Annotated in this window: 214 protein-coding genes, 1 tRNA gene and 2 pseudogenes (1 of these 217 only partly in view); 101 read left to right on the top strand and 116 right to left on the bottom strand. The window is 70.7% G+C overall.

The window, feature by feature from the left end; translation table 11 throughout:
* Window positions 1-864 precede the first annotated feature (864 nt).
* Complete coding sequence (locus ACGFY5_RS41735; RefSeq protein WP_392730008.1) at window positions 865-3,804, bottom strand: YfhO family protein; 2,940 nt, start codon at window positions 3,802-3,804, stop codon at window positions 865-867.
* A gap of 104 nt (window positions 3,805-3,908) precedes the next feature.
* Between ACGFY5_RS41735 and ACGFY5_RS41730 the strand changes: the two genes are divergently transcribed.
* A complete protein-coding gene (locus ACGFY5_RS41730) occupies window positions 3,909-4,955 on the top strand; it encodes an NAD-dependent epimerase/dehydratase family protein (protein WP_392730007.1) in 1,047 nt (348 codons plus the stop codon).
* On the opposite strand, the gene ACGFY5_RS41725 is transcribed toward ACGFY5_RS41730, so the two are convergent.
* Window positions 4,952-5,179: a DUF6480 family protein gene (locus ACGFY5_RS41725; protein ID WP_084701340.1), complete on the bottom strand. Its 228-nt coding sequence runs from the start codon at window positions 5,177-5,179 to the stop codon at window positions 4,952-4,954. The two genes, ACGFY5_RS41730 and ACGFY5_RS41725, sit on opposite strands and share 4 nt — an antisense overlap.
* Before the next feature lie 151 nt (window positions 5,180-5,330).
* On the opposite strand from ACGFY5_RS41725, the gene ACGFY5_RS41720 reads away from it, so the two are divergent.
* Entirely contained in the window at window positions 5,331-6,179 is an 849-nt protein-coding gene (locus tag ACGFY5_RS41720; RefSeq protein ID WP_392730005.1) for a Rieske 2Fe-2S domain-containing protein, read from the top strand.
* Window positions 6,176-6,364, top strand: a complete 189-nt coding sequence (locus ACGFY5_RS41715; RefSeq protein ID WP_392730003.1) for a CDGSH iron-sulfur domain-containing protein — start codon at window positions 6,176-6,178, stop codon at window positions 6,362-6,364. Before ACGFY5_RS41720 ends, ACGFY5_RS41715 begins: the two co-directional genes overlap by 4 nt.
* A gap of 349 nt (window positions 6,365-6,713) precedes the next feature.
* On the opposite strand, the gene ACGFY5_RS41710 is transcribed toward ACGFY5_RS41715, so the two are convergent.
* Genes ACGFY5_RS41710 through ACGFY5_RS41700 form a run of 3 tightly spaced genes read right to left on the bottom strand, consistent with a single transcriptional unit; the run spans window position 6,714 to window position 9,341 of the window.
* Window positions 6,714-7,715 carry an iron-containing redox enzyme family protein gene (locus ACGFY5_RS41710; protein WP_392730002.1) on the bottom strand — a complete coding sequence of 334 codons (1,002 nt, stop codon included), beginning with the start codon at window positions 7,713-7,715 and terminating at the stop codon, window positions 6,714-6,716.
* 21 nt (window positions 7,716-7,736) lie between these two features.
* Window positions 7,737-8,567 carry an MBL fold metallo-hydrolase gene (locus tag ACGFY5_RS41705; protein ID WP_392730000.1) on the bottom strand — a complete coding sequence of 277 codons (831 nt, stop codon included), beginning with the start codon at window positions 8,565-8,567 and terminating at the stop codon, window positions 7,737-7,739.
* 27 nt (window positions 8,568-8,594) lie between these two features.
* On the bottom strand, window positions 8,595-9,341 hold the full coding sequence (locus ACGFY5_RS41700) for an ATP-binding protein (RefSeq protein ID WP_392729998.1): 747 nt from the start codon (window positions 9,339-9,341) through the stop codon (window positions 8,595-8,597).
* Window positions 9,342-9,501: 160 nt separating this feature from the next.
* Here ACGFY5_RS41700 and ACGFY5_RS41695 point away from each other — a divergent pair, with 160 nt between their 5' ends.
* The 3 genes from ACGFY5_RS41695 to ACGFY5_RS41685 all read left to right on the top strand — a co-directional run bounded on the left by ACGFY5_RS41695 (window position 9,502) and on the right by ACGFY5_RS41685 (window position 14,433).
* Window positions 9,502-10,455 (top strand): chemotaxis protein CheB, encoded by a 954-nt coding sequence (locus ACGFY5_RS41695; RefSeq protein WP_392729996.1) that lies wholly within the window; start codon window positions 9,502-9,504, stop codon window positions 10,453-10,455.
* Window positions 10,456-10,543: 88 nt separating this feature from the next.
* Entirely contained in the window at window positions 10,544-12,412 is a 1,869-nt protein-coding gene (locus ACGFY5_RS41690) for a CheR family methyltransferase (protein ID WP_392730070.1), read from the top strand.
* 53 nt (window positions 12,413-12,465) lie between these two features.
* Window positions 12,466-14,433: an acyltransferase family protein gene (locus tag ACGFY5_RS41685; RefSeq protein ID WP_392729993.1), complete on the top strand. Its 1,968-nt coding sequence runs from the start codon at window positions 12,466-12,468 to the stop codon at window positions 14,431-14,433.
* Window positions 14,434-14,580: 147 nt separating this feature from the next.
* On the opposite strand, the pseudogene ACGFY5_RS41680 reads toward ACGFY5_RS41685, so the two are convergent.
* Window positions 14,581-15,150: pseudogene (locus ACGFY5_RS41680) on the bottom strand (nucleotidyltransferase family protein); the annotation flags it as partial.
* A 182-nt stretch (window positions 15,151-15,332) separates the two neighbouring features.
* Here ACGFY5_RS41680 and ACGFY5_RS41675 point away from each other — a divergent pair.
* From ACGFY5_RS41675 to ACGFY5_RS41655, 5 genes are all read left to right on the top strand, one after another.
* Window positions 15,333-16,067, top strand: a complete 735-nt coding sequence (locus tag ACGFY5_RS41675) for an STAS domain-containing protein (RefSeq protein ID WP_392729990.1) — start codon at window positions 15,333-15,335, stop codon at window positions 16,065-16,067.
* A 104-nt stretch (window positions 16,068-16,171) separates the two neighbouring features.
* The gene (locus ACGFY5_RS41670; protein WP_392729988.1) at window positions 16,172-17,107 is read left to right on the top strand and encodes an acyl-CoA dehydrogenase; all 936 of its coding nucleotides are present in this window, start codon (window positions 16,172-16,174) and stop codon (window positions 17,105-17,107) included.
* Window positions 17,101-17,847: a PIG-L deacetylase family protein gene (locus tag ACGFY5_RS41665; protein WP_392730068.1), complete on the top strand. Its 747-nt coding sequence runs from the start codon at window positions 17,101-17,103 to the stop codon at window positions 17,845-17,847. The genes ACGFY5_RS41670 and ACGFY5_RS41665 overlap by 7 nt, the downstream gene beginning before the upstream one ends.
* On the top strand, window positions 17,844-18,443 hold the full coding sequence (locus ACGFY5_RS41660; protein ID WP_392729985.1) for an SAM-dependent methyltransferase: 600 nt from the start codon (window positions 17,844-17,846) through the stop codon (window positions 18,441-18,443). Before ACGFY5_RS41665 ends, ACGFY5_RS41660 begins: the two co-directional genes overlap by 4 nt.
* The gene (locus ACGFY5_RS41655; RefSeq protein WP_392729983.1) at window positions 18,437-19,147 is read left to right on the top strand and encodes a glycosyltransferase; all 711 of its coding nucleotides are present in this window, start codon (window positions 18,437-18,439) and stop codon (window positions 19,145-19,147) included. The genes ACGFY5_RS41660 and ACGFY5_RS41655 overlap by 7 nt, the downstream gene beginning before the upstream one ends.
* Window positions 19,148-19,240: 93 nt before the next feature.
* Here ACGFY5_RS41655 and ACGFY5_RS41650 read toward each other — a convergent pair whose 3' ends face one another.
* Together ACGFY5_RS41650 and ACGFY5_RS41645 are read right to left on the bottom strand one after the other, a co-directional pair.
* Complete coding sequence (locus ACGFY5_RS41650; protein WP_392729980.1) at window positions 19,241-19,756, bottom strand: DUF1360 domain-containing protein; 516 nt, start codon at window positions 19,754-19,756, stop codon at window positions 19,241-19,243.
* The gene (locus tag ACGFY5_RS41645; RefSeq protein ID WP_392729978.1) at window positions 19,756-19,935 is read right to left on the bottom strand and encodes a hypothetical protein; all 180 of its coding nucleotides are present in this window, start codon (window positions 19,933-19,935) and stop codon (window positions 19,756-19,758) included. The genes ACGFY5_RS41650 and ACGFY5_RS41645 overlap by 1 nt, the downstream gene beginning before the upstream one ends.
* 105 nt (window positions 19,936-20,040) lie before the next feature.
* Here ACGFY5_RS41645 and ACGFY5_RS41640 point away from each other — a divergent pair, with 105 nt between their 5' ends.
* A complete protein-coding gene (locus ACGFY5_RS41640) occupies window positions 20,041-21,042 on the top strand; it encodes a Gfo/Idh/MocA family protein (RefSeq protein WP_392729975.1) in 1,002 nt (333 codons plus the stop codon).
* On the opposite strand, the gene ACGFY5_RS41635 is transcribed toward ACGFY5_RS41640, so the two are convergent.
* From ACGFY5_RS41635 to ACGFY5_RS41615, 5 genes are all read right to left on the bottom strand, one after another.
* Entirely contained in the window at window positions 21,039-21,248 is a 210-nt protein-coding gene (locus ACGFY5_RS41635; protein WP_392729972.1) for a hypothetical protein, read from the bottom strand. The two genes, ACGFY5_RS41640 and ACGFY5_RS41635, sit on opposite strands and share 4 nt — an antisense overlap.
* 159 nt (window positions 21,249-21,407) lie before the next feature.
* Window positions 21,408-21,680: a DUF4235 domain-containing protein gene (locus ACGFY5_RS41630; protein ID WP_392729969.1), complete on the bottom strand. Its 273-nt coding sequence runs from the start codon at window positions 21,678-21,680 to the stop codon at window positions 21,408-21,410.
* Window positions 21,677-22,084 (bottom strand): DUF3618 domain-containing protein, encoded by a 408-nt coding sequence (locus ACGFY5_RS41625; RefSeq protein ID WP_392729967.1) that lies wholly within the window; start codon window positions 22,082-22,084, stop codon window positions 21,677-21,679. The genes ACGFY5_RS41630 and ACGFY5_RS41625 overlap by 4 nt, the downstream gene beginning before the upstream one ends.
* On the bottom strand, window positions 22,081-22,530 hold the full coding sequence (locus ACGFY5_RS41620) for a phage holin family protein (RefSeq protein WP_392729966.1): 450 nt from the start codon (window positions 22,528-22,530) through the stop codon (window positions 22,081-22,083). Before ACGFY5_RS41620 ends, ACGFY5_RS41625 begins: the two co-directional genes overlap by 4 nt.
* A gap of 13 nt (window positions 22,531-22,543) precedes the next feature.
* Window positions 22,544-23,527, bottom strand: a complete 984-nt coding sequence (locus tag ACGFY5_RS41615) for a YihY/virulence factor BrkB family protein (RefSeq protein ID WP_392729964.1) — start codon at window positions 23,525-23,527, stop codon at window positions 22,544-22,546.
* A gap of 218 nt (window positions 23,528-23,745) precedes the next feature.
* Here ACGFY5_RS41615 and ACGFY5_RS41610 point away from each other — a divergent pair, with 218 nt between their 5' ends.
* Window positions 23,746-24,165 (top strand): STAS domain-containing protein, encoded by a 420-nt coding sequence (locus tag ACGFY5_RS41610; protein WP_392729962.1) that lies wholly within the window; start codon window positions 23,746-23,748, stop codon window positions 24,163-24,165.
* Here the strand turns inward: ACGFY5_RS41610 and ACGFY5_RS41605 are convergent.
* Window positions 24,151-25,431: a glycosyltransferase gene (locus tag ACGFY5_RS41605; RefSeq protein ID WP_392729960.1), complete on the bottom strand. Its 1,281-nt coding sequence runs from the start codon at window positions 25,429-25,431 to the stop codon at window positions 24,151-24,153. The two genes, ACGFY5_RS41610 and ACGFY5_RS41605, sit on opposite strands and share 15 nt — an antisense overlap.
* Window positions 25,432-25,902: 471 nt before the next feature.
* Here ACGFY5_RS41605 and ACGFY5_RS41600 point away from each other — a divergent pair.
* From ACGFY5_RS41600 to ACGFY5_RS41585, 4 genes and pseudogenes are all read left to right on the top strand, one after another.
* Window positions 25,903-26,370 (top strand): annotated as a pseudogene (locus ACGFY5_RS41600) (SRPBCC family protein); the annotation flags it as partial.
* Between the two features lie 273 nt (window positions 26,371-26,643).
* Window positions 26,644-27,123: an ATP-binding protein gene (locus tag ACGFY5_RS41595; protein ID WP_392729957.1), complete on the top strand. Its 480-nt coding sequence runs from the start codon at window positions 26,644-26,646 to the stop codon at window positions 27,121-27,123.
* A gap of 230 nt (window positions 27,124-27,353) precedes the next feature.
* Window positions 27,354-28,115, top strand: coding sequence for an RNA polymerase sigma factor SigF (locus ACGFY5_RS41590; RefSeq protein ID WP_392730066.1), 762 nt, complete (start codon window positions 27,354-27,356; stop codon window positions 28,113-28,115).
* Window positions 28,116-28,119: 4 nt separating this feature from the next.
* On the top strand, window positions 28,120-28,584 hold the full coding sequence (locus ACGFY5_RS41585; RefSeq protein ID WP_392729955.1) for an SRPBCC family protein: 465 nt from the start codon (window positions 28,120-28,122) through the stop codon (window positions 28,582-28,584).
* Window positions 28,585-28,619: 35 nt separating this feature from the next.
* Here ACGFY5_RS41585 and ACGFY5_RS41580 read toward each other — a convergent pair whose 3' ends face one another.
* The 4 genes from ACGFY5_RS41580 to ACGFY5_RS41565 all read right to left on the bottom strand — a co-directional run bounded on the left by ACGFY5_RS41580 (window position 28,620) and on the right by ACGFY5_RS41565 (window position 33,451).
* On the bottom strand, window positions 28,620-30,215 hold the full coding sequence (locus ACGFY5_RS41580) for a phytoene desaturase family protein (protein ID WP_392729954.1): 1,596 nt from the start codon (window positions 30,213-30,215) through the stop codon (window positions 28,620-28,622).
* Window positions 30,212-31,225, bottom strand: a complete 1,014-nt coding sequence (locus ACGFY5_RS41575) for an SDR family oxidoreductase (protein WP_392729951.1) — start codon at window positions 31,223-31,225, stop codon at window positions 30,212-30,214. Before ACGFY5_RS41575 ends, ACGFY5_RS41580 begins: the two co-directional genes overlap by 4 nt.
* Before the next feature lie 103 nt (window positions 31,226-31,328).
* Entirely contained in the window at window positions 31,329-31,706 is a 378-nt protein-coding gene (locus ACGFY5_RS41570; protein WP_392729948.1) for a hypothetical protein, read from the bottom strand.
* Window positions 31,707-31,915: 209 nt separating this feature from the next.
* The gene (locus ACGFY5_RS41565) at window positions 31,916-33,451 is read right to left on the bottom strand and encodes a Na+/H+ antiporter (protein ID WP_392729946.1); all 1,536 of its coding nucleotides are present in this window, start codon (window positions 33,449-33,451) and stop codon (window positions 31,916-31,918) included.
* Window positions 33,452-33,575: 124 nt separating this feature from the next.
* On the opposite strand from ACGFY5_RS41565, the gene glgX reads away from it, so the two are divergent.
* The 3 genes from glgX to treZ all read left to right on the top strand — a co-directional run bounded on the left by glgX (window position 33,576) and on the right by treZ (window position 39,834).
* The gene (gene glgX, locus ACGFY5_RS41560; RefSeq protein ID WP_392729944.1) at window positions 33,576-35,684 is read left to right on the top strand and encodes a glycogen debranching protein GlgX; all 2,109 of its coding nucleotides are present in this window, start codon (window positions 33,576-33,578) and stop codon (window positions 35,682-35,684) included.
* A complete protein-coding gene (treY, locus tag ACGFY5_RS41555; RefSeq protein WP_392729942.1) occupies window positions 35,685-37,979 on the top strand; it encodes a malto-oligosyltrehalose synthase in 2,295 nt (764 codons plus the stop codon).
* A 139-nt stretch (window positions 37,980-38,118) separates the two neighbouring features.
* On the top strand, window positions 38,119-39,834 hold the full coding sequence (gene treZ / locus ACGFY5_RS41550) for a malto-oligosyltrehalose trehalohydrolase (protein WP_392729941.1): 1,716 nt from the start codon (window positions 38,119-38,121) through the stop codon (window positions 39,832-39,834).
* Window positions 39,835-39,931: 97 nt separating this feature from the next.
* On the opposite strand, the gene ACGFY5_RS41545 is transcribed toward treZ, so the two are convergent.
* Together ACGFY5_RS41545 and ACGFY5_RS41540 are read right to left on the bottom strand one after the other, a co-directional pair.
* Complete coding sequence (locus tag ACGFY5_RS41545; RefSeq protein WP_392729938.1) at window positions 39,932-40,708, bottom strand: ANTAR domain-containing protein; 777 nt, start codon at window positions 40,706-40,708, stop codon at window positions 39,932-39,934.
* Window positions 40,709-40,736: 28 nt separating this feature from the next.
* Complete coding sequence (locus tag ACGFY5_RS41540) at window positions 40,737-42,242, bottom strand: potassium/proton antiporter (RefSeq protein WP_392729936.1); 1,506 nt, start codon at window positions 42,240-42,242, stop codon at window positions 40,737-40,739.
* 187 nt (window positions 42,243-42,429) lie between these two features.
* Here ACGFY5_RS41540 and ACGFY5_RS41535 point away from each other — a divergent pair, with 187 nt between their 5' ends.
* Window positions 42,430-44,649 (top strand): transglycosylase domain-containing protein, encoded by a 2,220-nt coding sequence (locus tag ACGFY5_RS41535; protein ID WP_392729934.1) that lies wholly within the window; start codon window positions 42,430-42,432, stop codon window positions 44,647-44,649.
* Window positions 44,650-44,676: 27 nt separating this feature from the next.
* On the opposite strand, the gene ACGFY5_RS41530 is transcribed toward ACGFY5_RS41535, so the two are convergent.
* The 4 genes from ACGFY5_RS41530 to ACGFY5_RS41515 all read right to left on the bottom strand — a co-directional run bounded on the left by ACGFY5_RS41530 (window position 44,677) and on the right by ACGFY5_RS41515 (window position 48,350).
* On the bottom strand, window positions 44,677-45,576 hold the full coding sequence (locus tag ACGFY5_RS41530) for a hypothetical protein (protein ID WP_392729932.1): 900 nt from the start codon (window positions 45,574-45,576) through the stop codon (window positions 44,677-44,679).
* Window positions 45,573-46,487, bottom strand: coding sequence for a sulfotransferase family protein (locus tag ACGFY5_RS41525; protein ID WP_392729929.1), 915 nt, complete (start codon window positions 46,485-46,487; stop codon window positions 45,573-45,575). The genes ACGFY5_RS41530 and ACGFY5_RS41525 overlap by 4 nt, the downstream gene beginning before the upstream one ends.
* A gap of 50 nt (window positions 46,488-46,537) precedes the next feature.
* Entirely contained in the window at window positions 46,538-46,870 is a 333-nt protein-coding gene (locus tag ACGFY5_RS41520) for a hypothetical protein (RefSeq protein WP_392729926.1), read from the bottom strand.
* Window positions 46,871-46,982: 112 nt separating this feature from the next.
* Window positions 46,983-48,350 (bottom strand): FAD-binding oxidoreductase, encoded by a 1,368-nt coding sequence (locus tag ACGFY5_RS41515; RefSeq protein ID WP_392729923.1) that lies wholly within the window; start codon window positions 48,348-48,350, stop codon window positions 46,983-46,985.
* Between the two features lie 164 nt (window positions 48,351-48,514).
* Here ACGFY5_RS41515 and ACGFY5_RS41510 point away from each other — a divergent pair, with 164 nt between their 5' ends.
* Together ACGFY5_RS41510 and ACGFY5_RS41505 are read left to right on the top strand one after the other, a co-directional pair.
* Window positions 48,515-48,967, top strand: a complete 453-nt coding sequence (locus ACGFY5_RS41510; protein WP_392729921.1) for a GNAT family N-acetyltransferase — start codon at window positions 48,515-48,517, stop codon at window positions 48,965-48,967.
* A gap of 11 nt (window positions 48,968-48,978) precedes the next feature.
* Window positions 48,979-52,563, top strand: coding sequence for a BTAD domain-containing putative transcriptional regulator (locus tag ACGFY5_RS41505; protein WP_392729919.1), 3,585 nt, complete (start codon window positions 48,979-48,981; stop codon window positions 52,561-52,563).
* Here the strand turns inward: ACGFY5_RS41505 and ACGFY5_RS41500 are convergent.
* Window positions 52,492-53,520, bottom strand: coding sequence for a YihY/virulence factor BrkB family protein (locus ACGFY5_RS41500; RefSeq protein WP_392729916.1), 1,029 nt, complete (start codon window positions 53,518-53,520; stop codon window positions 52,492-52,494). The genes ACGFY5_RS41505 and ACGFY5_RS41500 overlap by 72 nt on opposite strands.
* 195 nt (window positions 53,521-53,715) lie before the next feature.
* On the opposite strand from ACGFY5_RS41500, the gene ACGFY5_RS41495 reads away from it, so the two are divergent.
* Complete coding sequence (locus tag ACGFY5_RS41495) at window positions 53,716-54,633, top strand: ABC transporter ATP-binding protein (RefSeq protein ID WP_392730064.1); 918 nt, start codon at window positions 53,716-53,718, stop codon at window positions 54,631-54,633.
* On the top strand, window positions 54,630-55,412 hold the full coding sequence (locus tag ACGFY5_RS41490) for an ABC transporter permease (RefSeq protein ID WP_392729914.1): 783 nt from the start codon (window positions 54,630-54,632) through the stop codon (window positions 55,410-55,412). The genes ACGFY5_RS41495 and ACGFY5_RS41490 overlap by 4 nt, the downstream gene beginning before the upstream one ends.
* Before the next feature lie 9 nt (window positions 55,413-55,421).
* On the opposite strand, the gene ACGFY5_RS41485 is transcribed toward ACGFY5_RS41490, so the two are convergent.
* Window positions 55,422-56,864, bottom strand: coding sequence for a PLP-dependent aminotransferase family protein (locus ACGFY5_RS41485; RefSeq protein ID WP_392729911.1), 1,443 nt, complete (start codon window positions 56,862-56,864; stop codon window positions 55,422-55,424).
* A 71-nt stretch (window positions 56,865-56,935) separates the two neighbouring features.
* Here ACGFY5_RS41485 and ACGFY5_RS41480 point away from each other — a divergent pair, with 71 nt between their 5' ends.
* The 8 genes from ACGFY5_RS41480 to ACGFY5_RS41445 all read left to right on the top strand — a co-directional run bounded on the left by ACGFY5_RS41480 (window position 56,936) and on the right by ACGFY5_RS41445 (window position 64,116).
* Entirely contained in the window at window positions 56,936-57,961 is a 1,026-nt protein-coding gene (locus tag ACGFY5_RS41480) for an aldo/keto reductase (RefSeq protein WP_392729909.1), read from the top strand.
* Between the two features lie 153 nt (window positions 57,962-58,114).
* Window positions 58,115-58,336 (top strand): dienelactone hydrolase family protein, encoded by a 222-nt coding sequence (locus ACGFY5_RS41475; protein ID WP_392730061.1) that lies wholly within the window; start codon window positions 58,115-58,117, stop codon window positions 58,334-58,336.
* 56 nt (window positions 58,337-58,392) lie between these two features.
* Window positions 58,393-58,599: a DUF3072 domain-containing protein gene (locus tag ACGFY5_RS41470; RefSeq protein ID WP_392729907.1), complete on the top strand. Its 207-nt coding sequence runs from the start codon at window positions 58,393-58,395 to the stop codon at window positions 58,597-58,599.
* Window positions 58,600-58,684: 85 nt separating this feature from the next.
* A complete protein-coding gene (locus tag ACGFY5_RS41465; RefSeq protein ID WP_392729904.1) occupies window positions 58,685-59,491 on the top strand; it encodes an ABC transporter ATP-binding protein in 807 nt (268 codons plus the stop codon).
* A complete protein-coding gene (locus ACGFY5_RS41460; protein ID WP_392729901.1) occupies window positions 59,488-60,777 on the top strand; it encodes an FtsX-like permease family protein in 1,290 nt (429 codons plus the stop codon). Before ACGFY5_RS41465 ends, ACGFY5_RS41460 begins: the two co-directional genes overlap by 4 nt.
* Window positions 60,774-61,979 (top strand): sensor histidine kinase, encoded by a 1,206-nt coding sequence (locus ACGFY5_RS41455; protein WP_392729899.1) that lies wholly within the window; start codon window positions 60,774-60,776, stop codon window positions 61,977-61,979. The genes ACGFY5_RS41460 and ACGFY5_RS41455 overlap by 4 nt, the downstream gene beginning before the upstream one ends.
* A 5-nt stretch (window positions 61,980-61,984) precedes the next feature.
* Complete coding sequence (locus tag ACGFY5_RS41450) at window positions 61,985-62,638, top strand: response regulator transcription factor (RefSeq protein WP_392729897.1); 654 nt, start codon at window positions 61,985-61,987, stop codon at window positions 62,636-62,638.
* A 77-nt stretch (window positions 62,639-62,715) separates the two neighbouring features.
* Window positions 62,716-64,116 carry an FAD-binding oxidoreductase gene (locus ACGFY5_RS41445; RefSeq protein ID WP_392729895.1) on the top strand — a complete coding sequence of 467 codons (1,401 nt, stop codon included), beginning with the start codon at window positions 62,716-62,718 and terminating at the stop codon, window positions 64,114-64,116.
* Here the strand turns inward: ACGFY5_RS41445 and ACGFY5_RS41440 are convergent.
* From ACGFY5_RS41440 to ACGFY5_RS41400, 9 genes are all read right to left on the bottom strand, one after another.
* The gene (locus tag ACGFY5_RS41440; RefSeq protein WP_392729893.1) at window positions 64,085-64,759 is read right to left on the bottom strand and encodes a hypothetical protein; all 675 of its coding nucleotides are present in this window, start codon (window positions 64,757-64,759) and stop codon (window positions 64,085-64,087) included. The two genes, ACGFY5_RS41445 and ACGFY5_RS41440, sit on opposite strands and share 32 nt — an antisense overlap.
* 84 nt (window positions 64,760-64,843) lie before the next feature.
* Window positions 64,844-65,206, bottom strand: a complete 363-nt coding sequence (locus tag ACGFY5_RS41435; RefSeq protein ID WP_392729892.1) for a hypothetical protein — start codon at window positions 65,204-65,206, stop codon at window positions 64,844-64,846.
* Between the two features lie 5 nt (window positions 65,207-65,211).
* On the bottom strand, window positions 65,212-66,942 hold the full coding sequence (cydC, locus tag ACGFY5_RS41430; RefSeq protein WP_392729891.1) for a thiol reductant ABC exporter subunit CydC: 1,731 nt from the start codon (window positions 66,940-66,942) through the stop codon (window positions 65,212-65,214).
* Window positions 66,929-68,554, bottom strand: a complete 1,626-nt coding sequence (gene cydD / locus ACGFY5_RS41425; protein ID WP_392729888.1) for a thiol reductant ABC exporter subunit CydD — start codon at window positions 68,552-68,554, stop codon at window positions 66,929-66,931. The genes cydC and cydD overlap by 14 nt, the downstream gene beginning before the upstream one ends.
* 1 nt (window position 68,555) lies before the next feature.
* Window positions 68,556-69,587: a cytochrome d ubiquinol oxidase subunit II gene (cydB, locus tag ACGFY5_RS41420; protein ID WP_392729886.1), complete on the bottom strand. Its 1,032-nt coding sequence runs from the start codon at window positions 69,585-69,587 to the stop codon at window positions 68,556-68,558.
* A 12-nt stretch (window positions 69,588-69,599) separates the two neighbouring features.
* The gene (locus ACGFY5_RS41415) at window positions 69,600-71,048 is read right to left on the bottom strand and encodes a cytochrome ubiquinol oxidase subunit I (protein ID WP_392729885.1); all 1,449 of its coding nucleotides are present in this window, start codon (window positions 71,046-71,048) and stop codon (window positions 69,600-69,602) included.
* 147 nt (window positions 71,049-71,195) lie between these two features.
* On the bottom strand, window positions 71,196-71,630 hold the full coding sequence (locus ACGFY5_RS41410) for a MarR family winged helix-turn-helix transcriptional regulator (RefSeq protein ID WP_392729883.1): 435 nt from the start codon (window positions 71,628-71,630) through the stop codon (window positions 71,196-71,198).
* Window positions 71,627-73,414, bottom strand: coding sequence for an MFS transporter (locus ACGFY5_RS41405; protein WP_392729881.1), 1,788 nt, complete (start codon window positions 73,412-73,414; stop codon window positions 71,627-71,629). Before ACGFY5_RS41405 ends, ACGFY5_RS41410 begins: the two co-directional genes overlap by 4 nt.
* A 51-nt stretch (window positions 73,415-73,465) precedes the next feature.
* Entirely contained in the window at window positions 73,466-74,170 is a 705-nt protein-coding gene (locus tag ACGFY5_RS41400; RefSeq protein ID WP_392729879.1) for a hypothetical protein, read from the bottom strand.
* A gap of 183 nt (window positions 74,171-74,353) precedes the next feature.
* Here ACGFY5_RS41400 and ACGFY5_RS41395 point away from each other — a divergent pair, with 183 nt between their 5' ends.
* From ACGFY5_RS41395 to ACGFY5_RS41375, 5 genes are all read left to right on the top strand, one after another.
* The gene (locus ACGFY5_RS41395) at window positions 74,354-75,268 is read left to right on the top strand and encodes an ABC transporter ATP-binding protein (protein WP_392729876.1); all 915 of its coding nucleotides are present in this window, start codon (window positions 74,354-74,356) and stop codon (window positions 75,266-75,268) included.
* Window positions 75,265-76,056 carry an ABC transporter permease gene (locus tag ACGFY5_RS41390; RefSeq protein ID WP_392729875.1) on the top strand — a complete coding sequence of 264 codons (792 nt, stop codon included), beginning with the start codon at window positions 75,265-75,267 and terminating at the stop codon, window positions 76,054-76,056. Before ACGFY5_RS41395 ends, ACGFY5_RS41390 begins: the two co-directional genes overlap by 4 nt.
* Before the next feature lie 233 nt (window positions 76,057-76,289).
* Complete coding sequence (locus tag ACGFY5_RS41385; protein ID WP_392729873.1) at window positions 76,290-80,204, top strand: multifunctional oxoglutarate decarboxylase/oxoglutarate dehydrogenase thiamine pyrophosphate-binding subunit/dihydrolipoyllysine-residue succinyltransferase subunit; 3,915 nt, start codon at window positions 76,290-76,292, stop codon at window positions 80,202-80,204.
* On the top strand, window positions 80,204-80,380 hold the full coding sequence (locus ACGFY5_RS41380) for a DUF6104 family protein (protein WP_344654499.1): 177 nt from the start codon (window positions 80,204-80,206) through the stop codon (window positions 80,378-80,380). Before ACGFY5_RS41385 ends, ACGFY5_RS41380 begins: the two co-directional genes overlap by 1 nt.
* Window positions 80,381-80,430: 50 nt before the next feature.
* The gene (locus ACGFY5_RS41375; protein ID WP_392729870.1) at window positions 80,431-81,153 is read left to right on the top strand and encodes a hypothetical protein; all 723 of its coding nucleotides are present in this window, start codon (window positions 80,431-80,433) and stop codon (window positions 81,151-81,153) included.
* A gap of 128 nt (window positions 81,154-81,281) precedes the next feature.
* On the opposite strand, the gene ACGFY5_RS41370 is transcribed toward ACGFY5_RS41375, so the two are convergent.
* From ACGFY5_RS41370 to ACGFY5_RS41360, 3 genes are read right to left on the bottom strand one after another with little or no spacing between them, the layout of a single operon-like run.
* Window positions 81,282-82,229 carry a zinc-binding dehydrogenase gene (locus ACGFY5_RS41370; protein WP_392729868.1) on the bottom strand — a complete coding sequence of 316 codons (948 nt, stop codon included), beginning with the start codon at window positions 82,227-82,229 and terminating at the stop codon, window positions 81,282-81,284.
* Between the two features lie 28 nt (window positions 82,230-82,257).
* Entirely contained in the window at window positions 82,258-82,854 is a 597-nt protein-coding gene (locus ACGFY5_RS41365; RefSeq protein WP_392729865.1) for a TetR family transcriptional regulator, read from the bottom strand.
* On the bottom strand, window positions 82,844-84,007 hold the full coding sequence (locus tag ACGFY5_RS41360) for an alkane 1-monooxygenase (protein WP_392729863.1): 1,164 nt from the start codon (window positions 84,005-84,007) through the stop codon (window positions 82,844-82,846). Before ACGFY5_RS41360 ends, ACGFY5_RS41365 begins: the two co-directional genes overlap by 11 nt.
* Before the next feature lie 107 nt (window positions 84,008-84,114).
* Here ACGFY5_RS41360 and ACGFY5_RS41355 point away from each other — a divergent pair, with 107 nt between their 5' ends.
* Window positions 84,115-84,378, top strand: coding sequence for a cell division protein CrgA (locus ACGFY5_RS41355; protein ID WP_392729861.1), 264 nt, complete (start codon window positions 84,115-84,117; stop codon window positions 84,376-84,378).
* A 398-nt stretch (window positions 84,379-84,776) separates the two neighbouring features.
* Complete coding sequence (locus ACGFY5_RS41350; RefSeq protein ID WP_392729859.1) at window positions 84,777-84,977, top strand: DUF397 domain-containing protein; 201 nt, start codon at window positions 84,777-84,779, stop codon at window positions 84,975-84,977.
* Window positions 84,978-85,027: 50 nt separating this feature from the next.
* Here the strand turns inward: ACGFY5_RS41350 and ACGFY5_RS41345 are convergent, their stop codons facing one another.
* Both ACGFY5_RS41345 and ACGFY5_RS41340 read right to left on the bottom strand, forming a co-directional pair.
* Complete coding sequence (locus ACGFY5_RS41345) at window positions 85,028-86,281, bottom strand: NADP-dependent malic enzyme (RefSeq protein ID WP_392729857.1); 1,254 nt, start codon at window positions 86,279-86,281, stop codon at window positions 85,028-85,030.
* 147 nt (window positions 86,282-86,428) lie between these two features.
* Window positions 86,429-86,794, bottom strand: a complete 366-nt coding sequence (locus ACGFY5_RS41340; RefSeq protein ID WP_392729855.1) for a S24 family peptidase — start codon at window positions 86,792-86,794, stop codon at window positions 86,429-86,431.
* Between the two features lie 114 nt (window positions 86,795-86,908).
* On the opposite strand from ACGFY5_RS41340, the gene sodN reads away from it, so the two are divergent.
* From sodN to ACGFY5_RS41315, 5 genes are all read left to right on the top strand, one after another.
* Window positions 86,909-87,313, top strand: a complete 405-nt coding sequence (gene sodN / locus ACGFY5_RS41335; RefSeq protein ID WP_035857444.1) for a superoxide dismutase, Ni — start codon at window positions 86,909-86,911, stop codon at window positions 87,311-87,313.
* The gene (locus tag ACGFY5_RS41330) at window positions 87,310-87,948 is read left to right on the top strand and encodes a histidine phosphatase family protein (protein WP_392729852.1); all 639 of its coding nucleotides are present in this window, start codon (window positions 87,310-87,312) and stop codon (window positions 87,946-87,948) included. Before sodN ends, ACGFY5_RS41330 begins: the two co-directional genes overlap by 4 nt.
* Window positions 87,945-88,424 carry a GNAT family N-acetyltransferase gene (locus ACGFY5_RS41325; RefSeq protein ID WP_392729850.1) on the top strand — a complete coding sequence of 160 codons (480 nt, stop codon included), beginning with the start codon at window positions 87,945-87,947 and terminating at the stop codon, window positions 88,422-88,424. The genes ACGFY5_RS41330 and ACGFY5_RS41325 overlap by 4 nt, the downstream gene beginning before the upstream one ends.
* A gap of 288 nt (window positions 88,425-88,712) precedes the next feature.
* Entirely contained in the window at window positions 88,713-89,099 is a 387-nt protein-coding gene (locus tag ACGFY5_RS41320) for a hypothetical protein (protein WP_392729847.1), read from the top strand.
* 119 nt (window positions 89,100-89,218) lie between these two features.
* Window positions 89,219-90,142, top strand: a complete 924-nt coding sequence (locus tag ACGFY5_RS41315) for a SigB/SigF/SigG family RNA polymerase sigma factor (RefSeq protein ID WP_392729844.1) — start codon at window positions 89,219-89,221, stop codon at window positions 90,140-90,142.
* A gap of 56 nt (window positions 90,143-90,198) precedes the next feature.
* Here the strand turns inward: ACGFY5_RS41315 and ACGFY5_RS41310 are convergent, their stop codons facing one another.
* Window positions 90,199-90,624, bottom strand: coding sequence for a hypothetical protein (locus tag ACGFY5_RS41310; RefSeq protein WP_392729842.1), 426 nt, complete (start codon window positions 90,622-90,624; stop codon window positions 90,199-90,201).
* Window positions 90,625-90,658: 34 nt separating this feature from the next.
* Between ACGFY5_RS41310 and ACGFY5_RS41305 the strand changes: the two genes are divergently transcribed.
* Window positions 90,659-91,594 carry a diacylglycerol/lipid kinase family protein gene (locus ACGFY5_RS41305; protein ID WP_392729841.1) on the top strand — a complete coding sequence of 312 codons (936 nt, stop codon included), beginning with the start codon at window positions 90,659-90,661 and terminating at the stop codon, window positions 91,592-91,594.
* Window positions 91,595-92,140: 546 nt separating this feature from the next.
* Window positions 92,141-92,389 (top strand): WhiB family transcriptional regulator, encoded by a 249-nt coding sequence (locus tag ACGFY5_RS41300; protein WP_344654509.1) that lies wholly within the window; start codon window positions 92,141-92,143, stop codon window positions 92,387-92,389.
* A gap of 209 nt (window positions 92,390-92,598) precedes the next feature.
* On the opposite strand, the gene ACGFY5_RS41295 is transcribed toward ACGFY5_RS41300, so the two are convergent.
* Window positions 92,599-94,074, bottom strand: a complete 1,476-nt coding sequence (locus tag ACGFY5_RS41295; RefSeq protein WP_392729838.1) for a sensor histidine kinase — start codon at window positions 94,072-94,074, stop codon at window positions 92,599-92,601.
* A 121-nt stretch (window positions 94,075-94,195) separates the two neighbouring features.
* On the opposite strand from ACGFY5_RS41295, the gene ACGFY5_RS41290 reads away from it, so the two are divergent.
* A complete protein-coding gene (locus ACGFY5_RS41290; RefSeq protein ID WP_392729836.1) occupies window positions 94,196-95,377 on the top strand; it encodes an aminotransferase class I/II-fold pyridoxal phosphate-dependent enzyme in 1,182 nt (393 codons plus the stop codon).
* Between the two features lie 43 nt (window positions 95,378-95,420).
* On the opposite strand, the gene ACGFY5_RS41285 is transcribed toward ACGFY5_RS41290, so the two are convergent.
* Window positions 95,421-97,826 (bottom strand): flippase-like domain-containing protein, encoded by a 2,406-nt coding sequence (locus ACGFY5_RS41285; protein ID WP_392729835.1) that lies wholly within the window; start codon window positions 97,824-97,826, stop codon window positions 95,421-95,423.
* A gap of 535 nt (window positions 97,827-98,361) precedes the next feature.
* Between ACGFY5_RS41285 and ACGFY5_RS41280 the strand changes: the two genes are divergently transcribed.
* Window positions 98,362-98,823, top strand: coding sequence for a hypothetical protein (locus ACGFY5_RS41280; protein WP_392729832.1), 462 nt, complete (start codon window positions 98,362-98,364; stop codon window positions 98,821-98,823).
* 131 nt (window positions 98,824-98,954) lie between these two features.
* On the opposite strand, the gene ACGFY5_RS41275 is transcribed toward ACGFY5_RS41280, so the two are convergent.
* The 3 genes from ACGFY5_RS41275 to ACGFY5_RS41265 form a co-directional block, all read right to left on the bottom strand.
* Window positions 98,955-99,125, bottom strand: a complete 171-nt coding sequence (locus ACGFY5_RS41275) for a DUF397 domain-containing protein (protein WP_392730058.1) — start codon at window positions 99,123-99,125, stop codon at window positions 98,955-98,957.
* 188 nt (window positions 99,126-99,313) lie between these two features.
* Window positions 99,314-99,526 (bottom strand): DUF397 domain-containing protein, encoded by a 213-nt coding sequence (locus ACGFY5_RS41270; protein WP_392729829.1) that lies wholly within the window; start codon window positions 99,524-99,526, stop codon window positions 99,314-99,316.
* A gap of 535 nt (window positions 99,527-100,061) precedes the next feature.
* Window positions 100,062-100,925: a helix-turn-helix domain-containing protein gene (locus ACGFY5_RS41265; RefSeq protein ID WP_392729826.1), complete on the bottom strand. Its 864-nt coding sequence runs from the start codon at window positions 100,923-100,925 to the stop codon at window positions 100,062-100,064.
* Between the two features lie 156 nt (window positions 100,926-101,081).
* Between ACGFY5_RS41265 and bioD the strand changes: the two genes are divergently transcribed.
* From bioD to ACGFY5_RS41250, 3 genes are all read left to right on the top strand, one after another.
* On the top strand, window positions 101,082-101,879 hold the full coding sequence (gene bioD, locus ACGFY5_RS41260; RefSeq protein ID WP_392729824.1) for an ATP-dependent dethiobiotin synthetase BioD: 798 nt from the start codon (window positions 101,082-101,084) through the stop codon (window positions 101,877-101,879).
* Window positions 101,880-101,959: 80 nt separating this feature from the next.
* Entirely contained in the window at window positions 101,960-102,481 is a 522-nt protein-coding gene (locus ACGFY5_RS41255) for a GNAT family N-acetyltransferase (RefSeq protein ID WP_392729821.1), read from the top strand.
* Between the two features lie 16 nt (window positions 102,482-102,497).
* On the top strand, window positions 102,498-102,605 hold the full coding sequence (locus ACGFY5_RS41250) for a 50S ribosomal protein bL37 (protein ID WP_392729820.1): 108 nt from the start codon (window positions 102,498-102,500) through the stop codon (window positions 102,603-102,605).
* Window positions 102,606-102,658: 53 nt separating this feature from the next.
* On the opposite strand, the gene rsrA is transcribed toward ACGFY5_RS41250, so the two are convergent.
* The gene (gene rsrA / locus ACGFY5_RS41245; RefSeq protein WP_392729818.1) at window positions 102,659-102,973 is read right to left on the bottom strand and encodes a mycothiol system anti-sigma-R factor; all 315 of its coding nucleotides are present in this window, start codon (window positions 102,971-102,973) and stop codon (window positions 102,659-102,661) included.
* Window positions 102,970-103,716: a sigma-70 family RNA polymerase sigma factor gene (locus tag ACGFY5_RS41240; protein ID WP_392730057.1), complete on the bottom strand. Its 747-nt coding sequence runs from the start codon at window positions 103,714-103,716 to the stop codon at window positions 102,970-102,972. Before ACGFY5_RS41240 ends, rsrA begins: the two co-directional genes overlap by 4 nt.
* Window positions 103,717-103,952: 236 nt before the next feature.
* On the opposite strand from ACGFY5_RS41240, the gene ybaK reads away from it, so the two are divergent.
* Window positions 103,953-104,432 (top strand): Cys-tRNA(Pro) deacylase, encoded by a 480-nt coding sequence (gene ybaK / locus ACGFY5_RS41235; RefSeq protein WP_392729815.1) that lies wholly within the window; start codon window positions 103,953-103,955, stop codon window positions 104,430-104,432.
* A gap of 45 nt (window positions 104,433-104,477) precedes the next feature.
* Here ybaK and ACGFY5_RS41230 read toward each other — a convergent pair whose 3' ends face one another.
* The 3 genes from ACGFY5_RS41230 to ACGFY5_RS41220 form a co-directional block, all read right to left on the bottom strand.
* Entirely contained in the window at window positions 104,478-105,197 is a 720-nt protein-coding gene (locus ACGFY5_RS41230) for an alpha/beta family hydrolase (protein ID WP_392729812.1), read from the bottom strand.
* Window positions 105,101-105,496 carry a WhiB family transcriptional regulator gene (locus tag ACGFY5_RS41225; RefSeq protein ID WP_392729810.1) on the bottom strand — a complete coding sequence of 132 codons (396 nt, stop codon included), beginning with the start codon at window positions 105,494-105,496 and terminating at the stop codon, window positions 105,101-105,103. The genes ACGFY5_RS41230 and ACGFY5_RS41225 overlap by 97 nt, the downstream gene beginning before the upstream one ends.
* Before the next feature lie 171 nt (window positions 105,497-105,667).
* Entirely contained in the window at window positions 105,668-106,384 is a 717-nt protein-coding gene (locus ACGFY5_RS41220; protein ID WP_392729809.1) for an SOS response-associated peptidase, read from the bottom strand.
* Between the two features lie 49 nt (window positions 106,385-106,433).
* On the opposite strand from ACGFY5_RS41220, the gene aroA reads away from it, so the two are divergent.
* The 5 genes from aroA (at window position 106,434) to ACGFY5_RS41195 (ending at window position 111,130) form a co-directional block, all read left to right on the top strand.
* Window positions 106,434-107,711: a 3-phosphoshikimate 1-carboxyvinyltransferase gene (aroA, locus tag ACGFY5_RS41215; RefSeq protein ID WP_392729807.1), complete on the top strand. Its 1,278-nt coding sequence runs from the start codon at window positions 106,434-106,436 to the stop codon at window positions 107,709-107,711.
* Window positions 107,684-108,703 (top strand): ribosome small subunit-dependent GTPase A, encoded by a 1,020-nt coding sequence (rsgA, locus tag ACGFY5_RS41210; RefSeq protein ID WP_392729805.1) that lies wholly within the window; start codon window positions 107,684-107,686, stop codon window positions 108,701-108,703. The genes aroA and rsgA overlap by 28 nt, the downstream gene beginning before the upstream one ends.
* A gap of 250 nt (window positions 108,704-108,953) precedes the next feature.
* Complete coding sequence (locus ACGFY5_RS41205) at window positions 108,954-109,292, top strand: hypothetical protein (protein ID WP_392729803.1); 339 nt, start codon at window positions 108,954-108,956, stop codon at window positions 109,290-109,292.
* 17 nt (window positions 109,293-109,309) lie between these two features.
* Window positions 109,310-110,110, top strand: coding sequence for a histidinol-phosphatase (gene hisN, locus ACGFY5_RS41200; protein ID WP_392729800.1), 801 nt, complete (start codon window positions 109,310-109,312; stop codon window positions 110,108-110,110).
* Between the two features lie 96 nt (window positions 110,111-110,206).
* Window positions 110,207-111,130: a hypothetical protein gene (locus ACGFY5_RS41195; RefSeq protein WP_392729797.1), complete on the top strand. Its 924-nt coding sequence runs from the start codon at window positions 110,207-110,209 to the stop codon at window positions 111,128-111,130.
* Here ACGFY5_RS41195 and ACGFY5_RS41190 read toward each other — a convergent pair.
* Window positions 111,119-111,886 carry a GntR family transcriptional regulator gene (locus ACGFY5_RS41190; protein ID WP_392729795.1) on the bottom strand — a complete coding sequence of 256 codons (768 nt, stop codon included), beginning with the start codon at window positions 111,884-111,886 and terminating at the stop codon, window positions 111,119-111,121. The two genes, ACGFY5_RS41195 and ACGFY5_RS41190, sit on opposite strands and share 12 nt — an antisense overlap.
* A gap of 108 nt (window positions 111,887-111,994) precedes the next feature.
* Between ACGFY5_RS41190 and ACGFY5_RS41185 the strand changes: the two genes are divergently transcribed.
* A complete protein-coding gene (locus ACGFY5_RS41185; protein WP_392729793.1) occupies window positions 111,995-112,309 on the top strand; it encodes a hypothetical protein in 315 nt (104 codons plus the stop codon).
* A gap of 1 nt (window position 112,310) precedes the next feature.
* On the opposite strand, the gene ACGFY5_RS41180 is transcribed toward ACGFY5_RS41185, so the two are convergent.
* Window positions 112,311-112,796: a winged helix-turn-helix transcriptional regulator gene (locus ACGFY5_RS41180; RefSeq protein ID WP_392729791.1), complete on the bottom strand. Its 486-nt coding sequence runs from the start codon at window positions 112,794-112,796 to the stop codon at window positions 112,311-112,313.
* A gap of 140 nt (window positions 112,797-112,936) precedes the next feature.
* Here ACGFY5_RS41180 and ACGFY5_RS41175 point away from each other — a divergent pair, with 140 nt between their 5' ends.
* From ACGFY5_RS41175 to ACGFY5_RS41160, 4 genes are all read left to right on the top strand, one after another.
* Window positions 112,937-113,833, top strand: coding sequence for a hypothetical protein (locus ACGFY5_RS41175; protein WP_392729788.1), 897 nt, complete (start codon window positions 112,937-112,939; stop codon window positions 113,831-113,833).
* Window positions 113,834-113,847: 14 nt separating this feature from the next.
* Window positions 113,848-114,033 carry an antitoxin gene (locus ACGFY5_RS41170; RefSeq protein ID WP_392729785.1) on the top strand — a complete coding sequence of 62 codons (186 nt, stop codon included), beginning with the start codon at window positions 113,848-113,850 and terminating at the stop codon, window positions 114,031-114,033.
* A gap of 79 nt (window positions 114,034-114,112) precedes the next feature.
* Window positions 114,113-114,448 carry a hypothetical protein gene (locus ACGFY5_RS41165; protein ID WP_392729783.1) on the top strand — a complete coding sequence of 112 codons (336 nt, stop codon included), beginning with the start codon at window positions 114,113-114,115 and terminating at the stop codon, window positions 114,446-114,448.
* A gap of 191 nt (window positions 114,449-114,639) precedes the next feature.
* Window positions 114,640-114,843, top strand: a complete 204-nt coding sequence (locus tag ACGFY5_RS41160) for a cold-shock protein (RefSeq protein ID WP_392729780.1) — start codon at window positions 114,640-114,642, stop codon at window positions 114,841-114,843.
* 225 nt (window positions 114,844-115,068) lie between these two features.
* On the opposite strand, the gene ACGFY5_RS41155 is transcribed toward ACGFY5_RS41160, so the two are convergent.
* Window positions 115,069-115,145, bottom strand: a tRNA-Met gene (locus ACGFY5_RS41155).
* Window positions 115,146-115,248: 103 nt separating this feature from the next.
* Here ACGFY5_RS41155 and ACGFY5_RS41150 point away from each other — a divergent pair.
* Both ACGFY5_RS41150 and ACGFY5_RS41145 read left to right on the top strand, forming a co-directional pair.
* The gene (locus ACGFY5_RS41150; protein WP_392729777.1) at window positions 115,249-115,461 is read left to right on the top strand and encodes a DUF2945 domain-containing protein; all 213 of its coding nucleotides are present in this window, start codon (window positions 115,249-115,251) and stop codon (window positions 115,459-115,461) included.
* Entirely contained in the window at window positions 115,458-115,892 is a 435-nt protein-coding gene (locus ACGFY5_RS41145) for a hypothetical protein (RefSeq protein WP_392729775.1), read from the top strand. The genes ACGFY5_RS41150 and ACGFY5_RS41145 overlap by 4 nt, the downstream gene beginning before the upstream one ends.
* A gap of 49 nt (window positions 115,893-115,941) precedes the next feature.
* Here ACGFY5_RS41145 and ACGFY5_RS41140 read toward each other — a convergent pair whose 3' ends face one another.
* Window positions 115,942-118,968 (bottom strand): UPF0182 family protein, encoded by a 3,027-nt coding sequence (locus ACGFY5_RS41140; RefSeq protein WP_392730055.1) that lies wholly within the window; start codon window positions 118,966-118,968, stop codon window positions 115,942-115,944.
* A 118-nt stretch (window positions 118,969-119,086) separates the two neighbouring features.
* Here ACGFY5_RS41140 and ACGFY5_RS41135 point away from each other — a divergent pair, with 118 nt between their 5' ends.
* The gene (locus ACGFY5_RS41135) at window positions 119,087-119,641 is read left to right on the top strand and encodes a PPA1309 family protein (RefSeq protein WP_392729772.1); all 555 of its coding nucleotides are present in this window, start codon (window positions 119,087-119,089) and stop codon (window positions 119,639-119,641) included.
* On the opposite strand, the gene ACGFY5_RS41130 is transcribed toward ACGFY5_RS41135, so the two are convergent.
* Both ACGFY5_RS41130 and ACGFY5_RS41125 read right to left on the bottom strand, forming a co-directional pair.
* Window positions 119,638-120,657 (bottom strand): PDZ domain-containing protein, encoded by a 1,020-nt coding sequence (locus ACGFY5_RS41130; RefSeq protein WP_392730052.1) that lies wholly within the window; start codon window positions 120,655-120,657, stop codon window positions 119,638-119,640. The genes ACGFY5_RS41135 and ACGFY5_RS41130 overlap by 4 nt on opposite strands.
* A gap of 28 nt (window positions 120,658-120,685) precedes the next feature.
* Entirely contained in the window at window positions 120,686-121,783 is a 1,098-nt protein-coding gene (locus ACGFY5_RS41125; RefSeq protein ID WP_392729770.1) for an NAD-dependent epimerase/dehydratase family protein, read from the bottom strand.
* A gap of 44 nt (window positions 121,784-121,827) precedes the next feature.
* Here ACGFY5_RS41125 and ACGFY5_RS41120 point away from each other — a divergent pair, with 44 nt between their 5' ends.
* Window positions 121,828-123,045, top strand: coding sequence for a zinc-dependent metalloprotease (locus ACGFY5_RS41120; RefSeq protein ID WP_392729769.1), 1,218 nt, complete (start codon window positions 121,828-121,830; stop codon window positions 123,043-123,045).
* Window positions 123,046-123,181: 136 nt separating this feature from the next.
* Here the strand turns inward: ACGFY5_RS41120 and ACGFY5_RS41115 are convergent, their stop codons facing one another.
* Complete coding sequence (locus tag ACGFY5_RS41115; protein WP_392729767.1) at window positions 123,182-123,733, bottom strand: M48 family metallopeptidase; 552 nt, start codon at window positions 123,731-123,733, stop codon at window positions 123,182-123,184.
* A 350-nt stretch (window positions 123,734-124,083) separates the two neighbouring features.
* On the opposite strand from ACGFY5_RS41115, the gene ACGFY5_RS41110 reads away from it, so the two are divergent.
* The 3 genes from ACGFY5_RS41110 to ACGFY5_RS41100 all read left to right on the top strand — a co-directional run bounded on the left by ACGFY5_RS41110 (window position 124,084) and on the right by ACGFY5_RS41100 (window position 126,736).
* Window positions 124,084-124,257 (top strand): DUF5679 domain-containing protein, encoded by a 174-nt coding sequence (locus ACGFY5_RS41110; protein ID WP_392729766.1) that lies wholly within the window; start codon window positions 124,084-124,086, stop codon window positions 124,255-124,257.
* Window positions 124,258-124,364: 107 nt separating this feature from the next.
* A complete protein-coding gene (locus ACGFY5_RS41105; protein WP_392729764.1) occupies window positions 124,365-125,414 on the top strand; it encodes a TOMM precursor leader peptide-binding protein in 1,050 nt (349 codons plus the stop codon).
* Window positions 125,411-126,736 carry an ABC1 kinase family protein gene (locus ACGFY5_RS41100; protein WP_392729762.1) on the top strand — a complete coding sequence of 442 codons (1,326 nt, stop codon included), beginning with the start codon at window positions 125,411-125,413 and terminating at the stop codon, window positions 126,734-126,736. Before ACGFY5_RS41105 ends, ACGFY5_RS41100 begins: the two co-directional genes overlap by 4 nt.
* A 368-nt stretch (window positions 126,737-127,104) precedes the next feature.
* On the opposite strand, the gene ACGFY5_RS41095 is transcribed toward ACGFY5_RS41100, so the two are convergent.
* Together ACGFY5_RS41095 and ACGFY5_RS41090 are read right to left on the bottom strand one after the other, a co-directional pair.
* Window positions 127,105-127,389 (bottom strand): WhiB family transcriptional regulator, encoded by a 285-nt coding sequence (locus ACGFY5_RS41095; protein ID WP_392729760.1) that lies wholly within the window; start codon window positions 127,387-127,389, stop codon window positions 127,105-127,107.
* A gap of 671 nt (window positions 127,390-128,060) precedes the next feature.
* Window positions 128,061-130,220 (bottom strand): ATP-dependent DNA helicase UvrD2, encoded by a 2,160-nt coding sequence (locus ACGFY5_RS41090; protein ID WP_392729758.1) that lies wholly within the window; start codon window positions 130,218-130,220, stop codon window positions 128,061-128,063.
* 91 nt (window positions 130,221-130,311) lie between these two features.
* Here ACGFY5_RS41090 and ACGFY5_RS41085 point away from each other — a divergent pair, with 91 nt between their 5' ends.
* Complete coding sequence (locus tag ACGFY5_RS41085) at window positions 130,312-130,551, top strand: mycoredoxin (protein WP_392729755.1); 240 nt, start codon at window positions 130,312-130,314, stop codon at window positions 130,549-130,551.
* Here ACGFY5_RS41085 and ACGFY5_RS41080 read toward each other — a convergent pair.
* The gene (locus ACGFY5_RS41080) at window positions 130,498-131,913 is read right to left on the bottom strand and encodes an MFS transporter (protein WP_392729752.1); all 1,416 of its coding nucleotides are present in this window, start codon (window positions 131,911-131,913) and stop codon (window positions 130,498-130,500) included. The genes ACGFY5_RS41085 and ACGFY5_RS41080 overlap by 54 nt on opposite strands.
* 92 nt (window positions 131,914-132,005) lie before the next feature.
* On the opposite strand from ACGFY5_RS41080, the gene ACGFY5_RS41075 reads away from it, so the two are divergent.
* Window positions 132,006-132,638, top strand: a complete 633-nt coding sequence (locus tag ACGFY5_RS41075; RefSeq protein WP_392729750.1) for a uridine kinase — start codon at window positions 132,006-132,008, stop codon at window positions 132,636-132,638.
* Here the strand turns inward: ACGFY5_RS41075 and ACGFY5_RS41070 are convergent.
* The 4 genes from ACGFY5_RS41070 to ACGFY5_RS41055 form a co-directional block, all read right to left on the bottom strand.
* On the bottom strand, window positions 132,635-133,060 hold the full coding sequence (locus ACGFY5_RS41070) for a hypothetical protein (protein WP_392729748.1): 426 nt from the start codon (window positions 133,058-133,060) through the stop codon (window positions 132,635-132,637). The two genes, ACGFY5_RS41075 and ACGFY5_RS41070, sit on opposite strands and share 4 nt — an antisense overlap.
* A 105-nt stretch (window positions 133,061-133,165) precedes the next feature.
* Window positions 133,166-134,194 carry an NAD(+) diphosphatase gene (gene nudC / locus ACGFY5_RS41065; protein WP_392729746.1) on the bottom strand — a complete coding sequence of 343 codons (1,029 nt, stop codon included), beginning with the start codon at window positions 134,192-134,194 and terminating at the stop codon, window positions 133,166-133,168.
* Window positions 134,191-135,534 carry a M16 family metallopeptidase gene (locus ACGFY5_RS41060; protein ID WP_392729743.1) on the bottom strand — a complete coding sequence of 448 codons (1,344 nt, stop codon included), beginning with the start codon at window positions 135,532-135,534 and terminating at the stop codon, window positions 134,191-134,193. The genes nudC and ACGFY5_RS41060 overlap by 4 nt, the downstream gene beginning before the upstream one ends.
* Window positions 135,531-136,856, bottom strand: a complete 1,326-nt coding sequence (locus ACGFY5_RS41055) for a M16 family metallopeptidase (RefSeq protein WP_392729741.1) — start codon at window positions 136,854-136,856, stop codon at window positions 135,531-135,533. The genes ACGFY5_RS41060 and ACGFY5_RS41055 overlap by 4 nt, the downstream gene beginning before the upstream one ends.
* A gap of 150 nt (window positions 136,857-137,006) precedes the next feature.
* On the opposite strand from ACGFY5_RS41055, the gene ACGFY5_RS41050 reads away from it, so the two are divergent.
* Window positions 137,007-138,842 (top strand): AMP-dependent synthetase/ligase, encoded by a 1,836-nt coding sequence (locus ACGFY5_RS41050; RefSeq protein WP_392729738.1) that lies wholly within the window; start codon window positions 137,007-137,009, stop codon window positions 138,840-138,842.
* 44 nt (window positions 138,843-138,886) lie between these two features.
* On the opposite strand, the gene ACGFY5_RS41045 is transcribed toward ACGFY5_RS41050, so the two are convergent.
* Together ACGFY5_RS41045 and ACGFY5_RS41040 are read right to left on the bottom strand one after the other, a co-directional pair.
* The gene (locus ACGFY5_RS41045) at window positions 138,887-139,816 is read right to left on the bottom strand and encodes a hypothetical protein (RefSeq protein ID WP_392729735.1); all 930 of its coding nucleotides are present in this window, start codon (window positions 139,814-139,816) and stop codon (window positions 138,887-138,889) included.
* 45 nt (window positions 139,817-139,861) lie between these two features.
* Entirely contained in the window at window positions 139,862-140,110 is a 249-nt protein-coding gene (locus ACGFY5_RS41040; RefSeq protein ID WP_392729733.1) for a hypothetical protein, read from the bottom strand.
* Window positions 140,111-140,321: 211 nt separating this feature from the next.
* Between ACGFY5_RS41040 and ACGFY5_RS41035 the strand changes: the two genes are divergently transcribed.
* Together ACGFY5_RS41035 and ACGFY5_RS41030 are read left to right on the top strand one after the other, a co-directional pair.
* Window positions 140,322-141,065, top strand: coding sequence for a VOC family protein (locus ACGFY5_RS41035; protein WP_392729730.1), 744 nt, complete (start codon window positions 140,322-140,324; stop codon window positions 141,063-141,065).
* A complete protein-coding gene (locus ACGFY5_RS41030) occupies window positions 141,062-141,907 on the top strand; it encodes an alpha/beta fold hydrolase (RefSeq protein ID WP_392729727.1) in 846 nt (281 codons plus the stop codon). The genes ACGFY5_RS41035 and ACGFY5_RS41030 overlap by 4 nt, the downstream gene beginning before the upstream one ends.
* Here the strand turns inward: ACGFY5_RS41030 and ACGFY5_RS41025 are convergent.
* Both ACGFY5_RS41025 and ACGFY5_RS41020 read right to left on the bottom strand, forming a co-directional pair.
* Window positions 141,888-145,121, bottom strand: coding sequence for a UvrD-helicase domain-containing protein (locus ACGFY5_RS41025; protein WP_392729725.1), 3,234 nt, complete (start codon window positions 145,119-145,121; stop codon window positions 141,888-141,890). The two genes, ACGFY5_RS41030 and ACGFY5_RS41025, sit on opposite strands and share 20 nt — an antisense overlap.
* On the bottom strand, window positions 145,118-148,213 hold the full coding sequence (locus tag ACGFY5_RS41020) for an ATP-dependent helicase (RefSeq protein WP_392729722.1): 3,096 nt from the start codon (window positions 148,211-148,213) through the stop codon (window positions 145,118-145,120). The genes ACGFY5_RS41025 and ACGFY5_RS41020 overlap by 4 nt, the downstream gene beginning before the upstream one ends.
* A 317-nt stretch (window positions 148,214-148,530) precedes the next feature.
* On the opposite strand from ACGFY5_RS41020, the gene ACGFY5_RS41015 reads away from it, so the two are divergent.
* The 3 genes from ACGFY5_RS41015 to ACGFY5_RS41005 are packed head-to-tail and all read left to right on the top strand — an operon-like array spanning window position 148,531 to window position 151,828.
* Window positions 148,531-149,055: a PadR family transcriptional regulator gene (locus ACGFY5_RS41015; protein ID WP_392729720.1), complete on the top strand. Its 525-nt coding sequence runs from the start codon at window positions 148,531-148,533 to the stop codon at window positions 149,053-149,055.
* On the top strand, window positions 149,052-149,726 hold the full coding sequence (locus tag ACGFY5_RS41010; protein ID WP_392729717.1) for an ABC transporter ATP-binding protein: 675 nt from the start codon (window positions 149,052-149,054) through the stop codon (window positions 149,724-149,726). The genes ACGFY5_RS41015 and ACGFY5_RS41010 overlap by 4 nt, the downstream gene beginning before the upstream one ends.
* On the top strand, window positions 149,723-151,828 hold the full coding sequence (locus ACGFY5_RS41005) for an FtsX-like permease family protein (protein ID WP_392729714.1): 2,106 nt from the start codon (window positions 149,723-149,725) through the stop codon (window positions 151,826-151,828). Before ACGFY5_RS41010 ends, ACGFY5_RS41005 begins: the two co-directional genes overlap by 4 nt.
* On the opposite strand, the gene ACGFY5_RS41000 is transcribed toward ACGFY5_RS41005, so the two are convergent.
* The 5 genes from ACGFY5_RS41000 to ACGFY5_RS40980 form a co-directional block, all read right to left on the bottom strand.
* On the bottom strand, window positions 151,797-152,603 hold the full coding sequence (locus ACGFY5_RS41000) for an alpha/beta fold hydrolase (protein WP_392729712.1): 807 nt from the start codon (window positions 152,601-152,603) through the stop codon (window positions 151,797-151,799). The genes ACGFY5_RS41005 and ACGFY5_RS41000 overlap by 32 nt on opposite strands.
* Window positions 152,600-153,181, bottom strand: a complete 582-nt coding sequence (locus tag ACGFY5_RS40995; protein WP_392729710.1) for a Clp protease N-terminal domain-containing protein — start codon at window positions 153,179-153,181, stop codon at window positions 152,600-152,602. Before ACGFY5_RS40995 ends, ACGFY5_RS41000 begins: the two co-directional genes overlap by 4 nt.
* 10 nt (window positions 153,182-153,191) lie before the next feature.
* On the bottom strand, window positions 153,192-153,419 hold the full coding sequence (locus ACGFY5_RS40990) for a helix-turn-helix domain-containing protein (protein ID WP_392729708.1): 228 nt from the start codon (window positions 153,417-153,419) through the stop codon (window positions 153,192-153,194).
* Between the two features lie 73 nt (window positions 153,420-153,492).
* Window positions 153,493-154,992 carry a pyridoxal phosphate-dependent decarboxylase family protein gene (locus tag ACGFY5_RS40985; RefSeq protein ID WP_392729706.1) on the bottom strand — a complete coding sequence of 500 codons (1,500 nt, stop codon included), beginning with the start codon at window positions 154,990-154,992 and terminating at the stop codon, window positions 153,493-153,495.
* Window positions 154,989-156,350 (bottom strand): MFS transporter, encoded by a 1,362-nt coding sequence (locus ACGFY5_RS40980; RefSeq protein ID WP_392729704.1) that lies wholly within the window; start codon window positions 156,348-156,350, stop codon window positions 154,989-154,991. The genes ACGFY5_RS40985 and ACGFY5_RS40980 overlap by 4 nt, the downstream gene beginning before the upstream one ends.
* A 66-nt stretch (window positions 156,351-156,416) precedes the next feature.
* Between ACGFY5_RS40980 and ACGFY5_RS40975 the strand changes: the two genes are divergently transcribed.
* Both ACGFY5_RS40975 and ACGFY5_RS40970 read left to right on the top strand, forming a co-directional pair.
* Window positions 156,417-156,740, top strand: coding sequence for an MGMT family protein (locus ACGFY5_RS40975; protein WP_392729701.1), 324 nt, complete (start codon window positions 156,417-156,419; stop codon window positions 156,738-156,740).
* 51 nt (window positions 156,741-156,791) lie between these two features.
* Window positions 156,792-158,279, top strand: coding sequence for an amino acid permease (locus tag ACGFY5_RS40970; RefSeq protein WP_392729700.1), 1,488 nt, complete (start codon window positions 156,792-156,794; stop codon window positions 158,277-158,279).
* A gap of 53 nt (window positions 158,280-158,332) precedes the next feature.
* On the opposite strand, the gene moeZ is transcribed toward ACGFY5_RS40970, so the two are convergent.
* The 4 genes from moeZ to ACGFY5_RS40950 all read right to left on the bottom strand — a co-directional run bounded on the left by moeZ (window position 158,333) and on the right by ACGFY5_RS40950 (window position 164,284).
* The gene (gene moeZ, locus ACGFY5_RS40965; protein ID WP_392729697.1) at window positions 158,333-159,493 is read right to left on the bottom strand and encodes an adenylyltransferase/sulfurtransferase MoeZ; all 1,161 of its coding nucleotides are present in this window, start codon (window positions 159,491-159,493) and stop codon (window positions 158,333-158,335) included.
* 71 nt (window positions 159,494-159,564) lie between these two features.
* The gene (locus ACGFY5_RS40960) at window positions 159,565-160,581 is read right to left on the bottom strand and encodes a DUF3152 domain-containing protein (protein WP_392729694.1); all 1,017 of its coding nucleotides are present in this window, start codon (window positions 160,579-160,581) and stop codon (window positions 159,565-159,567) included.
* A gap of 57 nt (window positions 160,582-160,638) precedes the next feature.
* Window positions 160,639-161,610 (bottom strand): alpha/beta fold hydrolase, encoded by a 972-nt coding sequence (locus tag ACGFY5_RS40955; protein WP_392729693.1) that lies wholly within the window; start codon window positions 161,608-161,610, stop codon window positions 160,639-160,641.
* A gap of 34 nt (window positions 161,611-161,644) precedes the next feature.
* On the bottom strand, window positions 161,645-164,284 hold the full coding sequence (locus ACGFY5_RS40950; RefSeq protein ID WP_392729690.1) for a hypothetical protein: 2,640 nt from the start codon (window positions 164,282-164,284) through the stop codon (window positions 161,645-161,647).
* A gap of 211 nt (window positions 164,285-164,495) precedes the next feature.
* On the opposite strand from ACGFY5_RS40950, the gene ACGFY5_RS40945 reads away from it, so the two are divergent.
* Both ACGFY5_RS40945 and ACGFY5_RS40940 read left to right on the top strand, forming a co-directional pair.
* Window positions 164,496-165,158, top strand: coding sequence for a TetR/AcrR family transcriptional regulator (locus tag ACGFY5_RS40945; RefSeq protein WP_392729688.1), 663 nt, complete (start codon window positions 164,496-164,498; stop codon window positions 165,156-165,158).
* Window positions 165,159-165,245: 87 nt separating this feature from the next.
* Window positions 165,246-165,473, top strand: coding sequence for a DUF3107 domain-containing protein (locus ACGFY5_RS40940; protein WP_344654569.1), 228 nt, complete (start codon window positions 165,246-165,248; stop codon window positions 165,471-165,473).
* Between the two features lie 167 nt (window positions 165,474-165,640).
* Here the strand turns inward: ACGFY5_RS40940 and ACGFY5_RS40935 are convergent, their stop codons facing one another.
* Window positions 165,641-166,261 carry a ferritin-like fold-containing protein gene (locus ACGFY5_RS40935; RefSeq protein WP_392729685.1) on the bottom strand — a complete coding sequence of 207 codons (621 nt, stop codon included), beginning with the start codon at window positions 166,259-166,261 and terminating at the stop codon, window positions 165,641-165,643.
* A 321-nt stretch (window positions 166,262-166,582) separates the two neighbouring features.
* Between ACGFY5_RS40935 and ACGFY5_RS40930 the strand changes: the two genes are divergently transcribed.
* Together ACGFY5_RS40930 and ACGFY5_RS40925 are read left to right on the top strand one after the other, a co-directional pair.
* Complete coding sequence (locus ACGFY5_RS40930; protein WP_392729682.1) at window positions 166,583-168,514, top strand: DEAD/DEAH box helicase; 1,932 nt, start codon at window positions 166,583-166,585, stop codon at window positions 168,512-168,514.
* Window positions 168,515-168,516: 2 nt separating this feature from the next.
* Window positions 168,517-168,927: a hypothetical protein gene (locus ACGFY5_RS40925; RefSeq protein ID WP_392729679.1), complete on the top strand. Its 411-nt coding sequence runs from the start codon at window positions 168,517-168,519 to the stop codon at window positions 168,925-168,927.
* Here the strand turns inward: ACGFY5_RS40925 and ACGFY5_RS40920 are convergent.
* The gene (locus tag ACGFY5_RS40920) at window positions 168,924-169,463 is read right to left on the bottom strand and encodes a DUF2231 domain-containing protein (RefSeq protein ID WP_392729676.1); all 540 of its coding nucleotides are present in this window, start codon (window positions 169,461-169,463) and stop codon (window positions 168,924-168,926) included. The two genes, ACGFY5_RS40925 and ACGFY5_RS40920, sit on opposite strands and share 4 nt — an antisense overlap.
* Before the next feature lie 99 nt (window positions 169,464-169,562).
* Between ACGFY5_RS40920 and ACGFY5_RS40915 the strand changes: the two genes are divergently transcribed.
* Both ACGFY5_RS40915 and ACGFY5_RS40910 read left to right on the top strand, forming a co-directional pair.
* On the top strand, window positions 169,563-170,402 hold the full coding sequence (locus ACGFY5_RS40915; protein WP_392729674.1) for an alpha/beta fold hydrolase: 840 nt from the start codon (window positions 169,563-169,565) through the stop codon (window positions 170,400-170,402).
* Complete coding sequence (locus ACGFY5_RS40910; RefSeq protein ID WP_392729672.1) at window positions 170,403-171,254, top strand: oxygenase MpaB family protein; 852 nt, start codon at window positions 170,403-170,405, stop codon at window positions 171,252-171,254.
* Between the two features lie 98 nt (window positions 171,255-171,352).
* On the opposite strand, the gene ACGFY5_RS40905 is transcribed toward ACGFY5_RS40910, so the two are convergent.
* From ACGFY5_RS40905 to ACGFY5_RS40880, 6 genes are all read right to left on the bottom strand, one after another.
* On the bottom strand, window positions 171,353-172,192 hold the full coding sequence (locus tag ACGFY5_RS40905; protein WP_392729671.1) for a RecB family exonuclease: 840 nt from the start codon (window positions 172,190-172,192) through the stop codon (window positions 171,353-171,355).
* Window positions 172,193-172,225: 33 nt separating this feature from the next.
* Window positions 172,226-173,083, bottom strand: a complete 858-nt coding sequence (locus ACGFY5_RS40900; RefSeq protein WP_392729668.1) for a PHP domain-containing protein — start codon at window positions 173,081-173,083, stop codon at window positions 172,226-172,228.
* 32 nt (window positions 173,084-173,115) lie between these two features.
* The gene (locus tag ACGFY5_RS40895; protein WP_392729667.1) at window positions 173,116-173,877 is read right to left on the bottom strand and encodes a PH domain-containing protein; all 762 of its coding nucleotides are present in this window, start codon (window positions 173,875-173,877) and stop codon (window positions 173,116-173,118) included.
* A gap of 38 nt (window positions 173,878-173,915) precedes the next feature.
* Window positions 173,916-174,068 carry a hypothetical protein gene (locus tag ACGFY5_RS40890; protein WP_170323475.1) on the bottom strand — a complete coding sequence of 51 codons (153 nt, stop codon included), beginning with the start codon at window positions 174,066-174,068 and terminating at the stop codon, window positions 173,916-173,918.
* Window positions 174,069-174,154: 86 nt separating this feature from the next.
* Entirely contained in the window at window positions 174,155-174,817 is a 663-nt protein-coding gene (locus tag ACGFY5_RS40885) for a DUF6758 family protein (protein ID WP_392729664.1), read from the bottom strand.
* A 66-nt stretch (window positions 174,818-174,883) separates the two neighbouring features.
* Window positions 174,884-175,540, bottom strand: coding sequence for a TrmH family RNA methyltransferase (locus tag ACGFY5_RS40880; RefSeq protein WP_392729662.1), 657 nt, complete (start codon window positions 175,538-175,540; stop codon window positions 174,884-174,886).
* 60 nt (window positions 175,541-175,600) lie between these two features.
* On the opposite strand from ACGFY5_RS40880, the gene ACGFY5_RS40875 reads away from it, so the two are divergent.
* Complete coding sequence (locus tag ACGFY5_RS40875; RefSeq protein ID WP_392729659.1) at window positions 175,601-177,160, top strand: hypothetical protein; 1,560 nt, start codon at window positions 175,601-175,603, stop codon at window positions 177,158-177,160.
* A gap of 1 nt (window position 177,161) precedes the next feature.
* On the opposite strand, the gene ACGFY5_RS40870 is transcribed toward ACGFY5_RS40875, so the two are convergent.
* Entirely contained in the window at window positions 177,162-177,665 is a 504-nt protein-coding gene (locus ACGFY5_RS40870; RefSeq protein ID WP_392729657.1) for a MaoC family dehydratase, read from the bottom strand.
* Window positions 177,666-177,765: 100 nt separating this feature from the next.
* Here ACGFY5_RS40870 and ACGFY5_RS40865 point away from each other — a divergent pair, with 100 nt between their 5' ends.
* Together ACGFY5_RS40865 and ACGFY5_RS40860 are read left to right on the top strand one after the other, a co-directional pair.
* Window positions 177,766-178,203 carry a hypothetical protein gene (locus tag ACGFY5_RS40865; protein ID WP_392729655.1) on the top strand — a complete coding sequence of 146 codons (438 nt, stop codon included), beginning with the start codon at window positions 177,766-177,768 and terminating at the stop codon, window positions 178,201-178,203.
* Entirely contained in the window at window positions 178,200-179,060 is an 861-nt protein-coding gene (locus tag ACGFY5_RS40860) for an MFS transporter permease (protein ID WP_392729653.1), read from the top strand. Before ACGFY5_RS40865 ends, ACGFY5_RS40860 begins: the two co-directional genes overlap by 4 nt.
* Here the strand turns inward: ACGFY5_RS40860 and ACGFY5_RS40855 are convergent.
* Entirely contained in the window at window positions 179,014-179,397 is a 384-nt protein-coding gene (locus ACGFY5_RS40855) for a thiol-disulfide oxidoreductase DCC family protein (protein ID WP_392729650.1), read from the bottom strand. The genes ACGFY5_RS40860 and ACGFY5_RS40855 overlap by 47 nt on opposite strands.
* 80 nt (window positions 179,398-179,477) lie before the next feature.
* Here ACGFY5_RS40855 and ACGFY5_RS40850 point away from each other — a divergent pair, with 80 nt between their 5' ends.
* The gene (locus ACGFY5_RS40850) at window positions 179,478-180,518 is read left to right on the top strand and encodes an Rv2578c family radical SAM protein (RefSeq protein ID WP_392729647.1); all 1,041 of its coding nucleotides are present in this window, start codon (window positions 179,478-179,480) and stop codon (window positions 180,516-180,518) included.
* 93 nt (window positions 180,519-180,611) lie between these two features.
* Here the strand turns inward: ACGFY5_RS40850 and ACGFY5_RS40845 are convergent, their stop codons facing one another.
* Both ACGFY5_RS40845 and ACGFY5_RS40840 read right to left on the bottom strand, forming a co-directional pair.
* Window positions 180,612-181,814, bottom strand: coding sequence for an acyl-CoA dehydrogenase family protein (locus ACGFY5_RS40845; RefSeq protein WP_392729645.1), 1,203 nt, complete (start codon window positions 181,812-181,814; stop codon window positions 180,612-180,614).
* Window positions 181,815-181,891: 77 nt separating this feature from the next.
* A complete protein-coding gene (locus ACGFY5_RS40840; RefSeq protein WP_392729643.1) occupies window positions 181,892-182,680 on the bottom strand; it encodes an SDR family NAD(P)-dependent oxidoreductase in 789 nt (262 codons plus the stop codon).
* 92 nt (window positions 182,681-182,772) lie between these two features.
* Between ACGFY5_RS40840 and ACGFY5_RS40835 the strand changes: the two genes are divergently transcribed.
* A complete protein-coding gene (locus tag ACGFY5_RS40835; RefSeq protein WP_392729642.1) occupies window positions 182,773-183,297 on the top strand; it encodes a DUF4190 domain-containing protein in 525 nt (174 codons plus the stop codon).
* 31 nt (window positions 183,298-183,328) lie between these two features.
* On the opposite strand, the gene ACGFY5_RS40830 is transcribed toward ACGFY5_RS40835, so the two are convergent.
* Together ACGFY5_RS40830 and ACGFY5_RS40825 are read right to left on the bottom strand one after the other, a co-directional pair.
* Window positions 183,329-184,291, bottom strand: a complete 963-nt coding sequence (locus ACGFY5_RS40830; protein ID WP_392729639.1) for an HpcH/HpaI aldolase/citrate lyase family protein — start codon at window positions 184,289-184,291, stop codon at window positions 183,329-183,331.
* Window positions 184,292-184,344: 53 nt separating this feature from the next.
* On the bottom strand, window positions 184,345-185,256 hold the full coding sequence (locus ACGFY5_RS40825) for a DMT family transporter (protein ID WP_392729638.1): 912 nt from the start codon (window positions 185,254-185,256) through the stop codon (window positions 184,345-184,347).
* Between ACGFY5_RS40825 and ACGFY5_RS40820 the strand changes: the two genes are divergently transcribed.
* The 3 genes from ACGFY5_RS40820 to ACGFY5_RS40810 are packed head-to-tail and all read left to right on the top strand — an operon-like array spanning window position 185,255 to window position 187,636.
* On the top strand, window positions 185,255-185,728 hold the full coding sequence (locus ACGFY5_RS40820; protein ID WP_392729635.1) for a hypothetical protein: 474 nt from the start codon (window positions 185,255-185,257) through the stop codon (window positions 185,726-185,728). The genes ACGFY5_RS40825 and ACGFY5_RS40820 overlap by 2 nt on opposite strands.
* Window positions 185,729-185,786: 58 nt before the next feature.
* Window positions 185,787-187,037, top strand: a complete 1,251-nt coding sequence (locus ACGFY5_RS40815; RefSeq protein ID WP_392729632.1) for a magnesium transporter MgtE N-terminal domain-containing protein — start codon at window positions 185,787-185,789, stop codon at window positions 187,035-187,037.
* 14 nt (window positions 187,038-187,051) lie between these two features.
* Window positions 187,052-187,636, top strand: a complete 585-nt coding sequence (locus ACGFY5_RS40810; protein WP_392729630.1) for a DUF1003 domain-containing protein — start codon at window positions 187,052-187,054, stop codon at window positions 187,634-187,636.
* A 25-nt stretch (window positions 187,637-187,661) separates the two neighbouring features.
* Here the strand turns inward: ACGFY5_RS40810 and ACGFY5_RS40805 are convergent, their stop codons facing one another.
* Window positions 187,662-187,907, bottom strand: a complete 246-nt coding sequence (locus ACGFY5_RS40805; protein WP_392730050.1) for an AzlD domain-containing protein — start codon at window positions 187,905-187,907, stop codon at window positions 187,662-187,664.
* 56 nt (window positions 187,908-187,963) lie between these two features.
* The gene (locus tag ACGFY5_RS40800; RefSeq protein WP_392729627.1) at window positions 187,964-188,683 is read right to left on the bottom strand and encodes an AzlC family ABC transporter permease; all 720 of its coding nucleotides are present in this window, start codon (window positions 188,681-188,683) and stop codon (window positions 187,964-187,966) included.
* Window positions 188,684-188,757: 74 nt separating this feature from the next.
* Here ACGFY5_RS40800 and ACGFY5_RS40795 point away from each other — a divergent pair, with 74 nt between their 5' ends.
* A complete protein-coding gene (locus ACGFY5_RS40795) occupies window positions 188,758-189,906 on the top strand; it encodes an Mrp/NBP35 family ATP-binding protein (RefSeq protein WP_392729625.1) in 1,149 nt (382 codons plus the stop codon).
* Window positions 189,907-189,947: 41 nt separating this feature from the next.
* Here ACGFY5_RS40795 and ACGFY5_RS40790 read toward each other — a convergent pair whose 3' ends face one another.
* The 5 genes from ACGFY5_RS40790 to sigE all read right to left on the bottom strand — a co-directional run bounded on the left by ACGFY5_RS40790 (window position 189,948) and on the right by sigE (window position 194,663).
* Window positions 189,948-190,355 (bottom strand): sec-independent translocase, encoded by a 408-nt coding sequence (locus ACGFY5_RS40790; protein WP_392729622.1) that lies wholly within the window; start codon window positions 190,353-190,355, stop codon window positions 189,948-189,950.
* Window positions 190,356-190,495: 140 nt separating this feature from the next.
* Window positions 190,496-191,755, bottom strand: coding sequence for a S1C family serine protease (locus ACGFY5_RS40785; RefSeq protein WP_392730048.1), 1,260 nt, complete (start codon window positions 191,753-191,755; stop codon window positions 190,496-190,498).
* 465 nt (window positions 191,756-192,220) lie between these two features.
* Window positions 192,221-193,393 (bottom strand): sigma-E factor regulatory protein RseB domain-containing protein, encoded by a 1,173-nt coding sequence (locus ACGFY5_RS40780; RefSeq protein WP_392729620.1) that lies wholly within the window; start codon window positions 193,391-193,393, stop codon window positions 192,221-192,223.
* Window positions 193,390-194,004, bottom strand: coding sequence for an anti-sigma factor family protein (locus ACGFY5_RS40775; protein ID WP_392729617.1), 615 nt, complete (start codon window positions 194,002-194,004; stop codon window positions 193,390-193,392). Before ACGFY5_RS40775 ends, ACGFY5_RS40780 begins: the two co-directional genes overlap by 4 nt.
* On the bottom strand, window positions 194,001-194,663 hold the full coding sequence (sigE, locus tag ACGFY5_RS40770; protein ID WP_392729614.1) for an RNA polymerase sigma factor SigE: 663 nt from the start codon (window positions 194,661-194,663) through the stop codon (window positions 194,001-194,003). Before sigE ends, ACGFY5_RS40775 begins: the two co-directional genes overlap by 4 nt.
* A 175-nt stretch (window positions 194,664-194,838) precedes the next feature.
* Here sigE and ACGFY5_RS40765 point away from each other — a divergent pair, with 175 nt between their 5' ends.
* Window positions 194,839-195,483: an O-methyltransferase gene (locus tag ACGFY5_RS40765; RefSeq protein ID WP_392729611.1), complete on the top strand. Its 645-nt coding sequence runs from the start codon at window positions 194,839-194,841 to the stop codon at window positions 195,481-195,483.
* A gap of 10 nt (window positions 195,484-195,493) precedes the next feature.
* Here the strand turns inward: ACGFY5_RS40765 and glgC are convergent, their stop codons facing one another.
* Entirely contained in the window at window positions 195,494-196,708 is a 1,215-nt protein-coding gene (gene glgC, locus ACGFY5_RS40760; protein ID WP_392729609.1) for a glucose-1-phosphate adenylyltransferase, read from the bottom strand.
* A gap of 126 nt (window positions 196,709-196,834) precedes the next feature.
* Between glgC and glgA the strand changes: the two genes are divergently transcribed.
* Window positions 196,835-197,986: a glycogen synthase gene (glgA, locus tag ACGFY5_RS40755; RefSeq protein WP_392729607.1), complete on the top strand. Its 1,152-nt coding sequence runs from the start codon at window positions 196,835-196,837 to the stop codon at window positions 197,984-197,986.
* Here the strand turns inward: glgA and ACGFY5_RS40750 are convergent.
* From ACGFY5_RS40750 to ACGFY5_RS40730, 5 genes are all read right to left on the bottom strand, one after another.
* A complete protein-coding gene (locus ACGFY5_RS40750) occupies window positions 197,983-199,782 on the bottom strand; it encodes a leucyl aminopeptidase (protein WP_392729604.1) in 1,800 nt (599 codons plus the stop codon). The two genes, glgA and ACGFY5_RS40750, sit on opposite strands and share 4 nt — an antisense overlap.
* A 163-nt stretch (window positions 199,783-199,945) precedes the next feature.
* Window positions 199,946-200,113 (bottom strand): DUF3117 domain-containing protein, encoded by a 168-nt coding sequence (locus tag ACGFY5_RS40745; protein ID WP_344654608.1) that lies wholly within the window; start codon window positions 200,111-200,113, stop codon window positions 199,946-199,948.
* A 255-nt stretch (window positions 200,114-200,368) separates the two neighbouring features.
* Window positions 200,369-200,980, bottom strand: a complete 612-nt coding sequence (locus tag ACGFY5_RS40740; RefSeq protein ID WP_392729602.1) for a DNA-3-methyladenine glycosylase I — start codon at window positions 200,978-200,980, stop codon at window positions 200,369-200,371.
* A complete protein-coding gene (locus ACGFY5_RS40735) occupies window positions 200,977-201,492 on the bottom strand; it encodes an SRPBCC family protein (protein ID WP_392729600.1) in 516 nt (171 codons plus the stop codon). Before ACGFY5_RS40735 ends, ACGFY5_RS40740 begins: the two co-directional genes overlap by 4 nt.
* The gene (locus tag ACGFY5_RS40730) at window positions 201,489-202,199 is read right to left on the bottom strand and encodes a hypothetical protein (protein WP_392729597.1); all 711 of its coding nucleotides are present in this window, start codon (window positions 202,197-202,199) and stop codon (window positions 201,489-201,491) included. The genes ACGFY5_RS40735 and ACGFY5_RS40730 overlap by 4 nt, the downstream gene beginning before the upstream one ends.
* 75 nt (window positions 202,200-202,274) lie before the next feature.
* On the opposite strand from ACGFY5_RS40730, the gene folP reads away from it, so the two are divergent.
* On the top strand, window positions 202,275-203,132 hold the full coding sequence (folP, locus tag ACGFY5_RS40725) for a dihydropteroate synthase (RefSeq protein ID WP_392730046.1): 858 nt from the start codon (window positions 202,275-202,277) through the stop codon (window positions 203,130-203,132).
* On the opposite strand, the gene ACGFY5_RS40720 is transcribed toward folP, so the two are convergent.
* Genes ACGFY5_RS40720 through dapE form a run of 3 tightly spaced genes read right to left on the bottom strand, consistent with a single transcriptional unit; the run spans window position 203,110 to window position 205,587 of the window.
* Window positions 203,110-203,718, bottom strand: a complete 609-nt coding sequence (locus tag ACGFY5_RS40720; RefSeq protein ID WP_392729595.1) for a TIGR00730 family Rossman fold protein — start codon at window positions 203,716-203,718, stop codon at window positions 203,110-203,112. The genes folP and ACGFY5_RS40720 overlap by 23 nt on opposite strands.
* A complete protein-coding gene (locus ACGFY5_RS40715; RefSeq protein ID WP_392729592.1) occupies window positions 203,718-204,494 on the bottom strand; it encodes a TIGR00730 family Rossman fold protein in 777 nt (258 codons plus the stop codon). The genes ACGFY5_RS40720 and ACGFY5_RS40715 overlap by 1 nt, the downstream gene beginning before the upstream one ends.
* Window positions 204,495-204,525: 31 nt before the next feature.
* Entirely contained in the window at window positions 204,526-205,587 is a 1,062-nt protein-coding gene (dapE, locus tag ACGFY5_RS40710) for a succinyl-diaminopimelate desuccinylase (protein ID WP_392729589.1), read from the bottom strand.
* Window positions 205,588-205,620: 33 nt separating this feature from the next.
* Here dapE and dapD point away from each other — a divergent pair, with 33 nt between their 5' ends.
* A complete protein-coding gene (dapD, locus tag ACGFY5_RS40705) occupies window positions 205,621-206,592 on the top strand; it encodes a 2,3,4,5-tetrahydropyridine-2,6-dicarboxylate N-succinyltransferase (protein ID WP_392729586.1) in 972 nt (323 codons plus the stop codon).
* Window positions 206,593-206,664: 72 nt separating this feature from the next.
* Here dapD and dapC read toward each other — a convergent pair whose 3' ends face one another.
* Window positions 206,665-207,747, bottom strand: a complete 1,083-nt coding sequence (dapC, locus tag ACGFY5_RS40700; RefSeq protein ID WP_392730045.1) for a succinyldiaminopimelate transaminase — start codon at window positions 207,745-207,747, stop codon at window positions 206,665-206,667.
* Entirely contained in the window at window positions 207,747-208,073 is a 327-nt protein-coding gene (fdxA, locus tag ACGFY5_RS40695; protein WP_035857536.1) for a ferredoxin, read from the bottom strand. Before fdxA ends, dapC begins: the two co-directional genes overlap by 1 nt.
* A 279-nt stretch (window positions 208,074-208,352) precedes the next feature.
* On the opposite strand from fdxA, the gene ACGFY5_RS40690 reads away from it, so the two are divergent.
* On the top strand, window positions 208,353-209,117 hold the full coding sequence (locus ACGFY5_RS40690) for a GNAT family N-acetyltransferase (protein ID WP_392729583.1): 765 nt from the start codon (window positions 208,353-208,355) through the stop codon (window positions 209,115-209,117).
* On the opposite strand, the gene ACGFY5_RS40685 is transcribed toward ACGFY5_RS40690, so the two are convergent.
* Genes ACGFY5_RS40685 through mshB form a run of 3 tightly spaced genes read right to left on the bottom strand, consistent with a single transcriptional unit; the run spans window position 209,114 to window position 210,800 of the window.
* Complete coding sequence (locus ACGFY5_RS40685; protein WP_392729580.1) at window positions 209,114-209,560, bottom strand: hypothetical protein; 447 nt, start codon at window positions 209,558-209,560, stop codon at window positions 209,114-209,116. The genes ACGFY5_RS40690 and ACGFY5_RS40685 overlap by 4 nt on opposite strands.
* Before the next feature lie 10 nt (window positions 209,561-209,570).
* Window positions 209,571-209,951, bottom strand: coding sequence for a hypothetical protein (locus ACGFY5_RS40680; RefSeq protein WP_392729578.1), 381 nt, complete (start codon window positions 209,949-209,951; stop codon window positions 209,571-209,573).
* Window positions 209,952-210,800, bottom strand: coding sequence for an N-acetyl-1-D-myo-inositol-2-amino-2-deoxy-alpha-D-glucopyranoside deacetylase (gene mshB / locus ACGFY5_RS40675; protein ID WP_392729575.1), 849 nt, complete (start codon window positions 210,798-210,800; stop codon window positions 209,952-209,954).
* A gap of 32 nt (window positions 210,801-210,832) precedes the next feature.
* Here mshB and ACGFY5_RS40670 point away from each other — a divergent pair, with 32 nt between their 5' ends.
* Window positions 210,833-212,914, top strand: coding sequence for a prolyl oligopeptidase family serine peptidase (locus ACGFY5_RS40670; RefSeq protein WP_392729573.1), 2,082 nt, complete (start codon window positions 210,833-210,835; stop codon window positions 212,912-212,914).
* A gap of 148 nt (window positions 212,915-213,062) precedes the next feature.
* On the opposite strand, the gene ACGFY5_RS40665 is transcribed toward ACGFY5_RS40670, so the two are convergent.
* The 3 genes in view from ACGFY5_RS40665 to ACGFY5_RS40655 are tightly spaced (each overlapping or abutting the next) and all read right to left on the bottom strand, a layout consistent with a single transcriptional unit that may run on beyond the window.
* The gene (locus ACGFY5_RS40665; protein ID WP_392729571.1) at window positions 213,063-214,091 is read right to left on the bottom strand and encodes an ABC transporter ATP-binding protein; all 1,029 of its coding nucleotides are present in this window, start codon (window positions 214,089-214,091) and stop codon (window positions 213,063-213,065) included.
* On the bottom strand, window positions 214,088-215,146 hold the full coding sequence (locus ACGFY5_RS40660) for an ABC transporter ATP-binding protein (RefSeq protein WP_392729569.1): 1,059 nt from the start codon (window positions 215,144-215,146) through the stop codon (window positions 214,088-214,090). Before ACGFY5_RS40660 ends, ACGFY5_RS40665 begins: the two co-directional genes overlap by 4 nt.
* Window positions 215,143-215,668: the 3' portion of an ABC transporter permease gene (locus tag ACGFY5_RS40655; protein ID WP_392729566.1), read on the bottom strand. The gene runs 464 nt beyond the window's last position; the window shows 526 of its 990 coding nt (coding positions 465-990); its start codon lies beyond the right edge, outside the window; its stop codon occupies window positions 215,143-215,145. The genes ACGFY5_RS40660 and ACGFY5_RS40655 overlap by 4 nt, the downstream gene beginning before the upstream one ends.

Below are 215,668 nucleotides of genomic sequence, written 5' to 3'. Positions count from 1 at the left end.
CCAGGCCGGCAACCAAGCCCAGGTCAACTGGAGCTAACCCCCACCCGCAACCCCCGATACCCCCACGCCCCAGCGCGGGGGCATCACCCAACCCCGGCCCACCGCGCCCACCGCGCCCACCGCGCCCACCGCCACCGCACGCACGGCGCCGCGGCACGCAGGGGCGGGGCGCGGCGGCGCCGAGCGGACCCGTTCCAGCGCCCTACGGCACGCCTGAACGGGACCGCTTCGCGGAGCGGACGCGCTCGTCCCGCAACCCGGGCGCGAGGCGCTCAGGGACCGGGCGGCGCCGAGCGGATCCGTTCCAGCGCCCTACGGCACGCCCGAACGGGACCGCTTCGCGGAGCGGACGCGCTCGCCCCGCAACCCGGGCGCGAGGCGCTCAGGGACCGAGCGCCGCCGAGCAGGCCCGTCTCGGCGCCCTACGGCACGCCCGAACGGGACCACTTCGCGGCGCGAGCGCCCACGGACCGGGCGCCGCCGAGCAGGCCCGTTCCAGCGCCCTACGGCACGCCCGAACGGGACCACTTCGCGGCGCGAGCGCCCACGGACCGGGCGCCGCCGAGCGGGCCCGTTCCAGCACCCTACGGCACGCCCGAACGGGACCGCTTCGCGGAGCGGACGCGCTCGCCCCGCAACCCGGGCGCGAGGCGCTCAGGGACCGAGCGCCGCCGAGCAGGCCCGTCTCGGCGCGCTATGGCACGCCCGAACGGGACCACTTCGCGGCGCGAGCGCTCGGTGTACGGGCGATGCCGAGTGGGCCCGATCCGGCGCGCTTCGGCACGCCCGAACGGGGCCGCTTCCCGGGGCGGGGCGAGGATGCGGACGGGTAGGCGCACGGGCGCCCCTTCGGGGTGGTGGCGTCTAGGGGGTGGCTTGGTCCTGGGGGCGACGGGAGCGGGCTTGCCACCAGGCTGTGGCGAAGATTGCCACGATCACCAGTAGCGCCGCCGCGGACAAGTAGGTGCCGGCGCCGCTGTACGGCGTGCGGTACGAGAGTTTCACGGTGTGCGCGCCGTCCGGAACAGCGACCGCCACCATGCCGTGGTCCGCCGGCACCAGCGTCGCCGGCTTGTCGTCGACAGTGACCCCCCAGTCGTTCTGCAGGGCGTCGGCCACGACGAGGTAACCGTCGCCGGTGGCGTCCACCCGCGCGGAGATCACGTCCGCGCCGTCCTCGAGCACTGACACCTTCGCGGTGCTGCCCGCCGTGGCCGGAGCGCCGGCGGAATCGAGCACGACCTGGTTCGCGGCGAGCGACCCACTGTTCACCAGCGCGATCCGCTGCGCCGAGGACGGCTCCACCACCGCGGTGTTCGCCCAGCGGATCCGCGGCAGGGCGGTCAGCCGCTGGTACACGACCGCGTCACCGGCCAGCACGAGACGCAGCCCGTCGTCCGCCGGGCGCACCACGCTGACCATGTCGCCGCTGACCGGGCCGAAGACCGTCAGCGCCTCGGGCGCGTCCTGCGTGAAGACCGCGCTGACCTTCGTCCCCGCCGGGATGTCCTCCCCCGCGATCGGGATCGTCATCTCGGTGCCCGCGGCGACACCCTCGCCGCGGTTGTTCACCCCGATGACCACCCGCGACGCCCGCGCGACCTCGATGCCCTTGTCGTTCTGGAGCACGACCGTGATCCGGGCGTCCTTCGCGGGACGGAACGCGGTCAGCAGCTTCACGGTCACCCCACGCAGCGGTCCGGACCCCGGCACCTCGGTACGCACCGAGTGGTCACCGCGGATCGTGGTCTCGCGTCCCCGGTACGAGGACTGGGTCACGGTGCCGAAGACCTCGTCCCACGGCGCGGACACGAAATACTTGACGCCCAGCCGGTCGAAGAGCGGCTGTTGCGCGGTCTGCAGCGTCGACCGGAAGTTGATGTAGGTGGGCGGGTCGCCCAGGCCCCAGCCGGGCATGCCGTCCAGCGCCTCGCCGAGCCGCTTGCCGATGAACAGGTGACCGTTGAGCGCCCGCAGCCGGTACGCGGAGTCGGCGCCGACGAACATCGCACCGCCGGCCGCGTATCGGTCGTCACCTAGATGCGACGAAAGGTATCGGTGGACGTCGGTGACCGGGTAAAACGTGTCCTTGTCGGACTTGGGCCAGTACGCGCCCGCAAACGAGAACGCCTGCACGGCGATGAGCACCGGCACCACCAGCGCCGCGACCCACGCCATCGACGGGCGCCGCCGAGCCGCCCACCACGTCACGACTATCGCGGCCAGGGCCAGTGCGCCGAACAGCGCCGCCCAGAGGATCTGGTCGTCGAACCAGGAGACGCGGATCCCGCCGGTGTCCCCGCCCTTGGCGATCGACGCCGCCCGACGGCCCCGCCACAGCAACCCGGCGAACACCACAGCGGCCCCACCGAACACCGCCGCCGGCCACACCACCCAAACCCACCGCGGCAACCGCCCAAAAACCCCGCCGCCGACAACAACCGCACCGCCCGAGCCGCTGACAGCCGACTCCCCGCCAGCAGTCGCGCCGGCCCGACCAGCGCCAGCCACGACCCGGCGCACCAGCACATCGAACCCGACCGCGGCCAACACCGCGATCAGGAAGCACAACACACTCCGCATGCGCCCGACGAAGTTGTCGGAGAACAGCACCGGAAGCTTCTGCAGCGCGGCCAGCGGCGCCCCACCGCCGTAGATCACCACGAGCCCCAGCCCCGCGGCCACCACGAAGTACGTCCACCCACCGCGCGGCAACCGCCCGGCAGCGACGCGCGGGAACGCGACAGCGATCAGCGCCAGCAGCACCGCCGCCGCACCGACGTACACGCTCGACTCGACCAGGTTCACCGGCAGGTACCAGTACGGCCCGCGGTCGGGGTCGGTGGTGCCGAACGCCCACGGGGCCACCGCGGTCAGCGCGGTCACCGGCAGCAGGTGATCCCCGGGAGTCTGCTCACGCCCGGCGATGTAGACGCCCGACATCGCCGAGACGAACGGCAACAACTGGATCGCCGCGAGCGCCACCGCACCCACCAGCGCCGCCCCGGCACCGCCGACGATCCCGACGATCCGCCGCCACGAGACCCCGTACTCGGCCAGCACGCGGACCACGAGATAGATACCGGCGAAGAGGGTCGTGTACCCGGTCACCGCCGGGAACCCGCCGAGCAGCATCGCGGCCACGGCGAGACAGAGCAGTGCCCCGTCCCGGGCCCGCCGGGAAGCCACCAGCCGCTCGACACACCAGAACACCGCCGGGATGAACGCCGCGACCCGGCTCTGCGGCCAGTTCGTCCAGGCGATCAGGAACCCGCTGCCGACGAAGATCAGCCCACCGAGCCCGGCGGCCGCGCGTCCGAGGGAGAACCGGCGCAGGAACAGGAACGTGGCACCCGCCGCGACCACGATCTCCAGCAGCTTCACGTACCCGGGCGCCAGCCAGCCGGGCAGCAGCAGGTACGGCACCGACAGCGGGTTGTAGAGCGCGTAGTTCGGCGTCGACCCGAAGGCGGAACCCCCGGACTGGTACGGGTTCCACAGCGCGACGTCGCCCTCGCGGAACAGCTCGCCGAACAGCGTCGTATTGGGCACCACCGAGTCGACGGTGTCGTTGAGGAACGTGTTCGTGGGCTGCACGTCCGAGAGCCCCGACGTCGCGTACGGCGCCTTGTTCGCGAGCATGTCGGTGGCCGCGAACACCTTCAGGCCCAGCAGCGGCGCCCCGATGCCCGCCAGCGCGTAGCCGATGATCGCGAGCATCACCACTGCGGTGAGCACTCGGTGCCAGCGCGGCTCGCCCTCCGGGCTGGGTGACTCGGTCGGCTCCGGTGCCGGGGTTGCCACGACGGTGTCGGACCTTTGGCTCACGGGAATCTCGGCTCCGGAACGCGGGGGGTGCAATCGCGCCGAGAGTAACAGCCTCGTGGTAACCCTCCGCCGAACGGCAAATGGCCTGTGGATTGCTCGGCCGCCACTGGGGAATACGGACAGACATGCGCATCGTCGTGACCGGAGCCAGCGGAAATGTCGGAAGCGCCGTAGTTCGTGCGGCAGTGGGATCAGGTGCGGAAGTGATCGGTGTGGTGCGACGCACCCCCACCGAACGGGCCGCACCTGCCGGAACGCAGTGGGTCCGCTGCGACATCGGTTCCCTCCATGCCGACGCCGTGCTGCGCGCCGCGATGGAGGGAGCCGACGCCGTCGTCCACCTGGCCTGGGCGATCCAGCCCAGCCACGATCGCCGTCTGCTGGCGCGTACCAATGTGCTCGGCACAACAGCCGTGATCGAAGCCGCCGAGCGGGCGGGGGTTCCGCACCTCGTGCACGCGTCGAGTGTCGGCGTCTACTCGGCCGGGCCGAAGGACCGGACCGTCCGCGAGGACTGGCCCACCGACGGCATCCCCACGTCGTCCTACAGCCGGGACAAAGTCACCGCCGAGCTCCTGCTCGACGCCGCGAGCATCCCGGTCGTCACCCGGATCCGTCCGGCCCTGGTCGTGCAGCGTCGGGCGGCGAGCGAACTGCTGCGTTACTTCCTGCCCGCGCTCGCCCGTCCGCTGGTGAAAGCGAAACTGCCGATCCTGCCGCTCCCCGACCGGACCGTCACCCAGGTCGTCCACGCGGACGACGTCGCCGACGCAGTGCTGCGCATTCTCGCGACGCGGGCGCCCGGCGCGTTCAACCTGGCGCCGGAGCCGCCGCTGCGCCCCGACGACCTGGCCGCGGCGTTCGGCGGCCGGCGGGTGCCTCTCCCGGCGAAACTGCTCCGCGCCGGAGCGTCCGCCACCTGGAACACCCACCTCCAGCCGGTGGACGTCGGCTGGGTCGACCTGCTGCTCGAGTCGCCGCTGCTCGACAGCTCACGAGCGCGCGACGAACTCGGCTGGGCGCCGCGCTACGACACCCACGAGGCGCTCGCCGATGTCGTCGCCGGCCTCCGCGCCCACGCCGGCGACCGTTCGCCGCTCCTCCGCCCGCTGAGGCTGTTCGCTTAGTCGGCGATGAAGAACACCCGCAAAAGCATAAAAAGCGCTACGGCGACGACCATCAAGCCGATCGCCCCGATGACCACCCACGGAACCCACTTCGGGGCCGGGCCTTTCTCCTGATGGGTGATCGCCGACGTGCCGCCCTCACCCGGGGGCGTCTCGCCGGGGGGCACACCGCCACCCGGCTCCAGGCCAGGGGTACGACTCGGGTCCGGACCTTGCCAGCTCATCCGTCCTCCTGATGTGTATCCGCCACGGGCTACCCAGCGGGGAAGAATCGATGCATGTCGGTGTGACCGGGGAGGCTTCGGGTAATCGAACGGCATGTCGGTGATCCGAGGACTCTTCCATCGCCTTGAAAGCGCGCGACTCCTCGACCCCGTGGCCGAGGCCGTCGCCGGCGCCGTCCAATCGTCTATTCCCAACGCGCGGATCAAGGACCTGCTGCACGGTCGATGGCTCGGCCATCCCGTGCACCCGGTGCTCGTGCAGGTGCCGGTCGGCGCATGGGTGTCGGCCAGCGTTCTGGACTTCGCACCCGGGGGTCGCCGGGCCGCGCAACGCCTGGTCGGGCTCGGTCTGCTGACCGCGCCGGTCGCGGTCGCCGCCGGTCTGGCCGACTGGTCCGAGCTCGAACCCGATCAGCGTCGGGTGGGGCTGGTGCACGCGGCCGCGAACACGGTCGGGATCGCGCTGTACACCGCGTCGTGGACGGCGCGGAAGAACGGCCGCCAGGTCGCGGGAGTGGGGTACGCGCTGCTCGGGCTCTCGGCGGTGGGGCTCGGGGGTGCGCTCGGTGGGCATCTGGCCTACTCGCAGGCCAGCGGGGTGAACCACGCCGAGGGTGCGATGCGTCGGGCGGGTGACGGGTGGCACGACCTCGGCCCGCTGGAGGAGATCCCGGTCGGGGAGCCCGTGCGGCGGAACGTCGGCGACACGACGGTGGTCGTGTACCGGCGCGCGCTGACGAACGGCGGGGGCGTGCACGTGTTGGCGTCCGAGTGCAGCCATGCCGGTGGGCCGCTGCACGAGGGTGAAGTGACGGATGGGCCCGGTGAGCCGCGGATCGCGTGCCCGTGGCACGGGTCGGTGTTCCGACTCGTCGACGGGGAGCCGCTGCGGGGACCTGCGACGGCGTGCCAGCCGGTGTTCCAGACGGAGATCGCGGCCGGTCGGCTGCGTGCTCGTGCGTTCGCGGAAGGAAGCGTGTGGAAGAACGCGGAAGTGTGAGCGTCACCCTGTACGAGGATGGTCCGCTGTTGTTGCGGGGCGACTTCGTGATCCAGGGTCAGGACGGCGAACCGATCGATCCGGGCCGGGCCACGGTGGCGCTCTGCCGCTGCGGCAAGTCCGGCCTCAAACCGTTCTGCGACGGCACCCACAAACTCGTCAACTTCTCCGCGCCGGGCAACTAGTCCCGCCTCTCCGAGCCGCCCGCTGACGCGGGCGGCTCGTTCGAGGCACAACGCGCCCAACACCGCGCCACCTGCGCGACGCGCGCCACCTGCGGCGTGCGCGACCTGCGGCGTGCGCGACCTGCGGCGTGCGCGACCTGCGCGACGCGCGACCTGCGCGACGCGCGACCTGCGCGACGCGCGACCTGCGCGACGCGCGACCTGCGCGACGCGCGATCTGCGCGATCTGCGCGACGTGCGGCACACGCGACTACGCGTGCGCGGCGTGCGCGACTACGCGCGTGGGGCGTGCGCGGCGGGGCCCGAACGGCCCGTTCGCGATCGCGGACGGGCCGATGAGCGTCAGGAGCTAGGCGGAGGCTGCCAAGTCTGCCGGGGCTTCGCGGAGGGCGGAGTTGCCGGCTTCCCAGCGGGTGAGGATCCACTCGGCGGCGACGCCGTCGAGGTAGAGGGCGCACGCGGCGCCGAACAGCAGGTCCCCGACCTGGTCGGGATGCTGGTCCACGTACCCCCCGCACAGATCGTGCGCAGCGATCTGTTCGTGCACGGCGTCCGCCGCGATGTGCTCGTCGTAGAAACGCGTCGCGTCGGCGTCACCGCCCAGACGCCGCAGCCCGTTGCCGTACCGCCGGTTCGGGATCGACGAGGTCATCTCGAACGCCGCGAGGTGGCCCAGCAGAGCCGGGAGCCACCGCCGGTGCAGCCCGAACATCGACATCAGGTTGCTGGTGGCCAGCGTCGGCGCGGAGACCTGCCCCACGTACGCCCCGTACTCCGTGTCGAGGTCCAGCTTGCCCATCGTCGTCCGGAAGAGTTCGGCGTGCATCCGCTCCAGCCGGCCACCGCCGTACTCGTCGGCCTGGATCTCGACGAGAGCGGCTTTCGGCCGCCCACCGAGCCGCGGAATGCCCCAGCTGTGCGGGTCGGCCTCCTTCAGGTGATAGATCGACCGGTGGACGACGAACTCGCGGAACTGCGTGAGCGTCGCCTTGCGCTGCAGGAACCGACTCATCGACGGCCCGGTGTCCGCGTCGACGAGCGTGGTCAGCGCCCGGGCGACGGGCTCGTCCGGAACTGCCGGAACCGCTTTCCGCAGACCCTCGACGAACCCCGCCTCGAGCCGGGCGCGCAGCCCCAGCAACGCCGGGTCCCACTCCCAGTCGGGGTCGACGCCGTCGAAGCCCCGGTAGTGCAGCTCGTAGAGCACCCAGAGCGCCAGCTGCAGATCCTCGTCCAGCCACGGCTCGTACCCCGGCGAACTCACCGGAACCCCGGCAAAAGATCCAGGGGCCCCTGAAAGGGCCCGAACCACCGTCTCACTCACGCCACCCCGTGGCTCCGGCAACCGCATCTAAAGCCTCCTGGATTCACGTCAGCCGCCCGGAGATTCCCGGTGAAACGAATCCGAAACAGCAGGTGAGAGTGACACCTCCCGACCGCGCTCCAACGTCTGCACACCCGCGATGCCACGTCGCGCGGTCTCCTCGACGAATGCCGAGAGCGGCGACTTCATCACCGTGTAATCGTCGAAATGGATCGGATACACCGTCGGGGCACCGATCAACGTCGCCAGGTCGGCGCCCTGCGCCGCGTCCATCGTCACCAGGAAGCCGAGCACGCGGGTGCCACCGAGGTGCACCAGCATCGCGTCGATGTCGGGGTACCGCTCGGTGATCTCGCCCAGCCAGGGACGGCACAGCGTGTCCCCGGTGACGTAGAGCCGGTAGACCCGCTTCCCGCCCCGCTCCAGATCGACGATGCTGCCCATCACCGGCGGCAGGAGCCGGTGGACGAGTGCGGGCCCGTGCTGCCCGGGTACCGACGTCACCCGCAGCACCTCGTCGCCCCGGCGCGACTCCCACGCAGTCCATGGCGAGAGGCCACAAGCGGCCCCGAAGCCTTTCCGATCCAGCCGGCGCGCGGCATGCGCGGTCGTCACGATCGGCACCGAGCGCGACAGCCCCCGCGCCGCTCGCCGGTCGAAGTGGTCCCCGTGCAGATGCGAGAGCACCACCGCGTCCAGCGCAGGCAGATCGGAGATACCCAGCGCCGGCGAGAACCGCCGCCGGGACACCAGACCCTTGCCCAGGTAGGCGTACTCACCTCGGTGCAGGAAGTTCGGGTCGGTGAGAACGGTGAATCCACCGAGCCGCAGCAGCACGGTGGCGTTACCGATGAACAGCAGGCTTCCGGTCGCGGTCATGCCGCACGGGTAACCCGCCAGCGGCGATTAAACAGTCTCCTCCGGCGCGGTCGGCAACGTCGCCCACACGGTCTTGCCGTCGGGGTGGTCGACGATCCCCCAGTGCTGGCTGACGCGGTCGATCAGCGGCAACCCGCGGCCGCGGAAGCTCACCATGTCCAAGGGCCGCGGCACCGGCTGCGTGGTGGAGCCGTCGCGGACGCTGATCCTGAGCGTCTCGTCGGTCAGTTCCAGCGCGACCGTCGACGAGGTTCCGGCGTGCTCGACCGCGTTCGACACCAACTCGCTGACGACCAGCTGGGCGACTTCGGTCAGATCGGGGGAAAGGTCCCAGTCAGCGGCGGCTTCCAGCAGGAATCGCCTGGCCGTAGCCGAGGCCGACGGATCTGCCGGGACCGAGCAGTCACGACGAACCCGCGCCGGCCGGTCATCGACATGGCGCACACCAGCCTCCGTCGCCGGGTAGAAGGGAAGGAGGTCGGAGCAGTGCATTCGTCGCGCAGCGTCCGCGAAGACACCGTCGGCGTCCACCACTACCATCCGCGCGGTGGGCCACCCACCGGCGGCGTCGAGCGCGCCGGGTAGCAGCGCGACGCATTCCGGGTTGGCCAGCTGGAGCTCGGACACGTCCACCACCACCCTTCCCACATCGAACAGCGCTTTCAGCATCGCTCGCCGAGCTTGCGGAGCGGTGCGCATGGAGAGGCGGCCGCTGAAGCTCAGAACCACGTGGTCGCCCCGGTGATCCAGGTTGACGTGCAGGTTCGGAACCATCGCTCTGTCTCTCTGTCTCTCTGTTGCGTCGTGTTACCCACGATCCGTAGTGGGCACACGCGGAATACGCACCGCCGTCGTCTTCCCGGGTAACCTCCGTCACAACCCGCGTTCCAGGGACGACTGCGAGTGCATCTCGCGACGTTCCAGAGGGGAAGCCATGGCAGGTCGATCGCTGGTGGTCGTCGGCGCCTCCGCCGGCGGTGTCGAGAGCCTCCGGGCTGTGGTGCGGGGGTTGCCGCCCGACCTACCCGCGGCCGTGCTCGTCGTGCTCCACACCACCCCGGGCGGAAGCAGCGTACTCGCGTCGATCCTCGACCGGGCAGGACCGCTGCCCGCGACGACGGCCACCGACGGAGCCGAACTGCTTCCCGGGCACATCTACGTGGCTCCGCCCGACCATCACCTCACCGTGCTCCACGACCGCTGCTGCCTCTCCCGCGGGCCGCAGGAGAACGGTCACCGGCCGGCGATCGACCCGCTGTTCCGGTCCGCGGTCCGGTCGGCCGGGTCCGCCGTCGTCGGTGTGGTCCTGTCCGGCATGTTGGACGACGGGGCGGCCGGGCTGGCCGCGATCGCGCGGCACGCGGGAGCAACCGCCGTTCAGTCGCCCGACGACGCGCTCTACCCCAGCATGTGCAAGGCCGCACTCGACGCCGTCCCGGGCGCTGTGACCGCGTCCGCCGACAAACTCGGACCTCTCATCGGGGAATTGGTCGCCCAGGAGCCGGACACCGACCCGGCCCCCGACGACCCGATCCTGACCCAGGAAACCGCTATCGCGGAGTTGGACATGAACGCGCTCAACGATCCCGATCGTCCGGGTGATCCGGCCGGACTGGGATGCCCCGACTGCAGTGGCGCTCTGTTCGCGGTGCAGGAAGGCGACTTCCTCCGGTACCGCTGCCGCGTGGGGCACGCGTGGTCACCGGCGAGCCTCCTGGAGCGGCAGAACGCCGCCGTCGAGGGTGCGCTGTGGATGGCTCTTCGCACGATGGAGGACAAAGCGCGCTGCACCGGCGGCTGGCCGAATCGGCCAGTGACCGCGGCGCGCCGCTCGTCGCGACGCAGAATCTGCGGTCGGCGGAGGACCTGGGCGAGGCCGCCCGATTGATCCGGGATCTGCTGGCCCAGGAGCCGTCCGGCCGGATATGAGGCCGGTAGGGTGCGGGACAGTCACGACGGAGACAAGGACAGCAGTGATCGAGGACGACCCCCCCCAATTCGAGGCGCTGCTCGAGTTCCTCAAGGAAAGCCGCGGGTTCGACTTCACCGGGTACAAACGGTCCAGCCTGATGCGGCGGGTGGCCCGGCGCACCCAGGCGCTCGGCATGGAGGGGTGGAGCGATTACCTCGACTACCTGCAGGTGCACCAGGACGAATACACGATCCTGTTCAACACCGTCCTGATCAACGTCACCGGATTCTTTCGCGACAGCGACTCCTGGCTGCAACTGCGTTCCGAGGTCATTCCGCAGCTGATCTCGTCGAAGAAGCCCTCGGAAGCCATCCGGGTGTGGTGCGCGGGTTGCGCCACGGGTGAAGAGGCCTACAGCATCGCGATGCTGCTGGCCGAGCTGCTCGGCCCGGAGGAGTTCCGCGAGCGGGTCAAGATCTACGCCACCGACGTCGACGACGAAGCGCTCACGGTGGCACGCCAGGCCACCTACGGCGAGAAGGAGGCTCGCGCGGTCCCCGGCGACCTGCTCGATCGTTACTTCGAACGCGCCGGCACCCGGTACGTCTTCGCCAAGGACCTCCGCCGCAGCGTCATCTTCGGACGCAACGACCTCGTGCAGGACGCCCCGATCAGCCGCGTCGACCTGCTCACTTGCCGCAACACGTTGATGTACCTCAACGCGGAGACGCAGTCGCGGGTTCTGGCCCGATTCAACTTCGCGCTGAACGACACCGGCGTGCTGTTCCTCGGTAAGGCCGAAATGCTGCTGAGCCACGGCCAGCTGTTCACCCCGCTCGACCTCAAACGCCGATTCTTCCGTAAGGCTTCCCGCGCGGTACCGGAGCTCGGCGTCATCACGTCGGCCGGCGCCGGGAAGATCGCTCTGCGGGAACTTCTGGGAGCCGACCGGTTGCAGACCGAGGCGTTGCTCACCGCGCCGGTCGCCGCGGTGGTCGTGACGAACGACGGCACGGTGGCCGGTGTCAATCAGCGGGCTGAGGCCCTGTTCGGAGTCTCGCCGCGCGACGTCGGTCGGCCGTTCCTCGACCTCGACGCCTCGTACCGTCCGGTCGAGCTGCGCCCGTACCTCGAGGAGGTGCGGCGCGAACGCCGTCCGGTGTGGATCCGCGACGTCGAATGGACGCGATCCCCCGGGGAAAAGCTCTGCCTCGACTTCCAGGTCGTACCGCTGATCACCGGCGACGGACAGCACTCCGGAGCAGCCGTGTTCGCGTCCGACGTCACGCGCTACCGGAAGCTGCAGGACGAGCTCGAGTTCGCGAACCGGCAGATCGAGACCGCCTACGAGGAACTCCAGTCGACAGTCGAAGAACTCGAGACCACCAACGAGGAACTCCAGTCCACGGTCGAGGAACTCGAGACCACCAACGAGGAGCTCCAGTCCACGAACGAAGAACTGGAGACGATGAACGAGGAGCTCCAGTCGACGAACGACGAACTCCAGTCGATCAACGACGAACTCCGTGAGCGCACCGATCAGCTCAACGACGCGAATGCGTTCCTCGAGTCGATTCTGCGGTCCCTGCGCAGCGCGGTCATCGTGGTCGACACCGATCTGGTGGTCCGCGTCTGGAACCGGCAGTCCGAGGACCTCTGGGGTCTCCGTCCGGAGGAGGCGGTCGGCCAGCACCTGCTCAACCTCGACATCGGCATCTCCACCGACCGGCTGCGGCCCGTGGTGCGGCAGGTGCTCGCCGGCGGTGAGCCCACCGGTTCCACGGAGCTGACGATCGACGCGATCAACCGCCGTGGCCGGCCGGTGGAGGTCCGCGTCGGCGCGAGCCCCCTCGTCTACAGCGCCGGGCAGGTCGCCGGTGCGATCGTCGTCATGGATCAGATGTCCGTGCCGTCTCCTAACGACCCGAGCTAGGGCCAACGCCGGGCGCGGCATTTATCGCCGTTTGTGCACATACCCTGCCACGCATGCCGGACCGCGTGGCCTCCCTCGACGCACCGACCGTCGTCCTCCGACGGAAACAGCGAACCGAACGTCTCACGCTGACCCACCGCCCCGCTCTGGACGGGATCCGCGCGATCGCGGTGCTCGTCGTGCTGTTGTTCCACGGTGGAGTGTCGTGGCTGCCCGGCGGCTGGATCGGCGTCGACGCGTTCTTCGTGCTCTCCGGCTACCTGATCACCACCCTGCTGCTCGCCGAACACGAACGCACCGGCCGGATCCGGCTCGGCGCGTTCTGGGCCCGGCGGGTCCGACGGCTCCTTCCCGCGCTGCTCACGGTCGTGGCCTCGGTGCTGGCCTGCGCCCGCTGGGTGGTACCGCCGGAGGAGCTCGAAGCGCTGGGCACCGACGCACTGGCAGCGCTCGGCTACGTCGCCAACTGGCGCATGCTCGACCGCGGCGACGGCTACGCGGCCCTCACCGCCGCCCCCTCGCTGCTCCAGCACACCTGGTCGCTGGCGCTCGAGGAGCAGTTCTACCTCCTGTGGCCGCTCCTGGTCGTGGCGGCGCTCGCTCGGGGGTCGGCGCGCGGACTGCTGCGGGGCACGCTCGTCGCGGCCGGGGCGTCCGCCGCCACGATGGCGCTGCTCTACGTGCCCGACGCCGAGCCCGCCCGCGCGTACTACGGCAGCGACACCCGCGCGTTCGGCCTTCTGGCGGGTTGCGCCCTCGCGCTCGTGCTCAGCGCGCGCCGCTACCGCCCCACTCACGCCGCTCCCCGCCGTTGGTCCGTTCCCGTCCTTCTTGCTTTCTCGACGCTTTGCGCAGCGTTGTTCGCACTGGACGACACAGGGCCGGCGCTCTATCGCGGCGGCTTGTCGGTCGTCGTCCTTGCCGTGGCAGTAGTGATCAGCCATGCCGAACGCGAGCCGGACGGCCGGACCGCCCGGGCTCTGTCCGCTTCGCCGCTCCCCCGCATCGGGCGGGTCTCGTACGAGCTCTACCTGTGGCACTGGCCCGTGTTCGCCGTGCTGGACGCCGAGCGCACCGGGCTCTCGGGGCTGATGTTGCTGGTGGCGCGGTGCGCGGTGACGCTGGTGCTGGCCGAGCTGACGTACCACCTGATCAGCCGTCCGGTACGCAGTGGGCGGTGGCTCCGGCCCGGACACGTGGTGCCGCCGCTGGCAGCAGTGGCCTCGATCGGCTGCGTCGCAGCCGTGGCGATGATCGTGACCGTGCCACCGGCCCCGCGCGCCGACCTCCCGGAAGCGCGAATCGCGGCCGCGCCGAGCACCCTGCTGAACCGGCCCGGGCGGCCGGCGGGTCCGCTGCGGATCACGGTGTTCGGTGACTCCGTCGCGAACAGCCTCGCCGCCGGGCTACCGACGCTCTCCGGGGCGACGCTGACCAACCGGTCGCTGATCGGCTGCGGCATCGCGCGCTCCGGGCCGGTGCGCAACGCGGCCACGATCCAGGAGCCGTACGAGCGGTGCCCGCGGTGGGACACCTACTGGGCGCAGGGCGTCCGGGCCGATCACCCGGACGTCGCGCTCGTCGTGCTGGCGCGGTGGGAGGTGCTGGACCGCAAGCTCGCCGGAGAGTGGCGCCACATCGGTGAACCCGAGTACGACGCGTACCTCCGCACGGAGCTCACCCGGATGATCCGGGTGCTCACGGCCGACGGGGCACGCGTCGTCCTCGCCACCGCGCCGTACAACCACCGGTACGAGCGGCGCGACGGCAGCGTCTACCCGGAGGACGAACCCGCGCGGATGGACGCGTGGAACCGGATGCTCGTCGACACCGCACGGACCCACGCGGAGCAGGTCCGGGTGGTGGACTTGAACGTGCGCCTCTGCCCCGACGGTCGCTACACGCGCGCCGTCGGTGGCATCGACGTCCGCACCGACGGTCTGCACCTGAGCGAACGTGGGGTCCGCGAGTACGTCGCCCCCTGGCTGCTGCCGCAGCTCTCCGCCGCCGCGGAGAGCTGACCCGGCCGCGGACTGCGTCGTCGACGCTGCGGCTCAGACCGCGGCGGGGGCCGGGTCGGAGCTCAGCTCCGGCTCGTCGACGGTGGCGTCGGCACCGGCTCCCGCCGACGCGGCGCCCGTCGACGCGGGGCCCGCGTCGTGGCCGATGCCCTCCAGGTGCAGGGTGCCGGCCGGCGCGATACCGAGGCGCTCGGCCGCGAGGAGGTACGCCTCCGCGTACGGCGAGTGCGACGTCTGGCGGTGCACGAGCTCCCAGTCGATCTGCTCACGCAGCGCCCGGCCCAGCGGCAGCACCGTCGTGAGGTCGCAGTAGTGCTCAGTGAACGCCAGCAACTTGTTCAACAACAGGTCGGTGGCGGACAGCACCGGCATCCGCACCGCCTCGACCGGCAGCTCCTCGGCACGCTCGAGCATGTCGAGCGTCACCTCGCGCTCCGACGGCCGGAAGATCAGATCGACGAGGCAGTCGCCGTCGTACACCTTGACCAGCCAATCCTCCGGCGGCTGCTCGGACCGCAGCCCGGCCTCGACACATGCCCCCACCGCCGACTGGACGTCGGACGGCCGGATCAGGAAGTCGACGTCGTGCGTGGACGCCGGACCTCCTCTGGCATACACCGCGAAGCCTCCGGCCAGCGCGAACGGAATCTCAGCCGCTTTCAGCGTGCTGGCCACCCGCTTCATCGTGACGATCAGCGCGTCCGGATCTCCACCCATGGTGCTCCCTTACCCCGTTGTCCACCGGAGATACCCGTCTGGTTCTTCCGTGACACGAACGCCCCGTCGATGCGACGCCAGTAGCATGGAAACCGGACGAATTCTTCGAGTCCTTCGGGGTATCTAACGCCTCGTCCGAGAGTGGGTCGCGCATCTGAGCGCGGCAAAATTGCGAGGGCTCGATGCTCACCTGCCAAATCGACAGGACACTGCCTGTCACGGTGCTTCATCTGGCCGGTGAGCTGCGCCTCGGTACCGTTCATCAGATCCGTGCCGCACTGATCAAATGCCTGGTCGAATGCCCGGAAGCGGTCATCGTCGACCTGTCCCACGCAGAAGTTCCCTCCCCCGTCGCGCTGTCGGTCTTCGGGGCGGTCAGCCGTCGCGCCAGTGAATGGCCGGTGGTCCCCCTGGTGCTCACGGCGAGCTCGCCGAACATCCGGGAGCGTTTGGAACCGGTCACCCGGCTCTGGCAGATCCCGGTTCACGCGTCGCTGGAGGATGCGATCGCCCTCGCCGCGCTCCATCCGCCGCCCGTCCGGCGGGCGAAGCTCGCGCTGCGTCCCGGCACCATAGCCATGCCCCGGGCCCGGGCGATGGTGGCCGACTCGTGCCGCGAGTGGGGGCTGAACGACCTGTTGCTGCCTGCCGAACTCATCATGTCGGAGCTGGTCAGCAATGCGGTACAACACGCCGCAACAGATCTGGTCGCGAGCGTGGTGTTCCGCTTCGACCTGGTCCACCTCACCGTCAGTGACGGCGATCCCACTCCGCCGCGGAAAAGCTCCGGCTATCCGCCGATCGGCGCCCTGAGCGGACGCGGTCTGCTCCTCGTCGACGAGTTCGCCACCGCGTGGGGCTGCATGCCCCTCGAGGGCGGCAAGGTCGTCTGGGCCACGCTCCGCCTGCCCGCCTGACCGAAATCACGGTTGGACCTGCTCGGACCGGGGACAACTTTCCCACAGGTACCGACAGAAGCAGGTGGGTTGCCATCCGTCCCCGTATCGACCTGCCCGCCGAATTGACGGGCGAGCCTCCCGCTGACGCGTTGTTCGCCGCACGCAAAGCCGGCGTACTCGATCTTCCGCTGCCGGGTCAGGGCCACACGGCCGCGCGGTTCGCCGCCCTGGCCGGGCTCACGCGGGCCGACACCGTGCTCGGCCGGTTGGCGGAGGGTCACACCGACGCCCTGGCAATCCTCGCGGAGCTCGATGGCCCCGCACCGGACGAGGCGGTCTGGGGCGTGTGGGCCGCGGTGCCGGACTCGGTCGTTGCCGTTCGCGAGGACGGCGACTGGTGGCTGGCCGGTGACCGGCCCTGGTGCTCCGGAGCCGGGGTGTGCACCCGGGCGCTGGTCACGGCCGCCACCGACGAGGGTGTGCGGCTGTTCGCCGTTGACGTCGGCGAACCGGCGGCGACGCCGCTGGACGGTACGTGGCCCGCGGTGGGGATGGCCGGCAGTGACAGCCGGACCGTGCGGTTCACCCGTGCCCGGGGAGTGCCGGTGGGCGGGGTCGGTGAGTACGTGAACCGTCCGGGGTTCTGGGCGGGTGGCGCAGGGGTGGCCGCGTGCTGGTACGGCGCTGCCGTGGGGGTGGCCGATCGGTTGTTCGCGGCGGCGCCGACCGATCCGCACGCGCTGGCGCACCTGGGTGCGGTGGACACCGCACTCGGCAGCGCGTCGGCGCTACTGGACCAGGTCGCGGAGCTGATCGACGCCTCGTTCGACGCCGTCGCGCTGCGCCGGCCGGTGCGGCGGCTTCGTGCCGCTGTCGAAGCCGCGGCGACCGCGACGCTCGACCACGTCGGGCGGGCGCTGGGTGCGCGGCCGCTCTGCCAGGACGCCGAGCACGCGCGCCGCACCGCCGACCTCACCGTCTACCTGCGGCAGAGCCACGCCGAGCGTGACCTCGCCGACCTCGGCGCCGACGTGCTCGCCGTCGGAGCCGACTGGTGACCCCCCTGATCCACGGCGTCGGCACCCCCGAAGAAACCTGGCAATCCTGGCCCACCTCCTGGCCTTTGCTGGACCTGCCCGACACTCCTCCGCTCGTGGTCGCACCACACCCCGACGACGAGATCCTCGGCGCAGGCGGCCTCATCGCCCGCCTCGCGACCGGGCGCCCCACGACCGGGCACGCGGCAGGCGTCGAGGTCGTGGCGGTTACGGATGGGGAGGCTTCGCATCCGGGGAGCACCGTGTACTCGCGGGCGGAGCTCGCGGCGCGGCGGCGGGACGAGACCGACGAGGCGCTCCGGCGGCTGGGCCTGGACGCGCCGACGATCCACCACCTCGGCCACCCCGACGGCCACGTCGACGAGCCAGCCCTGACCGCCGCCCTGACCGAGCTGCTCAACCCCGGCCGCTGGTGCCTCGCCAGCTGGCGAGGCGACGGTCACCCCGACCACGAAGCAGTCGGCCGCGCAGCCGCGAAAGCCTGCGCGGACACGGGTGCCCACCTGGTCGAATACCCGATTTGGACCTGGCACTGGGCCGAACCCGGCGACCCCCGCGTGCCCTGGAACCGCTGCCGCCGACTCCCCCTCGCCGAGGCTGAACGCGCCGCCAAACGCCACGCGCTCACCGCGTTCGTCACCCAGGTACACCCGCTCGGCCCGCGTCCCGAGGACGCGCCGATCCTGCCGCCGCACGTCCTCGCCCGCTTCGACAGACCCACGGAGGTCTTCTTCGTATGAGCCTCCCCACCGAATACTTCGACCGGATGTACGCCGCCGCCGACGACCCCTGGGGATTCCGTTCCCGCTGGTACGAGGAGCGCAAATACGCGCTGACGCTCGCCGCGCTCCCCCGGCGCCGCTACCGCTCGGGGTTCGAGCCCGGCTGCTCGATCGGCGTACTCACCAGGGGGCTCACAGCGCGCTGCGACGCGCTCCTGAGCACTGACGTCGCCGAGGCGGCGGTGACAGCGGCCCGCACCAACGCCCCCGGCGCCCGCGTCGAACTCCGCCGGATCCCCGACGACTGGCCCGACGAACAGTTCGACCTGATCGTGCTGTCCGAGGTGGGCTACTACCTCGAGCGCCCGGCGCTCGAGCGACTGGTCGAGGCGACGATCGCGTCGCTCGAACCCGGCGGTGATCTGGTGCTCGTGCACTGGCGGCACGATGTCGCCGACTACCCGCTCGACGGCGACACGGTCCACGCCGCGTTCACCGGCCGGCCGGAGCTGTCGCGGACCGTCTCCCACGAAGAGGCCGACTTCCGCCTCGACGTCTACGCCCGGGTTCCCCCGGCCGCGCGGTCGGTCGCGGCCCGCGAAGGCTTGTGCTGACGCGGATCGCCGTCGTGGTGCCCGCCCACGACGAAGAACAACTGCTCCCCGCCTGTCTCGACGCTCTACGCGAGGCCGCGCGCCACGCACCGCTCCCCGTCGACGTCCTGGTCGTCCTCGACTCGTGCCGCGACGACACCGCCAAGATAGCCACTGACGCCGGCGTGGACACCCTGGCAGTGACCGCCCGCAACGTCGGCGCCGCCCGCGCCGCGGGTGCGGCAGCGATGCTCACCGGCGCCCGCGGGAGCAGGACGCCGGGCACACGCGCCGACGCCGCGCAGGCCGACGGGGCCTGGCTGGCGTGTACGGATGCGGATACGCGGGTGGGGCCCGACTGGTTCTCGCAGCAGATCCGGCTCGCCGAGGCCGGTGCGGACGTCGTCACCGGAATCGTCGTGGTCGACGACTGGAGCGACTGGCCGGACAACACCGCTTCGGCCTTCCGCGACGCCTACCGCAAGGGCGTCCGCAACGGCCAGCACGGGCACGTGCACGGCGCGAACCTCGGCCTCACCGGCACCGCGTACCACCGGGCCGGCGGGTTCCGGCCAGTGCCGGTGGGCGAGGACCAGGCGCTGGTCCGGGCCGCCACGGACGCCGGGCTGCGGGTGGTCCGCAGCACCGAGGTCCGTGTCGTCACCAGCGCCCGCCCCCGTGCCCGCGCGCCGGAGGGCTTCAGCGCCTACCTCCACGCCCTCTGAGCGGTCCCGTTCGGACGCCCCCGAGCGCGCCGCACCGGGACCGCGTCAGACCGGGACCGCGTCAGTCCGGGACCGCGTCAGTCCGGGACCGCGTCAGACCTTTTCCCGCACCGCCGTGAACGCGAAGTGGAGCATGTCGGAACCGGCCACCGCGGTCAGCGCGGTGGCCGCCAACCGGGTGAACCCAGGCACGAACACCAACCCCGCGGCGAACCCGGTCGCCACCCACATCGAGACGCAGAACGGGCAGTTCACCAGCTCACCGGCCGCGTGCCGGAGCGGATCGTGGTGAGTGGGCTCCTCGTTGACCTCACCCTCCCCCGCAGGTTCCTGGAATTGCGTGAACGGCGCCCGTAACGGGCTGGCGATCGCGTCCTTGGTCAGGATCCGGCTGAGCTTGTAGGTCGCGGCGGTGAGCAGGGCGACGTCACCGGCCGACACCGTGCGCGGTGGCTTGCGCCCGAGCGCCGCAGCCAGGCCAGTGAGCCCTGCCACCGTGCTCCCGTACGCCCCGATCAGCGTCAGGTACCCCCGCAGCGGACGATCGTCGTCCGCCTTCCGCGAGTACCGATCCGCCACCCGCGACGCGGCAGCTAACACGTCCGCCATCAGTCGTCCGCTCCCTCGGTGTCGGTGGTGGTCAGTCCGGTGCCCCCGGGGTTGTCGAGGTCGGCCGGTCCCGGCTGACGCGCGGACACACCGGTGCCGTCAGCGGGCGGTAGGTCGGACGGCGGCGTCTCGGTGGAACCGCTCGGCAGACCCTGGTCCCCGGAGTCGCTACCAGGCACTACCGGTCTCTTCTCGTCTTGAGTGCTCACTTCCGGGGCATGACCGCTACGAGGAGAGGAAAACCTGACCAGGCGCAGGCCCCCAAATAGTGGACAATGAGTCAAGTGGCGAACACGCGATGTCGGATCGGTCTGGTCGGTGCGGGGCGGGCGGCGAATCGGCACGCGTCGGTCCTCTCCCGGTTCCACGACGTGTCGATCGTGGGCGTCACCGACCCCGACGTGACCGCTGCCGCCGCACTGGCCGCGCGCACCGGCAGTACTGTCGCGCCGACGCTGTCCGCACTGGTGGGCCTCCACCCGCACGCGGTGTTCGTCTGCGTCCCACCGCACGCACACGGTCCGATCGAGGACGAGTTGCTCGACGCCGGTGTGCCGATGTTCATCGAAGCGCCGCTCGGCGTCGACCGGGACGGGCCGGACGCGCTGGCACGGCGGGTGGCGTCGGCCGGGGTTCTCACCGCGGTCGGGCACCACTGGCGGTACTCGGCAGCGGTGTCACGCGCACGGTCCGCGCTGACCGGGCGGCCGATCCGGTTGGTCACCGGGTCCTGGTTGGGCACCGCCGACAGCGCGCAGTGGTGGGGACGCCGGGACCAGTCCGGAGGGCCGCTGATCGAACAGGTCGTGCACCTGCTGGACCTGCTGCGGGCACTCGTCGGCGAGGCCGTCGAGGTGTACGCGATGGGCGACGACATGCCCCTGGAGGGCGCGGACTTCGACGGGGTGACCGCGGCGACGTTACGGTTCGCGTCCGGCGCGGTGGGCACACTGGCCACCACGTGCCGCTTCGCGCCCCGCGCGATCGACGGCCACAGCAACGGGCGCCAACTGGCCGAACTCGAGGTCTACGCCGACGGCGCGGGCGTCCGGATCACCGAGGACGGCTGCGAGATCCGGGTCGGCGACCGATCCGAGTGGCACGCGGTCGATGCCGACGCAGCCGTCCACGCACTCGACCGCGCGTTCGTCGACGCGGTCCGTCGCCCGGAGGCACGCAGTGGCGTCCTCGTCGACTACGCCCAGGCAGTGCGCAGCCATCGCCTGGCGCACGCCCTGACGCGCTCGGCATCCGAAGGACGCCCGCTGCGACTCCGAGCGGACTAGGGCCGGCCCCAGGTGGAGCGCATCTGGCCCAGGTAACCGCTGTTCGGCGGCGTTTCGCCGTGGAACGCACCGGCTGTGGAGCCGGCGAAAAAGGCGTGGCGCTCCGCGCGTGCCCACGCGGCGGAGGCGTTCGCGGCCCGGGTGGCCCGGGCCCAAGCCCACGCGATGAACGTTCCTCGTCGAGCGATCGCCGCGGCCTGCGTCATGCTGCACTCTCCTGATCGACACGTCCCCTGCTGGAAGAGGACCGATGACAGCTACCCGGGTCGCGGGAATTCATTCCTCTACCGGGGCTGTACCGATCGAGAGAACACACATGGAGCCGTACGCCCGGTCGGGACGTACGGCTCCATTATGGTCGAACTTCAGTCACCGGGCCATTCGCCGGTCGAGCGTGCCCATGCCTGTGCGCCACCACGGTCGATCGCGGCCTTGACCACGGCGTAGATCGCGCCCTGAATCGCGGCGGCGAGCAACACCTCACCCCAGCCGTACTCACTCTGGGTCGCACCCGGCGCGTCGTCCTCGCCGGACACTCTCTTCCATACCTGCTTGAAGATGACCCCGGCGATAAGACCTCCGGCCATACCGGAGGCCAGACCGATCGGCCGGTAGACGATCTTTGACGCCTTGCTCATCGGCCGAACCTCCGCCGCACCGGCGTCGCCCGCCGGGCCTGCAGCGTGCGACCACCGATCACGAGCGCGACGACGGTCGCGGCCGCACCGGCGGCAACCTGCGGCCACGGCGCGTACCGCGAGAGCGCCTGCTTGCCGCGCTCCGTCGACGCCTGGGCCTTCACGCGGCTCACCTCGGTGCGCTCGGCGGCCTTGGCCTTGAGCGAGTCGAGCTGCACCTTCGTGGTCTCGACCTTGTCACGCACCTGCTGCTTGGTCTGCTCGACCTTGGCCTGCGCCTGGGCCTTCACGTCCGCCTTCGCCGCGAGTGCCTCGACCGTGTCCCCGAGGTCCGCTCTTATCTCGGCGATCTCGGCGCGCAGCTGATCTGGGTCCTTCGCTTCGGTCTTGTCCGAGGTCGTCATCGGTGCGCACGCTCCTTCACGGTGTCGATGTCGCGCTTCACGCCGTCGACCGCCTCGGCCGGGACCGGCGGGGTGGCCTGCTGGAATTCCTTCTTGCCGGTCAGCGCGAGCACACCGGCGACGGCGAACAGCACCACGGCGACGATGAGCGCGGACGCCCACACCGGGAGGACGAGTGCCAGCGCCGCGATCGCCGCGGTCACCAGCGCACCGACGCCGTAGAGCGCCACGACGCCGGCACCGCCGAACATCCCGGCGCCCACCCCCGCCTTCTTGCCCTTCTGGGTGAGCTCCAGCTGCGCCAGCTTCAGTTCGTCCCGCACCAGCGTGGTGACCTGGTCAGCCATGCGGGTGACGAGTTCGGCGGTCGATGCGGAAGCGGCGTCGAACCGGCCCGGCGAGGGCGGGTCGACGGGCTGAACCCGCTGCTCCGTATGGGTGGCCATTGAACTTTCCTTCCTAGGTGAGCGAACCGGAGGTGCTGGGACCCACCTCGTCGGCTTTCTGGGCGCCCCGGTGCCCGAGGGGCTCCGCCGGTCCTGTGGTGCTGTCACGCTCGGTCTGCGCCTCGAGCTCGGCGTTCAGTTCGGCGCCGAACAGAATCGCCATGCACGAGATGTAGAGCCAGAGATTGAGGACGATGACGCCGGCCAGTGCGCCGTACGTCTTGTTGTAGCTACCGAAGTTGTTGACGTAGAACGAGAAGCCCGCCGACGCGATCAGCCAGAGCACGGTGGCGACCACGGCGCCCCAGGAGATCCAGCGGAACCGCGCGTTGCTCCGGTCGGGCGCGAAGCGGTACAGCAGGCTGAGCCCGAACATCATCAGCACCGCGAGGAGTACCCAGCGGCCGACGCTCACGACACCGCTGGCGAACGAGCCGAGGTGGAGTGCGTCGAGCACCGGCGGCACGACCGCCACCAGCAGAATCGCCACCACGAACGCGACGATCGCGCCGAGCGTCATCACGATCGCCAGACCGCGCTTCTTGAGGAAGTTGCGCTCGTCCACCTCGTCGTAGGCGGTGTTGACGGCCTGGATCATGCCGTTCATGCCCCCGGACGCGCTCCACAGCACGGCGGCGAGCGAGATGACCAGGCCGATCGAGAGGCCCTTGCCGCTGGCGTTCGTCGCCGCCGTGATCGGGTCCGTGATCACCTGCTTGACGTCCGCGGAGAGGCTGGCGGTGAGCTCGTCGATCTGGGTGGCGATCTGCTCCGGGCTCGCCACGAGGCCGTAGACGGTGATCGCGCCGATCGCGGCCGGGATCAGCGCCAGCCAGGCGTAGAACGCGGCAGCCGCAGCGGCGTTCGAAATCTGGTCGTCCTTGAACTCGCGCACGGTGCGGACCAGGACGTCTTTCCACCCCCGCAGCGGGATCTGGCTCGGCGAGTCCGCCTGGCGCCCGCGCGCGGCGCTCGAACCGGCCGACACTGCGGTCATGTGATCACCCCCTCGCTTGGTATGCCCTCCCATACCCCGCGTGACGGTTGTCAATACACCGGAAGCCGGGGTGGATCTTCCCGGTTGTCCGGTCCACCCTGTTATCTGGGCCACGTCACACGTAGTCTTGACACGATGGGAGCGGTTGAGCAGCCAGCCACTTCAGGCCGTGCGCCCTGGCGCGCGCCCGCGTGCGGCGTTCAGCGAGGGAGCAGCCCATGGCCACACCGAGAGCCGAGTACAGCACAGCCGAGAGCGGCGTCGAAGTTCGCACCGTAGCCGAAAGCGCCGGTTCACCCGTGCAGGAGACGTTGACGGTCGCCACGCAGCGTGACGCGACCGGACTCACGACCGTCGAAGTCGACGGCGAACTCGACATGCTCACCGCGCCGACGCTGATGTCCGTCGTCGACGAAGCGCTCGACCGTGGCTGCAACAGGCTGCTCGTCGATCTGCGCCCGGTGCGGTTCCTCGGCTCCAGCGGGCTCACCGCGTTGATCGCGGTGGCCCGGCGGTGCGCGAGTGATCAGGTACAACTGCGTCTGGTGGCGGATGGTCCCAGTGTGATGCGGCCGCTGGAGATCACCGGTCTCGCGGCCGCGTTCACGACTGTCACCGACCCGCTAGACGCCTGGTAGGTCGCTGCTTTCCAGCACCTCGACCTCGGGCGCCACCTCGAGCGGCTCCTCGAGCACGGGGATCGGCAGCAGGCGTGCGTAGACGCGCTGCGTGCTGTCGGCAACCCGCGACCACTCGTACCGGGACCGCGCCCGGTCGGCGCCCGCGACACCGAACCCGAGCCGGCGCACCGGGTCACCGAGCAGTGACCGGACCGCCGACGCGAGCTGATCGGGCCGCCGCGGCGCAACCAGCACCCCGGACACACCGTCCACGACCACGTCGGACACCGCGCCGACCGCCGTGACCACGACCGGAATGCCGCAGGCCATCGCCTCGAGCACCGGACCAGCGCTGACCGGCCCGAACCACGGCACGCACACGACCGCGTCCGCCGAGCGCAGCAGCGCCGGTCGGTAGCCGGGATCCGTGCGGTCGGCGTCGGGGTCGGCGAACGTGACCCGCTCGGCTACGCCGAGCTGTGCTGCGCCCTTGCGCAGGCGCGCGATCTCGTTCGCACCCTGGTGATCGTCCGCCGTGGTTCCGCACACCACCAGTTCGACGTCCGGCAAGCCGCGCAGCGCGGCGATCATCGTCTCGAAGCCACTCGCCGGTGTCAGGTCGCCCAGCGCGACCAGGCGCGGCTCCTCGGACGCGTCGGTGGCCGGCCCCGGGGCGAAACGCTCGACGTCGATGCCGGCGGGCACCATCGTGATGCGCTCGCGCGGCACCCCCATCCGGGAAAGTTCTTCGACCTCGTCCTCGCTGCCGGCGACGACCGCGTCGACGGACCGGGCCAGGGCGACCTCGAGCCGGATCCGGTTGGAGATCGCGGCCGCAGGAATCGCCTCCGGGGCACGCCGAAGCTCCGCACCGAACCCGGCGAGCGTCAGCACGATCGGCATGGGAGGAAGGCTCGCACCCCCGCCGACCAGTGCAGACTCGCGGAGCTGCTGGCGGGCGGCCGCAGCCGCCAGGCCGGAGGTCCACGAGTAGGCGTGCACGACGTCGGGCGGATCGTTGCGCCACTCGCCGGCCAACCCTCGGCCGAACTCGCTCATCCAGGTGGACAACTCGTGCTCGGGAAGCGACTTCGCCGGACCGGCGCCGACCTGGCGAACGCTCACGCCGGTCGTCGGCTCGGCCGCGGCGGGGGCCTTCGAATCGGAACGCCGGGTGTAGACGACGACCTCGTGGCCTGCCTCGGCGAGCGCCGCAGCCAGGGCGCCCACGTGGCCGGCCACCTCGCGCCCGCGAGTCGTCGGCAGGTCAGCCGGCGCTGACACCATCGCGATCCTCATATGGCAACTGCCCTTCCGAAGCGGATGAGACAGGGGGAACCCGCTCCTCTTCTAACGCTAAGCCCAATCAAGCTGATTCGCAGCAAACCGACCCCGGGCCGCGCGTCTCCTCGGTCCGAGGACGTACACCACTCACCGTAAAGCGCTCCGGTCACAACGCAACACGAGCGCCCCCGCCCGGGGGACACGTCGCGAATCGCCCTGAATCAGGTGTGTGAGGGCAGCAGACCCGGGTATGGGTGCTGTGGCCCCGCCAGCCGACAGGCACGGCGTTACCGCTGGCAGGCGGTGGGGCGGAGACGAAATGAGCGGCCGGGCGGAGAACCCCGGGGTCCGCTGATCAGGGCCCGCACGTCGGGCCCGCCCCTCGGGTCCAGCAGCGGGCCCCCACGGCGGAGAACCCGTCTGCCAAGTCCGACCGGATGGTCCGCCCGCGCGATTCGGGAAGCCGTCCTCATGGAGGAGGAATACGTGAGCACCATCGAGCGATCGATCGACGTCCGCGTGCCGGTTCACACGGCTTACGACCAATGGACGCAGTTCGAGACGTTCCCGCAGTTCATGGAGGGCGTCGAGGAGATCCGTCAGATCGACGACCTGCACACCCACTGGCGCACGAACATCGCCGGCGTCAAGCGTGAGTTCGACGCCGAGGTCACCGAGCAGCGCCCCGACGAGCGGGTGGCGTGGAAGAGCACGACCGGGGAGACCCAGGCCGGCGTCGTCACGTTCCACCGGCTCGACGACGAGAACACCCGCATCATGCTCCAGCTGGACTTCCAGCCCGAGGGCGCGGTCGAGAAGGCCGGCGACGCGCTCGGCCTGGTCTCGCACCGGGTGAAGGGGGACCTGGAGCGCTTCAAGAAGTTCATCGAGGAGCGCGGGGGCGCGACCGGCGCCTGGCGCGGCGAGGTGGACGCCCCGCCGCAGAAGGGTGACCTCGCTACGGATACCCGCAGTTCAGCTAGCACGAGCACCCCGAGGACGGAAGAGGACCCGAACGCGATCGCACACGGCGTGCCGCCGACGACGACGGGTCTGACCAGGGAAGAAGCTCAGCGCGCGCACGACGAGGGCCGCCCGGCGACCCCTCCGGTGATCTAACTCGAACGAGCCTGGATCCGAGCCGCCCGGAACCGCAACCGCGGTCCGGGCGGCCGGGCCGGACGCGGCAAACGCAGAAAGAGGGGGCTTCCGGTGCCAGCGACACTCCGCCATGCACACTCCGCCCAGATCCACCCGGCACCGACTGCGCTTTCTCGCTCCACGCGCGACCCGGATGCCGCCGACAACGCCGTCGAGGTGATCTGCCCCGCGACGGCCGAACAACTGCCCGTGCTGCGTGCGATTGCGACCTCGATCGCGCTCCGCGCGGACGCCGACCTGGATCTCGTCGCCGATCTCCGGCTCGCCGTCGACGAGGCCTGCAACTCGCTGGTCCGGGCCGCCGGGCCGGGCGAGCCACTGCACTGCCGCTTCATCCAGCATCCGGACGCCGTCGAGGTGGTGGTCGCGGCCTGGGCGCCGCAGCCGGCCACTGCCGAAGACGAGCTGGGCCTCCTGCTGCTCAACAGCCTCACCGACCACATCGCGACCGAGACCCAGGCTGTCGACGACGGGTTCGAGCTGCGCACGTCCCTGGTGATGAAGGTGCACCCGGAAGGGGCACCCTCGTGACGCAACAAGGAGGGAGCGTGGACGTCCGCGCCCCCGGCCTACGCCCGGCGGACTCCGAGGACACGCAGTCGGAGCTCCGCCCGGAAGCAGATCTCGGGATCCAGCGGGGGCGCGACATCTGGGGGGAACCCGAGACGGAGCGTCCCAAGCCCCGCAAGGACGGCGGGACCGACGGTTACAGCGCCTCCAAGCTGACCGCCCACCTCACCGACCAGGGCAACGGCCGACGCCTGGACTACGACGACTACTCCACCGTCGCGCCGCTGTTCGAGCAGTACGCCAAGCTCGACGACGACGATCCGGAGCGCGTCGCGCTCCGGGAGAAGCTGGTCACCGCGCACCTGCCGCTGGCCCGGCACATCGCGCGCCGGTTCGCCAACCGTGGTGAGCGGCTCGAGGACCTGACCCAGGTGGCGATGGTCGGCCTGATCCAGGCGATCGACCGGTTCGACCCGTTCCGCGGCGTCGAATTCCTGTCGTTCGGCATTCCGACGATCATGGGCGAGGTCCGCCGTCACTTCCGTGACCAAGGCTGGTCGGTCCGCGTTCCACGTCGGCTGAAGGAGCTGCACCTGTCGATCAACGCGGCGGTCAGCGAGTTGTCGCAGCACAACGGACGGGCACCGACCGCCAGCGAGCTGGCGGCGCACCTGAACCTCTCGCGCGAGGAAGTGCTGGAGGGGCTGGAGGCGGCAAACGCCTACCAGTCGACGTCACTCGACACGCCGGTCGGCACCGAGCCCGACGCACCCTCGCTGGGTGACACGCTCGGTGGCGAGGACACCGCGATCGACGCCGTCGAATACCGGCAGGCGCTGCAGCCCCTGCTGGCGAAGATTCCGCCGCGGGAGCGGCGCGTGCTCGCGCTCCGGTTCTTCGGGAACCAGACGCAGACGCAGATCGCCCAGGAGATCGGCGTCTCACAGATGCACGTGTCCCGGCTGCTGGCCTCGACGCTCGCGAAACTGCGGGCGGGTCTGCTGGAGGAGTGAGCTAGTGCAGAGCGTGCGCCTGACGATCCCGACCACCCCTGACCGCGTCTTCTCGGTCCTCGCCGACGGCTGGGCGTATGCCAGCTGGGTGGTCGGCGCCAGCCACATCCGGGACGTCGACGCGGGCTTCCCCGCGGTGGGCACCCGCATCCACCACAGCGTGGGCGGCTGGCCGGCGATGGTGAAGGACGACTCCGAGGTGCTGGAGATCGAGCCCGACCGAAAGCTCGTGCTCAAGGTGAAGGTGTGGCCGCTGTTCGCCGGCATCGTCAAGGTGGAGCTGAAGCCGGACGGCGACGGCACCATCGCGACCATGTCGGAGGAGTTCGTCGACGGCCCCGGCAAGTTCCTGCCGGAGCCGCTGATCGGGCCGCTGCTGAAGGCCCGCAACCGGGAGTCGCTCCAGCGCCTCTCCGCGCGGGCCCTCAACGACGACCGCTACGCGGCCGGCGGGTCACGCGGTAAGTAAGCAGGTACGTCGCTCCGACCGGGCGGTCCCGCTTCTCAGCGGTAGACCGCCCGGTTCGCTGCGCGAATGAGGGAGGCGTAGGCGGGCCCACCGAGCGAGTCGCGCTTGATCGCCGCGCGCGCCGCGTTGCTCCCCGGACCACCGTGCACACCGCCGCCCGGGTGCGCGGACGCACTGGCCAGGTAGAGCCGGTCGATCGGGGTGTCGGAACGGCCGAGCCCCGGCACCGGCCGGAAGAACAGCTGCTGGTGGATCGCGGCGGTGCCCAGGTTCGCGACGCCCTCGGGCAGCGACGGGTTCCCGTGCGTGACGTCGGCAGTGCTCAGCACGCGGCGGGCGACGATGAGGTCGGCGAACCCGGGGGCGTGCTTCTCGAACAGCGCCTGGACCTTGTCGGCGTGCCGCTCGGTCTCCCCCGGCTCCCACACCCGGCCGTGCGGCACGTGCGTGTACGCCCAGAGCGACTCGCCGTTGCCCGGCGCGCGCGACGGGTCAGCCACGGCCATCTGGCCGGCGAGCACGAACGGACGCTCGGGAATCTTCCGGCGGGCCAGATCGGCGCCGTACTGGGTCAGCCCGTCGAGGTCGACGCCGAGGTGCACGGTGCCGGCCCGGCGGGCGGCCTCCGCGGTCCACGGCACCCGGTCCGACAGCGCCCAGTCGATCTTGATGATCGCGTTGTCCCAGGCGAAGCGATTCAGGTCGTCGATCATCCGCGGCGGCAGGTGCCGGTCACCGACCAGCTGCCGGTACAGGTGCGGGGCCGCGGTGTCGGCCAGCACGGCCTTCCGCGCCTGGATCAACGCACCCGACGCCGTCCGCACGCCGACGGCCTGTCCGCGCGCCACCAGAACCTTCTCGACCGGCTCGTTGCAGCGCAGCTGACCGCCCGCCGCGGCGAGCCGGGACACCAGCGCGCCGGTGAGCGCACCCGCGCCACCCTCCGGCACCGGGAAGCCCTGGAACTGGCCGAGCATCGCGAGCAGCCAGCCGAAGATCGAGCTGGCCGCGCTCTCCGGCTGCAGGTCGGTGTGGAGTGCGTTCCCGGCGAGCAGCACCTTCGCGCCTTCGCCGGAGAACGTCTCGGCCGTGTACTGCTTGACCGGCTGCACCGCGAAGCGGGCGAACCGCAGCGCCTCCGCGACACCGAGGCCCTTGAGCAGTCCGGCTGCGGCGCGCACCGGCGGGAACGGCTGGAACAGCGCGTTGATCAGCTGGTCGGCGACACCGCGGAACCGCTCGGCCTCGCGACGCCACGCGTCACCGTCACCGGGCGCGAACACGTCGACAGAAGCCGCGGTCTCGTCCAGGTCGCGGGAGAGCAGGGCGGCCCGGTCGTCCGGGAGCACGTGGGCGAGCACGTGCGGCGCGTGCAACCAGCGCAGACCGTGCTGCTCGAGGTCGAGGCCGGCCAGCACCGGAGAGGCACCGCCCAGCGGATAGAACGCGCTGCACAGGTCGGCGATGTAACCGGGGCTGATCTCATCGGAGCGGACGGCACCGCCCGGCTCGACTGCGGCTTCCAGCACCAGCACGTGCCAGCCTTGGTCAGCGAGCATGTTCGCTGCTACCAGCCCGTTGTGCCCACCACCGATGACGACGGCGTCGACGGTCTCGGTCGGGGTGGTCATCGGCGGCCCTTCACCAAGACGGCGGTCGCGGCGATCACCGCGCCACCGGCAGCGAACACCAGCGGTTTGCGTCCGGCTGCCCAAGCCTGCCAGCTGTGCGACTTCGCCCGGTCGTCGAACACGCCGTGCGCGCCCCGATCCTGGACGTCGTCCAGTGGGCGGCTCAGGTTGTCCTTCCAGGCCGTGGCGTCGATCCGGTCCGGCGTCTGCTGGCTGTCGACGCCGTTGCGCGCCAGGTAGTGATCCAGCAGGCGCGGGATGAACTTCTGGCCCCACCGGGTGGCGACGGTGATCAGGCCGACGTCGAGCATGCGCTGACCGGTCTCGGACGCGCGGACGATCGCCTCGGCGCCGACCTCCGGCTGGTAGATCGGCGGCACCGGCTGGGGGTGGCGGGGCAGCCGCGTGCGCACCCAGCCGAACTGCGGGGTGTTCATCGCAGGCAGGTTGACCTGGCTGATCCGGACGTCGCTCTTCTCGGCGAGCAGCTCCACCCGCAGCGACTCGGTGAAGCCGGCCACCGCGTGCTTGGACGCGCAGTACGGCGCCTGCAGCGGGATCGAGCGGTAGGCCAGCGACGAACCGACCTGGATGATCGTGCCCTGATTGCGGGCGCGCATCCGCTTGAGCGCGGCCAGCGTGCCGTTGACGAAGCCGAGATAGGTGACTTCGGTGACGCGCTTGAACTCCGCCGGGCTGATGTCCCAGGTGTAAGCGAACACGCTGGCCATCGCGTTGTTCACCCAGACGTCGATCGGGCCGAGCTCGGCCTCGATGCGGGTGGCGGCGGCCTCGACGGCGTCGGCGTCGGAGACGTCGGTCTGCACCACGAGTGCGGCGGCGGCGCCGTGGTCGAGGGCCTGGTGGCGGGCGGCCTCCAAGCCGGCCTGGCCGCGGGCGAGAAGTCCGACCGCGGCTCCCCGCCGGGCGAAGGCCAGTGCGGCGGCGCGACCCACGCCCGCGCTCGCACCGGTCACCACGACTACAGGGGCACCGGACGCTGTCGGCATGGCCGTCGTCTCCTCAAATCGGCGCGATGTGCTCCGACGAGGTGCCCGAGGCGTCCCCCGGGCAAACCGTCAACCGGACGCCCGTTGGGTGAACGGTTTCACTTCAGTCCAGGCCGTGGACCTTGCGTCGGGCGATGAGCGTGAGCGCGTGCAGTTCGCGTGACGTCACGAGCGTGCCGTCGAGGTCGCCGGTGACGATGGCTTTCTCGCCGATCGGCAGGGCGGAGAACACGCGCCGCAGCCCGTCGATCGTGATCGTGGCGCCGGCCACGAGCGCGACGGTCAGCTCCGGGTGGCGTCGCCGGCCGTCCTGCACGTCGGTGAGCGTCACGGTGCTCTCCACGATGTCGAAGCCGCTGATCGTGCCGACCAACTCGACGCGCTGACCCCGGCGGCGGCGGTCCCGCACCACCGGCGCGTCGGCGACGGCGGCGAGCGAGTGCGTGCCGACGGCGGCGGCGGCAAACAGGTTGTCGGTCATCGGATCATCTCCCGGTAGGTCGGCGCTTGCGTGCACCGACCTATTCGGGCGCGCCAGGTCGCGCGCGAAGTGCGCGCCGGGCGCAAGGCGGTTGCATGAACCTGGAGCCCCCTGAGGGCGACGCTGCCGATCGGGCGGCAGGACGCCGCGTATAAGTGATACTCAAGTCCTGCCGCCCGCTCGGCAGCGTCGTTCTCAGGGGGCCGCCCTCAGTGCGCTGCCCAGCTGTCGCGTACGTTGCGGGAGGCTATTTCGCGGAGGACGCGGTCGGCGGCTTCGGCGCTGACCTCGCCGTCGCTGCGCAGGCCCAGCACGGCCGCCTGCTCGGCGTCGCGAAGCTTGCCGGCGACCTTGGAGGCGTCCATCATTCGCTGTTGGATCTCCTCCGAGAGATCCTCGCGCAGGTCCGGCACGATCCGGGCGTACCGGCGCCGGATCAGGTCCACCACGCCGTCGTCCACCCGCCCGTCGGCGTGCAGTTCCTCCAGCCGGGCCATCGCCGCACCCGCCCGGGCCCGGCCGAACTCGCCCTGTTCCTCGTCCGACGACCGGACGCCCAGCGCCCGCACCAGCCACGGCAGCGTCAGCCCCTGACCGATCAGCGTCACGACGACCACCGCGATCGCGGCGAACAGCACGACGCCCCGCCCGGGGAAGTCCATCGGCAGCGCCAGCGCGGTCGCGAGCGTCACGACACCCCGCATCCCGGCCCACGACACGACGACCGACTCCCGCCAGCCGTGGCCCTCCGTCGACTTCCGCAGCCGACGCCCCGCCACCCACCCCAGCGGCAGCACGAACAGCGCTCTCGTCGCGATCGCCGCGGCACACACCGCGGCGGCGACCCCGGCGCCGTACGTCGGCACCACCGGATCGAGCACGACCTTGACCAGCTCGTAGCCCACCAGCCCGAACGCGAACCCGCCGATCATCCAGTCGAGCACCCGCCACACCGTGCCACCGGCCAGGAACCCGGCACCGGTGTACGCATCGCTGCCGCCCTGGCCCAGCATCAGCCCGGCCACCACCACCGCCAGCACACCGGACCCGTGCAGCTCCTCGATCCCCAGGTAGGCCGCGTACGGCAGCAGCAGCGACAGGCCGACCTCGGCGCGGGGATCGGACAGCCGGCTGATCAACTTGCGGCCGGCCCACCCGACCGCGATCCCGACCAGTGGCGCGACCAGCACCGACACGGCCAGCGTTCCGGCGGCGTCGGGAATCGAGAACGAGTCGGTCAGCGTGGCCGACACCGCGGTCGTGTAGATGACCAGCGCCAACGCGTCGTTGATCAGCCCTTCGCCCTCCAGCACCGAGACCAGCCGCTTCGGCAGCCCGAGCCGACCGGCCAGCGACGTGGCCGCGACCGGGTCCGGCGGCGAGACGACAGCGCCGAGCGCGACCGCGGCACCCAGCGTCAGGCTGGGGTCCACCCACTGGGCGACGAACGCCACGACCGCTGTCGTCACCGCGACCAGGCCCACCGCGAGCGCGAGCAGCACTCTCCAGTTGCGGGTGAAATCGCGCCGGGAGCTGCGCTGGGCGGCCGCGAACAGCAGCGGCGGGAGGAACAGCGGCAGCACCAGATCGGGCTGGATCAACTCCCGCGGCGCGTCGGGGACGAACGCCAGGACGGCACCCATGAGCGTCAGCGCGACGGGGGCGGGGATCCCGAACCGGTCGGCGAAGGGACTGAGGAGAACGACGCCGAGCAGGAGGACCAGGACGACGACCAGAGCATTCACACGCACGTCCTACCCAATGAACGTCGGTCGGCACGCAGGGCGGAGGATTGCACCGGGCCGAACCGGGGCAGGACAGGATCACGGCCCTGGCCGGGTGCCACTGGATCGATTTTGAGGAGGCACGATGCAGGTGTGGGCCGGCACCAGTTACCCGCTGGGTGCGACCTACGACGGCGTCGGCACGAATTTCGCGCTGTTCTCCGAAGCCGCGACAAAAGTCGAGATCTGTTTGTTCGACGACAGCGGCGCCGAGGAGCGGTACGCCCTTCCCGAAGTGGATGGCTTCGTCTGGCACGGGTACCTGGCCGGGGTGCAGCCGGGTCAGCGGTACGGCTTCCGGGTGCACGGGCCGCACGACCCGCAATCCGGGGTGCGCTGCAACCCGAACAAGCTGTTGCTCGATCCGTACGCCAAGGCGATCGACGGTGACGTCGACTGGGACGACTCGCTGTTCGGGTACAAGTTCGACGCTCCGCACGAGCGGTCGGACGGCGACTCCGCGAAGCACCTGCCGAAGTGCGTCGTGGCGAACCCGTACTTCGACTGGGCCGACGACCGGTCCCCGCGGCACCAGTACCACGAAACGGTCATCTACGAGACCCACGTCCGTGGCCTGACGATGAAGCACCCGGGTGTCCCGAAGGCGCTCCGCGGCACGTACGCCGGCATCGGCCACGCCTCTGTCGTCGAGCACCTCTCGAAGCTGGGCGTCACCGCGCTCGAACTCATGCCCGTGCACCACTTCGTGCACGACCACTACCTGGTCGAGAAGGGCCTCCGGAACTACTGGGGCTACAACACGATCGGGTTCCTGGCGCCGTACTCCGGCTACAGCAGCACCGGATCCCGCGGGCAGCAGGTGCAGGAGTTCCGGGCGATGGTCAAGGCGCTGCACAACGCCGACATCGAAGTGATCCTGGACGTCGTCTACAACCACACCGCCGAGGGAAACCACCTCGGACCGACGCTCGGCTTCCGCGGTATCGACAACCGCACGTACTACCGGCTGGTCGACGACCAGCCCGAGTACTACATGGACTACACCGGTACCGGAAACAGTCTCAACGTCCGGCAACCCCATTCACTGCAGCTGATCATGGACTCGCTGCGGTACTGGGTCACCGAGATGCACGTCGACGGGTTCCGGTTCGACCTCGCCGCGACGCTGGCTCGCGAGTTCTACGACGTCGACCGCCTCTCGACGTTCTTCGAAGTCATCCAGCAGGACCCGATCGTCAGCCAGGTGAAGCTGATCGCCGAGCCGTGGGACGTCGGCCCCGGTGGTTACCAGGTCGGCAACTTCCCGCCGCTGTGGACGGAGTGGAACGGCCGCTACCGGGACACCGTCCGCGACTTCTGGCGCGGCGAGCCCGGCACGCTCGGCGAGTTCGCGTCGCGGATCTCCGGCTCGGCCGACCTCTACCAGCACGACGGGCGCCGACCGGTGGCCAGCATCAACTTCGTCACCTGCCACGACGGCTTCACGCTGAACGACCTCGTCTCGTACAACGAGAAGCACAACGAGGCCAACGGCGAGAACAACAACGACGGCGAGAGCCACAACCGGTCCTGGAACTGCGGCGTCGAGGGCCCGACCGACGAGACCGAGGTGCTGGAGTTGCGCGCCCGGCAGCGGCGCAACTTCCTCGCCACGATGCTGCTCTCGCAGGGCGTGCCGATGATCGGGCACGGCGACGAACTCGGCCGCAGCCAGCAGGGCAACAACAACGCGTACTGCCAGGACAGCGACATCTCCTGGGTCGACTGGCGCAATTCCGACGACGAGCTGATCGGCTTCGTCCGGCGGGTCTCCCAGCTGCGGGCCGAACACCCGGTGTTCCGCCGCCGCCGGTTCTTCGACGGTCGTCCGGTGCGCCGCAGCGCGGGCACCGCGCTCAGCGACGTCGAGTGGTTCACCCCGGACGGTCGAGAGATGACCGAGGACGACTGGGAGAGCGACTTCGGCCGCGCGATCATGCTGTACCTCAACGGTGACGGCATCCGCGAGCTCGGCCCGCAGGGTGACCAGATCACCGACGACTCGTTCATCCTGGCCTTCAACGCCCACTACGAGCCGATCGACTTCACGATGCCGCCGAGTGAATACGCCGCCAAGTGGAGCGTCGCCATCGACACTGCGAATTCGACCGGAGCAGGGGCCAGAATCGCCGAGGCGGGCAGCCGGATACCGGTCGAGGCGCGCTCGCTCCTCGTTCTGCAAAGGGACGTCTAGATGAAGATTGTCCGGGGCACGTACCGCGTGCAGGTACAGCCGGAGTTCGGCCTGCGCGCCGCCGCCGGCCTCGCCGACTACCTGAAGGACCTGGGCGTCACCCAGCTGTACTCGGCGCCACTGCTGCAGTCGACGCCGGGCTCGCAGCACGGGTACGACGTCGTCGACCACTCGCACGTCAACACCGAGCTGGGTGGGAGAGAAGCGCTCGCCGAGCTGAAGGACGCGCTGCAGGCGCAGGGGCTCGGGCTCGTCGTCGACATCGTGCCGAACCACGCCGGCGTGGCGGTGCCGAAGGCGAACCCGGCCTGGTGGGACTTGCTGACGAACGGGCGCGACTCCGAGTACGCCCGGTGGTTCGACGTCGACTGGGACCGCGGGCCGATCCTGATCCCGGTGCTGGGCTCGGAGTCCGCCGTCTCCGAGCTCACCGTCGAAGACGGTGAGCTGCGGTACTACGACCACGCCTACCCTCTTGCCCCCGGCACGGACCACGGCTCCCCGCAGGAGATCCACGACCGGCAGCACTACCGGCTGGTCGACTGGCGTCGAGGTGACAGCGAGATCACCTACCGGCGGTTCTTCGCGATCGCCGACCTGGCCGGGCTGCGCGTCGAGGACCCGACCGTGTTCAACGCGACGCACGGCGAGATCCTCCGCTGGTACGCCGAGGGCGGCCTGGACGGTATCCGCGTCGACCACCCGGACGGCCTGCGCGACCCGGGTGGGTACCTCCAGCGGCTGCGGATCGGCGCACCCGACGCGTGGCTGGTCGTCGAGAAGATCGCGGAGCCCGACGAGGAGCTGCCGGAGTGGCCGATCGACGGTCTGACCGGGTACGACGCACTCGGTGAGGTCGGCGCGCTGTTCGTCGACCCGAGCAGCGAGGACGCGTTCACCGCGCTGGACACCGAGCTGGCCGGCGTCGCCACCGACTACCCGGGGCTCCTGTACACCTCCAAGAAGGACGTCGCGACCGGCATGCTGCGTGCCGAGCTGCGGCGCCTGGCGCGGATGGCGTCGGGTGTCCCGGCGTCGGAGCCGGTCGTGCCGGAGGTCTCAGAATACGCAGAGGCGCTTTCCGAAGTTCTGGCGGCGTTCCCGGTGTACCGGTCGTACCTGCCGTTCGGCCTCGACCACCTGGCGTCGGCGCTGGTCACCGCCCGCGAGAAGCGTCCCGACCTGGCACCGGCGCTGGACGCGCTGGAGCCCCGCCTGACCGACCCCGACGACGAGTTGGCGATCCGTTTCCAGCAGACCTCGGGCGCGGTGATGGCCAAGGGCGCCGAGGACACCGCGTTCTACCGCTGGACGCGGTTCGTGGCGCTGAACGAGGTCGGCGGTGACCCGATGCACTTCGGCGGGTCGGTGTCCGCGTTCCACTCCGCCCAGGCGACCCGGCAGGCGGACTGGCCGCGCGGCATGACGACGCTCTCGACCCACGACACCAAGCGGTCGGAGGACGTGCGGGCCCGGATGGCCGTGCTGTCCGAGCTCCCCGACGAGTGGTCCGCGGCCGTCCGTCGCTGGCGGGACACCGCGCCGGTGCCGGACGGAGCGATCGCGCACCTGCTGTACCAGACGGTGGCGGCGACGTACCCGATCAGCGCGGAACGGCTGAAGGCCGCGATGCAGAAGTCCGCGCGCGAGGCCCGCACTGTCACTTCGTGGAACGACGTGAACGAGGAGTTCGAGGCGGCGCTGGAGGCGGCGATCGACACCGCGCTCACCGACTCGGACGTCACCGCGTTCGCGGAGCGGATCACGCCGTACGGCTGGGTGAACGCGCTCGGGCAGAAGCTGGTGCAGCTCACGATGCCCGGTATCCCCGACACGTACCAGGGCACCGAGCTCTGGGACAACTCGCTGGTCGACCCCGACAACCGCCGGCCCGTCGACTTCGACGCCCGGCGGAAGCTGCTGGCGCGCCTCGACGACGGCTGGCTTCCGCCGGTCGACGCCGAGGGCGCGGCCAAGCTGCTCGTGACGTCACGTGCGCTGCGGCTGCGCCGGGACCGGCCGGAGCTGTTCGAGTCGTACACACCGATCGCGGTGACGGGGTCGGCGGCGGAGCACGCTGTCGCGTTTGACCGGGGTGGCGTCGTCACGGTGGTGACCCGGCTGCCGATCGGCCTGGAGCAGCGCGGCGGCTGGGGCGACACGGTGCTGGAGCTGCCCGACGGCGACTGGAAGGACGAGCTGACCGGCGCGGAGTACTCCGCGGGTGCCGACGGGCCCGTCGGTTTGATCGACGTGTTGTCGCGGTATCCGGTAGCGCTTCTGATTCGCCTGTAGACCTGCGGCGGGGCCGTGGCAGGGCGTTGCCACGGCCCCCGGGCTGCAGACCGGTCACCACCGGAGCGTCGATTCAGATGGTGACAGTCCATAGTGTAAGCACATTGGCACGTGTCCACAACTGCGGAAGGACTCTGTCGTGACGACGTTCGAGCTGTGGGCCCCTGAGCCGTCGCGGGTGCGCATCCGCACCGGGGAAACCGTCTCCGACATGGCCCGGTCCGACGACGGCTGGTGGCGCGCCGACGTGTCGGACGCCGGTCCCGGCACCGACTACGGCTACCTGCTCGATGACGACTCGTCGCCGCTTCCGGACCCGCGGGCGGCCTGGCTCCCGAACGGCGTTCACTCGGCGAGCCGCGTGTACGACCACGACGCGTTCGCCTGGACCGACCAGCAGTGGACCGGGCGGCAGCTGGCCGGGAGCGTGCTCTACGAGCTCCACGTCGGCACGTTCACTTCCAACGGCACGTTCGACGCGGCGATCGAGCGGCTCGACCACCTGGTGGAGCTCGGCGTCGACATCGTGGAGCTGTTGCCGGTGAACGGCTTCAACGGCGCCTACAACTGGGGATACGACGGCGTCGCCTGGTACGCGGTGCACGAGCAGTACGGCGGCCCCGACGGCCTGAAGCGCTTCGTCGACGCCTGCCACGGCAAGGGCCTCGGCGTCGCGCTGGACGTCGTCTACAACCACCTCGGGCCATCCGGGAACTACCTGCCGCGCTTCGGCCCGTATCTCAAGGCGGGCTCCAATGCCTGGGGTGACCTGGTCAACCTCGACGGACCGCAGTCCAACGAGGTGCGTCGCTTCATCCTCGACAACATCCTCGGCTGGCTCCGCGACTTCCACGTCGACGCCCTGCGCCTGGACGCAGTGCACGCGCTGGCCGACACCCGGGCGTCGCACCTGCTGGAGGAGGCCACCCGCGAGGTCGACGTGCTGTCCACGCACGTCGGTCGTCCGCTGTCGCTGATCGCCGAGTCCGACCTCAACGACCCGAAGCTGATGGCCCCGCTCGAGGCCGGCGGGTACGGGCTCACCGCGGCCTGGGACGACGACGTCCACCACGCGCTGCACTCGGCGCTGACCGGCGACCGCAGCGGCTACTACGGCGACTTCGGCACGCTCTCGACGCTCGCGACAGTGCTCACCGAGGCGTACTTCCACGCGGGCACGTACTCGACGTTCCGCAAGCGGATCCACGGCCGTCGGGTCGACCGGCGCAACACGCCAGGCCACCGCTTCGTCGTCAGCCTGCAGAACCACGACCAGATCGGGAACCGGGCCACCGGCGACCGGCTGTCCGCGACGCTCTCCCCCGGCCTGCTGACGATCGGCGCGGCGCTGATGCTGACGTCACCGTTCACGCCGATGCTGTTCATGGGCGAGGAGTGGGGCGCCGGCACACCCTGGCAGTTCTTCACCAGCCACCCGGAGCCGGAGCTGGCCCTGGCGGTCGAGAAGGGGCGCAAGGCCGAGTTCGCCGAGCACGGCTGGGGCGAGTCGGAGGTGCCGAACCCGCAGGACCCGGCGACGTTCGAGCGCTCGAAGCTCGACTGGACCGAGCTGGACAAGGCGCCGCACGCCGACCTGCTCGACGTCTACCGCCGGCTGATCGCACTGCGCCGCCAGGTCTCCGACCTCACCGACCCGCGCCTGGACCGGGTGAGCGTCGACTACGACGAGGACGCGCGCTGGCTGGTCGTCCGTCGCGGCGACCACGTGGTGGCCGCGAACTTCGGTGCGGAGCCCCGCGAGGTGCCGATCCAGGTCGCCGAGGTGCTCTTCGGTGACGAGTGGACCGGCACCGTCCCGGCCGAGTCGGTGGTTGTAGTGCGCGTAGCGCACTAAATCCAAAAACGGCGGTGGAGCCCGCTCAGGGCGACGCTGGCAGTCGCGCGCGAGGCCGCCGCGTATGTGGTGATACTCAAGGCCTCGCGCGCGGCTGTCAGCGTTGTTCTGAGCGGGCCGCTCGGATGCCGTCCCACAGTTTGCGGGCGGCGGCGCGGCTCTCCTCGGTGGGCTCGAGCATGTGCCCGATGTCGTCGGGGTGCTCGGCGGGGGCGTTGCCGACGTGTTCGGCCAGCGCCACCGCCAGCTCCCGCAACCGCACGTTGTAGCGCTGGCTGGCCTTGTCGAGCACCTGGAACGCCTGGGGCGCGGAGAGGCCCGCGGTCGCCATCACCGCGCCCTTGCACTGCTCGATGACGCGCCGGTACTGCACCATCTTCGCCATCTGGTCGGCGCGCATCGACTCCTTCTGGCAGAACACGACAGTCGCCAGCGAGTGCGAGACCATCGGCTCGATCCGGTCGAGCACGGCGACGGTCTTCTCCGTCGGGCCGCGGTCGAGGTAGATCGTGAACAGGGACGGGCCGCCCTCGCCCCAGGAACCGGGCGTGGCCACGGCGCCGAGCGTGCCGGGCAACCCCACCAGGAACGTGGTGTCCAACGCCTGGCTCAGCGAGGGGTAGTCGGGGTCCGCACGCAGGTTCTGACTCAGCACGGTCCGCTCGGTCTCGCGGGCAGTCACGATCGGCCCGTCACCCAGCTCCCACTGCAGCCGGTCGAGTTCGGGAGCGAGACCGATCGACGCGAAGGACTCGGCTTTGCTGTCGCGAATCATGGTCACGCCGGCGCCGAGGGCACCCGCTACCTCGTCGACGGCGTACGCGAGCAGGCGTTCGATCAGTTCCTTGCCTGAGGTGTTCTCGTCGTCGTCCACGTTTTTTTGATTCCCTCCAGATCAGGGGTCAACCGTTCGTGGGAACTTCGCCACCACGCTCTCCCCACCAGCGTGCCAGCTGACCAGCGCGGCTCACCGCCCGGAGCCGCCGTTCGGTCGCCCGCCGATCGGCGGTGGTCGTCACGACGAGGAACTGGTCACCGACCCGGAACCGGGTGTGCTCGTCCGGCACCGAGCTCTTCCCGTCGCGGACGAGCAGCGTCACGACCGCTCCGTCCGGCAGGCGCAGGTCGGTCACCCAGACGCCGGCCAGCCGGGATTGCGGCGGAATCATGACGGCCAGCAGGTCGGCGCGGAGCTCGTCCAGCGGCGCTGCCTCGACCACGATGTCCCGCGCCTCGTCCGGTGCAGCGACGCCGAGGCGGCGGGCCATCCACGGCAGCGTCGGCGCTTGGACCACGGTGAACACCAGTACCAGCAGGAACACCACGTCGAACATCCGGGCGCGCCCGGCGAGCGGCGCGACGGCCGGGATCGTCGCCAGCACGATCGGCACCGCACCGCGCAGGCCCGCCCAGGACAGGAACGCCTGTTCACGCCACGGCAGCCGGAACGGCGTCGCCGAGAGCACGACCGACAGCGGCCGACCGACCAGGAGCAACGCGGCGCCGACGACGAGCGCGGGCACCAGGGCGTCGCCCAGGCGTTCCGGGCTCGCCAACAGACCGAGCAGCACGAACATCCCGATCTGGGCCACCCACGCGATGGCCTCGGCGAAGCCGAGGGTGGCGTTGCGGTGCGGCAGCGACGCGTTGCCGAGCACCAGGCCGGCGACGTAGACCGCGAGGAAACCGCTCGCGTGCAGCTGGCCGGCGGCGCCGAACGCGAGCAGCGGGATCGCGATCGCACTGATCGGGTAGAGGCCCGAGGCGGGCAGCGCGACCCGGTTGAGCAGCCACTGGCCGACGAATCCGACGACCAGTCCGAACGCGGCCCCGGCGATCAGCTCGTAGAGGACCAGGCCGCCGACGCTCCACAGCGACGCCTCGCCCCACGCGGCCGAGGCGACGACGCTGACCAGGATGACCGTCGGCGGGTCGTTGAAGCCGGATTCTGCCTCCAGCGTGGCGCTCAGGCGCCTGCGCAGCGGCAGCCGGCGCAGGACCGAGAACACCGCCGCCGCATCGGTCGAGGACACGACCGCGCCGATCAGGATGGCCATCCGCCAGTCCAGGCCGAGCAGCACGTGCGCGCAGGCCGCGACGGCCCCGACGCTGACCAGCACGCCGACCGTCGACAGGACGGCGGCCAGCCCGATGACGGGCCGGATGTCCTGCCATCGGGTGGTCAGACCTCCTTCTGCCAGGATGACCGCGAGTGCCGCGAAGCCGACGAGCTGCGCGACCTCCGCGTCGTCGAACCGGATACCGAGACCGGCTTCGCCCAGACCGAGGCCGACCAGGAGGAAGGCCAGCAGTCCGGGCATGCCGACTCGGGACGCGACTCTGACGGCGACGACCGCGGCCAGCAGTACCGCGGCCCCACCGAGGAGGAAGAGATTGAGCGCGTGCATGCACGTGGCAGAATATGCGCAGTGGTTTCGCGACCTTCGCGGTACGTCGCGGTGACGCGCTGCCGTTACGGAGTTTTGTCTTCTCTGTTCCTGTTCTCGAAACTAGCCTGAGATCATGGGTGCGCGGGGGCGAGACAGCCGGGTGAAGCTTTTCGCGATTGTCCTGTGTGGACTACTGACGGGAGTCGTGATAGCGGCCGCGGCGTTCCCGGTCGTCGCCGTGACGGGGTTGACCGCCAAGTCGGCTTCGGACGAGTTCGAGAACCTGCCCAGCGAGCTGGCCACCCCGCCGCTCCCGCAGACTTCCTACCTGCTGGCCGCCGACGGCTCGCCGATCACGTCGTTCTACTCGGAGAACCGCATCCCGGTGCCGATCGTCGACGTCCCGCAGGTGATGCAGGACGCGATGGTGGCCGCCGAGGACGCGCGGTTCTACCACCACAACGGCGTCGACGCGCAGGGCATCATCCGCGCGTTCGTCCGTAACCAGCAGGCAGGCGACATCCAGCAGGGCGCCTCGACGCTCACCCAGCAGTACGTGCGCAACGTGCTCTCGTACGCGGCGAACACCGTTGCCGAACGGAAACTGGCCACCGAGGAGACCGTCGGCCGGAAGGTCCGCGAGGCCCGGTACGCGATCGCGGTGGAGAAGCAGTTCACGAAGTCTCAGATCCTCGAGCGCTACCTGAACATCGCGTTCTACGGAAACGGCGGTTACGGCATCGGCTCGGCGTCGCTGCGGTACTTCTCCAAGCCGCCGAAGGACCTCACGCTCGCCGAGGCCGCGATGCTCGCGGGCATGGTCCGCAGCCCGTCGACGTACGACCCGATCGGCGGGGACGCCGCGGCCGCGAAGACCCGTCGCGACTACGTGCTGACCCGGATGGCCGATCTCGGCTACATCACGCGGGCGCAAGCGGGAAAGGCCGCCGCGACCAAGCTGACGTTGAAGCCACGGAAGCCCCAGGGGTCCTGCGTCAACGGCAACCCGCTGTACGGCTTCTACTGCGACTGGTTCCTCGACTGGTGGAAGTCCAACCCGGCGTTCGGGCGCAACCGCACCGAGCGGGAGTCGAACCTGAAGACCGGTGGCTACAAGATCGTCACCGCGCTCGACCCGGCCACGCAGCGCGCGGCGCAGAAGTCCGTCGACGACGAGGTCAGCCGCGGGAGCAACTTCGCGACCGGCATCGTCATCGTCGAGCCCGGCACCGGGCGGGTGAAGGCGATGGCGATCAACCGCACCTACAGCCTCACCAAGAACCCGCGCGGCAAATCGGCGCCCAACACCGTGAATCCGCTGCTCACCGGCACCAACGTCTCTCCCGGCTACCAGGCCGGATCGACGTTCAAGCTGTTCACGATGGCCGCGGCGATCGAGAAGGGCCTGCCCCTGGGCACCAAGATCAACTCGCCCAGCCGCATCAAGACGCAATTCCGCAACACCAGCGGCCCGGTCGCCTGTGACGGTGACGCCTGGTGCCCGAAGAATGCCAGCGGGCGGATGGCCGGTACGCACACCATGTGGTCGGGCTTCGGGGAATCGGTGAACACCTATTTCGTGCAGCTCGAGGAACGCGTCGGCGTCAAGAACGCGGTGAACATGGCCGAGCGGCTCGGCGTCACGTTCCGGTCGAGCGCGGACTACGAGCAGCGCAACGCCGTGCAGACGAACCCGAAGGCGTGGGGCTCGTTCACGCTCGGAACCGCGCTGGTCACGCCGCTGGACATGGCCACCGCGTACGCGACGATCGCGGCCCGCGGCAAACGCTGCGACCCGACGCCGCTCAAGTCGCTGGCCGACCGCAACGAACGGCAGATCGCGTTCGGCAATCCCACGTGCAAGCAGGTGATCGCCCCCGATGTGGCGGACGCGGTGGCCGACGCCGCGCGCTGCCCGGTCGGCGACCCCGCGGCCAGTGGGTGCTCGCGGCGCAACGGTGTCACCGCCAGTCGGGTGGGTGGGTCGTTCGTCCGGCAGATCGCCGGCAAGACCGGTACGACCGACGAGAACAAGGCGGCGTGGTTCGTCGGGTTCACGCCGAACCTGGCGGCCGCGGTGTTCTACTCCGATCCCGACAACCCGTCGAAGCGCCCGGTGCCGAACTACCGGGTCCCGGCGTCGGTGTTCATCAAGACGATGCAGACCGCGCTGTCCACGGTGGCGCCGAAGAGTTTCGTCGCGCCGACCGCGCTGCGGAAGTGGGGGCCGGACGGCTCACCACCGACGCTCAAGAGCGACCCGAGTGTCGGTGGTGGCCCCGAGGATCCCGACCGCGAGCGCGAGCGCGACCGCCGTCGTGATCGCGACCGCGACGGCCAGTCGCCGAGCCCGCGTCCGGACGATGACGACGAGGACGACGATGGCGGCGGGCGGGGCAACAGCCCGCAACCGCGAGGAGACTGACGGTCGGGGCCGGCCGGCCCCGACCCGCTACGGCCGCAGCTCCGTCCGTAGTTCGTGGGCGCCGTCTGCCCGCGTCCCCTCGTAGTAGATACGAGAGCCGACGCCGGGCAGCGGCACCACCGAGACGTAACGCAGCCCGCCGGGTGCGAACGGAGACCGCGTCGGCGGGCGCGGATCAGCGGTGAACGGCGTGAACAGGCCGTCGTCACCGAGCCGGCCGTGCGCCACGCCGGTGACCTCTTCCCAGTTCTGTTCGGCGGTCGCACGCCCGTCGTAGAAGGCGGTCGCCGTGTCACCGTCCAGTTGCACGGAGGAGAACCGGACACCCCGGGCGTCCCACTCCCCCGGCCGCCCGGCGAGCGCGGTGCCGTGCCAGCTCCACTCCACACCGTCCGGACTGGTGGCGTACTCGGTCGTCATCCGGTCGGCGTGCTCGTCGGACTCCAACGGGTGGACCGAGGCCCACAGGTGCCAGCGCCCGGCGGCGCGCACGACCACCGGGTCTTTGACGCCGACCGTCTCGTCGCCGGGCAGCACGGTGCGGGGCGCGGCCAGCGGGAGCTTCTCCGGGATGTCGGCTTCGAGCAGCACGACGCGCCAGTGCTTGGAGTGTGGCGTCGCCACGCTGACGTACAGGCGCCACCGCCCGTCCGGAGCGCGCAGCAGCGCCGGGCGCTCCAGCGAATCCCCGTCGAACTCCTCGCGACGCACCTCGGCGACCGGTTCGAAGTTGACGCCGTCATCGGACCGCGCGATGACGTTCGCGTAACCGCGACCTTCGCCGATCGGCAGCCGGAGCCGGTAGGCCAGGTAGAACGTGTCGTCGACCAGGACCGCACTGGGCGCACCGGCCCAGGATCCCGTGGTCAGGTCCGGCGGTTCGACGACGACCGTCGCTCCGTCCCACACCGGCAGGGGCTCACTCACTGTTGGTTCCTCCAGTCCTCGAACGACTCCCCGGTGACCTTCTCGAGCAACTCGATGTCCTCCGTGAACCACGGCAGGATCGCCGCTCGCTCCTCCGCGGTGAGCCGTGGGCGCCGTCCTTTCTGGCGGTGCAAGGCCGTGAGGAGGGGGCCGCGGGCGGCGAGGCGCAGGGGTATCGGGAAGTGGTGACCGAACGTGCCGCCGATACGCAGTGCGTTGCGGAAAACGGCGTTGACCCGCGTGTCCGGCACGTACGGTGTGATGTTCTCGGACGGGACGGTGCTGAGCACTCCGGTGCGCACGCCGAGGAACGCGCAGACGCGGTCCAGCGCCGCGACCGGTGTGTCGCGCAGGTCCCGGTAACGCATGACCAGGACTTGGTCCCGGTCGAACAGTGTGTACAGGTGCTGCAGCTGCTCGCCGTAGCGCCCCTGACCGAGGTAGTGCCAGAAGTGGGCCCAGCCGGCGGCTCTTCGCGCCGGTTCGGCTTCGCAGGCCGCGACGAAATTCCGCTCGGACTCCAGGCCCGCGGCCCAGAGGTGGTACCAGTTCGAGTGCGCGCGATCGACCGGGTTGCGCACCACGACGACGAGCTTCGCCTCCGGGATCGTGCGCTTGATGCGGGCCTGAGCGTCGCGGTCGTAAAGGTAGAACGGGGTGGCCTCACCGGTGAGCGCGCCGGGCGGCGCCGGCGCGAACAGGGCCTCGTAGTCCGCCCGCCTCCAGACGTGCTCCTGGTAGGTCTGCGCGTCGCCCGGGCCGCCCTGCGCGGGCGGGGGCCCGTCGGAGAGGAAGAACTTCGGCTCCTTCACCGCCGACAGGTACAGGTCGGGGTGGTGGACGAGGGCCGCGTGCAGGGCGGTCGTGCCCGCCTTCGGCACGCCGATGACGAGGAAGTCGGGCAGCGTCATACACCTAAGATCACATAGATCCCACCGAGTGGATAGGGATCACTCGCGGATCAGGCGGCGGAGATCTTCACGACCACGTTGTCGGCGGTGATCGACTGGACGGAGACGTTGAAGCCTTCGGACTGGGCGTCCTGACCGACCGGAATTGTCAGCTGCTGGCCTTCGATGTCCAGCGTCGCCTGGCTGTTCTGGACGTCGACGAGCTTGGCGTCGATACCGAGCACCGAGACGCTGGCGTCGACACCCCGGTCGAACGTGATAGTGCACGAGTTGAGGTTGCAGTCCGTGTTGGAGCCTTCGCCGCCACAGCCGGAGAGCAGGGCCAGCCCGAGCGCGGCAGCGGCGACGAGGCCGCCGATTCGAGGTGCTTTTACGCTGGTCACGAACTCAGTGTAGGAAACCGGCGCCACCCGGTAACCGGGCGCAGAGGGCAACCAAAGGGCCTCGACGCGGAAGACGGGGGGCAACCGCGTCGAGGCCCGGTTCAGGGTGGCGCTAACTGAGCACCGGGTGGTTGCTGCGAATGACACCGAGTGGGTCACGGCGCCGCTTGACGTTCCGCAGCCGGGCGAGTACGTGCGGCGGGAACGCCGCGACCGGGCTCTCCTCCGAGCCGAGGAACGTGAAGAAGATTCGTCCGCTGGCGTGCGGCGCGAACGCCTCGGCCATCAGCGCCTGGTGGGCCTCGATGTGCTCGGCCATCCCCGGCCCCATCGGCATGCCGATGGCGGTCAGCGCGAACTTCTCCTCGAGGTGCCCCACCGCTCCACCGCCGGCGGCCGGGCGCGACAGCGCTCCGCCCAGGTGACGCAGCTGCACCGACGTGAGCGGCGACCCGCTGTGCGGACCGGCGACGCCGAGCAGCGTGTCGGCGGCGTCGTCGTTCAGCTCGGGTAACAGCGCCGCGTACTCCATCGCCGGCACCGGGTCCAGCGGCTCGGCCGCGACCGAGCCGAGGTCGGCGACCTGCAGCGTGCCGACGGTGTCTAGCAGCGTCCCCGGCACGGCCAGCAGGCGGGCCAGCAGCTCCCGGCCGCCGACCAGTCCACCGAGGTACGTGGCGTCGACAGCGACCATCGCCCGGCCGCGGAGGAACTCCGGCAGCTCGGGGATCGCCGGGAAGCGCAGCAGCGTGTACCAGAGGCTCAGCTCCTCGGGCGCCATCGCGACGGTCTCCCGGTAGGCCTCGAGCACCTCGGCGGCGCGCTCGGCCGGCCAGAGCAACCGGCCGCCGTAGAGCAGCGGTGCGGGGTGGAGGTCGAACTCGAGCTCGGTCACGAGCGCGAAGTCACCGCCGCCACCACGCAGGGCCCAGAACAGCTCGGGGTCGCTCGCGGCGTCCACCCGGTAGCGGTCGCCGAACGCGTCGACCACCTCTGCCGACCGGATCGCGTTCGCCGCGAAGCCGTACTTGCGGCCGAACCACGAGAGCCCACCGCCCAGCGTGAACCCGACGACGCTCGGTCCGGTGGAGCTGCCGGCCAGGCCGGTCAGCCCGTGCGCGCCGGCGCGGGTGAGCACGTCGGCCCACCCGGCGCCGGCGGCGACCCGGGCCTTCCTCGTGACCGGGTCGACGTCGACGCCGCGCAGGGCGCCGGTACGCAGCAGGATCGTGTCGCGCAGCGCGGTGGTGGCACCGTGGCCGACCGGCTGGGCCGCGACCGTCAGCCCGTTCCGGTTCGCGTACCGCACGGTGGCGGCGACGTCGTCGGCGTCCTCGGCGATGACGACCGCGCGGACCTCCTGCTTCACCTGGAGGTTCCAGGGTCGGCGGGCCACCTCCCAGCCGGAGTCGCCCGGCGAGAGAACCTGCCCGCGCACCGCGCGGGCCAGGTCCGTGCCGACCGCGTTGGTGGTCATCATCGTCGTGCCCCCACTGCCTGTTCCGTAACTCGACAACCGAAACAGTGGCGGAGAGGGCTTGGTAGCGACTTGATCCTCACTTGGGAAGCCACTTGGGCGCTCGAACGAGGTTTCCCTAGTCGGATCCAAGTCGCGCCCTAGGGGGTCCCGGAAGGCTCATCAGCATGACCGGTCCCCTGTCCTCCGACGACATGACCGCCGCGGACATGGTGGTGTTCCGCCTCTCGCCTCCGGCCGCTCCGGAGCCGGCGATCGATCTGCTGCGCCGGTGCGCGCTCGAGGTTCCCGCGGACGCGTGCTTCTACGTTCTCGTCGACGTCGCCGCGGAGGATCCGCACCGCGCGCTCGCGGCCGCGGCGGTGACGGGGAACCGGTTGACCGGGCTCGCGGTGGAGCCGGGGCTCCGTCGGCAGGGGTTGGCCACGCGTCTGCTGGGCGACGTCCGCCGGACGGTGCACGCCCGGGGCGAGGTCCTTGAGCTCTGTACTAACGCCGACGCCCAGCTGACGAAGATGCTGCGCAGACTCGGCTTCACGGTGGATACCGAGGCTCTGAACAGCAATTACGCTCACGGCACGGTGGGGTTACCGGTGCATTGGTCCTCCCGCGACACCTGACGGGGGGAATGATGCTCGATTTCCGGTTGCTCGGACCGCTCGTCGTTCTCGACGGACAGGGCAACCCGATCGACATCGGCCCGCGCAAGGAGCGCGCGATCCTGGCGATGTTGCTGGTCAGTCCCGGTGAGGTGTTACCGCTCGACCGGTTGATCGACCAGTTGTGGGCGGACGAGCCGCCGTCCAGTGCCACCGGGACGTTGCAGGCGTACATCTCGCAGTTACGGCGTGCGCTGGAGCCCGACCGGGCGCCGCGTACGCCACCGAAGACGCTGCTCACCCGGGAGCCGGGGTATCTGCTCGACGTCGACCCGCTGCAGGTCGACCTCTTCCGCTTCACCCGTGATGTCGACGCCGGGCGCAAGGCGTTGCAGGGCGGGGATCCCGCCGCGGCGGATGAGCATTTCCGGGCGTCGGTGGCGCACTGGCGTGGTTCGGCGCTGCAGGATTTCTCCGATCTCGCGTTCGCGCAGCCGACGATCACGCGGATGCACGAGGAGCACCTGATCGCGCACGAGCTGCAGATCGAGGCGTGGCTCGCGCTCGGGCGGCACACCGAGGCCGTGTTGAAGTTGGAGCAGATCGTCGAGCGGCACCGGTTCCGGGAGCGGTTCTGGGCTCTGCTCGCTCTCGGCCTGTACCGCAGCGGACGCCAGGCCGACGCCCTGGCCGCCATCCAACGCGTCCGCACCCTCCTGGCCGACGAGTTAGGCCTGGACCCGGGCCCAGAACTCCGCGACCTGGAATCCGCCCTGCTCCGCCAAGCCCCCTCCCTGGATCTCCCCTCTCCCCCTGCCACGACCACACTCACCGCCCCACGCCCTGCGGACGCGACGGCGCCTGGGGCGGCAGCCGCGAGCGCGGGCGCCGCTGGCACGGCCGCGGGCGCCGCTGGCGGGGGCGGGATGCCGCTGGCGGTCGTTCCGCCGTCGCCGCACGGTGTGGCGGCGGCGGTCGTGGAGCGGCCGCGGCCGGCGCTCTCGGGCGCGGGGGCGCAGCCGTTGATTGCCCGGGACTTCCAGCTGGGGTGGATCACCAGCCGACTGCACGAGTTGCCGCGTGGACGCGGCGGCGTCGTGCTGCTCACCGGCGAGGCCGGCATCGGCAAGACGCGCCTCGCCCGAGCCGCCACCGAGGTCGCGACCGGCCTCGGGTTCCCGGTCGCCTGGGGACGCTGCGTCGAGAGCAGCGCCTCCCCCGCCTTCTGGCCGTGGCTCCAGGTGCTCGAAGCCTCCGCCGCCCGCCCCGACTCCTCCGCCGCAGCCGCCCTCGACCTCCTGGCCGGCCGACCCGACACCGCCCGCGCCGGCCGGGCCGACCAGAGCGACTCCGGCGCCGGGCTCGGGCCCGACGCCGATCCGGACGCGGCGCGGTTCCAGTTGCACGCTGGTGTCACCAGCGCACTGCTGGCCGGGGACGCACCGCAGCTCCTCGTCATCGAGGATCTGCACTGGGCCGACGCCTCGTCGCTCGAACTGCTCGCCTTCGTCGCGGGCGAACTGCACCGCTCGCCGACCCTCATCCTGGTGACCCTCCGCCACGAACCGGGCGAACACGCCGCCACCCTCCACCACACCCTCGGCGACGTCGCCCGCCAGCCCGGCGTCGAACGCGTCAGCGTGCACCCCTTCACCACCGACGACGTCGCGGAGTTCCTTCGGGCCCACCAGGTCGAGGCCCAACCGGACCTCGTGCGAACTCTCCACGACCGCACCGGCGGCAACCCCTTCTACCTGGGCGAACTACTCCGCCTACTGAACAGCGAACACCCCTCCGCCCTGCGCGCGGGCTCCCCCGCCCAGCCCGGCAGCCCCCAGCCCGGCAGCGCCCAGCCCGGCAGTGCCCAGGGCACAGCGGCCCAATCGGCGGCAGCGCAGGCCGCGGTGCCCGCGGGGGTGCGGGAGGTCATCGACCGGCGGGTGGCCCGGCTTCCGCAGGACACCCAGGCCCTCCTCCGCGCCGCCGCGGTCGGCGGCCGCGACATCGAGGTCGAGGTCCTCGAAAGCGTGCTCGAGCTCGACACCGAACGCGTCCTCATGCTGCTCGAACCCGCGATCGCCAGCGGCCTGGTCGAGGAGCTCCCCGACGGCTGGGACCACCGCTTCTCCCACGCCCTCGTCCGCGACGCGCTCTACGTCGGACTGAGTCGTTTGCAACGGGCACGGCTGCACCGCCGGGTCGGAGAAGCGCTGGAAGCGCGGAACACCGACCGCCCCGCCGAGCTCGCACACCACTTCGGGCTGGCAGCGCGGGTCGGCGCCAGCGCGAAGGCCGTCGAGTACGCGGTGAAGGCCGCGCAGCAGGCCGCGAGCCAGCGCGCGCACCCCGAGGCCGTGGAGTTCTGGGAACTCGCGCTCGCCGCGAACACCGGCCCGCGCCGCCGTGACCTGCTGATCGAACTGGGCAAGGCCCGCCGCGCGTGCAGCGACACCGAGGGCGCCCGGGAGGCGCTCGACGAGGCCGTGCAGCTCTCCCTCGCCGACGGCGACGAGGAGACGCTGGTCGAAGCCGTCACGGTGTTCGGCGGCGTCACGGCCTGGAACTGGCGCCCGTACAACGTCGTCGACGAGCGGATGGTGCAGATCCTGCGCGACCGCGTCGACGCCCCGGGCCTCACCGACGCCCAGCGCGCCGCGATGCTGGGCACGCTCGGCGTCGAGCTCTACTACGGACCGCACCGCGCCGAAGGCGAGCAGTACGCGGCGCGGGCTGTCGAACTGGCCCGGCCACTCGGCGACCCCGCGCTGCTCGGCCAGACGCTGAACAACTACTACATCGCGGCCTGGGTGCCCGAACGCGAGGCCGAACGCACCCGCGCAACCACCGAGGCGATCGCGCTACCCGGCCTGCCCCGGCCGCACGAGCTCGTGGCCCGCATCCACCGCATGGGCAACCTGCTGCGCGCCGGTGAACTCCCGGCGTTCGACGCCGACCTCGCCCGCGCCCGCGAGCTGGTCGGGGAGGTCAACCGGCCGGAGCTCGACGGCATCCTCCGGTTCGCCGAGGCCACCCGCGTCATGCTGCACGGACGCTACGAGGAAGCGGAACGGCTGAGCGCGGAGGCACTCGACTTCCACCACCGCACGAGCCTGTGGGGCGGCGAGTTCCCCTACCTGGTGCAGCTGTTCACCAGCCGCCGGGCGCAGGGCCGTCCGGACGAGGCGCTGGAGAAACTGCTGGAGTACGCCGGCAAGCCGGTCTTCGAGGTGCTGCGGCCGGCCACGATCCTGGCCGCGGTCGAGGCCGGCGACGAGGGGTACGCGCGGCGGCTGATCGGGCGCTGGGGCACCACGATCAAGAACAACTGGGCGTCGGACTTCCTGCTCGTGCAGTGGGCGCTGATCGGTGCCCAGCTCGGGACGCCGGACCCGGAGGCTGTGCTCGCCGACCTGATGCCGTACGCCGACTGGCTGGCCACGCAGGGCACGGCTGGCACCTGCTGGGGGTCCACCCACCACCACATCGCCGCGGTGCTCGCCGCGCTCGGCCGGATCGACGAGGCACGCAGCCACGCGGGCAAGGCGCTATCGGTGCACCGGAGTCTGGGTTTCCCCGTCCTCGCCCAGCGGACCGAGATCCTGCTCGACCAGCTCTGACCGCATCGGTGTCCAGCGGTCGGGTTCGGCCGGGTCACCCTGGCCGACCCGGACCGCCTCGAGCTGCGCCGCGAACGCCAGGCCCAAAAACAGTGCCACCGACGTCAGGTTCGCCCAGAGCAGCAGCGCGATCACCGCGGTCAGCGGCCCGTACGTGTCGGGAAAAGCACCGCTGCCCTGGACGTAGAGCGCGAGACCGAGCGTCGCCACCAGCCACAGCACCGTCGAGACCCCGGCGCCGAAAACCAGCCACGAGACCCCCGGCTGCCGCCGGCGCGGTGACTGCTCGAACAGCAGCGCGATCGACACCACGGTGAGCACCAGCCCGATCGGCCACCGGACGACGTCCCAGGTGGTGTCGGCCCACTCCGGCCAGCCGTACTCGCTGACCACCGCGTCACCGAACGGCTCCCCGGCGATGAGGATCAGGAAGCCGCCGAACGCGGGCAGCCCGGCGATGAACGACAGCACGACCGCGCGGGTGTATTTCTTCAACGCCGGCCGGTCCCGCTCGACGCCGTACATCCGATTCGAACCGCGCTCGATCTGCGCCATCGCGGTGGCCAGCGCGACCATCCCCGTGATCAGACCACTGACCAGGGCGAACTCGCCGGCGTCCTCGGCTTCCTCGCCGCCGCGCAGGGTCTGCTCGACCAGCGCGTCGCTGCTGCGGGGGGTGAGCTCCAGCACCGTGTCGGCGACGATCTTGCCGCCCTCCTCCGCGCCGAGGTCGGCGGCCAGGCCGGTGAGCGCGATGAGGAACGGCACCACGGCCAGGCACAGCTGGAACGCCAGCGCCCGGGAGTGGCTGAAGCCGTCGCCGTACCGGAACCGGACGAACGCGTCGCGCAACAGGTGCCAGCGCCCGTACTTGCGTAGCGTCGCCCAGGCGTCGTCGGCCGACAGCTGGTCGTCACCCATCAGCCTGGTTTCCGGAACCCGGTTGGTGCTGCTCACGTTCCCATCTTCCCGGATGTGAACGAGCCCCCGTCGGGTGACGTAGGTCCTGGTGTGACGACTTACGCGACGGCTCGGCGCGGCGGGCCGAGCGGGCAGCGCCTACACTCTGTCGACGTGACCTCCTCCACCCACGCGCGCCCGCTCGCGGCGCCGGAGAGGGGCGGCGAACCCCTCCGGTCCGCCGCCGTCGAGGTGACGGGGTTGGTCAAGCGCTACGGCCCGACGCTGGCCGTCGACGAACTGAGCTTCGTCGTTCCGCGCGGGTCGGTCTTCGCGGTGCTCGGGCCGAACGGCGCGGGCAAGACCAGCACGATCGAGACCTGCGAGGGCTTCCGCCGGGCTGACGGCGGAACCGTGCGGGTGCTCGGGCTCGACCCGGTGCGGGACGCGACCGAGCTGCGTCCCCGGGTCGGCGTGATGCTGCAGGCCGGCGGCGGCGCGTACCCCGGCGCCCGGGTCGGCGAGATGCTCCGGCTCACCGCGTCGTACTGCCGGAACCCGATCGATCCGGCGTTGCTGCTCGAGCTGCTCGGGTTGAGCGGCTCCGCGCGGAAGTCCGTCAAGCGGCTCTCCGGTGGCCAGCAGCAGCGCCTGTCGCTCGCGATGGCCGTCGTCGGGCGTCCGGAACTGGTTTTCCTGGACGAGCCCACAGCGGGCCTGGACCCGCAGGCGCGCCATGCGGTGTGGGACATCGTGGAGGCGCTGCGCGCCGACGGTGTGACGGTCGTGCTCACCACGCACCACATGGACGAGGCGGAGCGCCTCGCCGACGAGGTGCTGATCGTCGACGCGGGCAAGAAAGTGGCACACGGTACGCCGGCTGCGCTGACGCGTGGTGAGCAGCCCACCCTGCGTTTCCGCACCGACTCTCCCCTCGACGCCGAGGCGCTGCTGGCGCTGACCGCGACGTTGCCGGCCGGGTGCGTGGCAGCGAGCGCGGGCGACGGCGGCTACCAGGTCACGGGCCCACCGGCGGCGATCGGGCCGCAGCTGCTGGCCGCGGTGACCGCGTGGTGCGCCGACCGCGGGGTGATGCCGAGCGACCTGCAGGTGGGGCGCCGCACGCTGGAGGACGTCTTCCTCGACCTGACCGGCCGGGAGTTGCGATGACGCTCGCACCGGGCCTGTTCACGCCCGACCCCGGTCCCGCACCGTGGCACCAGTTGCTGCTGTCGCAGACGTGGATCGAACTGAAGCTGACGCTGCGGCACGGTGAGCAGCTGCTGCTCAACCTCGTCATCCCGGTGCTGTTGACCGTCGCACTGGTGACCCAGCCGTTCCTCGACCTGGAGACGACGTCCGGCCTGAGCAAGGTCGATTTCCTGGTGCCGGGCATCCTCGCGCTCGCGGTGATGTCCGCGGCCTTCACCGGGCTGGCGATCGCGACCGGGTTCGAGCGCCGGTACGGGGTGCTCAAGCGGCTCGGGGCGACGCCCCTGCCGCGGTGGGGTCTGCTGGGCGGCAAGACGCTGGCCGTCGCCGTGCTGGAGATCATCCAGATCGCGGTGATCAGCGGGGTCGGGGTCGCGCTCGGGTGGCGTCCGCACGGTAATCCACTGTCGGTGTTCGTGCTGGTGGCGTGCGGTACGGCCGCGTTCGCCGGGCTCGGGCTGCTGATGGCCGGAACGCTGCGCGCCGAGGCGACGCTCGCCGCAGCGAACCTCGTGTGGTTCCTGTTGCTGTTCGCCGGGGGCATCGTGTTCCCGCTGTCGTCGCTGCCCAGTGGCGTCGCGGACGTTCTCGGGTTCCTGCCGAGCGCGGCGCTCGCCGACGGGCTGCGGGCGGTGCTCGGTGAGGGCGGCGGCCTGCCCGTCGGGGACGTGCTGACGCTGCTCGTCTGGGCCGCGGTGTCGCTGGGTGCGGCGGCGCGCTACTTCCGCTGGGAATGACCCTGCGGCTCAGCGCCCGCGAAGGTGCTCCACCGCGGCTGCCAGCCGGGTGATGCCTTCGCTGATCTTCCCGGGAGGCTGGACGGCGAAGTTGAGCCGGATGTGGCTCAGGCCGTCGTCGGGGTTCCGGTAGAAGCGCTCGCCGGACGCGAGGTCGACGCCCCGGTCACGGGCCGCGACGAGCAGTTCGTCGGCGCGCGTGCCGGGTGGCAGCGTGACCCACGTGAACAGGCCACCGGCCGGGACGGTGAAGCGCGCGTCGGGCAGGTGCGTCTCGAGCGCCTGCTTCAGGACGTCGCGGCGCTCGCGGTACAGGCGGGTCGTGCGCCGCAGGTTGGCCTGGTAGCGCCCGACCGTGACGAACCGGTCGAGGGCGCGCTGCAGGAGCAGGGACGTGCCCAGGTCGGTGACCTGTTTCGCCTCGACGAGCCGCCCCCTGATCGCCCCTTCCGCGACCAGGTAGCCGATGCGCAGTCCTGGCATCAGCAGCTTGGAGAACGTGCCCGCGTAGAGCACGCGGCCGCCGTCGTCCAGGGACTTGATCGCCGGGGTCGCGCGGCCGGAGTAGCGCAGGTCGCCGGCGAAGTCGTCCTCGAACACCGGCACGTCGTGGGTGCGGGCGAGGTCCAGCAGCGCGCGGCGCCGCGCGGCGCTGAGCGTCGCACCGGTGGGGTTCTGGAAGTTGGGGGTGACGTAGAGCAGTTTGCTTCCCGGGAGGACCTCCGCGAGTTGCTCGACCCGCATGCCGTGGTCGTCGACGGGGACGCCGACCAGGTTCGCGCCGACCGATGTGAGCAGGCGCAACGCGAGGTCGTAGGTGGGTTCCTCGACGACGACGGTGTCGCCGGGGCGCACCAGCACCTGGCAGACGAGTGCGAGCGCCTGCTGGGAACCGGACGTGATCAGCACGGACTCCGGCGGGACGCCGATGCCCTGGCTGGCGAGCAGCTGCGTGACGGTTCGGCGCAGGGACGGGTCGCCGGCGGGGTGCGGGGCGTAACTCAGCGCCGCCGCTCCTTCCCGCGCCAGCACCTGACGCAGCGTGCGCCCGAACTCCACCACCGGATAAGCAGCCGGATCACCCACCCCCGTGAACGCGATCAATCCGGGCCCGCCCGGCCGCCCGGCCCACGCATCGACCCATGCCTCGGCCGCGGGCGCGGGCGCCGCCGCAGCCACCGGCCGCGGGTTCGGACGCGCGGCGACGGTCGGGAGTACCGGGGCTACGCGGGTGCCGCTGCCCACGGCCGCGACGACCAGGCCGCTGCCCTCCAGCTCGGCGAACGCGGTGGTCACCGTCACGCGGCTGACGCCGAGGTCGGCGGCCAGCCCTCGGGTGGACGGCAACCGACTCCCCAGCGGCAACGCGCCACTCCGGATCGCGTCGGCGAACCACCGCTCCAACTGCCGATACAGCGGCACACCACTCGCCGGCTCCAACGGGATACGCACCCAGTGGTCCTATCAGATTGGGCCCGGAGTGGCCGTGGTGACCGGTCCACTCACCCCCTAGCGTCGACGACATGACAACCACCCGCACCCTCGGCCGCTCCGGCATCGAAGTCTCCGCACTCGGCCTGGGCTGCTGGGCCATCGGCGGCCCCTGGACGTTCCTCGGCTCCCCCGGCGGCTGGAGCACCGTGGACGACGACGAGTCGGTCCGGGCGCTGCGCCGCGCGCACGAACTGGGCGTCACGTTCTTCGACACAGCGGCGAACTACGGAGCCGGGCACAGCGAACGCGTCCTCGGCCGCGCCTTCGCGAAGAACCGGAAAGGCGTCGTCCTCGCCACGAAGTTCGGCTACCGCGTCGACGAGGCGCAGCGCGAGGTCTTCGAGTACAGCGCCTCCGACTACGACGACGCCGCACGCCTCGCCGCACGCGTCCGCAGCGAACTCACCGCGAGCCTGCGCCGCCTCGGCACCGACTACCTCGACGTCTACCAGTTGCACGTCGGCGACCTCTCCCCCGACCGGGCGCTGCACCTGGTCGACGTGATGGGCGACCTCGTCCGCGAGGGCACGATCCGCACCTGGGGCTGGAGCACCGACAACACCGACGGCATCCAGGCGCTCGCCACCGCGGACGGCTTCTCGGTGGCACAGCACGGCCTGAGCGTCCTGGGTTACGAGGACCCGGCGATGCTCACGCTGCTCGACAAGTTCGACCTCGCCGGCGTGAACCGCAGCCCCCTGGCGATGGGCGCGCTGACCGGCAAGTTCACCCCATCGACCACGTTCGCCGACGACGACCAGCGCCGCCGCGCGTCCTGGCACCCGGCGTTCGCGTCCGGCCACCCCACTAGGGAATGGCTGGAGAAGCTGGACGCGGTCCGCGACGTCCTCACCAGCAATGGCCGCACGCTCGCCCAGGGTGCGCTGGCCTGGATCTGGGGCCGGAGCCCGCGCACCGTGCCGATCCCCGGCTTCAAGAGCGTTGCCCAGGTCGAGGACAACTGCGGTGCGCTGGCCAAGGGCCCGCTGACCCCGCAGCAGATGGACGAGATCACAGCAATCGTCGCAGCAGGGAGTCCGCACCCCGGAACGTGACGAGCTTCTGCTCCGGTGCGTCGGCCTACAGGACCAGGTGCTCCAGGCGCACCTCGCCGATCACCTCGTTCCGCAGGAGCTTCGACCCCCTGGACAGCGGCACAACGTCCGGTTCCGCCCACCACCGGGCCGCCTCCGGGCTCACCGCGCGCACTGGCCACGAACCGCACGCGCACGCTGGTATTCGTCGGCGCCGACGACCACCTCGTGGACGCCGCTCCGATCGCGGAGCGCCTCGCCGAGGAGGGCGTCGACCACGAGGTCGTGATCTACCCGGACACCCCGCACGGCTACTTCTGCGACGAGTGGGACACGTGGCGACCGGCGCCGGCCGCCGACACCTGGGCGAAAGTGACTGCGCTGTTCGAGGTGTGACCGGTGAGGCCGGGGGTATGACCTCTGCCGTACATACGTGCGAAAGGAGTTTACCCGTGGCTGACACCACCGACGTCCAGCAGCAGCGCAGCCTGGAGAAGGACCCTGCCGACTGGGTGACCGGCGACGAGCCCGCCACCGGCGCGCAGGAGTCGTACGTGCACACGCTGGCCCGCCAGGCGGGCGAAGAGGTCCCCGACGACCTCACGAAGGCCGAAGCGTCGGAGAAGATCGACGAGCTCCGCGAGGAACTCGGCAAGTAGGGTCCTCCGGGGTGCGGGCAACCGCACCCCGGCCGGGCGGCTCACGCGGATGTGCGGCGGCGGCGCCGGAACGACGCTGGACCGCATGGAAACCACAGTCGAACTCGACCGGGTCAGCCGCCGGTACGGCCCGCTGACCGCCCTCGACCACGTGTCGCTCGCCGTCCCGGCCGGATCGTTCGTGGCCGTGATGGGAGCGACCGGGTCCGGTAAGAGCACGCTCCTGCAGTGCGCCGCGGGTCTCGACCGTCCGAGCTCGGGCGCGGTCCGGCTCGCGGGCCGGGACATCACCCGGATGCGTGAGCGTCGGCTCACCCGCCTGCGCCGGGACTCGATCGGGTTCGTGTTCCAGTCCTACAACCTGCTCTCGGACCTCACGGTCCGCCAGAACGTCCTGCTTCCGGTGCGTCTGGGCGCGCGTTCGAGCCAACCTGTCGACGACGCCCTGCGCGCTGTCGGGTTGCCGGGACTGGGGCGGCAGAAGGTGGGCACGCTGTCCGGCGGTCAGCGTCAGCGGGTCGCGTTGGCGCGGGCGCTGATCACGGAACCCGCGGTGATCTTCGCCGACGAGCCGACCGGGGCGCTCGACCCGACGACCGGCGCCCAGGTGCTCCGCCTCCTCCGCGAGGCCTGCGACCAGCGGGGCGTCACGGTCGTGATGGTCACCCACGACCCGGCCGCCGCCGCCTGGAGCGACCGCCTGGTCCTCCTCCACTCCGGCTCGATGGTCGCCGACTCCCCCACCCCCGACACCGACGTGATCGCCCACCGCCTGGCCGACGCCTGTGCCGACCCGCCACCCGGCGCTGCTGAGCCGACCGAAGCGGCCGGAGCGCCGCGCGCGGCCGGAGCGGCCCGGCCGGCCGGCGGCGCCGGGGCAGGTGTGGCGTGAGGGCCGGGCTGGTGCGGCAGGCGATCCACAAACAACCGTGGTCGTTCGTCGGCCCGGCGATCACCCAGTGCCTGGCCGCCGCGATCGTCGCCGGCTCGCTGGGCGCCGCACGTTCCCTCCCGAGCGGCTCCGACCTCGCCACCTTCGCGGGCCTCCTCGTCGTCATCGCGATCTACCTCTGCGCGATCGTCGTCGGCGTGACGATGAGCTCCACGATCGCCCAGCAGGCCCGCGACATCGCGCTGGTCCGCGCGATCGGAGCAGCCCCGGGCCAGATCCGCCGAGCGGTCGCCGGCCAGGCCGCGCTCGTCGCGATCCCGGCGACACTCCTCGGCGTCCCGCTCGGAACCCTGGGCGGCCGGCTCTGGGTCGACAGCCTGGTCACCCACGCCGTGACCCCGACCGCGACCACCTTCACCGCACACCCCCTGGCACTCCCGATCGCCCTCGCGGTCACCCTCGTCACCTCGACGATCGGCGCCCTCCTCGCAGCGATCCGCCCGTCCCGCGTGCGCCCAGCGGTAGCCCTCACCGACACCGCCGCCCCGAAACGGCAGATCGGGCCGATCCGCATCGTCCTCGGCCTCCTGCTGGTCGTCGGCGGCGTGGCCGGGTCGTTCGCGATCGCGAACGCCCAGGACGCCGAGGAGTCCGCGGGCTCGTTCTTCGTCCTGCTCGCGATGTGCGTCGGGGCAGGCCTGCTCGCGCCCGTCCTGCTCCGGATCACCGCACCCCCGGCCAGGCTGTTCGGCCGCACCGGCAGGCTCGCCGCCGACAACCTCGCCGCCCGGTCGAGGTCGTACTCCGGCGCGCTGATCCCCCTCGTCCTCGCGGCCGCGTTCGCCACCGTCAAAGTCACGATGCACACGACCGCCGCACACGTCACCGGCCGCGCCGAGGCACCGGCGGATCTCTGGCTCGATTACTCCGGCACCGCGATCTACACCGGCTTCGCCGCCGTGGCGGCGCTGACCACGCTGATCACCGTGACCCTCGGCCGACGCCGCGAGATGGCGCTGCTGCGCCTGGCGGGCGCGCCTCGACCGGCGGCGCTCGGCGTCGTGTTCTGCGAGGCTCTGATCGTGACGCTCACCGGCCTGCTGGTCGCCGCCGCCACCGCGGCCGCGACACTGCTGCCGATGCTTCCCTCGGCTCCGTACGTGCCGCTCGGCGTCGCTGTGACCGGCGTGCTCGGTGTCGCGGTCGTGGTCGTGCTCGGGACGGGCCTTCCCGCCCTCGGCGTGATGCGACGCCCGGCGATCGCGTCGCTGGGAGACGGGGCGTGATCAGGACGATCCTGCGGGCCCCGATCGAGGCGAGGACGTGGCGCGAGTTCGGCTACGTCCTCGTCGGCCTGGCGTTCGCGATCCCGGTGTTCCCGCTGGTGGTCTCAGGCCTGCTCGGTGCCGTCTACGCGGTCGTCATGATCGGTCTGCCCGTGCTCGTCGGGTCGCTGGTCGCGCTCCGCTCCACTGTCGGCTGGTTCCGGCTGCCGTCCCGCTGGTTCCTCGACCTGGACTGGCCGTCACCACCGCCACGGCCACGCGCCACCGACCCCGTGCAGTTCGTGGTGAACGTGCTCCGCGACGGCACCGCCTGGCGGGCTTTCGCCTACAGCTTCGTGAAGCTGCCGCTGATGGTCGGTACCGCGTACGTCACCTGCGTGAGCATCGCGGTCAGTGCGGTCTCGATCAGTTACCCGGTCTGGTGGTTCCGGTGGCACGAGAACCGCCCGTGGGCCGCCACCTGGCTGTTCGCGGTCGCGGGAATCGCTGCGCTGTTCGTCGTCCCCTGGCTGCTCCGGCTCCTCGTCGGCCTGGACCGCCTGCTGCTCCGCGCGCTGCTGGCACCCACTCCCGACCGGCTCCGGATCGCGACGCTCGAGGCGAGCAGCGCCGCGCTCCGCGCCGATTCGGCGGCGCTGCTCCGCCGGGTCGAGCGCAACCTGCACGACGGCACCCAGGCCCGGCTGGTCACGCTCGGCGTCACGCTGTCGCGGATCGAGGCCCGCGCCGACGACTCCGTCCGGCCGCTGGTCGAGGACGCCCAGCAGGCAGTGGTCGACGCCCTCGCCGAGCTGCGGGACATCGTCCGGGGCCTGCACCCACCGGCACTCGACGACGGTCTGCCGGTCGCGATCGAGACGCTCGCCGGCCGGGGCTCGGTGCCGGTCGACGTCCACGTCGACCTGACCCGGCAACCGCCGGACGTCATCGCGTCGGCGTTGTACTTCACGGTCGGCGAGCTGCTGACGAACGTCTCCAAACACGCGGGAGCCACCCGCGCACGGCTGGACCTGACGGAGGACCGCGACCGGCTCCGCCTGACCGTCACCGACGACGGCCGCGGCGGCGCCACCGTCGAGGAGACCGGCTCCGGCCTCACCGGCCTGCGACGACGAGCGGTCGCCCTGGACGGCACGTTCGCGATCGACAGCCCCGCCGGTGGCCCCACCACCGTCACGATGACGCTCCCCCGGGAGGTGTGACCGCCGTGCGCGTGGTCATCGCCGAAGACAATCCGCTGCTGCGCGACGGCATCCGGCTCCTGCTCTCCGACCACGACATCGCGGTGGCCGCCGCTGTCGACAACGCCGACGACCTCCTCGCCGCGGTGGCCACGCACGAACCGGACGCTGCCGTGGTCGACGTCCGCATGCCGCCGACGCACACCGACGAGGGCATCCGGGCCGCGCTCGAGATCCGCGCGACCGGCACGCCCGTCCTGGTGTTCTCCCAGTGGGTCGAGACCGGCTACGCCCGCCGGCTGCTCGCCGAACACCCCACCGGCGTCGGTTACCTGCTGAAGGACCGGATCGTCCGTACGCGCGATTTTCTCGACGCCCTGAGGCGGGTCACCGAGGGCGGCACCGTGCTCGACCCGGAGGTGGTCCGCCAGCTGATCGCGGTGCATCCCAAGGACGAGGGGCTCGATCGGCTCTCCGACCGCGAACAGGAGATCCTCGGCTTGCTCGCCGAGGGGCGGTCGAACATCGCGATCGCCGAGCAGCTGCACCTGGCGGCGCGGAGCGTCGAGAAACACGTCACCGCGATCTTCACGAAGCTGGACCTGCCGCAGGCCCGCACCGACCACCGGCGTGTCCTCGCCGTCCTGCGCTACCTCGACGCGCACCGCCCGCCAAGCTGAACCCAAGCGCGGCCCAAGCGATCGCCAAGCCCCCTCGGCGACGGTGTCGACACACCACGAACGAGGGAGCATCCGACATGACCGAGCTGAGCGTTGCCGCACCGCTGGAGAACCTGGCGGTCGCCGGTCGGGTTCTGCTGCCCGGACAGCCCGGCTACGCCGAGCTGGCGACGCCGTGGAACGTCGCCGTCCGTAGCGAGCCGATCGCCGTCGTCGAGGCCTTGTCCGCCGACGACGTCGTGGCGGCCGTCCGCTTCGCCCGTGCCTCCGGGCTGACGGTATCCGTGCAGGCCACCGGCCACGGGGCGATGGCCACCGAGCGGCCGTCGCTGCTCGTGCACACCAGCCGACTGAACGAACTGGAGATCCGCGGCGACGGCACCGCCCGCGCCGGTGCCGGTGTCCGCTGGGCCCAGGTGCTGGAGGCCGGGGCGCCGCTCGGGCTGGCCGGGCTCGCCGGGTCCGCACCGAACGTCGGCGTCGTCGGTTTCCTGACCGGTGGTGGCATCGGCCCGGTCGTGCGCACCTACGGCGTCTCCTCCGACCGCGTCACCGCGTTCGAGGTCGTCACCGGCGACGGTGAGCTGCGGCGGGCCACGCCGACCGAGAACCCGGCGCTGTTCTGGGGACTGCGTGGCGGCAAGGGCGCGCTCGGCATCGTCACCGCCGTCGAGTTCGAGCTGGTGCCGCTCGCGGACCTCTTCGGCGGCTGCGTGTACTTCGACGCCACGAACGCGGCCACGATCCTGCAGTCCTGGGCCGGGTGGACCGAACAGCTGCCCGAGCAGGCGACGACGTCGGTCGCGGTCCTGCGGATGCCGCCGATGCCGGGTATCCCCGAGCCGCTGGCCGGGAAGTTCGCGCTGGCGCTGCGCTTCGCCTGGGTCGGCGATCCGGCGGAAGGCCAGCGGGTGATTGCGCCGATGCTCGAGCTCGGGAACGTCGTTCTCGGCGGCATGGGGATGCTGCCCTATGCGGCGATCGGCGCGATCCACGCCGATCCCGTGGACCCGATGCCGGCTACCGAGACCACGGGTCTGCTCCGGTCGTTGCCGGCCGACGCGGTCGACGCGCTGATCGCGCTGGCCGGGCCGGAGGCGGAGTGTCCGCAGGTCGTCGTGGAGGTGCGGCACCTCGGTGGGTCTTACGCCCGCCCGTCCGAGCACCCCGACGCGTTCGACCACCGCGACGCGGCGTACACCGTGCACGCGATCGGGCTCGGTGTGCCGCCGGTCGTGGAGGCCGCGAACGGGCACGGTGCGGCGCTGCTGAAGGAGCTCGGCCCGTGGACGACCGGTGGGTGCCTGCCGAACTTCTCGGCGTCGGCAGATCCGGCCGAAGTGGCGCGCACGTACAGCACCGGGACGCTGACCCGGCTGGCGACGCTCGCCACCGCCTACGACCCGGACGGCGTCATCGCCGCAGCCCGGCCCGTGCACGCGGCGGTCAGCCGAAGCGGTCCTGGCCTCGGGTGGTGACCTCGACACCGGCGGCGAGGAAGTCGAGGATCTGCGCGCTCATGCGCTCGTCCTCCTGGGCGTCGAACTCGACCGCGGCCCGCACCCGCGGGTCGACGGGCGAGAGGTGCCGCACCCGGTCCTGCGTGCGCGACGCGAACCCGTAGAGCGCGACGAGCCGATCGGCGGTGAGCTCTCCCGGCGCGATCACGTGGTACCGCTCGAGCTCGTCCTCGTCCCCCGGCAGCGCCTCGCCGCGCGCGCACGAGCTGACCAGCCGGCACTCCCCCTGCGTCGTCACGAAGAGACCGGTGGACGACGTCACCCGCTGACCGTACGAATCACCGTCCGGCCGCCCGGCGACGGCCTCGTTGTATCCACCGGTGCGCAGCTCGTGGGTCTGCGGCTGCGCGGCGAGCACCGACCACCCGGTGAACACCGGCAAGGGCCACGGCGGCGCGGGTGGCGTCCGCTGGAACAGCCGACGCCGTGGCCGCTCCGGCCGCGGCGGTGGCTCCTCGGCCAGCACACCCTCCGGCGGCAGGCCGGCCGCGGCGAACCGCCGCGCGGCCTCGTGACCGAACACCGCGAGGCCCTGCAGGAACGCCGCGTGACGACGATCCTCCGCCCATCCCCGCGCGGTGGGATCACTGTTGATGCTCACGGGGTCAGGTTTACACGAGTAACGGTACGGATGTATCCGCTGGAGAGCCGGTTGGCACCGCCGGTCGGTTGATGCATCAACCGGTCAGCCACGCCGGAACCAACGCAACCACATCTCGGCGACGGGGACGCCGAACACGCACCCGAACGCGTCCTTCGACCCGATCGACCCGATCGAGCGCAACGAACCGATGGAGCCGATCGACGCGATGCTGCCGATCGATCCGATGGACGCGATCGACCCGAGCGAGCCGGCCGACGCGATGCTGCCCGCCGACCCGATGCTCCCGATCGACCCCGCACTGCCGATCGACAGGATGCTGCCGGTCGAGCCGATCGACCCGATCGAGCCCCCGGACTTGATCGACAGGACCGAGTTGTGCGAGTCCTGCGATCCGTCGGGCTCACCGGCACCGTCGATGACGTGGAACTTGTGTTTTCCGGACACGTTGCTCAGTCTCCCACTCGCTCAGGCTCGACGGCCCCGAACCGGGAGTCGTCGCGGCGTTCACGCTCCCAACCGATTCGGTACGGACCATCAACGGCCAGCAGGGCGTCGTGCGTTCCGCGTTGGACGATCCGGCCCGCTTCGAGCACCACGATTTCGTCCGCGTGCTCGCATCCGGCCAGGCGGTGCGTGATCAGAACGGTCGCCCGTCCCTCGGTCGCGGCCAGCAGATCGCGGGTCAGGGCATCCGCGGTGGGTGGCTCGAGGTTCGCGGTCGGCTCGTCGAGGACGACGACCGGGAAGTCGGCGAGCACGACCCGGGCCAGCGCGAGCCGCTGCCGTTGCCCGCCGGACACCTGGGTGCCGCGCTCGCCGACCGGGGTGTCCAGCCCGGCCGGCAACGAGCGCACCCAGTCGGCGAGCCGGGCGGCGTCGAGGGCGGCGAACAGCTCCGGCTCGGAAGCCGCGGGCCGGGCCACGCGCAGGTTGTTCCGGATCGACGTGTCGAACAGGTGGGCGTCCTGAGCGCACCAGCCGATCAGCTCGCGTACGGCGTCCGGATCGAAGTTCGCGACGGGACGGCCCGCGAGCGTGAACGTTCCGGCGGCGGGATCCAGGAAGCGCACCAGGAGCGCGGCGAGGGTGCTCTTTCCGGCGCCGGAGGCGCCGACCACGGCGATCCGGCGGCCGGCGTCCACACGCAGGTCGACGTCGGTGAGCGCGCACTCCGAGGCGCCCGGCCACCGTGCGCCGACACCGGACAGCACCAGTGGGAACACCGCGTGGACGCGCTCGGTCCCCGGTGCGACAGGGCTTTCGGCGTCGAATATCTCGGCCAGGCGGGCGCCGGACTTCCGGACGCGGACCAGCGACCGGGCGGCCACCGGCAGACCGGTCACCGCCTCGAACGCGGCCAGCGGGAGCAGCACCACGACCGCGAGCAGCACCGGGTCGAGCCGGCCCGCTTCGACTGCGGAGGTGCCCGCGGCCAGCGCGGCGAGTACTGCTCCACCGGTGGCGAGCGCCGTCAGGGCCGACGCCAGCCCGGTGGCCCAGGCCGAGTGCGCGGCCGAGCGCTCGAGGCGGCGGTCGAGCTCGTCGAGCGCGCGGAGGCGGGGTTCGGCGGCGCCGTGGGCGATCAGCTCGGGGGCCGCCTGCAGGAGCTCGACCACCGAGGTGGTGAGCGCGGCCCGGTCGGCGACCGTCTCGCGTTCGGCGCGCTCGGCGGTGCGGATGGTCAGCCACGGCACGAGCGCGCCGCCGATCAGCAGCGCGACGCCCAGCGCGAGGCCGGCCGTCGGCAGCAGCGCGGTTGCGCCGAGCGTCGACAGCACGCCGACGACGACTGCGATCGCGAACGGGAGCCGCACCCGCAGGTAGCGGTCCTGGATCTGGTCGACGTCGGACACGAAGCGGGCGAGCAGGTCACCACGCCGGAAGGTGGGTAGGGCCGCCGGGCCGAGGCGTTCGAGCCGGGCGTACACGCGGGAGCGGAGCGCGGCGAGGATGCGGAAGGTCGCGTCGTGGCCGACGAGGCGCTCGACGTAACGCAGGAGCCCGCGCCCGATGCCGAAGGCGCGCACCGCGGTCACCGCGACCGCCAGCTCGAGCACCGGCGGCTGCTGCGACGCCCGACTGATCAACCACCCCGACGTCGCCGACAACGCCACCGCACACCCCAGCGCCCCAGCCCCGAGCCCCCCGGCCAGGATCAACCGCCCGCTAGCTGGCAACACGGGCACCTCCCACGTGCACTACGTGGTCGGCCAGGGCCAGCAGGGCCGGGCGGTGGGCTACGAGGACTGCGGTGCGGCCCGTGACCAGGCGGTGGAGGGTCGTGAGGATTCGCTCCTCGCTGGCCCCGTCGAGGTTCGCGGTCGGCTCGTCGAGCAGGACGATCCGGGCGTCCCGCAGGAACGCCCGCGCGAGCCCGACCCGCTGCCGCTCACCAGCGGAAAGCCCCGCCCCGTCCGCGCCGAGCACGGTCTCCAACCCGTCGGGGCGCGAAGCGATCACCTCGGCGAGCTCGGCGTCCGCAGCCGCGCGGGCGACCTCCTCGTCGGTCGCGCCGAGCCGCCCGAGCCGGATGTTGTCCGCGATCGTTCCCGCGACCAGCGTCGGCCGCTGCGGTACCCACGCCACCTGGCTGCGCCAGACGTCCGGATCGAGCTCGGCGATCTCGACGTTCCCGATCCGCACCGACCCGGCCTCCGGCCGGACGAATCCGAGGAGCACGGCCAGCAGCGTCGATTTCCCGGTGCCGCTCGGACCTGTCAAAGCCGTGACGGTTCCTTCGCGGACGACGAGCGACGTGCCGCACACCGCGGGCTCACGTCGCCCGGGGTAGGTGACAGTCACGTTCTCGAGCGTGAGCGCTCCCCGCGGAACGACCGTCCGCCGACCCGGTTCGGGTGGGAGTTTCTCGAGCACCTCGAACACCGAGTTCGCCGCCTCCAACCCCTCCGCACTGGCGTGGAACTGCGCCCCGACCAGCCGCAACGGCAGGTACACCTCGGGCGCGAGTAGCAGCACGAGCAGCCCGGTCTCCAGCGTCAACTCACCCTCGACCAGCCGCAGACCGATCGACACCGCGACCAGCGCCACCGAGATCGTGGCCAGCAGCTCCAGCACCAGCGACGACAGGAACGCCGCGCGGAGCACACCCATCGTCGTGCGGCGGAACTCGCCGGTGATCCGCCGCACGGTCTCGACCTGCGCCTTGGCCCGCCCGAACACCATCAGCGTGGGCAGGCCGGCGACCACGTCCAGGAAGTGCCCGGACAACCGCGACAGCGCGTCGAACTGCCGCTGGGTGCGCCCCTCGGTGTACCAGCCGACGAGGGCCATGAAGAGCGGGATGAGCGGCACGGTCACGACCAGCACCACCGCGGTGAGCCAGTCCGCGAACAGCAGGCGCGCACCGATCAGCGCGGGCACCACAGCAGCCAGCACCAACTGCGGCAGGTACCGGGCGAAGTAGCCGGTCAGCGCGTCGACGCCGCGGGTGGCGAGCGTGGCCAACTCGCCGGTGTTCCCCGGCGTGGTCGCGACGGCGCGGGCGAGCAGCGCCCGGCGCAGCGTCGAGACGACCGCCGCGCCGGTGCGATGGGCGATCGTGTCCTGCGCCCAGGCGATTCCCGCGCGAGCGAGAGTGACCGCCGCGAGCCCGATGAGCTCCGGCTTCACGTCCCCGTCGGTTCCGGTCACGACCCCCGCGATCGCGCTCGCCAGCAGCGTCGCCTGCGCGATCAACAACGCTGCCGACGCCGTGCCGAGCCCCACGCTGACGACGAGGAAGGCGCGGGTCACCGTGGCGTAGCGGAGCAGCCGCGGATCGAGTGGTCGCATGTCAGCCGGCCGAGTGGGAAACCAGTGCCGCACCCGCGGACGGCGGGATGTCCCGGACGCCGATGCGCTTGCGGAACACCCAGTACGTCCAGCTCTGGTACAGCAGCACGAGTGGCGTGAACGCCAGCGCCGCCCACGACATGATCGTCAGCGTGTACGGGGTGGCCGCGGCGTTCGTCGTCGTGAGGTCGTTCGCGGCGGCCAGGATCGACGGCGCGACCGCCGGGAAGAGCAGCGTGAACAGTGTCGCGGTGGCCAGCACGATCGCGGCGCCGGTCCCGAGGAACGCCCAGCCTTCGCGGCTGCGGGCGTTGGCCGCAGCCGCCGCGAGGAGCGCCAGGACGGCAGCGGCGCCGGTTGCCCAAGTGACCGCGGAACCACGCTCCAGCTGAGCGGCGATCAGGCCGACCGCCACGACGGCGAGCGCGCCGAGCAGGATGCGGCCGGCCAGGGCCCGGGCCCGCTCCCGGATCTCGCCGTGCGTCTTGAGCGCGAGGAACACGGCTCCGTGCAGGACGAACAGGGCCAGCGTCGTGAGGCCGCCGAGCAGGCCGGCGACAGTGAACAGGTCGGTGAGGCCGCCGGTGAACTCCCGGTCGGCGCCGATCGGGAGTCCGCCGAGCAGGTTGCCGAAGACGAAGCCCCAGGCGAACGCCGGGACGACCGAGCCGAACACGATGCAGCGGTCCCAGCGGCGCTGCCAGGCCGGGTCGGTGCGCTTGCCGCGGTACTCGAACGCGAGGGCGCGCAGGATCAGCGCGACGAGGATCAGGAGCATCGGCAGGTAGAACGCGCTGAGGAGGGTGGCGTACCACTCCGGGAACGCCGCGAACGTCGCGCCGACGGCGGCGACGACCCAGACCTCGTTGCCGTCCCAGACCGGGCCGATCGTGTTGATCAGCACGCGTCGCTCGGTGTCGTCGCGGCCGAGTACCGGGAGGAGCGTGCCGACGCCGAAGTCGAAGCCCTCGAGGAAGAAGTAGCCGGTCCAGAGGAAGGCGAGGACCACGAACCAGACGGTGGTGAGTTCCATGTCGTTCCTCTCTCAGTACGCGAAGGCGAGTTGGCGCTCTTCGGGCTGGGGCTCGGGCTCCTTCGGTTCCGGCGGTGCTTCGGGGCCGTTCATCGCGTACGTGCGGATGAGCCGGAACTCGATGACGCCGAGGATCGCGTAGAGGAGCGTGAACACGGTCAGCGAGATCGCAACGGTGCTGGCCGGGACGCTGGGCGAGACGCCGTCGGCGGTGCGCAGCATGCCGTAGACCACCCACGGCTGCCGGCCCATCTCCGTGAAGATCCACCCGAACGAGTTCGCCAGAAGCGGCAACGGGATCGCCCACACCCCTACCCGCCACACCCACCGCGGCACGGTGTCGCCGTCACGCGGACCGATTCGCCGGGGCCACAGATTCCTGATCCATCGTCCCGGTCGACCCATGAGGAAGAGGAGGGCGGCGGCGATCGCGGCGGCGGCGAGGCCGGTGCCGATCATCAGGCGGAAGGTCCAGTAGGTGACCGGGACGATCGGCCGGTAGTCGCCCTCGCCGTAGGTGGCGACTTCGTGGCGCTGGACGTCGTTGATGCCCTCGACCTCGCCGTCCCAGCTCCCCGTCGCCATGAACGAGAGCAACCGTGGCACACGGATGCTGAAGATCTCGTCGGAACCGTCCAGCGACCCGATCGTGAACACGGAGAACGAGGCGGGCGCGACGGTGTCGTACAGCGCCTCGGCCGCGGCCATCTTCATCGGCTGCTGCTCGGTCATGATCCGGGCCTGCATGTCCCCGCTGATCACCGCACCCACGGCCGCGATCAGCATCGTCCACGCGGCGAGCTTCAACGACGGACGCATCACGTCGGTGTGCCGCCCCCGCGCCAGGTGCCACGCCGCGATCCCGATCATCAGCGCGGCGGCGGTCATGAAGCACGCGAAGATCACGTGCGGGAACGCGGAGAGCAGCGTCGAGTTCGTGATCACCGCGACGAAGTCGGTGAGCTCGGCCCGCCCGGTCTCGGCGTTGATCCGGTACCCCACCGGGTGCTGCATCCACGAGTTCGCGGCCAGGATGAAGTACGCGGAGAGCATCGTCCCGACCGCGACGACCCACATGCACGCGGCGTGCGCCCACGTCGGCAACTTGTCCCAGCCGAAGATCCACAGTCCGAGGAACGTCGATTCGAGGAAGAACGCGAGCAGGGCCTCGATCGCGAGCGGCGCACCGAAGATGTCGCCGACGTAGCGGGAGTAGTCGCTCCAGGCCATGCCGAACTGGAACTCCTGCACCAGCCCGGTGGCGATCCCGATCGCGAAGTTGATCAGCAGGAGCTTGCCCCAGAACTTCGCGGCACGCTTGTAGTGCTCCTTGCCGGTGCGGACGTACGCGGTCTCGAGGATCGCGACCAGGAACGACAAGCCGATCGACAGGGGCACGAAGATGTAGTGGTAGACGGTCGTGATGCCGAACTGCCACCGCGCGAGGTCGAGCTGGTCCATGGCGGGTCCCCGTCCGCAATCGTCTACGGCGCGTAGACGTCTTATATTGACTACACCACGTAGACGTTTGGGACGCCAAACCTGTGACAGGTGGTGTTGCGCACACGACAGGAGCCCCGCCGGTCGGCGGGGCTCCTTCGGGGTGTTTCAGCTGGCTAGGCGGGTGGCCAGGGTTTCGAGGACGGGCAGCGCCGCTTCGAGCGTGGCGCGGTCGGAGGCGGAGAGCTGGTCGAGCTCGGCCTGCAGCGCTTTCGAGCGGACGCCGGCCAGTCGGGTCAGGAACGCGACGCCGTCGTCGGTGATGCGGACGAGGTAGGCACGCCGGTCGGCGGGGTCGTTCTCGCGGGCCAGGAACCCGTTGCTCTCCAGCAACGCGACGATCCGGGTCATCGTCGAGGGGGTGACGCCCTCGCGCAGGGCGAGGTCGCCCGGGCGGATCGGACCCTCGCGCCGGACCGTGCCCAGCGCCGCGATCGACCCCGGGCCCAGCTCGCTCGGCTCCGTGCGCCGCAGCGCGCGCTGCAACCGCGCCAGCGCCACCGGCAACCGCGTAGTGACACTCTCCTGCGCCGGCGCGGTCATGGCGTCACCTTCGTCGCTGGCACTACGTCCTCCGGGGTGCTGTCGGCGTCGGCCGCATCATCCCGCGCCACGCTCGACGCGCTGTCCGCGCCCTCCGCGGAGGGCGCGGAGGCGGACGCGGCGGCAACCGGAGCCGGGCGGCGGGTGCCGCCTATCAGGGAGGCCAGCGCGGCGACGACCATCATGGCCGCCGCGGTCACGAACACCACGACCAGACCGTTGTGGAACGGCTCCGAGATCAGCGCCGGGAAGAACTCCTTGCCGGTGAGCGTCGCCGCCTGCGCCGACGAGACCTGGTCCAACGCCCCGGTCGGCCCGAGCAGCTCCGCGAGCGGGTTGTACCCGAGGAACGCCGCGAACAGCGTCCCGACCGGCGGGAGCTGCGCCACCTGTCCGGCGATCTCCGGCGAGACCCCCTGCTCCTGCAGACCGCTGGAGAGCGTCTGCGGCAGGTGCGCCGACAGCCCGGCGATCATCAGCGAGAAGAACACGCCGATCGACAACGCGGACCCGGCGTTCATGAACATGCCCCGCATGCCCGACGCCACCCCGCGCTGATCCGCAGGCACCGCCCCCATCACCGCTGCCGTATTCGGCGAACTGAACAACCCCGAGCCGACGCCGTTGAGCAGCGTCAGCAACGCGAACACCCAGTACGGGAAGTTGACCGGGATCAGCAGCAGACCGACGAACGACGCTGCCACGAGCAGCAGACCACCGACTGCGAACTGCTTCGAGCCGTAGCGATCGGAGAGCCACCCCGAGACGGGCCCGGCAACCAGGAAGCCGATCGTCACCGGCAGCAGGTAGATCCCGGCCCAGAGCGGCGTGGACTCGTAGTCGTAGCCGTGCCGCGGCAACCAGATGCCTTGCAACCAGATGATCAGCATGAACTGCATGCCACCGCGCCCGATCGCGGACAGCAGCCCGGCGAAGTTCCCCGCCGCGAACACCTTGTTGCGGAACAACCCGATGTGGAACATCGGGTACTTCACCCGCGTCTCGATGACGACGAAAGCAGCGAGCAGCACCACACCACCGACCAGCCCACCCACCACCCACGGGTTCGTCCACCCGGTGGCGTGGTCCCCGTAGGGCTGGATGCCGTACGTGATCGCGGCGAGCAGGACGCTGAGCCCGACGCCGAACGTGATGTTGCCCAGCCAGTCCACCGGATCGGTCTCACGCTTGGAGAGCTCACGCAGCGACTTGTACGACCAGATCGTGCCGAGGACACCCAGCGGCACGCTCACCCAGAACACGGCCCGCCAGTGCCACTCGGAGAGCAGACCACCGAGCACCAGGCCGATGAACGAGCCGGCGATGGCCGCCACCTGGTTGATACCCAGCGCCATCCCCCGCTGGTTGCCGGGGAACGCGTCGGTGAGGATCGCGGTGGAGTTCGCCATGATCATCGCGCCGCCGACGCCCTGCACCACCCGCCAGCCGATCAGCCAGAGCGCACCGGCGTCACCCACCGCCGGATCGAGCGAGAGCGCGATCGACGAGACGGTGAAGACGACGAAGCCGAGGTTGTAGAGCCGAACCCGGCCGTACATGTCGCCGAGCCGGCCGAACGTCACCACCAGCACCGCGGACACGAGCAGGAAGCCCATGATCATCCACAGCAGGTAGCTGACGTTGTTCTCGTCCAGCGGGTTGAGGTGGACGCCCCGGAAGATCGCCGGCAGCGAGATCAGGACGATCGACGAGTTGACCGTCGCCAGCAGCATGCCGACCGTGGTGTTCGAGAGTGCGACCCACTTGTAACCGGGCTGAGCCATGACCCCCAGATTAGTTGGTTGGTGCTAACTAATCATTTCCGGTGACGTACTTCACCCGGCAACGCCGACCGCAGCCGTCGCCCCGCTTCCGGTCACCACGGAGATCAGCGCACCCAGCGCCGCACGCCCGTCGACAGTCAACAGCTGCCCACCCGGCCGACGCACGGCGCGCACCGGCACCTGCAGCAGATCTGCGGCACGCACCAGCGTGCCCGCCGACCACGGGTCACCCACGCGCACCGCCAGCCCGTCCGGGCCACCGCGCCCCGGGCCGACCGCGAGCAGCGCACCCCGCCAGGCCGCCGCCGCGATCACCAGCTCCCGGCGACGTCGCCCGGCCACGGCCTGCGTCCCGCCGGCGGCCCGCAGCGCACTGGCCCCGGCCGACGCGGACCGGGCCAGCACCTCGAGGACCTGGGCGCCGGACTCCCGGGGCACCGTCACCCGGTGGATCTCGTAGCGGTGGCGACCACCCTGGTAGCCGGACTCGACCACCGCGGACGGCGCGACCGCGGCCAACGTCGACACCAGCCGGCTCGCCGCCGCGTCGGTGTCGAACTCCGCGAGCAGACCCGGCTCGTCCCCCCAGCGCTCCGCGCGTGGGTGGTGCACCGTCGGCCGCGTCCCCGGCGAACGGCAGATACCCGGCCGGGCCGCCGCCCGGACCAGCATCGCCGCCTCGAACGGCGCCCATGCCGGATCCAGCGGTGCCCGAACCATCGCCGCGCGAAGCGCGTCCACCTCCGAGCGGATCATGGAGACCTCCCAGACCAGTCGCCAGCCGTTCATCTCGTTGTCGCAGAGCATCCGCGCGGCGCGGTCGGGAAGCCTCAGATCTGAGCAACTTCTGAGGAGTCCGCTTCTAAGCGGCTAATACCGGAAATCCACTGTTAACAGGAGTCACTTCCGTCGCGGCCCAGGCGCCACTACCTTGGCCGCGTGCAGCCCGCCCCCCATCCCGGCCGGATCGTCGTCCATCACCTCACGAAGCAGTTCGGCACGATCCGGGCGGTGGACGACCTGTCGTTCACCGTCGAGCCGGGCACTGTCACGGGGTTCCTCGGCCCGAACGGGGCCGGGAAGACGACGACGCTGCGAATGCTGCTCGGCCTCGTCGCCCCGACGTCCGGCGAGGCCACGATCGGCGGTTACCGCTACGCCGAGCTGCCGCGGCCGCTGGAGGCGGTCGGCGCCGCGCTGGAGGCGTCCGGCTTCCACAAGCGCCGTACCGGCCGCGCCCACCTGCGGGTGCTCTGCGCCGCCGCGGGCCTCCCGGCGCGGCGCGCCGACGAGGTTCTCGAACTTGTCGGCATGACTCCGGCGGGCGGGCGGCGGGTCGGCGGCTACTCACTCGGCATGCGCCAGCGGCTCGGGCTCGCCCAGGCCCTGCTCGGCGATCCCCGCGTCCTGATCCTCGACGAACCCGCGAACGGGCTCGACCCGGCCGGCATCAGCTGGCTCCGCGACCTGCTGCGCTCGCTCGCCGCCTCCGGCAAGACCGTGCTCGTCTCCTCCCACCTGCTCAGCGAAGTCGAACAGACGGTGGACGACGTCGTCATCATCGCGGCCGGGCGCAGCGTCAGACAGGCGCGGGTCGCCGAGCTCAAGGCCCAGACCACCGCCGGTGTCCGGGTGCGGACGCCGAACGCGGAGCGGCTGGCCCACGCGCTGCGCGGTGTCCCGATCCGGGCCGGCGCGGAGCCCGGCGTCCTCCTGGTGGAACGGATACCGGCAGCGGACATCGGACGGGTCGCGCTGGCCGCCGGCGTGGAGCTGCACGAGCTGACGCCGCTGCAGTCCGATCTGCAGGAGCTGTTCCTGGCACTCACGGAGGGGCAGGCGGAAATCCGATGAGAAACCTCCACAGCGAACTGCTGAAGATCCGGTCGCTCGCTGTCGGCTGGGCCACCGCGGCCGGGGTGATCGCGGTGACGCTGATCGCGCTGCTGTTCTGGTGGGCGATCGTGGTCTCGCAGAGCGCCACCGCCGCGGACCTGAAAGCAGCGGCGCCGGACCTCACCGAAACGATGTTCACGTCCGGGCAGTACTTCGGGCTGCTGTTGATGATGATCTTCGGCGTCACGATCGTGACGAGTGAGTACTCGCAGCAGACGATCACCGCGACGTTCCTCGCCACGCCGAAACGCGCTCGGGTCGTCGTCGCGAAGATTCTGGCCGGCATTCTCTGCGCGCTGGTGTTCTGTGCGATCAGCAGCGCGCTGGCGATCGGCGTCGGCAGCGTGCTTTTGATTTCGCTCGGCGTCCCCGTCGGTGAGGGCCTCTCCACCGGCCTGGGCGCGGTGGCGCTGAACGCACTGGCCTATCTGGTGTGGGTGGTCTTCGGCGTCGGCCTCGGCACGATGCTGCGCAACCAGGTGTGGGCAGTCGTCGCCGCCGTCGTGCTGTACCTCGGTGAACTCGGAGCCCAGTTCGTGTTCCCGCAGCTGGCCTCCGCGCTCGATCAACGCTGGATCATCAGCCTGCAGTACTACCTGCCGGGCGGAGCGTCCCGGGCGATGACGTCGCTGGTGCCCGCCAACGGTGTTCCGCCGTGGTCCGTGGCCACGCTCGTCCTGCTCTGCTACGGCGTCGCGACGACCGCTTACGGAGCACTGGTCACGTCCGCGAGAGACGTCAGCTAAAAGCTTGGTGAACCTGAACCGATACGGTTCAGGGACACTGACGGAAATCGAGTGTCATTTCGCACTCGGCAACCCTTCCGCTCAGCGGGCGCGCTCGGCAGGTGCCCTCACGCGGGCGTAGCCTGAACAGTTGCGGCGCCGGGGTTACCGTGCCGTGATGGGGCACCCACGAACCCCACCGAAAAGAACGAACCGTACGCACGAGTAGCTGAGAAGAAGGCGAACACGCGGCCGTGTCGACGCAGAGCACCACCTCAACGCAGACCGACGATTCTCTGGCGGCCTTCGGGGCCAACGAATGGGTGGTCGAGGAGATCTATCAGCAGTACCTCGCCGATCCCGCCAGCGTCGATCCGGCATGGCACGAGTTCTTCGCTGATTACAAGCCAACGGGCTCTCCGGGCGAGAACGGCTCCGCTCCGACGGCGGACCGCGCGGACGGGCGGGCCGGCGGCTCGACGTCGTCCTCGAACGGCAACGTGCCGACGCCCGCGACGCTCGCGCAGAAGGTCGGCCCCAAGCCGACCCCGCCGAAGCCCGGCCCCAAGCCTGGCCCCTCGGCGTCGGTGGTGTCGACCACCGCGTCCAAGCCGGCCGCTCAGGCTGCGCAGGCCGCGAGCACCGGCGCGCCGAGCTCGCCTTCCAAGCCTGCGCCGAAGCCCACCCCGCCAGGCGGCCAGACCGCGAAGACCGCCGAGCCGGCGAAGGCCGCGTCCGCCGAGAAGACTCCGGCGGCGGGTGCCGCCTCAGCGGCTCCGGCCGCCGAGAAGGCCGAGCCGTCCACCAAGCCGATCCGCGGTGCCGCGGCGCGGATCGTGCAGAACATGGAGACCTCGCTCGAGGTCCCCACTGCCACCAGCGTCCGTGCCGTCCCGGCGAAGCTCGTGTCCGACAACCGCATCGTCATCAACTCCAACCTGGCCCGCTCGCGGGGCGGGAAGGTCAGCTTCACCCACCTGATCGGGTACGCCCTGATCAAGGCGGTCGCCACCCACCCGGAGATGAACAACTCCTTCACCGAGGTGGACGGCAAGCCCGCGCTGGTCATCCCCGGCCAGGTCAACCTGGGCCTCGCGATCGACCTGCAGCAGAAGGACGGCAGCCGCACGCTGGTCGTGGCCAGCATCAAGGGCTGCGAGTCGATGAACTTCCAGCAGTTCTGGCAGGCCTACGAGGACATCGTCCGCAAGGCCCGCAACGGCAAGCTCACCGCCGACGACTTCTCCGGAACGACGATCAGCCTCACCAACCCCGGCGGCATCGGCACCGTCCACTCGATGCCCCGCCTCACCAAGGGCCAGGGCACGATCGTCGGCGTCGGCGCGATGGAGTACCCGGCCGAGTTCTCCGGCCTGTCCGAGGAGCAGCTGGCCGCGTCCGCGATCAGCAAGGTCATCACGCTGACCAGCACCTACGACCACCGCATCATCCAGGGCGCGCAGTCGGGTGAGTTCCTCAAGCGCATGCACCAGCTGCTGCTCGGCGCCGACGGCTTCTACGACGAGATCTTCGCGTCGCTGCGCATCCCGTACGAGCCGGTCCGCTGGGTCCGTGACGTCACCGTCGTGCACGAGGGCGAGATCGACAAGACCTCGCGCATCCTCGAGCTGATCCACTCCTACCGGGTCCGCGGCCACCTGATGGCCGACACCGACCCGCTGGAGTACCGCCAGCGCCGCCACGCCGACCTCGACATCCTCGAACACGGCCTGACGCTCTGGGACCTCGACCGCCCGTTCCCGGTCGGCGGCTTCTCCGGCCAGAAGACGATGAAGCTGCGCGAGATCCTCGGCGTGCTGCGTGACTCGTACTGCCGTCGCATCGGCGTCGAGTACATGCACATCCAGGACCCCGCGGAGCGGGCCTGGATCGCCAAGCGGGTCGAGGTCAAGCACTCCAAGCCCGACACCGAGACGCAGAAGCGCATCCTGTCGAAGCTGAACGAGGCCGAGGCGTTCGAGACGTTCCTGCAGACGAAGTTCGTCGGGCAGAAGCGGTTCTCGCTCGAAGGCGCCGAGGCGGTCATCCCGCTGCTCGACGAGGTGCTGCAGGCCTCCGCCGAGGAAGACCTGGACGAGCTCGTCATCGGCATGGCGCACCGCGGCCGGCTGAACGTGCTGACGAACATCGTCGGCAAGCCGTACGAGAAGGTGTTCAACGAGTTCGAGGGCAACATGGACCCGGAGTCCACCCAGGGCTCCGGCGACGTGAAGTACCACCTCGGCGCGGAGTCGAAGTACACGACGCCCGACGGGCAGCACACGATCAAGGTGTCGCTGACCAGCAACCCCTCGCATTTGGAGGCGGTGAACCCGGTACTCGAGGGTATCGTCCGCGCCAAGCAGGACGTGCTCGACAAGGGCCTCGAGGGCTACACGGTGCTGCCCGTGCTGCTGCACGGCGACGCCGCGTTCGCCGGCCAGGGTGTCGTCGCCGAGACGCTGAACCTGTCCCAGCTGCGTGGATACCGCACCGGCGGCACCGTGCACGTCGTCGTCAACAACCAGGTCGGCTTCACCACCGCACCGGCGTACTCGCGGTCGAGCTTCTACTCCACCGACGTCGCCCGGATGATCCAGGCGCCGATCTTCCACGTGAACGGCGACGACCCCGAGGCGTGCGTCCGCGTGGCCCGGCTGGCGTTCGAGTACCGCGAGGCGTTCCACAAGGACGTCGTCATCGACCTGGTCTGCTACCGGCGCCGGGGGCACAACGAGGGCGACGACCCCTCGATGAGCAACCCCGAGATGTACGCGATCATCGACAACAAGCGCAGCGTCCGGAAGCTCTACACCGAGGCGCTGATCGGCCGCGGCGACATCACTGTCGAAGAGGCCGAGGAAGCCCTCAAGGACTTCCAGGGCAAGCTCGAGCAGGTCTTCCGCGCGACCAAGGACTCCACGCAGACCTCCCGCCGGGAGCCGACCCTGCAGTCGAACCCGTCGTCGCAGGTCGTCGAGACCGCGGTGCCGCTGGATCTGCTCCACCGGGTCGGCGACGTGCACGTCGAGTACCCGGACGGCTTCCACCCGCACCCGCGGGTCAAGCCGCTGATGGAAAAGCGCCGGAAGATGTCCCGCGAGGGCACCATCGACTGGGCGTTCGGCGAGATCCTCGCGCTCGGCACGCTCGTGGCCCAGGGAAAGACCGTGCGGCTGGCCGGGCAGGACTCGCGCCGCGGCACGTTCGTGCAGCGCCACTCGGTGCTGATCGACAAGGAGACCGGGGCCGAGTTCACGCCGCTCGACCTGCTCGGCGCGCGCAACGGCCAGGGCGACGGCCGGTTCTTCGTCCACGACTCGCTGCTCAGCGAGTACGCGGCGATGGGCTTCGAGTACGGCTACTCGCTGGCCCAGCCCGACGCGCTGGTGCTGTGGGAGGCCCAGTTCGGCGACTTCGTCAACGGTGCCCAGACCGTCATCGACGAGTTCATCTCGTCCGGTGAGGCGAAGTGGGGTCAGCGCTCCGGCGTCGGCCTGCTCCTGCCGCACGGCCAGGAGGGTCAGGGCCCGGACCACTCGTCCGGCCGGATCGAGCGCTTCCTGCAGATGTGCGCGGAAGACAACATGACGGTCGTCGACTGCACCACGCCGGCCAACTGGTTCCACCTGCTGCGTCGGCAGGCGCTGTCGGGCATCCATCGCCCGCTGGTCGCGTTCACGCCGAAGTCGCTGCTGCGGCACCGTGCCGCTGTGTCGTCGCTGGAGGAGTTCACCGAGGGCAGCCGGTTCCAGCCGGTGATCGACGACCCGGGCTTCGAAGGTGTGAAGCCGGAGCCGGCGAAGGTGAAGCGGGTGCTGCTCTGCTCCGGCAAGGTCTACTACGACCTGGCCGCGGCGCGGGCGCAGCGCAAGCTCGACGACGTGGCGATCATCCGGCTCGAGCAGCTGTACCCGCTGCCCGTGGAGGAGGCGCGCGAGGTTCTCGGCCGCTACCCGAACGCCGAGGACCACGTGTGGGTGCAGGAGGAGGCGGCGAACCAGGGTGCCTGGAGCTTCGTCGCTCTGAACCTGCTGGAGCAGCTCGAGGGCATTCGGCTGCGCCGGGTGTCGCGCAAGGCCGCGGCGTCGCCGGCGGTCGGATCGGCGAAGGTGCACGAGCAGGAGCAGAAGGCCCTCATCGAGGCCGCTCTGCCCACGCGCGGCTGATGTACTTCACCGACAAGGGCATCGAGGAGCTGGCCGAGCGTCGCGGCGAGGAGACCGTGACGCTCGGCTGGCTCGCCGAGCAGCTCCGCGACTTCGTCGATCTCAACCCCGAGTTCGAGATCCCCATCGAGCGCTTCGCCACCTACGTCGCCCGCAGCGACGAGGACGACGAGTAGTTGCACCACGCGGTGTACTCACCGGGGCCACCCTCCACTATGGTGCCCCGGTGATTACACGGGGTAACTTACTTGCAGTAGCCGTACTACTGGTCGGAGGCCTGCTCGCCGGATGCGGCGACGACTCCGAGCCCGCCTCGGAGGCCAAGGCGCCGACGACCGCGGCGTCCTCCGCCGCGCCCGCCGAGGCGCCGGAGGGCCGCCTGCTCACGGCGGAACTGGCCAAGGCCGCACTGCCCACTGTCGACGAGGTGCCCGGCGAGGGCTGGGTCGCCTCCGAGGTACCGCCGCCCAACGCGTCGACGGTGGAGCCGGCGTCCTGCAGCCCCGTCTACACGGAGGTGCAGCCGGACAACCCGATCTACAAGGACAAGGTCGCCGGCAACGCCGCCGTGTCGTTCGGTAGCGAGTCTCCGGCCGGGTTCTCCCAGGTCGTCGTCGACGTCCGGTCGTTCACGAACGCCGCGGACAGCCTGCTCCCGATCAACGCCGGGTCTCTCGTCGACAAGTGCCCGTCGTTCACCGTCATCGAGGACGGCGAGAAGATCGACACGGCCGTCAAGAAGCTGACGCCGATCGCCGTCGGCGACAAGCAGTTGGCGATCCAGTTCAGCGCCGAAATCCAGGGCACCCCTGCGTTCATCACGGTGGTACAGGCCTCGATCGGGCACAACCTGGTGACGATCGCCCACTCGAGCACGATCGCCGGCGACCCGGTCAAGTCGTACGAGCCGCTAGTGAACGGCATCCTGAAGGACCTGGCAGCCGCCTAGAGCGGCTCCAAGTTTTGACCTGGAGCCCGCTGAGAGTGGCGCTGGCAGTCGAGCGCGAGGTCGCCTCGTATAACTGATACTCAAGACCTCGCGCTCGCCTGTCAGCGTCGCTCTCAGCGGGCCGCCCACTACAGGTCGTTCTCGACTACTACCTTGCCGAACACGTCACCCGATTGAAGGTGGGCGAACGCGTCGCGGGCCCGGGACAGCGGGAACGTGGAGTCGACGATCGGGCGCAGACCGGTGCGGACGCACAGGTCGAGCAGGCCGGCCAGTTCGTCCCGGGACCCCATCGACGTCCCCAGGATCGAGATGTCGAGGAAGAACACCCGCCGCAGGTCCACCCGCGGCAGGTGACCCGACGTCGCCCCCGACACCACGAGCCGCCCACCGGGCTTGAGCGACTTCAACGAGTGGTCGAACGTCGCCTCCCCCACGGTCTCGATCACGCAGTCGACGCGCTGGGGCAACCGCGCGCCGCTCTCCACCGCGACCGCTCCGAGCTTCTCGGCGCGCTCCCGCTTCGTCGCGTCCCGGCTGGTCGCGTACACGGTGGCCCCGAGTGCGGTGCCGATCGCCACGGCCGCGGTGGCGACCCCACCGCCGGCTCCCTGCACGAGCACCGTGGATCCTTCGGTCACCTGCCCGCACGAGACGAGCATCCGGTACGCGGTGAGCCACGCGGTCGGCAGGCACGCGGCCTCGGCGAACGAGAGCTCCGCCGGCTTGGGCACCAGCGACTCGCGCGGCACGGCGACCTTTTCCGCGATCGTCCCGGGGAACTTCTCCGACAGGATCGAGGTCTTCTTGGTCTCCGGATCGGCGACGACCGAGTAGACGACGACCTCGTTCCCGTCGGGGTCCCGCCCGGCGGCGTCGCAGCCGAGGATCATCGGCAGCGCGTCGGCGCCGAGCCCGACGCCCTTCAGCGACCAGAGATCGTGGTGGTTGAGTGCGCTGGCGACGATGTCGACGACGACCCAGCCGTCGGGCACCGTCGGGTCGGCGACCTCGCCGGTCTCGAGTGCGGCGAGTGGATCGGTGTCATCGATACGTGCGGCGTATGCGGCGAACATCTCCCGACGCTACCGCCGGGTAGACCCCTCAGCGCTGTGAGCCGTCGAACACCTGGGTGATGAAGGGGCGCAGGACGCGAGAGATGTCGTGCGCCGCATCCCCGGTCGCCACCGTGGCGTGGCTGATCGCGAGCCGGGCGACGGTCTCCGCGAACAGCCGCACGTCGCCGGCGTCCAGGAACGGCCAGTGGACGCCGATCACCGCGATCAGCCGCTCCCGCGCCATCTCGATCACCGGCAGGCCCTGCGTCGTGACGAGCGGCAGCAGGTCGTCGCCGCTCAGGATCGCCTTGACCATCAAGTTGTCGGCAGCACCCGTGAGGAACGCGTCGAGCGCCGCCTCGACGGCCGCGTACGGATCGTCGGCATGGACCGCCACCGCGCTCTCCACCGTGCCGAGGAACCGGTCGGCCTCGCGCAACACGTACTGCTGCGCGAGCTCCTCCCGCGATCCGAACAGCTGGTAGACCGTCTGCCGACTGACTTCCGCGGCGTCGGCGACGTCGGCCATCCGGGTCTCCTGCCAGCCCCGGTCACGCACCAGCGCCTCGACCGCGTCGAGAATCGCTTCGCGCATGCCTTCCCGGACCCGCTCGGCGTGCCGACGCCGACCCTCAGTGTTCAAGGAGCGCACCACCGGGACGCGGCCCGTACCGGGCGGCCAACCGGCCGCGGGCCGGCGCGTGCAGGTTGGACCGGTCGAGGTCGCCGTCGTAGTGGGCGATCACCCGCGGATCCATGATCCGACGCCAGAGCGGTGGAATCAGCGCCACGACGATCATCGTGGCGTACCCCGCCGGGAGCTGCGGTGACGTGTCGTACGTGCGCAGGATCTGGTAGCGCCGCACCGGGTTCGCGTGGTGGTCGCTGTGGCGTTGCAGCTGGTAGAGGAACATGTTGGTGACCAGCCGGTTGGAGTTCCAGCTGTGCTGCTCGTCGACCCGCTCGTAGCGGTCGCCGCTCTTCTCCCGGCGCAGGCCGTAGTGCTCCAGGTAGTTGACGACCTCGAGGAACGAGAACCCGAGCACGGCCTGCGCGAGCAGGAACGGCACCACGCCGAGCCCGAACGCGACGATCAGCGCCACGAACAGCACGATCGTCATCGCCCACGCGTTGAGCACGTCGTTGCGCCACGTCCACGGGTTACGTTTGCGCAGCGTGAACCGGCTGAACTCCAGGTGCCACGCCGAGCGCAGGCTGCCCCACACCGTCCGCGGCCAGAAGCGCCAGAAGCTCTCGCCCAACCGGGAACTGGCCGGGTCCTCGGGTGTGGCCACCCGGCTGTGGTGTCCGCGGTTGTGCTCGACGTAGAAGTGGCCGTAGGCGGTCGGTGCGAGCGCGACCTTGGACAGCCAGCGCTCCAGGTTCTCGCGCTTGTGTCCGAGTTCGTGCGCGGCGTTGATCGCGATGCCGTTCACGGTGCCGATCGACACCAGGACTCCCAGCAGGCCCAGGGCGCCGAGCTCTCCCCGCTGCCACTGCCAGGCTCCGAGCACCAGGCCACCGAGCTGGAGCGGCAGGTACAGGTAGGTGAGCCAGCGGTAGTACCGGTCGGCCTGCAGGCCCTTCGCGAGGTCCTCGGGTGGGTTGCCGACGTCGTCGCCGCCGACCATGTCGACGAGCGGGATCAGCACGAACACGAGTAACGGGGTGAGCCACCACCAGCCCTGCACGCCGGTCTGCGTCACGATGCCGTAGCTCAGGAACGGCAGGATCGGAACCACGATGGCCGACGGCCACAGATAACGGCGCCCGTCGCGCCACGATGCGCTGGTCACTGGTCGGTCCTTTCCAGAAGGAAACCTCGACAACCGACGATGGCATCCGCGATGCTGTGCTGACAAGAGGCGGCCAGATGTCAGCGAGACTGTCACGAGGAGGCGTCGTGTCGAAGTTGTCAGGCGCGTACGGAAAAGACCGGCAGCCCAAGCGGCCGTCCGGCACGTGGCACGGAGCGCTCAGCACCGCGCTGATCTTCGGCGGCGCGGTCTGGCTCCTCGCTTACACGCTGCTCGACCTGCCGTGGGTCGAGGCGCTGGGGTCGTGGAACTACGTCGGTGTGGTCGCCACGGTCGTGCTCACGACGATCGTCGGCTACACGTGGCGAGGCGCCCCCTACGAACGCCCCACCCACACGTCCCGCGTATAAACGGCGCCTTTAATCAATCGGTGTCCGATATCGGGCAGCACGTCCGAAGAAAGTCGGCATTCCAGAATACGAATATTGCGACTAGCCCGTTCTCACACCGTGACGGTAGGCATACTGAAATGTGATCTAGTCGATCAACGGAGAAAGGGCGCAGACCAGCGGGCGCCCGTCAGGCTGTTCCGGACTGACGGGGGAGGGAGTCGCCGGTGACCGTTACGAGTGTGCCGAGGACGGCGTAGCCACGCCGCCGCCGCTCCGTCTGCGCATGACGAGGATGCACAGCGGAGCTCGACCTCGGGCACAGCGCCACCGAGTCGGCTGGGTCGTCACAGTCGACAGTCACGGCCGTCCCGGACTCGCTGACCTGAGCAGAGGTCCGCGTCCGGTTGATTCGAGAGGTGATTCGTCGGGTGCCAACAAACAATTCTGGATGGCGAAAAGCGACAGCGAGCGGAATCGGCAACTGCGTCGAGGTACGCACGGTCGCGGGCAAAGTCGACATCCGTGACAGCAAGAACCCCGAAGCGCCACACCTGAGCATTCCTGCTCACGCGTTCCGCGATTGGATCGCGTCCCTGAAGGATCCGTCCGAGGACTGATCCGGCCCCGCCTGAAGGGACGCTGCCGCCCAGGCAGCGTCCCTTCCACGTCAGACGCGGGCGACGCCGTCGCGGCGGGCGGCGGCGCTGACCGCGGCGGCGACGGCCGGGGCGACCCGGGGGTCGAAGGGGCTGGGGATGATGTGGTCGGCGCGCAGCTCGTTCGCCACGACCGCGGCCAGCGCGTCGGCAGCCGCCAGCTTCATGCCCTCGGTGATCGCCGTCGCCCGGACGTCGAGCGCACCCCGGAAGATGCCGGGGAACGCGAGCACGTTGTTGATCTGGTTCGGATAGTCGCTGCGTCCGGTCGCGACGACCGCCGCGTACTTGTGCGCGACGTCCGGGTGCACCTCGGGGTCGGGGTTGGCCATCGCGAAGATGAAGCAGTCCGACGCCATCGTGGCGACCGCTTCCTCGGGAACCTGGCCGGCCGACAGCCCGATGAACACGTCGGCGCCCTTGAGCGCGTCCTCCAGGGACCCCGTGAGGCCGGCGCGATTCGTGATCGCGGCCAGCTCACCCTTGACCGGCGTGAGGTTGTCCCGCCCGACGTGGATGATGCCCTTCGAGTCGGCCACCGCGATGTCACCGACCCCCGCGGCCAGCAGCATCTTCGTCACCGCGACACCGGCGGCACCGGCCCCGGAGACGACAGCGCGAAGATCGCCGAGCGCGCGGCCGGTGAGCCGGGCCGCGTTCTCCATCGCGGCGGTGGCCACCACCGCGGTGCCGTGCTGGTCGTCGTGGAAGACCGGGATGTCCAGCCGCTCGGCGAGCATCGCCTCGACGGCGAAGCAGCGCGGTGCGCTGATGTCCTCGAGGTTGATGCCGCCGAACGACGGCGCCAGGCGCACGACCGTCTCGACGATCTCCTCGGGGTCGGTGGTGTCGAGGCAGATCGGCACCGCGTCGACGCCGCCGAACTGCTTGAAGAGGACAGCCTTGCCCTCCATGACCGGCATCGCGGCCTTCGGGCCGATGTTGCCCAGGCCGAGCACGGCGGTGCCGTCGGTGACCACGGCGATCGTGCGCGACGCCCACGTGTACTCGTCGAACAGCGCGGGCTCCTCCGCGATCGCGGTGCACACCCGGGCGACGCCGGGCGTATAGGCGATCGAGAGGTCGTCTCGGTTCTCCAGCGGGATCGTGGCCGCGATCTCCATCTTGCCGCCGCGGTGGGCGGCGAACACGGGATCTCCGACGGCCTCGGATTCGCGGATGGACGGATTGATCTGCAGGGCGCTCACCTGGGGGCTCCTCGAATCGACTTTCGGGTGCGGCGACGGCGACGGGCCGGGGTTCATCAACGGGGCGCGTCGGCGGTGCGGTGCGGCAAGAACCCACGGTCTGTGGGTGTGGTCGCGTCACCCGGGGGTCGCCCGGAGATAACTAGGGATTCTCGCACGGTGGATCGATCAGGAGTACCACCGTTTGGGATCGCGTGCGTTTTTTCACTCGACCCCGGGAAGATCCGTCCTGCTCACGATACCGACCCGACGCGGCGGCCAGCAGCGCAGGACGACCCGCCCGTAGACCTCCGCCGGCCCGTACCGACGCGAGTCGTCGGCGACCGCCTCGTTGTCGGACGACAGCCACCAGCCGTCGCCGACCCGGCGCACCGCGCGCTTGACTACCAGCAGGTCAGGGCGGGTGGGGAACGACCCGACCACGACGTCGCCGGGGCTGATCCGACCGGTGCGCCGCACCAGGATGTGGTCGCCGTGCTTGAGCGTCGGCACCATCGAGGGACCGCTGACGAGGATGTGGACGAGCCGGCTGCGCCCCAGGGACCGTTCGGCGGGAGTTCGCACACTCACCCTTCAGCCTGCGATTCCGAACTGCCCGGCCTGGGAAGGCTGACATAGACCGGGAGTAGGGTTCGGAACGTAGTCGTTCGTCGTGACGCATCATCCCACCGGAGGACTGAGACCATGCGGTTGCCGCGCTTCCTTGCGCCGCGCACTGTCGCACATGCCCACTGCGACCTGCCCTGCGGCGTCTACGACCCGGCCCAGGCCCGGATCGAGGCGCAGTCGGTTAAGGCCATCATCGAGAAGTACCACGGGAACGAGGACCCGGTGTTCCGCACCCGGGCCATCCTCATCAAGGAGCAGCGGTCGGAGCTCGTCAAGCACCACCTGTGGGTGCTGTGGACGGACTACTTCAAGCCGCCGCACTTCGAGAAGTACCCGCAGCTGCACCAGCTGTTCAACGAGGCCACCAAGCTCGCCGGCGCGTCCGGCGGCAAGGGCACCCTCGACGTCGCGGTCGCCGACCAGCTTCTCGGCAAGATCGACGAGATCGCCGAGATCTTCTGGGAGACCAAGAAGGCGTGACGCAGGACGACAGTGCGCCGGTTGCCTCCACCACCGTGGGGGCAACCGGCGCTGCCGTCATTCTGGTGCGCCACGGCGAGACCGAATGGTCGAAGTCGGGGCAGCACACCAGCCGCACGGATCTGCCGCTCACCGAGAACGGTGAAGCGGTCGCACTGGCGCTCAAGCCGGTGCTCGCCACGGCGCTCGGTGGCCGGCCGCCGGTGCTGGCACTCTCCAGCCCGTTGACGCGCGCCCGCCGCACCGCCGAGCTCGCCGACGTACCGGTGGAGCTCGACGGCGATCTCCGCGAGGTCGACTACGGCGAGTACGAGGGCATCACCACCCCCCAGATCCGCGAGCGCGACCCCGGCTGGTCGGTCTGGACGCACCCGAACCCGGGCGGCGAGACCGTCGAGCAGGCGGGTCAGCGCGTCGACCGGGTGCTCGACCGGGCCCGCAAGGCGCTGCCGCAGGGGCACGTGGTGCTGTTCGCCCACGGGCACATCCTGCGCGTGCTGGCTGCCCGCTGGCTGGGTCTGCCCGCGTCGGAGGGGCGTCTGTTCGCGCTCGACACGGCGACGCTCGGCGTCCTCGGAACCGAGCACGACCTGCCGGTGATCCGCCGCTGGAACGCCCCGGCGGCCTGGTCGTGAGCTGGGAGGTACGCGAGGCCACGCCGGACGACGTCGCCGAGATCGTCACGATGGTGCACGAGTTGGCCGCCTACGAGAAGGCTCCGGACGAGTGCACGCTCACCGAGGAGCAGCTTCACACGGCCCTGTTCGGGCCCTCCCCCGCACTCTTCGGGCACGTGGTCACCCGCGACGGCGTCGTTCTCGGATTTGCTCTCTGGTTCCTCAACTTCTCCACCTGGCGTGGCGTCCACGGCATCTACCTCGAGGACCTCTACGTCCGCCCGGAGGCGCGCCGCGGCGGCGCGGCGCGCGCCCTCCTCTCCCGGCTGGCGCAGATCTGCCGGGAGCGCGGCTACGCGCGGTTCGAGTGGTGGGTGCTGGACTGGAACACGCCGGCCCGCGACGCCTACGCCGCGATGGGCGCGACCCCACTGACTGAGTGGATCCCCTACCGCGTCGACGGACCGGAGCTGGCTCGCCTCGCGGACGGCTGAGCCCCCGGACACGCCGATCACGACCGCTACTCGCGTGTGGACTCCCCTTGAACCCCACTGGGTCGTAAAGTGCGGGCGGGGGAACACCGCATAGCGCGACAAACGGCCAGACGGCCACGGCGCACGGGGAGGGGTGGCGTGGAGGCTCGACACAGCGGGGGCGTCGGAGGCCCGGGCGTTCTGACGCCCACATCTGGCGCACTCCTGGCCGGCTACGTTCCGGGCACTCGTACGCCGGGTGACCCGTCGCCGGGTGACCCTACGCCGAGCAGCACGAAAGGGGACGGTGTGGATCCGGATGCGGACCTCGTCCTGCTGACGCTACCGGCGAACAGCGTTTACCTCTCGGTGCTGCGTACCGCCACCGCCGGTCTGGCGGCACGGCTGCACTTCACGCTCGACGAGATCGAAGACCTGCGCATCGCCGTCGACGAGGCCTGCGCGATGTTGCTCAACGGCGAGGAGCTCCCCGACTCGGAGCTGCACTGCCGCTTCACCCTCACGACCGACGAAATAGCCGTCGCCGTGACGCTCCCCGGCGTCCGCCGCAGCCTGCCCCCGCAGAACACGTTCGCCTGGCAGGTGCTCACCGCACTGACCGGCGAAGTGGACGCCGAGGTCAGCGATGACCAGCTCACCATCGGGCTGGTCAAGCGGCGGAGCCGTACCCCGTGAGCGGCACGAGACGTCCCGCTGCCGCCAATCGAGGTCCTTCCGCCGAACCCGGGGTGAGACCGGCCGGTCGCCGTTCCGGCCGGAGCGAGCCGACGCCGCACGACCCGTCTCGCGTTCCGGTGCCGGCCGGCCCGGCCGACGACTGCACCACCGACGACAGCGCCGACGAGTGCGCGCCCGAGGTGCGTTCGATCGACGTACGTCCGATCGACGAGCGTCCGCCGCTGCGTCGTGCACCGCTGCACCGCCCCGCACCGCCGGAGGGCGAGACGCTGACGCCCGCGGAACGGGACCGGCACGCCTCGCACGAGCTGTTCCGCCGGTTGCACGCATGCCCGCCGGGCAGCGCGGAGTGGCGTCGGCACCGGGACGAGTTGGTGCGCCGGCACCTGCCGCTGGCGCACTACCTGGTGCGGCGGTTCGCGGGGCGCGGTGAGCCGATGGACGACCTCGTCCAGGTGGCCACTATCGGTCTGATCAAGGCGGTGGACCGCTTCGATCTCGAACGCGGGGTCGAATTCTCCACATATGCAACACCTACGGTGGTTGGTGAAGTCAAGCGCCACTTCCGCGACCGTGGCTGGGCGATCCGGGTGCCGCGGCGGATGCAGGAGCACACGCTCGCCGTGTCGAGGGCTACCGGCGACCTGTTCGGCCGCCTCTCCCGCTCCCCCACGATCGCCGAGCTGGCCGGGTACACGCACCTGACCGAGGAGGAAGTGCTCGAGGCCATCGGGTCGGCGCACGCTTACACAACCGTGTCATTGGACGTCGAGCTGGCCGACGACTCGCCGGGCGGCGCCGCCCATCCGGCCGCCGGGGATGCTCAGGCGGCACTCGAGAACGTCGAGCACCGGGCGTCGCTGCGGCCGCTGTTGAGCCGGCTCACCTCCCGCGAACGCCAGATCTTGGCCCTCCGATTCTTCGCGAACATGACGCAATCAGAGATAGCGGCCGAGATCGGTGTCTCGCAGATGCATGTGTCCCGGTTGCTCAGCCGGACGTTGGCACACTTGCGTGAGGGTCTGGAGCACCGAGAGTAGTTGTCGGTCGATGACAGAGGGTGATCGGTTGAACAGTCGATCACCCTCTCGGCTTTTCAGGCCACGAGGGCTCGGCGGGATGCCGGAGCAACAATCAGGGCGATTGCGGCGATCACCGACAGGGCGATCAGCGCGCCGACGACCCGCACCCAGGCGTCGCTGTCGCCGGTGATCATGAAGAACGCGACTGGAATCGCGCACAACTGGATGGCGACGGCGAGCCCGCGCCCGGCCAACCGGCGGTTCACGAGCAACCGGCCCGCGACGAACAGAGCCACCGCGGCCGCCAGCGGGCCCGCGATGATCCACGCGGCCCATTCGAGCTGGTCGGTACCGTTACGCACCAGCTGGACGATCTCGACGACAGCGAGAAGCGCGACCAGAGCGGCCTGGATCCAGAGAACGAGGACGCCTGCCCGGAGCGTCAGCGGGCCATCGCCGGCCGCGTCGTCCGGCCCGGCAGGGTTCGGGCGGTCTGTCACGGCTTCCAGCCTACCGACAAGTACAGTCGCCACCATGCGTGCACTTCTGGTGGTCAACCCCACTGCCACCACCACTGCGCCACGCACTCGCGAGGTGCTGGTCTCAGCCCTCTCCGCTCAGCTCGCGCTGGAGGTCGCGGAGACCACCCACCGCGGTCACGCGATCGAGCTGGGCACCCGGGCCACCCGGGAGAAGTTCGACGTCGTGGTGGCCCTGGGCGGTGACGGCACCGTGAACGAGGTCGTCAACGGCATGCTCGCCGACGGTACCGGCGACGACGTCCCGGCGCTGGGCGTGGTGCCCGGTGGGTCCGCCAACGTGTTCATCCGCGCGCTCGGCGCCCCGCGCGATGCCGTGGACGCCACGGGGTTGTTGCTGGAAGCCCTCCGAGAGGGCCGTCGGCGCACGATCGGGCTCGGCCGGGCCAACGACCGCTGGTTCATCTTCTGTGCGGGCTACGGGCTCGACGCGGCCGTTGTCGGGCGGGTCGAGAAAGCGCGCAGCCGCGGCCGCACCGCTACTCCCGGCTTGTACGTCCGATCGGCGGTCACCCAATATGCCGGCGGCCCCGAACGGCGCTCGACGAACGTCGAACTGAAAATTGAGACGCCCGACGTGCAGGAGGAGCCGACGGGTCGTTTCGCAGCGGTGATCGTGCAGAACTGTTCGCCGTGGACCTATTTGGGGCCACGACCGGTGAATCCCTGCCCGGAGGCATCGTTCGACGACGGCTTGGATTTGTTGGCGTTCCGCGCGCTACGGCTGCCCACCACGCTTCGCACCGTGTGGCAAGCCCTTTCGACGAAGCCGGATCCGCACGGCAGGCAAATTCTGCGTCGGCACGATCTGTCCGGCTTCGTGCTGCGTTCCGACCCTCCGCTGGCGGCCCAGGTGGACGGGGACTATCTGGGGGAACTGAGCGAGATGCGGTTCACTTCCGTGCCCGGTGCGTTGCGCGTTGTCGTCTGAGTCGGTCAATTCTCAGTGCTTCGACGGATGACCACTGTGCGCTTATTCGGATGACCGGACCGTGTTGTGCAAGCACACTGAACCCCGGACCTTAAAACTTCCTCGTGCGCGAACGTTTTAGGCGTTAAGAAGCGCGGAATCCCCCGCCTCATGAGCGTTCATGTCAGTGAGGGGCGTTACCGACAAGCAGGTTGAGTCGGCAACTCTCCTGCGGATCAAGGTCGACGACCGGCGTCCGCGACACTCGGTTCCGCACACGCCTCGTGTCGGTGCCAAGCGGCGCGGGAGCGGGCGGTGGCTGCGGAGCGTAACTCTGTCAGTAGCTTGAGCCTCATATGAGGGTGAAGTACACCGTTACTAGCGTATTGTCCGATCTAACCGCAGGTGAGTCGGCTCACGCACGGTTTAAATAAGGTTCACAACCCCTTGACATGGCCGTAGTTCGTGAAAGCATTCACAAGCAACACCACACATGAGCTTTTGAGTCCGCCGTCCGGCTCGGTGTGGGCAGGGACGGCGACCCAGATCAATACAAGGAGAGTTGGCATGGACTGGCGCCACCGCGCCCTCTGCCGCGACGAGGACCCCGAGCTGTTCTTCCCGATTGGGACGACCGGGCCGGCGCTGCTGCAGGTGGAAGAAGCGAAGGCTGTCTGCCGCCGCTGTTCGGTCACGGAGTCTTGTCTCGAGTGGGCGATCGAGTCGGGTCAGGACGCCGGCGTGTGGGGCGGAATGAGCGAGGACGAACGCCGGGCGCTCAAGCGCCGCAACCGGCAGCGCGCCCGCACCGCCTGAAACCTTCGCACGAGCCTGACCGGCCCCGGATCCCACGCGGATCCGGGGCCGTTCACGTTGAGGCAGTCGCTTGTCGAGCGCCGCCAGGCGCGAGCGCTTGAACCTGGAGCCCGTCCAGGGCGGCACTGACAGTCGAGCGCGAGACCGCCTCATATAACTGATACTCAAGGGCTCGCGCTCGCCTGTCAGTGTCGTTCTGGGCGGGCCACTCACCGAGAAGGGATGAGCGGCACGACCAGCACGGCTTCGGTGCCGCCCTCGGAGCGGGGGCGTAGCTCCAGCGTCCCGTTCAACTCGCCGGTGGCGAGCGTGCGGACGATCTGCAGGCCGAGCCGCTCCGAACCGTCGAGGCGGAAGTTCGTCGGCAGGCCCCGGCCGTCGTCGGTGATCCGCACGTGCAGCCGCCCCCGCCAGCGATGGGCGGCCACGATGACCTCGCCGGCCTCCCCCGGCCCGTACGCGTGTTCCACCGCGTTCTGCACGAGCTCGGTCGCCACGGTTACCAACGGTGTGGCGATCTGCGCCGACAACACGCCGAACGAGCCCACCCGACGCACGGTCACCTGGGACTCGGGCGCGGCCACGTCGGCCACCATCGAGATCACCCGGTCGACGATCGAGTCGAAGTCCACTGTCTCGTCCAGCGACGACGCGAGCGTCTCGTGCACCATCGCGATCGACGCGACCCGCCGCACCGACTCCTCCAGCGCCGCCTTCGCGTCCGACGTCGCGACCCGCCGCGCCTGCAGACGCAGCAGCGCCGCCACCGTCTGCAGGTTGTTCTTGACCCGGTGGTGGATCTCCCGGATCGTCGCGTCCTTCGTGACCAGCGCTTTGTCGCGACGCCGAACGTCGGTGACGTCCCGGACGAGCACCAGCGCACCGATCGGGACCCCGTCCGGCAGCAGTGGGAGCGCACGGATGAGCGCGGTCGCGCCCCGGGCCTCCACGTCGGTGCGGCCCTTCACCTCGCCGCGCACTGCCGACTGGATCCGGGAGCAGACCTCTCCCCCGTCCAACGGATCGGTGGCCAGCCCCCGCGTGAGCGTCGCGAGGTCCTCGCCCACGAGATCCCCCGCCAGACCGAGCCGCCGGTACGCCGACTGGGCGTTCGGGCTCGCGTACGTCACCACGCCCAGCGAGTTCAGCCGCACCAGCCCGTCGCCGACCCGGGGTGCCGACGCGGTCTTCTCCTCCACCGGCGGAGGCGGGAACGTCCCCCCGGCCACCATCAGGCAGAGGTCGTCGGCAGCCTGCAGGTAGCTGAGCTCCAGCTGGCTCGGCACCCGGGTGGCAGCCAGGTTCGTGACGCGGCCGACGACAGCGATCACCCGATCGCCGCGGCGGACCGGGATCGCCTCCTGGCGGGCCGGGACACCGTCGTGCCACACCGGGTCGCCCTCGCGCCAGATCCGGCGCTCGATCATCGCGGTGGTCAGCTGGTCCACGACCGAGCCGGTGGCCATCTTGCCCACCATGTCGTCGTGGTAGGCGGTCGGTGCGGTCGTCGGACGCACCTGCGCAGCGCAGAGGAAGCCGCTCTCCGCGACCGGTAGCCACAGCAGCAGGTCGGCGAAGCTCAGGTCGGCCAGCAGTTGCCAGTCACCGGCCAGGCGGTGGAGGTGCTCGAGGTCTTCGCCGGAAAGCGACGTGTGTTCCTCGACGAGATCCCGAAGTGTTGACACCCCCCGATTCTGCACGTCCGAGTTCTCATCCTTCGAACGGGTGATTCCGAGTACTTACACCCTCACGCTCCGTGCCGCCGCCCGTACGTTTGTGCCAAGTTTTCGATCGAAGGAGGGTGCGGTGCATGTCCGGAGCACCGTGATGGATCCCTTGCAGCGTCTGCGTGACGCTTATTCGGTGCGGACCGTCTCGGGTCACACGCGGCGGCTGCAGCCCCGGTCCGCGAACGGCGACGGTCTGGTCGACCTCGCCGGCAGCGACTACCTCGGGCTGTCCGTCGACGAGCGGGTGGTGTCCGCGGCGGCCGCGTCCGCGCTCACCTGGGGTGCGGGCTCGACCGGGTCGCGCCTGGTCACCGGCACCACGGTGCTGCACGCGGACCTGGAGACCGCGCTCGCCCGCTTCTGCGGTGCGGCCGACGCCCTGGTCTTCTCCTCGGGTTACCTGGCCAACCTCGGCACGGTGGCCGCGCTCGGCGGCCCGGACGTGCTGCTGGTGTCCGATGCGGTCAACCACTCGTCGCTGGTGGACGCCTGCCGCCTGGCCCGCTCACGGGTGACCGTCACGCCGCACCGCGACGTCTCCGCAGTGGAACGGGCACTGGCCGAGCGTCCCGAGGAGCACGCGGTCGCCGTCACCGACGCACTGTTCGGTGTCGACGGTGACCTGGCCCCCCTGTCGGAGCTGCACGCCGTGTGTCGGCGCTACGGCGCGCTGCTCGTCGTGAACGAGGCCCACGCGCTGGGCGTCATCGGCGATCGGGGGCGGGGCGCCGGGTACGCGGCCGGGCTGGCCGGCGAGCCGGACGTCGTCCGCACGCTGACGCTGGCGAACTCGCTCGGGTCGCAGGGTGGTGCGGTGCTCGGGGAGCCGGAGGTGATCCAGGAGCTGATCGACCGCGGCGGACCGTTCGCGTTCGACAGCGGCCTGGCCCCGGCGTCGACGGCCGCGGCGCTCACCGCGCTGCGGATCCTGTCGTCCACTCCGGAGCTGGTCGCGGCCGTGCGGGCGCGGGCGAGCGAGCTCGCGTGGGCGGCGCGGTCGGCAGGCCTGTCGGTGACCCGCCCCGACGGGGCGGTGCTGACCGTGCGGGTCGGCGCCGCGCAGTCGGCGCTGCGCGCCCGGACGGTGTTCGCCGACTTCGGGCTCGACGTGGCCTGCCTCCGGCCGCCCACTGTTCCCGAAGGCCGCGCCTGTCTGCGCCTCACCGCCAAAGCCACTCTCTCCGACGCCGACGTGGCCCAGGCCGCCCGAGCCTTCACCGCCGTAGCCCGATCGCTACGCGCCGCACCGCGCCACTAGCGTAAATGTCTGAACCAGGAGCCCGGCCAGGGCGGCCCGCCCCCTAAACGAGTTGTTTGCGGGAGAGGAAGCTGAAGGCGAGCCAGCCGGGGAGCACGGGAAGCCAGAAGGTGAGCAGGCGGAAGAGAAGGACGGCGGAGATGGCGGTCGCGCCGTCGAGGCCGCCGGCGGTCAGGCCGGCCGACAGGACGGCTTCGACGGCGCCGAGACCACCGGGCGTGGGGGCGGCCGAGCCGAGCGCCGTGCCGGCGAGCACGACCACCGCGACGACCGACCACGACAGCGATCCACCGAAACCCTCGATGCACGCGCTCATCACGAGCACGGTGGCCACCGACTGCAGGATCGTTCCGAAGATGCCCGCGCCGAGCCGCGCCGGGCGGGTGAACACGCTCGCCAGCCGAGGCGTGATCTGCGCGAGGTATGGCCGTAGCCGCGCCAGCAGGAAACGCCGACCGAACGGCACCATGAACACCGCAGCGACCAGCGCCATGATGACGCCGAGCGTGATCAATGCGCTGTCGGGCACCTCGAGCGAGCGCGCCTGGTCGTTCCCGGCGATCAAACCGACGACGATCAGCAGCAGGACCGTGGCCGCGACGGTGCCGATCTGCCAGATCGCCACCGCAGCCACTGCGGCGGCCGCCGGCACGCCCGCCTGCTGCAGGTAGCGGACGTTGAGCGCAGCGCCGCCCACACCGGCCGGAGCCACGAGCCCCAGGAACGACGACGCGATCTGGACGAGGAACGTCCGCGCGAACTTGAGCTTTTCCGCGACGAATCCGGTGAGCGCGACCGCCGCCCCGACGAACCGGACCGCGCCGAGCAGGATCGCGACCGCCAGCCAACGCCAGTCCGCGTCGGTGATGACCGCGACCAGATCCAGGCCCGCGATTTGGTCCAGCAGGACGTAGGCCGCCGCGGTCAGCGCGACGACCGAGATGATCGTGCGCGGGCGCAGTCGCTCCAGCCGGACGGGCTCCGGCGGCACCGTGCCGATGACGTCGAGCACCCGGTCGCGCAGGGTGTCGAGCAGCTTCTTGTCCCGGCGGAGCGCCTGACGGCTGGTGCGGCCGAGCGCGACCGGCTGCAGCGCCGACACGGCCTCGGCCAGGCGACCGGTGCCCAGAGCGCGCAACGCGCTGTCGACGGCACGGTCCACGCCGACCTTCAGCGCGAGCGTCACCAGCAACTGCGCCAGGTCGATCCGGAGCGCGGCCACGGGCGCGGCGATCAGGCCCGCGCCGCTCGAGAACCGGAGCCCGGCGCCGCCGTCCGGTGGGAACACGATGCTCTGTCCTGCCAGCCCGCGATGCGCGATCGCCCGCCGGTGCAGCAGCAGTACCTGCTCCCAGACGGCGTCCAGCCGTCCGTCGTCCAGATCGTCGAGCGGGATCTCGTCGAGCGTCGGACCGGGGACGTCCTCGTAGGCGAGGACGACAGCATCGGGTTCGACGGGCACCGCGGCCACCATCGCCTGGGTGCGGGCGCCGGCCGCCGCCATGGCGGCGCTGATCAACGCCTCGTGCTCGACCGCGCGGCGCAGCGAGACCAGCGCCTTGCGCGCGGCCGGCTCCCGGAAGCGGACCGTTCGCCAGACCGCCTGCAGAACACCCGCACCCTCGTGGTCGCGGTCGAGAACGTGGACGACGAGAGCCCGGCCGCCGGTGTCGACCGCGTCGAAGTACACCGGATCCTCGGTGTCGAGGTGCCGGGGTCGCAGCGAAACCAACTCCACACCGGCCCGGCGCAGCTCCGCCACCACGGCACGCGGGCTCGGGCGCGACGGGTTGGTACCGGCCGCCCACCGCACGAACATGCCGACGACGCGGCCGATCAGCAGCGAGATCGCCACCGCGACCGCAGTGGCGCCGAGCGTGACCTGCGCAAGTGCGAAAAGACTGAAAACAACGCCACCGAGGACGCGCAGCCGCGGCTGCCGCCCGATCTGGGCCACCGTGGCGATCGCCGCCACCCCGGCGCTGAAGCCGGTGATGCCCGGGTCAGCCGCCTGGGCCGCGGTGAGCGAGGCGGCGAGCGCGTCGGCGTTGGCGAGCTGGCGGAGCACCGACTGGAGCGCGGCGACCCAGGCCAGGCAGGCGAGGAACGCCAGCGTTCCGTCGGCGAGGATCCGGAACCGGCGCCGGACCAGCAGGTCGACGACGATCACCGCGGGCAGGGCGAGCATGAGCAGGCCCGAGCCGGTCGTGATCAGCAGGCCGAGCGCCGTCGGCAGCGGCGCCGTGGCGCCCGTGATGTCCTTGTCGATGCCGGCGACGGTGTTCGTGGTGAACGCGCCGATGAGCATGGCGACCGCGAGGCCCACCACGGAGACGAGGAGGCGGACGAGGTCCAAGGGGCGGTGGACGCGGCGTGGGGGCTCCGGGGCCTCGATGACCGGAGTGGGAGGTGTGGCCACCTCAGCCTCTGACCTCCCCGACGTCGTCATGGCAAGGATGGTGTCATCCGCCGTCGAGGCTGTGGTTCGGGCCCTCGTCCGTCACCACTTTGAACACCGCAAATCACGTCTGCCCGAATAGCCCCACAGGTGACTTCGAATCCACGGTAAAAGCCGTTTGCGACAATAGATTTGCTAACTCTGGCTTGCTGACCGCCATTTGCCCCGCGCTGAATTGCTTCCTGCGAGTGTCGCCATGCATCTTGCACGCCGACGGTCCCTCGCCCATAATTTGGTAGAACGGGTGATGGGCAGCCCGTTGGAGGGGTTGAGTGCCATGAACACTCTCTGGGTACGACGAAGGCTTCACCGGGCTAGACGAGCCTTTCAGGCGCGGACCGATCTCCACCCGACACTTCGCTTCCGACGCGAAACCGTCTGGGTCGTCAGTGAGTTCCCGTCCTGTTCCGCCGCACGAGCGCACCGCAGGCCCGCCGGGCTCGCCACGCTTTCCGCAGGGTGGGGCGATCTGGCAGGCAAGACCGCGGAGCCGACACCACTGGACACCGTCGCCTTACTCCGCCGAGTGGACCCCCCGCGGATCCCGCGCCGCACCGAGATCTCCTGGTCGGCGCTGGAGGAGTCACTCGGCACCCGGCTTCCCGCCGACTACCGCGGGTTGATCGACGACCGCGGTCCAGGAGTCGTGGCCGACGTCGTCATCTACGGTCCCGGCGATGCGGGGGGCACGCTGGACCTCATCGGATGGCTCGACGGCATCCAACGCCTGGTCGCGTCCCTGCGCACCATCACCTGCGACCACTTCCCTCCGCCCTTCTATCCCGAAGTCGGCGGAATCCTTCCCTGGGGCTTGCTCCACGGCCGGCACATCGTCGGCTGGGCAGTGACGTCCGACGATCCCGACACCTGGCCGGTGGTCGTGCTGAACAGCGAGTTCGACGGCCTGACGCTCCACCAGGTGACCGCGACGTCCTATCTACTCGCCCGGTTGCCGGGCCCGGAGGTGCAACAAATCCCGATCGGCTGACCGGGGCAGTCGCCGCCCCGGTCAGCTCTCTCGGCCCACGGGGCCGGGCCGAGAAAAGGCTGTTCCCTCTGCGCAACCTCGTACTGCGCAGAGGGAACAGTCGTGTGTGGTGCAGTGAGCCGCTCAGGTGCTCAGCGGCTCGGTGGGTCGAAGCGCCCCTCCTTCGCTCCATGAGCGAAGTCGAGCCACACCGACGTGGGAAAGGCTAAGACCACCCCACCCGGAACCTGTTTGGAGTCACGCATCCGAACGTCGCCCTCGGTAAATGCAACCTCGACGCAGTTACCGATCGCACTTCTCACCGACTTCCGGAATACGCCATCCCTCTTCGCCACGCCCGGCTCCCTTCAGCCCGGCTCGGACGTGCGGCTCGCGCTTTATGGCCGGCACCGCACGCCGAGATCTCCCCGGCTCCACCAGTATGCAGAGACGGGAGACAAAGTGGGAGAGGTATCAGGTAGTACTTCCCTAACTACCAACCTTCACAACTTCACCTTTTAGCCCAGGCGCCCATCTTGGCATCAGCCAAGAAATCGCCCCAGACAGGAACTGAAAATGCCAAAATGACCCCGTCACGGTCCTTGGTGTCACGCACACCAATCACACCGTTCACGGGCGCAGTGGTTACCTCTACGCAGTTTCCGAGGTTGCTGGCGCTGCTCTTTCGCCACGCCACGTTCTCGAACCCCACCACAGTCTCCATGTCGACCGAACCTATTCGCTCGCTAAATTCCGGAAGTTGACAACGCGAAACAACGACGCAGAACTCGTGCCTGCTCGACAGCACCGGTCCGACCAACGCGCATTGCCGCCGAGCGGAAACCGACGGGGGTCCTTATCTGTTTCCGCGCGACGAGTCGTACTGGAACAAGATGGAGACTCCGGTAAGGTCTTACCCAAGAACTACGTCGGGCAGCGCGTACTGGTTCGACGGCTACCCGAACTCGTACTTGAGGATGAGCTTCAGCAAGCGGAGATCGTCCGCGTGAACAACGAGTCGAGCCGGAGACCCCTCGTGGGGGAATCACCGGCCGACAGGCGGCCACAATGACTTACCCTCCTCGCCCACAGGCACGTAGACGCCCGCATGCTACTGCATACTGCTCCTTGCACCGAGCATATTGCACACGTTGTACGGAGGAAGGGTAGAGCATGCCTACTTGAGGTGACACCCCGGGCCTGGTGTGGAAGTTTTCGTCACGCGACGTGCTCAAGCGTGACGGCCTGCGCGGTGGGCCTCAGTACCCGGCGCGAATCTCCTCAAGGAAGTGCTCGGTGGCGTCCCGCCCCAGAGCCTCTTGCTGAACTCCGTCGAACACCCGGTTGAAATACCGGATATTGTCCTCATCACTGAGCAAGGCGCCGACAGTGAACGTCTCCACCCAAACGACATCCGAATCATCCGGATGCGGGAGTTCGAGGACCGTAAAAGCACCATTCATACCTGGGTGCAGGCCACTGGCGAACGGCAAGATGCGGATCGTGACGTTGGACCTCTGAGAGAGAACCAGAAGCTTCTCGATCTGTTCCCGCATCACCTGCTTCCGTTTCGTGCCTCCCGCCGGCCGACGCAACGCCGCTTCGTCGATGACCGCCGTGAATTTCACTGGATCGTCCCCGCGGGTTAGAAGCTCCTGCCGAGCGAGCCGCAACTTCACGACCTCGTCGATATCCGCATCCTTGGTAAGGATCGCGCGCATGAGCGCACGGGTGTACTCCTCTGTCTGCAGCAAGCCGGGGACGATCGAGGGCTCGTAGGTGAGGATCTGTTCAGCTTCGGCCTCGAATCCGACGAAGGCCTTGAAGCTGTCGACCGGGGTTCGGTCATTGAAGTCCATCCACCACGCGCGCTCGCGGGACTCCTTCCCCAATTCGAGGAGGCCACTGCGGCGACCGGCGTCCGTGATCTCATAGACGTCCAGTAGTGCACGGAGGTCGACCAAGCCCACTTTGATCGTGGTGGTCTCAATACGACTCACTTTGGATGGAGACCAGTCGAGTTCCTTGGCTACTTGCTCGACGGTCATGCCCTTGCTGTCCCGGAGAGCTCGCAGCTCCTGACCGAGGCGGCGACGACGCACGGTTGGGCTGGTCCGAGGCATGGCTGCACTCCTGCTTGTTCGAGTCGAACTACTAGATCGTATCGCCTTTGCCGTTTTTTGTACCAACCAAAGTCGACCAGTCGCAGCCGTCTCGTTATCGAGCTCACGTGACTAGAGGGCGGTCGGAAGAACTTTGCCGTCGTAGGGTGGCGAATCGTGGGCATTGTTGCCGTTAGTGGGACCGCTTCTGGAGCGGGAAAGACTGTTACTGCCGCGGCGATCGCTGCGCTCGGGTTGGCACGTGGGCTCAGTGTCGCCGTCGTGAAGCTCGCGCAGATCGGTCTGCCTCGCGACCTGGAGGAGATCGAGCGGCTCGCGCCCGGTACAGCCACCTACGAGTACGCCCGGTACGCCGACGTGCTCTCCCCCGCGGCCGCGGCCCGCTACGCCGGGGATCGTTCGCTGCACCTCCCCGCGGTCGCGAAGAGCGTCGCCGCGCTGGACGCCGAATTCGACCTAGTGCTCGTCGAGGGAACCGGAAGTCTGCTGGAGCGGTTCGGCACGGACGGCTGGACGCTGGCCGAGCTCGCCTGGGCCCTTCAGGCCCCAGCGCTCGTCGTCACCGGCACCGACCGCGACGCACCCGGTCACACCGCGCTCGTCGCGGAGTCGCTCAGGATGCGCGGTGTCCAACTCGCCGGCGTCGTGATCGGTTCCTGGCCGAAGGATCCCGACCTCGTCGCCCGCTGCAACGTCGCCGACCTCGAAGCCGTCACCGGCCGGCCGCTCGCCGGCGTCCTACCCGCCGACGCCGCCGACGTCCTCCCCGCCGACGCTACCGGCGCCTATGGCGCCCGGAAGCGCACCTGGCGCGACACGAGTCGGCCGCAGCACGGTGAGTTCCTCGCGATCGCGCGCGAGTCGCTCGACGTCGCCTGGGGCGGCCACTTCGACGCCGCCGCGTTTCGCGACAGCGCCGACCCCACCCCCGCTGGGACATCAATCACCGGTTGAGGGGAGTTCTCCCAACTTTGTGACGGTCAGTACTGCACTGAGCCAGTCAACAGGCGGCGCCGCTCTGGTACACAAGCGTTGTGACAACGTCGTCCCACCCGCCGCCCGTCGGCGTGATCACCATCCGTACGGCCCTGCCGGCCGAGTACGCGGCGATCGGTGAGCTCACGTACGACGCCTACGCGGCTGACGGCCTGCTGGCCAACGATTCCGGTTACGCCGAGGAGCTCCGCGACGCCGAGCACCGGGCGACCCACTGCGACCTCCTCGTCGCGGTCGACGAACAGGGCCGATTGCTCGGCACGGTGACGTTCTGTCTTCCCGGCTCACCGTTCGCCGAGCTATCCCGCGAGGGCCAGGCGGAGTTCCGCATGCTGGCGGTGGCCCCCGAGGCCCGAGGCCGCGGAGTTGCCGCCCGCCTCGTCCGGGAGTGCCTGGAACTCGCCGTGCGGCACAAAGCCCGGAGCGTCGTCCTGTCCACCAAGCCGCAGATGCGAAGCGCACAGCGACTCTACGACCGGTTCGGATTCGTCCGGGTGCCGCAGCTCGACTGGGCGCCGATGCCCGGCATGCAGCTGCTTGCCTACCGCAAGTCGTTGTAGTCGCGGCCCCCGTGAAATGCTGGGGGTTCGACTACGGAAGGAGGCCGACATGGCTCGGCGCGCTCGCAAGAAGAAGGCCCGCAAGAACAAGAAGGCGAACCACGGTCGCCGTCCGAACAGCTAGACAAAATGAACGCCCCCGCCAGTTGAACTGGCGGGGGCGTTGTCATGCAGAGCTCAGGCTTCGCGCCGAACCTCGATCGTCGTCTCCTCGTAGACGGTCCGCGTGCCGTCCTCGGTGACGACCGCCTCGCGAATCGTCGTGATCAGCCGCTTGCGCAGACCGTCAGGCGCGACCTCGCCGCCGCAGCAGCGCGCCACCAGCGCCTTGACCTCCTGCTCGATGCCGTACTCGCGCAGGCACGGCCCGCACTCGTCGAGGTGCTCGGCGATCTTCTCGCGGCTCTGCGAGCCGTCCTCGGCGTCCAGGTACAGCCAGACCTCGGCCAGCACCTCGGAGCAGTCGACCTCGTGCGGTCCACCACAGCTCACGACGACACCCCCTCGGGCGCGGCGCGGACGATTCCCCGGTCCAGCGCGTACTGCTCCAGCTGCCGACGCAGGTTACGACGCCCGCGGTGCAGCCGCGACATCACGGTGCCGATCGGCGTCCCCATGATGTCGGCGATTTCCTTGTAAGAGAAACCCTCGACGTCCGCGAGATAAACCGCGAGACGGAACTCCTCCGGCAGCGCCTGCAGCGCGTCCTTCACGTCGGAGTCGGGAAGCCGGTCGAGCGCCTCCACCTCGGCCGAACGCAGGCCGGACGAGGAGTGCGACTCCGCGGCCGCCAACTGCCAGTCCTCGATCTGCTCGGTCGGGCTCTGCTGCGGCTGCCGCTGACGCTTGCGGTAGTTGTTGATGAAGGTGTTCGTGAGGATGCGGTAGAGCCACGCCTTGAGGTTCGTGCCCTCTTGGAACTGGTGGAACGCCGCATACGCCTTGACGAACGCCTCTTGGACGAGGTCCTCGGCGTCGGCCGGGTTCCGCGTCATGCGCAGAGCGGCCGCGTACAACTGGTCGAGGAACGGCAGGGCATCCCGCTCGAACCGGGCATTACGCTCAGCCACCGTCTCTTCGGACCTAGCCGGCGCAGCCTCGACGGCAGCGTCGGTACCAGGCTGAGTGTCGACGCTGGCGGCGTCGTCAGGCTGGGGGGCTGTGGGCAAGTCTTCTCCCGGATGGATGGGCGTCGGGACCGAACCCGACCGGAGCACCGAAGCTGGGCTCGTCATAGAGGATAGGCCGATCACGCCCCCCGTGCCGTAACCCGCATCACCGCTGACGGTAACGAGGCCGTCCAGCTTCGGCGACCCGAATACCACCGCCTTCGGGTCGGAAACGTCCCCCAGCACCCAAGTCGGCGCCGAGCGCTCCATCGATGCCAGCCCTGCTGGCTTACTCAGCTCTTCCCACACGAGTCCCACAACACGGCCGTCCCGCGAAATGTTCCGCCGTCTACGATCCCGCCATGGCAGGCCGAGGAACTCCCGCAACGCAGGCGCTGAGCAAGGCACGCGCCGAATTCATCGTGCACGAGTACACGCACGACCCCGCCGCCGGCTCCTACGGCCTGGAAGCCGCGGAGGCACTCGGCGTCGCGCCGGAGCGGGTGTTCAAGACGCTCGTCGCGCAGATCGACGGCGCACTGCACGTCGCAGTGGTTCCGGTCGTCGGTGAGTTGGACCTGAAGGCGCTGGCCGCGGCCGTCGGCAAGAAGAAGGCGACGATGGCCGATCCGACGCTCGCCGAGCGGACCACCGGCTACGTCCGCGGCGGCATCAGCCCGCTGGGCCAGCGCAAGCGCCTCCCCACGGTGATCGACGAGAGCGCGGCCTCGTTCGACACCGTCTTCGTCTCGGCCGGTCGCCGCGGCCTGGAGGTGGAGGTCTCCCCCGCCGACCTGACCCGTCTCACCGCCGCGACGGTGGCCCCGATCGCCGCCGGTTGAGCGGTCCCGTTCGGGCGCGCTGGGGCCCGGTCTAATGGGACCGCTTCACCGCGCCCAACTGCTCGCGCGTAGCCACGCCAGCATGTGCGCCGCCGCCGTTCCCGCCACCTTTTTGAGGCTGTGGTCCGCGCCGGCGAGCACGTGCAACGTCATCCGGCCGACGATCGGCGGGACGCCGAACGGGTCGCGGTCACCGTTGAGCACCAGCGTGGGCAGGTCGAGAGGCAACTCGTCGACCCGTGACCGCTCCGGCTTGCCCGGCGGATGCGTGGGGAACGCCAACGCGACCACCCCTACCGCGCCGAGCTCCGCCGCGGTGCGGCACGCGACGCGCGCACCGCTGGAGCGGCCTCCGACCACCAGCGGAAGGCTCGACGGAAGCAGGAACCGCACCGCGTCCACCCAGGCTTCGTCGAGGTGGTTGGCCGGTGCCGGCGCCCGACGTCCGGCCACCCGGTAGGGCTGCGTCACCCGCACCACCGTCACGCCGAACGGCACGACGGCGGCGGTGACCGCCTCCAGGTCCGGAGCATCGACGTTTCCCCCGGCGCCGTGACCGAGCACGAGAAGCGATCGGGGCTCACCCAGGGGCGGGTCGACGCGGAGTCGAGCCGGTCCCCGCCGGGTCGGGACGTCCTGGAGGAGCCCCCCGGCGGGCTCCTCTGACGTCAGCTCTCCCGGTGAACGCTGTCCGCCCGTTCCGCCCGGGCGCGTGCGTTCGTGAACGATGTCGGTGCGCCTGCCACTCCGGTGCGATTCCGCCATGCGACCAGCATGGCGCGCCGTTCCCGGGGCGTCGTACCGCCCCAGACACCTTCGCAGTCACCGGCGTTCAGCGCGGCCGCGAGGCAGTCCGCCTGCACATCACAGGAATGGCAGAAACTGAGCGCCGGGTCCGCCGGTTCGGTGGGAAGTGGGAAGAACGTCTCCGGGTCGACGGTGCGGCAGCGTCCGCGTGTGCGCCATGTCGGGTCGGCGGGGCGTGCAGCCCTCGCCGCCAGCAACCGGGGATCGCGGCTCGCCGCGAGCACCTCGTGTGGCCTCGGCAGCCTGGCCCGAGTCACGTGTCTGCTCTCCTTCCTGCACGGGGTACGTGCCCTGTACCGGTGTCCCCGTGACAAGCGCGCAACCCCCGGAGGAAGCGCCGGTGTCTCCACCGAATGCCACGGGCCGAACTCGCTACGTCACAGACAACGAGGCGACCCGAGGGGCGTTACGGGGTTTCGCCAACCCGGTCAGAACAACGTGTCGAGAGACACCGGTTCGACCGGTTCGACCCGCTCCCGGAGTTGCGGGCCGGTGTTGCGCACGTTGCCGACGGCGGAGCCGACCGGCCGGAGCTCCATGCCGGCGAGCAGATCCTCGGACGGTGGCGCCAGGAGGTCGTCGGGCACCATCTCCGACTCCCCCAGCCAGGCGGCCCACCGGTCCCGCGACAGCTGCAGGGGCATGCGGTCGTGCACCGACGCCAGTGGGCCGAGCGCCTCGGTGGTGACGATCGAGCAGGTGGCCACTTTGTCGTCACCTTTGCCCCACACCTCCCACAGCCCGGCGAACACGCACAGGCCGCCGTCGGCGCGGGTGAGGTACCAGGCCTGCTTTCCCGGCCCGTCGGCCCGGGGCGACCACTCGTACCAGCCGTCGGCAGGCACCAGGCACCGCCGCCGGGCGAACGCCGAGCGGAACGCCGGCTTGCTGGCCACGGACTCGGCGCGGGCGTTCATCATGCGCGCACCGCCCGACAGATCGGCCGCCCACGACGGCACCAGGCCCCAACGCAGCGAATCGACCACCCGCCCACCCTGGGACCGCGAAACCCGGACCACTGGCACGTCGGTGGTGGGCGCCACGTTGTAGTCGGGCCGCAACGGCTCGTCGAACGCGGTACCGACCGCATCGAACTCCGCGACCAGATCGTCCGCGCTCCGGCTGGAGGCATACCTACCGCACATGCCAGCCACGTTACTGAGCCCCACCGACACTTCCGGCAGACTGACAACCATGCAGAAGCTGCTCGATCCCTGGCCCGCACCCCGCGCGACGGGGCCCGTCGTCGGCACCGTCACGATGCCCGGGTCGAAGTCCGTGACGAACCGCGCGTTGATCCTCGCCGCGCTCGCGTCCGGGCCGTCGACGCTGCGCGCCCCGCTGCGCAGCCGCGACAGCCAGCTGATGGTCGACGCGCTGCGGGCGCTCGGCGTCGAGGTGGTGGACGACGGCGCCTGGCACGTCACCCCGACCCCGTTCCGCGGCCCGGCCACCGTCGACTGCGGTCTGGCCGGAACCGTCATGCGGTTCCTCCCGCCGGCCGCGGTGCTCGCCGACGGCGAGGTGACGCTCGACGGTGACCCGCGGGCCCGCGAACGGCCGATGGGCCGGCTGATCGAGGCCCTGCGCGGCCTCGGCGCCGAGATCGCGGACGACGACCGGGCCGCACTGCCGTTCACAGTGGCCGGCACCGGCTCCCTGCCCGGCGGCAGCGTGACGATCGACGCGTCCGCGTCCTCGCAGTTCGTCTCCGGACTGCTGCTCTCGGGCGCGCGCTACGACAAGGGCGTGGTCGTGCACCACGACGGGAAACCGGTCCCGAGCCTCCCCCACATCGACATGACCGTGGCGATGCTCCGCGACGCCGGCGTCACCGTCGACGACAGCGAGCCGAACACGTGGCGGGTCGAGCCGGGCCCGATCGCGCCCCTCGACCTCGACATCGAACCCGACCTCTCCAACGCCGCACCGTTCCTGGCCGCGGCGCTCGCGACCGGCGGCAGCGTCACGGTGACCGGCTGGCCGGCCCGCACCACGCAGCCCGGCGACGCGCTGCGCGACCTCTTCACCCAGATGGGCGCCCGGGTCACGCTTGACGACCGCGGGCTCACCGTCGCCGCGGGTGATCGTCTGGTCGGCCTCGACGCCGACCTGCACGACGTCGGCGAGCTGACGCCGGTGCTCGCCGCGGTCGCCGCACTCGCCGAGACCCCGTCCCGGCTGCGTGGCGTCGCCCACCTGCGCGGGCACGAGACCGACCGCCTGGCCGCACTGGCCACCGAGCTCAACAACCTCGGCGGAGCCGTCACCGAGACCGACGACGGTCTGGCCATCGAGCCGCGGCCGCTGCACGGCGGCGTCTTCGGCAGCTACGACGACCACCGCATGGCACAGGCCGGTGTACTCATCGGACTCGCCGTCGACGGGGTGGCAGTGCAGAACGTCGCGACGACCGGGAAGACGATGCCCACGTTCACGACCGTGTGGACCGAACTGGCGAGTTCCCGCTGAGCCCCCGCCGCGAGCTCGACGAGGACGACATCCGGGTCCGGCCCGGACGGCGTGGCTCGCGGCCGCGCACTCGCACCCGGCCGAGCCACTCCGACGCGCAGGAAGCCATGGTCATCGGCGTCGACCGGGGCCGGTACACGTGTTGGCTCGACGAACAGGCCGTGATCGCGATGCGCGCCCGCGAACTGGGCCGCAAGTCCGTCGTGGTCGGTGACCGCGTCGCGCTGGTCGGCGACGTGACCGGTGGCCCGGACGCGCTGGCCCGCATCGTCCGGATCGAGGAGCGTCGCAGCGTGCTGCGGCGCACCGCCGACGACGACGACCCCTACGAGCGGGTGATCGTCGCGAACGCCGACCAGCTGGTGGTCGTCACCTCGCTGGTGGATCCGCCTCCCCGCACCGGGTTCGTCGACCGCTGCCTGGTTGCGGCGCTCGACGCCGGCGTCGAACCGCTGCTCTGTCTGACCAAAGCGGACCTCGCGCCCGAGGGGGCGGCCGAGAAGTTCCGGCAGCACTGGGCGGCGCTCGACCTGCCGGTCGTCACCACGCGCCGGGACGCCGAGCCGGTCGAGCTCGAGGAGCGGCTGACCGGCCGCCTGTCGGTGCTGTTCGGGCACTCGGGGGTCGGTAAGTCCACGCTGGTCAACCGCCTGGTCCCGGACGCCGAACGCGCCACCGGCGGGGTCAGCGCCGTCGGCAAGGGGCGGCACACGTCCACGTCCGCGGTGGCGCTGGCGCTACCCGCCGGTGGCTGGGTCATCGACACCCCCGGTGTCCGCTCGTTCGGGCTCGCGCACGTGTCCCCGGCCAGCCTGCTGGCCGGCTTCACCGATCTGGCCGACGGTGCCGACGAGTGTCCGCCCGGGTGCGAACATCGATCGGCCGAGGAAGGGTGCGCGCTGGACGAATGGGTGGCAGCGGGGCACGCGTCACCGGAACGCCTCGCGTCTTACCGCTCTCTGCTCGCGAGTCGAGGAGATTTTGTCTCCTAATAACGTGGCGAAAAGACACTGGTAAGAACGGTGTCGACCACTGTCGGAATCGATTTCCCGCGCTATCCGACGACCGGCCGATCTGTCCCCCTCCACCCGGTTCTAATGTCGCCGTGCGCCGTGCAACCTAATTCCTCGCGGCGGTACAGTGCGGCCGCGGGGGATCGTCGTGGTCGGCCCCGTACGCGCGGAGCCACCCAGAACTAGGGACACTAAATTGGGATTCTTTTCCCGTAAAAACCCCTTCGCGATGGCGGACGTTTCCGAGCACGTCGTCGTTGCCCGGTTCCGCCTCGAAGAGGGCCCGAGCGGCACGGCCACCAACCTGCACAACGTCTACGCGCTGGAAGAGCAGCTGACGTCGGCGATCCAGACGGCCGGTGCCGGTGAGTTCGAACCACCGCAGTTCGGCCAGGACGAGGTCGGCCACAACGAGCTGGTGCTGTCGGCCTACGGCCCCGACGCCAACCGCCTGTTCGCCGCGATGGAACCGGCTCTCCGCTCGTTCCCGCCGCGGCCCGCGTCGGTGTTGCTGCGGTACGGCGCGTACGACGACCCGAACGCGGCGGAACAGCTGGTCCGGCTCTGACCGGTAGCCTCCACTCCATGTCCCGCTACTACGACGATCTGGCGTTCGCCCACGTCCTTGCCGACACCGCGGACGGGATCACCACCTCGCGCTTCAAAGCGCAGGACCTCCAGGTGTCGTCGAAACCGGACATGACCCCGGTCACCGATGCCGACACCGCCGTCGAGCAGGCACTGCGCTCGACGCTCAACCGGGCCCGCCCGCGCGACGGGATCATCGGCGAGGAGTTCGGAGAGGTACCGGGCCACGGCGTCCGGCGGTGGGTGATCGATCCGATCGACGGGACCAAGAACTTCGTCCGGGGCGTACCGGTCTGGGCGACGCTGATCGCGCTGCTGGAGAACGACGAGCCGGTCGCCGGCATGGTGTCGGCCCCTGCGCTGGGCCGCCGCTGGTGGGCCGCGAAGGGCTGCGGCGCCTACGCGGGACGACGCCCCACCGGCGGTTCACCGATCCGCGTCTCGGCGGTGGGCGACCTCGCCGACGCGTCGCTGTCGTACTCGTCGCTCTCGGGCTGGGAGGAGCGCGGCGCGCTGGGTGACTTCGTCGATCTCACCCGATCGGTTTGGCGCACCCGTGCCTACGGGGACTTCTACAGCTATGTACTGCTGGCGGAGGGCGCGGTCGATGTCGCGTGCGAACCCGAGGTCTCGCTCTGGGACCTCGCCGCACTCGCCGCGATCGTCTCCGAGGCCGGCGGTAGGTTCACCGATCTGTCCGGGACGCCCGGACCCGCCGGTGGAAGTGCGGTAGCGACGAACGGTCTGCTGCACGAATCCGTATTGAAGATCATCGGCGCCGACATGGGCGTGGTTTAGCAATTCGATCAGCGCAGGTACGCGGCTCACCCTCCGAACGGCTGGTGCGCAAGCCTCAGCGCGCGACTGGTGAGGTGGGGGCTTATCCTCGCAGGAGTGTCCTTCGGATGGGTTTTCCTGGGCGCTTCGGTGGCCGCCTACGGCGTGGCGAACTTCCTGCAGTCGGTCGCCGCGGCTCGCGTCTCCGTGCACTCGAAACTCGATCCCGGGCTGTTGCTGAAGCTGGCGAGCCACCGCACCTACGTTGCCGGTCTGCTCTGCCAGTTCCTCGCGTTCGGTTTCGCGTTCTTCGCCCGGCGTGACCTCCCGCTCTTCCTCGTCCAGACGGCGGTCGCCGCCGGTCTCGGCGTCACGGTGCTGCTGGGCGTCGCATTCTTGAAGTGGCGGCATCCGGCCGCCGAGGTCGCGCTGCTCGGGACGCTCGTCTTCGGGCTCGCCGCGCTGATCATCTCCGCGGAGGTCAGCCAGTCCAGGCCACTCAACGGGGCCGAGATCTGCGCGCTGGCGCTCAGCGTGCCGATCGTCGGTGTGCTGGGCCGGGCCGCTGTCGGGTTGCACGGTGCACCCGGTTCGGTCGCACTGGGCGCGCTGTCCGGGCTGTCGTTCGGCGCGGTGGCGATCGCCTCGCGTCCGCTGGCCGGCGCGCACTCCCTGAGCGCCTTCGTGACCGATCCCCTGCTCTACATCCTGCTGGCGCACACCGTGGTCGGGCAGCTGCTGCTCGGCCTGGCGATGCAGCGGGGCTCCACCACCGCTGCCGTCGCCTCGATGGACGCCGCTGCCGCGATCCCGCCCGCACTCGTCGGCCTGCTCCTGCTGGGCGACCGCATCGCGCCGGGACGCGAGTGGCTCGCCGGCATCGGCTTCGTGGCCGCGCTCGGTTCGGTGCTGCTGCTGACGCGGTACGCGGAGCCGCAGCACCACGTCCGCGAGCGGTTCGAGGAGAAGGACCGCAAGCGCTGCGCCAAGCCGAAGGCAGCGGCCACGGCCGCCCGGGTGCGGCGCGCCTCAGCTCGGTAGTTCGTACCGCAGCTGATGGCGGTCGCCGGGCAGCACGGTGCGGGTCAGGCGCACCGGCCGCTCCACGCTCCAGCCGGTGCGGACGTGCTCGATGACCGGCACCCCGACGCCGATCTCCAGGAGCCGTGACTCCTCCGGGTCGGGCATCCGGGTGAGGATCTCGTCGGTGTAGCGCACCTGGCGGTGTCCGAGCGCCGCGAGCAGCGGCACGACGCTGGGCACGATCTCGTGCGGGTCGAGCACCGGGGTGTCCTTGACCAGCGCCAACGGGTAGTACGACTCGGAGAGGTGCGACGGCGCACCATCCAGGTGACGCACCCGGCGACGCACGACGAGCCGCTCGTCGGCCGGGACCTCCAGCCGCGTCGCCCACTCCGGCCCCGCGGCCACGATCGACACCTCGATCTCCTGCGACGGCACCCGGCCGTTGCGGTGCGCCTGGTCGGCGAAGCTGTCGGGGCCACGGAAGCGGGCCGCTCCGAGGTCGTCCTCCACCCGGTGCGTGAGCACGAACTGCTCACGGCGACGGACGGTGCGGCCGGCCCGGGCCCGGCCGGACGAGATCAGTCCCTCGTTCGCGAGCGCCAGCAGCGCCATCCGGACGGTGTTGCGCGAGCAGTGGTACGTCGCCGCGAGGTCCTTCTCGGTGGGCACCTGAGCGCCGGGCGGAAGCTCCCGCCGTTGGATCCGTGCCCGGAGGTCGTTGGCGATCACCTGGTACTGCGGCTGGTCGTATCGGCTCTGGTCGGCTGCCATGGCCGCCTCCACCCTTGACCCCGAGCTTCTGGCAAGGCAAGCTAAATGTAGGTACCTTAATACTCTATCGTCAGACCGATAGGGACTATAGCTCAACACTAGCGCGACGTGAGGCGCCACCTCTACCAACTACCCGAACAGCCCCGAACGGGGGACGTCATGATGCACGGCCGGTTCCACCCCGACGAGATCACCGCTGCTGCACGACTGCGGGTCATCCCCGTGGATCTGCCGGACCTGGTCCCTCCGCGGGGGGTCCCTACGCGGGGGGTCGCGGCACCCCACCCCGCCGACCGCCGACCCGTCGTCGCGGACGATCACGACGATCGATCGAACCTCTTCGACCGGCTCGAAGCCCGGCTCGCCGCCGGCCTCCGTCGGCGCCGGGGACAGCCCGACACCTGGTACACCCGAGCCGCCTGACTCAGCCCAGCGGGCCGCTGCGATCCCACTCGGGCATCCGCATGCGCAGGTCCAGGTCCAGGTTGCGCACCTCGTCACCGCAGTGACGACAGACGTAGAGGCCGTCCAGGGCCTCGCCGCAGCTGTGGCCGATCGCCGCCGGGGGTTCCCCGGCCAGCCAGCGGTCGCCCCAGCTGCGCAGCGCGTCCATCACGGTGGACAGGTCTCGCCCGGCAGGCGTGAGGTGGTATTCGAACCGCGGCGGCCGCTCCGAGTACTGCTGCCGCTCCACCACCCCGGCCGCCTCCAGCCCACGCAGCCGCGCGGCCAACCGGTCGCGTGGCGCGCCGGTGTTCCGGGCGATCTCGTCGAAGCGGTGGTTGCCCCAGAAGATCTCGCGGACCGCCAGTAGCGCCCACTTCTCGCCGACCAGCGAAAGCGTGGCCGCCATCGAGCACGGCCGCCCCGGAAGCGTCGTGGCGTCGAAATCCAACACGTCGTCACTCACGGGCCAAGGTTGCCATGTCAAACCGACAGCGGCCACCGAACGACAGGGAACCACGGTGGAGTCGGGCGATCACGCACCGTCCTGTGGCAGGCTTGCTGTCGCCCATCCGCTTGTTCCACCTCCGCCGCTCGGGAGGATCCGTGCCCGAACTCCGTGACCCGTACCCCGCCCTGGCCCGCCATGCCTGGCAGGTCCTCGAGGTCGTCCACATTCTGAGCTACTTCGCCCCGGAGACCCGGCAGGCGACCGACGAGCTCGGACTCAAGGGTTACTGGATGGGGTACTTCGGCTGCCGCGCCGCTCCGCTGGGTGCGGTGTCCGCGGCCACCGTCACCGCGACGTTCCACAACTTCCACCCGGGCATGGTGCAGCGCGCGGTGCCCGACGTCTGGAAGTACGCCACGCCGGAGCAGCTGATCGACGCGCGCCTCGTGGGCGTCGACCGGGCGCTGCGCCGGCTCCTCGGCGACGACATCGGCAAGGACCCGAATGTCCGCAGGGCCACTGACCTCGCTCTGGAGGCCGTCGCCACAGTGCGCGGCCCCGAGGTGTCCGGTCGGCCGCTCGCGGCCGCCAACGCCGCGCTCACCGTGCCCGACGAGCCACACCTGGCGCTCTGGCACGCGCTGACCGTGCTCCGCGAGCACCGCGGCGACGGCCACGTGGCGCTGCTGGTCGCCGGTGAGATCGGCCCGGTCGAGGCGCACATCCTCTCGATCGCCTCCGGCCGGTCGTCGGCGGAGCTGCTGCGCACCGCCCGCAAGTGGTCGGACGAGGACTGGGACGCCGGCGTGGAGAGCTTGGTCTCGCGCAACTGGCTGCGCGAGGACTGGACGCTCACCCCGCAGGGCGTCGCGGCGCGCGAGACGCTCGAGGACGACACCGACCGGCTGGCGTCCGGCCCGTACCGGACCCTGGGCCGGGAGGCGACCACCGAGCTCACGGAGTTGCTCACACCGCTCGCGACGACGATCGTGGCCGCTGGGGTGCTTCCGTTCCCCAACCCGGTCGGCGTTCCGGCCCCCGGGAACGACTGAACCGAGGAGCCGACATGGGCCTGTTCGACAAAGCCAAGGACTTCGTCGACAAGCACGACACACAGGTCGACAAGGGCCTGGACAAACTCGGCGACATTGTCGACGAGCGCACTGGCCACAAACACAGCGGAAATATTGATAAAGCAGTCGACGCCGCGCAGAAGTACACCGGCGACGGGGACACAACGAAGGCGAGATAGCCCTTCTCGGGAGGGGCACAGGTAACACGGTGTCCCTCCCGGCTTGTGGACCGGCCGATAATGGCGAACACTCGATGAGGTGATCGAGGAGACGATCGAGCTCCGGCTCGACGAGTCCGGCCTGGCAGTCGACCTTCCTGCTCCGGCGCACCCGAACGACCGCGTTGAGGGGGTGCCGTACCGTCCGGTCCAATTCCGCGACGACGACCTCCCCACCGCGCTCGAGCGCGCAGCCGGCTGGCTACGGGAGGCAGAAACCTGGTTGGCAGAACCGTTGGACGTCATCGCCATCCATTTGGACTACGACGATGCGGAGGGGGTTCCCTACTACGAAGTCAAGTTGCTCTGCAACGAAGAGGACCTGGCGGGAGCACCTTTGGCAGTCCGTAAACGCGCAGACGAACCCAGCCGCTGAGGGGCTGAACCGCGTAGCGCGTGCTACGGTTACCGCCGTTGCAGTCTTTGGTTCGCATGAAAAGAGCGCCTGGGGTTGTGACCAGGCGCTCTTTTGTTTGTTCTGGCCTCCTTTGGAGCTGGGCGAGCACGACCGCGACACGGGACCCACGAAGTGTGGGTTCGACAAGGCCCGCCAGAGGGAGAACGTGCATGGCTACCGGCACCGTCAAGTGGTTCAACGCCGAAAAGGGTTACGGCTTCATCGCGCCGGACGGTGGAGGCCCCGATGTCTTCGCCCACTACTCAGCGATTCAGACCCAGGGTTACAAGGAGCTGGCTGACGGCCAGCAGGTCGAGTTCGACGTGACCCAGGGCCAGAAGGGCCCGCAGGCGGCCAACATCCGCCCGCTCTGACCTTTCACAGCATCCGCTGACCGAGGGCGGAGGCCAGCATCCCAATGCCGGCCTCCGCTTTTTTTGTGGGCGGCCCGTCCAGAACGACGCTGCCGAGCGGGCGGCAGGACTTGAGTATTACTTATACGCGGCGTCCTGCCGCCCGATCGGCAGCGTCGCCCTGGACAGGCTCCAGGTTCAAACAAAAAAAGCGGCCCGGGACGAGATATCGTCCGGGCCGCTTGTTGGTAGCGGGGGCAGGATTTGAACCTGCGACCTCTGGGTTATGAGCCCAGCGAGCTACCGAGCTGCTCCACCCCGCGCCGCTGTCTTGCACGTCAACCATAGCGCGGTGCTCGCCGGATCTGCAAAGCGGCCCCGTCACTCCGCCTGTTTGTCCTCGATCGTCCCGGGCATCCGCACTCCATGACGAACTCGTTCCGCAAGGGTGACAAGGTGAGCTGGAAGAGCCACGGCGGCGAGGCCGTCGGCACGGTCGAGAAGAAGCTCACGAGCGACACCGAAGAAGCCGGGCGCACCGTCCGGGCCAGCGAAGACGACCCCCAGTACCTCGTCAAGAGCGACAAGAGCGGGGGTACCGCCGTTCACAAGCCGTCCGCCCTGAAGCGCGCGGAATGACTGAACAGCCTGATCAGGCCCACCAGCGACCCGACGGCGTGGACGACGACACAGTCGTCGCCGTCGGGAAGCTGAGTGAGGCGCTGGAGACGATCGAGCAGGCTCGCGGGCACCTCTACGCGCTGCACCAGCTGACCGGCCACGCCGACCTCATGCTCGACGAGGCCGCGGATCTGTTGCGCCGGGCCGGCCACGACAAGCTCGCGGATCGCGTGGAGACCGAAATGATCGGTCGGAACGTGATCGAAGGCCGATGGACGTTCCAGATCGTCGAAGACTTCGACGACGGCTATTACGCGGCGTTCCGCGGCCTGGAGAGCGACGCGCGCAATGAATTGCTCGCCGGGCGTCGGCACGTCTTCGAATCGGAAATGAAGGAACGGCGACGCACGCACGGGCGCCGACATCACGAAGCCCGTCCCTGTCCCTGAATGCACGGAAGCCCCGCTCGATTCCGAGCGGGGCTTCGTGCATTTCAGGTCAGCCGGTTGGCCGTGGAGCGGGGCTGGCGCTGGACCTGGCCCGCGCCGCCTGCCACGCGTTGACCGCGTTCTGCAGGTCCTGGGTGGCCTTACCGATCGCGGCCAGGTCACCAGTCCGTTGCGCGGCCTTCAGGTCGGCGTTGGCCTTCTCGACCGCCGCCGCAGCGGAGTCCACGTTGCCCGGTGCCGGTGCCTGGGTCGGTGCGGGAGTCGCCGGTGTGTTCGGGCTGGCCGAGGTCGACGGCGATGGGGTCGCGCCGGGCGATGGAGACGTCCCTGGCGACGGCGTCGTCGTGGGTCTGTCTCCCGGCGCCTGTCCCTCGGGTGCGTCCTGGGACGCCCCCGCGCCGAACAGGTTGTCCAACGCACCGCCCAACGTGGACTGGTACGCGACCTTTTCCCCGTAGAGCATCAGCACGTTCTGGAACAGGGGGATGGAATCCTGCCCGCTGGCTCTCTGGTAGATCGGTTCGACGTAGAGCAACCCGCCAGCCACCGGCAACGTCAGCAGGTTGCCGTACACGACTTGCGAGTCGCCCAGGTCGAGCACGTTGAGACTGTTCCGGACCGTGTCCTCGCTTCGCATCTTGTTCTGCGCCTGCGTTGGACCGGAGATCTGCGAGTCACCCGGTAGCTCCAACATCTGGATCACCGGTTTGTAATTGTCGTCGTAGTGCGCGCTGATCAACGCCGTCAGGTTGTTCCGCCGGTTGGCGACCATGGGCGTGGTGATCTGGAACGTTGGCTTCGCCTGGTCCGGCCACTGCGCGACGACGTAGAACGGCGGCTGCTTCCCGCCGCGGCCCGGCGTCGGGTCGTCCGGCACCTGCCAGAAGTCCTGCCCGTTGAAGTAGTCACCCGCGGTGCTGACATGGTACTTGGCGAGCAGCGAGCGCTGGACCTTGAACTGGTCCTCCGGGTACCGGAAGTGCGCGGCGAGCTCCGGCGGGATGTCCTTCTTCGGCTTCACGATGCCGTCGAACGCCTTGTTCCACGCCTTCAGCACCGGGTCGGTGTCGTCGAACTGGTAGAGCGTGACCGTGCCGTCGTAGGCGTCGACGGTGGCCTTCACCGAGTTCCGGATGTAGTTGATCTGGTCGTTCTGCTGCGCGACGGTGCCTGCGCCCGTCCGCGAATCGACGGCGGTGGCGCCGAGCGTCTCACGCTGGGAGTACGGGTAGAAGTTGCTGGTCGTGTAGCCGTCGATGATCCACTGGATGCGGCCGTCGACCACTGCCGGGTACGGGTCACCGTCCAGCGTCAGGAACGGGGCGACCTTCTCGACCCGCTCGCGCGGGTTCCGGACGTACATGACCTTGGAGTTGTCGTTGAGCGCGCTGGAGAGCAGGAAGTTGCGCTCCCGGAAGTACAGCGCGAACAGCGCCTTGCGCGTCAGCGAGTCGACGGCGACGCCGCCCTTGCCGTCGTAGGTGAAGCTGACCTGCTCGCTCTCGTCGCCACCGGACGTGGTGGGACGGTCGAACTCCCGGTCGCTGCCACCGGGCGCCTTGCCGACCACCGCGTAGTCGCTGGCCAGCTCGCCGTAGTAGATCCGCGGCTGGCGCACCGGGTTGTCGGCGTTGAACGCGGCCCGCAGCTTCGTGCCCTGCTGGTCGGACTGCTCGCTCTCGGCGGTGGGTGCGTCACCGAGCGAACCGGAGACGAAGTACGGCTGCCCGGCATCGGTGACCTGGTTCGCCGGTGCGGCGACGAAGCCGTTGCCGTGCGTGTAGTTCAGATGCAGGTTGATCCAGTTCTGCTGCTGCTCGTCCAGCCGGCTGGTGTCCATCTCGCGCAGGGCGACGATGTAGTCCTGCAGCTGATCGTCGACCGTGTACTGGTCGATGTCGAGGCTGGAGTTGAAGCGGTAGAAGGACCGGACCTGCTGGAGCTGCGTGAACGTGTCCGAGAGCACGTTCGGGTCGAGCAACCGCGCGTTGGGGACCGTGCCGGATTCCTGCGCGACCGATTGCGCGGTCGCCGTGGTGTTCGGCGCGTAGTTCTGCCGATCGATGTCGTCGATGTCGTACGCATCCCGCGTCGCCGCGATGCTGCGCTCGATGTAGTCGGCCTCGCGGTCGATCGCGTTCGGCCGGATCGTGAACTGCTCGGCCAGCGCCGGTACGGCGCCGCCGATCACGACCGCGGAGATGCCGAGCAGGATCAGCGCCATGGCCGGTGGGAGCACCCGCCGGAAGCCCAGGTTGGCGAAGAAGACCAGCGCACAGAGCGCGGCTATCCACAAAAGGATGTTCTTCGCCGGTAGCAGGAACTCGATGTCGGCTGCCGAGGCTCCGTGCGTCTTCGTCGCGTCGTTGTAGCCGAACAGCATCCCGAAGCGGTCGAAGTAGTACGCCACGGCCTTCAGCGCGACGAACAGGCCGAGCAGGACCGACACGTGCCCGATCACCGCGGTGCCCAGGCGTCCGCCCGAGCCGGCCTGCAGCCGGATGCCGCCGAACAGGTAGTGGACGACGAGCGCGCCGATCACCGAGAGCACGATCGCGGTGAACGCGACGCTGAGCACGTACCGCCAGAACGGGTACTCGAACACGTAGAACGAGATGTCCCGGCCGAACTGCTCGTCCTCCTGGCCGAACGGCGTGGAGTTGAGGAACAGCAGCCAGGTGTCCCACTGGCCCTGGGCCGACAGACCGGTGATGACGCCGACGACCGCACCGGCGGCCAGCGTCAGCAGGCCGAACCGCGGCGCGATGGCCATCCGGTACCGCTCGAGGTTCTGCTGCTCGAGCGACATCGGCGCGAAGATCGGCCGCAGCCGGTACGCGATGTAGAGGTTCGCGGCGACGATCGCACCGGTGACCACACCGAAGAGGACGAACAACAACAGCTTGGTTTGCAGCTGCGTCGACAGGACCCGGGTGAGGCCGATCTCGTCGTACCAGAGCCAGTCGGCGTAGAGGCTGCTACCTGCAGTGAGCACGAACAGCAGCACGACGGCCGACACGAGAACGATGACGACACGCCGGGCGCGTCGGCTCACCGACGGCAGCGGCGAACGCATGACCACGGGCATCTCCCGGTGTGGATTGCAATAAAGCGTGGAGGTAAACCTACCTTGCATCTACCAGGCGCCAGGGCTCGGACCGCGCCTGTCACAGCTCCGTGCCAGCATTGGGCCCATGACCGACGTCCACTCCGGCGTGAACGGGGTTCCACTCCCCGACCCCCTGCACGCCGTCGTCCTCGAGCTCGAACGACACGCTGACGCGGGCGGCTGGGACCAGCCGCCCGCGCTCTACGCCCTCGTCGACACCGCCGAACTGCTCGCTGCCGAACCCGCGCTGGCCGATCAGGTCGGGCTCTCCCCGGAGAACCTCGAACCCGGGTCGATCACGCCGGTCGAGCAGGAGTCGATCGGCGACGCGCCGCTCGACGAGACGCTGGCCCGGATCGCCTGGCCGGAGTCGGTGCTCGGCTGTGCGCTCGTGCAGGAGGTGCTGGTGCTCCCACCCGATGCCGAGGACGACCGGCCCGACGACGCCGACCCGGTCGAGTGGGCCGCCAACCACGCCGACCGGCGTGAGGTGCGGATGGTGGCCGGTGTGCTGCGCGACGGCACGAGCGCCTGCGCACTGCGGATGCGGCCGAGCGACCCGTCCGAGCCGACCGAGGTCGTCTACGGCGCCGACCTGGCCCCGAACCTGGTGGTCGCGCTCCGCGCGACGCTCGACTAGCAGCCGCGTGGGTGGCGGTTCGCGCGGATCTCGGTGAGGGCGGTGAGAGCCTCGTCCAGCGTCTGCACGCGCGCGAGCTCGAGCCCCTCGGGTGCCGCGTCGACCGCCTCCAGGCAGTTGTCGGCGGGCACCAGGAACGTGGTCGCACCGGCGCGCTTGGCGGCCACCATCTTCTGCGCGATGCCGCCGATCGCGCCGACGTTGCCGTCGTCGTCGATCTCACCGGTGCCGGCGATGAACTTGCCGCCGGTGAGGTCCTCCGGCTTCACCTTGTCGATCACGGCCAGCGCGAACATCAGCCCGGCCGACGGGCCGCCGATCTTGTCCAGGTCGAACGAGACCTGGAAGGGGTGCGGCTGCTCGTCCTTGGTCTCGATCTTCAGCAGCGGGCGCCCGTCGTCGTCGCTCTTCGCGAGCGTGATCGACGCCGTGCCCTTGGTCGTCCCGCGCTGGTAGCCGATCTTGACGACCTTCGTGGGCTGCTTGGTGGCCAGCAGCGCGCGCAGTTTCGCACCGCTGGTGACCACCGTGTCGTCGACCGACGTCAGGATGTCGCCGACCGCGAGCTTGCCGGTGGACGGCGACCCCGGCGCGACCTTGGAGACCGTGACCTTCACCGGGAAGCCGAGCTCCCGGAGTGCCGCGGTCTCCGCCGAGGTCTGCGAGTCCTTGAACGCCTGGGCGTTCTCCTGGTTGACCTGCTGCCGGGACTCCCCCGGCGGGTAGACGACCTCGCGCGGCACCACCGCGACCGTGCCGTCGAGCCAACCCACCAGCGCGTTGCCGAGGTTCAGGTCGGGGCTCACCGACACCGTGGTGAGGTTCAGGTGACCCTTCGACTTGCTGGTGGGCGTGCCGGTGACCGTCACGATCTCGTGGCCGTCCCGACTACCGAGCGTGTTCACCGTCGGACCGGGCCCGAGCGCGACGTAGGGTACCGGGAGCAACGCCATTCCGAGCGAGAGCAACAACGCGAGAATGGCGCCAACGAACACCGTCAAGCCGCGCCGCAACATCATGGGCGCCAGCGTATCCGCCGCCGTCTCACCTTCGGGACCGCCGGTTACGACGCGCCCTGCGCACCAGCGCCGCGGTGCCGACCAGCGCGACCGAGACGCCCGCCGCGGCGCCACCGGCCACCGCCGCGCCCTTCACCGTGATCCGGAGCGGCAGCAGCGGCCGCCCCTGCGCCCAACTGCTCAGCGCGTCCTCGTTGGTGTACGCCGGCTCCCATCCGGCGGCGCGCAACTTCTCGGCGTCGACCGCCCACGGGTGCATCAGGTAGTCCAGCTGCGTCGCCGGATCACCGCTGACGCCCTGCGCGTGCAGGCGGGTCGCGGTGCCGACCGCGGCCTCGGCCGGGAGCTCAACCCGGCGGCGGCCGAGGATCCGCTCGACCTCGGACTGCTCCAGCCAGCCCTCCGAGCCGACGTTGAGCGGCCCGGTGAGCCGGGTGAGCACGGTGGTGAGCACCGCACCGGCCAGGTCCTCGGTGTGGCAGAACTGCCAGATCGGCTTGGTGCCCCGCACGACCAGCAGCCGCGGTCCGTCGAGCGCACCGCCCGCCGGGCGGTCGATCCCGCGCCCGACCACCACGGCCGGACGTAGCAGCGCGGTCTCCACCTGGGGGTACATCCGGCCGGCGCGGGCGGCGAACTCCTCCACCGCGAGCAGGTCGTCCAGCGCGCTGCCGTCGGGCCGGGCGCGGACCGGTGCTCCGTCCGGAAGCGGCACCGGGTTGTCGGCGAACGCCCCGTACACGCGCGCCGACGACAGCAGCACGACGTGGCGGATGCCGGTGGCCGCGGCTGCCGTCAGCGCGACCGAGGCTCCGGTCACCGTGCGCCGACGCTGCTCGGCACGGTCGAGCGACGGGTCGTCGGCCACCGCCAGGTGCACGAGCGTGTCGACCTTGTGCAGGGCCGAGGCGAGCGTGGGGTCGGTCGGGTCGGCCTTGCGCCACCGGACGGTGGGGACGCCCGGCTTTTTCGCGTCGAGCGCAATTACTTGCCGAATTCCCTCAGCAGTGGCCAAACGGCGACAGATCGCCTGGCCAATCGGGGAGGCCGCCCCGGTGACCGCCACGGTGAGTCCCGCGGAGGGGGCCGCAGCGGCACGCGCGGCACGAAGGGGACGGGTCATCGCGGGCCTACCGGAGATACGGTTGACAGCATGGTGAGCCAGTCATGACCGACATTCCGTTCGGCTTCGCGCTTCCGGGGGGTCAACCCAACCCCAACGACCCGCAGTGGGCAGCGATGATGGCTCAACTGCAGCAGATCCTCTCGTCGTCTCAATCTGGCGGAACGGTCAACTGGGACCTCGCCAAACAGGTCGCCACCGGGCTGGCGCGGGAGAGCGACCGCTCGCTCACCGCAACCGAGCGCACGGAGGCCGTCGACGCGCTCCGACTCGCCGACGTGTGGCTCGACCTCGTCACCAGTCTGCCTTCTGGTGTCTCACATGCGGTGGGGTGGAGTCAGCTGGAATGGATCGACGCCACGATTCCCGCGTGGAAGCGGCTGTGCGATCCACTCGCCGAGCGGGTCGTCGGCGCGATGAGCAAGATGCTGCCCGAGCAGGCGGCGGCGCAACTCGGTCCGATGACCGGGATGCTCGCCGGCATCGGCGGCATGATGTTCGGCGGCCAGGTCGGCCAGGGAATCGGGCAGCTGTCCGGTGAGGTGCTCACCTCGTCCGACATCGGGCTTCCGCTGGGGCCCGCGGGCACCGCGGCGCTGCTGCCGACCAATCTCGCGAAGTTCAGCGAGGGGCTCGAGCAGCCGCTCGACGAGATCCGGCTCTACGTCGCGCTGCGCGAAGCGGCGCACGCCCGGTTGTTCGGGCACGTCAACTGGCTCCGATCGCACGTCCTGGACGCCGTCGACGCCTACGCGCGCGGCATCCACGTCGATCCGGAGACGATCGAACGGGCGATGACCGAGATCGACCCGAACGACCCCGAGTCGATGCAGCAGGCGCTGAGCGGCGGGATGTTCACGCCCGAGGACACGCCCGCGCAGCAGGCGGCGCTGGCTCGCCTGGAGACCGCGCTCGCGCTGGTCGAGGGCTGGGTGTCGCACATCGTCGACACGGTGGCGGCCGAGCGGTTGCCGGGTGCGGCTGCGCTCACCGAGACGTTCCGGCGTCGCCGGGCCGAGGGTGGACCCGCCGAGCAGACGTTCGCGACGCTCGTCGGCCTGGAGCTTCGTCCGCGCCGGCTGCGCGACGCCGCGACGCTGTGGAACGCGCTGCTCGAACACCGCGGAGCCGAGGGACGCGACGCCGTCTGGGGCCACCCCGACCTGGTGCCCACCTCGTCCGACCTGGACGACCCCGAAGCCTTCGCCCGCAACGAAAACGACGGCCCGGATTTCGACATCTCAGACCTCGACAAGCTGTAGCCCCGCCAGGGGCGCCCAATTCGCACGAACCTGGAGCCCGCTCAGGGCGACGCTGCCGATCGGGCGGCAGGACGCCGCGTAGAAGTGATACTCAAGTCCTGCCGCCCGCTCGGCAGCGTCGTTCTGAGCGGGCCGCTCACGCCCCCAGGGCGGGGTCGCCTTCGTCGCTGAGGTCGAGGGAGGCGGCGGCGGCTACGCCCTCGAGGTAGCCCCGGGCCCGCTGGGCCCGGGGGTAGCGCTCGACCAGCTCCCAGAAGTCCTGGCCGTGGCCAGGGATGCGCAGGTGCACGAGTTCGTGCACCAGGACGTAGTCGATCACCCAGTCGGGCATCCCGCGCAGCCGCGAGGAGAGCCGGATCGTTCCCTCGGCCGGCGTGCACGAGCCCCAGCGGCCGCGCTGGTTGCTGACCCAGCGGACGCTGACCGGACGGACCTCGTCGTCGAGGTAGGCCGAAGCCAACCGGAGCGCGCGCGCCTCAAGCTCCGCGTCACCACGCGGTCGGCGGGAACGACGGTCACGCGCGTCGAGGCGGGCGAGCATCTTCTTCACCCACTCGCGCTCCTCCACGGCGCTGAAACGCGCAGGGATAAGCACGACGACCGTGTCACCATCGCGGTACGCCGCGACCGTGCGGCGCCGGCGCGCGCTGCGCCGGACCTGCACGGAGATCTGGTGTCCGGGGTCCATGAAGGCACGCTAGCCCTCGACCGGCCGGTCCGTCAGCCGTGTCGTCAATCCTGTGGACAAGCCTCCTCCACAGGGTGGATGTCCTCCGCGATCGCTGTCACAGGCAGCAGTTGATCGGTCCTGACGTTGACGCCGGGGGCGGTCGCGGCCTAGCGTCACAAGAGCCCCTGCGACGACCGTCTGCCCCGCCACATGGGGAAGGTGACGGGACCGGCGCCGTCCAGGGGCCCTTTCCATGCCTGGAGCACTTCTCCATCGGTGTAATTTTCCCGGCGAGCCTCCAGCCGGTTATGCCCGTTTTGCCGGATAAGGTCGGTCGACCCGGCGGACCTGACCTCCGTCGGCCGACCATGTCCAGCCGAGGAGGCACTGTGGCCGACACGTACAACGGCTACTGCGTGAAGTGCAAGGAGAAGCGCGACTTCGAAGGTGAAGTCTCGACGAGCGAATCCGGGCGCCGGATGGCGAAGGGCTCCTGCCCGGTATGCGGAACCAAGATGAACCGCATCCTCGGCAAGGCCTGATTTCTCCGCACCTCTCGCGGGCGGCCCGTCGTCAGGCGGGCCGCCGCTAGCACCACCCTGTGGACGGCCGGCGCGGCGCCACCGCAAAAAACGGCACGCTCGACCCCATGCGTCCGCTCCTCCTGCCCGCACTGTCCCGGCTCTGGCGGGACGCCACCACGCTGCAGCTCGGTGTCGATCCCGAGCGCGCGGTCGTCCTCACCGCCGTCGACCCCGGCGTCGCCACGTTCCTCACCGCTCTCGACGGCCGCCGTCCGCTCCGCGACGTACTCGCCGCCGCTCCGGCCGGGCTCGCGTGCGAACACCTGATCCAGCTGCTCGTGGCCCGCGGCGCGGTCGTCGACGCCGATCGGCTCACCCCGCGCGCCGCGCCCGACGCCGACGCCGACCTCCCGCCGCTCCCGCCGGAGCTGGCATCCGCCCTGCTCACGCACGGCTCGGACGCCGTGGACCGGATCGGGTCGCGGCGGCGCGCACACGTGCTGATCCGCTGTCGCGGGCGCGTCGGGCCGGTGGTCGCCGCACTGCTGGCGGCCGGCGGCGTCGGCCGGGTCGTGATCTCCGGCACGGGTGTCGTGACACCCGACGACGTCACGGTCGGCGGTCTGCGTCCGGACGACATCGGCCGTCCCTACGTCCTGGCGGCGATCGACGCGGCGCGCCGGGCGTCGTCAGTGGTCGACACCACGCCCGCGGACGGAGCGCCGGACTTCGTGGTGCTCGCCGCCGGACCGGTCCCGCTGCCCGCCGACCGGGTGCGCTGGATGGCCGAGCGCATCCCGCACCTGCCGGTACTGCTCCGGGACGGCGTCGCGATCGTCGGCCCGCTCGTCCTGCCGGGCCGCACCGCGTGCCTGACGTGCGTCGAGACCCATCGCCGCGACCGCGATCCGGCCTGGCCCGTGCTGGCAGCCCAGCTCGCGACCGACCGCCGTCCGGAGCTCGCCGAGGCGGTCGTGGTCAGCACCGCCGCCGCGCTCGCGGCCACCGAGGTGTTCGGCCGGTTGGAGGGGGTCGCCACCGCCGCGATCGGCGTTTCGCTGGAGGTCGGGCCGCCCGGAGTGCCGCTGCGGCACCGCGTCTGGACGCCACACCCGCAATGTGACTGCCTCCGCGACGGGCAGGTCCGGACGGAGCGCGCGACAATGGTCAGGTGACCGACATCCCCCGGCGGGCGTTCACCCGCACGGCCAAGCTCGCGGCTCTGCCGTTGGGGATGGCGGGCCGCGCCACCCTCGGCCTCGGCAAGCGTATCGGTGGTGCCCCGGCCGAAGCCGTCGCCCGCGAAGTGCAGCAACGTACCGCTGAGCAGCTCTTCAGCGTCCTGGGCCAGCTCAAGGGCGGGGCGATGAAGTTCGGCCAGGCGCTGTCGATCTTCGAGGCGGCGTTCCCCGAGGAGATCGCGAAGCCCTACCGCGTTGCGCTCACCAAGCTCCAGGAGGCCGCGCCGCCGATGCCGGCCGCCACCGTCCACGGCGTGCTCGCCGAGGAATTGGGGCCCGAGTGGCGCAGCAAGTTCCGTGATTTCGACGACACTCCGGCGGCCGCGGCGAGCATCGGGCAGGTGCACCGGGCGGTCTGGTCGTCCGGCCGGAACGTCGCGGTGAAGATCCAGTACCCCGGCGCCGGCCCGGCGCTGCTCGCCGACCTCAACCAGCTCGGACGCCTCGCCCGCCTGTTCACGGTGCTGCAGCCGGGCCTCGACATCAAACCGCTGGTGGCCGAGCTCAAGGCACGCGTGGCCGAGGAGCTGGACTACCAGCTGGAGGCCAAGGCCACCCGCGCGTTCGCGAAGGCGTTCCGCGACGATCCGGAGATCGCCGTGCCGCGGGTGCTGGCGGGCACGTCGCGGGTGCTGGTCACGGACTGGATCGACGGCACACCGCTGTCCGAGGTGATCGCGAACGGCTCGACCGAGCAGCGGAATCTCGCCGGCGAGCGGATGGCCGTGCTCCACTTCTCGGCACCGGCGCGAACGAAGCTGCTGCACGCCGACCCGCACCCGGGCAACTTCCGGCTGCTGCCCGACGGGCGGCTCGGAGTACTCGACTTCGGTGCTGTCGCGCGGCTCCCGAACGGCCTGCCGGAGCCGGTCGGCCGGCTCGCGCGGCTCGCTCTCGAAGGCGACGCCGAGGGCGTGCTCGAAGGGCTGCGTGACGAGGGGTTCGTGAAGCGGGACGCCGACGTCGACGCGAAGGAGCTGCTCGAGTACGTGCGGCCGATGCTCGACCCGATGGCCGAGGACGAGTTCCAGTTCTCGCGGGCCTGGCTCCGCAAGGAGGCGACGCGCCTCGGCGATCCGCGCAGCTCCGCCTACCAGCTCGGGCGCCAGCTCAACCTGCCGCCGTCGTACCTGCTGATCCACCGGGTGACGCTCGGGTCGATCGGGGTGCTCTGCCAGCTCGAGGCCAAAGCGCACTACCGCTCGGTCGTCGAACGCTGGCAGCCGGGCTTCGTCGCGCCCGAGCCCTCGGAATGAGAAAAGCCCGCCCCTGCGAGCAGGGGCGGGCTGATGGTTCGACCGATGAACTCTTTTCAACCTCATGCGCCCCCGCCAGCTGAGCGGGCCTCGCAGGGTCGGTCGAAAAGAATTCACTCAGAGGCGGTCCCGAAGGCGAGAAGCAGCCGCGGCTACGACGCGGGCCGGCCGACGGGCGCCCAGACGGGCGCGTCGCGGCGCGGCCTGTTGCATTCGGGATCGGGCCAGGGCTTCGTTCAGAAGTAACATCTCGAAACTCCAGGTCGGTTCGTGGTTCAAGGCTGTGCTCATCTCGGGCGCTGCGGGGTAGGGGGCGTGTCCGCGACCGATCCGACCGGATCGGTGGTGCGCGGTGTGGGCGCGGCTCATCAGGCCGCGACCGTGTTCTTGCGCGGACGACCACGGGGCCGCTTCCGTGCGATCACGGCACCGCGCTCGAAGATTTCGCCTCCCCAGACACCCCACGGCTCACGCCGCTCCAGCGCACCCTGCAGGCACGCTTCGCGCAGTGGGCACTCCTGGCAGTGGGCCTTCGCCAGTTCGAGGTCAGCGGGAGTTTCCGCGAACCACAGCTCAGGGTCTTCCCGCCGGCAGGGCAGCGCTTCATCCGGGTCGATCACCCCGAGGTCCGGGGCGAGATCGATTGCCGTCATGACCGGATCTCCTCTTCCGTCGTGCATGTTGTTGTCAGTCGGTTGGACGGGGACAAACAAAAAGGCCGTGGATCCCGGTGTGGGATCCACGGCCTCGAGGAGTGCCGCCGGTCTTTTAGACCGGTTCACCTCGAGGCGGAGATCCCGCTCGACCCTCGACACGCGTGGCGTCGACACTGAGCTGGGTCTGAACCTGGGTACCGAAGGACTCGACTGCATCAGCCGAGGCCGCCATGAGGGCAGAGTTCTGCCCCATGACCTGATTCGTGTGCTGCGCTGCGCAGACGACATGCGCATACGCAGGCGCGCCGGCCGGCGCGATCCGCTTCCGCGCTGCGTCGTTGCTCATGGCTTTGCCGGCTCCGAGAGCCGACGGACCATCAGCGAGGCGCCACGACGGCATGGCGGTGCCCGGCAGCAACGGAGTCACGATGCGAATCACTGGGACCACCACCCTTCGGTGCGCTAACTGTGCTTCTGTCGAGCACAGGCCCTGCCGAGACCAGACTCCTGGCATCGGCGCGCCAGTTCCCCGGCGCACAGGCAGGTTAAGCCCGGGTCGGGTGCCTGGCCAACCTATTTTTCGGCCAGACCTCGACAGCTGTCTGCCACCCGACAGTCAGCACGGCGCGCCGCGCCCGACACGCCGATGAATCCGGCCTAAAAAGCCGTCAATCTGCTTCAGAAATTGTCACCAGAGATGCCGGATCCGCGCCGCCGACGATCGCCAGCAGCGCCTCGCCGTACAGATTCAGCTTGCGCGGCCCCACACCGGCGATCTCGGCCAGCTGCGCTCCGCTGGACGGCTGCTGCTCGGCCACCGCGGTCAGCGTCGCGTCGGTGAAGATGACGTACGGCGGCAGCTTCTGCTCACGGGCCAGCGCGCCGCGCCACGTCCGGAGCCGCTCGTACAGTTCCTCGTCGTAGTTGGCGGGGCATTCCCCGCAGCGACGCAGCTTGCGGTGCGTCGGGTCGAAGAGCGCGACCCCGCAGATCCGGCAGGTGGGCAGCGATCGCGACGCGGGGCGGGCACCCGCCTTGGGCGCCGGCGCCACCGACGTGCCCGGAACACCGGCCGGGAGGGCCGCGGCGGGCAGGAACCGACACGGGCGCCGGCTTCCCCGACCGCCCGGCGAGCGGGCCGCGGCCCACGACAGCCAGAGGTGTTCGCGCGCCCGCGTGACGCCGACGTAGAGCAGCCGACGCTCTTCCTCCAGCTGCGCGGGAGTCTTGGCGTGCGTGATCGGCAACGTGCCCTCGGCCAGGCCGACCAGGAACACCGCGTCCCACTCCAGGCCCTTCGCCGCGTGCAGCGAACCGAGCGTGACGCCCTCCACCGTCGGAACGTGCTGCGCGGTGGCCCGAGCAGCCAGCTCGTCGATGAAGCGGGGCAACCCCACTTCCGCGGGGACGTCGGCTCCGACCGTCTCCTCCGCGAGCCGGAGCAGGGCGGCGAGCGCCTCCCAGCGCTCGCGGGCGGCCCCGCCGGCCGGCGCCGTGTCCGGACGCCAGTCCAACCCGGACAGGGCGGCCTTCACGGCGTCCAGCGTGGACATCGTGTGCCCGTCCGCCGCGTCGGCCTCCGCGGCCCGGGACGCACCGCGCAGCAGCATCATCGCCTCGCGGACCTCGGGCCGTTCGAAGAACCGCTCGCCGCCGCGCACGACGTACGGCACGCCGACGTCGGCCAGCGCCTGCTCGTACGTCTCGGACTGCGCGTTCGTGCGGAAGAGCACGGCGATCTCCGCCGCGGACACCCCGGAGCGCAGCAGCTCGCGGCACCGGGCCGCGACCGCACCGGCTTCGGCCGGCTCGTCGGGGTAGTGCGAGACGCGCGGCTTCGGGCCGGGCGCGCGCTGGCCGACGAGCTGCAGACGAACCGAAGCCTCGACGCCCTTCCCGGCGGCGATCACGTCGTTGGCGAGGCTCACGACCTGCGGCGTCGAGCGATAGTCACGCTCCAGGCGGATCACGACCGCGCCGCGGTGCCGGCGCGGGAAGTCGATCAGGTAGGACGCGCTGGCGCCGGTGAACGAGTAGATCGTCTGGCTCGCGTCACCGACGACGGTCAGGTCGTCGCGTCCGCCGCACCATGCCTCGAGCAGCCGCTGCTGCAGCGGGTTCACGTCCTGGTACTCGTCGACGACGAAGTGCCGGTACTGCGCACGGATCTGCTCGGCGACGTCACGGTGGTCCTCGATCGCCCAGATCGTCGCGCGCAGCAGGTCTTCGAAGTCGATGACCCCCATCCGGCGTTTGAGCTGCTCGTAGCCGGAGTACACGGCGGCGACCTGGTCGGCCGGCAGCGGCGTCTCCCGGGCCGCGTCGGTGGCGGCGCCCACGTAGCTGTCGGGCTCCACCATCGCCGACTTCGCCCACTCGATCTCGGACGTCAGATCGCGGACGCCGGTGCGGTCGAGTTTCACCTGGGCACGCGACGCTGCCTGCCCGACCACGCGTGCCTTGCTCTCGAGCAGATCCGGCATCGCCCGCCCGTCGAACACCCGGGGCGCGAAGTACCGCAGCTGACGCAGGGCCGCGGCGTGGAACGTCCGCGCCTGGACGCCGGAGACTCCGAGCGCGCGCAGCCGCCCCCGCATCTCTCCTGCCGCCCGCGCAGTGAATGTCACGGCGAGTACATGATTAGGGGCAGTTGTCTGGGTCAACACTCCATGAGCGATGCGATGTGTGATCGCCCGGGTCTTGCCGGTACCCGCACCGGCGAGAATGCAGACCGGTCCGCGGGGGGCGAGCACCGCCGCCCGCTGCTCGTCGTCGAGACCCTCCAGCACGAGAGCGGGGTCAACGGACGTGGCGGGGGTGACGGTCACCCGTCCGATACTGCCACTGCGCGGTCGGCGGGAAGGCTCCGTCCCCAGGCGGTGTTACGTCTCCGGTGTCTCAGCAGAGAGGACGTTCGCAATGAGCACGTTGACGATGTATTCGACCACTTGGTGCGGTTACTGCCGTCGGCTCAAGAGCCAGTTCGCGCGCGAGGGCATCGAATACAACGAGGTCGACATCGAGCTGGACCCGAAGGCTGCCGACTACGTGATGAGCGTCAACGGCGGCAACCAGACGGTTCCGACCGTGCAGTTCCCCGACGGCTCAGCGCTGACGAACCCGAGCATCGCCGACGTCCGGGCCAAGCTCGGCCGCTGATTTCGACCCGGTGGCCGGCGGATCGTCCGCCGGCGCCGGGGCGGGCGGTAACGCCCACCCCATCGCACGGCTAGCCGACATCGCGCCCGGCACCGCGCCGCCCGCCAGCCGGCCGGCGCCTCCCGCGTCGGGCCTGGTCGGCTTCCCCGGGATCGTCATCGGACGCCCGCGACCGGCGAAAACCAGGTAGACGGCCGCCAGCGCGGTCCCCCCGGCCATCACGCCGAGCAGGTAGCGGTAGTCGATCATCGACACCAGCAGGGCTCCCAGCGCGACCGACACGGTCTGCGGGATCCCGATGATCAGGTAGGCGGCAGTGGTGACCCGCCCCATCAGCGGGCCGCTGGCGCTGCGCTGCAGGCTGGTGACGAATCCCACCAGCACCAGCGGCAGCCCGAACCCGGCGAGCACCACACCAGACGCGAGCAGCGGTAACCAGGGTGCGACCATCATCACCGCGCCGATCGAGAACGTCGCCAGGCCGAGCACGACCGTGCGCACCTCCGCGGCGCCGCGGATCAGCACCGTCGCCGCGAACCCGCCGACGACGGCTCCGATGCCCTGGATCGCGACCACCACGCCGACGAACTCCGGTGGGCGGCCCAGCGACTCGACGATCGCGAACACCACCGACTCCGCGATGCCGACGACCAGCAGCGCCATCGCGAGCGCGACAGTGACGTGGAACAGCGGCCCGGACCGCCATAAAAAACGGAGGCCCGCGACCAACTCCTCCCGTATCGACTCCCGACGCACGACCGGTTCGGGCTCGGCGACGACCAACGCGCTCAGCGCGATCGCGGCGCCGACGAACGTCACCCCGTCGAGCACCGCCACTCCCCCGCCGCCGACCACCGCGTAGAGCGCGGCTCCGGTGAGCGGTGCGACCAGCCGCAGAGCCTCCTTGACCGTCTGCAGGACCGCGTTCGCCGAGCCCAGTGCGTGCTCCGGCAGCATCTCCTTCAGCAACGCGTTCAGCGCGGCGATGTGCAGCACGAGCAACGTGCCGTACAGCGTCGCCACGGCGTAGATCAGCCAGACGTGCTCGGCCGAACGCACGGCCAGTAACGGCAGCACCGACAGCGCCGAGCAGAGGTTCGTCACGACCAGGAACGGTCGGCGGCGGACCCGGTCGACCAGCCAGCCGCCCAACGGCCCGACGAGCGACGGCAGCGCGACGAAGACGAGCGTCAACCCCGCCATGCCGTTGCTGTCGGTCAGTTCCTTCACCCAGATCGCCAGCACGAGCAACATCGCGGAGTCGCCGAACATCGACAGCGACTGCCCCGCGAAGAGCAGCCGGAAATCCGACCTCCGTAACAGCACGGCGAGCTTCATCGTCACCCCCGGTCGTGACGGCATACCGGTCAGCCACGACCGTCCACGTGGGCGAATCTAGTCGTCCGATATCACCCGTTCAACGCGTTCAGCGCTATCGGAGTACGTTTGGGCAGGTGAGCGAGCTGACCGAACACCCGGTTCCGGTTAGTCCGGAAGCCCTGGCCGAGCTCCTCGCCGAGCTGTGCCTGAGCGCGGGCAACCACCTGCGGGTGGCGATCGACGGCGCGGACGCGGCCGAGCCCGGACAGCTCGCCGACCGGATGGTGGCGCCGTTACGGGCCGGCGGCGCGGAGGCGGTCCGGGTCCACGCCGACGACTTCCTGCGCCCGGCGTCGCTGCGGTGGGAGTTCGGCAAGACCGACCCCGACTCGTTCTACGACCTCTGGCTGGACGCCGGTGGGCTGACGCGCGAGGTGCTCACGCCGTGGACAGCGGGTGAGCGGTACCTGCCGGCACTCTGGGACGCCACCGCCGACCGTGCGGCGCGTGCCGACTACCGGCCGGTGCCGCCGCGTGCCGTGCTGCTCGTCGACGGGCCGCTGCTGCTCGGGCGCGGCCTGGCGTTCGACCTGGCGGTGCACGTCCGGCTGTCGGACGGCGCGCTCCGGCGGCGGACACCGCCGGAGCAGTCGTGGACGCTCCCGGCGTTCGAGCGGTACGTCACGGAGGTCGCGCCGGAGGCGATCGCCGACGTGGTGGTCCGGGCGGACGACCCGCGCCGCCCCGCAGTGGTCGTCAGGGCCTAACGGCGGGTCAACACAGAGCCGGCGATGATCCCCGCGGTCGCGACGGTCGCCGCGACGGCCCAGATCAGCGCGAGCCGGGTCGCGGTTCCGGCGCGGCGCACGACGCCCTGGTCGGGGTCGGTGAGGCGCACCGCGGTGGACTTCGTCGACGACGCCGACGGCCATGTATAGACCGTGTACGTCACGTCCTGGACGCGGTCGGGGCTCGGCGACGGCGTGACCTCGGAGGGCCGCACGACGACCGGATCGGCGCCGGGGTCGTCCTGGCCGGCGGCCAGCGTCGCGCCGGCCGTGCCGCCGACGACCACCGCGGTCATGAGTACGCCCGCCGCGACCCGGCGAACCACGGGAGCGGTCCGCCGGACCTCCGGTGCCGGTAACCGCACTGCCCGCGGCTTCGGTGGAACAACAGTTCTCTGCATCGCTGCTCTCCCCTACGTGATGAGGGGCCGCCCCGACGAGAGAGGGGGCTCACCGGGGCGGCCACATCAAGACAGAGCAGCGGGCAGAGGCCCTGATACAACGACTTACCGACGTTCGTCCCGCCAGCCGGTCAGCAGTTCGTGGGCGATCGAGAGCGGAGGGGGAACGATCGGTGCCTTGCCCGGTCCCCGGCCCCGCAGCTCACCGCGGGTGAACCAGCGGGCGTCGGCCAGCTCGACCTCCTCGACGGTGACCGTCTGGTCGGAGTCGGCCAGCGCGTAGAAGCCCAGCATCAGCGACGCCGGCAGCGGCCACGCCTGGCTCGCCAGGTACGTGCACTCGCGGATGCGCACGCCGGTCTCCTCGGCGACCTCGCGGAACACCGCGGCTTCGGCGGCCTCGCCCGGCTCGACGAACCCCGCCACGCACGAGTACCGGCCTTCCGGCCAGGTGAGCCCCCGCGTCAGCAGGCACCGCCCCTCGTCGCCGGGCACACCGTCGTGCACCAGCACGATGATCGCCGGGTTCGTGCGGGGATACACGACCTCGGAACCGTCGACCGCCTCGGCTTCCCAACCCCCCGCCCGCCACCCCAGGCGGGTGCCCGTCCGAGGGCCGTAGCGGTAATCGCGGTGCCAGTTCGCCAGGCCGATCGCCTCGGTGAGCAGCGCCGACTCCAGCGGGGACAGCTGCGCGCCCACGTCACGCAGGCTCGCGGGACGCCGATCCGCGTCGGTCACCGAGGGCAGCTCGGTGAGCAGCGCGAAGTACGGCACGCCGTCTTCCTCGGCCAGGAACAACCGCTCCTCGTCGGAGATCGTCGCCGGGCTCTCGGCGGCGAACCAGACCAGCCGGGGCGCTTCCGGGGGGCCCTCGACCAGCACCCGGCCCTTCTCGTCGAGCAGCAGGATGCGCGCGCGGGCCCAGGCGGCGTCGAGCCAAGGCCCGTCGAGCCGGTGGTGCGCCGCCCGTTCGGGCATCGCCCGTCCCAACGCCAGCTGACGCCACACCGGCAGCTCGGCGTCGATCGGCGGGGAAACGGCGTTCGTCGACCAGTCGTCGGTGCGGTCCGGAATTCCCTCCGCGCCCTCGGTCTGCTCGGGACCGCCCTGTCCCGTTCCGGTGGTCGTCACGACCGCTCGACCGCACCGAGCGCGCCCAGCGGTCCGGCCACCAGGCCGGCGTCGCCCAGGACGACGGTGACCCCACCGGACGGCGCGAGGTGACTCGCTGCCGCGGCGGCGACCTCGTCCAGCGTCACCTTCGCCAACCGGATCGGATGCTCGGCCAGCCAACTGAGATCCAGGCCGGTCCCGGCCAGCGCGATCAACATCCCGGCGAGCCCGGCCTGCGACGAGACCGACAGCGCCAGCGTTCCGATCGCGTACTGACGGGCCTGCTCGAGCTCCTCCGCGGTCGGCGGCAGCGTGGCCATCCGGCCGAGCTCGTACTGGATCTCGAGCATCGCCGGCGCCGTGACCTCGGTCGCCACGTCGGCGCTGACCAGCGTCAACGACCCCGCGGCCGAGTGGTCGACGCTGGAGTGCGGCGAGTACGTGTAGCCCTTGTCCTCGCGGATGTTCTCCACCAGCCGGGAGGAGAAGTAACCGCCGAAGATCAGGTTCGCGAGCTGGAACGCCGCGTAGTCGGCGTGGGCCCGCGGCAGCGCGGGCAGCGCCATCCGCAGCGACGACTGCACCGAGCCCGGCCGGTCGACGAGCAGCAGCGGCCCGACGGTCAGCGGCGGCGTCGGCGGGGTACGGTGCGCCGACCCGGTCGGCGACCAACCGCCCAGCGCGTTCTCCACCAGGTCCAGCGTGGCCGCCGGTTCGATGTTGCCGACGAGCACCAGCACGCTGCCCACCGGGAGCACCCGCTCGGCGTGCAGCGCCTGCACCGCCGACGACTCGATCGCGCGCACCTCGTCGGGCTCGGGCGTCTCCACCGCGTACGGGTGGCTGCCGTAGACGCGACGCAGCAGCGCCCGGCGGACCGCCTGCCCGGGCTGCGAGAACGCGATCTGGATGCGGTCGGCGAGCCGGTCGCCCTCGGTGCGCACCTCCCGCTCGGGGTAGGTGGCGCTGCTCAGGACCTCGTTCAGGATCTCGAGCAGCCGGCCCAGCCCGTCCGAGAGCGTGTTGCCGGAGACGACCAGGCGGTCGGGGTCGACGCCGACCGACAGCCCGCCGCCGATCTTCTGCAGCTCGGCGGCCAGCTCGACGTTGGTGTGCGCGTCAGTGCCCGACAGCAGCGTGTTCGCGAGGACGGCGGAGACCGGCACGTCCGCACCGGCGGCGGCGCCGGCGAACGGAATCCGCAGCCGGAGCTCGACCAGCGGCACGGTGCCCCGACGCACCGCGACGACACGCAGGCCGCTGGTGAGCGTGCGCTCGGCGACCTCGGGCTCGGGCAGCGCCCGGGGCTCCTCGAGACCCGGGACGGTGCGACGTGGGGCGGCGTGCGACGGGCTCACTGGGCGCTCCCGGGGACCAATTCGAGTACGGCACGGCGGGACGGACGCAGCATCTGCGCTGCGGCGACCACCTGCTCGGCGGTGACCTCGGCCAGCAGGTGCGGGAGGTCGTTGATCAGTTCGGCCCGACCGCGCTGCTGCTCGAGCACGGCGATCGAGAGCGTGCGGCCGAGGACGGCGTCGACCTCGCGGAGCAGGTGCGCGGCGAGGCGCGCCTGCACCCGGGACAGCTCGCCCGGCGCCAGACCGGACCCGGCCAGGCGCTCGAGCTCCTGGTCGATCGCGGTGATGACGGTGTCGGACTGCACCGACGGCGGGAAGTGCACCTGCAGCAGCAGCGCGGTGGGGTCGCGGACGTCGAACGGGTCACCCATGAAGCCGAGGTAGCCCGAGACGCTGGTGGCGATCGCGTCGGTGAGGACGAGCCGCTCCTGCAGCCGGGAGGCGTCCCCGTCGGTGAGGACCTCGGCCAGCACCACGTACGGCAGGTAGGCCGCGAGGTCGTCGACCGGGTCGGGCACGCGCCACGCCATCGCTACCGCGGGCAGCGGTGCCATCGCGTCGTGGTGGACGGCCCGCCGCTCCGAGGTGAGGTCGGGCTCGGCGAACGTGGGCCGAGTCGGCACGGGCCGCGCTTCGACGTCGCCGAAGTGCCGTTCGATCAGCGCGGTGGCACCTGCGACGTCCAGGTCGCCGCCGACCGCCAGCACCGCGTTGCCCGGCGCGTAGTACGTCGAGAAGAAGCTCTGGGCGTCCTCGACCGTCGCGGACTCGAGGTCCTCGAAGGACCCGTAGCCGTCGTGCGCGTTGGCGAACGTGTCGAACATGACCGGCGGCAGCAGCAGCCAGGGGAACCCGCCGTAGGGGCGGTTCTTGACGTTGACCCGAATCTCCTCTTTCACCACCGCGATCTGGTTGGCGAGGTTCTCCTCGGTCAACTCGGGCCGGCGCATCCGGTCGGCCTCGAGGAAGAGCGCGCGCTCCAGCGCGTTGCTGGGCAGCGTCTCGTAGTAGTCGGTGTAGTCCAGGTGGGTGCTGCCGTTGAACACGCCGCCGGACGCCTGCACGTACCGGAAGTGCGCGAGCTTCTCCAGGTTCTCCGACCCCTGGAACATCAGGTGCTCGAAGAGGTGCGCGAACCCGGTGCGGCCCTGCGGCTCGGATCGGATGCCGACGTCGTAGACGACCCCGACCGCGATCACCGGCGCGGACCGGTCCGGCGTGAGCACGACGCGAAGGCCGTTGGGCAACGTGAACCGCTCGACCGGAAAACCGGTGGCGGGAATCGTGACCGGCGCGCCGGCAGAGGTGGGTGCAGACACGCTCCCGACCCTAGCCCGTGTGTTCACCGAAGCTCGACCTAGCCACTCCTAATCGATGCAGAGCGCTGACCTCGACGAATGACTCACATCAGTGCTTACCCGTCAGTACCGTGTGCCGCATCACATGCCGGGGGCGAAGGAGCGCGCAGCATGACCGTCACCGTGGACACCGGGCACCGCTCGATCGGCCAGCTCTTCCGCGCCCAAGTGGCGAGAAATCCGGAGGGCCGGGCGTTCTCCGGACCGGCGCCGATCAGTACGACGATCGCCGGCGGCGCCATCGGAACCACGCGCCTGACCTGGCAGGAGACCGCCGAACAGGTCTACGCGCTGGCCGCGGGCCTGGTCGAGCTCGGCGTCGCGCCCGGTGACCGCGTCGCGATCGCGTCGGGCACCCGGATCGAATGGATCCTCGCCGACCTCGCCGTGATGTGCGCCGGTGGCGCCACCACGACGATCTACCCGACGACGGAGCCCGGGGACGCGTCGTTCATCCTGGCCGACTCCGGCAGCGTCGTCCTGTTCGCCGAGGACGACGCCCAGCTGACGAAGTTCCTGGGCAAGATCGACGACCTGCCCGACCTGCGGGCGATCGTCACGTTCGACCAGCTCGAGACCGAGGCCACCGACGGCCCCGAGGTGCTCTCGCTCGCCGAACTGCTGGACCGCGGCGCCGAGCGGCTCGTCGCCGAACCGAAGCTGATCGAGCAGCGCATCGACGGCATCGAACCCGACGACCTGGCCACGCTCGTCTACACGTCAGGCACCACCGGCCGGCCCAAGGGCGTCCGGCTGGTGCACGCGAACTGGATCTGGGAGTCCGACGCGCAGGCCGACCTCGGCATCATCGAGGAAGGCGACCTGCAGTACCTCTGGCTGCCGATGGCGCACGTCTTCGGCAAGGTGCTGCTCTGCGCGCAGCTGACGCTGGGCTTCGAGAGCTATGTCGACGGCCGGGTCGACAAGATCGTCGAGAACCTGCCGACCGTGCGGCCGACGGTGATGGCCGGCGTCCCCCGGATCTACGAGAAGGTCTACAACCGGGTCCGCACGATGGCGCAGGACAAAGGCGGCGCCACCTGGAAGATCTTCAACTGGGCGCTCGGCGTCGGACGCGAGGTCGTGGCGCTGCGCGAGCAGGGCAAGGAGCCGTCGGGCCTGCTCGCGGTCAAGTACGCGGTCGCCACCAAGCTCGTGTTCAGCAAGCTGCAGACGCGGTTCGGCGGGCGGATGCGCGGCATGATCTCCGGCGCCGCGCCGCTGTCCCGCGAGGTCGCGGAGTTCTTCCACGCGGCGGGCGTCCCGATCTACGAGGGGTACGGGCTCACCGAGACGACCGCCGGCTCGTTCGTCAACCGGCCGGGCAAGTTCAAGCTGGGCACTGTCGGGCTGCCGCTCGGCGACCTCGAGGTCAAGATCGCCGAGGACGGCGAGATCCTGCTGCGCGGCGGTGGCGTCATGCACGGCTACCACCACAAGCCGGAGGAGACCGCGGCGGTCCTCACCGAGGACGGGTGGTTCCACACCGGTGACATCGGCGAGCTCGACGGCGGGTACTTGCGGATCACCGACCGCAAGAAGGACCTGGTCAAGACGTCCGGCGGCAAGTACGTCGCGCCCTCGTACATCGAGGGGTTGTTCAAGACGATCGTTCCGCAGGTCAGCCAGGTGATCGTGCACACCAGGAACTTCTGCACGATGCTGATCACGCTCGACCCGGACGAGATCACGACGTGGGCGCAGGGCGCGGGCCTGGAGTCGCTGTCGGTGGCCGAGCTCTCCAACCACCCGCAGGTGCGCGCACACGTGCAGACCGGCGTCGATCAGCTCAACGGGCAGCTCAACCGCTGGGAGACCGTCAAGGCCTTCGTGATCCTTCCGCACGACCTCTCGGTCGACAACGGCGAGATCACCCCGTCGCTCAAGGTGCGCCGCAAGTTCGTCGAGGAAAAGTACGCCACCCAGCTAGACGCCCTCTACAGCTAGCGCGCCACAGGCGCGCAAGTGAGCTTGAACCTGGAGTCCGCCCACTAAACAGGCTGAATTGAGGCGATGATGCGGTCGATCTGCGGGTTGTACTGCTTGTGGGTGTCGGGGATCGAGATGTAGAGCACGGCGGCGTCAGGTCGGCCGACGTCCACCAGGACGACGGCCACCTGTTCGCCGCGGGCGTCCAGGCCGTTCGCCTCGAACGTCAGGTGGAACGTCGAGACCCACGCGGGCCGGCCGCCGACGATCACCTGCTCGTCGCGCGTCTGGTCCTTGACGTTGGGCTGGGGGTAATAGGCGCGCCGCACGTCCTCGGCCACCTGACGCCCCGCGCACGGCAGGTTCAGCGAGAGGCTGTCCCCGACGGTCGCCGGCACCTTGCCGGAGAGCACGGACGCCAGGTAGTCACCGGCTGAGTACGTCTCGGTGACGAAGTAGTAGCCCCGCTGGAAGCCGACGCCGAGCGTCCCCTGCCCCCACGGGCCGCGGTCCCACATGCGCCACGGGTCGTCCAGGCGCAGGTAGGAAATGCCGGCGTCCCGGTCGGTGATGCGCGGGCCCTCGACCGGCTCCGGCTCCGTGCCGCCGGGCGGCGGGTTCTCCGACGCCGGCGGGCAGAGCTGCGCCAGCGGTGGCTTGGACGCGTCGGGGTCCTCGCCGGCGAACGGGCCGAACAGGCTGGGGTTGTCGCTGCGGAACACGCCGGTGGAGGCCAGCACCAGCACGGCGACCAGCCCGAGCACCAGCACGGCTCCGCCGCCGATCAGCCATTTCGCGAGCTGCGGCCTCGGGGGTGCGGCCTGCCTCCCGACGACGTCGGGCGCGGCAGCGGGGCGCTGATAGGTCGGGCGCTGGTACGTCGGGGTGGTGGGAACGCTCCAGGTGACCGGGGGCTCGCTGCCCGTGGTCGGGCGCGCCCACGGGCTATCGGCCCCACCGTTCGCGTTCCCCGACCCGTTGCCGGTCGTCATCCGCAGCCGCTCCCGTGCACCGATCCGGCCCGGGGGCGCCGTAGGTCAGCCGACGCGGTACCAATCCGTGCCAGAGACGTCCCGGGTCGCGGCGATGAAGCTCCGGACGTTCACGCCGCGCTCGACGGCTCCATCCTCCCTCACGGATTCCACCCGGTCACGTGACCCCGGCCCACCGAGGTCCGGCACGTGCCAGGGCGTCAGCGCGACGAGTGCCGCCATCACCAGGCCGACCGCGGCGCTCAGCACCACCGTCGACCACCCGGCAGCCTGAGCTCGCCGGTACAAGTGCATCTCGACACCTCCTGTCGGCTCCCGGGTCACCCGGGGCCGGAGTGAAAGCCCTTCACGCGGTAGGACGCTCTGAAACGGCCGTCGGTTGCATCGCAGCGTTATTCTGCGTCGTTTGCCATCGGATTTCTGTCAGCGAGCCAACGTACGGACGTCGCGATTCGGTCACTTCCATCGCAGATCGACGCGACTCGAGCGAAGAAGGTCTCCACCCATGCCGATCGCCCGTTTCCGAGACCTCGTACTGGACGCACCGCAGAACGACGCAGCCGCACTGAGTAAATTCTGGGCCGACGTCCTGGGCACGGTAAGCGGCCCGGCGCCCCGGGGGTACCTGATCGACGCCCGGCCCGGCGCCCCGACGGCAACCCAGATCTGGGTCAACCCCGTCCCCGAGCCGCGCGTCGGCAAGACCCGCGTGCACCTCGATCTGCGCCTGCCCGAGCCGGACGTCGCGCCGCTGCTCGCCCTGGGTGCCCGGATCCTCACCGAGCCCGACGTCGATCCGTGGTGGCAGCTCCTCGACCCGGACGGGAATGTCTTCTGTGCCTTCCCTCCAAGGCAGCAGGAGCCACCGACCGCGGAGTCGACGCCGGTCGGAGTGCCCACCCCGTTCGAGATCAACGTCGACTCCGGCGACGCGCCGGCGCTGTCGACCTGGTGGGCCGCGCAGCTCGGCGGCGAGGTGCACCGCACCGAGGGCAAGAGCTGGACCTGGATCGAGGGCGCGGAAGGCTTCCCGTGGGAGGCCTGGGTCTTCGACTCGATTCCCGAGCCCAAGAAAGTCAAGAACCGCCTTCACTGGGACGTCACGCTGGTGGACGCCGCCGGTCCCGAACCGTTCCTCGACGCCGGCGCGACGCTCCTTCGTAGCCCCGACGACGACATCTTCTGGTGGCTCCTCGCCGACCCCGAGGGCAACGAGTTCTGTGTGTTCCCTCCGGAGGAGAACCAGTGATCCAGGACCGCTGGACGTCCGGCGACCTCACGTTCGACGTCCGGGTGGGTGGACCGGCCGACGGTGACCCGGTGATCCTCCTGCACGGCTTCCCGCAGAACGCCGCGGAGTGGGACGCGGTGAGCGAGCGGCTCAACGCGGCCGGCTATCGCACGTACGCACCCGATCAGCGCGGCTACTCCCCCGACGCGCGCCCGGACGACGTGACGGCGTACGGCATCGACCACCTGGTCGCGGACGTGCTGTCGCTGCTCGACCACCTCGGCCTGGCCTCGGCGCACGTCGTCGGCCACGACTGGGGCGCGATCGTCGCCTGGCACCTCACCGCCCGCCACCCGGACCGCGTCCGCACGCTGACCGCGCTCTCGGTCGGGCATCCGCGCGGGTTCGTCACCGCGTTGCGCTCGGATCCGGACCAGCGCAAGAAGTCGTCGTACATCTACTTCTTCCGACGCCGCTGGATCGCCGAACGGGCGCTGCTCGCGCTCGACGCACGGTTGCTGCGCCGGGTGTTCGCGGGCTCGGGCCTGTCGAAGGAGGCCGTCGACGTCTACGTCCGGCCGCTCCGCAAACGCGGCGCGCTGACCGCGGCGCTGAACTGGTACCGGGCGATGCGGGCCCGGGACTCGCTCAACGCCGAGCCGGTCCGCGTGCCGACGACGTACGTCTGGAGCGACGGCGACACCGCGCTCGGCCGCTCCGCCGCGGAGGCGACCGGCACCTACGTCGAGAGCGACTACACGTTCGTCGAACTCGAAGGGCTGACGCACTGGCTGCCCGACCAGGCACCCGAGCGCATCGCGGAGATCATCCGGGAGCGGGTCAGCGCCCCAGTGCGGTGACGAGCGCGGCGAGCCCGGCGGCGTCGAGCAGGTCGACCGGCCGCACGGTGCGCACCGCACGGACGTAATGGAACGCGGCACTCACCTCCTCCAACGGTGCGTCGGCGAGCGCCGCCCACGCGAGCCGGTACGCGGCGAGCTGCACCTCGGCCGCCGCGGCCGCCGACCCCGACGGCGGGCGGCCGGTCTTCCAGTCGACGACCTCCCAGCCGTCCGTGGTGCGGAACACCGCGTCGATCCGGCCACGCAGGACGGTCGTGCCCAGCAGCGTCGCGAACGGCACCTCGACGTGCTGCGGCACCCGATCGGCCCACTCGCTGCGCAGGAACGCCTCCTGCAGCGCGGGGAGCTCGTCGTCGGGTGACTCGCCCGCGTCGGCGGCGCCGGGCAGCTCGTCGACGTCGAGCAGCCGGTCCGCGCCGAACCGGCGTTCCAGCCAGGTGTGGAACGCGGTTCCCCGGCGGGCCAGCGGCGCGGGCGGGACTGGAACCGGCCGGCGCACCTGTCGTGCCAGCTCCGCCGGGTCGCGGCCCAGCAGCACGAGCTGGGACACGGTCAGCTGCGGCGGGAGCGGCACCGCGACGACGTCGCCGTCGGGCCGGGCACCCGCCCGCTCGGCGAGCAGCATCTCGGCCTCTTCCGCCCAGGCCTCACCGGCTTCACGCTCGGCCTCGGTCTCCTCGGCGGTGGCCGCAGCGATGACCAGCGCCGCGGCCTCCTCCACCTCGTCGCGGCGCGCGCCGAGCGGATCGAACGGCCAGAGCGCGACCCGACCGGCCGCGAGCAGCGGGTTCTCCTCGCCGGTCGCCGGTTCCTCGAACCACCCGTCGACGGTGCCGCCGCCGTTGACGCACTGCTCGTGGATCTCGTGCAGGAACTCCGACGGTCCGCGCGGTTCCACGCCTGCGTCCCACCACGCGCCGGAGCAGAGCAGCACGTGCCGCGCGCGGGTGACCGCCACGTACGCCAGCCGCCGCTCGTCGGCCATCGCGCGGGCCTTCCACGCGTCGCCGAACCGGGCCAGTGCGGCTTTCGCCTCGCTCTGGTCGGTGACGCCGGTCAGCACCAGTGACGGCAGGTCGGCGGCGTCACCGCGCAGCTCGAACGGAATGACGCCCAGGCCCCGGCTCCACGTGTCGGACATCTTCGCGGCGCCGGGAAACACGTTGCGTGACAGCCCGGGAACGGCCACGACGTCCCATTCCAGACCCTTCGCGGCGTGCACGGTGAGCACCTGAACGGCACCCGGCCGCACGTCGACCTGGCCCGGCGCGAGCCCGCGCTCCCGTTCGTCGGCGGCGCTCAGGTACGAGAGGAACGCGCTGAGCGTCGGCTGCTCGGCGGCCTCGGCGAAGTCCGCCGCGACGTCGGCGAACGCGTCCAGGTGCGCACGAGCCAGCGACGCCGTGCCCGGCGCGGCGGCGTCCAGCGTCCGGCTGCCGACCTCGATGTCCAGGCCGAGCCGGAGCTCCACCTCCGCGACCAGGTCGGGCACCGGCTGGTTGACGCGCAGCCGGAGCCGCCGGAGCTCCGCAGCGAACCGCGTCAGCCGCTCGTAGCCGACGGCGGAGTACCCCTCGGCGGAGCCCAGGTCGTCGAGGGCCTCGATGATGCTGCGCTCTTCCGCCTTCTCGATCGGCACATCGTCGCCGGGTCCGCCGGTGGCTGCCACCAGCTCGCGGGCGCGCCGCCCCAGGGCGTCCAGATCGCGGGGACCCAACCGCCACCGGGCACCGGAGAGCAACCGGAGCAGCGCGGCGCCCGCCGTCGGATCGATGAGGACGTTCAGCGTCGCGACGAGGTCGCGGACCTCCGGGGTGGCCAGCAGACCACCGAGGCCGACGACCTCGACCGGCAGACCGGTGGCGCGCAACGCGTCGGCCAGCCGCTCGAACTGGTTGCGGGTACGGGCCAGCACCGCGACGGTGGGCGGCTGGTCACCACCCGCCCGCCAGCGGGTGGCGATCTGGGACGCGATCCAGACCGCCTCGTCCTGGACGGTCTCGTGCAGCGAGCAGAGCACTTCACCCGGGTCCGTGCGGAACGGGGAAGCCTGCAGCTCGGGCACCGGCGTCCCGGCGACCGCGTCGCTCACCCAGGTGCGTGGACCGCCGGGCGTGCCGCGCAGGGGCGCCGAGAGCGCGTTGGCCAGGTCGAGGATCTGCGGGCCGTTGCGCCAGCTGGTGGTGAGCGGCAGCACCGGCGTGTCACCACTCTTGCGCTCGAAGTGTTCGGGGAACCGGGTCAGGTTGCCGGCCGACGCCCCGCGCCAGGCGTAGATCGACTGGCACGGGTCGCCCACCGCGGTGACCGGGTGTCCCCCGCCGAACAGCGACCGCAGCAACACCAGCTGCGCGTGGCTGGTGTCCTGGTACTCGTCCAGTAACACCACGCGGTAGCGGGCGCGCTCGACGCGGCCGACCTCGGGGTGGTTGCTCGCGACCCGGGCGGCACGGGAGACCTGGTCGGCGAAGTCCATCACCTCGTCGCGGCGTTTGCGCCGGTCGTACTCCTCGACCAGCGGCAGCACCTGCAGCCGGGCGCGCTGGACGTCGAGCACCTTCTTCAGCTCCGGCGCGAGGGCGTTGCGCTGGCGCGGGCCCTTGGGCAGGCCCGAGATCCGGCGGACGAACGCCTCGGTCCAGTCGACCAGCTCGTCGGTGGTGCGCAGGTGCTCGGCGAGCTGCCCGGCGACGTCGAGCACCGCGGTGGAGACCGTCGGCGGGGTCCAATCGACGAACGACATGTCGCCGTCGTAGATCTCCACCGAGCCGCTGGCCAGCTGCCAGGTGCGGGCGTCGGTGAGCAGCCGAGCGGACGGCTCGTACCCGGCACGCAGCCCGTGCTCGGCCACCACGCGCGCGGCGTACGCGTTGTAGGTGGCGACGGTGGGGTCGCCGACCTGGACGCCCCCTTGGAGCGCTCCCCGCAGCTGGCCGAGGCGCTGCCGGACCCGGTTGGCCAGCTCGGCCGCTGCCTTCCGGGTGAACGTGAGGCCGAGGACCTCCTCGGGCCGCACCAGCCCGTTGGCCACCAGCCAGACGACCCGCGCCGACATCGTCTCGGTCTTGCCGGAGCCCGCGCCGGCCACGACGAGCACCGGCGCGAGCGGCGCCTCGATCACCGCGATCTGCTCGTCGGTGGGGCGGGGCAGGTCGAGGCGCTCGGCGATGTCCAACGCCGAGAACGACCCCGCGGGCCAGCCGTCGGTCACTCGTCGGTCACCTGGCCCGACACGATCGGGCACGACGAGGCGACCGCGCACATCCGGCAGTAGTTGTTCTGCGTGGCGGTGAAGACGCTGCCGGCCATACCGTCGGCGACGTCACGCACCAGCTGCTCCGCCCAGTTCTTCTGCGGCGGCTCCTGGATCTGCTCGGACGCCCGTACCGTCGGCATACCGATGTGGACCAGCGACGCCCCGCCGGTCTCGGTGCCGTGCTCGGGGAACGCACCCTGCTCGACCGCCAGCTGGTACACGCCCAACTGCGGATGCGTCGGGATCTTGTCCGCCGGTGGTTTGCTCTGTCCGGTCTTCAGATCGACGACGACCAGGCGGCCCTCGTCGTCACGCTCGAGCCGGTCGACCCGGCCGCGGATCGTCGCGCGCCCGACGTCGACGGAGAACTCCCGCTCGACCGCCACCAGCTGCCGGGGATTGCTGGCCAGCCACCCGGCCAGCCGATCCACCATCTGGGTGGCGCGCTCGTGCTGTTTGCGGCCGTACCAGCCGGTGAGGTCGACGCGACGCCAGCGCTCGTTGAGCCGGGCGGAGAGCTCGCGGAGATCGGGGACGGTGACCTCGGCCGCGACGTCGTGCACCACCGTGCCGATGCCCTGGGCGGTGCTCGTGGTGCCGCCGCCGCTGGTCTCCAGCAGCCAGCGCAACGCACAGGTCTGGAACGCTTCGACGCGCGACGGCGACACCGCGACCATCTCGTCGGGGCCGCGCAGCGCCTCGGCGTCGGACAGCGGCGCGAAACCCCACCACTCGGCCGGATCGGCGCCGGGGACACCGGCGCCCGCGAGCCGGGCGAGCTGGCGCGCGGCAGTGCGCCGCCGGACCGGGTCACCCTCGCGGTCGAGCACCACCCGTCGCAGCTCCGCCACCAGAGCCGGGAGCGTCAGCTGGCGCGGTACGACGACGGTCGCGCGGCCCCCGTCCTCCTCGCGCGGCGCGAGCGGCCGCTCCGGCGGATCGATCTCGTCCAGGAACCGGGACGCCTGCTGGGCGTCCTCGCCGTCGACGGTGTCGACCGCGGTGACCAGCAGTGCACGCCGGGCGCGCGTGACGGCAACGTAGAACAGCCGCCGCTCCTCGTCGAGCAGCTGGGCCAGGTGGCCGGCCAGCTGCGGCGGGCGCCCGGCGACCACGTCGACGAGCTCCTCGGAGCCGAGCACGGTGCCGCGCGGACGCAGATCGGGCCAGAGCCCCTCCTGCACCCCGGCCACCGCGACGACGTCCCACTCGAGGCCTTTCGACGCGTGCGCGGTGAGGATGCGGACGACCTCGCTGCGCTGGCCGGTGGACGCGATCGAGTCGGCCGGGATGCGCAGGTGCTCGAGGTAGTCGACGAACATCGTCGGGGTGGCGCCGGGCAGGCCGTCGACGAAGTTGGCCGCCTGGTCGAACAGCACGACCGCGGCGTCCAGCGCGGAGTCGGCGTCGGCGCCCTCGGCACCACCGCGCAGGCTGTCCTCCTCCCAGCGCGGGCCGAGCCCGGACGTCTCCCAGGCCGCCCAGAGGACCGACTCCGGAGTGGAGCCGGGCTCCTCGGCGGCCGTCCTGATCGCGCTGAGCACAGCCGCGACCCTCCGGGCCGGGCGCCCCCACTCCGAGTCGATCGGGATGAGATCGCGGGGGTCGGCGAGCGCCTCGGGCAGCAGCTCGGCCGACGAGCGGGTGTCACCACCAGCCGACGCCACGAGCCGCAACTGTTGCCGCAGCCGGCGCAGGCTCAGCGCGTCGGCGTCACCCAGCGGGGACGTGAGCAGGCCGACCGCGGCCGCGTCGTCCAGCCGCTCCGGGTGCAGCGCGACGCCGAGCGCCTTGACGATCGGCGCCACTCCGCGCTGCTGGGCCAGCGGCAGCTCGTCGGTGTCGATCTCCACCGGGACGCCGGCGTGCACCAGGCCGCGCCGCAGCGTGCTCGCCGAGCGGGGCGCCGACCGCACCAGCACCGCCATCCGCGACCACGGGACGCCGTCGATGAGGTGCGCACGACGCAGCCGGTGGGCGACGTACGCGGCTTCCTGCGTGGCGCTGCGGACGGTGACGACCTCCATGCCGTCGGCCAGGCTGGGGGGCGTCTCCGGGCCGAGGTGCGGGGTGCGCTGTTTTCTGCCGCCGCGCAGGCGGGTGCCGACGCGGTCGGCGATCTCCTGCAGCGTCGGGCCGGCCCGGTGGGCGGTGCCCAGCACGATGGTGTCCGCCGGCTCGCCGTCGGCCGTGGGGAAGTCCTCGACGAACGAGTAGACGCCGCCGGGGTCGGCGCCGCGGAAGCTGAAGATCGACTGGTCGGGGTCGGCGGCCGCGACCAGGAACCGGCCGCCGCCGCAGAGCAGCCGCAGCAGTTCGCGCTGGGACGGGTCGGTCTCCTGGAACTCGTCGACGAAGACGTGCCGGCGGGCGCGGCGCTCCTGGTCGAGGAGCTCGGGATCGTTGCGGAGCAGGCTGACCGCTTCCTGGATGATCAGCGCGTTGTCGTAGCCGATGCCCTGGTTGGTGCTCTCCGCGTCGCGCAGCTCCAGAACGTCGAAATACTGCTGGAGGAAGCGCGCGGCGGCGCGCCAGTCGGGACGCTGGTGCAGTTGGCCGAGCTCGTCGAGGCCGACCGGGTCGATGCCGCGCTCCTGCACGCGCAGCATCAGGTCGCGCAGCTCCGCGGCGAAGCCGCGCGGGGCCTCGAGTTGCTCGGGGTCGGGCCAGCGGACGCCGTAGCCCTCGATGTCACCTTCGAGCAGGTCGCGGATGAGCGCGTCCTGTTCGGGGCCGGTGAGGAGGCGGGGCGCGCGCTCGCCGCGGAGGGAGGCGTCGCGGCGGAGCAGGCCCCAGGCGTAGGAGTAGAAGGTGCGGGCGAGCGGCTCGGTGGTGGTGCGACCGAGGCGTTCGGTGATGCGCTCGCGGAGGCGGCCGGCGGCTTTGCGTCCGTAAGTGAGGACGAGGACCGACTCCGGGTCTGCGCCGGATTCCACGCGGGCGACGACCGACTCGACGAGCGTGGTCGTCTTTCCGGTGCCGGGGCCGGCGAGCACGAGCAGTGGACCGTCCGCGTGCGCGGTGACCGCGAACTGATCCGCATCCAACGCAGTGCGCTTCGCTTTTTCCGGCGCCGGCCGCACGAGTCGATACGGGTTCTTCCGAGGCCGTTCCCGGCCTCGACCGGAGGCGCCCGGTCCGGGGGCGCCTGGATGCGGCGCGTCGCGCGTCGCGGCCTCGCGCGCGGCAGCGTCGCGGACGGCCGGGCCGGCCAGCGCCGGCGATACCGCGCCGACCCTGCGCGGCTCTCTTTCACCCACGTTCGCATCAGACCACGGGTGTCCGACAAGAGCGGCCCCGCCCCACCGAAGTGCCCGAAATAGACTATGTACTCGACGTATACTCTCAGCGTATAGTCACCCACATGAATGTTCCCCTCGCTCTCCTCGGCCTGCTGGAGCGGCAGCCCAGCCACGGCTACGACCTCAAACGCGACTACGACACGTTCTTCGGACGCGGCAAGGCACTCTCCTACGGCCAGGTCTACGCAACGCTCGGACGCCTCGCCCGCGACGGAAAGGTCGTCGTCGGCGAGGTCTCCCCGGGCGAAGGCCCGGAGCGCAAGCGGTACGTCATCACCGACCGCGGCGCCACGGAGGTTGACACCTGGCTCACCGAACCGGTCGAGCCCGAACCGCACCTCCAGAGCATTCTGTTCTCGAAGGTCGTGCTCGCCCTCATGCTCGAGCGCCCGGCAGCCGAGTACCTCGACCAGCAGCGCGCCTCCCACCTCGCCCGGATGCGCGAACTCACCGAGGTCAAGCGCACCGGCGAGCTCATGGACGCGCTGCTCGCCGACCACGCTCTCTTCCACCTGGAAGCCGACCTCCGGTGGATCGACCTGACCCAAGCCCGACTGGACAAACTCGCGGAGGCGGTGCGGCGATGATCCTGCAAGCCACGAACCTGGAACTCTCGTTCGGGAAGACGCCCGCGCTGCGCGGCGCGGACCTCGAGGTCCGCGCCGGCGAGATGCTCGCGATCATGGGCCCGAGCGGGTCGGGCAAGTCGACGCTCCTGCACTGCCTGGCGGGAATCCTGGTGCCGTCGTCCGGAGAAGTGCTTTTCGACGGCGCACGCGTCGACACGCTCTCCGAGGAGGCGCGCAGCAAACTCCGGCGGGACCGCTTCGGATTCGTGTTCCAGTTCGGTCAGCTGGTCCCCGAGCTCACCGCGCTGGAGAATGTCGCGCTGCCGTTGCTGCTGGCCGGCGTCCGCCGCAAGAACGCCGTGAAGCAGGCCGCACCGTGGTTCGACCGGCTCGGCCTGGCCGGCCTGGAGAACCGCCGCTCCGGTGAGCTCTCGGGCGGGCAGGCCCAGCGCGTCGCACTGGCCCGGGGGCTGGTCGCGCAGCCGCCGGTGCTGTTCGCCGACGAGCCGACCGGCGCACTCGACTCGCTCACCAGCGAACAGGTGATGGACCTGCTCGTCGAGATAGCGCGTGAGCACGGCACCACTGTCGTGCTGGTCACGCACGAGCCCCGGGTCGCCGCCTATGCCGACCGCGAGGTCGTCGTCCGCGACGGCCGCGTCAACAGCCCGGCCTTGGCGGCCTCATGATCAAGTTCGGGCTCCGTCTCACGCTGATGGGCGGACGGGAAGCGCTCGCCCGGCTGATCCTGATCGTCACGGCGGTCGCACTCGGTACCGGCATGCTGCTCGCGATCGTCGCCGGTATCAACGCGGCCACCGCCCAGAACGACCGGACGGCCTGGCTCTCCGCGCGGGGCGAAAAGACCGCATCCGGGTCGCTGTGGTGGCGCGATCGCAACGACTTCTACAACGGCCGCGAGCTCCTCCGCGTCGACGTGGCCGCTGTGAATTCGTCGGCTCCGGTGCCGCCGGGCGTCGATCGGCTGCCCGCACCCGGCGAGTACTACGTCTCCCCCGCTCTGCAGAAGTTGCTGGCGTCCGAGCCCGCCGAACAGCTCGCCGAGCGCTTCCCCGGCCGCAAGGCCGGCGTCCTCGGCCGGGACGCGGTGCCCGCGCCGGACGACCTGATCGTGCTCGTCGGACGCACGCCGTCGGACCTGGCCGGTGTCACGGGCGCGGAGCAGATCTCGGCGATCAGCACCACCGCGCCGGAGTCCGACGCCGCGGCCGTGCAGGCCGTGCTCGGCATCGTCGCGGTCGGCCTGCTGTTCCCGATCCTGATCTTCATCAACTCGGCCACCCGGTTGGCCGCCGCGCGCCGGGAACAGCGGTTCGCCGCGATGCGGCTGGTCGGCGCCACGCCTCGGCAGATTTCGGTGGTGGCGGCGGTCGAATCGACGGTGGCCGCGGTCATCGGTACCGCACTCGGATTCGCCCTGTACGCGGCCCTCCGCGGGCCGATCGCGTCCGTCCCGTTCACGGGTGCGGCTTCCTATTCGGACGACGTGACGCTGACCCTGGCCGACGGGCTGCTGATCGGGCTCGGAGTGCCGCTGGCCGCCGCGATCTCGTCGCTGTTCGCGCTGCGCCGCGTTCGTATCTCGCCGCTGGGGGTGTCGCGTCGCGTCACGCCGAAACCGCCGCGGGCCTGGCGGGTCATCCCACTGATGGTGGGCCTGGCCGAGCTCGCCTACTTCGTCGGGCGGCGGCCCGCGACCTCCGAGGGCCAAACCAACGCGTACCTGGGTGGCATCCTCCTGGTGATGTTCGGGCTGATCATCGCGGGGCCGTGGTTGACGATGGCCGGGGCACGGGTGCTGGCCGCCCGGTCGAGCCGGACGTCGACGCTGATCGCCTCGCGGCGGCTCGCGGACAACCCGAAGGCCGCGTTCCGATCGGTGAGCGGGTTGGTGCTTGCACTGTTCGTCACCACTGTCGCGATCGGCGTCATCACGACGATGACCGCCGACCGGAAGACGGAGAGCGGCACCGACGACGCCAGCCGCCTGCAGTTCTACATCGAGGAGACGGACAACTCGGCCCCGCTGCCGCAGGTGCCGGGCGTCGTCGCGGTGCGGGTGGCCGAGGGCGGACGCTACGACACCATGATGTCGTGCGCCGATCTCGCCCGGGTTCCGAGCATGGGGCGCTGCCCGGCCGGTGCCGCCGTCGCACAGGTGCAGACCGCGGTGCTCGAACCCGGCACCGTCTGGCCGGCGGCGCGGATGACCGTCGCCGAGTTCGAGCGGCTGCCGCTGGCGGAGCTGTTCGTCCCGACCGACGGGTCGAAAGCCGCGCTGGAGCGGGCCCGCACCGCGCTCGAGAACGCGTTCCCCGATTACGTCCAGTCGCCCAAGACCGAACGTGACCTCAACTCGAGCTTCCTGAAGGCGATGGCGGTCTGGGAGCAGGTCGCCGGCGTGATCATCCTGGCCAGCCTGCCGATCGCCGGTTGCAGCCTCGCGGTGGGCGTCGTCGGCGGGTTGATCGAGCGCAGGCGGCCGTTCAGCCTGCTGCGGCTGAGTGGGGCTCCACTCGGGATGCTGCGACGCGTCGTCGCGATGGAGAGTGCGCTCCCGCTGCTGGTGGTCGCCGCGGTGGCGATCGGGAGCGGGTTGCTGGCCGCGCATTTGTTCCTGCGGTCCCAGCTGTCGATCTCGCTCCGGGCGCCCGGAACGGAGTACTACCTGGTGGTGGGCATCGGGTTGGCGGTGTCGCTGGGTTTGATCGCCTCCACGTTGCCGCTGCTGCGGACGCTCACCGGTCCGGCGTCAGCGCGGAACGAGTGAGGGCGGCGAATTCCGCCGGGTGGGTGAGGTAGCCCAGGTGGCCGCCGGGAAATTGGGTGATCGCGGTGTCGAGGCGCGCCGAGAGAACCTGGTTCGGGCGGGCCGGCAGCAGGAGGCCGGTGGCGTCCCGGGAGTCGCGTCCGCCGGCGAGCACGATCCGGTCCTTCGCGCGCTTCAGCGCGCGGAGGTCCGGCACCTGCCGCACGTACTGCCGCAACTCGTGCTCCAAGAAGAATTCCTGGTTGGACGCCAGGCGAGCGAACATCTCGGCCAGGCGTGGTTCGGGCGGGGTGTCGGGTAGGGGTTCCAGGCCGGTTACGGCGCTGAAGACACGCATTGCCGTGGCAGCTCCGTCGCGTCGGTAGGTCGCGTGGACGTCGTCGAAGAGCGCGTGCCAGCGCTCGGCGTCGGGGAGCAGGGACACGAGCGGGGGCTCGTGGGCGATCGTTTTCGTGACGCGCTCGGGGTAACGGGCCGCGAGGTGCAGCGCGATGATGGCGCCGGAACTGCTGCCGAGGACGTAGCTCGGGGTTTCTCCCAGCAGGCTCAACGCGTCCTCGACGTCGTCGGTCAGGCGCCGGTCGTCGTCCGGCGGGGTGGTGGCACTGCGGCCGTATCCCCGACGGTCGTACGTGACCACCGTGAACTCCCGCGCGAGCAGCCGCGGCAACGCCCCGAAACTCGCCGCGTCCCCCGTGCCACCGGGGATGAGGAGCAGAAGCGGCCCGGCCCCCACCGTCTCGGTGTGGAGCTTCGCTCTCGTCGGTGCGCTCATGCTGCGCTCCGGAGACGGTCTTCGGTGGACTTGCGGAGGTCGGCGAGGTCGACGCCGGTGGCGACGATGATCTGGGCGGCGAGCCCCCCGGCTTCGCGGATGAGGCCGAGCAGGACGTGCTCGCTGCCGATGTGGCGCTGATCGAGCCGGATCGCTTCGCGCAGGGCCAGCTCCAGCACCTTCTTCGAGCGCGGCCCGAACCGCGTACCGCGTTGCGGCCGCCGGAAGATGCCCTTCCGCTCCTGCTCCGGCGGCGGTGTCGTCCACGACTCGGACCCGAGCGACTTCTCGACGTTCGCGAGCACGGCGTCGAGGTCGATACCGATCGCCTTGAGCGCCTCGGCGTCGTCATCGGTGAGGATGCGGCCCGATTCGCCGACGATCTTCGTGACTTCCGCCCGGACCAGATCGTGGTCGAACCCGGCCTCGTGGAGTACCGCGTAGGCTCCGGACTCCTCCTTCGTGAGCATGCTGAGCAGCAGGTGCTCGGTGCCCACCTTGGGATGGTGCAACTGCCGCGCCTCCTCGACCGCGCCGAGGACGATCTCCCGCGCGTCCTGCGTGAACCGTTCGAACATCTCCGTCCTCCTAGTTTCGCGAGCCGGGAACGCGCCCGGCGTACTTCTTGTGCACGGCCTGCTTGCTGACTTCCAGGACCTCGGCGATCTCCTGCCAGGACCAGCCCGCTCGGCGGGCGTTCTCGACTTGCACTGCCTCCAGCGTCTCGGCCAGTCGGCGGAGGGCGCGGACGGCTCGTAGCCCCACCCGCGCGTCCCCACTGCCGGCCGCCGCGGCCAGCTCGGTTGCCTCACTCATACCGTCAACGTTAGTTGACGATCCCCCCGTCGTCAACCCGGGTTGACGCCCCGCCGGCGGCCGTGTCGGGGCTCTACGGGGTGTAGAGGAGGGTGAAGAATTCGATCAGTAGGCGTTCGCGGAGGCGGGGTGGGGCCGCGGCCAAAAGGGCGTTGATCTCGGCCATGCGCGCCGGCAACACGAACGAGCCCTCGCCCCCGGGCGCCAACCCCCCGACCGCCAACAATCCCGCGAATTCCTCGGGCGTCAACGTCGACGGATCGAGGGATCGCAGATACTCGACGATCCCGGCGTCGACCACGACGGGCCCGTGCTCCCGCGCAGCCCCTACCGCCTCCCGCAGGTCCGCGAGAAACTGACCGATCGACCCGGCGCTGGCCGCCGTCACGGTCAGGTGCAGGTTCGCCGGCAACTCCCCCAGCGCGAACTGCGGCTGCACGTACCAGCCCCGTGCGGTGAGTTCGTCCGCCAGCACGAACAGGTCCGGGCCGTCGGGCGACGCCCCGAACGCGACCAGGCTGGCCTGGGGCGGACCGAGCACCCGCAGCCCCTCCACCGCGGAAACCCCGGCGATCAACGTCCGGGTCGCGTCGAGGGTCCGCGACGCCAGTTCCCGGTACCCCTCCTCGCCGAGGTGCCCCAGCACCGCCCACGCTGCGGCCAGCGGCGCCGCGGACTTCGTCGACTGCATCGTCGCGTTGATCATCGAGTAGCCCGGCCAGTCCGCGAACGCGAAGAACTGGCTCCGACGCAGTGCGGCGTCGCGGTGCAGGAGCACCGACGTCCCCTTCGGGGCGTAGGCGTATTTGTGCAGGTCCACCGAGATGCTCGTGACGCCCGGTACGCGGAAGTCGAAGTCGGGCACTTCGACGCCGAGTTGGCGCCAGAACGGGAGCACCCAGCCGCCGATGCAGGCGTCCACGTGGCAGCGGATGCCTCGTTCGGCCGCGAGGGCCGCGATCTCGGTGACCGGGTCGATCACGCCGTGCGCGTACGACGGCGCGCTCGCCACGACCAGCACCGTCCGTTCGGTGATAGCAGCCGCCACGTCCCCCGGATCCGGCCGAAACGTAACCGGGTCCACCCCGACCGGCACGAGCTCCACCTGAAAATACTCAGCTGCCTTCGCAAAAGCCGCATGAGCGGTCACCGGCGCCACCATCTGCACCCGCTGACCCCTTGCGGCGCCATCCCCGCCCGGCGCGGCTTCGGCCGCCGCAGCATCCTCCCGGGCGGCACCGTCCCGGGCAGCCTTGACCGCCAGCAGGATGGACTCAGTGCCTCCGGAGGTCACGGTGCCGACAGTGGTCGGGCCGCCGCCGAGCAGGGCGGCGGCGGCACCCACCACCTCGTTCTCCATCGCCAGCAACGACGGGAACACCGTCGGGTCGAGCCCGTTGAGCCCGGTCACGGCCTCGGCGGCCCGGTGCGCCAACTCGTCGAGCCCGGCGAGGCCGGAGTCGTACACGTACGCCCACGTGCGCCCGCCGTGCGTCGGCAGGTCACCAGCACGCAGCGCGGCCAGCGCGTCCAACACGTCCGCAGCGGACGCACCCTGCTTCGCGAGGCTCATGCTTCTCCCTGGGTCAGGGCGGCAAGGCGCGCCGAAGTGAGGTCGTAGCGCCGCAGGAGCGGCAGCGCGCCCAGCACGATCACCGCCGGCAGCACCGAGAACCCGAGAGCGATGGCCACCCGAGCGCTGTCGGGCTGCTCAGCGGCGTCGACACCGGACCGGTACCCACCGAGCTGGAGCACCAGGCCGAACAGACCCGGACCGAGCGCGAGCCCGAGCGTCTCCCCACCGGTCCACAGACCGGTGAACACCCCGGCCTGCCGACGCCCGGTGACGGCTTCGTCCGCGGCGATCGTGTCGGGCAGCATCGCCAACCCGAACACCTGCTGACCCGCGTACCCGATCCCCACCAACGCCGTGGCCAGGAGTACCGGCACCAACCCCACCAGGAGACCGAGGCCGACCAGGAGCGCACCGACTCCGAACAGACCGGACCCGGCCAGGAACCCGGAGCGCTTACCGATCCGGGCACCCACCCGCTCCCACAGCGGCATCACGACCAGCGCCGGACCGACGAAACACACGAACAGCAGCGACGTCGCTCCGGCGTCGTCGAGCGGACCCGCGGCGACGTAGTCGGTTCCGGCCAACATGGCGCCGATCCCGACCGCCTGGACGACGAAGCACGCCAGCAGCAGCGCGAACGGCCGGTTCCCGCGCGCCACCGCGAGCTGGCGACGCAACGACGGCTCACTCTCGTGCACCACACCGACCGGCGCGCGCCGAGTACCCCAGAACGACGCCAGCGCCCCGACCGCGATCAGCATCGCGATGGCCACACCCGCGACGCGGTACCCACCGAGTCCGCCGCCGGCCGCGTCCCGGATCGCCGGGGCAGCGGCACCGGACGCCAGGATCGCCAGCGCCAGCACCGCGATGCGCCACGTCATCAGCCGGGTGCGTTCGCCGTACGGGTCGGCGGTGGTCGCGGTGATCTCGGTCGGCATCGCCACGAACGGCACCTGGAAGAACGCGAACGCGGTCGCGGTAGCGAGGAACGCGACCGTCACGTAGACCGCGCCCGCCACCCCGTCGAAGGGGCCGGCGAACAACGCGGCGAACGTGACCGCCGTGCCCGTTCCGCCGATCAGCAGGTAGGGCCGCCGCGGTCCCCAGCGGCTCGTCGTCCGGTCGGAGATCCGCCCCGCCACCGGGTTCAGCAGGACGTCCCACGCTTTCGGAAGCAGGACGAGCAGGCCGGCGACGCCGGCCGCGACCGCGAGCGTGTCGGTGAGGTACGGCAGCAACAGCAGGCCGGGGACGGTGCCGAAGGCGCCGGGCACCAGGGAGCCGGCCGCGTATCCGATGCGCGTTCCTCGCCCGAGCCCGGGCAGCACCGAAACCGGAGTCTCTGTCACGTTTGCATCCTGGCGGTTCGGACGGGTCCGGCGGAAGGACATTTTGCCCCGTGAAGAATGGGACTCGTGGCCTCGACACCCCCGAGTGAGTACGTGGAACAGGTCCTCGACGTGGTCGAGGAGATCCCGCCCGGTCGGGTGATGAGCTACGGCATGGTCGCCGAGGTCGTCCGGGAGCGCACGGGCAGCGGGTCGGCCCGCACTGTCGGCGCCGTGATGGCCCGTTACGGCAGCGCGGTGCCCTGGCACCGGGTCGTGGCGTCCGACGGTCGCCTCCCCCCGGGCCACGAGGACGAGGCCACCCGTCGGCTGCGCGGCGAGGGCGTCGCGTTCCGGGGCGTGAAGGTCGCGATGGACGCCGCTCGGTGGTGGCCCGGAGAGGCCGGTTAACACAGCGCGTCAAGGGGAAACAGGACCGGCATCCGGACCGGGAGGACCCCCATGAGCGTGATGCGCACCAAAACGGTCGAACAAGCTATTCAAGAGACTGAAGAGCCCGAACATCAACTCAAAAAGGATTTGTCCGGTCTGGACCTGACGGTCTTCGGCGTCGGCGTCATCATCGGCACCGGCATCTTCGTTCTCACCGGTGAGGCCGCCCAGGAGTCGGCCGGCCCCGCGGTGGCGATCTCGTTCGTGATCGCGGCGATCGCCTGCGGCCTGGCCGGTCTGTGCTACGCCGAGTTCGCCTCGACGGTGCCGGTCGCCGGCAGCGCGTTCACGTTCTCGTACGTGGGCATCGGCGAACTCGTCGCCTGGATCATCGGCTGGGACCTGATCCTGGAACTGTTGATCGGAGCGGCCACCGTCTCGGTGGGGTGGTCGCAGTACCTGACGGTGCTGCTGGAGACGATCGGCTGGGAGCTACCCACGTCGATCTCCAGTGCCGAGGACGGCGTCTTCAACCTGCCTGCCGCGGTCATCGTGCTGATCCTCACCGCGGTGCTGGTCACCGGTATCCGGATCTCGTCGCGGCTCAACGCGATCGTCGTGGCGATCAAGCTGCTCGTCGTGCTGTTCGTGATCGTCGCCGGGCTGTTCTTCGTCAAGGCGTCGAACTACACGCCGTTCATTCCGCCGTCGAAGCCCGCCGAAGGTGAATCGGGCCTGTCCGCGACGCTGATCCAGACGATCTTCGGGTCCGGACCCGCCAGCTTCGGCGTCAGCGGCGTCCTCGCGGCGGCCGCGCTCGTGTTCTTCGCCTACATCGGTTTCGACGTCGTCGCGACGACCGCCGAGGAGACCAAGAACCCGCAGCGCGACGTTCCCCGCGGCATTCTCGGCTCGCTGGTGATCTGTACGGTGCTGTACGTGGCGGTGTCGCTGGTCGTCGTCGGCATGCAGAAGTACAGCGAGCTGGACCCGGAGGCGCCGCTGGCCACCGCGTTCCGCGACGTCGGCCACCCGCTGTTCGCCGACTTCATCACGATCGGCGCGCTCGCCGGTCTGACGACCGTGATCATGGTGCTGATGCTGGGCCAGAGCCGCGTGGCATTCGCGATGAGCCGGGACGGGCTGCTGCCGCCGAAGCTCGGCGCGGTGCACCCGCGGTTCGGGACGCCGTACCGCATCACGATCATCGTCGGCGTGATCGTGGCGATCCTGGCCGGGCTGCTGCCGCTGTCCGCACTGGCCGAGATGGTGAACATCGGGACGCTGTTCGCGTTCGTGCTCGTCTCGATCGCGACGCTGGTGCTTCGTCGGACCCGGCCGGACCTGGACCGCACGTTCCGGGTGCGGGGGCTGCCGGCCGTAGCGGCGCTCGCCGTCATCTCCTGCGTCGTGCTGATGCTGTTCCTCGAGGTCGCGACCTGGCTGCGGTTCCTGGCCTGGATGGTCATCGGGTTCGCGATCTACTTCGCGTACGGACGCCGCCACTCGCGCCTGGCGCGCGGCGAGCGCACCCCCGCGCCCGCCCGCGTCGAGTAAGCGATACGAAAGAGGGCCGGCCGCTGACGCGGCCGGCCCTCTTCGGGCGGAACTCAGTACTCGGGGAGGGACGGGTCGATCTGCTTGACGTAGCCGATCACGCCACCCTGCACGTGCACCGCATCCTTGAACCCCGCGGCCTTGACCGCGGCGAGCGCCTCGGCCGACCGGACCCCGGTCTTGCAGTACAGCACGATCTGCTTGTCCTGCGGGAACTGCGAGAGCGCCTGCCCGGAGAGAATGTCGCCCTTCGGGATGAGCGTCGCGCCAGGGATCGACACGATCTCGAACTCGGCCGGCTCGCGGACGTCGACCAGGAAGTAGTCCTTCCCCGCCTCCTTCCACTCCTGCAGCTCCGGGTTGGTGATCGTGGACCCGCGGGCGGCGTCCTGCGCCTCCTCGGAGACCGTGCCGCAGAACTCCTCGTAGTCGATGAGCCCGGTGATCGGCTCACCGGCGGGGTCCTTGCGGATCTTGATCGTCCGGTACGACATCTCGAGGGCGTCGTAGACCATCAGGCGGCCCAGCAGCGTCTCACCGATGCCGGTGATCAGCTTGATGGCCTCGGTGGCCTGCACGGACGCGATCGACGCGCACAGAATGCCGAGCACGCCACCCTCGGCGCAGCTGGGCACCATGCCGGGCGGCGGCGGAACCGGGTACAGGTCGCGGTAGTTCGGGCCGTGCTCGTCCCAGAAGACGCTGACCTGGCCCTCGAACCGGTAGATCGAGCCCCAGACGTAGGGCTTGCCGAGCAGCACCGCGGCATCGTTCACCAGATAACGCGTGGCGAAGTTGTCGGTGCCGTCGACGATCAGGTCGTAGTCGCGGAAGATGTCCAGCACGTTGTCCGACTCGAGCCGGGTTTCGTGCAGGATCACGTTGACGTACGGGTTGATCTCCTTGACCGAGTCACGCGCGGACTCGGCCTTGCTCCGGCCGATGTCGGACTGGCCGTGGATGATCTGGCGCTGCAGGTTCGACTCGTCGACGGTGTCGAACTCGACGATGCCGAGCGTCCCGACACCGGCGGCGGCCAGGTACATGAGGGTCGGCGAACCGAGACCGCCCGCGCCCACACACAGCACCTTGGCGTTCTTCAACCGCTTCTGCCCGTCCATCCCGACGTCGGGGATGATCAGGTGCCGCGAATAGCGGCGTACCTCGTCGACGGACAACGACGCGGCCGGCTCGACCAGCGGCGGCAGGGCCACGAGCGGCTCCTTCCAAGCGGGGACACTACTTCTCCGGTAGGGAACCGGAGCTGCGGCTCCATTGTTCCCGACTACTGTCCGGCGGTGGGCGCCCCGCTCAGATACTTCCCGTTCACGAACGGCCAGGCGTTCGGCACGCATCCCTGCAGGCCCAGCGTTTGCTGCTGCATCACCGGCGCCGGTTTGCCACTTCCGCCGCAGAGCACGTGTCCGTGCCCGAGCTGGTGGCCCATCTCATGGTTGACGACGTACTGCCGGTACGTGGCGAGGTCGCCGTCGAACGCCGGAACCGCGAGCAACCAGCGGGCGAGGTTGATCACGACCTGGTCGCCGGTGCGGCAGGACGTGTACCCACCGGGATCCAGGCCACCCGCGCGACAGATCCTGTTCGTGGTCGCCGGCGTCGCGAGCAGGATCACCGCGTCCGCGGCGCCACCGGCGACCCGCTGGAAACGCCACTTCTTCGCCGCGGTCCAGCCGCGCGGGTCCGCGAGCGTCGCGTCGACGGCATCGGCGAACGTACCCGCGCCCTGGCCGGAGCCCTTCTCCACCTGCACCTGGTAGCGGACGAGGGTTCCGGCGGTGCCCCGCACCGGCGTCGTCCCACCGGCCACCGTGAACTTCCCGGAGCCGCGCTGCGGCACGGAGATCGCGATGCGCGCCGACGGCGTCGCTTCCGGCTGGACGGCTTCGGCGCTGGGGTTGGCCACCGCGGGCATGCCAGGGCTCGCGCTGGCGCTGGCACTGGCGCTCGCCTGGGGCCGCTCGGGCTCGGTGTCGTGGCCGCGGACGAGGTCCACGAGGACGAGCACACACGTGAGCAGCGCCAGCAGCACGAGGAACCGACGGCGACGACGGGCCGCGCGGTGCCGGGAGGCCTGCCGCTGCGCACGCAGGTAGACCGCGGACACCGAGTAGCGCGGTGGCCCGACCGTCGCCGGCCGGTCACCGGGACGGCGCCCACGCCGGATCTCGGCGCGGAGTGCGCGCCGAGCTTCGGAGCCGGTCTCCGGCCGGTGGGCGCCGCGGGTGCGTCGCCCACCGAAGTCGGTGGTCGCGGGGCCCGGCGGGGAGTCGTCTCCGCGCACGGCCGGGTCCGCGGTCCGCTCGCTCAGTGCGCCTCCCCGGTCACATTTTTCGCAGCCTTACCCCGTGTACTGCAAACGATGCCCTGTCAGGAGCGGCACCACTGCGCGAGCCACGATACGGGGACATTCGAGTTGGGCTGTATGTCCCACACCGCGTAGAACGAGCAACCGACTGTCTGGTATCACCTTCGCGGTCCGTGTGGCCAATTTGACACTCACCATCCGATCTTGGTGGCCCCAGATGACGAGCGTCGGTGCCTCTATCCGAGCGGCCATCCGCCACAGCGAGCGACCCGGGGGTACCAGGTACGAGCCCACGAGACCGCGGACCGTGCGCACGTAGGCCTCCGCGCCCCACGGCACCTCGAGCCGCTGTTCGGCCTCCGCCACCGCCTCGTCCCAGCGCTGCGACGACACCGCATTGGGATCAGCGAAGCAGACGTCGACCATGCCCTTGGCCATCTGGTGCGGGGTCGCGCCGCGCAACACACGCTCGACGATGCGCTCCACCCGCGGGACCACCAGTACCGGCAGCATGTGCCGGTGGGTCGGCTGTGGGAGGTACACCGGCATCGCCGGCGAGATGAGCGTCAACGTGCGCACCAGGTCGGGACGCTGCGCGGCGACGCGGATCACCACCGCACCGCCGAGCGAGTTGCCGAACAGGTGGACCGGCCCGCGGTCCGACAATTCGATCCAGCGGATCACCAGGTCTGCGTAACTCTGCTGGGTGTAACCACCGGGCAGGGCCGGGCCGCTGCGGCCGAACCCCGGCAGGTCGATCGCCTGGCCGTCCAGCCGGTCGGAGAGCAGGTCGGCGAGGTCGGTCCAGTTCTGACCCGAGCCGCCGAGACCGTGCACGTAGAGCGCGGGCTCGGCGCCCGGCGAGGTGGCCGGGGTCTCGCGGACGTGAATCTGCACCGTGCCGCCCGGCCAGGCGACGTCGACGGTCCGGCCGGGCCACGGCGGCACTTCCGGGACGGGGGTGGGGCGAACTGTGGAATCAGCGGCGAGGCGAGCAGGCGTCACTCGATCCAGTGTGCCTGCGGTTCAGACCACCGAATCAGTAATTGCCGCCGTGCCGACCGCTGTCCTCGTCCGCGTAGCGCCGTCGTGCGCGCCCGCCCTGCTGCTCGCGACGCTCACCCGGGCCACCGGGCCCGCGGTAGCCGCGCTCGGCCGGGCTCGGTTCGCGCTGGTTCGGTGGGCCGAGCGGCTGCGGGTCGGCCCACGATCCGCCGGGGCCGCCCTGACCGCCCGGGCCGCCGCTCCCCTGACCGGCGCCGCCGGGACCGCCGCCCGGGGCACCGCTGCCGGGGCCCAGCGGGTCGTGCACGAGCGGCCACGTTCCGGTGGGCTCGGCCGCGTGCCGCCGCCGCGGCGGCACCGAATTCCCCGGTCCGGGGTTAGCGGGGCCGGAGTTCCCGGGGCCGGGGCCCATCGGGCCAGAGTTCCCGGGGCCGGGGCCGGGGCCCATCGGGCCAGAGTTCCCGGGGCCGGGGCCGGGGCCCATCGGGCCGGAGTTCCCGGGGCCCAGCGGGCCGAGGGGGCCGGAGGACGTCGGTGCCGGGCCCAGGCCGCCGTAGCCGCCGGGCCCCGATGCCGGACCCAGCCCGCCGAGGTCCCGGGAAGCACCAGTGGGGCCACCGAGGCCCCGCCCCGGGCTCCCCAGACCGCCAGGGTTGCCGAGACCGGCGCCGTTGCGGCCGTTCTGCCCGTACCCACCGCCGTAGGAGTCCTGACCGCCATAGCCGTTCGCGGCCGGCTGCCCGGACGTCGGTGCGTCGCCGCGTCCGTGCCGGCCCCGGCCCGCACCGGAGGAGCCGGCCGGGGCCCCCAGCCCGCCGTACTCGCGCTCGAGATAGCTGCCGCCCAGGCCGCCCCCGCTCAGGCCACCCAGGCCGTTGCCGGCCGCCGCGCCGTTCGGGGAGCGCCCGTACGGCGCCGACGACACGTTGCCGGGCTCGGCCGCCGCAGCGGGCTCGTCCCAGCGCGGTGGATTCCACTCCGCGGACGCCGCAGCCGGCTCCTCGGACGTCGGCCACGACCAGACCGGCTCGTCGGGGGGCGTGTAGGCCTCGGGCTCCACCGGCGGCATGAACACCGCGGACGAGGCCGCCGCGCTCAGGTCACCGCTCGCCCGTGCGTCGAACTCGGGCTCGGGCGGGTTCACGACCGGGAAGGACCCGCTGACGCGGTCGGCCTTGGCCGCGGACTGGTACGAGGCGTAGCTGTCGGCCTGCGCCGCGACCGGGCGCTCGGAGCCGTTCTTCGGGTCGTTGTCGACCAGGCGTGCCCAGGTCGCAGCCGCCCAGTCGCCCAGGTCGCCGCCACTCTGCCCGTTGGCGAGTTCGAGCTCACCGGTGGGCGACGCGACCGGATCCCGGTACGGGGACGGCGACGGTTCCGCCGGTGGGATGAACGGCGTGCTCGCCGCGTACTTCGGCTCGGCGGCGCTCGGCGGCTGTTCCGCCTCTTCGCGCGCGGCGGCCGCGGCGCGACGCGCAGCGCGACCACCGCGCACCGGCCCGGGCGCCGCCACGTCCGGCTGCGCGGCCTCGGCCGGCGCTCCGTACTGCGGCCCACCGGCCTCCGACGCCCCGAGCCGGGGCGCCTCGAACTGTGGCGTGTCGAACTGGGGCGCGTCGAATTGGGGCGCGTCGAATTGGGGCCCACCGAACGGTGCGCTCTCCGGCCGGGTGGCCTCGGAGTGCGTGACGTCCGCCCGCGTCGGGTACAGCGGTTCGGTCTCCGGGTCGGCGTCGTATGCCGGCTCGGACGGACTGCCGGGCTCCTCCGGGAAGCTCCGTCCGTTCGAGAAACCGGAGCCGTCCGAGAAACCGGGGCCGTCGGAAAAACCGGGGCCGTCGGGGAAGTCGGTACCGGCCATGATCGTCCGGTAGGTCGCGGTGTTCTCGACCGCGAGCGGCGGCGCGGAGTGCAGGCTGTTCGCCGCCCACGACGACGCCGTGCCGCTCTCCGGCAGCAGGGACTCGAACCGCCGGTTCAACGCGGACAGCACCGCGCGCACCATGGCCTGACGCGCGTCGCCGCGGACCAGTGCCGCACCGGCGAGGCGGTCGACCTGCCCGGGCGTCAGCAGCGTCACGACCGCGATGGCGAGCCGGTCCGAACCGATGTCGGTGAGCTCCGCCTGGTCGAGCCCGCAGCGCGCACGGCCCTCGAGCAGGGCGTCGACCGCGTTCAGCGTTGCGCCGGCGACCGTGCGCAGCACGGTGCGTTCGACAGCCGGACCGCTGGCCGAACCGACGACGCGCGCCGAGTGCGTCGCGAGCGCGACGTCCACCCGGACATCCAGGCCGCCGGTGACGACCTGTAAGCGCTCGAGGTGGACGCGCCGCTGCGGACCGTCGAGCGGCACGCTGCGACCCTCGTCCACACCATCGTCCACCAGAACCGATCGGGTCTGGTCAACCTCCACGCCGAGCCTTTCGTCCAGGATCCGGGTCACTGACCACGCCACTGCCCTCTCGTCCGCACCGTCGACGAGATCCACATGGAGAGTACGGTCTCCGCCCGCTGCGGTTCGAAGCTCGACGTCACGGACGCCGACCACCGCGCGCACAGCGTCGAGCAGCGCGGTGACCGCGAGTGGCCGGGAGCTGTCCGGACCGGAGGAGCGCACCGAGAACACCGCGTGCGCCCCGACCAGGTGTCGGTTGCGATGCGGAGCGGTGGTCACGACGTGCTCCTGTCTCTTACGACTTCGAGTGCAGGCTACCGACGGATGGCCCGTCCGGTCAGGCCTCTGAGGGGGAACGGTCCAGTACCGAACGGGCAAACGGGCCGAACGTACGGCGGTTCCGGCCGAGCGGGCAGAACGTTCGAGACACCTCGCGTAGTCTTGCTACCCGGCGGTAAGTGCGGAAAGGTCCGCAAGGCTGGAGGAAAGCATGGCTACCCCGGTGAGCAGTGATCCGGTCGCCGCGAGCGGCGCCAGGACGGGACGACTGCCGCGGTCCGCGCGACGTCGCCAGTTGCTCACCGCCGCGCAGGAGGTCTTCGTCGCCAACGGCTACCACGCCGCGGCGATGGACGACATCGCGGACCGGGCAGGCGTCTCGAAGCCGGTGCTCTACCAGCACTTCCCCGGCAAGCTCGACCTGTATCTGGCGCTGATCGACCAGCACACCGAGTCGCTGGTGAACCACGTCACACAGGCACTCGCGGGTACGACCGACAACAAGGTTCGCGTCTACCTCACCACGAAGGCCTACTTCGACTTCATCGACGGTGAGGGCGAGGCGTTCCGGCTCGTCTTCGAGTCCGACCTGCGTAACGAGCCCGCGGTGCGCGAGCGGGTCGAGCGCGCTTCACAGCTCTGCATGGAAGCGATCGCCGACACGATCGGGCATGACACCGGTGTCTCACGGGCCCGCGCCGAGCTTCTCGCGGTCGGTTTGACCGGTGCGTCCGAGATCGCGGCGCGCTACTGGCTCAACGCCAACCGGGCCGTTCCGAAGGACGAGGCCGTCGGGCTGCTGAGCACGTTGCTCTGGCGCGGGATCTCGGACTTCCCGCTGGAGCGCGAGGCGGAAAATTCCGCTCAACGCTGACACCGCCGCCCGCGCCACTCGGTCGGGGCATCGATCGGATAGCTTCTAGTTCGGTTGATGTGAGCATGTCAGCGAGGAGGCACTGCGGTGGAGGTCAAGATCGGCGTGCAGTTCGCTCCGCGCGAGCTCGTGCTGGAGAGCACCCAGAGCCAGGACGAGGTCGAGCAGGCGGTCGCCGAAGCGCTCGGCGGGCGGTCGGGGCTGCTGTCCCTCGTCGACGAGAAGGGGCGGCGCGTTGTCGTCCCGGCCGACAAGATCGCGTACGTCGAGATCGCCGAGAGCGAACTACGACGCGTGGGCTTCGGTACGCCCTGATACAGCACGAAACGACGAACGCCCGGCCTGCGGCCGGGCGTTCGTCGTTTGCACGAACCTGGAGCCCGTCCAGGGCGACGCTGCCGATCGGGCGGCAGGACGCCGCGTATAAGTGATACTCAAGTCCTGCCGCCCGCTCGGCAGCGTCGTTCTGGACGGGCCGCCCCCTAAGAGCGGAGCCCTAGGGAGGCGAGGCGGGAGGCGTGGCCGGTGGTGAGGCGTTCGATGAGGGCGCCGAGGCCGGCTAGTTCGCCTGGTTCGATCAGGGCGACGAGCCCCGGTCTGGCGACGACGACGAGTTGCGCCTGCGTGATCGCCTCGGCGACCAGGCGCCGGGCCCACAGGCCGAGCCGGTCGGCCAGCACCGGATCGGCGTCCACCGCCGCCCGCACCTCGGCCACCGCGAACGCGGCGTGCCGGTCGTCGTGGAGCACCTCGAGGACGAGCGAACGGTCCGGCTCGTCGAGGTGCGCGGCGACCTCGCGGTAGAAGTCGTCCGCGATGCCGTCGCCGACGTGCGCTTTGACCAGACCTTCGAGCCAGTCCCGCGGCCGCGTCGACTCGTGATAGGCGTCCAGCGACGTCACGAACGGCGCCATCGCGTCCATCGCGTCGACGCCGAGCTCGGCCAGCCGGTCGGCGAGCCGCCGGTAGTGCACCAACTCGGCCGCGGCCATCTCGCTGAGGGCGGCGCGCCGCCGCAGATCCGGCGCGAGTCGCGCATCCGCTCCGAGGTTGTCGAACGCGACCAGCGCACCATAGGACAAAACGCCGAGCAGGTCGGCCACCGAAGCTTCATTGCCCGAAACGCTCAGCGGAACTCCTCGAACTGACTGTTCTCCGGTCGACGTGCACACCGTAGAGCCTGCGCAATCGCGCGGAGACATGGCGGTGTTCGTCACAGATCGCCGATCACAGCACCACGCCACCGCAGGTGCGAAAACCGTCGCGGTAGGCTATGAGTGAGGTGACACCCGTCACCGCACTAACTCGCGCCGTAACGATTGCCCGCGCGAGTGCCAGGTCCTTCGGACCCACAGACGGTAGTACCAGCAACAACAGCAGTTGAACATCGAGCGCGGACCCCACTCCAGGGGGGCGTCGTCCCGTTGAGCCCGCTGCCGCACCGCGGCAGGCGCGAGCGCCGGACGTACCCCTGTTGCTACCGGATCCACCAGGGCGTCTGCGCACTCGGAGAGAGGCGAAGACCCCTGAATACGAACAACACGCCGGACGCTGACCCGGTTCTGCTCGAGCACGCCACCACCGGCGCACCCGAGGTGGAGCAGATCGAGGAGCTCACCGCTACCAAGCCGGTCAGCGAGCAGAACCCGCTCTTCGCCGAGCTGGGCGTCCGCCCGGAGACCGTCAAGGCCCTCGAATCGGTCGGCATCACCCGCGCGTTCGCGATCCAGGAGCTGACGCTCCCGATCGCCCTCGCGGGGAGCGACCTCATCGGGCAGGCCCGCACCGGCACCGGCAAGACACTTGGCTTCGGTGTCCCACTGCTCCAGCGTATCGAAGCGCCGGGCGAGGGTGACCGCGCTGCGGGTGGCGCGCCGCAGGCTCTCGTCGTCGTGCCCACCCGCGAGCTGTGCGTCCAGGTCACGCGTGACCTCTCGGCGGCCGGCAAGACCCGGAAGGTTCGGGTGCTCTCGGTCTACGGCGGCCGGGCCTACGAGCCGCAGATCGCCGCGCTGAAGAACGGCGTCGACGTCGTCATCGGAACCCCGGGCCGCCTGCTCGACCTGGTCGAGCAGGGCCACCTGCAGCTGGGCGCGGTCTCGATCCTGGTCCTCGACGAGGCCGACGAGATGCTCGACCTGGGCTTCCTGCCCGACATCGAGCGCATCCTCGCCACGATCCCGTCCGAGCGGCAGACGATGCTGTTCAGCGCCACGATGCCCGGGCCGATCGTCGCGCTGGCACGGCAGTTCATGCGTCAGCCGGTGCACATCCGGGCCGAGGAGCCCGACGCCGGTCGCACGGTGCCCACCACGGCGCAGCACATCTACCGGGCGCACGCGCTCGACAAGTCCGAGATGCTCGCGCGCATCCTGCAGGCCCGCGACCGCGGCCTGACGATGGTGTTCTGCCGCACCAAGCGCACCGCGCAGAAGGTCGCCGACGACCTGGTCGACCGCGGGTTCGCCGCGGCCGCCGTCCACGGCGACCTCGGGCAGGGCGCCCGTGAGCAGGCACTCCGCGCGTTCCGCTCGGGCAAGGTCGACGTGCTGGTCGCCACCGACGTCGCCGCCCGCGGCATCGACGTCACCGGCGTCACCCACGTCATCAACTACCAGTGCCCCGAGGACGAGAAGACCTACCTGCACCGGATCGGCCGCACGGGGCGCGCCGGCGCCGACGGCGTCGCGGTGACGTTCGTCGACTGGGACGAGCTCACCCGCTGGACGATGATCAACACGGCGCTGGACCTCCCGTTCGCCGATCCGCCGGAGACGTACTCGACGTCGGATCACCTGCTCGCCGAGCTGGACATCCCGGCCGAGGCCACCGGCGTGCTCCCCCGCAAGGAGCGCACCCGGGCCGGTCTGGACGCCGAAGAGGTCGAAGACCTCGGCGAGACCGGCGGCAAGAAGGCCCGCCGCACCCGGGTCCGGACGCGCGACCGCAAGGGCGACGACCTCGACCCGCGCGCGCCCGAGGGCGAGGCCGCCGAGATCGAGCTGCCGGCCCGGCAGCGCACCAAGCCGCGGCGGCGGCTGCGCGGCGGTCAGGTGCTGGCCGAAACCCCGCTGCCGGAAACTCCGCTGTCGGAAACCCTGCCGCCGGAGGGGGCAGCGGAGCCGGCCACGGAGCCGGTGACGGCAACCGTGGCGACGCTCGCTCCCCCGGCGTTCCTCCCGGCCGCCGCTGTCACCGAGGCAACCGAGGACGGCGAGCCGATCGCCGCGGTCGACGGCGAGGACGGCGCTGCCCCGCGTCGGCGCCGACGTCGCCGGACCGGAACGAGCCGTGTCCGTCGCGGCACCGGCACCGACGCCGCGGACGCACCGGCCGACGCCGCCAGCGGCGAGTGACCGTGCCGCCGTCCGTGAACGGCCTGAACGGCTGGGCCTCCCCGGACGGCTCGGCGGGCGACGTCTTCTGGCGTCGCCCGGCCGGAAACCCGGCTGGAAACCCGGCCGGAAACCCGGCTGGGAGCCCGAACGGAAACCCGCCCGGGAGCCCCCGATCGGCGGTGCCGGGCCGAACCACCGGCTACGCCGGGCCTCCCCCCATGCGCCGCCCGTCCGAGGCGGTCGGGTGGGGCCCGGTGATCAGCCCGGGGCCGGTGCCACGCGCGCTGCCGACACAGGACCACGACGCGCTCGACCGTGACGACGCCCAGGCACGGGCTGTCACGGTCGGCGTCGGCGTACTGACGCTGGTCGTGCTGTTCCTGCTGCTCCTGATGATGGTCATCAGAGCCGGTACGGCGACCGGCATCTAGCCGACGCCCTCCCACACCATCCGCGCCCCGGTGTCGCCCGCCCGGGCGACCGAAACGGCGGCACCGACCGCGGTGGCCAGCAGCGCGATCATCAGCACCACCGAGACGACGGTGAGCACGGTCGAGCCGCTGCTGTTGCCGCGCGGCTGCTCACCGACCATCCCCCACTGGTCACGCTCTGCGTAGCCGCGCATCGGCTCGCGCCGGTTGGCACGCGCGCGCTCCACGATCAACAGCACCACGGCGACGACGGCGAGCAGCACCGCCATGTTGCGGGTGTCGAGCCCGAAGCCGCCGTGCTCGTTGATCGCGTCGGATCCACCGAGGAACTTCGCCAGGCGGTCACCGGTCTCCGCCGCGACGATCGACGCCCCCGCACCGGCCAGCGAGCTGAGCGCCAGCACCCAGCCGATCTTGGGCCTGAGCCGCGGCACCAGCACGTAGGCGAACGCGGACAGGACCGCGATCGGCACCAGGACGACCGCCGCGTGCACCACCAACGGGTGGGCCGGCAGGCCGAACACTTTCTCGAACACGGGAGACCTCCGCCGACAGGGTTACAGCCGTACCCTAAGGAACAGCCTGGCTAGTCACACGAAGAACTCCTGCAACAGGTTCGCGGGCACACTGGAAGCGTGACTCAGCTCGCGCCTCATCGCGCCTCCCGGGTCGTCTTCGACGCGTGCGGCTACCCGGTCGCCGGGTGGGACGCCCCCGCGGCTCCGAAGCGCGGCACCGCGTTGTTCGTCCCGGGCTACACCGGCAGCAAGGAAGACTTCGCGCCGCTGTTCGACCCGCTGACCGGGGCGGGGTTCCGCGTGGTGGCGATCGACCAGCCCGGCCAGTTCGAGTCCCCGGGCCCGGCCGACCCGCTCGGTTACACCGTCGAATGGCTCGGTGACGTCGTCCGCGCCGTGGCCACCGCGCTCGGCGACGGCCCGGTGCACCTCGTCGGGCACTCGTTCGGCGGCCTCGTCGCCCGCGCGGCCGTCCTGGCCGCACCGGCGGAGTTCCGGTCGCTGACGCTGCTGGGCTCCGGACCGGCCGCGATCGCCGGCGCCAGGCGCGACCGGATGACCCGGCTCGAGCCGCTGCTCCCCCGCGGCATGGAAGCCGTGTACGACGCCATGGAGGAGGCCGCCCGCAACGATCCCCGGTGGCACGCGACGCCACCGGAGGTAAACGCGTTCCTGCGGAAGCGGTTCGTCGCCTCGTCGGCGGCCGGCCTGCGCGGCATGGGCGACGCGTTGAGCACCGAACCCGACCGCACCGCGGAGCTCAAGGCGACCGGCGTCCCGGTGCTGGTCTGCCACGGCGAGAACGACGACGCCTGGCTGCCGCCGGTGCAAACCGACATGGCCGAGCGGCTGGGTGCCCGCCACGAGGTCGTCCGGGGCGCCGCGCACTCACCGGCGATCGAGAACACCGCAGCGACCGCGCAGGCGCTGGAGACGTTCTGGGTGCACACTAGGTAAATGGCGATTTCCGACCTCGGCCTCTACGGGCCGGAGAGCGTCACCTGGCGCATCCATGCCGATCCGTCGTTCGCTGTCGGAGGGCTGCGGGCGCTGCTGCTGCAGGCGCTGCACCCGGTCGCGATGGCAGGCGTCGCGGCCAACTCCCAGTACCGGGACGATCCGTGGACGCGCTTGCAGCGCACGGCGGAGTACGTCGCGGTCACCACGTTCGGCACGTCGGCGGACGCCGAGGACGTCGCGGCCAGGGTCCGCAAACTGCACCGGCGCCTGACCGCTGTCGACCCCGACTCCGGAAAGGTCTACCCGGTGGACGACCCGTCGCTGCTGCGCTGGGTGCACTGCTGCGAGGTCGACTCGTTCCTCTACGCGGCACGGCGCGGGGGCCTGCGGCTCTCCGACGCCGAGGCCGACCGGTACGTCGCCGAGCAGGTGCGGCAGGCCCGCCTGATCGGCGTGACCGACGAGGTTCCGCGCTCGGCCGCCGACCTGGCCGCGTACTTCGACGACGTCCGGCCGGTGCTGCGCGCCACCGGGCCCGCCTACGAGGGCCTGAAGCTGCTGAGCGTGCCCCCGATGCGCTGGTGGGTGCGGTGGGCGACCCCCGCGGCGCCGAGCTGGGGCGCGCTCGTGGCGATGGGCTTCGGGCTGCTGCCCAGCTGGGCGAAGCGGCTCTACACGCACCTGCCCGTGCTACCCGGCACCGAGCTGACCGCGACCGCGAGCCTCCGGGCCCTCCGCACGGCGGTGCTGGCGCTCCCCGCACCGGTCCGCGAAGGCCCCCACCTCAAGGCCGCCCGCGCCCGCGTCGCCGGCGTCCCCGTCCGCCGCCTGGAAGAACTTCCCGCGTAGCGGGAGTGGCTTGAACCTGGAGCCCTCCCAGGGCAACGCTGGCAGTCGAGCGCGAGACCGCCGCGTATAAGTGATACTCAAGGTTTCGCGCTCGCCTGTCAGCGTTGTTCTGGGAGGGCCGCCCACGGCTCCTTGGCGGGGCCGGCGGCCTGGCCCTCCGGGCAGTGGCGACGGAAGTCGCACCACGAGCAGCGCGGCCCCGGAGCGGGCGGAAAAGCCTCGTCGGCGGACGCGCCACGCTCTTTGAAGCTCGACTCGGCCTCCACCGCGTCCGCAGCAGTGGCTTCCGCCCGCCTCAGATGCCTCTCCAGGCGCTCCGGCGTGTGGACGTGGGTGTAGACCTCACCGGCGCTCAGATGATGCAGCTCGACACGCTGACACGGCCGCCGTAGCGTCCGCGCGGCGGCCAGCGCGTAGAGCGCCAGCGCCTGCGAGCCCGCGGCGTCCGATTCGGACAGCGGCGACCGGCCGGTCTTGTAGTCGACGACGACCGGCTCGCCGTTGCGATCGTCGAGCCGGTCGATGCGCCCGGAGACCGCGAGCGTCTCGGTGCGCATCGCCACCGTGCGCTCCAGCCCGAACGGCTCGGCGTCGGGATCGACCTTCTCCAGGTAGCTCTCCAGCCACCCGGCCGCGAGCTCCTTGGCCGACGCCTGCTGCTCGGCGTCACGGTAGCCGTCGGAGATCCACGCCTCGCGCAGCAGCTTGCGGCTCGCGCCCGGCGTCCGCTCCTGCCGGGGCAGCAGCCACCACGAGCGCAGGACGTTGTGCACCGTCGCGCCCAACGCGTTGTGCGCCCAGGGCGCACCCCTGGGCGGGGACGGCCGGTCGACATAGGTCATGCGGTACCGGCGTGGGCACTCCGCGAACGTGGCCAATTTGGACGGAGTGCAGGAGAAGAGCCGAGTCGGCATCCCGGCGAGCCCGAGTTGTTCCATCACGCTTGATCTTTCCACGGGGGTACGACGAATTCAGACCTTGATCGGAGCCGCCCCGGTCGCCAGCGAGACCAGCTCCTCGTACACCTCGGGCCGCGTGGTGTTCTCCCCGAGCCGCACGGTCTTGTTCGTGCCGTGGTAGTCGCTCGACCCGGTCGTCAGCAGGCCCAGGTCGGCGGCGATGCCCGCCAGCGACGCCCGCTCCGACGCGTCGTGGTCGGGGTGGTCCACCTCGACGCCGGTCAGGCCGGCGGCCGCGAGCTCGGCGTACACCTCGTCGTCGATGACCCGGCCGCGCTTGGACGCCTTGGGGTGCGCCAGCACCGTCACACCGCCCGCGCCGCGCACCAGCCGCAGCGCTTCGAGCACCTCGATGTCGCGCTTGGGCACCCGGTACCGCGCGCCCAGCCACTCGGACGCGAACGCCTCCGGCACGTCCCGCACCACACCGGCCGCGACCAGCGCCTGCGCGATGTGCGGGCGGCCGACCGGAGCGCCGTCGGCGATGGCCAGCACGCCCTCCCACGTGATCGGCGCACCGTCGGCCACCAGCATGCCGACCATCTCCTCGGCACGGGTCAGGCGGGACGCGCGCAGCATCGCCCGCTCCGCCGCGAATGCCGGCTCCGTGGCGTCGAACAGGTAGGCGAGCAGGTGCAGGCTGATCGGCCAGCCATGCTCGGGTTCCCAGAGACACGAGAGCTCTGCGCCCGGCACCAGGGTCAGGCCGGGCGGCAGAGCGTCGATCGCGGGCTTCCACCCGTTGGTCGTGTCGTGGTCGGTCAACCCGATGACGTCGAGGCCGGCTAGCGCTGCGTCGAGCACCAACTGCTCGGGACGAGTAGTGCCGTCACTGGCCGTCGAGTGCGTGTGTAGGTCGATCCGTTCCACGCCTCACAGTAGCCACGCTGCGTCGATCCGCGTCAGTCGCCCTCTTCGCCGACTGCCAGCATCTCCTCCGGGTCGTACATGACCTGGCAGAACAGCAGGTACAGCTCGTTCGGGTACGGCAGGGGGGCGATCTCGCGGAGCGCCTGCTCCTGACCGGCCGATTCGAGCACGAACGTGCCGTAGTTGAGCACCCGGCCGAGCGGGCTCTGCTGGTAGGCCATGTCGGTGACGCGCGCCAGCGGCATCATCGCGACCTTGCGGGTGACGATGCCCTCGATGAGCATCACCCGCTTGTCGGTGAGCACGAATTTGTCGAAGAACCAGTCACCGATGCGGAACCCGGCGATGAGCAGCAGCACGAGCCAGAGGATCGCGGCGGCACCGACCACGTAGGGCACGTTGGACATCGCGCCCACGACGTAGCCGAGCAGCAGCGTGCCACCGGCGAGCGCGAGCAGCCACTGGCTGACGTGGATCCAGTGCCGACGCCACTCCCCGCAGTACCGCTCGCTGTCGAAGAGGTACTGGGCGACGTGACGCGAGGGCTCGAGGATCGGGCGGTACGGCTTCGGCGGCGGAGGCGGTGCCGGCGCCGCGGTCGGCGGAGCGGGGGGCGGCGGACGGCCACTCGTCGGGTCCAACGGATCCGGCGGAGGCGGTGGCCCCGGACGCGGCGGATCGTCGTCGGTGGGAACGGGGGTGATGCCCAACCCGGCCGACGGCGGGTCGTTGAACGTCCGACGACCGAGCTCTCGCTCCGAACTCGACCCACTGCCTGGGTCGTCTGCGGCCATCGGCGCACCTCCTGGAGGGGACGGAAGTGGAGTGGTTACTAGAACACGTTAGACACGAACGTCCCGAAACCGGTGGCGATGTCACGCAAGCCGTCGCCCAGCGAGCGCAGTAAGTTCGCCGCGTCCCCGGGTTGGGTCACGATATAGAAGATGAGAAACGCGACCACGATCCAGCCCAGGGCCTTTTTCACTGCAGCCCTACCTCCCGCTCGGCGACGAAGGCCGTTCTACCATCGCGGGCAAGCGGGAGCGAACATGCTGAGGTCGTGTCGGCGGGTCAGCTGACTCCTTCCTCGGGGGCGTCCCATTGAAGGTACGGCGAGAGCGCCCCGAACGGCAACGGTCCTGGTAGCCCATCGCGACCGTCTAGCAACACAAAGTGCTCAGCAAGCACATAGCCCGCTTCTTCCGGCCACGCGATCGCCCACAGCCACATGCCTTTGGCTTCGCCCACATAGGCGCATCGGTCGTGCGCGGCCTGGATCGACCAGAGTGGCGTCGGGTGCCCGGCGGCGACGATCTTCGCGTGCGCGTTCGTGTCCAGCAGGCCGCCACAGAGGATCTCGCCCGGGTCCGGTCCGGACAGGCCCGCGAGGCGCGAACCGAGCCCTACGCCGGGCTCCTCGGCTACCAGGACGACGTCGGCCACCCCGCCGAGCGGCGCCGGCCCCGTGCAGGCCACAGCCGTGGCTCCGATCGGACGACGGTCGTCACCGGCCCACGCGAGCCCGGTGACGGTCCAGTCGGGCAGCATCGGCCACGGCAGCCACACCGGCACCCCGGCGTCCACGCGCACCGCGTCGAGCACGTCCGTGCCGAGCTGGCGGGCGACGTGCAGCGGCGGCACGGCCCCGTGCACCGGGCAGCGCCAGTCGCTGTGCATCAGGTCCGGGGCGCGCACGGTGTACGCGCAGCGTGGACAGCAGGGCGGTGTTGACACAGCGCAACCGTCCGCCTTCGGGAGGTCTCCCGTCAAGACCTGACAGGTTCGGACAATTCGGTCAGGCTAAATCTCCACTGCGTAACGCCTGATCCACGCGTGCATCGCGATGCCCGATGCGACCCCAGCGTTGATCGATCGGGTCGACCCGAACTGCGCGATCGAGCACACCAGGTCGAGGCCGGCGCGGGCCTCGTCGGACAGCCCGGGCCCCTCCTGGCCGAACAGGAAGACGCAGGCGCGCGGCAACTCGACGGTCTCCAGCGGCACGGCGCCGGGCAGGTTGTCGATGCCGATCACCGGCAGTTGCTCCTCGGCGGCCCAGGACAGCAGGTCGGTGATGCCCGCGTGGTACCGGATGTGCTGATAGCGGTCGGTCACCATCGCACCGCGGCGATTCCACCGGCGGCGGCCCACGATGTGCACCTCGCGTGCGAGAAACGCGTTCGCGGTGCGCACCACTGTCCCTATGTTGAAGTCGTGCTGCCAATTCTCGATGGCAACGTGGAACGGGTGGCGGATCCGGTCGAGGTCCTCGACGATCGCCTCCCGCTTCCAGTAGCGGTACCGGTCGACGACGTTGCGTCGATCGCCGCCGGCCAACAACTCGGGGTCGTAGTGCGCGTCCGGAGGCCACGGCCCCTCCCAGGGCCCCACGCCGACCGCGAGCTCGACCTCGTCTGAACTGTCGGGTTCCCGACGGAACTCCACATCACCTGCCACGCCAGTCACCTTATGAGGCGTCTAAGAGGTGGCATCGACTCACTGGGGAGCTAACGGGCCTTGACCATCGCCACGCTGATACCGGAACAACGGACCGCACCGGACACGGAGCCGGAGGAGGAAGGCAACCCACCCACCCCCTGGTGGCAGCGCGCAGCGCTGATCGCGGTCGAGGGCGGGATCGCCGTCGCCGTCGCCCTCGCATTCGTCGCCTGGTCGCGCCGCGTCGACACCAACCCGCTCAACCAGATCGCGCAGGTCAGCGCGTTGGCGCACTTACAGCTGCAGCTCTGGGTGCTCGGCGCGGTCGGGATCGTCGTCGCGCTGGCGGGTGCCCGCTGGGCCGGACACCGGTTCGCCCGGTTCGCCGAGCCGATCGCCTGCGCGGTCACCTCCGGGGCGGCCACGAGCATCGTCGCGGGGGCGATACTCGTGGGCCTCAACGGCACGCCCTGGGGCGTGGGCGGCCGCTCCCACGACTCCAACAACCTCGCTCACTGGGCCACCGCGCTGTCCGACGGCCACTCGATCACCAGCCCGATCTACCCACCGGCGTACGTCTACGCGCTGTCCTGGCTCTCCGACCTCACCGGGCAACCGGCCTACTACGCCTTGAAGGACCTCCAGATCCTCGGTACGGCCCTGCTCGGCCCCATCACCTATCTCGCCTGGCGCATGGTGTTCCGGCCGCTCTGGGCGCTCGGTGCGGGCACGGTGGCGGTGCTGCCGGTCCTCGACGGGTACAAGCCCGCCGGCGCGATCGTCGTCGCGGTGTCGATTCCGCTGTTCGTCGCGATCACGAGTGCGTTCCGCCGCTCGGTGACGCTGCGGGTGCCCGCTCTGGTGGGGATCGGCGCCGGGCTCGGTGTGCTGCTCGGTCTGCTGCTGCTGACCCACCCGGTGTACGTGCTCTGGCCCGCGCCGGGCGTCGCCATTGCTGTTCTGCTTCTGACGCCGTGGCGGCGGGCCTGGTGGCGAGCGCTCGTGCTGTTGGGATCGGGCCTGGCGGCCCTGGGTGTGGTCTGCGGCCCGTACCTCTACCGGTTCCTGACGGGCGTCTCGGATACGCACGAGAACTACTTCTATTTCGACGCCCTGCAGGAGCCGGCGTACTTCTTCCTGTGGCGGGGCAGCTCGCGCCCGGCCGGTGACTGGCCGATCCCCGGGGAAGTCGGTGGCGTCGGCGTGTTCGGGCTGCTGGTGGCCGTCGCGATCGGGGTGGCGCTGGCGCTGGCGTACCGGCGCAGCCTCGTGGCGACGGTGATCCTCTGCTTCGCGAGCGTCTGGGTGTTCCGCTTCTCCACCGCGGCGCGGATGTCGGGGCTGCACGAGGTGCGGCTGTGGCCGCGCACCAGCGTGATCCTGATCTACTGCGCGCTGCTGCTGATCGGCGCCGCGGTCTTCGCGGTGTCGCGCAAACTCGGGCGGACGCAACCGCCGGCGGCGACGCTCGGCGTCGTCGTGGCCGCGCTGCTGATTTTCGGGATGGCGGGCTCGGCGACGGCGTCGCGGTACCTCCCGGACGGGCCGGGCAAGCCGGGTTCGCTGACCTGGGCGGCGCAGCACACCCGCTTGCTCGACGGCTCGTGTCCGCGGTGGGTGGGGTCCAGCTGCTGGTAGCTCAGGCCTTCGGCTCGGGGCGGCCCGGTTGTTCGCCGCCCCGGGCGTCGCCGTAGGAACGCTTGGGCACCATCACCTTGCGACGGAAGACGCAGACGACGGTGCCGTCCTGCTTGTAGCCCTTGGTCTCGACGTAGACGACGCCGCGGTCGTCCTTCGACTTCGACGGCGTCGTGTCGAGGACCGTCGTCTCGCCGTAGATCGTGTCGCCGTGGAACGTCGGCGCGATGTGACGCAGCGACTCGACCTCGAGGTTCGCGATCGCCTTGCCGGAGACGTCGGCCACCGACATGCCCAGCAGCAGCGAATAGATGTAGTTGCCCACGACGACGTTCCGCTTGAAGTCCGTCGTTTCCTCGGCGTAGTGCGCGTCCAGGTGCAGCGGATGGTGGTTCATCGTGATCAGGCAGAACAGGTGGTCGTCGTATTCGGTGACCGTTTTTCCGGGCCAGTGCTTGTAGACAGCGCCGACCTCGAACTCCTCGAAATACCGCCCGAACTGCATGCGAACGCTCCCTACTACTCGGGGGTAGCCACCCGCTGGTAAGCGGGGATCTTGCCGGGGCTTTTCGGCGCATGCAGCGATCAGTGTCACACTGCCCGTCGTGACTACGCTTACGCCGGTCGGAAAGCGGATCAGGATCGGCGCGACGCTGCTCGGGCTGCTTCTGCTGGTCGTCACGACGCTGTTCGGAACCGACGACGACTTCCCCGCGGCCCCGTTCCGGATGTATTCGACGACGGACAAGCTGGACGCTCCGGTGAAGTCGCTCCGCTTGGAGGGCGTGACCGTCGACGGCGAGCGGATCGTGCTGACGGATTCCGACACGGGCCTGCGGCGGGCCGAGATCGAAGGCCAGCAGGAGCGCATCAAGGCAGATCCCGGGCTCCTGGACGCGGTCGCCGAGGCGTACCACTCGCGCAACCCTTCCCAGGCGCGGCTGGCCGAGGTGGACATCGTCGTACGGTTGATCCAGCTCCGGGACGGACGCCCGACCGGCTCGTACGAGGACACGACGACGGTTCGGCGGGAGATCGCATGATCGAGCGCTGGTTCTTCGCGCCGGTCGCGCTGGGTCGGATCGCGATCGTCCGCACGATCGCCTATCTCTTCGTGCCGATCGACGTCTTCCTGATCACGCCGTGGGCGCTGGCGCACCGGGACGTGCCGGTGGAGCTGTACCAGCCGCTGCGGATCGCGCGGCTGCTGTCGCTGCCGTCGCCGACACACGCGATCACTGTCGGGCTGTGCGTCGCGCTGGTCGTGTGTGCGCTGGCGGCGGCCACCGGACGGGCTCCGCGCATCCTCGGGACCCTGGTCGCGGTGCTGTACCTGGCGTGGATGCTCGTCGCGATGTCGTACGGCAAGGTCGACCACGACCGGGTCGGTTACATGGTGCTGCTGGCCGTGCTGCCCACCGTCGGGCCGGCGCGGTGGGTCGACCGGACGCCCTCGGAACGGGCCGGCTGGGCCATCAAGGCCACCGCGATCGCCGTCGTCTGCACGTACTTCCTGGCCGCGTGGGCCAAGTTCCGGTTCGGCGGCGTCGACTGGCTCACCGGGGCGACGTACACGAAAGCCGTGCTGCGCCGCGGGACGATCTTCTCGGACTGGACCGTGCACGTGCCGTACCTGCTGGTGCTGGCGCAGATCGGCACGATCGTGTTCGAGCTCTGCTCACCGGTGCTGCTGTTCCTGCGCGGGCGCTGGCAGACCTACGCCGTGCTGTTCCTGTTCGGATTCCACGCGATGGTCTACGCGGGCCTGACGATCGCGTTCTGGCCGCACCTCGTCGCGCTGGCCGCGCTGCTCCCCCTGGAGCGCGCGCGACCATGGCTGGTGAGCCGGCGGCTCAGCCGGCGAGGCGATCCCGTTCCGCCTGGGGCAACGCGCACGTAGCCGTACCTCCCGGGAGCTTGTCGCGGTTGCGGGCGACCCAGCGGTAGACCGGCCAGGCCAGTTTCCGGACCGGCGCGGACCTCAGGACGTGCCCCGCCGGACGCCAGAACGAGCCCGCGTCGATCAGCAGCTCCGCGATGGCGTCCGGACCGGCGGCGCGGCGCTCGTCCGACACCCACTGAACGGCGGTCTCCGCCTCGTCGACGGTGAGCTCCAGCGCGTCCAGATCGGTGCGCTGCCAGGCGACGACGGCCGCGGAAGTCGGGATGCGCCGCTCGATGAAGCGAGCGCACGTCGAACAGAACGCGCAGTCGCCGTCGTACACAAAAGTTGCCACACGACACAGTATCCCGCCTACTGGCCCTCGAACGCATGTTCGAATACGGTGGACCCGTTCGAACAACGACGGGAGCAGCGATGCGCTGGAACCACATGCGGTTGCAGTCGGCCGAGGCCGACGTGGGCGGGACGGCTTCGGTCCCGCTCCCGCTGCCGCTCGAGGGCGCCGGTGTCCGGGTCCGTACGATCGACACCCCCGAGTTCCGCGGGGTGACGTTCTACGAGATCCGGGCCAAGTCGGTTCTCAACCGGGTGCCGGCGTCCTCGCCGGTGCCGTTCCGCTGGACGGTGAACCCGTACCGCGGCTGCACGCACGCGTGCACCTACTGCTTCGCGCGGAACACGCACACCTATCTGGACCTCGACGCGGGCCACGACTTCGACTCGCGCATCGTGGTCAAGATCAACGCCGGTGAGCTGCTGCGCCGCGAGCTCGGCGCCCGCTCCTGGGCCGGCGAGCACGTGGCGATGGGCACGAACACCGATCCCTACCAGCGCGCCGAGGGCCGGTACGGCCTGATGCGGGAGGTGCTGACGGCGCTGCGTGACCACGCCAACCCTTTCTCGATCCTCACCAAGGGCACACTCGTGCTGCGCGATCTCGATCTGCTGACCGAGGCAGCGCAGGTCACGGACGTGCGGGTGAACGTGTCGGTGGGATTCGTGGACGCGGCGCTGTGGCGTCAGGTGGAGCCGGGAACGCCCAATCCGCGGGCACGGCTCGGGGTCTGCCGGGCGCTGACCGACGCCGGTATCGGGTGTGGCGTCCTGATGGCGCCGGTGCTGCCCTATCTCACCGACACCGACGAGCACCTCGAGGCCACCGTCGCCGCCATCGCGGAAGCCGGGGCGGTCGCGGTGACCCCGCTGCCGCTGCACCTGCGCCCGGGCGCCCGGGAGTGGTTCTTCGGCTGGCTGCGGGGCGCGCGGCCCGATCTGGTGGGCTCGTACCGCCGGCTGTACCGCGCAGGCTCCTACGCACCGTCCGAGTACACGCAGTCGGTCGTCGCCCGGGTGCGTGAGATCGCGAAGTCCTACGGCATCGGGGGCCGCTCCCCCGGCGAGGCCCGGGCCATCGAGCCGGAGATGCCGGCGTCCCAGCAGCTCACGCTGCTCTGAGCTTGCTGCCGTCCGGGCCCGGCCTGGGGACCGGTCCGGCCGGCGGCAAAACCAGGGTCCGGGCGCAGCACCCCTGCGCCCGGACCCTCTTCCTCAGCCCTTGAGGCCGTACTCGCGGAGCAGGCCGCGGCTGATGATCGTCTTCTGGATCTCCGACGTGCCCTCGCCGATGAGCAGGAACGGCGCCTCACGCATGAGCCGCTCGATCTCGTACTCCTTCGAGTAGCCGTAGCCGCCGTGGATGCGGAACGCCTCCTGGGTGACCTCGGCGCAGTACTCACTGGCCAGCAGCTTGGCCATGCCGGCCTCGACGTCGTTGCGCTGACCGGCGTCCTTCAGGCGGGCCGCATTGACCGTCAGCGCGTGCGCCGCCTCGATCTTCGTCGCCATCTCGGCGAGCTTGAACGCGATGGCCTGGTGGTCCACGATCGCCTTGCCGAACGTCCGACGCTGCTGGGCGTAGGAGACGCCGAGCTCGAACGCCCGGATCGCGATGCCGCAGGCCCGGGCGGCGACGTTCACTCGGCCGACCTCGATGCCGTCCATCATCTGGTAGAAACCACGACCGGCCTGCTCGGGGCCGCCGAGAATCGCCGTAGCGGGTAGCCGGGCCCCGTCGAAGATGAGTTCGGTCGTCTCGACGCCCTTGTAGCCCATCTTCTCGATCTTCTTCGGGATCGTGATGCCGGGCGCGGTCTCGCCGAAGCCGGGCTCCTTCTCGACCAGGAACGTCGTCATGTTCCGGTAGACGGACTCGGCGCCCTCGTCGGTCTTGACGAGGGTGGCCACCACCGACGACTGCGCGCCGTTCGTCAGCCACATCTTCTGGCCGGTGATGAGGTAGTCGTCGCCGTCCTTCTTGGCGCGCGTGCTGATCGCGGAGACGTCCGAGCCGAGCGACGGCTCGGACATCGAGAACGCCCCGCGGACGTCGCCGGTGGCCATCTGCGGCAGCAGCCGGGACTTCTGCTCGTCGGTGCCGTGCTGACGCAGCAGGTACGCGACGATGAAGTGCGTGTTGATGATGCCCGAGACGCTCATCCAGCCCCGGGCGATCTCCTCCACGACCAGCGCATACGTGAGCAGCGACTCGCCGAGACCGCCGTACTCCTCCGGGATCATGAGCCCGAACAGGCCCATCTCCTTCATCCCGTCGACGATGGCATGCGGATACTCGTCCGCGTGCTCGAGCGCCTGCGCGTGCGGGATGATCTCCTTGTCGACGAAGGTCCGGACCGTGGCCAGGATGTCGGTCTGGATTTCGGTCAACCCGTGGGTCTGCGCGAGACGAGCCATCAGGCGATCTCCTCCGTCGGCGGCTACTTAGTTACCGCCGAGTATCGTCGACCGAACCGATCAAGACCCCTGTGAAGCTAGCCACGGCTCTCGAGGACCGAGTTGCCTCCGTCCACCACGAGCATCTGGCCGGTGACGTACGAGGCGGCGGGCGTCGTCAGGAACGCGACCAGCGCGGCCACCTCGTCCGGCGACCCCGGCCGCCCGAGAGGCGTCAACCGGCCGTAGTGCAATTCGCTCACCGTCGACGACCCGGTGTGGATCCAACCCGGCGCCACCGCGTTCACCGTGACTCCGTCGGCGACGACCTCCATCGCCAGCGCCCGGGTGAGCCCGACCATGCCGGCCTTGCCCGCGGCGTATCCGGCCTCGGCCGGCATCGCGTTGACCGGTCCGGTGGTCGACGCGATGTTCACGATCCGGCCCCAGCCGCGCTCGGTCATCCCGCCGACGAACGCCCGGCTGGTGAGGAACGCGGTGGTGAGGTTCCGGTCGATCTCCGCACGCCAGTCGTCGTCGGTCAACTGGCTGACCGGCCGCAGCACCTCGGGGCTGGCCACGCTCGCCATTCCGGCGTTGTTGACCAGCACTTCGACGTCACCGAGCGCGTCGCGCACGGCGTCGGCGAACGCTTCGACCTCGGCGGGGTCGATCAGGTCGACGACGAAGCCGGAGGCGCCGAGTTCGGCGGCGCGCTCGTGGATGCGGCGGGTGGTGGAGACGATGCCGACGCGGGCGCCGAGGCTGATCAGGCGCCGGGCGATCGCGTAACCGATGCCGTCCGGGCTGCCCGCGCCAGTGACGAGGGCGACCCTGCCGTCGAGGCGGTCGGTGGGGTTAACCGTCGGGGCGGCGTGCTCACTCATGGGGAGATTGTGTCGTACGGGCCGCGTGCAGCGGTGTCCGAACCCGGCCCGGACGGTTCACCACCGTAAAGGAGTGTGATAGACCCGCGCCCATGACGAATCCTCCGCCGGGCGAAGCCAACCCGTGGGCTAAGCCGACGTCGGGGTTCCCCGACCCTACGTCGGGCTATCCGAACCCCACGTCCGGTTATCCGGATCCCACGTCGGGTTACGGAGCCACGCCCGGATACGACCCGAACGCCTACCCGGCGTACTCCGCGGCCGGTCCGGTTCCGAACGCCTACCCGCCGGCCGGGACGTGGGGCGCGCCCGCCCAGTATCCGGGCGCCTACCCGCCGGCGCGCAAGCAGAACGGCATGGCGCTCGCGTCGCTGATCGTCTCGATCGTGTCGCTGGTCATGTGCTCGGGCCTGCCGGGCATCGTCGGTGCGCTGCTCGGCCACTCCGCGCGGAAGCAGATCCGGGAGAACGGCGAGGACGGTGAGGGCATGGCCACGGCCGGCATCATCGTCGGCTGGATCGGGTTCGGCATCGCGATTTTCACGATCGTGATCGTGATCGTCGCGATCGCTGTCGGCTTCTTCGCCAGCTCGGAGACGTCGAGCACCACCTACTGAGAGGTCGGGGGCCCGGGTGAGCCCCCGGATCTCAGCTCTCGGGTGGCGTGAACGAGGACGTGCGGGACATGCCCGCGGCGCGTCCCTTGCCCGCGATCACCAGCGCCATCTTGCGGCTGGCCTCGTCGATCATCTCGTCGCCGAGCATCGCCGAGCCCTTCTTGCCGCCGGCCTCCGACGTCGACCAGTCGTACGCGTCGAGGATCAGCTCGGCGTGGTCGTAGTCCTCCTGGCTCGGCGCGAAGATCTCGTTCGCCGCGTCGATCTGGCCCGGGTGCAGCACCCATTTGCCGTCGAAGCCGAGCATCGCGGCCCGCTTCGCCACGTCCTTGAACGCGTCGACGTCGCGGATCTGCAGGAACGGACCGTCGATGGCCTGCTTGTCGTAGGCCCGGGCCGCCATCAGGATCTTCATCAGGATGTAGTGGAACGGATCGGCCGGGTAGTCCGGGTGCAGCGCGCCCACCACCAGCGACTTCATGTTGATGCTGGCCATGAAGTCCGCCGGGCCGAAGATGATCGTCTCGACGCGGGGCGAGGCCTGCGCGATCGCGTCGACCTCGATCAGGCCCTTGGCGTTCTCGATCTGCGCCTCGATGCCGATCCGGCCGACCTCGAAGCCCATCGTCTTCTCGATCTGCGTCAGCGTGAAGTCCAGCCACTGCACCTGCGCGGCGCTCTGCACCTTCGGCAGCATGATGCAGTCCAGGTTCGGCCCGGCGCCCTCGACCACCTCGACGACGTCGCGGTAGGTCCAGTGCGTCGTGAGGTCGTTGACCCGCACGACGCGGATCTTGTCGCCCCAGCCACCCTCGTTCAGCGCCGCGACGATGTTCTTGCGCGCCTCCGGCTTGGCCAGCGGCGCGACCGCGTCCTCGAGGTCGAGGAACACCTGGTCGGCGGGGAGGCCCTTGGCCTTCTCCAGGAAGCGCGGGTTCGATCCGGGCACCGCCAGGCACGAGCGGCGAGGCCGCAGGGTCCGAGGCTCAGACATTGATGCACTCCTCACGGTGGGCCAACTCACGAGTAACTTACCGACGCCGCGGCTCACGTCGGCGGCTCCGGAACCGGTTCAGACTGTGACCTTCTGCTCGCCACGGTCACCAGCACGAGGCCACCCAGCAGGAGCGCCAGCCCCGGCCAGGCCAGGGCGGGCGGGGTCTGGCCCAGGAAGATCCACGCGAGGAGCGCCGCGCCCGGCACCTCGAACAGAATCGCGACGCTCACCGTCGTCGCCGACAGCGCCGTGAGAACCCGGTTGATCAGCGAGTGTCCGAGGAACTGCGGGCCGAGCGTGAGGGCGACGAGCAGACCCCAGGCGTGCGCCGGGTACCCCGTGAGGTCCGCTCCCGCGATCAGGCAGACCACCAGCAGGACGAGCGCGCACACGCCGTAGCAGATCGTCGTGTACGTGGTCGTGCTGGTCGTGGCCCGCACCCGGGCGCCGACGGTCACGTACGCGGCCATCAGCACCGCGCCGACGATCGCCAGCCCGTCCCCGATCAGCGCCTCGGTCGACACCGTCACGTCCGCGCCGGTCATCGCCGTCGCACCGACGACGGCGAGCACGACTCCCAGCCAGAACCTCCGGGAGAACCGTTCGCCCGCGGCGACCGCGAACAGTGCGGCCCAGATCGGCTGCGTACAGACCAGTGCTGTCGACGTCGCGACGTTGGTCATCGTCACGCTGGGGATCCACGTACCGAAGTGCCCGGCCAGCAGCACGCCGGCCAGCAGGCACCGGGCGATCGTGCGGCGGTCGGGGCGCTCCGCGGGCAGGCGGGCGAGCCGGACCGCGGTGATCGGCGTCAGCACGAGCGCGGCGAGCCCGAGGCGCCAGAACGCGATCGCGAGAGCCGGTGCGGCGATCGCCGCGATCAGGGGCCCGGAGGTGGCCACCGCGGCGACTGCGATTCCGAGGATCGGCCAGGGGTTCACGGCTGCCAGGATGTCAACCATGGTGCATCCGCTGATCGGCGAGGCGATGAAGAAGGCCGCGGTCGGCTGGCTCGCGGTCGGCGACCTACCGGCGACCGCCGTCTGGCTGGCCTGGATCGACGACGCGGCCTACGTCGTCCACGGAGGCGCCGAGCAGCCGGTGCCCGGCTTGTCGGACGTCCCGGAGGTGACGGTCAGCGTCCGCGGCGAGCACGGCGGGCGGATCGTCTCCTGGCGCGCGTCGGTCTCGCCGGTGGGGCCCGGCTCGCCGACGTGGGACGAGGTCGCGCCGCAACTCGCGACGAAGCGACTCAACGCGAGCGATCCGGTGGGCGCGCCCGCACGGTGGGCGGTCGACGCGACGATCAGCCGCCTGACGCCGTCCGGCGACCCGATTCCGGCGGGTGAGCCCGGACCGGAAGCCGCGCCACCTCGCCCCACCACGGCGACCACGCCGACGCCGGTACCGCGCACCCTGCACCGGCGGCGGTGAGCACTCCGCGCCCCTGCCACTCGCCGCGCGGAACAGAGGCGCCGGTTAGGCTGCGCAGGTGACCACCGGCACACGGATCTACCTGGCACGACTGGCCGGCGTCGCGGTTTTCGACCCGAGCGGCGACCAGCTCGGCCGGGTTCGCGACGCGGTGGTCCGCCCTCGGGCCGAGGTCAGCCGCCCTCCGCGCGTCACCGGACTGGTGGTGGAGATCGTCCACCGGCGTCGGATCTTCGTGCCGCTCGGGCGGGTGACGGCGTTCGATCCCGACGCAGTGATGCTCAACACCGGCACGATCAGCCTGCGCCGCTTCGAGCAGCGCACCGGCGAGCTCATGGCGCTCGGCGACATGCTCGACCGCCAGGTCACGCTCGCCGGCGAACCCCCCGCGCGTGCGGTCGTCGTCGACGTAGCGATGGAGCGGTCCCGCAGCGGCGAGTGGGAACTGGTCAAGGTCGCGGTGCGCGAGCACTCGACCGGCGTTCTGGGCCGGCGCCGCGGGCATCTGAAGCAGCTCGATTGGGCCGAGGTCGAGGGCGTTATCAGCAGCGAGGACCGGCAGGGCGCGGCCAACCTGCTCGCGGTGTTCGACCAGTTGCGGGCGGCCGACCTGGCGAACGTCCTGCAGGGACTCTCCGACAAGCGCCGGGTCGAGGTCGCGGCCGCGCTCGGCGACGACCGGCTCGCCGACGTCATGGAGGAGCTCCCCGAGGACGACCAGATCGAGATCCTCAAATCGCTGGAAGCCGAGCGGGCCGCGCACGTGCTCGAGGAGATGAACCCGGACGACGCCGCCGACCTGCTCGGCGAGCTGCCCGAACCCGAGCAGGAGCGGCTGCTCGCGATGATGGAGCCGTCCGAGGCGGCACCGGTGCGCCGCCTGCTCGACTACACCGAGGACACCGCCGGTGGAATGATGACGTCCGAGCCGGTGATCATGCCGCCGGACGCCACCGTGGCCACCGCGCTGGCCCGGGTGCGTGATCCCGACCTGACGCCGGCGTTGGCGTCGCAGGTGTACGTCTGTCGGCCGCCCTCGGCGACGCCCACCGGACGGTTTCTGGGAATCGCGCACATCCAGCGGCTGTTGCGCGAGGAGCCCAGCACCCTGGTCAGCGCCGTCGTGGACGCCGACCTCGACCCGCTGGACCCGGACGCGACGCTCGCGCAGGTCTCGCACTACTTGGCCACGTACAACCTGGTCGCCGTGCCGGTCGTCGACGCGAACGACCGGCTGCTCGGCGCGGTGACCGTCGACGACGTCCTCGACCACCTGCTGCCGGAGGACTGGCGCGACCGGGACGGGTAGGAGGTGCACTCGATATGACAGACATCTCGCGGTCACGGAGTCGGCTCGACCAGCCGCGCGAGCGTCGTCGGCGACTTCCGCGGTTCGACGCGGACGCGTTCGGACGGGGGTCCGAGAGCGTCGCGCAGTTCCTCGGAACCGGCACGTTCATCCTGATGCAGACGGTCATCGTCATCGTCTGGGTGATCCTCAACGTGTTCGCGGTGCAGCTGCGGTGGGACCCCTACCCGTTCATCCTGCTGAACCTAGCGTTCTCGACGCAGGCCGCGTACGCCGCGCCACTGATCCTGCTGGCGCAGAACCGGCAGGCCGACCGGGACCGGATCTCGCTCGAGGAGGACCGGCAGCGTGCCCAGGCGTCGAAGGCCGACACCGAGTACCTCGCGCGCGAGCTGGCAGCGCTGCGATTGGCGCTGAACGACGTCGCGACCCGGGAGTACCTGCGGTCCGAGCTCAAGAACCTGGTCGACGATCTGCGCGACGCGGACGCGGAGCCGGAACCGTCCCGCAGAGCCGGGGAGTCCCGGCGGGCGGATCGGCGGCCCGTCGGCGAGAGCCGGCGCGATGCCGACGGCCGGCGCGCGAAGCTCACCCGGTAGCCCGCCTGGCCCGTGGCCGCGGTGGTCATCCGGCGAACGCGCGGACGACCGCGGCGGTAGCGGCGGCGAGCACGACCACGACGAGGAACGGGGCGCGGAGCAGCACGGCGACGATCGCGACCGCGATTCCGGCCGCCCGGGCGTCCAGGGCCAGCGACCGGCCGTCGCCGAACGTCTGCACGGCGACGAGTGCCGCGAGCAGCGCCACCGGCAGCAGGGTCGCGGCCCGGAGCACGCGCGGATCCTCCAGCCACGCCGCCGGCAACGACATCCCCACGTACTTGAACAGGTAGCACCCCAGCGCCGCCAGCCCCAACGCCACCCAGATCACGACGTCTCCCCTGCGGCGCCACCCGCAGCAGGGCGCATCAGGAGGCGGGTGCCCACGGCGAGCACACCGAAGGAGGCCAGGAGTACCGGGATGCCCGGTGGGAGCCACGGGGTGGCCACCAGGGCTGTCGCGGCGCCAGCCGCGGCGACCCGCCAGGCGCCGTCGCCGTTCCGCAGGCGAGGGGCCAACAGGGCGAGGAACCCCGCCGGAGCGGCGGCGTCCAGCCCGAGCACCGCGGGATCACCGACCGCCGTGGCCCCGACCGCACCGATCAGCGTCGCCAGGTTCCACAGCACGAACACGCTCGTCGCGGTCGAGACGAACGCCAGCCGCGCGGCCCGGGACCGGGCGCCCGAAAGACCGTGCCGGGCCAGCGCCATCGCCGCGGACTCGTCGATCATCCCCTGCGCGGCCACCGCCCGCCGCCACCCGCTCCAGCCCAGTACCCCGGACAGCCGGACGCCGTACAGCGCGTTCCGCGCACCGAGCAGCAGCGCCGAGCCCACGGCGGCCGCGACGCCCCCGCCCGCGCCGATCACCCCCACCAACGCGAACTGACTCGCGCCCGTGAAGACCAGCAGGCTGCTCAGGCACGTCTGCAGGACGCTGAACCCGGCCGCGACCCCGGCCGCCCCGAACGCGATTCCGTAGGCGCCCGTAGCGATTCCCACCGCGACGGCGTCCCGAATGATTTCCCGCCGCTCCATCGGTTCCATGCCCGCACGGTAGATCTGTGCTCCCTGGCACACGGCCGGGTGGTCGTACCCCTACCCGCACGTAGAGTAGGACCATGGCTGTCACCTCCACGCTCCCTGACGAGGCCGAAATCCGGACCGCGCTCGCGGGTGTCAACGACCCCGAGATCAAACGGCCGATCACGGACCTCGGCATGGTCGAATCCGTGGCCATCCACTCCGACGGGGTCGTCGAGGTCGCGGTGCTGCTCACCGTCGCCGGCTGCCCGATGCGTGACACGCTCACGAACGACGTCACGGCCGCGGTGGCGAAGGTCGGCGGCGTCACGAACGTCCGGGTCAGTTTCGGCGTCATGAGCGACGCCCAGCGCAAGGAACTGCAGTCGTCGCTGCGCGGCGGCAAGGGCGAACCGGTGATCCCGTTCGCGCAGCCCGGGTCGCTGACGCGGGTGTACGCGGTGGCGTCCGGCAAGGGCGGTGTCGGCAAGTCCTCGGTCACCGTGAACCTGGCGGCCGCGCTCGCCGCACGTGGGCTGTCGGTCGGTGTCGTCGACGCGGACATCTACGGGTTCTCGGTGCCGCGGATGCTCGGGGTCGAGGGGCGTCCGACGCAGGTCGAGCAGATGATCATGCCGCCGCAGGCGCACGGCGTGAAGGTGATCTCGATCGGCATGTTCACGCCGGGCAACACCGCCGTGGTGTGGCGTGGTCCGATGCTCCACCGGGCGCTGCAGCAGTTCCTCGCGGACGTGTTCTGGGGTGACCTGGACGTGCTGCTGATGGACCTGCCGCCGGGGACGGGTGACATCGCGATCTCGGTGGCGCAGCTAGTGCCGAACGCGGAGATCCTCGTCGTGACGACGCCGCAGCAGGCCGCGGCGGAGGTGGCGGAGCGCGCGGGTTCGATCGCGCTGCAGACGCACCAGCGGCTCGTGGGTGTGGTCGAGAACATGTCGTGGCTCGAGCTGCCGAACGGTGAGCGGATGGACGTGTTCGGGTCCGGGGGTGGCGAGGCGGTCTCCGCGGCGCTCAGCCGGACGCTCGGCGCGCAGGTGCCGCTGCTCGGTCAGATCCCGCTGGATCCCCGCGTCCGCGAGGGCGGCGACTCGGGCACCCCGCTCGTCCTCGCCGACCCCGAGGCCCCAGCCGCGGTCGCTCTCCGCTCGGTAGCCGACCGCCTGGCCGTCCGCCAGCGAGGCCTGGCCGGCATGTCCCTCGGCCTCACCCCAGCCGCCCGCCGCTAGGGTGGGCGGCCCGTCCAGGGCTCCAGGTTCAAGCAAGCAAGCTATGTCGCGTCCGAGTCGTATCTCGCTGCGCGGGATTCCGGGGTAGCGGGGTGCGCCTTGCCGTTCTTGGAGGCGCCGTCGTCGCGGTAGGCCTCGGTCACCTCGTCGACGTGCTGGAGCTCCTCGAAGTCACGCATGGCGTCCTTCAGAGGCTTCCGCAGCGCCGCCTCGTCCTCCTCGCTGAGGAGGTGCTTGCGCACGAACCGCTTCGGGTGCAGATCCTCGATCTCGAAGTCGGTGCCGAGCTCGTCACGCAGCTCCGCACTCGCACCGCGAGCCATCTGCCGGAGCGTACGGAGCATCCGCCCCGCCTCACCGATCACCTTCGGCAACCGATCGGGCCCGAATACGAACAACCCGATCAGCGCCAGAACGATGATCTCCCACCAACCGAGATTCTCGAACACCGCTGCTCCTCACCGCGGTCACCGCCGTGTCGTCAGCTCGGTACCTGGCCGCTCTTCCGCAGCCTAATCCTTGCTCAAATCAACCGGCAGACCACCCAGGCAACGGTTCCCTGTGGATCGGGGGTTCCCTGTGGATCGGGCTACTTCTGGCCCAACGTCACCGTCGTCGTGACGGTCTGCCCGCCCCGGCGGTACGTGACCCCGACCTTCGTCCCCGGTGCCTGCTTGCGCACGAGCGCGATCAACGCGACGCCGTCCTCGATCGGCCGGTCGGCGAACTTGACCACGACGTCTCCGGCCTTCAGCCCCGCCTTCTCCGCGGGACCACCCGGCACGACGGTGCTCAGCGGCGCCCCACCGACGGTCTGGTCACCCCCGAGCGCGATCTCCGCGCCGACGATCGTCGTCCGGGCCTTCCCGGTGCCGATGATCTGCTCGGCGATGCGCTTGGCCTGGTTGATCGGAATCGCGAAGCCGATACCGATGTTGCCGCTCGTGCTCGACCCGCCCTGGCTCGGCAGCGCGGCGATCGCGGAGTTCACGCCGATCACCCGCCCGGCGCCGTCGACCAGCGGCCCCCCGGAGTTACCCGGGTTGATCGCCGCGTCGGTCTGGATCGCCGCGAGGTACGCGGCGTCGTCGTCACCGGCCTGGTTGCCACCGCTCTCCCCGGCGGTGCGCACCGGGCGGTCCACAGCGCTCACGATGCCGCTGGTGACGGTGTCGGCCAGCCCGAGCGGCGAGCCGAACGCCACGGTCGGGTCGCCGATCGCGATCTTGTCGGAGTCACCGAACTTGACCGGCTTGAGGTCGTCCTTCTGGATCTTCAGCACCGCGATGTCGGAGCCGACGTCACGCCCGACGATCGTCGCGGCCGTCGACGAACCGTCGGAGAACACGACCCGCAGCGTGCCACCGGCGGCGGCCGGAGCGGCGACATGGTTGTTCGTGAGGATGTGGCCTTCGGCGTCGATGACGAAGCCGGAGCCGTTGCCGTTGCCACTGGCCGACCGGATCACCACGGTGACGACGCTCGGCTGCACCTGCTTCGCGATGCCCGCCAGCGACGTGGGCGGACGCTCGGCCAGCTCCGGCGTGGAGCCCGAGCTGTTACCGAGCGAGAACGAACTACCGGCGGTCCGCGCGGCGACCACGTAGCCGAGGGCGCCGCCGAGCAGGCCGGCGACGACGGCCACCACGATCGACACCAGCATCATCGAGCCGAGGCCACCCCGGCGGGACGGCCCGTCGGGCGACGTCGGTGGAGGTGGCGGCGGAACGGAGCCGGGCGGCGTCGGGGCCAGCCAGGACGGCGCGGCGGACGGGTCGCGCCACGGGTCGCGGGCACCGGCCTGCGACCAGAACGGCGATCCGGGCGGCGGCGAACCCGCGTCCGGCACGCCCTGCCTCGCCTGCGGCTGCCCGTAAGGCTGCTGGCCGTAAGGCTGCTGGCCGTAAGGCTGCTGGCCGTAAGGCTGCTGGCCGTGAGGCTGCTGGCCCTGCGGCTGCTGCCCGTACGCCTGCGGACCGGGGTACTGCGGCGACCCGGACTGCTGGGACCCGGACTGCTGGGACCCGGGATACCCACCCGAACGAGGCCGGCTGGGCAGGGTATCGGTGTTGTAGGCCTCGGACGGGGGTGCGTACCCGGCATCCGGCTGCGGATTGATCCACGGCGAGCCGCCTGCCCCGTGCCCCAGCGCGCCCTCTGCGGACGGCGCACCGGACACCGGCGGTTCGGCCGGTCGTCCGTCGACCCGGCTCGCGTCGGTCAAGGGGATACCTCCGCCTCGGAACGCCAGGCTCGGCCGCCCGGCGTTTCCCTCCAGTGTTCCTCGTCTGTCCACCCATCGCACACGGGCGAATCAGTGGAAAGGATCGACCCAGGATCCCACTCGTCGGATGCCCTTGCTCATCCGGGCAAGAACACCCGCGTCCTCCGACACCGTCGGAAGCGATCCGACGACGGTCGTGACAGTGGCGTCGGGAGCGTCGGTGACCAGCGTGTACACCATCCCCGAGCCGGCCCAGCTGAGCTCGCGGTAGAGACCGCAGCGCAGGAAGACCTCGGTGTTCCCGACCTGCTGGCGGCTGAAGCCACCCGGCAGCGCGGAATCCAGCCGACCGCGCTGAGCGAAAAGTGACAGTGCGAACAGTCCGTCGGAGTAGCTCAGCTGGATCGACCGGTCGTCGCCGGTGCCCATCGTGCGCGCGCAGACTCGCGTCAGCCCGGCCAGCTGCGTTCCCGGGAGGTCCCATCCCTCGCCGTCGAGCCTGGCCAACTCGTCGGCGGAGAGGCCACCCTCGCACTCACGGTGCCCGGCCGGGTCCGCCGGCGCGGGTGACGTCGGCGTCGGCGTCGAGGACAGGACGCTCAAGCCGGTGAACGTCGTCCGGCGGATGACCCGGCCGGCGGTGTCGAGCAGTTCGCGCTGGACGGCGAGCCCGGTGGCGTCGTCGAGCCAGAGCCGACCGACGGGTGTGCCGCTCAGCCGCAGGACGTCGACGCGGGTGACCGGCCGCTCGAGCATCCGCTCGGCCTTCGCGACGTGGATCTGGTAGGCCGACGTGAGTGTGGCGAGCGTCTCGTCGGAGAGGTCGAAGCTGCTCTCCGCGGTGTCGATCTGGACGCCCCGCTGGCCGGTCGCCCTCCGCGCCGAGCCCTCGTCGGAGATCACCGTGACGCCCTGGCCCGGCACGTTGCGCACGAACGCCGTCGTCGTCAGCTGACCCCAGCGGGACCAGCTACGGAAGAGCTTCGTGCCCTGGTAGTTGATCTCGGCCTGCGCCCGCCCGGCCCGGCGCAGCAGCCGCAGTGCCTCCTGCTCGGCGGGGCCGAGCGGCCGACCGGCCGAGAACGGCGCGCTGCGCGGAGCGGAGCCGCCGGACTGACCGGCGCCGAGCGTCTCGGTCGGCGCCGGAACGAACAGGTAGACACCCGTGGAGCACACCACGGCGCCGAGTGCGCCCGCGCCCATCACGAGCACCAGGCGACGGGCCGCACGCAGCAGCCCGGCGCGAGGGTCGAGCGTTTTCACTCGTGGGTGTCCGCGACGTCGACGACCGAAGCCTCCCGGTCGCCACCGGGCACGCCGCTGGTGACCGCGCCGTGCTCCTTGATGTAGGTGAGCACGGGCGGATTGACGGTGCTGGTGGGCTGGTCGCCGCCGAGGACGACCACGGTGCCGAGGCTCAGCGCGAACGCGGCGACGCCCCCGACCGCCGTGGCGACGACCTTGCGACGCAGCCGACGTGCTCCCGGGCGGTTGGCGCTCGGGCGGCGTCCAGCGGGACGGCGTCGACCCGGAGCGATGGAAACCGGCCGACGGCCGGACACCGGACGACCGGCGGGCGCGACCGAACGAAACGTGGCCTCGAGCTGCACCGGAGGCAACTCGGGAGCCGACCGCTCCGCAGACGTGCACTCCGGCAGCGCGCGCAGGCGCTCGAGCAGCGAGTCCGGGCACGGCGGCGGCGCGAGCCTGGCCAGCCGGGCCTTGATCTGGCGGTGTCCGTCGACCTCGGCGCGGCATTCCGCGCAGTGGGCCAGGTGGACGAGGACCCGGTCACGGGTCGTCAGGTCGAGCGCGTCGTCGGCGAACGCGGACGCGAGCTCTCCGAGGTGCGGGTCTCGGCGCGGCCCGGTCATGACCGCTCCTCGCTACGCTCGGCGCCGTCCACGGGGTTGGCGCTGCGGGGCGCGCGGTGGGCCAGCGCCTCGCGGAGCTGGCTCCGGCCGCGGTGGATGCGGCTGCGCACGGTGCCGAGCTTCACGCCCAGCGTCGCGGCGATCTCCTCGTAGGAGAGACCCTCGATGTCGCAGAGTACGACCGGGGCGCGGAAATCCGGGGGCAGGTCGGCCAGCGCGCGCTGCACGTCGTCGTCGAGGTTCTCGTCGATGTAGACCTGTTCGGGGCTGCGCTCGCGGCCGGGCACCCGCTCGGCGTCGTCGGGCAGCGCCTCGAAGCGTATCCGGGCGCGGCGGCGCGCCAGGTCGAGGAAGAGATTGGTGGTGATCCGGTGGAGCCAGCCCTCGAACGTGCCGGGGCGGTACCGGTCGAGCGCACGGAAGACCCGGACGAAGACCTCCTGCGTGAGGTCTTCGGCGTCGGGCCGGTTGCCGGTGAGGCGGTAGGCCAGGCGGTAGACGCGTGCGGAGTGCTCGCGGACCACCTCGTCCCAGGCGGGTGGGTCCCAGCTGACGGGCTCGGTGAAGTTGGCCTGGGTGGGGACCATCTCGTCAGCGGAGTCCCCGGAGGCTTGCACCAAGGCGACCTCCTTCTCAGGCGCTACCGGTGTGATCACCATTGTGCCCGGGCCCTCCCAATTCTCGCTGAGACGCGGCTGAGGAAACTCCGACCGCACCAGTGCCTTCCTGCCTGCCAACGGATCGCAGGCTCAGCGCGTTCCCCTACCCTGTCCGAGGCGGTGCTGGGACGGGAGGACTGTGATGGATGCCTCAGCGCGCCCTGGTCCGCCACCCATGCCCGATAGATCCGGCAATTCCGGGCCCGGTCTGGGTCGGCTGGACGTCGCTGCGGAAGATGCGATCCTCACCGCCGCGCGCGCACGCGCGGACGAACTCGGGTGCCTGGCGCTCTCGCCGGAGTGCGGTGCCGCACTCCGCGTCCTGGCCGCCGCGATGCGGGCCAGGGCCGTCGTGGAGGTCGGAACCGGCACCGGGGTCAGTGGGCTGTGGGTGCTCCGCGGCATGCGCCCGGACGGCATCCTCACGAGCATCGACGCCGAAGCGGAGCTGCAGAGCGCGGCCCGGCTGGCGTTCCGCGAGGCCGGCATCCCCGCCAGCCGCGCCCGGCTCATCAACGGCCGCGCGCTGGACGTACTCCCCCGCCTCGCCGACGGCTACTACGACATGGTGCTGATCAGCGACGCCCCGGTCGCGGAGTACCCGGACTACCTGGTGGAGTCGCTCCGGCTGCTGCGGCCGGGCGGCGCGGTGGCGTTCGGCGGCGTGCTGCTCGGCGGCCGGGTCGCGGATTCGAAGGTCCGCGACCCGATCACCGTGCTGCTGCGCGAACTGCTCCGCACGATCCGCGACCACCCGCGGCTGACGCCGGCGATCCTGCCGGTCGACGACGGCCTGCTGGTCGCGGTTCTGAGCCAATGAGGCACAGAGCCTAGAGCTCGACCGGCTGGCCCTTGCCGAGCACGACGACGCCACCCTCGCTGACGCGGTAGTGCTGGCGGTCGAACTCCGGGTCGACACCGATCTTCGCACCGGGCGGCACGATCACGTTCTTGTCGAGGATCGCGTTGCGCACGATCGCGCCCTCACCGATGACGACGCCGTTGAGCAGCACGGACTCCGTCACCTCGGCCTTGGCGCCGACCAGGACACCCGGCGACAGCACCGAGTCGCGGACCTCGCCGGTGACGATGCAGCCGGCCGAGACGATCGACTCGGTAGCCCGCCCGGTGAGCGCGAACTTCGCGGGCGGCAGCTGCGGCATGCTGGTCAGGATCGGCCAGGCACGGTTGTAGAGGTTGAAGATCGGGTGCACGGACGCGAGGTCACGGTGCGCCTCGTAGTACGAGTCGATCGTTCCGACGTCCCGCCAGTAGCCGCGGTCACGATCGGTGGCGCCGGGCACCTCGTTGTCGGAGAAGTCGTAGACGGCGGCCTCACCCTTGGCCACCAGGTTCGGGATGATGTTGCCGCCCATGTCGTGCGCCGACGAGGGGTCCTCGGCGTCCAACCGCAGCGCTTCGAGCAGCGTCCTCGTCGTGAAGACGTAGTTGCCCATCGACGCGTACGCGACGTTCGGGTCGTCCGGGACGCCCGGCGGGTCCTTCGGCTTCTCCAGGAACTCGGTGATCGTCCGGCCGTCGTCAGCGGTCTTGATGACGCCGAACGCAGTGGCCTCGTGGCGCGGCACGCGGATGCCGGCGACCGTCACGCCCGCGCCGGAGAAGACGTGCTGCTCGATCATCTGCGCCGGATCCATCCGGTACACGTGATCGGCACCGAAGACCGCGATGTACTCCGGGTCCTCGTCGTACACGAGGTTCAGCGACTGGTAGATCGCGTCGGCCGAGCCGGTGTACCACCGCGGGCCGAGCCGCTGCTGCGCCGGGACCGGCGTCACGTAGTTACCGAGCAGCGTGCTCATGCGCCACGTGGTACTGATGTGCCGGTCGAGCGAGTGTGATTTGTACTGAGTCAGCACACAGATCTTACGAATCTCCGCATTGGCCAGATTCGAAAGAACGAAGTCGATCAGCCGATACGGACCGCCGAACGGGACCGCGGGCTTGGCCCGGTCCGCTGTCAGCGGCATCAGCCGCTTGCCCTCGCCACCGGCCAGGACGATGCCGAGAACTGAACGTGTCACCGAGCCACCCACCATAGTGCGACCCTAGTTCCCCACGGAGCGTGGTCCTAGTCGCATTCGTGGCTTCGGGTTTAACACCGTTGACACAGTCGGGGACAACGGGGTCAGCACCGTAGGGTGAGCCCCATGCGCGTCGCGGTATTGACGAACGAGTACCCGCCCGAGGTGTACGGGGGTGCCGGCGTCCACGTCGACTTCCTCGTCCGAGAACTCCGCCGCCTGGTCGAGGTCGAAGTGCACTGCTTCGGCAAGCCTCGCAAGGACGCGCGCGCCTACCAGGCGCCGAGCGAGCTGGCCGACGCGAACGGCGCGCTCCGTGCGCTCGCGATCGACCTGGAGATGGCCGACGGTGTCGGCGAGGTCAGCGTCATCCACTCGCACACCTGGTACGCCAACCTCGGCGGTCACCTGGCGAAGCTGTTGCACGACAAGCCGCACGTGGTCACCGCGCACTCCCTGGAGCCGCTGCGGCCGTGGAAGGCCGAACAGCTCGGTGGGGGTTACCGGATCTCGTCGTGGGCCGAGCGCACCGCGTACGAGGCGGCCGACGCCGTGATCGCGGTCAGTAGCGGGATGCGCGACGACGTGCTCGCCGCCTACCCCGCGCTGGACGCCTCGCGGATCCACGTCGTCCACAACGGCGTCGACACCGAGCTGTACTCGCCGACGACCGACGACGCGGCGCTGCGCAAGGTCGGCATCGACGCCGACCGGCCCTACATCCTCTACGTCGGCCGCATCACCCGGCAGAAGGGCATCACGCACCTGCTGGCCGCCGCCGAGCGCCTGGACAAGGACGTGCAGCTGGTGCTGTGCGCGTCGGCGCCGGACACCCCGGAGATCGCGGCCGAGGTGACCGAGCGCATCGAGCGCCTGCGCGCCGACGGGCACACCGTGCTGCACCAGGCCGAGATGCTGCCGCGCGAAGAGGTCATCTCGCTGCTCAGCCACGCGGCCGCGTTCGCCTGCCCGTCGGTCTACGAGCCGCTCGGCATCGTCAACCTGGAGGCGATGGCCTGCCGCGCGCCGGTCGTGGCCAGCGCGGTCGGCGGCATCCCCGAGGTGGTGCAGGACGGCGTCACCGGGCTGCTCGTGCCGTACACGCCCGACGACCTGCCGGCGTTCCAGGCCGGGCTCGCCGAGGCGCTCGCGTCGGTGGTGAGCGACCCGATCCGCGGGAGCGAATTGGGCCGCGCCGGGCGTCAGCGCGCCGTCGACCTCTTCAGCTGGGAAGCCATCGCCGAACAGACCTCCACGGTCTACATGGGCTTGGGCTAGAGCGATTCGAGGTACCGGCTGAGGGTGCGGGTGCCCCAGCCGGTGGCGCCCTTGGTGAGCTCGTCGTTCGGGCCGTCGGACCAGGCCGGGCCGGACATGTCGATGTGGACCCACCGGTCCCGCGCGGCGCCGGTGAACGGGCGCAGGAACAGCGCGGCGGTGGCGGTCTGCGCACCGCGTCCGCCCGAGTTGTTCGCATCGGCGACGTCCGAGTCGATCTGCTCCAGGTAGTCCTCGGGCAGCGGCATCTGCCAGACCCGCTCGCCGGCCTGCTCGGCCGCCTCGAACAGCGCCTTCGCCAGGTCGTCGCTCTCCGAGAACAACGCCGCGGTGCGCTTCCCGAGCGCGACCGACTGACCGCCGGTCAGCGTCGCCAGATCGATGAGGACGTCCGGGTGCAGGGTCGCGACGGCGTACGCCAGAGCGTCACCGAGCACCATGCGGCCCTCGGCGTCGGTGCTGAAGATCTCCGAGGTGCGGCCACCGTAGTGGCGCACGACGTCACCCGGGCGGTAGGCGGTCCCGCTGGGCATGTTCTCGGCGAGCGGCACCAGCACCGTGACCCGCAGCGGCAGCTCCTGCTCTGCGGCGGCGATCACCGCGCCGACCGCGGCCGCGCCACCGCCCATGTCCTTCTTCATCATCTGCATGCCCTGGGCGGGCTTGATCGAGATGCCGCCGGTGTCGAACGTGATGCCCTTGCCGATGAGCACGACGTGACGCAGCGTGTGCAGTTCGACGCCCGGCGGCGCCCAGCGCAGCTCCAGCAGACGCGGACCTCGCGTCGAGCCGCCGCCGACCGCGAGCATGCCGCCGAAGTCGTTGGCTGCCAGCCACTCGGGGCCGCGGACCTGCGCGTCGATGCCGAGCACGGTGGCGCTCTCGACCGCCTGGGCGGCGAACCACTCCGGGCTCTTGATGTTGCTGGGCGTGTTCACCAGGTCGCGGGCGAAGAGGGTGCCGTTCGCGACGGCACGGGCCCGCGCGACCGCGTCCGCGAACCGCTCGGGGTCCTCGGTGACGACCCGGATGGAGCGCAGGGTCGGCGGCTTCGGGTCGGACGCGAGCGTGAACCGGTAGGCGGCGAGGATCGCGCCCTCGAACAGGCCGCGGACGGCGTCCGGGGTGACGTCGGTCGGGAGGGCGAGCACGACCTCGGGGTCACCGGACGCGGCGCGGACCAGCGCCGCACCCGCCTTGCGCCAGTCCGCTTCGATGCCGTCGCCGGTGCCTACCAGGAGGACGACGGCGGGCTCGCCGCCGGGGAGCGGGAGCGTGGCGACCTCGCCGGCCTTGCCCTTCGCCGGAGGTTCGGGGCGCCGCTCGTCGCCGAGCCAGGCGTCGAGGGTCGCCGCGAGCGTGTCCGCTAGCGCGTAAGGCGTCCCGAGCAGCACCGCCGGAGCAGTCCGCTCCTCCGCGCCGTCTTCCTCGCCGTCTTCCTCGAGGTCGCCACCGTCGAGGTCAGCGCCTTCGACGTCGTGCGCACTCGCTGCCTGGGCTCCCTCGACGTCGGAGACGCCTGCCGACGGCTGAGCGCCCAGGTCGTGGCCGCCTGCCGGCTGGGTGCCCACGTCGTGGGCGCCGGCGGGCTGGGGGGTACCTTCGACGTCGGTGGCGGCTCCGGGGGCGTCGGTCGGGGCGGCGCCCTCGACGATCTCGGCGTCCGTCAGAACGGCGGCGGGGACCTCGTCCACGGCCGTGCCCGGCGCGGACGGGTCCGGCGCGGTCGGTAGCGCGAGCACCACCGTCGCGTCGGCGGAGTGATCAGCGACAGCCACCAGTCGGACGTCGAGCACGCGGGCTCCTCCGGAGGAAGTGAGTACGTCGGGATCATTCTGCCCGCGCGCTCCGGAGAGGCGCGGAGCGGCTACCCGCAACACGCGGACAACAGACAGCCGGCCCTGCCTCCACGGTGCGGCTCCGTGTTCGGCTGGGCCGGCTGACCGGCTAACGCAAGGGCTAACCTGTGACGTTCTTCAGAGCGTCCCCGAGCGCGCTGGCCTCGTCGGCGTTCATCTCGACGACGAGACGTCCGCCGCCTTCGAGCGGTACGCGCATCACGATGCCGCGGCCCTCCTTGGTGACTTCGAGCGGACCGTCACCCGTCCGCGGCTTCATGGCCGCCATCTCGTGCTCCCCTCGACCGGTAACCGTCCGTACTAGTACGGTCACTCTTTGCAGGCTCGCTGGATCTCACGCGCCCGGGACATCTCACTACTGTCTTATTCTCGCCCATACCTGCTGGCGTCCCAAACTCGACCCGGCTAAACACAGTGGACTAGCACCCTCCGGACCTGCACAAAAAGGCCGACAGCGGCACCAGCGGGGTCTCCGCCACGCACCGGACAGCCTCGGGCGCGGCGGGGAGATCGAGGAAGGTCCTTACGCCGCGCCCACGTGACAGCCCACGATGTGGTCATCGACCATACCGGTTGCCTGCATCAACGCGTATGCGGTGGTCGGGCCCACGAAGCGGAATCCACGCTTGCGGAGATCCTTCGCGAGGACGGTGGACTCGGGCGTGGTGGCCGGTACGTCCGCCCGGGTGCGCGGGCGGGGACGTGCGGGTGGCGCGAACGACCACAGGAGCGCGGACAGGCCCTCGGGGAGCTCTGCGGCGAGCTTGGCGTTCGCGATCGCGGCGTCGATCTTGGCCCGGTTGCGGATGATGCCGGTGTCGGCGAGGAGGCGTTCGACGTCGGTGTCGTCGAAGGTGGCGACGGTTTCGATGGAGAAGCCGGCGAAGGCGCGGCGGAAACCCTCTCGGCGGCGCAGGATCGTCAGCCAGGAGAGGCCCGACTGGAACGCTTCGAGGCACACCCGTTCGAACAACGCGTCGTCGCCGGTGAGGCGCCGGCCCCACTCCTGGTCGTGGTACGCCAGGTAGTCCTCCGTGGCCCCGGCCCACGAGCACCGCAGCAACCCGTCCACACCCCGCACCAGCCCCCGCTCCGTGAGCTCCGCGGCCTCGGCTGCGCGGTCGGTGGCCGTCACCGCCGGGTGATCGCGGCGGTGGCGCGGGTGGCTACGTAGCGGCGGAAGCGGCGTAGGCCCAGGGTCAGGGCGGCGCCGGCGAGCGGGCCGGCTACCGGCCAGATGCGGGTGGCGAGCGCTTCGAACGGCAGGTGGAGGTCTTCGCTCCAGGCCATCACCGTGCGTTCCGGGCCTCGCTCGGTGAGCCGGAACGCGCCCGGGCCGCGGACCAGGCGCCCGACGTGTACGACGTCGACCCGGTGCGGGGGTTCCCAGCCGACGACGTGGAAGACGTCGAGGAAGCCGATCCGGCCGATGCCGGTGAACGCGTGCACGACCGTGCCGATGCCGCGGCCGTCTCCGGCGACGACCTCCACCCGGGTGAACGGGATCCAGCGGGCCTGCGCCGGCCAGTCGGTGGCGGCGGCGAACACCGTCTCGATGTCCGCGTCGACGACGACCTCGGCCTCGACCCGCCCGGGCCCCGCCACCGCCAGCTCAGCGGGCACCGGGCCCCCGACGACCTCGGTCATCGCCCCCGCCCGGCCCGCGGCGCCATGACTTCGGCCTCTCCCGCTTCCTCGTCCCCGGACACTCCGCCGTCGGCCGCGTCGGCCGTGCCAGAAGCAGGGGTGCGGGTGGGAGCGGACGGCTCGTCCGCAGGAGCGCTGTCGCGGCTCGGCGGTGCTTCCTCGGCGCTCGCCGCCTCGGCACGCGCCAGGTCGGCCCGCGCCGCATCGGCACCCGGTCCGGCGGCACCCGGTCCGGCGGCACCCGGTCCGGCGGCACCCGGTCCGGCGGCACCCGGTCCGGCGGCGGGCGGTTCGGCGGCGGGCGGCGCGGCGGAGGGCGCGTCGGCGGCGCTGGGTGCGTCGGCGGAGGAGTCGGCGTCCCAGGGGAACTCGAAGGGGCGCTCCTCGTCCTCGTCGTCCTCCGTGCGGCGACCGTGCAGCTGGTCCTCGAGGTCGATGATCCGCGCGTGCAGGAAGTCGAAGTCGTCGGCGACCCGCAGCAGAATCTCGTCGACCTGCTCCATCCGGTACCCGCGGACCGCCGTGTCGATCCGCAGCTCGGCCAGGTCCGACCGGTCCAGCGGCCGGTCGGCGGGCAGGTCGAACGGGACGCCGTCGGGCCGTGGCGGCGTCAGCCCACGATCACGACCCAGCGTGAACGCAGCGGCACCGAACACGATGCCGGACAGGACGAGCGCGGCCACGACGACGAGGAGGAAGCTTCCCACCCCCGCATGGTGACACGTGCGTCACAGCGGCATGCGGCCGGACGCGAATCAACGGGTAGGTTGGAGAACGTGCCAATGCGGCTGGGCAGCCGGGAGTTCGCCGACACCGACCTGCTGGTGATGGCCATCGTCAACCGCACCCCCGACTCGTTCTACGACCGGGGATCGACGTTCAGCGACGAGGCCGCGCTCCAAGCCGTCGACACCGCAGTGCGCGACGGCGCGGAAATCGTCGACATCGGTGGTGTGAAAGCGGGTCCCGGCGAAGCCGTGGACGCCGCGGAGGAAGCACGACGCACCGTGCCGCTGATCCGCGAGGTCCGCGCCCGCCACCCGCAGCTGGTGATCAGCATCGACACCTGGCGCGCCGAGGTGGGCGAGGCAGCCGTCGACGCCGGAGCCGACCTGCTCAACGACACCTGGTCCGGCGCCGACCCCGACCTCGCCGTCGTCGCGGCACGCACCGGCGCGGGGCTGATCTGCTCCCACGCCGGTGGCCTGGAGCCCCGCCGCAGGCCGCATCGCCCCGCCTTCCCGGACGTCGTCGATGACGTGGTGAGCACCGTGACGCGCCTGGCCGAGCGAGCGGTCGAGGTCGGAGTGCGCCCGGACGGCATCCTGATCGACCCGGCGCACGACTTCGGCAAGAACACCTGGCACTCGCTGACGCTGACCCGCGAGCTGGAAAAGCTCGTCGCGACGGGCTGGCCGGTGCTGGTGGCGCTTTCCCGGAAGGACTTCGTCGGCGAGACACTCGATCTTTCCGTGGACGAGCGGCTCGAGGGCACGCTCGCGGCCACCTCGATCAGCGCCTGGCTCGGCGCCCGCGTGTTCCGCGCTCACGACGTCCGGGCGACCCGCCGCACGCTCGACATGGTCGCGTCGATCCGCGGCACCCGTCCACCCACGTTCACGCGTCGGGGACTGGCGTAACCCGCACGGGTGCGGACGGACCGGCTTCGACCCGGGTCTCGGAGTGCAGCTCCAGCTCGATGGCGTCGAACGCCTCGGAAACCGACGAAACGACGGTGAGCATCGCCAGGGCCTCGCGTCGCACGAACCCGCGCGCCTCGAGGTCGCGCAGCCAGCTCAGGAGCCCGCCGTAGAACCCTCCGGTGTTCAGCAGGACGACGGGCTTCGCGTGCATGCCCAGCGAGCGTGACGTCCAGACCTCGAACATCTCCTCGAGCGTGCCGATGCCGCCGGGAAGGCCGAGGAACGCGTCGGCCCGGTCGTCCATCGCGGCTTTCCGCTCGCGCATCCCGGTAGTGAGGATGAGCTCGTCGGAGTCGAAGTCGGCGATCTCGCGGCTGCTCAGCGCCTCGGGAATGACGCCGACCGTGCGCGCTCCCCCGGCCCTGGCGGCGGCCGCCACCGCACCCATCATCGAGACCCTCCCACCACCCGACACCAGCGAGTGGCCGCGGCGGGCGAGCTCGGCACCGACCTCGGTGGCCAGCTCGATCAGCCCCGGCTCGATCGACGTCGAGGACGCGCAGTAGACGCAGACGTGCGCCATCAGGCTTCCACCGGCGCCTCGTCGATGCCGGTCGCCTGCTCGGCCGAGAGGGACTCCGCCGAGCTCACGGCTGCGACCGCCTCGTCGATGTCGTCGGTGAGCTGGATCAGGTCCAGGTCCTGCTCGGAGATCTTGCCGTCGGCGAGCATGCTCTGACGCAGCCAGTCGACGAGCCCACCCCAGTACTTGGTGCCGATCAGCACGACCGGGAACCGCGTCACCTTGCGGGTCTGCACCAGCGTCAGCGCCTCGAACAGCTCGTCGAGCGTGCCGAAACCGCCGGGGAGGACGCAGAACGCCTCGGCGTACTTCACGAACATCGTCTTCCGGGCGAAGAAGTACCGGAAGTTGACGCCGATGTCGACCCACCGGTTGAGCCCCTGCTCGAACGGGAGCTCGATGCCCAGGCCGACGCTGACGCCACCGGCCTCACTGGCGCCCTTGTTCGCGGCCTCCATCGTGCCGGGGCCACCGCCGGTGATCACCGCGAACCCCGCCTCGACGAGGGCGTGGCCCAGCTGCTCGGCGAGCTTGTAGTCGGGGTGGTCGACCGGCGTGCGCGCCGAGCCGAACACGCTGACCGCCGGTCCGAGCTCGGCGAGCGCACCGAATCCCTCGACGAACTCGCTCTGGATCCGCAGGACCCGCCACGTGTCGGAGTGGATGAAATCCGCTCGCCCACTCTTGTTGTCGAGCAGCCGCTGGTCGGTGGTACTAGTCGGTACCTGTTGGCGCCGAAGCGTTACCGGACCCCGCCGGTGTTCTGGGCTGCTCATGCAGGCCACGGTATCCCGCGGATGGAAAACACTAGTTCGCTTGCAGGTAGCGACGAAGTGCCTGCACGGCTGCGGTGATCTTGCGCGTATCGACGTACTCGCCGGCCTGATGGGCCAGGTTGGGGTCGCCCGGACCGAAGTTCACCGCCGGGATGCCCAGCGTCGCGAAGCGGGCCACGTCGGTCCAGCCGAGCTTTGCCTGCACCGGTGCGTCCAATTTGTTGACGAAATTCGCGGCGGCAGGGGCGCTGAGACCCGGCAGCGCACCGGGTGCCGAGTCGGTGATCTCCAGGTCGTAGCCCTCGAACACCTCCCGGACGTGGGCCTCCGCCTGCGCTTCGGAGCGGTCGGGGGCGAACCGGAAGTTGACCGTGACGTCGCAGCGGTCGGGGATGACGTTGCCGGCGACCCCGCCGTTGATCGCGACCGCGTTCAGGCCCTCGCGGTAGCGACAGCCGTCGATGTCGACCTGACGTGCCTCGTACCCGTTCAGCCGATCGAGGATCGCGCCGGCGGCGTGGATCGCGTTGACCCCGTGCCAGCTGCGTGCGGAGTGCGCCCGCTTGCCGTGCGTCGTGATCTTCGCGCGAAGCGTGCCCTGGCAACCGCCCTCGACCGTGCCATCGGTGGGTTCGAGCAGCACCGCGAAGTCGGCGGCGAGCCAGTCGGGGTGGTTACGGCTGACCCGTCCCAGGCCGTTCTTCGATGCCTCGACCTCTTCGTTGTCGTAGAGGACGAGCGTGAGGTCGTGGGCGGGGTCTTCGACCGTGGCCGCGAGGTGGAGCAGCACGGCGTCGCCGCTCTTCATGTCGGACGTGCCGCAGCCGTAGAGCAGGTCGCCCTCGCGGCGCGACGGGACGTTGTCCGCGATCGGCACCGTGTCGAGGTGACCGGCCAGCACGACGCGGTGCTTCCGGTCCAGGTTCGTGCGGGCGACGATCGTGTCGCCGTCGCGGGTGAGTTCGTAGTTCTTCAGGCTCTGGAGCGCGGCGAAGACCTCGTCGGTCAGCGGCCCTTCGGCGCCGGAGACCGACTCGAAATCGACCAGGGCAGCGGTGAGGGCGACCGGGTCGCCCGCGAGGTCCAACGTCACGGGCCGACCCTAGCGCTCGATAAGGTGGGCTCCGTGAGCATCTGGGGAGTGGGCCTGGCGACCGAGTACGCCGGACAGATTCTGGACGTGTGGTTCCCCACGGGGAAGTTGGGTGTGGGCGAGCCCGGGGTACCAGGACTCTCGCCCGGCGTCGCGCGGCTGGACAAGGCTCAGGGAGAGACTTCGCTCGGCTCGGAATTGGCGAGCGCGGTTGGGCCGGACCCGCTGCGCGGCGTCGAGGTCGTCGCGGTCTCGGTGGTCACCGACCTGGACGGGGCGCCAGTGGACGCCGCTGACGTCTACCTGCGCCTGCACCTGCTCTCGCACCGGCTGGTCAAGCCGCACGGGGCGAACCTGGAGGGCATCTTCGGCCACCTGGCGAACGTGGCCTGGACCTCGGCCGGGCCGGTGCTCGCCACCGAGGTGGAGGCCGTTCGCGCCCGCGCCCGGGCGTCCCGGAAACACTTCGAGGTCTACGGCGTCGACAAGTTCCCGCGGATGACCGACTATGTCGTGCCGTCCGGCGTGCGCATCGCCGACGCCGACCGCGTCCGGCTCGGCGCGCACCTCGCGTCCGGCACCACGGTCATGCACGAGGGTTTCGTCAACTACAACGCCGGCACGCTCGGCAACTCGATGGTCGAAGGCCGGATCTCGGCCGGGGTCGTCGTGGGCGACGGCTCCGACGTCGGTGGTGGCGCGTCGATCATGGGGACGCTGTCCGGCGGCGGCACGACCGTCGTCTCGATCGGCGAGCGGTGCCTGCTCGGCGCGAACTCGGGGCTGGGCATCCCGCTGGGTGACGACTCGGTCGTCGAGGCGGGCACCTACATCACCGCGGGGTCCAAGATCGCGCTACCCGACGGGAGCGTCGTGAAGGCGGCGTCCCTGGCGGGGGCCGACGGAGTGCTGTTCCGCCGCAACTCGGTGACGGGCGCACTCGAGGCAGTGCCCCGCGCCGGCCGCTCCTGGGGCGGCCTCAACGAGGCCCTCCACGCCAACTAGTTCTCGGGGTTACGACGGGTTCCCGGCCCTACGGCGCGCCGCCGTAGGGCCGGGAACCCGTCGTAGGCCCCGTTACGCGTTCAGGCGCTTGACCGCGGCGGCCACCCGTTCGTCGGTGGCGGTCAACGCCACCCGCACGTGCTGCGCACCCGCAGGCCCATAGAACTCCCCGGGCGCCACGAGGATCCCGCGCTCCGCGAGCCACTCCACCGTGTCCCAGCACGCTTCGTCCCGCGTGGCCCAGAGGTACAGCCCCGCCTCGGAGTGGTCGATGCGGAACCCGGCGCTCACCAGCGCCTCCCGCAACACCACTCGCCGCCGCGCGTACAGCTCACGCTGCGCAACCACGTGCGACACGTCGCCCAACGCCGCTGCCATCGCGGCCTGCACCGGCTCCGGAACGATCATCCCCGCGTGCTTGCGCACCGCGAGCAACTCTCCGACGATCGCCGGGTCACCGGCGACGAACCCCGCCCGGTACCCAGCGAGGTTCGAGCGCTTCGACAGCGAGTGCACCGCGAGCAAACCGGTCACGTCACCGTCGGACACCTCGTCGGACAGGATCGACACCGGCTCGACGTCCCAGCCGAGCTCCAGGTAGCACTCGTCGGAGATCACGACAGTGCCGCGTTCCCGCGCCCACGCCACCACCTTGCGCAGGTGCGGGACTCCGAGCACGCGACCGGTCGGGTTCGACGGGGAGTTGACCCAGATCGCGGCGATCTTGCCCGGCCCGGACGCGACAGTGGCGTCCGAGCGCACACCCTGGGCCCCGGCGAGCCGGATCCCGACGTCGTACGTCGGGTACGCCAGCGGCGGGAACTGGACGGTGTCCGCAGCGCCCAGGCCGAGCAACGTCGGCAGCCAGGCGACGAGTTCCTTCGAGCCGATCGTGGGCAGCACACCAACGGTGGCCGATGCGCCGAGCCGCTCGCGGACCCACGTGGCGATCGCGTCGCGCAGTGCGGAAGAACCCGCCGTCAGCGGGTAACCCGGCGCGTCAGCGGCCGCCACCAGCGCGTCGCGGACCACGGCGGGGGTCGGGTCGACCGGCGTCCCGACCGAGAGGTCGACGATGCCGTCCGGATGTTCCCGGGCCCGCTTCCCGTAGGGCGCGAGGGTGTCCCACGGGAAGTCGGGCAGCGATGCCGGGATCAGTGCTCACCTTCCTGCGGCGGCAGCGCGGCGACCAGCGGAGCGTCGTGCTTGATGAGGCCCAGCTTCGACGCACCGCCCGGCGAACCGATCTCGTCGAAGAAGACGACGTTGGCGTTGTAGTACTCGCGCCATTCTTCCTTCACGTCATCCTCGTAGAAGATCGCCTCGACCGGGCACACCGGTTCGCAGGCGCCGCAGTCGACGCACTCGTCGGGGTGGATGTACAGCATCCGCTCCCCTTCGTAGATGCAGTCGACGGGGCACTCCTCGATGCACGCCTTGTCCTTGACATCAACACAGGGCTCGGCGATGACGTACGTCACGTAGGTAATCCTTCCAGGCGCGGTGGCGGCTTCGCCTTCGGATGATGGTGGGGAACCGGGCCGCCTTAGCGGTATCTAGTATCGCTGGCTGCGGATCGCGATGCAGAGGCGGGTCAGATGTCGCTCAACCCGACGGACGTCGGTCACCGGGTCGTTGTACGGAGGGTCCTCACCGGCTTCGACGCCGAACGACCGCAGTACAGCGACGTTCTTGGCGAGCTTATCGAGCTGGACGCAGAACGCCAGCGAGTGGTGGTGAGAACGCGCGCCGGCGAGGTCGTGATTTCCGTCGCTGAGATCGCGGCGGCGAAGCGCATTCCGCCGGCCCGCATCAAGGACCTCGAGCTCGAACGCATCGCCGCGCTCGGCTGGCGCGGGCTGGACAACGACCAGATCGGCGGCTGGCAGCTGCGCGCCGCCGGCGGCTGGACCGGGCGCGCGAACTCGGTGCTCCCACTGGGCGATCCGGGTGTGCCGCTCGACGAGGCGTTGGCCTTCGTCACGAGCTGGTACGCCGAACGCGGCCTCCCGCCGCAGTTCCAGCTCCCGCTGCCGGCCGCCACGAGACTCGCACGATCGCTGGAGGAACGCGGCTGGCGCGACCAGCGCGGTGCGATCGTCCTCACCGCGGAGACGAAGAACCTACGGCTCCCGGCGAAAGACCTGCCCCCGGTGACCATCACGGACGAGCCCGACGCCGACTGGCTCGCCGCGTACCACTACCGCGGCAACGCGCTGCCCGACGTCGCCATTGCGGTTCTGAAGAACGCCACGGCCCCCGGCTTCGCCTCCGTTCGTGCGGACGGCACGACGATCGCGATCTGCCGGCTGAGCGTCGACGAGGGGTGGGTGGGCGTCACGGCGGTCGAGGTCGACCCCGCGCACCGGCGGCGCGGCCTGGCGACGCATCTCCTGGCCGGCGCGCTCGACTGGGCGAAAGCGGATCACGTCTACCTGCAGACCGAACCGGACAACACCGTCGCCCTCGCGATGTACGAGAAGCTCGGCTTCGAGCGGCACCACGTCTACCGGTACTACGCCTAGCGTCGGCGCGGCTTCTGCGCTGCGTACGCGCCCCACGCGCGGCTCTTCGGGTCGAGCCCGAACGCCACCGCCAGCAGCACCCCGATCGCCGAACCGATCAACAGCACGGCGACGCACACCAGCAGTTGGAGGATCCACTGCGTGACGCCGGAGCCGAACGGTGTCGCACCCGAGATGAACGGCCCGACGAGCGTCACCAGCAGCGCCGAGATCACGATGTCGAAGAACAGGTCACCGGCCGTGACGCCCCACACGTAGCGCCGAGCGGTCAGGAACCCCGCGACGGCGAGCACGACACCCATCGCGGCCAGCGACACCAACGCCGTGGTCAGCTCGACGTCCTCGCTCGTGCCGGTCGCGAGACGCAGCACCAGCCGCGCTCCGAAGTTCACCACAACCAGCACCGCGACGACGACGCCGACCCGGGCCCACCTGTTCCGCATTGGCGACACGTTAGGGCACCAGGTTGCCCTGTGACCTGGGAATTACCACTGTCACAGCCAACGTCGCGACGATCGTCAGCATGCCGATGAGCAGGATGCCGTACCCGACCCAGTCACCCTGCACGACCAGGTCGCCTTCGGCAGTCCGCGTCGACAGCGGAAAGATCGTGACGAACCATGCCACCGCGGGGACGATCGTCAAACTGCCCTGTCCGGACCCGTACCGGGTGACGAACAACCCCAGCACGATGCCGACCACGACGATCACCCAGCTGATCGGAATCGGGGTCGCGCCGATGCGGAACGGGGTCAGGAACGCGGCGATCAGCTCGGTGGTCACCACGATCAGCGTGCCCACCAGCACCGCAGCGACCCGCAGAGGCCACTCCATCTAAAGCCCCGCGAACAGGTCGTCTTCCAGACCCGCCCGGTCGCTCTCCCCCACCGCACGGATGTAGTACTCGACGCCGACCGGCTCCACTCCGAGGTTCTCGGCCAGCGCGTGCAGCCACGTGCCCGGGTCCACCTGGGTGGCGTGCGCCCGCATCGCGGCCTGCTTGGCCAGCGCGAAGGCCGACGCGTCGATCCGCGCTCCGAGCTTCTCGTCGGCCGTGACGAACGGCAACGCGTCGACGTCCCGCTGCCCGGCGAACGGGTTCTCGGCCGACGTGGCGAACATTTCGATGCCGCGGGCCAGCAGCGACCGGGGCTCGCTCGGGAAATACACCTTGCTCACCCGCCACTCGGGCTCCGCCAGTTCGATCGCCCGCATCGTCACCCGGTGGGCCTGGATGTGGTCGGGGTGACCGTACAGCCCGTCGGGGTCGTACGTGACGACGACCTGCGGCTGGACCTCCCGGATGACGTCGGCCAACCACGCGGCCGCCTCGTCGACGGACGCGCGCCAGAACGCCCGTGGGTGGTCGTTCTGGGGCGTGCCGATCATGCCGCTGTCGCGGTAGCGCCCGGTGCCACCGAGGAACCGCTGGTCGCCGACGCCCAGCGCGGCCATCGCGCGCTCGAGCTCGGTGATCCGGTAGCCGCCCAACTGGTCGGCCTGGTCGGCCGCGAGCCCCGCCAGCGCGGGCACCAGGATCTCGCCTTCCTCGCCGAGCGTGCAGGTGACGAGCGTGACGTGCGCGCCTTCGGCCGCGTACCGGGCCATCGTGGCGCCGGTGGTGATCGTCTCGTCGTCCGGATGGGCGTGCACGAGGAGAAGTCGTCGGGCGGGCAGGCTCATGGACCCAAGCCTAGGGGTGTCAGGATGGCGTGGTGAGTGCGCAGACGTCGTTCCCCCGGTTGGCCGCCCGGACCCGCAACTTCACGCTCGGAGCGCCACGCACGGTGGCCGTCTCCCGGGACGGCGAGAGAGTCGTGTTCCTCCGCTCCGCCGGCCCCACCGACGCCGTACACGCGCTCTGGGTGCTCGACGTCGCCAGCGGCACGGAGCGCGTCGTCGCCGACCCGCGGGCGTTCCGCGACACCGACGACGAGGACCTCCCGCCGGAGGAGAAGGCGATGCGCGAGCGTCGCCGCGAGTCCGGCGGCGGCATCGTCTCGTACGCCACCGACGAGCACACCCGCATCGCGGTGTTCACGCTCGGCGGGAAGCTGTTCCGCATCGGCCTGCTCCCGGGTGACGAACCCACGCCGGTCGAGCTCCCGGTCGCCGGCCCGGTGCTGGACCCGCGGCCGTCGCCCCGCGGCGACCGCGTCGCGTACGTCACCGGCGGTGCGTTGCACGTCCTGGAGCTCGACGACGAGACGTGGACCGACCGGGTACTGGTCGCCGAAGAGCACGTCACCTGGGGCGTCGCCGAGTTCGCCGCCGCCGAGGAGATGAACCGCTTCCGCGGCTACTGGTGGTCCCCCGACTCCGAGCGCATCCTCGCCGCACGCGTCGACGAGTCCCCGGTGCAGACCTGGTACATCGCCGACCCCGCGCAGCCGGGCCGCGAGCCCACGACGATCCGCTACCCCCGGGCGGGAAGCTCGAACGCGCTGGTGAGCCTGCACGTCATTGCTCTCTCCGGCGCGCGTCTCGATCTGAGTTGGGACGCCGACGAGTACCCCTACCTCGTCACCGGCGGCTGGGACGACAGCGGCTGCCCATTGTTCACGGTCATGGACCGCCGCCAGTCGAAGGCCCTGGTGCTCGGCGCCGACCCCGACACCGGTGAGCTCACCACGCACCTGGAAACCACTGGCACTCCGTGGCTGGAGGTCCTGCCGGGTACCCCGGCGTTGCTGGGTGACGGTCGTCTGGTGTGGAGCACCGACCAGGGCGACGCCAGGCAACTGCTCGTCGGGGGGATGGCTGCCACGCCGCCCGGGCTGTACGTGCGGCGCTACGTCGGACAGGACGGCGCCGACGTGCTGGTCGAAGGCACCGAGGGCGCACCCGAGCAGAACCACGTGTACCGGGTGGGGCCGGATGGTACGGCCCGGCAGGTCACCGAGGGTGCGGGCTGGTTCAGCGGGGTCTCGGGCGGGTCCACCCGCGTGGAGGTCCGGCGGACGCTCGACACGGTCGGGGTCAGGTACGTGGTGACGCCGAACCGGGCGCTGGAGTCGTTCGCGGCCGCGCCGCCGTTCACGGCGAACCCGACGCTCAGCCGGGTCACCGACCGACGCTTGCCGGCGGCGGTGCTCTACCCGCGCGACCACGTAGCGGGCACCCGGCTGCCGGTGCTGATGGACCCGTACGGCGGCCCGCACCACCAGGAGGTGATGGCCGCCGGGACGCTGTGGCTGGAGCCGCAGTGGTGGGCCGACCAGGGGTTCGCGGTGGTGATCGTCGACGGGCGCGGGACGCCCGGTATCTCGCCGTCGTTCGAGTCGGCGATCCGGCACGACTTCGCGGGGCCCGTGCTCGACGACCAGGCCGACGGGTTGCTCGCGTTGGCGAAGGACCATCCCGACCTGGACCTCGACCGCGTCGGCATTCGCGGTTGGTCGTTCGGCGGTTACCTCGCCGCACTCGCGGTGCTGCGGCGCCCGGACGTGTTCCACGCCGGGATCGCGGGGGCGCCAGTGACCGACTGGGAGCTGTACGACACGTTCTACACCGAGCGCTACCTCGGGCTGCCCGACGAGCAGCCCGAGGCGTACCGGCGTTCGTCGCTGATCGAGGACGCCGGGAAGTTGTCGCGGCCGCTGATGATCGTGCACGGGCTGGCCGACGACAACGTCGTCGCGGCGCACACGCTGCAGCTCTCCTCGGCCCTGCTCGCCGCCGGCCGCCCCCACGAGGTGCTCCCCCTGACCGGCATCACCCACATGGCCACCGACGAGACGGTGAAAGAGAACTTGCTGCTCCTGCAGCTGGATTTCCTCCGCCGCTCGCTCGCGTAGCGAGATGCCCCCGCCTTCGGCGGGGGCATCTGCTCTGACCTGGAGCCCGCCCAGGGCGACGCTGCCGATCGGGCGGGGCAACGCCGCGTATAGGTGATACTCAAGTTGTCCCGCCCGCTCGGCAGCGTCGTTCTGGGCGGGCCGCCCACTAGGTCTCCGGGAAGTGGCAGGCGGCGAGTGAGCCGCCGTTCTTGATGGTGAGCGGGGGCGCCTCCTGGGCGCACTTGTCCTGGGCCTTCCAGCAGCGCGTACGGAACCGGCACCCCGACGGCGGGTCGAGCGGCGTCGGCACGTCACCGGCCAACCGGATCCGCTTCGAGTCCGCGGTCCCGAGCTGCGTCACGTCCGGCACCGCCGACAGCAACGCCCGCGTGTACGGGTGCGACGGTCGCTCGTAGATCGCTTCCCGGTCACCGACCTCGACGATCTTCCCCAGGTACATCACCGCGATGCGCTGCGAGAAGTGCCGCACGACCGCCAGGTCGTGAGCGATGAACAGGAACGCCAGGTCCAGCTCGCTCTGCAGCTGCCGCAGCAGGTTGATGATCTGCGCCTGGATCGAGACGTCCAGCGCGGACACCGGCTCGTCGGCGACGATGAACCGCGGCTGCACGACCAGCGCACGGGCGATGCCGATGCGCTGCCGCTGCCCACCGGAGAACTCGTGCGGGTACCGGTTGTAGTGCTCGGGGTTGAGCCCGACCAGCTCCAACATCTCCTGGACACGCTTCTTGCGGCCGCCGGGCGGGTCGATACCGTTGACGTTCAGCGGCATCTCGATGATCCGCCCGACCGTGTGCCGCGGGTTCAGCGACGAGTACGGGTCCTGGAAGATGATCTGCATGTCCTGACGCAGCTGCGTCAGCGACCGGCCCTTGGCCTTCGTCACGTCCTTGCCTTCGAACGTGATCGACCCGGCCGACGCCTCGAGCAGCCGGATCACCATCCGGCCGGTCGTCGTCTTCCCACAGCCGGACTCGCCGACCAGCCCGAGCGTCTCACCGGGGGCGACGTCGAAGTCGATGCCGTCGACGGCACGCACGACGGCCTTCTCGCCGAACAACCCACCGTTGACCGGGTAGTGCTTGGCCAGGCCGCGCACGGACAGCAGCGCGTCCCTCCGCGGGGCCTCCCCGCCCGGAATCCGGGCTTCCTCTTCGAGTTTGACGTCACTCACAGCGCCACTCCGGCTTCCGAGATGTCCCGCTGGTAGATCTCCCGCCGGCGGTCGGCCGGCAGATGGCACGCCACCGAGTGCCCGGCGTCGTCCAGCACCGGCAGCAGCTCCGGCACGTCGGTGAACGAACGGTCGCCGTTCTGTCCGGCGTACGGGCACCGCGGGTGGAACGCGCAGCCCGACGGACGGTTGAGCAGGCTCGGCGGGCTGCCCTTGATCGGGACGAGGTCGGCCTCGGCGTCACCGTGCAGCGACGGCACCGAGTTGAGCAGACCCCAGGTGTACGGGTGCTGCGGACGCCGGAGAACCTGCTCGACGGTGCCCTTCTCGACCGCGCGCCCGGCGTACATCACCAGGACGTCGTCGGCGATCTGGCTGATCACGCCCAGGTCGTGGGTGATGATGATGACCGCCGAGTGGAACTCGCGCTGCAGGTCCTCGAGCAGGTCGAGGATCTGCGCCTGGACGGTGACGTCCAGCGCGGTGGTCGGCTCGTCGGCGATCAGCAGGTCGGGGTCGTTGACCAGCGACATCGCGATCATCGCGCGCTGACGCATACCGCCGGAGAACTCGTGCGGGTAGCTGTCGACACGCTTGTCGGGGCGCGGGATCCCCACCCGGTCGAGCATCTCGACCGCCCGGGTGCGGGCTTCCTTCTTCGAGGCCTTCGGGTGGTGGACCCGGTACGCCTCGACGATCTGGCGCCCCACCGTGTAGTAGGGATGCAGCGCCGAGAGCGGGTCCTGGAAGATCATGGCCATCGTCTGGCCGCGCAGCTTCCGGACCTCCTCCTCCGGGCAGCCGACGATCTGGCGGCCACCGACCGTGATGCTGCCGGTGATCTCCGCACGCTTCGCATCGTGCAGCCCCATGATCGCCATGCTGCTGACGGACTTGCCGGAGCCGGACTCGCCGACGATGCCGAGCGTCTGTCCACGCCGGACGCCGTAGCTCACACCGTCGACGGCGCGCACGGTGCCGTCCATCGTCGCGAACGAGACCTTGAGGTCGTCGACCCGGAGGAACTCTTCTTCGTCGACAGGGGTTTCAGTCATCCGAGCCTCACCCGCGGGTCGATGTACGCGTAGAGCCAGTCGACGATGACGTTCGTCAACACGATGAAGAACGCGGCCAGCAACACGGTGGCCATGACGACCGGCAGGTTCAGCTGTCGCGCGGCCTCCGCCGCGGTGAACCCGACGCCCGGCATGCCGAACACGTTCTCGGTGATCACCGCGCCGCCGAGCGAGACGCCCAGGTCCAGACCGAAGATCGTGACGATCGGTGTGATGCCGGCGCGCAGCGCGTGGCGCAGGTAGACCTGTCGCGACGGGAGGCCCTTGGCCCGCGCCGTGCGGACGAAGTCCTCGGACAGCGTCTCGAGCATCTGGGCGCGCGTGAGCCGGGCGTAGATCGCGGAGTTGAGGAACGCGAGCGTCGTCCAGGGCAGGATCATCCCGACGAACCAGTCGCCGACGCTTTCGAACGGACTGGTGTAGGACGGCGTCGGAAGCCATTTCAAGGTGTAGACGAACAACACCTGCAGCAGCAGACCGACGAAGTAGATCTGGAGCGAG

Source organism: Cryptosporangium sp. NPDC048952 (assembly GCF_043197895.1).
In the GTDB taxonomy this organism is placed as follows: domain Bacteria; phylum Actinomycetota; class Actinomycetes; order Mycobacteriales; family Cryptosporangiaceae; genus Cryptosporangium.
The sequence above is the reverse complement of the archived record's forward strand: the minus strand, read 5'-3'. Positions and strand labels throughout refer to the sequence as shown.

Excerpts from the sequence above, each read along its gene's own strand:
- ACGFY5_RS41040 (WP_392729733.1), bottom strand. The coding sequence starts at position 140,110 with ATGCACTTGTACCGGCGAGCTCAGGCTGCCGGGTGGTCGACGGTGGTG.
- ACGFY5_RS41300 (WP_344654509.1), top strand. The coding sequence starts at position 92,141 with ATGGACTGGCGCCACCGCGCCCTCTGCCGCGACGAGGACCCCGAGCTG.
- ACGFY5_RS41725 (WP_084701340.1), bottom strand. The coding sequence starts at position 5,179 with ATGAGCTGGCAAGGTCCGGACCCGAGTCGTACCCCTGGCCTGGAGCCG.
- ACGFY5_RS41630 (WP_392729969.1), bottom strand. The coding sequence starts at position 21,680 with ATGAGCAAGGCGTCAAAGATCGTCTACCGGCCGATCGGTCTGGCCTCC.
- ACGFY5_RS41660 (WP_392729985.1), top strand. The coding sequence starts at position 17,844 with ATGAGCCTCCCCACCGAATACTTCGACCGGATGTACGCCGCCGCCGAC.
- ACGFY5_RS41700 (WP_392729998.1), bottom strand. The coding sequence starts at position 9,341 with ATGGTTCCGAACCTGCACGTCAACCTGGATCACCGGGGCGACCACGTG.
- ACGFY5_RS41095 (WP_392729760.1), bottom strand. The coding sequence starts at position 127,389 with ATGACGGCAATCGATCTCGCCCCGGACCTCGGGGTGATCGACCCGGAT.
- ACGFY5_RS41390 (WP_392729875.1), top strand. The coding sequence starts at position 75,265 with ATGAGAAACCTCCACAGCGAACTGCTGAAGATCCGGTCGCTCGCTGTC.
- ACGFY5_RS40905 (WP_392729671.1), bottom strand. The coding sequence starts at position 172,192 with ATGGAACAACTCGGGCTCGCCGGGATGCCGACTCGGCTCTTCTCCTGC.
- ACGFY5_RS41220 (WP_392729809.1), bottom strand. The coding sequence starts at position 106,384 with ATGTGCGGTAGGTATGCCTCCAGCCGGAGCGCGGACGATCTGGTCGCG.
- ACGFY5_RS41505 (WP_392729919.1), top strand. The coding sequence starts at position 48,979 with ATGCTCGATTTCCGGTTGCTCGGACCGCTCGTCGTTCTCGACGGACAG.
- ACGFY5_RS41005 (WP_392729714.1), top strand. The coding sequence starts at position 149,723 with ATGATCAAGTTCGGGCTCCGTCTCACGCTGATGGGCGGACGGGAAGCG.
- ACGFY5_RS40895 (WP_392729667.1), bottom strand. The coding sequence starts at position 173,877 with ATGGCCGCAGACGACCCAGGCAGTGGGTCGAGTTCGGAGCGAGAGCTC.
- ACGFY5_RS40910 (WP_392729672.1), top strand. The coding sequence starts at position 170,403 with ATGGCGATTTCCGACCTCGGCCTCTACGGGCCGGAGAGCGTCACCTGG.
- ACGFY5_RS41620 (WP_392729966.1), bottom strand. The coding sequence starts at position 22,530 with ATGGCCACCCATACGGAGCAGCGGGTTCAGCCCGTCGACCCGCCCTCG.
- ACGFY5_RS41285 (WP_392729835.1), bottom strand. The coding sequence starts at position 97,826 with ATGACGACGTCGGGGAGGTCAGAGGCTGAGGTGGCCACACCTCCCACT.
- ACGFY5_RS40685 (WP_392729580.1), bottom strand. The coding sequence starts at position 209,560 with ATGCGGAACAGGTGGGCCCGGGTCGGCGTCGTCGTCGCGGTGCTGGTT.
- ACGFY5_RS40720 (WP_392729595.1), bottom strand. The coding sequence starts at position 203,718 with ATGGCGCACGTCTGCGTCTACTGCGCGTCCTCGACGTCGATCGAGCCG.
- ACGFY5_RS41625 (WP_392729967.1), bottom strand. The coding sequence starts at position 22,084 with ATGACGACCTCGGACAAGACCGAAGCGAAGGACCCAGATCAGCTGCGC.
- ACGFY5_RS41145 (WP_392729775.1), top strand. The coding sequence starts at position 115,458 with ATGACTGAACAGCCTGATCAGGCCCACCAGCGACCCGACGGCGTGGAC.
- ACGFY5_RS41380 (WP_344654499.1), top strand. The coding sequence starts at position 80,204 with ATGTACTTCACCGACAAGGGCATCGAGGAGCTGGCCGAGCGTCGCGGC.
- ACGFY5_RS41610 (WP_392729962.1), top strand. The coding sequence starts at position 23,746 with ATGGCCACACCGAGAGCCGAGTACAGCACAGCCGAGAGCGGCGTCGAA.
- ACGFY5_RS40870 (WP_392729657.1), bottom strand. The coding sequence starts at position 177,665 with ATGCAGTTCGGGCGGTATTTCGAGGAGTTCGAGGTCGGCGCTGTCTAC.
- ACGFY5_RS41240 (WP_392730057.1), bottom strand. The coding sequence starts at position 103,716 with ATGACGAGCCCAGCTTCGGTGCTCCGGTCGGGTTCGGTCCCGACGCCC.
- ACGFY5_RS41465 (WP_392729904.1), top strand. The coding sequence starts at position 58,685 with ATGGAAACCACAGTCGAACTCGACCGGGTCAGCCGCCGGTACGGCCCG.
- ACGFY5_RS41345 (WP_392729857.1), bottom strand. The coding sequence starts at position 86,281 with ATGAACCCCGGCCCGTCGCCGTCGCCGCACCCGAAAGTCGATTCGAGG.
- mshB (WP_392729575.1), bottom strand. The coding sequence starts at position 210,800 with ATGAGCCTGCCCGCCCGACGACTTCTCCTCGTGCACGCCCATCCGGAC.
- ACGFY5_RS41540 (WP_392729936.1), bottom strand. The coding sequence starts at position 42,242 with ATGCACGCGCTCAATCTCTTCCTCCTCGGTGGGGCCGCGGTACTGCTG.
- ACGFY5_RS41580 (WP_392729954.1), bottom strand. The coding sequence starts at position 30,215 with ATGACCACCCCGACCGAGACCGTCGACGCCGTCGTCATCGGTGGTGGG.
- ACGFY5_RS41265 (WP_392729826.1), bottom strand. The coding sequence starts at position 100,925 with ATGCCTCGGACCAGCCCAACCGTGCGTCGTCGCCGCCTCGGTCAGGAG.
- ACGFY5_RS41015 (WP_392729720.1), top strand. The coding sequence starts at position 148,531 with ATGAATGTTCCCCTCGCTCTCCTCGGCCTGCTGGAGCGGCAGCCCAGC.
- ACGFY5_RS41710 (WP_392730002.1), bottom strand. The coding sequence starts at position 7,715 with ATGCGGTTGCCGGAGCCACGGGGTGGCGTGAGTGAGACGGTGGTTCGG.
- ACGFY5_RS41190 (WP_392729795.1), bottom strand. The coding sequence starts at position 111,886 with ATGGCAGCCGACCAGAGCCGATACGACCAGCCGCAGTACCAGGTGATC.
- ACGFY5_RS40845 (WP_392729645.1), bottom strand. The coding sequence starts at position 181,814 with ATGGCTCGTCTCGCGCAGACCCACGGGTTGACCGAAATCCAGACCGAC.
- ACGFY5_RS41445 (WP_392729895.1), top strand. The coding sequence starts at position 62,716 with ATGACCGAGCTGAGCGTTGCCGCACCGCTGGAGAACCTGGCGGTCGCC.
- ACGFY5_RS41525 (WP_392729929.1), bottom strand. The coding sequence starts at position 46,487 with ATGACGCTGCCCGACTTCCTCGTCATCGGCGTGCCGAAGGCGGGCACG.
- sodN (WP_035857444.1), top strand. The coding sequence starts at position 86,909 with ATGCGGTTGCCGCGCTTCCTTGCGCCGCGCACTGTCGCACATGCCCAC.
- ACGFY5_RS41120 (WP_392729769.1), top strand. The coding sequence starts at position 121,828 with ATGACCGACATTCCGTTCGGCTTCGCGCTTCCGGGGGGTCAACCCAAC.
- ACGFY5_RS41410 (WP_392729883.1), bottom strand. The coding sequence starts at position 71,630 with ATGACCGCGCCGGCGCAGGAGAGTGTCACTACGCGGTTGCCGGTGGCG.
- ACGFY5_RS40990 (WP_392729708.1), bottom strand. The coding sequence starts at position 153,419 with ATGAGTGAGGCAACCGAGCTGGCCGCGGCGGCCGGCAGTGGGGACGCG.
- ACGFY5_RS40860 (WP_392729653.1), top strand. The coding sequence starts at position 178,200 with ATGATCGAGCGCTGGTTCTTCGCGCCGGTCGCGCTGGGTCGGATCGCG.
- folP (WP_392730046.1), top strand. The coding sequence starts at position 202,275 with ATGCGGCTGGGCAGCCGGGAGTTCGCCGACACCGACCTGCTGGTGATG.
- ACGFY5_RS40680 (WP_392729578.1), bottom strand. The coding sequence starts at position 209,951 with ATGGAGTGGCCTCTGCGGGTCGCTGCGGTGCTGGTGGGCACGCTGATC.
- ACGFY5_RS41480 (WP_392729909.1), top strand. The coding sequence starts at position 56,936 with ATGACAACCACCCGCACCCTCGGCCGCTCCGGCATCGAAGTCTCCGCA.
- ACGFY5_RS41515 (WP_392729923.1), bottom strand. The coding sequence starts at position 48,350 with ATGATGACCACCAACGCGGTCGGCACGGACCTGGCCCGCGCGGTGCGC.
- ACGFY5_RS41400 (WP_392729879.1), bottom strand. The coding sequence starts at position 74,170 with ATGATCCGCTCGGAGGTGGACGCGCTTCGCGCGGCGATGGTTCGGGCA.
- ACGFY5_RS40995 (WP_392729710.1), bottom strand. The coding sequence starts at position 153,181 with ATGTTCGAACGGTTCACGCAGGACGCGCGGGAGATCGTCCTCGGCGCG.
- ACGFY5_RS40835 (WP_392729642.1), top strand. The coding sequence starts at position 182,773 with ATGACGAATCCTCCGCCGGGCGAAGCCAACCCGTGGGCTAAGCCGACG.
- ACGFY5_RS41250 (WP_392729820.1), top strand. The coding sequence starts at position 102,498 with ATGCTGGGGGTTCGACTACGGAAGGAGGCCGACATGGCTCGGCGCGCT.
- ACGFY5_RS41230 (WP_392729812.1), bottom strand. The coding sequence starts at position 105,197 with ATGGCGGAATCGCACCGGAGTGGCAGGCGCACCGACATCGTTCACGAA.
- ACGFY5_RS41270 (WP_392729829.1), bottom strand. The coding sequence starts at position 99,526 with ATGGAGACTGTGGTGGGGTTCGAGAACGTGGCGTGGCGAAAGAGCAGC.
- ACGFY5_RS41070 (WP_392729748.1), bottom strand. The coding sequence starts at position 133,060 with ATGCAGAGAACTGTTGTTCCACCGAAGCCGCGGGCAGTGCGGTTACCG.
- ACGFY5_RS40800 (WP_392729627.1), bottom strand. The coding sequence starts at position 188,683 with ATGGAACCGATGGAGCGGCGGGAAATCATTCGGGACGCCGTCGCGGTG.
- ACGFY5_RS41105 (WP_392729764.1), top strand. The coding sequence starts at position 124,365 with ATGCGTCCGCTCCTCCTGCCCGCACTGTCCCGGCTCTGGCGGGACGCC.
- ACGFY5_RS41405 (WP_392729881.1), bottom strand. The coding sequence starts at position 73,414 with ATGGCTCAGCCCGGTTACAAGTGGGTCGCACTCTCGAACACCACGGTC.
- cydD (WP_392729888.1), bottom strand. The coding sequence starts at position 68,554 with ATGCGACCACTCGATCCGCGGCTGCTCCGCTACGCCACGGTGACCCGC.
- treY (WP_392729942.1), top strand. The coding sequence starts at position 35,685 with ATGAAGATTGTCCGGGGCACGTACCGCGTGCAGGTACAGCCGGAGTTC.
- ACGFY5_RS40745 (WP_344654608.1), bottom strand. The coding sequence starts at position 200,113 with ATGGCGGCCATGAAGCCGCGGACGGGTGACGGTCCGCTCGAAGTCACC.
- glgA (WP_392729607.1), top strand. The coding sequence starts at position 196,835 with ATGCGCGTCGCGGTATTGACGAACGAGTACCCGCCCGAGGTGTACGGG.
- ACGFY5_RS41110 (WP_392729766.1), top strand. The coding sequence starts at position 124,084 with ATGTCCAGCCGAGGAGGCACTGTGGCCGACACGTACAACGGCTACTGC.
- ACGFY5_RS40830 (WP_392729639.1), bottom strand. The coding sequence starts at position 184,291 with ATGTCTGAGCCTCGGACCCTGCGGCCTCGCCGCTCGTGCCTGGCGGTG.
- aroA (WP_392729807.1), top strand. The coding sequence starts at position 106,434 with ATGCAGAAGCTGCTCGATCCCTGGCCCGCACCCCGCGCGACGGGGCCC.
- ACGFY5_RS41135 (WP_392729772.1), top strand. The coding sequence starts at position 119,087 with ATGACCGACGTCCACTCCGGCGTGAACGGGGTTCCACTCCCCGACCCC.
- ACGFY5_RS40715 (WP_392729592.1), bottom strand. The coding sequence starts at position 204,494 with ATGAGCAGCCCAGAACACCGGCGGGGTCCGGTAACGCTTCGGCGCCAA.
- ACGFY5_RS41205 (WP_392729803.1), top strand. The coding sequence starts at position 108,954 with ATGGCGGACGTTTCCGAGCACGTCGTCGTTGCCCGGTTCCGCCTCGAA.
- ACGFY5_RS40735 (WP_392729600.1), bottom strand. The coding sequence starts at position 201,492 with ATGACCGAGGTCGTCGGGGGCCCGGTGCCCGCTGAGCTGGCGGTGGCG.
- glgX (WP_392729944.1), top strand. The coding sequence starts at position 33,576 with ATGCAGGTGTGGGCCGGCACCAGTTACCCGCTGGGTGCGACCTACGAC.
- ACGFY5_RS41170 (WP_392729785.1), top strand. The coding sequence starts at position 113,848 with ATGGGCCTGTTCGACAAAGCCAAGGACTTCGTCGACAAGCACGACACA.
- hisN (WP_392729800.1), top strand. The coding sequence starts at position 109,310 with ATGTCCCGCTACTACGACGATCTGGCGTTCGCCCACGTCCTTGCCGAC.
- ACGFY5_RS41730 (WP_392730007.1), top strand. The coding sequence starts at position 3,909 with ATGGCCTGTGGATTGCTCGGCCGCCACTGGGGAATACGGACAGACATG.
- ACGFY5_RS41510 (WP_392729921.1), top strand. The coding sequence starts at position 48,515 with ATGACCGGTCCCCTGTCCTCCGACGACATGACCGCCGCGGACATGGTG.
- ACGFY5_RS40810 (WP_392729630.1), top strand. The coding sequence starts at position 187,052 with ATGACAGACATCTCGCGGTCACGGAGTCGGCTCGACCAGCCGCGCGAG.
- ACGFY5_RS41615 (WP_392729964.1), bottom strand. The coding sequence starts at position 23,527 with ATGACCGCAGTGTCGGCCGGTTCGAGCGCCGCGCGCGGGCGCCAGGCG.
- ACGFY5_RS40945 (WP_392729688.1), top strand. The coding sequence starts at position 164,496 with ATGGCTACCCCGGTGAGCAGTGATCCGGTCGCCGCGAGCGGCGCCAGG.
- ACGFY5_RS41370 (WP_392729868.1), bottom strand. The coding sequence starts at position 82,229 with ATGTTCGCCGCATACGCCGCACGTATCGATGACACCGATCCACTCGCC.
- ACGFY5_RS41695 (WP_392729996.1), top strand. The coding sequence starts at position 9,502 with ATGGCAGGTCGATCGCTGGTGGTCGTCGGCGCCTCCGCCGGCGGTGTC.
- ACGFY5_RS41635 (WP_392729972.1), bottom strand. The coding sequence starts at position 21,248 with ATGACGCAGGCCGCGGCGATCGCTCGACGAGGAACGTTCATCGCGTGG.
- ACGFY5_RS41050 (WP_392729738.1), top strand. The coding sequence starts at position 137,007 with ATGACCGTCACCGTGGACACCGGGCACCGCTCGATCGGCCAGCTCTTC.
- ACGFY5_RS40850 (WP_392729647.1), top strand. The coding sequence starts at position 179,478 with ATGCGCTGGAACCACATGCGGTTGCAGTCGGCCGAGGCCGACGTGGGC.
- cydB (WP_392729886.1), bottom strand. The coding sequence starts at position 69,587 with ATGGAACTCACCACCGTCTGGTTCGTGGTCCTCGCCTTCCTCTGGACC.
- ACGFY5_RS41080 (WP_392729752.1), bottom strand. The coding sequence starts at position 131,913 with ATGCCGTCACGACCGGGGGTGACGATGAAGCTCGCCGTGCTGTTACGG.
- ACGFY5_RS40970 (WP_392729700.1), top strand. The coding sequence starts at position 156,792 with ATGAGCGTGATGCGCACCAAAACGGTCGAACAAGCTATTCAAGAGACT.
- ACGFY5_RS41115 (WP_392729767.1), bottom strand. The coding sequence starts at position 123,733 with ATGGACCCCGGACACCAGATCTCCGTGCAGGTCCGGCGCAGCGCGCGC.
- ybaK (WP_392729815.1), top strand. The coding sequence starts at position 103,953 with ATGGCAGGCCGAGGAACTCCCGCAACGCAGGCGCTGAGCAAGGCACGC.
- ACGFY5_RS41705 (WP_392730000.1), bottom strand. The coding sequence starts at position 8,567 with ATGACCGCGACCGGAAGCCTGCTGTTCATCGGTAACGCCACCGTGCTG.
- ACGFY5_RS40820 (WP_392729635.1), top strand. The coding sequence starts at position 185,255 with ATGGTGCATCCGCTGATCGGCGAGGCGATGAAGAAGGCCGCGGTCGGC.
- ACGFY5_RS41650 (WP_392729980.1), bottom strand. The coding sequence starts at position 19,756 with ATGGCGGACGTGTTAGCTGCCGCGTCGCGGGTGGCGGATCGGTACTCG.
- ACGFY5_RS41575 (WP_392729951.1), bottom strand. The coding sequence starts at position 31,225 with ATGCCGACAGCGTCCGGTGCCCCTGTAGTCGTGGTGACCGGTGCGAGC.
- ACGFY5_RS40985 (WP_392729706.1), bottom strand. The coding sequence starts at position 154,992 with ATGAGCCTCGCGAAGCAGGGTGCGTCCGCTGCGGACGTGTTGGACGCG.
- ACGFY5_RS41675 (WP_392729990.1), top strand. The coding sequence starts at position 15,333 with ATGCTCACCTGCCAAATCGACAGGACACTGCCTGTCACGGTGCTTCAT.
- ACGFY5_RS40805 (WP_392730050.1), bottom strand. The coding sequence starts at position 187,907 with ATGTCGTTGCCGGCGGCGTGGCTGGAGGATCCGCGCGTGCTCCGGGCC.
- ACGFY5_RS41085 (WP_392729755.1), top strand. The coding sequence starts at position 130,312 with ATGAGCACGTTGACGATGTATTCGACCACTTGGTGCGGTTACTGCCGT.
- ACGFY5_RS40765 (WP_392729611.1), top strand. The coding sequence starts at position 194,839 with ATGCCCGATAGATCCGGCAATTCCGGGCCCGGTCTGGGTCGGCTGGAC.
- ACGFY5_RS41045 (WP_392729735.1), bottom strand. The coding sequence starts at position 139,816 with ATGACGACCGGCAACGGGTCGGGGAACGCGAACGGTGGGGCCGATAGC.
- ACGFY5_RS41035 (WP_392729730.1), top strand. The coding sequence starts at position 140,322 with ATGCCGATCGCCCGTTTCCGAGACCTCGTACTGGACGCACCGCAGAAC.
- ACGFY5_RS41490 (WP_392729914.1), top strand. The coding sequence starts at position 54,630 with ATGACGCTCGCACCGGGCCTGTTCACGCCCGACCCCGGTCCCGCACCG.
- ACGFY5_RS41140 (WP_392730055.1), bottom strand. The coding sequence starts at position 118,968 with ATGCGTTCGCCGCTGCCGTCGGTGAGCCGACGCGCCCGGCGTGTCGTC.
- ACGFY5_RS40660 (WP_392729569.1), bottom strand. The coding sequence starts at position 215,146 with ATGACTGAAACCCCTGTCGACGAAGAAGAGTTCCTCCGGGTCGACGAC.
- ACGFY5_RS41570 (WP_392729948.1), bottom strand. The coding sequence starts at position 31,706 with ATGACCGACAACCTGTTTGCCGCCGCCGCCGTCGGCACGCACTCGCTC.
- ACGFY5_RS41415 (WP_392729885.1), bottom strand. The coding sequence starts at position 71,048 with ATGGACCAGCTCGACCTCGCGCGGTGGCAGTTCGGCATCACGACCGTC.
- ACGFY5_RS41130 (WP_392730052.1), bottom strand. The coding sequence starts at position 120,657 with ATGTTGCGGCGCGGCTTGACGGTGTTCGTTGGCGCCATTCTCGCGTTG.
- ACGFY5_RS41305 (WP_392729841.1), top strand. The coding sequence starts at position 90,659 with ATGCGTGCACTTCTGGTGGTCAACCCCACTGCCACCACCACTGCGCCA.
- ACGFY5_RS40795 (WP_392729625.1), top strand. The coding sequence starts at position 188,758 with ATGGCTGTCACCTCCACGCTCCCTGACGAGGCCGAAATCCGGACCGCG.
- ACGFY5_RS41125 (WP_392729770.1), bottom strand. The coding sequence starts at position 121,783 with ATGACCCGTCCCCTTCGTGCCGCGCGTGCCGCTGCGGCCCCCTCCGCG.
- ACGFY5_RS41150 (WP_392729777.1), top strand. The coding sequence starts at position 115,249 with ATGACGAACTCGTTCCGCAAGGGTGACAAGGTGAGCTGGAAGAGCCAC.
- ACGFY5_RS41000 (WP_392729712.1), bottom strand. The coding sequence starts at position 152,603 with ATGAGCGCACCGACGAGAGCGAAGCTCCACACCGAGACGGTGGGGGCC.
- ACGFY5_RS41160 (WP_392729780.1), top strand. The coding sequence starts at position 114,640 with ATGGCTACCGGCACCGTCAAGTGGTTCAACGCCGAAAAGGGTTACGGC.
- ACGFY5_RS40840 (WP_392729643.1), bottom strand. The coding sequence starts at position 182,680 with ATGAGTGAGCACGCCGCCCCGACGGTTAACCCCACCGACCGCCTCGAC.
- ACGFY5_RS41685 (WP_392729993.1), top strand. The coding sequence starts at position 12,466 with ATGCCGGACCGCGTGGCCTCCCTCGACGCACCGACCGTCGTCCTCCGA.
- ACGFY5_RS40825 (WP_392729638.1), bottom strand. The coding sequence starts at position 185,256 with ATGGTTGACATCCTGGCAGCCGTGAACCCCTGGCCGATCCTCGGAATC.
- sigE (WP_392729614.1), bottom strand. The coding sequence starts at position 194,663 with ATGGTGATCACACCGGTAGCGCCTGAGAAGGAGGTCGCCTTGGTGCAA.
- ACGFY5_RS40775 (WP_392729617.1), bottom strand. The coding sequence starts at position 194,004 with ATGACCGGGCCGCGCCGAGACCCGCACCTCGGAGAGCTCGCGTCCGCG.
- ACGFY5_RS41010 (WP_392729717.1), top strand. The coding sequence starts at position 149,052 with ATGATCCTGCAAGCCACGAACCTGGAACTCTCGTTCGGGAAGACGCCC.